Below are 230,686 nucleotides of genomic sequence, written 5' to 3' on the forward strand. Positions count from 1 at the left end.
AGCTTTTCATTCTGACTGCAACGGGCAATATGTCTCTGTGTGGATTAAAAAAAGAGTGTCTGATAGCAGCTTCTGAACTGGTTACCTGCCGTGAGTAAATTAAAATTTTATTGACTTAGGTCACTAAATACTTTAACCAATATAGGCATAGCGCACAGACAGATAAAAATTACAGAGTACACAACATCCATGAAACGCATTAGCACCACCATTACCACCACCATCACCATTACCACAGGTAACGGTGCGGGCTGACGCGTACAGGAAACACAGAAAAAAGCCCGCACCTGACAGTGCGGGCTTTTTTTTCGACCAAAGGTAACGAGGTAACAACCATGCGAGTGTTGAAGTTCGGCGGTACATCAGTGGCAAATGCAGAACGTTTTCTGCGTGTTGCCGATATTCTGGAAAGCAATGCCAGGCAGGGGCAGGTGGCCACCGTCCTCTCTGCCCCCGCCAAAATCACCAACCACCTGGTGGCGATGATTGAAAAAACCATTAGCGGCCAGGATGCTTTACCCAATATCAGCGATGCCGAACGTATTTTTGCCGAACTTTTGACGGGACTCGCCGCCGCCCAGCCGGGGTTCCCGCTGGCGCAATTGAAAACTTTCGTCGATCAGGAATTTGCCCAAATAAAACATGTCCTGCATGGCATTAGTTTGTTGGGGCAGTGCCCGGATAGCATCAACGCTGCGCTGATTTGCCGTGGCGAGAAAATGTCGATCGCCATTATGGCCGGCGTGTTAGAAGCGCGTGGTCACAACGTTACCGTTATCGATCCGGTCGAAAAACTGCTGGCAGTGGGGCATTACCTCGAATCTACCGTCGATATTGCTGAGTCCACCCGCCGTATTGCGGCAAGCCGCATTCCGGCTGATCACATGGTGTTGATGGCAGGTTTCACCGCCGGTAATGAAAAAGGCGAACTGGTGGTGCTTGGACGTAACGGTTCCGACTACTCCGCGGCGGTGCTGGCTGCCTGTTTACGCGCCGATTGTTGCGAGATTTGGACGGACGTTGACGGGGTCTATACCTGCGACCCGCGTCAGGTGCCCGATGCGAGGTTGTTGAAGTCGATGTCCTACCAGGAAGCGATGGAGCTTTCCTACTTCGGCGCTAAAGTTCTTCACCCCCGCACCATTACCCCCATCGCCCAGTTCCAGATCCCTTGCCTGATTAAAAATACCGGAAATCCTCAAGCACCAGGTACGCTCATTGGTGCCAGCCGTGATGAAGACGAATTACCGGTCAAGGGCATTTCCAATCTGAATAACATGGCAATGTTCAGCGTTTCCGGCCCGGGGATGAAAGGGATGGTTGGCATGGCGGCGCGCGTCTTTGCTGCAATGTCACGCGCCCGTATTTCCGTGGTGCTGATTACGCAATCATCTTCCGAATACAGTATCAGTTTCTGCGTTCCACAAAGCGACTGTGTGCGAGCTGAACGGGCAATGCAGGAAGAGTTCTACCTGGAACTGAAAGAAGGCTTACTGGAGCCGCTGGCGGTGACGGAACGGCTGGCCATTATCTCGGTGGTAGGTGATGGTATGCGCACCTTGCGTGGGATCTCGGCGAAATTCTTTGCCGCGCTGGCCCGCGCCAATATCAACATTGTCGCCATTGCTCAGGGATCTTCTGAACGCTCAATCTCTGTCGTGGTAAATAACGATGATGCGACCACTGGCGTGCGCGTTACTCATCAGATGCTGTTCAATACCGATCAGGTTATCGAAGTGTTTGTGATTGGCGTCGGTGGCGTTGGCGGTGCGCTGCTGGAGCAACTGAAGCGTCAGCAAAGCTGGCTGAAGAATAAACATATCGACTTACGTGTCTGCGGCGTTGCCAACTCGAAGGCTCTGCTCACTAGTGTGCATGGCCTTAATCTGGAAAACTGGCAGGAAGAACTTGCACAAGCCAAAGAGCCGTTTAATCTCGGGCGCTTAATTCGCCTCGTGAAAGAATATCATCTGCTGAACCCGGTCATTGTTGACTGCACCTCCAGCCAGGCAGTGGCGGATCAATATGCCGACTTCCTGCGCGAAGGTTTCCACGTTGTCACGCCGAACAAAAAGGCCAACACCTCGTCGATGGATTACTATCATCAGTTGCGTTATGCGGCGGAAAAATCGCGGCGTAAATTCCTCTATGACACCAACGTTGGGGCTGGATTACCGGTTATTGAGAACCTGCAAAATCTGCTCAATGCAGGTGATGAATTGGTGAAGTTCTCCGGCATTCTTTCAGGTTCGCTTTCTTATATCTTCGGCAAGTTAGACGAAGGCATGAGTTTCTCCGAGGCGACCACGCTGGCGCGGGAAATGGGTTATACCGAACCGGACCCGCGAGATGATCTTTCTGGTATGGATGTGGCGCGTAAACTATTGATTCTCGCTCGTGAAACGGGACGTGAACTGGAGCTGGCGGATATTGAAATTGAACCTGTGCTGCCCGCAGAGTTTAACGCCGAGGGTGATGTTGCCGCTTTTATGGCGAATCTGTCACAGCTCGACGATCTCTTTGCCGCGCGCGTGGCGAAGGCCCGTGATGAAGGAAAAGTTTTGCGCTATGTTGGCAATATTGATGAAGATGGTGTCTGCCGCGTGAAGATTGCCGAAGTGGATGGGAATGATCCGCTGTTCAAAGTGAAAAATGGCGAAAACGCCCTGGCCTTTTATAGCCACTATTATCAGCCGCTGCCGTTGGTGCTGCGCGGATATGGTGCGGGCAATGACGTTACCGCTGCCGGTGTCTTTGCCGATCTGCTACGTACCCTCTCATGGAAGTTAGGAGTCTGACATGGTTAAAGTTTATGCCCCGGCTTCCAGTGCCAATATGAGCGTCGGGTTTGATGTGCTCGGGGCGGCGGTGGCACCCGTTGATGGTGCATTGCTCGGAGATGTAGTCACGGTTGAGGCGGCAGAGACATTCAGTCTCAACAACCTCGGACGCTTTGCCGATAAGCTGCCGTCAGAACCACGGGAAAATATCGTTTATCAGTGCTGGGAGCGTTTTTGCCAGGAGCTTGGCAAGCAAATTCCAGTGGCGATGACTCTGGAAAAGAATATGCCGATCGGTTCGGGCTTAGGCTCCAGCGCCTGTTCGGTGGTCGCGGCGCTGATGGCGATGAATGAACACTGCGGCAAGCCGCTTAATGACACTCGTTTGCTGGCTTTGATGGGCGAGCTGGAAGGACGTATCTCCGGCAGCATTCATTACGACAACGTGGCACCGTGTTTTCTTGGTGGTATGCAGTTGATGATCGAAGAAAACGACATCATCAGCCAGCAAGTGCCAGGGTTTGATGAGTGGCTGTGGGTGCTGGCGTATCCGGGAATTAAAGTCTCGACGGCAGAAGCCCGGGCTATTTTACCGGCGCAGTATCGCCGCCAGGATTGCATTGCGCACGGGCGACATCTGGCTGGCTTCATTCACGCCTGCTATTCCCGTCAGCCTGAGCTTGCCGCGAAGCTGATGAAAGATGTTATCGCTGAACCCTACCGTGAACGGTTACTGCCTGGCTTCCGGCAGGCGCGGCAGGCGGTCGCGGAAATCGGCGCGGTAGCGAGCGGTATCTCCGGCTCCGGCCCGACCTTGTTCGCTCTATGTGACAAGCCGGATACCGCCCAGCGCGTTGCCGACTGGTTGGGTAAGAACTACCTGCAAAATCAGGAAGGTTTTGTTCATATTTGCCGGCTGGATACGGCGGGCGCACGAGTACTGGAAAACTAAATGAAACTCTACAATCTGAAAGATCACAACGAGCAGGTCAGCTTTGCGCAAGCCGTAACCCAGGGGTTGGGCAAAAATCAGGGGCTGTTTTTTCCGCACGACCTGCCGGAATTCAGCCTGACTGAAATTGATGAGATGCTGAAGCTGGATTTTGTCACCCGCAATGCGAAGATCCTCTCGGCGTTTATTGGTGATGAAATCCCACAGGAAATCCTGGAAGAGCGCGTGCGCGCGGCGTTTGCCTTCCCGGCTCCGGTCGCCAATGTTGAAAGCGATGTCGGTTGTCTGGAATTGTTCCACGGGCCAACGCTGGCATTTAAAGATTTCGGCGGTCGCTTTATGGCACAAATGCTGACCCATATTGCGGATGATAAGCCAGTGACCATTCTGACCGCGACCTCCGGTGATACCGGAGCTGCAGTGGCTCATGCTTTCTACGGTTTGCCGAATGTGAAAGTGGTTATCCTCTATCCACGAGGCAAAATCAGTCCACTGCAAGAAAAACTGTTCTGTACGTTGGGCGGCAATATCGAAACTGTTGCCATCGACGGCGATTTCGATGCCTGTCAGGCGCTGGTGAAGCAGGCGTTTGATGATGAAGAACTGAAAGTGGCGCTGGGGTTAAACTCGGCTAACTCGATTAACATCAGCCGTTTGCTGGCGCAGATTTGCTACTACTTTGAAGCTGTTGCGCAGCTGCCGCAGGAGGCGCGCAACCAGCTGGTTGTCTCGGTGCCAAGCGGAAACTTCGGCGATTTGACGGCGGGTCTGCTGGCGAAGTCATTCGGTCTGCCGGTGAAACGTTTTATTGCTGCGACCAACGTGAACGATACCGTGCCACGTTTCCTGCACGACGGTCAGTGGTCACCCAAAGCGACTCAGGCGACGTTATCCAACGCGATGGACGTGAGTCAGCCGAACAACTGGCCGCGTGTGGAAGAGTTGTTCCGCCGCAAAATCTGGCAACTGAAAGAGCTGGGTTATGCAGCCGTGGATGATGAAACCACGCAACAGACAATGCGTGAGTTAAAAGAACTGGGCTACACCTCGGAGCCGCACGCTGCCGTAGCGTATCGTGCGCTGCGTGACCAGTTGAATCCAGGCGAATATGGCTTGTTCCTCGGCACCGCGCATCCGGCGAAATTTAAAGAGAGCGTGGAAGCGATTCTCGGTGAAACGTTGGATCTGCCAAAAGAGCTGGCAGAACGTGCTGATTTACCCTTGCTTTCACATAATCTGCCCGCCGATTTTTCTGCGTTGCGTAAATTGATGATGAATCATCAGTAAAATCTATTCATTATCTCAATCAGGCCGGGTTTGCTTTTATGCAGCCCGGCTTTTTTATGAAGAAATTATGGAGAAAAACGACAGGGAAAAAGGAGAAATTATCAATAAATGCGGTAACTTAGAGATTAGGATTGCGGAGAATAACAACCGTCGTTCTCATCGCGTAATCTCCGGATATCGACCCATAACGGGCAATGATAAAAGGAGTAACCTGTGAAAAAGATGCAATCTATCGTACTCGCACTTTCCCTGGTTCTGGTCGCTCCCATGGCAGCACAGGCTGCGGAAATTACGTTAGTCCCGTCAGTAAAATTACAGATAGGCGATCGTGATAATCGTGGCTATTACTGGGATGGAGGTCACTGGCGCGACCACGGCTGGTGGAAACAACATTATGAATGGCGAGGCAATCGCTGGCACCCACACGGACCGCCGCCACCGCCGCGCCACCATAAGAAAGCTCCTCATGATCATCACGGCGGTCATGGTCCAGGCAAACATCACCGCTAAATGACAAATGCCGGGTAACAATCCGGCATTCAGCGCCTGATGCGACGCTGGCGCGTCTTATCAGGCCTACGTTAATTCTGCAATATATTGAATCTGCATGCTTTTGTAGGCCGGATAAGGCGTTCACGCCGCATCCGGCATTGACTACAAACTTAACGCTGCTCGTAGCGTTTAAACACCAGTTCGCCATTGCTGGAGGAATCTTCATCAAAGAAGTAACCTTCGCTATTAAAACCAGTCAGTTGCTCTGGTTTGGTCAGCCGATTTTCAATAATGAAACGACTCATCAGACCGCGTGCTTTCTTAGCGTAGAAGCTGATGATCTTAAATTTGCCGTTCTTCTCATCGAGGAACACCGGCTTGATAATCTCGGCATTCAATTTCTTCGGCTTCACCGATTTAAAATACTCATCTGACGCCAGATTAATCACCACATTATCGCCTTGTGCTGCGAGCGCCTCGTTCAGCTTGTTGGTGATGATATCTCCCCAGAATTGATACAGATCTTTCCCTCGGGCATTCTCAAGACGGATCCCCATTTCCAGACGATAAGGCTGCATTAAATCGAGCGGGCGCAGTACGCCATACAAGCCGGAAAGCATTCGCAAATGCTGTTGGGCAAAATCGAAATCGTCTTCGCTGAAGGTTTCGGCCTGCAAGCCGGTGTAGACATCACCTTTAAACGCCAGAATCGCCTGGCGGGCATTCGCCGGCGTGAAATCTGGCTGCCAGTCATGAAAGCGAGCGGCGTTGATACCCGCCAGTTTGTCGCTGATGCGCATCAGCGTGCTAATCTGCGGAGGCGTCAGTTTCCGCGCTTCATGGATCAACTGCTGGGAATTGTCTAACAGCTCCGGCAGCGTATAGCGCGTGGTGGTCAACGGGCTTTGGTAATCAAGCGTTTTCGCAGGTGAAATAAGAATCAGCATATCCAGTCCTTGCAGGAAATTTATGCCGACTTTAGCAAAAAAAGAGAATGAGTTGATCGATAGTTGTGATTACTCCTGCGAAACATCATCCCACGCGTCCGGAGAAAGCTGGCGACCGATATCCGGATAACGCAACGGATCAAACACCGGGCGCACGCCGAGTTTACGCTGGCGTAGATAATCACTGGCAATGGTATGAACCACAGGCGAGAGCAGTAAAATGGCGGTCAAATTGGTAATAGCCATGCAGGCCATTATGATATCTGCCAGTTGCCACATCAGCGGAAGGCTTAGCAAGGTGCCGCCGATGACCGTTGCGAAGGTGCAGATCCGCAAACACCAGATCGCTTTAGGGTTGTTCAGGCGTAAAAAGAAGAGATTGTTTTCGGCATAAATGTAGTTGGCAACGATGGAGCTGAAGGCAAACAGAATAACCACGAGGGTAACAAATTCAGCACCCTAGGAACCCATTAGCACCCGCATCGCCTTCTGGATAAGCTGAATACCTTCCAGCGGCATGTAGGTTGTGCCGTTACCCGCCAGTAATATCAGCATGGCGCTTGCCGTACAGATGACCAGGGTGTCGATAAAAATGCCAATCATCTGGACAATCCCTTGTGCTGCCGGATGCGGAGGCCAGGATGCAGCTGCCGCTGCCGCGTTTGGCGTCGATCCCATTCCCACCTCATTGGAAAACATACTGCGCTGAAAACCGTTAGTAATCGCCTGGCTTAAGGTATATCCCGCCGCGCCGCCTGCCGCTTCCTGCCAGCCAAAAGCACTCTCAAAAATAGACCAAATGACGTGGGGAAGTTGCCCGATATTTATTACGCAAATCACCAGGCTGGTCAGTACCCAGATTATCGCCATCAACGGGACAAACCCCTGCATGAGCCGGGCGACGCCATGAAGACCACGAGTGATTGCCAGCAGAGCAAAGACAGCGAGAATAATGCCCGTCACCAGCGGAGGAAAATCAAAAGAAAAACTCAGGGCTCGGGCAACGGCGTTCGCCTGAACTCCGCTGAAAATTATGCCGTAGGCGATGAGCAAAAAGACGGCGAACAGAACGCCCATCCAGCGCATCCCCAGCCCGCGCGCCATATACCATGCCGGTCCGCCACGAAACTGCCCATTGACGTCACGTTCTTTATAAAGTTGTGCAAGGGAACATTCGGCAAACGAGGTCGCCATGCCGATAAACGCAGCAACCCACATCCAAAAGACGGCACCTGGTCCACCGGCGGTAATTGCCAGCGCAACGCCGGCCAGGTTGCCGCTACCCACGCGCGCCGCAAGACTGGTACACAATGACTGAAATGAGGTTAAACCGCCTGGCTGTGGATGAATGCTATTTTTAAGACTTTTGCCAAACTGGCGGATGTAGCGAAACTGCACAAATCCGGTGCGAAAAGTGAACCAACAACCTGCGCCGAAGAGCAGGTAAATCATTACCGATCCCCAAAGGACGCTGTTAATAAAGGAGAAAAAATCTGGCATGCATATCCCTCTTATTGCCGGTCGCGATGACTTTCCTGTGTAAACGTTACCAATTGTTTAAGAAGTATATACGCTACGAGGTACTTGATAACTTCTGCGTAGCATACATGAGGTTTTGTATAAAAATGGTGGGCGATATCAACGCAGTGTCAGAAATCCGAAACAGTCTCGCCTGGCGATAACCGTCTTGTCGGCGGTTGCGCTGACGTTGCGTCGTGATATCATCAGGGCAGACCGGTTACATCCCCCTAACAAGCTGTTTAAAGAGAAATACTATCATGACGGACAAATTGACCTCCCTTCGTCAGTACACCACCGTAGTGGCCGACACTGGGGACATCGCGGCAATGAAGCTGTATCAACCGCAGGATGCCACAACCAACCCTTCTCTCATTCTTAACGCAGCGCAGATTCCGGAATACCGTAAGTTGATTGATGATGCTGTCGCCTGGGCGAAACAGCAGAGCAACGATCGCGCGCAGCAGATCGTGGACGCGACCGACAAACTGGCAGTAAATATTGGTCTGGAAATCCTGAAACTGGTTCCGGGCCGTATCTCAACTGAAGTTGATGCGCGTCTTTCCTATGACACTGAAGCGTCAATTGCGAAAGCAAAACGCCTGATCAAACTCTACAACGATGCAGGTATTAGCAACGATCGTATTCTGATCAAACTGGCTTCTACCTGGCAGGGTATCCGTGCTGCAGAACAGCTGGAAAAAGAAGGTATCAACTGTAACCTGACCCTGCTGTTCTCCTTCGCTCAGGCTCGTGCTTGTGCGGAGGCGGGCGTGTTCCTGATCTCGCCGTTTGTTGGCCGTATTCTTGACTGGTACAAAGCGAATACCGATAAGAAAGAGTACGCTCCGGCAGAAGATCCGGGCGTGGTTTCTGTATCTGAAATCTACCAGTACTACAAAGAGCACGGTTATGAAACCGTGGTTATGGGCGCAAGCTTCCGTAACATCGGCGAAATTCTGGAACTGGCAGGCTGTGACCGTCTGACCATCGCACCGGCACTGCTGAAAGAGCTGGCGGAGAGCGAAGGGGCTATCGAACGTAAACTGTCTTACACCGGCGAAGTGAAAGCGCGTCCGGCGCGTATCACTGAGTCCGAGTTCCTGTGGCAGCACAACCAGGATCCAATGGCAGTAGATAAACTGGCGGAAGGTATCCGTAAGTTTGCTATTGACCAGGAAAAACTGGAAAAAATGATCGGCGATCTGCTGTAATCATTCTTAGCGTGACCGGGAAGTCGGTCACGCTACCTCTTCTGAAGCCTGTCTGTCACTCCCTTCGCAGTGTATCATTCTGTTTAACGAGATTGTTTAAACGGAAAAATCTTGATGAATACTTTACGTATTGGCTTAGTTTCCATCTCTGATCGCGCATCCAGCGGCGTTTATCAGGATAAAGGCATTCCAGCGCTGGAAGAATGGCTGACATCGGCGCTAACCACGCCGTTTGAACTGGAAACCCGCTTAATCCCCGATGAGCAGGCGATCATCGAGCAAACGTTGTGTGAGCTGGTGGATGAAATGAGTTGCCATCTGGTGCTCACCACGGGCGGAACTGGCCCGGCGCGTCGTGACGTAACGCCCGATGCGACGCTGGCAGTAGCGGACCGCGAGATGCCTGGCTTTGGTGAACAGATGCGCCAGATCAGCCTGCATTTTGTACCAACTGCGATCCTTTCGCGTCAGGTGGGCGTGATTCGCAAACAGGCGCTGATCCTTAACTTACCCGGTCAGCCGAAGTCTATTAAAGAGACGCTGGAAGGTGTGAAGGACGCTGAGGGTAACGTTGTGGTGCATGGTATTTTTGCCAGCGTACCGTACTGCATTCAGTTGCTGGAAGGGCCATACGTTGAAACGGCACCAGAAGTGGTTGCTGCATTCAGACCGAAGAGTGCAAGACGCGACGTTAGCGAATAAAAAAATCCCCCCGAGCGGGGGGATCTCAAGACAATTAGTGGGATTCACCAATCGGCAGAACGGTGCGACCAAACTGCTCGTTCAGCACTTCACCCATCGCCAGATAGATTGCGCTGGCACCGCAGATCAGACCAATCCAGCCGGCAAAGTGGATGATCGCGGCATTACCGGCAATGTTACCGATCGCCAGCAGGGCAAACAGCACGGTCAGGCTAAAGAAAACGAATTGCAGGACGCGCGCGCCTTTCAGAGTGCCGAAGAACATAAACAGCGTAAATACGCCCCACAGACCCAGGTAGACACCAAGGAACTGTGCATTTGGCGCATCGGTCAGACCCAGTTTCGGCATCAGCAGAATCGCAACCAGCGTCAGCCAGAAAGAACCGTAAGAGGTGAATGCGGTTAAACCGAAAGTGTTGCCTTTTTTGTACTCCAGCAGACCAGCAAAAATTTGCGCGATGCCGCCGTAGAAAATGCCCATGGCAAGAATAATACCGTCCAGAGCGAAATAACCCACGTTGTGCAGGTTAAGCAGAATGGTGGTCATGCCGAAGCCCATCAGGCCCAGCGGTGCCGGATTAGCCAACTTAGTGTTGCCCATAATTCCTCAAAAATCATCATCGAATGAATGGTGAAATAATTTCCCTGAATAACTGTAGTGTTTTCAGGGCGCGGCATAATAATCAGCCAGTGGGGCAGTGTCTACGATCTTTTGAGGGGAAAATGAAAATTTTCCCCGGTTTCCGGTATCAGACCTGAGTGGCGCTAACCATCCGGCGCAGGCAGGCGATTTGCAGTACGGCTGGAATCGTCACGCGATAGGTGCTGCCGCTGACCGCTTTAACCCCATTTAATGCTGCGCCCACAGGGCCTCCCAGCCCCGCGCCGCGCAGCAAACCATGCCCAAGTACGCTCATTGCTGCGTGGGTGCGTAAAATGCGGGTCAGTTGGCTGGAAAGCAAATGCGACACACCTTTTGCCAATAATTTGTCTTTCATCAGCAGCGGCAGCAGCTCTTCCAGCTCATTCACCCTGGCATCGACCGCGTGCAGAAACTCCTGCTTATGTTCCTCGTCCATTTTCTTCCAGGTATTACGCAGAAATTGTTCCAGTAACTGTTGCTCAATTTCAAACGTAGACATCTCTTTGTCGGCTTTCAGCTTCAATCGCTTTGAAACATCGAGCAAAATGGCCCGATACAATTTACCGTGTCCGCGCAGTTTGTTGGCGATACTATCGCCACCAAAATGCTGTAATTCTCCGGCAATCAGCTGCCAGTTGCGGCGATGTTGCTCGGGATGCCCTTCCATCGATTTAAACAGTTCGTTGCGCATCAGTATGCTGGAGAGGCGAGTTTTGCCTTTTTCATTATGGGTGAGCAATCGGGCGAAATTTGCCAACTGTTCCTCACTACAATGCTGAAGAAAATCCAGATCTGAATCATTCAGGTAATTAACATTCATTTTTTGTGGCTTCTATATTCTGGCGTTAGTCGTCGCCGATAATTTTCAGCGTGGCCATATCCGATGAGTTCACCGTATGACCGGAAAAGGTGATTTTTGAGACGCAGCGTTTATTGTCGTTATCGCTGTTAATGTTGATCCAGTCAGTGGTTTGCCCTTCTTTTATTTCTGAAGGAATATTCAGGCTCTGACTGGCGCTACGGGCGGCTTTGAAATAAACCGATGCACCACTTAACTGTAAATCGCCATGGTCGGCAGAGAGTTGTATGCGTTTCACAATGCGACAAACAGGAAGTTTCAGCGCCAGATCGTTGGTTTCGTTACGCGGCATTGCAATGACGCCGAGGAGTTTATGGTCGTTTGCCTGCGCCGTGCAGCACAGCATCAGGCTAATCGCCAGGCTGGCGGAAATCGTAAAAACGGATTTCATAAGGATTCTCTTAGTGGGAAGAGGTAGGGGGATGAATACCCACTAGTTTACTGCTGATAAAGAGAAGATTCAGGCACGTAATCTTTTCTTTTTATTACAATTTTTTGATGAACGCCTTGGCTGCGATTCATTCTTTATATGAATAAAATTGCTGTCAATTTTACGTCTTGTCCTGCCATATCGCGAAATTTCTGCGCAAAAGCACAAAAAATTTTTGCATCTCCCCCTTGATGACGTGGGTTACGACCCCATTTAGTAGTCAACCGCAGTGAGTGAGTCTGCAAAAAAATGAAATTGGGCAGTTGAAACCAGACGTTTCGCCCCTATTACAGACTCACAACCACATGATGACCGAATATATAGTGGAGACGTTTAGATGGGTAAAATAATTGGTATCGACCTGGGTACTACCAACTCTTGTGTAGCGATTATGGATGGCACCATTCCTCGCGTGCTGGAGAACGCCGAAGGCGATCGCACCACGCCTTCTATCATTGCCTATACCCAGGATGGTGAAACTCTGGTTGGTCAGCCGGCTAAACGTCAGGCAGTGACGAACCCGCAAAACACCCTGTTTGCGATTAAACGCCTGATTGGCCGCCGCTTCCAGGACGAAGAAGTACAGCGTGATGTTTCCATCATGCCGTTCAAAATTATTGCTGCTGATAACGGCGACGCATGGGTCGAAGTTAAAGGCCAGAAAATGGCACCGCCGCAGATTTCTGCTGAAGTGCTGAAAAAAATGAAGAAAACCGCTGAAGATTACCTGGGTGAACCGGTAACTGAAGCTGTTATCACCGTACCGGCATACTTTAACGATGCTCAGCGTCAGGCAACCAAAGACGCAGGCCGTATCGCTGGTCTGGAAGTAAAACGTATCATCAACGAACCGACCGCAGCTGCGCTGGCTTACGGTCTGGACAAAGGCACTGGCAACCGTACTATCGCGGTTTATGACCTGGGGGGTGGTACTTTCGATATTTCTATTATCGAAATCGACGAAGTTGACGGCGAAAAAACCTTCGAAGTTCTGGCAACCAACGGTGATACCCACCTGGGTGGTGAAGACTTCGACAGCCGTCTGATCAACTATCTGGTTGAAGAATTCAAGAAAGATCAGGGCATTGACCTGCGCAACGATCCGCTGGCAATGCAGCGCCTGAAAGAAGCGGCAGAAAAAGCGAAAATCGAACTGTCTTCCGCTCAGCAGACCGACGTTAACCTGCCATACATCACTGCAGACGCGACCGGTCCGAAACACATGAACATCAAAGTGACTCGTGCGAAACTGGAAAGCCTGGTTGAAGATCTGGTAAACCGTTCCATTGAGCCGCTGAAAGTTGCACTGCAGGATGCTGGCCTGTCCGTATCTGATATCGACGACGTTATCCTCGTTGGTGGTCAGACTCGTATGCCAATGGTTCAGAAGAAAGTTGCTGAGTTCTTTGGTAAAGAGCCGCGTAAAGACGTTAACCCGGACGAAGCTGTAGCAATCGGTGCTGCTGTTCAGGGTGGTGTTCTGACTGGTGACGTAAAAGACGTACTGCTGCTGGACGTTACCCCGCTGTCTCTGGGTATCGAAACCATGGGCGGTGTGATGACGACGCTGATCGCGAAAAACACCACTATCCCGACCAAGCACAGCCAGGTGTTCTCTACCGCTGAAGACAACCAGTCTGCGGTAACCATCCATGTGCTGCAGGGTGAACGTAAACGTGCGGCTGATAACAAATCTCTGGGTCAGTTCAACCTAGATGGTATCAACCCGGCACCGCGCGGCATGCCGCAGATCGAAGTTACCTTCGATATCGATGCTGACGGTATCCTGCACGTTTCCGCGAAAGATAAAAACAGCGGTAAAGAGCAGAAGATCACCATCAAGGCTTCTTCTGGTCTGAACGAAGATGAAATCCAGAAAATGGTACGCGACGCAGAAGCTAACGCCGAAGCTGACCGTAAGTTTGAAGAGCTGGTACAGACTCGCAACCAGGGCGACCATCTGCTGCACAGCACCCGTAAGCAGGTTGAAGAAGCAGGCGACAAACTGCCGGCTGACGACAAAACTGCTATCGAGTCTGCGCTGACTGCACTGGAAACTGCTCTGAAAGGTGAAGACAAAGCCGCTATCGAAGCGAAAATGCAGGAACTGGCACAGGTTTCCCAGAAACTGATGGAAATCGCCCAGCAGCAACATGCCCAGCAGCAGACTGCCGGTGCTGATGCTTCTGCAAACAACGCGAAAGATGACGATGTTGTCGACGCTGAATTTGAAGAAGTCAAAGACAAAAAATAATCGCCCTATAAACGGGTAATTATACTGACACGGGCGAAGGGGAATTTCCTCTCCGCCCGTGCATTCATCTAGGGGCAATTTAAAAAAGATGGCTAAGCAAGATTATTACGAGATTTTAGGCGTTTCCAAAACAGCGGAAGAGCGTGAAATCAGAAAGGCCTACAAACGCCTGGCCATGAAATACCACCCGGACCGTAACCAGGGTGACAAAGAGGCCGAGGCGAAATTTAAAGAGATCAAGGAAGCTTATGAAGTTCTGACCGACTCGCAAAAACGTGCGGCATACGATCAGTATGGTCATGCTGCGTTTGAGCAAGGAGGCATGGGCGGCGGTGGTTTTGGCGGCGGCGCAGACTTCAGCGATATTTTTGGTGACGTTTTCGGCGATATTTTTGGCGGCGGACGTGGTCGTCAACGTGCGGCGCGCGGTGCTGATTTACGCTATAACATGGAGCTCACCCTCGAAGAAGCTGTACGTGGCGTGACCAAAGAGATCCGCATTCCGACTCTGGAAGAGTGTGACGTTTGCCACGGTAGCGGTGCAAAACCAGGTACACAGCCGCAGACCTGTCCGACCTGTCATGGTTCTGGTCAGGTGCAGATGCGCCAGGGATTCTTCGCTGTACAGCAGACCTGTCCACACTGTCAGGGCCGCGGTACGCTGATCAAAGATCCGTGCAACAAATGTCATGGTCATGGTCGTGTTGAGCGCAGCAAAACGCTGTCCGTTAAAATCCCGGCAGGGGTGGACACTGGAGACCGCATCCGTCTTGCGGGCGAAGGTGAAGCGGGCGAGCATGGCGCACCGGCAGGCGATCTGTACGTTCAGGTTCAGGTTAAACAGCACCCGATTTTCGAGCGTGAAGGCAACAACCTGTATTGCGAAGTCCCGATCAACTTCGCTATGGCGGCGCTGGGTGGCGAAATCGAAGTACCGACCCTTGATGGTCGCGTCAAACTGAAAGTGCCTGGCGAAACCCAGACCGGTAAGCTATTCCGTATGCGCGGTAAAGGCGTCAAGTCTGTCCGCGGTGGCGCACAGGGTGATTTGCTGTGCCGCGTTGTCGTCGAAACACAAATAGGCCTGGACGAAAAGGACAAACAGCTGCTGCACGAGCTGCACGAAAGCTACGGTGGCCCAACCGGCGAGCACAACAGCCCGCGCTCAAAGAGCTTCTTTGATGGTGTGAAGAAGTTTTTTGACGACCTGACCCGCTAACCTCCCCAAAAGCCTGCCCGTGGGCAGGCCTGGGTAAAAATAGGGTGCGTTGAAGATATGCGAGCACCTGTAAAGTGGCGGGGATCACTCCCCGCCGTTGCTCTTACTCGGATTCGTAAGCCGTGAAAACAGCAACCTCCGTCTGGCCAGTTCGGATGTGAACCTCACAGAGGTCTTTTCTCGTTACCAGCGCCGCCACTACGGCGGTGATACAGATGACGATCAGGGCGACAATCATCGCCTTATGCTGCTTCATTGCTCTCTTCTCCTTGACCTTACGGTCAGTAAGAGGCACTCTACATGTGTTCAGCATATAGGAGGCCTCGGGTTGATGGTAAAATATCACTCGGGGCTTTTCTCTATCTGCCGTTCAGCTAATGCCTGAGACAGACAGCCTCAAGCACCCGCCGCTATTATATCGCTCTCTTTAACCCATTTTGTTTTATCGATTCTAATCCTGAAGACGCCTCGCATTTTTGTGGCGTAATTTTTTAATGATTTAATTATTTAACTTTAATTTATCTCTTCATCGCAATTATTGACGACAAGCTGGATTATTTTTGAAATATTGGCCTAACAAGCATCGCCGACTGACAACAAATTAATTATTACTTTTCCTAATTAATCCCTCAGGAATCCTCACCTTAAGCTATGATTATCTGGGCTTAGGGTCACTCGTGAGCGCTTACAGCCGTCAAAAACGCATCTCACCGCTGATGGCGCAAATTCTTCAATGGCTCGTAAAAAAACGAATTATTCCTACACTATAATCTGATTTTAACGATGATTCGTGCGGGGTAAAATAGTAAAAACGATCTATTCACCTGAAAGAGAAATAAAAAGTGAAACATCTGCATCGATTCTTTAGCAGTGATGCCTCGGGAGGCATTATTCTTATCATTGCCGCTATCCTGGCGATGATTATGGCCAACAGCGGCGCAACCAGTGGATGGTATCACGACTTTCTGGAGACGCCGGTTCAGCTCCGGGTTGGTTCACTCGAAATCAACAAAAACATGCTGTTATGGATAAATGATGCGCTGATGGCGGTATTTTTCCTGTTAGTCGGTCTGGAAGTTAAACGTGAACTGATGCAAGGATCGCTAGCCAGCTTACGCCAGGCCGCATTTCCAGTTATCGCCGCTATTGGTGGGATGATTGTGCCGGCATTACTCTATCTGGCTTTTAACTATGCCGATCCGATTACCCGCGAAGGGTGGGCGATCCCGGCGGCTACTGACATTGCTTTTGCACTTGGTGTACTGGCGCTGTTGGGAAGTCGTGTTCCGTTAGTGCTGAAGATCTTTTTGATGGCTCTGGCTATTATCGACGATCTTGGGGCCATCATTATCATCGCATTGTTCTACACTAATGACTTATCGATGGCCTCCCTTGGCGTCGCGGCTGTAGCAATTGCGGTACTCGCGGTATTGAATCTGTGTGGTGTACGCCGCACGGGCGTCTATATTCTTGTTGGCGTGGTGTTGTGGACTGCGGTGTTGAAATCGGGGGTTCACGCAACTCTGGCGGGGGTAATTGTCGGCTTCTTTATTCCTTTGAAAGAGAAGCATGGGCGTTCTCCAGCGAAGCGACTGGAGCATGTGTTGCACCCGTGGGTGGCGTATCTGATTTTGCCGCTGTTTGCATTTGCTAATGCTGGCGTTTCACTGCAAGGCGTCACGCTGGATGGCTTGACCTCCATTCTGCCATTGGGGATCATCGCTGGCTTGCTGATTGGCAAACCGCTGGGGATTAGTCTGTTCTGCTGGTTGGCGCTGCGTTTGAAACTGGCGCATCTGCCTGAGGGAACGACTTATCAGCAAATTATGGTGGTGGGGATCCTGTGCGGTATCGGTTTTACTATGTCTATCTTTATTGCCAGCCTGGCCTTTGGTAGCGTAGATCCAGAACTGATTAACTGGGCGAAACTCGGTATCCTGGTCGGTTCTATCTCTTCGGCGGTAATTGGATACAGCTGGTTACGCGTTCGTTTGCGTCCATCAGTTTGACAGGACGGTTTACCGGGGAGCCATAAACGGCTCCCTTTTCATTGTTATCAGGGAGAGAAATGAGCATGTCTCATATCAATTACAACCACTTGTATTACTTCTGGCATGTCTATAAAGAAGGTTCCGTGGTTGGCGCAGCGGAGGCGCTTTATTTAACTCCACAAACCATTACCGGACAGATTCGAGCGCTGGAAGAGCGCCTGCAAGGCAAATTATTTAAACGCAAGGGACGTGGTCTCGAACCCAGCGAGCTGGGAGAACTGGTCTATCGCTATGCCGATAAAATGTTCACCTTAAGCCAGGAAATGCTGGATATTGTGAACTATCGCAAAGAATCCAATTTATTGTTTGACGTTGGCGTGGCTGATGCACTTTCCAAACGCCTGGTCAGTAGCGTACTTAACGCCGCAGTGGTAGAAGGCGAGCCCATTCATCTTCGCTGCTTCGAATCCACCCACGAAATGCTGCTGGAGCAATTAAGTCAGCATAAACTGGATATGATCATTTCTGACTGTCCGATAGACTCTACGCAGCAGGAAGGCCTGTTCTCCGTGAGAATTGGCGAATGTGGCGTGAGTTTCTGGTGTACAAATCCACCACCAGAAAAACCGTTCCCGGCTTGTCTGGAAGAACGGCGACTTTTGATTCCTGGGCGACGTTCAATGTTAGGGCGCAAATTGCTTAACTGGTTTAACTCCCAGGGATTAAACGTAGAAATCCTCGGCGAGTTTGATGATGCCGCTTTGATGAAAGCTTTTGGTGCGATGCACAATGCAATCTTCGTTGCCCCAACGCTTTATGCATATGACTTTTATGCCGATAAAACTGTCGTAGAAATTGGTCGCGTCGAGAATGTGATGGAAGAGTACCATGCTATTTTTGCTGAGCGGATGATTCAGCACCCGGCGGTACAGCGAATCTGCAATACGGATTATTCTGCGCTTTTTAGTCCAGCGGTGCGTTAATCGGCAGCTCCCCCAAAGTTAAGGTGGGGGAGATAGATTAGTTGTACATTACCACGATTTTGACTCGGCTCATTATTTGCCCGCTTGAGACATTGTTTCCATATGTACGCGGGCGAATAAATAGAGGAATCTGATTACTTCCTTCATGGGGATGCTGAAAAGAGTAGTAATTGCTTTTACCATACTGGATTTCATTCGTACCATCATTGGAGAGTTGAAAGCCTATTTGACCCGCACCGTCCTCACTGTTTTCTAACTCATTTTTTAATATGCTGGTTCCTGACTCCTGTATCGTCACTGGTTCAAAGTAATATTCAACGTCACTGGGTTCAAAAACTAATTCACCTTGCTCGCCCTGGATGCAGTCAAATCTTATATGATGAAACTGATAATTTTCGGTAATGACTCCAACTTACTGATAGTGTTTTATGTTCAGATAATGCCCGATGACCTTGTCATGCAGCTCCACCGATTTTGAGAACGACAGTGACTTCCGTACCAGCCTTGCCAGATGTTGTCTCAGATTCAGATTATGTCGCTCAATGCGCTGAGTGTAACGCTTGCTGATAACGTGCAGCTTTCCCTTCAGGCGTGATTCATACAGCGGCCAGCCATCCGTCATCCATACCACGACCTCAAAGGCCGACAGCAGGCTCAGAAAACGCTCCAGTGTGGCCAGAGTGCGTTCACCGAAGACGTGCGCCACAACCGTCCTCCGTATCCTGTCATACGCGTAAAACAGCCAGCGCTGACGTGATTTAGCACCGACGTAGCCCCAATGTTCGTCCATTTCAGCGCAGACAATCACATCACTGCCCGGTTGTATGCGCGAGGTTACCGACTGCGGCCTGAGTTTTTTAAGTGACGTAAAACCGTGTTGAGGCCAACGCCCATAATGCGTGCACTGGCGCGACATCCGACGCCATTCATGGCCATATCAATGATTTTCTGGTGCGTACCGGGCTGAGAGGCGGTGTAAGTGAACTGTAGTTGCCATGTTTTACGGCAATGAGAGCAGAGATAGCGCTGATGTCCGGCAGTGCTTTTGCCGTTACGCACCACGCCTTCAGTAGCGGAGCAGGAAGGACATCTGATGGAAATGGAAGCCACGCAAGCACCTTAAAATCACCATCATACACTAAATCAGTAAGTTGGCAGCATTACCTACAAGGTCTAATGAGGAGATATTTATGAATGGTTAAAGTATATAGGAATTTAATTCAAAAATAGAGTGGTCTTAAGTTTAATACCTCAATGTGTATCACAATATCCATATTCTTTGTGGGGGAGTCTGGAGATTGAGTAGATATTCTTGTTCAGAATGTATCAGCCGATGGTTCTACGATTCTTAAGCCACGAAGAGTTCAGATAGTACAACGGCATGTCTCTTTTGACTATCTGGCAACCGGCAGTGTGTTCTCTCACGCATCACAAAAGCAGCAGGCATAAAAAAACCCGCTTGCGCGGGCTTTTTCACAAAGCTTCAGCAAATTGGCGATTAAGCCAGTTTGTTGATCTGTGCAGTCAGGTTAGCCTTATGACGTGCAGCTTTGTTTTTGTGGATCAGACCTTTAGCAGCCTGACGGTCCACGATCGGTTGCATTTCGTTAAATGCTTTCTGTGCAGCAGCTTTGTCGCCAGCTTCGATAGCTGCGTCTCCTTTCTTGATGAAAGGACGCATCATAGAGCGACGGCTTGCGATTATCTTACGAGCCTTTTCAGACTGAATGGCGCGCTTCTTAGCTGATTTGATATTAGCCAAGGTCCAACTCCCAAATGTGTTCTATATGGACAATTCAAAGGCCGAGGAATATGCCCTTTTAGCCTTCTTTTGTCAATGGATTTGTGCAAATAAGCGCCGTTAATGTGCCGGCACTCGTTACGTAGTGATGGCGCAGGATTCTACCAGCTTGCGGGGTGTGAATACAGCTTTTCCGCGATAAAAATTGCAGCAGGCGGTCAGTTTCTTCCCGTGATTTGCTCCATGGCAATGAAAAGCCACTTCTTTCTGATTTCGGTACTCAATCGCCGGTTAACCTTGACCGCTGTACAAGGTATACTCGGACGATTTTCACTGTTTTGAGCCAGACATGAAGCTGATACGCGGCATACATAATCTCAGCCAGGCCCCGCAAGAAGGGTGTGTGCTGACTATTGGTAATTTCGACGGCGTGCATCGCGGTCATCGCGCGCTGTTACAGGGCTTGCAGGAAGAAGGGCGCAAGCGCAACTTACCGGTGATGGTGATGCTTTTTGAACCTCAACCACTGGAACTGTTTGCTACCGATAAAGCCCCGGCAAGACTGACCCGGCTGCGGGAAAAACTGCGTTACCTTGCAGAGTGTGGCGTTGATTACGTGCTGTGCGTGCGTTTCGACAGGCGTTTTGCGGCGTTAACCGCGCAAAATTTCATCAGCGATCTTTTGGTGAAGCATTTGCGCGTAAAATTTCTTGCCGTAGGTGATGATTTCCGCTTTGGCGCTGGTCGTGAAGGCGATTTCTTGTTATTACAGAAAGCTGGCATGGAATACGGCTTCGATATCACCAGTACGCAAACTTTTTGCGAAGGTGGTGTGCGTATCAGCAGCACCGCCGTGCGTCAGGCGCTGGCTGATGACAATCTGGCTCTGGCAGAAAGTTTACTGGGGCACCCGTTTGCCATCTCCGGGCGTGTAGTCCACGGTGATGAATTAGGGCGCACTATAGGTTTCCCGACGGCGAATGTACCGCTACGCCGTCAGGTTTCCCCGGTGAAAGGGGTTTATGCGGTAGAAGTGCTGGGCCTCGGTGAAAAGCCGTTACCCGGCGTGGCAAACATCGGAACACGCCCAACGGTTGCCGGTATTCGCCAGCAGCTGGAAGTGCATTTGTTAGATGTTGCAATGGACCTTTACGGTCGCCATATACAAGTAGTGCTGCGTAAAAAAATACGCAATGAGCAGCGATTTGCGTCGCTGGACGAACTGAAAGCGCAGATTGCGCGTGATGAATTAACCGCCCGCGAATTTTTTGGGCTAACAAAACCGGCTTAAGCCTGTTATGTAATCAAACCGAAACACGGAACCGAGAATCTGATGAGTGACTATAAATCAACCCTGAATTTGCCGGAAACAGGGTTCCCGATGCGTGGCGATCTCGCCAAGCGCGAACCGGGAATGCTGGCGCGTTGGACTGATGATGATCTGTACGGCATCATCCGTGCGGCTAAAAAAGGCAAAAAAACCTTCATTCTGCATGATGGCCCTCCTTATGCGAATGGCAGCATTCATATTGGTCACTCGGTTAACAAGATTCTGAAAGACATTATCGTGAAGTCCAAAGGGCTTTCCGGTTATGACTCGCCGTATGTGCCTGGCTGGGACTGCCACGGTCTGCCGATCGAGCTGAAAGTAGAGCAAGAATACGGTAAGCCGGGTGAGAAATTCACCGCCGCCGAGTTCCGCGCCAAGTGCCGCGAATACGCGGCGACCCAGGTTGACGGTCAACGCAAAGACTTTATCCGTCTGGGCGTGCTGGGCGACTGGTCGCACCCGTATCTGACTATGGACTTCAAAACTGAAGCCAACATCATCCGCGCGCTGGGCAAAATCATCGGCAATGGTCACCTGCACAAAGGCGCGAAGCCGGTGCACTGGTGCGTAGACTGCCGTTCTGCACTGGCAGAAGCGGAAGTTGAGTATTACGACAAAACTTCTCCGTCCATTGACGTCGCTTTCCAGGCGGTCGATCAGGATGCGCTGAAAGCGAAATTTGGCGTAAGCAACGTTAACGGCCCAATCTCGCTGGTGATCTGGACCACTACGCCGTGGACTCTGCCTGCGAACCGCGCAATCTCTATTGCACCTGATTTCGACTATGCGCTGGTGCAGATCGACGGTCAGGCCGTGATTCTGGCGAAAGATCTGGTTGAAAGCGTAATGCAGCGTATCGGCGTGACCGATTACACCATTCTCGGCACGGTAAAAGGTGCAGAGCTTGAGCTGCTGCGCTTTACCCATCCGTTTATGGGCTTCGACGTTCCGGCAATCCTCGGCGATCACGTTACCCTGGATGCCGGTACCGGTGCCGTTCACACCGCGCCTGGCCACGGCCCGGACGACTATGTGATCGGTCAGAAATACGGCCTGGAAACCGCTAACCCGGTTGGCCCGGACGGCACTTATCTGCCGGGCACTTATCCGACGCTGGATGGCGTGAACGTCTTCAAAGCGAACGACATCGTCGTTGCGCTGCTGCAGGAAAAAGGCGCGCTGCTGCACGTTGAGAAAATGCAGCACAGCTATCCGTGCTGCTGGCGTCACAAAACGCCGATCATCTTCCGCGCGACACCGCAGTGGTTCGTCAGCATGGATCAGAAAGGTCTGCGTGCGCAGTCACTGAAAGAGATCAAAGGCGTGCAGTGGCTCCCGGACTGGGGCCAGGCGCGTATCGAGTCGATGGTTGCTAACCGTCCTGACTGGTGTATCTCCCGTCAGCGCACCTGGGGCGTACCGATGTCACTGTTCGTGCACAAAGACACGGAAGAGCTGCATCCGCGTACCCTCGAACTGATGGAAGAAGTGGCTAAACGCGTTGAAGTTGACGGCATCCAGGCGTGGTGGGATCTCGATGCGAAAGAGATCCTCGGCGACGAAGCTGACCAGTATGTGAAAGTGCCGGATACTCTCGACGTATGGTTTGACTCCGGATCTACCCACTCTTCTGTTGTTGACGTGCGTCCGGAATTTGCCGGTCACGCAGCGGACATGTATCTGGAAGGTTCTGACCAGCACCGTGGTTGGTTCATGTCTTCCCTAATGATCTCCACCGCGATGAAAGGCAAAGCGCCGTATCGTCAGGTACTGACCCACGGCTTTACCGTGGATGGTCAGGGTCGCAAGATGTCTAAATCCATCGGCAACACCGTTTCGCCGCAGGATGTGATGAACAAACTGGGCGCGGATATTCTGCGTCTGTGGGTGGCATCAACCGACTACACCGGTGAAATGGCCGTTTCTGACGAGATCCTGAAACGTGCTGCCGATAGCTATCGTCGTATCCGTAACACCGCGCGCTTCCTGCTGGCAAACCTGAATGGTTTTGATCCAGCAAAAGATATGGTGAAACCGGAAGAGATGGTGGTACTGGATCGCTGGGCCGTAGGTTGTGCGAAAGCGGCACAGGAAGACATCCTCAAGGCGTACGAAGCATACGATTTCCACGAAGTGGTACAGCGTCTGATGCGCTTCTGCTCCGTTGAGATGGGTTCCTTCTACCTCGACATCATCAAAGACCGTCAGTACACCGCCAAAGCGGATAGCGTGGCGCGTCGTAGCTGCCAGACTGCGCTGTATCACATCGCTGAAGCGCTGGTGCGCTGGATGGCACCAATCCTCTCCTTCACCGCTGATGAAGTGTGGGGCTATCTGCCGGGCGAACGTGAAAAATACGTCTTCACCGGTGAGTGGTACGAAGGCCTGTTTGGTCTGGCAGACAGTGAAGCAATGAACGATGCGTTCTGGGACGAGCTGTTGAAAGTGCGTGGCGAAGTGAACAAAGTCATTGAGCAAGCGCGTGCCGACAAGAAAGTGGGTGGCTCGCTGGAAGCGGCAGTAACCTTGTATGCAGAACCGGAACTGGCGGCGAAACTGACCGCGCTGGGCGATGAATTACGATTTGTCCTGTTGACCTCCGGCGCTACCGTTGCAGACTATAACGACGCACCTGCTGATGCTCAGCAGAGCGAAGTACTCAAAGGGCTGAAAGTCGCGTTGAGTAAAGCCGAAGGTGAGAAGTGCCCACGCTGCTGGCACTACACCCAGGATGTCGGCAAGGTGGCGGAACACGCAGAAATCTGCGGCCGCTGTGTCAGCAACGTCGCCGGTGACGGTGAAAAACGTAAGTTTGCCTGATGAGTCAATCGATCTGTTCAACAGGGCTACGCTGGCTGTGGCTGGTGGTAGTCGTGCTGATTATCGATCTGGGCAGCAAATACCTGATCCTCCAGAACTTTGCTCTGGGGGATACGGTCCCGCTGTTCCCGTCGCTTAATCTGCATTATGCGCGTAACTATGGCGCGGCGTTTAGTTTCCTTGCCGATAGCGGCGGCTGGCAGCGTTGGTTCTTTGCCGGTATTGCGATTGGTATTAGCGTGCTCCTGGCAGTGATGATGTATCGCTCGAAGGCCACGCAGAAGCTAAACAATATCGCTTACGCGCTGATTATTGGCGGCGCGCTGGGCAACCTGTTCGACCGCCTGTGGCACGGCTTCGTTGTCGATATGATCGACTTCTACGTCGGCGACTGGCACTTCGCCACCTTCAACCTTGCCGATACTGCCATTTGTGTCGGTGCGGCACTGATCGTGCTGGAAGGGTTTTTACCTTCCAAAGCGAAAAAACAATAATAAATCCTGCCGGATGCGCGTTTTCAACAATGCTGATAGCGCGGTCTACCCCGGCACAAAAACCACGCGGGTTGGCCAACAGGATCTGCATGTTACGCCTCCAGTGCCGGATCGATTTCCAGCACTTCAATATCAAAATGAACGGTCTGCCCGGCCAGCGGATGGTTGAAATCAACGGTAATGGAGTCGCCGTTAATTTCGCGGATCACACCAGGCATCTCACTGCCATCCATTGCGGTAAAAAGCATGATTGCGCCAATTTCTGGCTCGCCTGCATCCATAAATTCACGGCGGGAGAAGTACTGAATCAGGTCCGGTGACGGCACGCCAAACGCCGCATCTGGCTCCAGCGAGAAGGTGGTTTTGTCGCCCACTTTCAGCCCCAGCAGGTGTTGCTCCAGCCCTTCAGAAAGAGAAGCATCGCCCAGGCGGAACAGCGCCGGTTTACCGTTGTTGCGAGTAGACTCGGCGGTGGTGCCATCGTCGAGTTTTAGCGTGAAGTGCACCAGGACGGCGCTATTGCTCTGTACAGATTCAGACATGCAGGTTTGCTCTTATTTGCATCCGGCAAAAATCCTCAAAAATAAGAGCAAACCTGCATGTCTGAATCTGTACAGAGCAATAGCGCCGTCCTGGTGCACTTCACGCTAAAACTCGACGATGGCACCACCGCCGAGTCTACTCGCAACAACGGTAAACCGGCGCTGTTCCGCCTGGGCGATGCTTCTCTTTCTGAAGGGCTGGAGCAACACCTGCTGGGGCTGAAAGTGGGCGACAAAACCACCTTCTCGCTGGAGCCAGATGCGGCGTTTGGCGTGCCGTCACCGGACCTGATTCAGTACTTCTCCCGCCGTGAATTTATGGATGCAGGCGAGCCAGAAATTGGCGCAATCATGCTTTTTACCGCAATGGATGGCAGTGAGATGCCTGGTGTGATCCGCGAAATTAACGGCGACTCCATTACCGTTGATTTCAACCATCCGCTGGCCGGGCAGACCGTTCATTTTGATATTGAAGTGCTGGAAATCGATCCGGCACTGGAGGCGTAACATGCAGATCCTGTTGGCCAACCCGCGTGGTTTTTGTGCCGGGGTAGACCGCGCTATCAGCATTGTTGAAAACGCGCTGGCCATTTACGGCGCACCGATATATGTCCGTCACGAAGTGGTGCATAACCGCTACGTGGTCGATAGCTTGCGCGAGCGTGGGGCTATCTTTATTGAGCAGATTAGCGAAGTGCCGGACGGCGCGATCCTGATTTTCTCCGCACACGGTGTTTCTCAGGCGGTTCGTAACGAAGCGAAAAGCCGCGATTTGACGGTGTTTGATGCCACCTGTCCGCTGGTGACCAAAGTGCATATGGAAGTTGCCCGCGCCAGTCGCCGTGGCGAAGAATCTATTCTCATCGGCCACGCCGGGCACCCGGAAGTGGAAGGGACGATGGGGCAGTACAGCAACCCCGAAGGGGGAATGTATCTAGTCGAATCGCCAGACGATGTGTGGAAACTGACGGTCAAAAACGAAGAGAAGCTCTCCTTTATGACCCAAACCACGCTGTCGGTGGATGACACGTCTGATGTGATCGACGCGCTGCGTAAACGCTTCCCGAAAATTGTCGGTCCGCGCAAAGATGACATCTGCTACGCCACGACTAACCGTCAGGAAGCGGTACGCGCCCTGGCAGAACAGGCGGAAGTTGTGTTGGTGGTCGGTTCGAAAAACTCCTCCAACTCCAACCGTCTGGCGGAGCTGGCCCAGCGTATGGGCAAACACGCGTTTTTGATTGACGATGCGAAAGATATCCAGGAAGAGTGGGTGAAAGAGGTTAAATGCGTCGGCGTGACTGCGGGCGCATCGGCTCCGGATATTCTGGTGCAGAATGTGGTGGCACGTTTGCAGCAGTTGGGTGGTGGTGAAGCCATTCCGCTGGAAGGCCGTGAAGAAAATATTGTTTTCGAAGTGCCGAAAGAGCTGCGTGTCGATATTCGTGAAGTCGATTAAGTCATTAGCAGCCTAAGTTATGCGAAAATGCCGGTCTTGTTACCGGCATTTTTTATGAAGAAAACATGCGTTTACCTATCTTCCTCGATACTGACCCCGGCATTGACGATGCCGTCGCCATTGCCGCCGCGATTTTTGCCCCCGAACTCGACCTGCAACTGATGACCACCGTCGCGGGTAATGTCTCGGTTGAGAAAACTACCCGCAATGCCCTGCAACTGCTGCATTTCTGGAATGCGGAGATTCCGCTCGCCCAGGGAGCCGCTGTGCCGCTGGTACGCGCACCGCGTGATGCAGCATCTGTGCACGGCGAATCGGGAATGGCTGGCTACGACTTTGTTGAGCACAACCGAAAGCCACTCGGGATACCGGCGTTTCTGGCGATTCGGGATGCCCTGATGCGTGCACCAGAGCCCGTTACCCTGGTGGCCATCGGCCCGTTAACCAATATTGCGCTGTTACTTTTACAATGCCCGGAATGTAAACCGTATATTCGTCGTCTGGTGATCATGGGCGGTTCTGCTGGTCGCGGCAACTGTACACCAAATGCCGAGTTTAATATCGCTGCCGATCCAGAAGCGGCTGCCTGTGTCTTCCGTAGCGGCATCGAAATTGTCATGTGCGGTCTGGATGTCACCAATCAGGCAATATTAACCCCTGACTATCTCGCTACTTTACCGGAGTTGAATCGCACCGGAAAAATGCTCCACGCCCTGTTTAGCCACTACCGTAGCGGCAGTATGCAAAGCGGTCTGCGAATGCACGATCTCTGCGCCATCGCCTGGCTGGTGCGCCCGGACTTATTCACCCTCAAGCCGTGTTTTGTCGCGGTAGAAACTCAAGGCGAATTTACCTCAGGCACGACGGTGGTTGATATCGACGGTTGCCTGGGCAAACCAGCCAATGTACAGGTGGCATTGGATCTGAATGTAAAAGGCTTCCAACAGTGGGTGGCTGAGGTGCTGGCTCTGGTGCCGTAACCTGTCACATGTTATCGGCATGCAGTCATTCATCGACTCATGCCTTTCACTGATATCCCTCCCTGTTTATCATTAATTTCTAATTATCAGCGTTTTTGGCTGGCGGCGTAGCGATGCGCTGGTTACTCTGAAAACGGTCTATGCAAATTAACAAAAGAGAATAGCTATGCATGATGCAAACATCCGCGTTGCCATCGCGGGAGCCGGGGGGCGTATGGGCCGCCAGTTGATTCAGGCGGCACTGGCATTAGAAGGCGTGCAGCTGGGCGCGGCGCTGGAGCGCGAAGGATCTTCTTTACTGGGCAGCGACGCCGGTGAGCTGGCTGGTGCAGGGAAAACAGGCGTTACCGTGCAAAGCAGTCTTGATGCGATAAAAGATGATTTTGATGTGTTTATCGATTTTACCCGTCCGGAAGGTACGCTGAACCATCTCGCTTTTTGTCGGCAGCATGGCAAAGGGATGGTGATCGGCACTACGGGGTTTGACGAAGCCGGTAAACAGGCAATTCGTGACGCCGCCGCCGATATTGCGATTGTCTTTGCCGCCAATTTTAGCGTTGGCGTTAACGTCATGCTTAAGCTGCTGGAGAAAGCAGCCAAAGTGATGGGTGACTACACCGATATCGAAATTATTGAAGCACATCATAGACATAAAGTTGATGCGCCGTCAGGCACCGCACTGGCAATGGGAGAGGCGATCGCCCACGCCCTTGATAAAGATCTGAAAGATTGCGCGGTCTACAGTCGTGAAGGCCATACCGGTGAACGTGTGCCAGGTACCATTGGTTTTGCTACCGTGCGTGCAGGTGACATCGTTGGCGAACATACCGCGATGTTTGCCGATATTGGCGAGCGTCTGGAGATCACCCATAAGGCGTCCAGCCGCATGACATTTGCTAACGGTGCGGTAAGATCGGCTTTGTGGTTGAGTGGTAAGGAAAGTGGTCTTTTTGATATGCGAGATGTGCTTGATCTCAATAATTTGTAACCACAAAATGTTTATTATGATGCAAAAGTAACACATTTAATTTATTAATTATAAAGGGCTTTAATTTTTAGCCCTTTTATTTTTGGTGTTATGCTTTTAAATTTTCTATAACTGCCAAAAATTACATGTTTCGTCTTCTATTTTTGTTGTTTTAATGTAAATTTTGACCATTTGGTCCACTTTTTCCTGCTCGTTTTTATTTCATGCAATCTTCTTGCTGCGCAAGCGTTTTCCAGAACAGGTTAGATGATGTTTTTGTCGCTTAATGCCTGTAAAACATGCATGAGCCACAAAATAATATAAAAAATCCTGCCATTAAGTTGACTTTTAGCGCCCATATCTCCAGAATGCCGCCGTTTGCCAGAAATTCGTCGGTAAGCAGATTTGCATTGATTTACGTCATCACTGTGAATTAATATGCAAATAAAGTGAGTGAGTATTCTCTGGAGGGTGTTTTGATTAAGTCAGCGCTATTGGTTCTGGAAGACGGAACCCAGTTTCACGGTCGGGCCATAGGGGCAACAGGTTCGGCGGTTGGGGAAGTCGTTTTCAATACTTCAATGACCGGTTATCAAGAAATCCTCACTGATCCTTCCTATTCTCGTCAAATCGTTACTCTTACTTATCCCCATATTGGCAATGTCGGCACTAATGACGCCGATGAAGAATCTTCTCAGGTACATGCACAAGGTCTGGTGATTCGCGACCTGCCGCTGATTGCCAGCAACTTCCGTAATACCGAAGACCTCTCTTCTTACCTGAAGCGCCATAACATCGTGGCGATTGCCGATATCGATACCCGTAAGCTGACGCGTTTACTGCGCGAGAAAGGCGCACAGAATGGCTGCATTATCGCAGGCGATAACCCGGATGCGGCGCTGGCGTTAGAAAAAGCCCGCGCGTTCCCAGGTCTGAACGGCATGGATCTGGCAAAAGAAGTGACCACCGCAGAAGCCTATAGCTGGACACAAGGGAGCTGGACGTTGACCGGCGGCCTGCCAGAAGCGAAAAAAGAAGACGAGCTGCCGTTCCACGTCGTGGCTTATGATTTTGGTGCCAAGCGCAACATCCTGCGGATGCTGGTGGATAGAGGCTGTCGCCTGACCATCGTTCCGGCGCAAACTTCTGCGGAAGATGTGCTGAAAATGAATCCAGACGGCATCTTCCTCTCCAACGGTCCTGGCGACCCGGCCCCGTGCGATTACGCCATTACCGCCATCCAGAAGTTCCTCGAAACCGATATTCCGGTATTCGGCATCTGTCTCGGTCATCAGCTGCTGGCGCTGGCGAGCGGTGCGAAGACTGTCAAAATGAAATTTGGTCACCACGGCGGCAACCATCCGGTTAAAGATGTGGAGAAAAACGTGGTGATGATCACCGCCCAGAACCACGGTTTTGCGGTGGATGAAGCAACATTACCTGCAAACCTGCGTGTCACGCATAAATCCCTGTTCGACGGTACGTTACAGGGCATTCATCGCATCGATAAGCCGGCGTTCAGCTTCCAGGGTCACCCTGAAGCCAGCCCTGGTCCACACGACGCCGCGCCGTTGTTCGACCACTTTATCAAGTTAATTGAGCAGTACCGTAAAACCGCTAAGTAATCAGGAGTAAAAGAGCCATGCCAAAACGTACAGATATAAAAAGTATCCTGATTCTGGGTGCGGGCCCGATTGTTATCGGTCAGGCGTGTGAGTTTGACTACTCTGGCGCGCAAGCATGTAAAGCCCTGCGCGAAGAGGGTTACCGCGTCATTCTGGTGAACTCCAACCCGGCGACCATCATGACCGACCCGGAAATGGCCGATGCGACCTACATCGAGCCGATTCACTGGGAAGTGGTACGCAAGATTATTGAAAAAGAGCGCCCGGACGCGGTGCTGCCAACCATGGGCGGTCAGACGGCGCTGAACTGCGCGCTGGAGCTGGAACGTCAGGGCGTGTTGGAAGAGTTCGGTGTCACCATGATTGGTGCCACTGCCGATGCGATTGATAAAGCAGAAGACCGCCGTCGTTTCGACGTAGCGATGAAGAAAATTGGTCTGGAAACCGCGCGTTCCGGTATCGCACACACGATGGAAGAAGCGCTGGCTGTTGCCGCTGACGTGGGCTTCCCGTGCATTATTCGCCCATCCTTTACCATGGGCGGTAGCGGCGGCGGTATCGCTTATAACCGTGAAGAGTTTGAAGAAATTTGCGCCCGCGGTCTGGATCTCTCTCCGACCAAAGAGTTGCTGATTGATGAGTCGCTGATCGGCTGGAAAGAGTACGAGATGGAAGTGGTGCGTGATAAAAACGACAACTGCATCATCGTCTGCTCTATCGAAAACTTTGATGCGATGGGCATCCACACCGGTGACTCCATCACTGTCGCGCCAGCCCAAACGCTGACCGACAAAGAATATCAAATCATGCGTAACGCCTCGATGGCGGTGCTGCGTGAAATCGGCGTTGAAACCGGTGGTTCCAATGTCCAGTTTGCGGTGAACCCGAAAAACGGTCGCCTGATTGTTATCGAAATGAACCCACGCGTGTCCCGTTCTTCGGCGCTGGCGTCGAAAGCGACCGGTTTCCCGATTGCTAAAGTGGCGGCGAAACTGGCGGTGGGTTACACCCTAGACGAACTGATGAACGACATCACTGGCGGACGTACTCCGGCCTCCTTCGAGCCGTCCATCGACTATGTGGTTACTAAAATTCCTCGCTTCAACTTCGAAAAATTCGCCGGTGCTAACGACCGTCTGACCACTCAGATGAAATCGGTTGGCGAAGTGATGGCGATTGGTCGCACGCAGCAGGAATCCCTGCAAAAAGCGCTGCGCGGCCTGGAAGTGGGCGCAACTGGCTTCGACCCGAAAGTGAGCCTGGATGACCCGGAAGCGTTAACCAAAATCCGTCGCGAACTGAAAGACGCAGGCGCAGAGCGTATCTGGTACATCGCCGATGCTTTCCGCGCGGGCCTGTCTGTGGACGGCGTCTTCAACCTGACTAACATTGACCGCTGGTTCCTGGTACAGATTGAAGAACTGGTGCGTCTGGAAGAGAAAGTGGCGGAAGTGGGCATCACTGGCCTGAACGCTGAATTCCTGCGCCAGCTGAAACGCAAAGGCTTTGCCGATGCGCGCTTGGCAAAACTGGCGGGCGTACGCGAAGCGGAAATCCGTAAGCTGCGTGACCAATATGACCTGCACCCGGTCTACAAGCGCGTGGATACCTGTGCGGCAGAGTTTGCCACCGACACCGCTTACATGTACTCCACTTATGAAGAAGAGTGCGAAGCGAATCCGTCTACCGACCGTGAAAAAATCATGGTGCTTGGCGGCGGTCCAAACCGTATCGGTCAGGGTATCGAATTCGACTACTGCTGCGTACACGCCTCGCTGGCGCTGCGTGAAGACGGTTACGAAACCATTATGGTTAACTGTAACCCGGAAACCGTCTCTACCGACTACGACACTTCCGATCGCCTCTACTTCGAGCCGGTAACTCTGGAAGATGTGCTGGAAATCGTGCGTATTGAGAAGCCGAAAGGCGTTATCGTTCAGTACGGCGGTCAGACCCCGCTGAAACTGGCGCGTGCACTGGAAGCCGCTGGCGTACCGGTTATCGGCACCAGCCCGGATGCTATCGACCGTGCGGAAGACCGTGAACGCTTCCAGCATGCGGTTGACCGTCTGAAACTGAAACAACCGGCGAACGCCACCGTTACTGCTATTGAAATGGCAGTTGAGAAGGCAAAAGAGATTGGCTACCCGCTGGTGGTGCGTCCGTCTTACGTTCTCGGCGGTCGGGCGATGGAAATCGTCTATGACGAAGCTGACCTGCGTCGCTACTTCCAGACGGCGGTTAGCGTGTCTAACGATGCGCCAGTGTTGCTGGATCATTTCCTTGATGACGCAGTAGAAGTTGACGTGGATGCCATCTGCGACGGCGAAATGGTGCTGATTGGCGGCATCATGGAGCACATCGAGCAGGCGGGTGTGCACTCCGGTGACTCCGCATGTTCGCTGCCAGCGTACACCTTAAGTCAGGAAATTCAGGATGTGATGCGCCAGCAGGTGCAGAAACTGGCCTTCGAATTGCAGGTGCGCGGTCTGATGAACGTGCAGTTTGCGGTGAAAAACAACGAAGTTTACCTGATTGAAGTAAACCCGCGTGCGGCGCGTACTGTTCCGTTCGTCTCCAAAGCCACCGGCGTACCGCTGGCAAAAGTGGCGGCGCGTGTGATGGCTGGCAAATCGCTGGCTGAGCAGGGCGTAACCAAAGAAGTTATTCCGCCGTACTACTCGGTGAAAGAAGTGGTGCTGCCGTTCAATAAATTCCCAGGCGTTGACCCGCTGTTAGGGCCAGAAATGCGCTCTACCGGGGAAGTCATGGGCGTGGGCCGCACCTTCGCTGAAGCGTTCGCCAAAGCGCAGCTGGGCAGCAACTCCACCATGAAGAAACACGGTCGTGCGCTGCTTTCCGTGCGCGAAGGCGATAAAGAACGCGTGGTGGACCTGGCGGCAAAACTGCTGAAACAGGGCTTCGAGCTGGATGCGACCCACGGCACGGCGATTGTGCTGGGCGAAGCGGGTATCAATCCGCGTCTGGTAAACAAGGTGCATGAAGGCCGTCCGCACATTCAGGACCGTATCAAGAATGGCGAATATACCTACATCATCAACACCACCTCAGGCCGTCGTGCGATTGAAGACTCCCGCGTGATCCGTCGCAGTGCGCTGCAATATAAAGTGCATTATGACACCACCCTGAACGGTGGTTTCGCTACCGCGATGGCGCTGAATGCCGATGCGACTGAAAAAGTAATTTCGGTGCAGGAAATGCACGCACAGATCAAATAATAGCGTGTCGTGGCGGATATTTTTCATCCGCTAATTTGATCGAATAACTAATACGGTTCTCTGATGAGGACCGTTTTTTTTTGCCCATTAAGTAAATCTTTTGGGGAATCGATATTTTTGATGACATAAGCAGGATTTAGCTCACACTTATCGACGGTGAAGTTGCATACTATCGATATATCCACAATTTTAATATGGCCTTGTTTAATTGCTTCAAAACGAGTCATAGCTAGACTTTTAATTTGTGAAACTGGAGTTCGTATGTGTGAAGGATATGTTGAAAAACCACTCTACTTGTTAATCGCCGAATGGATGATGGCTGAAAATCGGTGGGTGATAGCAAGAGAGATCTCTATTCATTTCGATATTGAACACAGCAAGGCGGTTAATACCCTGACTTATATTCTGTCGGAAGTCACAGAAATAAGCTGCGAAGTTAAGATGATCCCTAATAAGCTGGAAGGGCGGGGATGCCAGTGTCAGCGACTGGTTAAAGTGGTCGATATCGATGAGCAAATTTACGCGCGCCTGCGCAATAACAGTCGGGAAAAATTAGTCGGCGTAAGAAAGACACCGCGTATTCCTGCCGTTCCGCTCACGGAACTTAACCGCGAGCAGAAGTGGCAGATGATGTTGTCAAAGAGTATGCGTCGTTAATTTTATCTCGTTGATACCGGGCGTCCTGCTTGCCAGATACGATGTTGTAGCATCTTATCCAGCAACCAGGTCGCATCCGGCAAGATCACCGTTTAGGCGTCACATCCGTCGTCCCCTGCAAACGGGGGCGATTTTCCTCCATTTGCCTCAGTGGCTGCGTTTCATGTAACGATGCATGACAGCGCCCGACAAGATCCTGATACTCTTTGGTATTCAACCGTTTCCAGTGTAACTCGTCGTCACTAACACTGCGTACAGCGCGGGCTGGCGTACCCATCAACAACTGGCGTTTCTCGCCACTAAAGCCTGCTTTGACAAAGCTCATTGCGGCAACAATGCTCTCTTCGCCAATGACCGCGCCATCCATAATTACGCTGTTCATCCCGACCAATGCATCGCGACCAATCACACAACCATGCAGGATCGCTCCATGCCCGATATGGCCGTTTTCCCCAACGATGGTGTCAGTGTCGCAGTAGCCATGCATAATGCAGCCATCCTGAATATTGGCTCCCGCTTGCACGATCAACCGCCCGTAGTCACCACGCAGTGAGGCGAGTGGGCCGATGTAGACACCGGCTCCCACAATCACATCGCCAATCAAGACGGCACTGGGATGGACAAACGCCGTCGGGTGAACCACCGGAATTAACCCCTCAAAGGCGTAATAGCTCACGGTTGTTAACGTCCTTTCCACACCGGATCGCGCTTCTCGGCAAACGCCAGCGGCCCTTCAATGGCATCTTCCGAATGCAGAACCGATGGATAGTGTTTCAACACGCCGCTGCGAATATAGCGATACGCTTCTTCTACCGGCATTTCGCTGGTGGTGCGGTAGATCTCTTTCAGCGCCGCAATCGCCAGCGGGGCGCTGTTAACCAGCTGCTGAGCCAGTTCGCGGGCGTTATCCATCAGTTCCGCCTGGCTAACCACGCGGTTGACTATCCCCCAACGCAGCGCCTCTTCTGCGCCCATTCGTCTGCCGGTCATCACCATTTCATTGACGATGGTAGGCGGCAGGATCTTCGGCAGACGCAGCACACCGCCGCTGTCAGGAACGATGCCCAGTTTGGCTTCCGGCAGGGCGAAGCTGGCGTTATCGGCACAAACAATAAAATCTGCCGCCAGCGCCAGTTCGAAACCGCCGCCAAAGGCGTAGCCGTTCACAGCTGCGATAACTGGTTTGTCGAGATTGAAAATTTCGGTTAATCCCGCAAAACCACCCGGGCCAAAGTCAGCATCCGGTGCTTCGCCTTCTGCTGCCGCTTTTAAATCCCAGCCCGCGGAAAAGAATTTCTCTCCGGCACCGGTAATAATGGCGACACGTAATTGCGGATCGTCACGGAAATTTAGAAATACTTCGCCCATTTCAAAGCTGGTTTTTGCATCAATAGCATTCGCTTTTGGGCGATCAAGGGTAATTTCCAGAATTGATCCATTGCGGGTCAGATGTAATGATTCACTCATTCCTTTTCTCCATTTTTGCTTTTTTAGGGACGACAACATCCCTGCAAAAAATGCATATTGTTTTAGGGCGTGATTATTAGCTGGCAGGGTAGTTCCCTGACGTTTCATTTATTTCAGATTCTTTCTAATTATTTTCCCCGAGCAATTACGTGGCAGATCTTTTCTGATCTCCAGATAAGAGGGCACTTTAAATTTCGCCATATTTTGTTCGCAGAAGCGAAAAAATTCCTCTTCGCTCAATGTTTCACCTTCATTCAGCACCACAAATGCTTTGATGGCTTCATCGCGAATCGAATCTTTAATACCCACAACCACGATGTCCTGAATTTTCGGATGGGTGGCGATGATATTTTCCAGCTCCACGCAGGAGACATTCTCGCCACCGCGTTTGATCATATTGCAGCGGCGATCGACGAAATAAAAAAAGCCTTCTTCGTCGCGGTATCCGGTATCGCCGGTATGTAGCCAGCCGTCGGCTTCCAGCACTTTCGCAGTGGCTTTCGGGTTGAGAAAATACTCTTTGAAGATGGTTTTCCCTGGTACGCCTTTAATACAGATTTCACCGATCTCACCTGCCGGGAGCGGGCGATTGTGATCGTCGCGGATCTCCGCTTCGTAGCAAAACCCCGCCCGACCAATCGACGGCCAGCGTCGTTTATCGCTAGGGCGATCGCCGATAATGCCCACAATGGTTTCCGTCATCCCATAAGACGTCAGCAAGCGAACGCCGAAGCGTTCACAAAATGCGTCTTTTTCCTGCTCCGACAAGTTGAGATAAAACATCACTTCCCGCAGGCGGTGTTGCCGATCGTTCGCTGAAGGCGGCTGCACCATCAACGTACGGATCATCATCGGAATACATTCGGTAATGGTGGCGCGGTACTTCTGCGCCTGTCCCCAGAAGGCGCGGGCGCTGTATTTCTCGACCAGCACAAAGGTGGCCCCGGCAGAAAACGCCGCCATCGCCGCAGTACACTGGCAATCGATATGAAACGCAGGCATTACCGTCATGTAGACGTCATCGTCACGCAGTGCACACTGCCAGGCGGAGTAATATCCAGCGAAGCGCAGGTTGTAATGGGTAATCACCACACCTTTCGGTCGGGAGGTGGTGCCGGAGGTGAAGAGAATTTCCGCCGTATCGTCAGTCGATAGCGGCGGTGCATAGCACAAGGTGGCAGGTTGTTGATTTTTCAGTTGAGTAAATGAACTCACTCCATCATCAGCGGGAAGTGCCACATCTGTCAGGCAAATGTGCCGCAATTGAGTGGCATCTTCCTGCTGAATCTGTTGATACATAGGATAAAATTGCGCACTGGTCACCAGCAGGCACGCCTGGCTATTTTGCAAGATCCACTCGCTTTCCTCGCGTAACAGGCGGGCGTTAATCGGCACCATAATCGCGCCAATTTTTGCCAGCCCGAACCAGCAAAAGATAAATTCCGGGCAGTTGTCGAGATGTAGTGCAACCTTGTTGCCTTTGCGAATCCCCAGCGTATAAAACAGGTTTGCCGTGCGGTTAATCTCCTGATTTAACTCAAGATAACTATACCGGTTAACGACTCCGCCGCTGGATTCACAAATCAGCGCCGTTTTATGACCGTAAACGTCCGCCAGATCGTCCCACATTTGACGTAGATGTTGTCCGCCAATGATATCCATTGCACCTCTATCCATTTTTGTTCGTTTGTTATTGGGCGGGCGCTAGTCAGGCAAGCCGACTGACGCCACGCGTTTAGTCCTCAACTTTGGCCAGACCTTTGCTGACCAACTCCTGAATGTCGTTTTCGCTGTAGCCGATATTTTTCAAAATGGCAGCCGTGTCCATGCCATGTGAGGGCATTCCGCGCCAGATTTGTCCGGGGTTATTTTTGAATTTCGGCATGATGTTCGGCCCTTTGCAGGTGCGACCATCCATCGTTTGCCACTGAGTGATTGATTCACGGGCAACATACTGTGGATTGCTTTCCAGTTCCGGTACGGTCAGTACTTTGGCACAGGCGATATTCAGTTCGGCAAAGCGTTCTTTAACTTCTGCGATGGTATGTGCCGCCAGCCAGGCATCGAGTTTTTCTTCTACCAGTGGGCCGTAAGGGCATTCGATACGGTGGATAAGCTGAGTGCCTTCCGGGATTTCCGGCGTACCGAGTAGATGTGCGAGGCCAATATCTTTAAAGCACTCTTCAATTTGGGTAATGCCCACCAGTTCCATCACGATGTAGCCGTCGGCACATTTATACAGACCGCAACCGGCGTAGTAGGGATCTTTACCTTTGCTCATGCGCGGGCACATTTCGCCGCCGTTGAAGTAATCCATCATGAAGTACTGGCCCATACGCAGCATCACTTCATACATGGCGATGTCGATACTTTCGCCTTTACCGGTTTCACGCACTTTATGCAGTGCTGCCAGCGCCGCCGTGGTGGCGGTCAGGCCAGAAAAGTAATCGGCGGTATACGGGAAGGCAGGCATTGGCTGGTCAACATCACCGTTCTGAATCAGGTAACCACTGAAGGCCTGGGCGATGGTGTTATAGGCCGGAAGATTGGTGTACTCCTCGGTGCCGTACTGACCAAAACCGGACAGGTGAGCGATAACCAGTTTCGGGTTGTGCTGCCACAGTACTTCATCGGTAATGCCACGACGGGCAAAGGCCGGACCTTTACTGGCTTCGATGAAGATATCGGTGGTTTCCATTAATTTCAGAAACGCTTCGCGGCCTTCATCTTTGAAAATATTTAACGACAGCGCGTGCAAATTGCGGCGGGAGAGCTGCGGGTAGTTCGGTTGAACGCGAATGGTGTCGGCCCAGGCGACGTTCTCGATCCAAATAACTTCCGCGCCCCATTCTGCGAACATTTGTCCGGCAAACGGTCCGGCGATTTCGATACCGGAGAAGACAACGCGCAATCCGGCCAGCGGTCCGAATTTCGGCATGGGTAGATGATCCATTATTAGCTCCTGAAAAATTTATGTAGCGCATGACTGCCGGATGCGGCGTAAACGCCTTATCCGGCTTACATTCGTGCTCCCGTAGGCCTGATAAGACGCGTCAGCGTCGCATCAGGCAGCGCACGGACTTAGCGGTATTGCTTCAGCACCGCACGACCCAGCGTCAGGATCTGCATTTCGTCAGATCCTCCGGAAACGCGGTCTACACGCAGGTCACGCCAGAAGCGGCTGATGCGGTGGTTGCCCGCAATCCCGACACCGCCCAGCACCTGCATTGCGCTATCCACCACTTCAAATGCCGCATTGGCGCAGAAGTATTTGCACATCGCTGCATCGCCAGAGGTGATGGTGCCGTTGTCTGCTTTCCACGCTGCTTCATACAGCATGTTTTTCATGGAGTTTAATTTGATCGCCATGTGGGCGAATTTTTCCTGAATCAACTGGAAACGACCAATAGCCTCGCCAAACTGCACGCGCTGGTTGGCGTAGCGCGCCGCATCTTCAAAGGCGCACATCGCCGTACCGTAGTTGGTCAGGGCTACCAGGAAACGTTCATGGTCGAACTCTTCTTTGACGCGGTTAAAGCCGTTACCTTCCCGACCGAACATGTCTTTCTCGTCCAGTTCCACATCGTCAAAGGTGATTTCACAGCAGCTATCCATACGCAGACCGAGCTTCTCAAGTTTGGTCACTTTGATGCCCGGTTTGCTCATATCAACAAACCATTCGGTGTAGACAGGTTTGTCCGGAGAAGCCCCGTCGCGCGCCATCACCACGATGTACGGGGTGTAGGCGCTACTGGTAATAAAACACTTACTACCATTAAGATAAATCTTACCATTTCTACGGGTATAAGTCGTTTTCAGGCTACCCACGTCGGAGCCCGCGCCCGGTTCGGTAATCGCTGAGTTCCACATCTGCTTACCGGTGCCGCGGAAAGCCATAATCTTGTCGATCTGCTCTTGTGTGCCTTCGCGCAGGAAGGTATTGAACCCGCCCGGCAGCTGGTACAGTACATAGGTTGGTGCCCCCAGACGTCCCAGCTCCATCCACACGGCGGCGAGAGTAACAAACCCCGCGTCCAGACCACCGTGCTCTTCAGGGATCAGCAGACTGTCGATACCCATATCCGCCAGTGCTTTGACAAAACGTTCCGGGTAGACGCTGTCACGGTCGCACTCGGCAAAATAGGCCTCCCAGTTTTCGCTGGCCATCAGTTCGCGGATACCGGCGACAAACAGTTCCTGCTCATCATTTAAATTAAAATCCATCTTTCAACCTCTTGATATTTTGGGGGTTAATTAATCTTTCCAGTTCTGTTTCGCGTCTTTAATAAAGGAGAGCGTCACCATAATGTTGACGAAGAACAGCGGGCATCCTCCGGCGATAATGGCGGTTTGAATCGGTTTCAGGCCGCCGAGCGCCAGCAGAACAATACCGATAATGCCAACCAGAATTGACCAACCGATACGCACCAGCAGCGGTGGTTCTTCACCATCGCGTACTTCGCGGCAAGTAGACATCGCCAGGGTATAAGAGCAGGCGTTAACCAGCGTAACGGTGGCAATAAAGCAGAGGATGAAGAAGCCCCACATGGTGGCGGTGCTGAGTGGCAGAGCGGCCCAGGTTTCGATGATGGCGCGCGCCACACCGTACTGTTCGATCAGATTTGGAATGTTGATGATGTTTTTATCCATCAACAGCAGAGTGTTACTACCGAGCACGGTCCACAGGATCCAGGTGGATGCTGTCAGCCCCATCACCATGCCGAAGCACAGTTCACGCACAGTACGACCACGGGAGATGCGGGCGAGGAAGATACTCATCTGGATGGCGTAAATCACCCACCATGCCCAGTAGAACACGGTCCAGCCCTGCGGGAAGCCGCCTTTAGCGATGGGATCGGTATAGAACAACATGCGCGGCAGATACATCAGCAACATCCCCACCGAATCGGTGAAGTAGTTCATGATGAAGCTGGCACCGCTGACGATGAACACCCAACCCAGCATCAGGAAGCTCAGGTAACTACGCACGTCACTGGCGATACGTACCCCTTTTTGCAGACCGCAAGCGACGCAAATGGCGTTGAGGATAATCCAGCAGGTAATGATGATAGCGTCCAGTTGCAGGGTATGCGGAATGCCAAACAACCATTGCATACACTCGGTCACCAGCGGCGTGGCAAGGCCCAGACTGGTACCCATCGCGAAGATCAAGGCGACGAGATAGAAGTTGTCGACGATGGTACCGAACAACCCTTTGGCGTGTTTTTCACCTGCCAGCGGCACCAGTGTCGAGCTGGGGCGAATCACTTCCATTTTGCGGACAAAGAAGAAGTAAGCGAAGGCGACTGAAAGGAAGCTGTAAGTGGCCCACGGCAGAGGTCCCCAGTGGAACAAGCTGTAAGCCAGCCCCAACTCTTTCGCTCCTGTCGAGTTCGGTTCTAAGCCAAACGGCGGGGTGGAGATGTAGTAGTAGATCTCAATCGATCCCCAGAACAGTACGGCAGCAGACGTACAGGAGGCGAACATCATAAAGATCCAACTGGCGGTGCTAAATTCTGGCGGTTCGTTACCTAAACGCTTTTTGGCATACGGGCCAAACACCAGCCAGAACCAACCGAAAAGCATCACCACCATATACCATTCAAATGCCCATCCCCATACATTGGTGACGTAACTGAATACAGCATTAATAACGACATTCGCCGCATCCAGATCTCTGACTGTAAGCCAACAAAGTATGCCGACGATTATTAATGGCGGAAAGAAAACCTTCGGTTCTATTCCCGTTTTTCTCTTTTCATTCTTCATGAGTTAATTCCACTGTGAAAACGAATATTTATTTTGCGTTCCCGTTTGTTTTATTTTTGTTAACATTTAATATAATTATTATTAACCTCGTGGACGCGTTAATGGCTAACTCATAATGGGTATTCAATAAGCTGTATTCTGTGATTGGTATCACATTTTTGTTTCGAGTGAACAGAGGGCGTTTTTCGTTAATTTTGGTTATTAATCAGTTTGTTATATTCTTTTGTGGGTAAAAAAATAGCATCTGACTTTCAATATTGGTGATTAAAGTTTTATTTCCAAATTAAAGGGCGTGATATCTGTAATTAACACCACCGATATGAACGACGTTTCCTTCATGATTTCTGGAGATGCAATGAAGATTATTACTTGCTATAAGTGCGTGCCTGATGAACAGGATATTGCGGTCAATAATGCTGATGGTTCATTAGACTTCAGCAAAGCCGATGCCAAAATAAGCCAATACGATCTCAACGCTATTGAAGCGGCTTGCCAGCTAAAGCAACAGGCAGCAGAGGCGCAGGTGACAGCCTTAAGTGTGGGCGGTAAAGCCCTGACCAACGCCAAAGGGCGTAAAGATGTGCTATCGCGCGGCCCGGATGAACTGATTGTGGTGATTGATGACCAGTTCGAGCAGGCACTGCCGCAACAAACGGCGAGCGCACTGGCTGCAGCCGCCCAGAAAGCAGGCTTTGATCTGATCCTCTGTGGCGATGGTTCTTCCGACCTTTATGCCCAGCAGGTTGGTCTGCTGGTGGGCGAAATCCTCAATATTCCGGCAGTTAACGGCGTCAGCAAAATTATCTCCCTGACGGCAGATACCCTCACCGTTGAGCGCGAACTGGAAGATGAAACCGAAACCTTAAGCATTCCGCTGCCTGCGGTTGTTGCTGTTTCCACTGATATCAACTCCCCACAAATTCCTTCGATGAAAGCCATTCTCGGCGCGGCGAAAAAGCCAGTCCAGGTATGGTCGGCGGCGGATATTGGTTTTAACGCCGTGGACGCCTGGTCTGAACAACAGGTTGCCGCGCCGAAACAGCGCGAGCGTCAGCGCATCGTGATTGAAGGCGACGGCGAAGAACAGATCGCCGCATTTGCTGAAAATCTTCGCAAAGTCATTTAATTACAGGGGATGCTATGAACACGTTTTCTCAAGTCTGGGTATTCAGCGATACCCCCTCTCGTCTGCCGGAACTGATGAACGGTGCGCAGGCTTTAGCTAATCAAATCAATGCCTTTGTCCTCAATGATGCCGACGGCGCACAGGCAATCCAGCTCGGCGCTAATCATGTCTGGAAATTAAACGGCAAACCGGACGATCGGATGATCGAAGATTACGCCGGTGTCATGGCTGACACTATTCGCCAGCACGGCGCTGACGGTCTGGTGCTGTTGCCAAACACCCGTCGCGGCAAATTACTGGCGGCAAAACTGGGTTATCGCCTTAAAGCGGCGGTGTCTAACGATGCCAGCACCGTCAGCGTACAGGACGGTAAAGCAACAGTGAAACACATGGTTTACGGCGGTCTGGCGATTGGCGAAGAACGCATTGCCACGCCGTATGCGGTACTGACCATCAGCAGCGGCACGTTCGATGCGGCTCAGCCAGACGCGTCACGCACTGGCGAAACGCACACCGTGGAGTGGCAGGCTCCGGCTGTGGCGATTACCCGCACGGCAACCCAGGCGCGCCAGAGCAACAGCGTCGATCTCGACAAAGCCCGTCTGGTGGTCAGCGTCGGTCGCGGCATTGGCAGCAAAGAGAACATTGCGCTGGCAGAACAGCTTTGCAAGGCGATAGGTGCGGAGTTGGCCTGTTCTCGTCCGGTGGCAGAAAACGAAAAATGGATGGAGCACGAACGCTATGTCGGTATCTCCAACCTGATGCTGAAACCTGAACTGTACCTGGCGGTGGGGATCTCCGGGTAGATCCAGCACATGGTTGGCGCTAACGCGTCGCAAACCATTTTCGCCATCAATAAAGATAAAAATGCGCCGATCTTCCAGTACGCGGATTACGGCATTGTTGGCGATGCCGTGAAGATCCTTCCGGCACTGACCGCAGCTTTAGCGCGTTGATCCACTCTGGCAGGGCTGCATTACGGCTCTGCCGCTGACAGGGAGCTCTTATGTCCGAAGATATCTTTGACGCCATCATCGTCGGTGCAGGGCTTGCCGGTTCGGTTGCCGCACTGGTGCTCGCCCGCGAAGGGGCGCAAGTGTTAGTTATCGAGCGTGGCAATTCCGCAGGTGCCAAGAACGTTACTGGCGGGCGTCTCTATGCCCACAGTCTGGAACACATTATTCCAGGTTTCGCCGATTCCGCCCCCGTAGAACGCCTGATCACCCATGAAAAACTCGCGTTTATGACGGAAAAGTCAGCGATGACTATGGACTACTGCAACGGTGACGAAACCTCGCCATCCCAGCGTTCTTACTCCGTTTTGCGCAGTAAATTTGATGCCTGGTTGATGGAGCAGGCCGAAGAAGCGGGCGCGCAGTTAATTACCGGGATCCGCGTCGATAACCTCGTACAGCGCGATGGCAAAGTCGTCGGTGTAGAAGCCGATGGTGATGTGATTGAAGCGAAAACGGTGCTCCTTGCTGATGGGGTGAACTCCATCCTTGCCGAAAAGTTGGGGATGGCAAAACGCGTTAAACCGACGGATGTGGCGGTTGGCGTGAAGGAACTGATCGAGTTACCGAAGTCGGTAATCGAAGACCGTTTTCAGTTGCAGGGTAATCAGGGCGCGGCTTGTCTGTTTGCGGGATCACCCACCGATGGCCTGATGGGCGGCGGCTTCCTTTATACCAATGAAAATACCCTGTCGCTGGGGCTGGTTTGTGGTCTGCATCATCTGCATGACGCGAAAAAATCGGTGCCGCAAATGCTGGAAGATTTCAAACAGCATCCGGCCGTTGCACCGCTGATCGCGGGCGGCAAGCTGGTGGAATATTCCGCTCACGTAGTGCCGGAAGCAGGCATCAACATGCTGCCGGAGCTGGTCGGTGACGGCGTATTGATTGCCGGTGATGCCGCCGGAATGTGTATGAACCTCGGTTTTACCATTCGCGGTATGGATCTGGCGATTGCCGCCGGGGAAGCTGCAGCAAAAACCGTGCTTTCAGCGATGAAAAGCGACGATTTCAGTAAGCAAAAACTCGCGGAATATCGTCAGCATCTGGAGAGTGGCCCGCTGCGCGATATGCGCATGTACCAGAAACTACCGGCGTTCCTTGATAACCCACGCATGTTTAGCGGCAACCCGGAACTGGCGGTGGGCGTGGCGCGTGACCTGTTCACCATTGACGGCAGTGCGCCGGAACTGATGCGCAAGAAAATCCTCCGCCACGGCAAGAAAGTGGGCTTCATCAATCTGATCAAGGATGGCATGAAAGGAGTGACCGTTTTATGACTTCTCCCGTCAATGTGGACGTCAAACTGGGCGTCAATAAATTCAATGTCGATGAAGAGCATCCGCACATTGTTGTGAAGGCCGATGCTGATAAACAGGTGCTGGAGCTGCTGGTGAAAGCGTGCCCCGCAGGTCTGTACAAGAAGCAGGATGACGGCAGTGTGCGCTTCGATTACGCCGGATGTCTGGAGTGCGGCACCTGTCGCATTCTGGGGCTGGGGTCGGCGCTGGAACAGTGGGAATACCCGCGCGGCACCTTTGGTGTGGAGTTCCGTTACGGCTGATGTTGGTTTGATACGTAACGCCGTACTGACTCTCATTGCAAAAAAACAGGAATAACCCATGCAACCGTCCAGAAACTTTGACGATCTCAAATTCTCCTCTATTCACCGCCGCATTTTGCTGTGGGGAAGCGGTGGTCCGTTTCTGGATGGTTATGTACTGGTAATGATTGGCGTGGCGCTGGAGCAACTGACTCCGGCGCTGAAACTGGACGCTGACTGGATTGGCTTGCTGGGCGCGGGAACGCTCGCCGGGCTGTTCGTTGGCACATCGCTGTTTGGCTATATCTCCGATAAAGTCGGACGGCGCAAAATGTTCCTCATTGATATCATCGCCATCGGCGTGATATCGGTGGCGACGATGTGTGTTTCATCCCCCGTCGAACTGTTGGTGATGCGGGTACTCATCGGCATTGTCATCGGTGCAGATTATCCCATCGCCACTTCGATGATCACCGAGTTCTCCAGTACCCGTCAGCGGGCGTTTTCCATCAGCTTTATTGCCGCGATGTGGTATGTCGGCGCGACCTGCGCCGATCTGGTCGGCTACTGGCTTTATGATGTGGAAGGTGGTTGGCGCTGGATGCTGGGTAGCGCGGCGATCCCTTGTTTGTTGATTTTGATTGGTCGATTCGAACTGCCAGAATCTCCCCGCTGGTTATTACGCAAAGGGCGAGTAAAAGAGTGCGAAGAGATGATGATAAAACTGTTTGGCGAACCGGTGGCTTTCGATGAAGAGCAGCCGCAGCAAACCCGTTTTCGCGATCTGTTTAATCGCCGCCATTTTCCTTTTGTTCTGTTTGTTGCCGCCATCTGGACCTGCCAGGTGATCCCAATGTTCGCCATTTACACCTTTGGCCCGCAAATCGTTGGTTCGTTGGGATTGGGGGTTGGCAAAAACGCGGCACTAGGGAATGTGGTGATTAGCCTGTTCTTTATGCTCGGCTGTATTCCGCCGATGCTGTGGCTAAACACTGCCGGACGGCGTCCATTGTTGATTGGCAGCTTTGCCATGATGACGCTGGCGTTGGCGGTTTTGGGGCTAATCCCGGATATGGGGATCTGGCTGGTAGTGATGGCCTTTGCGGTGTATGCCTTTTTCTCTGGCGGGCCGGGTAATTTGCAGTGGCTCTATCCTAATGAACTCTTCCCGACGGATATCCGCGCCTCTGCCGTGGGCGTGATTATGTCCTTAAGTCGTATTGGCACCATTGTTTCGACCTGGGCACTGCCGATATTTATCAATAATTACGGTATCAGTAACACGATGCTAATGGGGGCGGGTATCTCGCTGTTTGGCTTGTTGATTTCCGTAGCGTTTGCCCCGGAGACTCGAGGAATGTCACTGGCGCAGACCAGCAATATGACGATCCGCGGGCAGAGAATGGGATTATTTGTTCAGATTTCTCTCTTTTCTGAATCAATATTATTGACTATAAGCCGCGTGAATATATGACTACACTTTGTGGGAAAACAAAGGCGTAAACACGCGGGCTAATAACTATGATCCTCATCATTTATGCGCATCCGTATCCGCATCATTCCCATGCGAATAAACGGATGCTTGAACAGGCAAGGACGCTGGAAGGCGTCGAAATTCGCTCTCTTTATCAACTCTATCCTGACTTCAATATCGATATTGCCGCCGAGCAGGAGGCGCTCTCTCGCGCCGATCTGATCGTCTGGCAGCACCCGATGCAGTGGTACAGCATTCCTCCGCTTCTTAAACTTTGGATCGATAAAGTTTTGTCGCACGGCTGGGCTTACGGTCACGGCGGCACGGCGCTGCATGGCAAACATTTGCTGTGGGCGGTGACGACCGGCGGCGGGGAAAGCCATTTTGAAATTGGTGCGCATCCGGGCTTTGATGTGCTGTCGCAGCCGCTACAGGCGACGGCAATCTACTGCGGGCTGAACTGGCTGCCACCGTTTGCCATGCACTGCACCTTTATTTGTGACGACGAAACCCTCGAAGGGCAGGCGCGCCACTATAAGCAACGTCTGCTGGAATGGCAGGAGGCCCATCATGGATAGTCATACGCTGGTTCAGGCGCTGATCTACCTCGGATCGGCGGCGCTGATTGTACCCATTGCGGTACGTCTTGGTCTGGGATCGGTACTTGGCTACCTGATCGCCGGCTGCATTATTGGCCCGTGGGGGCTGCGACTGGTGACCGATGCCGAATCTATTCTGCACTTTGCCGAGATTGGGGTGGTGCTGATGCTGTTTATTATCGGCCTCGAACTCGATCCACAAAGGCTGTGGAAGCTGCGTGCGGCAGTGTTCGGCGGTGGCGCATTGCAGATGGTGATTTGCGGTGGCCTGCTGGGGCTGTTCTGTATGTTACTTGGGCTGCGCTGGCAGGTCGCGGAATTGATCGGTATGACGCTGGCGCTCTCATCAACGGCGATTGCCATGCAGGCGATGAATGAACGCAATCTGATGGTGACGCAAATGGGCCGCAGTGCCTTTGCAGTGCTGCTGTTCCAGGATATCGCGGCAATCCCGCTGGTGGCGATGATCCCGCTACTGGCGGCGAGCAGTGCCTCGACGACGATGGGCGCATTTGCTCTCTCGGCGTTAAAAGTGGCGGGTGCGCTGGTACTGGTGGTATTGCTGGGGCGCTATGTTACGCGTCCGGCGCTGCGTTTTGTTGCCCGCTCTGGCTTGCGGGAAGTGTTTAGTGCCGTGGCGTTATTCCTTGTGTTTGGCTTTGGTTTGCTGCTGGAAGAGGTCGGCTTGTCGATGGCGATGGGCGCGTTTCTGGCGGGCGTACTGCTGGCAAGCTCGGAATACCGTCATGCGTTGGAAAGCGATATCGAACCGTTTAAAGGTTTGCTGTTGGGGCTGTTTTTCATCGGTGTTGGCATGTCGATAGACTTTGGCACGCTGATTGAAAACCCATTGCGCATTGTCATTTTGCTGCTCGGTTTCCTCATCATCAAAATCGCCATGCTGTGGCTGATTGCCCGACCGTTGCAGGTGCCAAATAAACAGCGTCGCTGGTTTGCGGTGTTGTTAGGGCAGGGCAGTGAGTTTGCCTTTGTGGTATTTGGTGCGGCGCAGATGGCGAATGTGCTGGAGCCGGAGTGGGCGAAATCGCTGACCCTGGCGGTGGCGCTGTCGATGGCAGCAACGCCGATTCTGCTGGTGATCCTCAATCGCCTTGAGCAATCTTCTACGGAGGAGGCGCGTGAAGCCGATGAGATCGATGAAGAACAGCCGCGCGTGATTATCGCCGGATTCGGTCGTTTTGGACAGATTACCGGACGTTTACTGCTCTCCAGCGGGGTGAAAATGGTGGTGCTCGATCACGATCCGGACCATATCGAAACGCTGCGTAAATTTGGTATGAAAGTGTTTTATGGCGATGCCACGCGGATGGATTTACTGGAATCTGCCGGAGCGGCGAAAGCGGAAGTGCTGATTAACGCTATTGACGATCCGCAAACCAACCTGCAACTGACGGAGATGGTGAAAGAACATTTCCCGCATTTGCAGATTATTGCCCGCGCCCGCGATGTCGATCACTACATTCGTTTGCGTCAGGCAGGCGTTGAAAAGCCGGAGCGTGAAACCTTTGAAGGTGCGCTGAAAACCGGGCGTCTGGCGCTGGAAAGTTTAGGTCTGGGGCCGTATGAAGCGCGAGAACGTGCCGATGTGTTCCGCCGCTTTAATATTCAGATGGTGGAAGAGATGGCAATGGTTGAGAATGACACCAAAGCCCGCGCGGCGGTCTATAAACGCACCAGCGCGATGTTAAGTGAGATCATCACCGAGGACCGCGAACATCTGTCATTAATTCAACGACATGGCTGGCAGGGAACAGAAGAAGGTAAACATACCGGCAACATGGCGGATGAACCGGAAACGAAACCCTCATCTTAATAAAGAGTGACGTAAATCACACTTTACAGCTAACTGTTTGTTTTTGTTTCATTGTAATGCGGCGAGTCCAGGGGGAGAGCGTGGACTCGCCAGCAGAATATAAAATTTTCCTCAACATCATCCTCGCACCAGTCGACGACGGTTTACGCTTTACGTATAGTGGCGACAATTTTTTTATCGGGAAATCTCAATGATCAGTCTGATTGCGGCGTTAGCGGTAGATCGCGTTATCGGCATGGAAAACGCCATGCCGTGGAACCTGCCTGCCGATCTCGCCTGGTTTAAACGCAACACCTTAAATAAACCCGTGATTATGGGCCGCCATACTTGGGAATCAATCGGTCGTCCGTTGCCAGGACGCAAAAATATTATCCTCAGCAGTCAACCGGGTACGGACGATCGCGTAACGTGGGTGAAATCGGTGGATGAAGCCATTGCGGCGTGTGGTGACGTACCAGAAATCATGGTGATTGGCGGCGGTCGCGTTTATGAGCAGTTCCTGCCAAAAGCGCAAAAACTGTATCTGACGCATATCGACGCAGAAGTGGAAGGCGACACCCATTTCCCGGATTACGAGCCGGATGACTGGGAATCGGTATTCAGCGAATTCCACGACGCCGATGCGCAGAACTCTCACAGCTATTGCTTTGAGATTCTGGAGCGGCGGTAAGTTTGTATAGAATTTACGGCTAGTGCCGGATGCGACGCCGGTCGCGTCTTATCCGGCCTTCCTGTATCAGGCTGTGTTTAAGACGCCGCCGCTTCGCCCAAATCCTTATGCCGGTTCGACGGCTGGACAAAATACTGTTTATCTTCCCAGCGCAGGCAGGTTAATGACCCACCCCAGCAGCAGCCGGTATCCAGCGCGTAAATACCTTCCGGCGTACCTTTGCCTTCCAGCGATGCCCAGTGACCAAAGGCGATGCTGTATTCTTCAGCGACAGGGCCAGGAATCGCAAACCACGGTTTCAGTGGGGCAGGGGCTTCTTCCGGCGATTCTTTGCTGTACATATCCAGTTGACCGTTCGGGAAGCAAAAACGCATACGGGTAAAGGCGTTGGTGATAAAACGCAGTCTTCCCAGCCCCCGCAATTCCGGTGACCAGTTATTTGGCATATCGCCGTACATAGCGTCAAGAAAGAAGGGATAGGAGTCACTCGACAGCACCGCTTCTACATCGCGCGCGCACTCTTTGGCGGTCTGCAGATCCCACTGCGGCGTGATCCCTGCGTGGGCCATCACCAGCTTTTTCTCTTCGTCGATTTGCAGCAGAGGCTGGCGACGCAGCCAGTTAAGCAGCTCGTCGGCATCCGGCGCTTCCAGCAGCGGTGTCAGGCGATCTTTCGGTTTATTGCGGCTGATCCCGGCAAATACCGCCAGCAGATGCAGATCGTGATTGCCCAGCACCAGACGTACGCTGTCGCCTAAGGATTTCACATAGCGCAGAACATCCAGCGAACCCGGGCCGCGCGCGACCAGATCGCCCGTCAGCCAGAGGGTATCTTTCCCGGGGGTAAATTCTACTTTATGCAGCAATGCGATCAGTTCATCGTAACAACCATGAACGTCGCCAATAAGGTATGTCGCCATATTCTTTTAATGAATGAGTGTGGGAACGGCGAGTCGGAATACGGGAATGTCGATGCTGAAAGGGACGCCATTTTCATCGATCATTTCGTAGTGACCCTGCATGGTGCCCAGCGGGGTTTCAATGATTGCACCGCTGGTGTACTGGTACTCTTCGCCAGGCGCGATAAGTGGCTGGACGCCAACCACTCCTTCGCCCTGGACTTCGGTTTCACGGCCATTGCCATTGGTGATCAGCCAGTAACGCCCCAACAACTGCACTGGCGCTCGCCCCAGATTGCGTATGGTTACGGTATAAGCAAAAACGTAACGTTCATTATCAGGTGAAGATTGTGCCTCAATGTAGACGCTTTGAACCTGAATACACACTCGGGGCGAATTGATCATCGTTAACTCTCCTGCAAAGGCGCGTTCTCCGCCAGATAGTTCGCCATCTGGCAATATTGCGCGACAGAGATATTTTCCGCTCGCATCGCCGGGTCGATCCCCATTCCGGTTAACACCTCGACGCTAAACAGGTTGCCGAGGCTGTTACGAATGGTTTTACGACGCTGGTTAAAGGCTTCGGTGGTGATGCGGCTCAACACGCGAATATCTTTAACCGGGTGAGGCATCGTTGCATGAGGGACCAGGCGCACGACGGCGGAATCCACTTTGGGTGGTGGTGTAAAGGCTGACGGCGGAACTTCCAGTACCGGGATCACGTTGCAATAGTATTGCGCCATGACGCTTAATCGACCATACGCTTTGCTGTTCGGTCCTGCAACCAGACGATTCACCACCTCTTTTTGCAACATAAAGTGCATGTCGGCAATGGCATCAGTATAGCTAAACAGATGGAACATCAACGGCGTGGAGATGTTATAAGGCAGGTTGCCGAAAACACGCAGCGGCTGACCCATTTTCTCGGCCAGTTCGCCAAAGTTAAAGGTCATCGCATCCTGCTGATAAATCGTCAGTTTCGGGCCTAAGAATGGATGCGTTTGCAGACGTGCCGCCAGATCGCGGTCAAGTTCGATGACCGTCAGCTGGTCCAGACGTTCGCCGACCGGCTCGGTCAATGCCGCCAGACCGGGGCCGATTTCGACCATTGCCTGGCCCTTTTGCGGGTTAATGGCAGAAACAATGCTGTCGATCACGAACTGATCGTTGAGAAAGTTTTGCCCGAAGCGTTTACGGGCTAAGTGGCCCTGGTGGACTCGATTATTCATTGGGTGTTAACAATCATTTTGATGGCGAGATTAAGCGCCGTAATAAAACTGCCGACATCGGCTTCGCCACGTCCCGCCAGTTCAAGCGCGGTGCCGTGGTCCACTGATGTGCGAATAAAGGGCAGGCCCAGCGTAATGTTCACACCGCGCCCGAAGCCCTGGTATTTTAGCACGGGAAGACCCTGATCGTGGTACATCGCCAGCACGGCGTCGGCGTTATCGAGATATTTCGGCTGAAACAGGGTATCGGCAGGCAGCGGCCCGTTGAGTTTCATCCCCTGCGCCCGCAGCTCGTCGAGCACCGGAATAATGGTGTCTATCTCTTCCGTACCCATATGACCGCCTTCGCCCGCGTGCGGATTCAGCCCGCAGACCAGAATGCGCGGTTCGGCAATACCAAATTTTGTACGCAAATCGTGATGCAAAATAGCAATCACTTCGTGCAAAAGTGCAGGGGTGATAGCATCTGCGATATCGCGCAGCGGTAAATGCGTCGTTGCCAGCGCCACGCGAAGTTCTTCGGTCGCCAGCATCATCACCACTTTTTTCGCCTGCGAACGCTCTTCGAAAAACTCGGTATGACCGGTAAACGGAATGCTTGCGTCGTTAATGACGCCTTTATGCACGGGGCCTGTGATCAGCGCAGCAAATTCACCGTTCAGACAGCCATCACACGCTCGCGCCAGCGTCTCCACCACGTAATGCCCATTTTCAATCGCTAACTGCCCCGCAGTGACAGATTCACGTAGCGCGACAGGAAGTAGCGTTAATGTGCCCGTAGTTTGCGGTTGTGCAGGGGAGTTGGGGGAATAAGGGCGGAGGGTGAGCGGCAAACCGAGCATCGCTGCCCGGTCGGTAAGGAGAGTGGCATCGGCACAAACAACCAGTTCGACCGGCCACTCACGCTGTGCAAGCTGGACAACTAAGTCCGGGCCAATCCCGGCGGGCTCGCCGGGAGTGATCACAACACGTTGGGTTTTAACCATTAGTTGCTCAGGATTTTAACGTAGGCGCTGGCACGTTGTTCCTGCATCCAGCTTGCTGCTTCTTCCGAGAACTTACGGTTCATCAGCATGCGGTATGCACGATCTTTCTGCGCAGCGTCGGTTTTATCGACATTACGGGTATCCAGCAGTTCGATTAAATGCCAGCCGAATGAAGAGTGAACCGGTGCACTCATTTGACCTTTGTTCAGGCGGGTCAGGGCGTCACGGAAGGCTGGATCGAAAATATCTGGTGTAGCCCAGCCGAGATCACCGCCCTGGTTAGCAGAACCTGGATCCTGCGAGAACTCTTTCGCTGCGGCAGCAAAAGTCGTTTTACCACTCTTGATATCAGCAGCAATTTGCTCCAGTTTCACGCGGGCCTGTTCGTCAGTCATGATCGGCGACGGTTTCAGCAGAATATGGCGAGCATGAACTTCGGTCACCGAGATATTTTTGCTTTCGCCGCGCAGGTCGTTAACTTTCAGAATATGGAAGCCAACGCCGGAACGAATCGGGCCAACAATGTCGCCTTTCTTCGCGGTGCTTAATGCCTGGGCGAAGATCCCCGGCAACTCCTGAATACGGCCCCACCCCATCTGGCCGCCGTTCAGCGCCTGCTGGTCGGCAGAATGAGCAATCGCCAGCTTACCGAAATCAGCGCCGTTACGCGCCTGATCGACAATGGCGCGCGCCTGGCTTTCCGCTTCGTTCACCTGATCAGAGGTCGGGTTTTCCGGCAGCGGGATCAGGATGTGGCTCAGGTTCAGCTCAGTGCTGGCGTCGTTTTGGTTACCCACCTGCTGCGCCAGGGATTCGACTTCCTGTGGCAGGATGGTGATGCGACGACGCACCTCGTTGTTACGCACTTCAGAGATAATCATCTCTTTGCGGATCTGGTTACGATAAGTGTTGTAGTTCAGACCATCGTAAGCCAGACGGCTGCGCATCTGATCCAGCGTCATGTTGTTCTGTTTCGCGATGTTAGCAATCGCCTGATCCAGCTGCTCATCGGAGATTTTCACTCCCATTTTCTGCCCCATCTGCAGGATGATTTGATCCATGATCAAACGTTCCATGATTTGGTGGCGCAGCGTCGCGTCATCAGGAAGCTGCTGCCTTGCCTGCGCAGCGTTCAGTTTTACCGACTGCATTAATCCATCAACGTCGCTTTCCAGCACGACGCCGTTATTGACGACGGCTGCGACTTTATCGACTACCTGGGGGGCAGCGAAACTGGTATTCGCGATCATGGCGATACCGAGAAGCAGCGTTTTCCAGTTCTTCATACTTTTTCCATTTCAATTAACCGCACTGCGGATTACGTGGTAAATCAACAAATCACAAAGTGTTTTGATACGGCAGAATGTTCGAACGCAGCATCTCTTGCGTACCCAGACCGTAGTTGGAGCTCAGGCCGCGAAGTTCGATGTTAAAGCCGATTGCGTTGTCATATACCGCATGTTGTTTATCGTTATCCCAACCGTTCAGCTTCCGCTCGTAACCGACGCGAATTGCATAGCAGCAGGAGCTGTATTGCACACCTAACATAGAGTCGGCTTGCTTGTTCGCATTGGTGTCGTAGTAGTAGGCCCCAACAATGGACCAACGATCGGCAATTGGCCTGCTGGCGACAGCACCTACCTGCGAAATACCATTCTTATATTGCTCAGCAGTGGAATAGTACTTAGGCAGCGTAGCCTGAATATATTCCGGGCTGGCGTAATGGTAATTCAGCTGTACCAGACGGTCTTCATCCCGACGGTATTCAATGCTGGAGTTACTGGTCGCTACGTTATCCAGACGTGTATCGTACTGAATCCCGCCACGCAATCCCCAACGCTCGGAGATACGCCAGTAGGTGTCGCCTGCCCACACCAGTGAGCCCGTTTTGTCGTCATTCTCCCATGTTATGTTGTCATCGCCAGTGCGAGACTCCGTGAAATAGTAGATTTGACCAACGGAAATATTAAAACGTTCAACGGCAGCATCATCATATATGCGAGATGTGACACCGGTCGTCACTTGGTTAGCGGAGGCAATACGGTCAAGACCGCCGTAAGTCCGGTCCCGGAACAGGCCAGAGTAGTCAGATTGCAGCAGAGACGAGTCGTAGTTATAGATGTCGCTCTGATCGCGATACGGCACGTACAAATACTGCGCGCGCGGTTCCAGCGTTTGGGTATAACCCGGAGCCAGCATTTCCATATCGCGTTCAAAGACCATTTTGCCGTCAACTTTGAATTGCGGCATTACGCGGTTAACGGATTCGTCCAGCTTGGTCGTGTTTCTGGAGTTATACCAGTCAAGATTGGTTTGCTGATAATGGGTTGCCAGAAACTTCGCTTCGGTATTGATGCTGCCCCAGTTATTAGAGAGCGGCAAATTGATGGTCGGTTCCAGGTGAACACGGGTTGCTTCAGGCATGTCGTCTCTGGTGTTAACAAAGTGCACTGCCTGGCCGTAAATACGCGTATCAAACGGACCAACATCATTCTGGTAGTAATTAACGTCTAACTGCGGCTCTGCCGAGTAGCTACTGGTGTTCTGTTCGCTGAAAACCTGGAACTGCTTGGTTGAAACGGTGGCATTGAAGTTTTGCACCGCATAGCCAACGCTGAATTTTTGCGTTGCGTAGCCGTCAGTACTGGAACCGTACTTGTTATCGAAATCATTGAAGTAGCTAGGATCGCTGACCTTGGTGTAGTCGACGTTGAAACGCCACACCTGATCCATGACCCCGGAGTGGTTCCAGTAGAATAACCAACGACGTGAACTGTCATCGTTCGGGTGTTCATCTTCATAGACTTTATCTGAAGGCAGATAGTCCAGTTCCATCAAGCCAGCGCCCGCCTGGGAGAGGTAGCGGAATTCGTTCTCCCACATGATGTTGCCACGACGATGCATATAATGCGGCGTGATGGTGGCATCCATATTTGGCGCGATGTTCCAGTAATATGGCAGGTAGAACTCAAAGTAGTTGGTGGTGGTGTACTTGGCGTTCGGGATCAAGAAACCAGAGCGACGTTTGTCACCCACCGGCAACTGCAAATAGGGGCTATAAAAGATCGGTACCGGACCCACCTTAAAGCGGGCGTTCCAGATCTCAGCAACTTGTTCTTCGCGGTCATGAATAATTTCGCTACCTACCACGCTCCAGGTGTCAGAACCCGGCAGACAGGAGGTAAAGCTACCGTTATCCAGAATGGTATAGCGGTTTTCGCCACGTTGTTTCATCAGGTCCGCTTTACCGCGACCCTGGCGACCCACCATCTGGTAATCACCTTCCCAGACGTTGGTATCTTTGGTGTTCAGATTCGCCCAGCCTTTCGGCCCTTTGAGGATCACCTGGTTATCGTCGTAATGGACATTACCGAGCGCATCAACGGTACGTACCGGCTCCGGTTGTCCTGGTGCCTCTTTTTGATGGAGCTGCACTTCGTCGGCCTGCAGACGGCTGTTACCCTGCATGATATCCACGCTGCCAGTAAACACGGCGTCATCCGGGTAGTCCCCTTTCGCGTGGTCAGCATTGATAGTCACGGGTAAGTCATTGGTATCGCCCTGTACCAGAGGACGGTCATAGCTTGGCACGCCCAACATGCACTGTGAGGCGAGGTCGGCTGCCAGTCCCTGTTGACTATAAAGGGCGGTGGCAATCATGGTGGCCAGGAGAGTGGGGATACGTTTTTTCATACGTTGATTTTATTGTTCCATCATCGGTAACGTTGCGCGTGACAAACGGTCAGAGACTAACGTACTCGTCATCTCTACGCTAGTGTTAATCCTGTCCGAATAGCGTCAGTGGTGTTAGGCACGGCATTGAATGACAGGTATGATAATGCAAATTATAGGCGATGTCCCACAATTGACCGCAGCCGGAAAACGGTAAAAGCACCTTTATATTGTGGGAGATAGCCCTGATATCCGTGTGTCGATTTGGGGAATATATGCAGTATTGGGGAAAAATCATTGGCGTGGCCGTGGCCTTACTGATGGGCGGCGGCTTTTGGGGCGTAGTGTTAGGCCTGTTAATTGGCCATATGTTTGATAAAGCCCGTAGCCGTAAAATGGCGTGGTTCGCCAACCAGCGTGAGCGTCAGGCGCTGTTTTTTGCCACCACTTTTGAAGTGATGGGGCATTTAACCAAATCCAAAGGTCGCGTCACGGAGGCTGATATTCATATCGCCAGCCAGTTGATGGACCGAATGAACCTTCATGGCGCTTCCCGTACTGCGGCGCAAAACGCGTTCCGGGTGGGAAAATCAGATAATTACCCGCTGCGCGAAAAGATGCGCCAGTTTCGCAGTGTCTGCTTTGGTCGTTTTGACTTAATTCGTATGTTTCTGGAGATCCAGATTCAGGCGGCGTTTGCTGATGGTTCACTGCACCCGAATGAACGGGCGGTGCTGTATGTCATTGCTGAAGAATTAGGGATCTCCCGCGCCCAGTTTGACCAGTTTTTGCGCATGATGCAGGGCGGTGCACAGTTTGGCGGCGGTTATCAGCAGCAATCTGGCGGTGGTAACTGGCAGCAAGCGCAGCGTGGCCCGACGCTGGAAGATGCCTGTAATGTGCTGGGCGTGAAGCCGACGGATGATGCGACCACCATCAAACGTGCCTACCGTAAGCTGATGAGTGAACACCATCCCGATAAGCTGGTGGCGAAAGGTTTGCCGCCTGAGATGATGGAGATGGCGAAGCAGAAAGCGCAGGAAATTCAGCAGGCATATGAGCTGATAAAGCAGCAGAAAGGGTTTAAATAAGTTTTAAACTGTAGGCCTGATAAGACGCGGCCCGCGTCGCATCAGGCAATCGGCGCACAATTGCCGGATGCGGCGTGAACGCCTTATCCGCCTACCGAACTGCGCCAGCGTGACGATTAAAAATCCGCTGGCGCTTTAAACGTCATACTATTGCCATACGCCGGATGGGTAATCGTCAACATCTCTGCATGTAGCAACAAACGCGGTGCCATCGGCTCTCGCTTCTGGTGATGCATAAAAACGATCGCCGAGAATCGGATGCCCCAGCGCCAGCATATGCACACGCAATTGATGCGAACGCCCGGTAATCGGTTTTAACACCACTCTTGCCGTGTTATCCGCCGCATACTCCACCACTTCATATTCCGTCTGCGCAGGTTTACCCGTTTCGTAACAGACTTTCTGTTTCGGGCGGTTTGGCCAGTCGCAAATCAGCGGCAGATCCACCAGACCTTCTGCGGGGGATGGATGCCCCCAGACGCGGGCCACATACTGCTTTTTCGGCTCGCGCTCGCGGAACTGGCGTTTTAACTCCCGCTCCGCGGCTTTGGTCAGCGCCACTACAATCACGCCGCTGGTAGCCATATCCAGACGATGCACCGATTCTGCCTGCGGATAATCACGCTGAATGCGCGTCATCACGCTGTCTTTGTGCTCTTCCAGACGACCCGGCACTGACAACAAACCGCTCGGCTTGTTGACCACCATAATATGGTCATCCTGATACAGGATAACCAACCAGGGTTCCTGCGGTGGATTGTAGTTTTCCATCCCCATTTTCGGCTCCGTTACTGATGCGTTACAACGATCAAACGCAGGGCATCCAGACGCCAACCTGCCTGATCCAGGCTTTCCATTACCTGCTGACGGTTGCTCTCAATGGCGGTCAGTTCGTCGTCACGAATGTTCGGGTTCACTGCACGCAGAGCTTCCAGACGAGACAGCTCGGCAGACAGTTTTTCGTCGGCTTCGTTACGCGCTGCATCAATCAATGCACGGGCAGATTTCTCGATCTGCGCTTCACCCAGTTGAAGGATAGCGTGAACATCCTGCTGCACGGCGTTAACCAGTTTGCTGCCGGTGTGACGGTTAACCGCGTTAAGCTGGCGGTTAAAGGTTTCAAACTCTACCTGCGCCGCCAGGTTGTTGCCGTTTTTATCCAGCAGCATACGTACCGGCGTCGGTGGCAGGAAGCGGTTGAGCTGCAACTGCTTCGGAGCCTGGGCTTCAACCACATAAATCAGTTCCACCAACAGCGTACCTACCGGCAACGCTTTGTTTTTTAACAGTGAAATCGTGCTGCTACCGGTATCGCCAGAAAGGATCAGATCCAGACCGTTGCGGATCAGCGGATGCTCCCAGGTAATAAACTGTGCATCTTCACGCGCCAGCGCCACTTCACGATCAAAGGTGATGGTGATGCCATCTTCCGACAGGCCAGGGAAGTCCGGCACCAGCATATGATCGGACGGCGTCAGCACGATCATGTTGTCGCCGCGATCGTCCTGATTGATACCGATAATATCGAACAGGTTCATGGCGAAGGCGATCAGGTTGGTATCGTCATCCTGCTCTTCAATGCTTTCTGCCAGTGCCTGGGCTTTTTCGCCACCGTTGGAGTGGATTTCCAGCAGGCGGTCACGACCCTGTTCCAGCTGTGCTTTCAGCGCTTCATGTTGCTCGCGGCAGCTTTTGATCAGATCGTCAAAGCCTTCGGTTTGATCCGGTGAAGCCAGATAGTTAATCAGATCGTTGTATACGCTATCGTAAATAGTGCGTCCGGTCGGGCAGGTGTGCTCAAATGCATCCAGACCTTCGTGATACCAGCGCACCAGCACCGACTGAGCGGTTTTCTCCAGATAAGGCACATGGATCTGAATATCGTGCGCCTGGCCGATACGATCCAGACGACCAATACGCTGCTCCAGTAGATCCGGGTTGAATGGCAGGTCAAACATCACCATGTGACTGGCGAACTGAAAGTTACGTCCTTCAGAACCGATTTCTGAGCACAGCAGTACCTGTGCGCCGGTGTCTTCTTCGGCAAACCAGGCGGCAGCGCGGTCACGTTCGATAATCGACATACCTTCGTGGAACACCGCAGCGCGAATACCTTCACGTTCGCGCAGTACCTGCTCCAGTTGCAGCGCAGTGGCAGCTTTGGCGCAGATCACCAGCACTTTCTGAGAGCGATGGCTGGTCAGGTAGCCCATCAGCCACTCAACGCGCGGATCGAAGTTCCACCAGGTGGCGTTATCACCTTCAAATTCCTGATAAATACGCTCCGGGTAGAGCATATCGCGAGCACGATCTTCCGCACTTTTACGTGCGCCCATAATGCCGGAGACTTTAATAGCCGTCTGATACTGCGTCGGTAGCGGCAGCTTAATGGTGTGCAGCTCGCGTTTCGGGAATCCTTTCACACCGTTACGCGTGTTACGGAACAGCACGCGGCTGGTGCCGTGGCGATCCATCAGCATCGAAACCAGCTCCTGACGGGCGCTCTGGGCATCTTCGCTGTCGCTGTTTGCTGCCTGCAACAGCGGCTCGATATCCTGCTCGCCGATCATCTCGCCGAGCATGTTCAGTTCGTCATTGCTCAGTTTGTTACCTGCCAGCAGCATGGCAACGGCGTCCGCAACCGGACGATAATTTTTCTGCTCTTCAACGAACTGCGCAAAATCGTGGAAACGGTTCGGGTCCAGCAGACGCAGACGGGCGAAGTGGCTTTCCATCCCCAGCTGTTCCGGGGTCGCGGTCAGCAGCAGAACGCCCGGCACGTGCTCTGCCAGTTGTTCAATGGCCTGATATTCACGGCTTGGCGCATCTTCGCTCCACACCAGGTGATGCGCTTCATCGACCACCAGCAGGTCCCATTCGGCTTCACAGAGATGTTCCAAGCGCTGTTTGCTACGACGGGCAAAATCCAGCGAGCAAATCACCAGCTGTTCGGTGTCAAACGGGTTGTAAGCATCGTGCTGAGCTTCGGCATAACGCTCATCATCAAACAGAGCAAAGCGCAGGTTGAAACGGCGCAGCATTTCTACCAGCCACTGATGCTGTAAGGTTTCCGGGACGATAATCAGCACACGTTCAGCAGCGCCAGAGAGCAGTTGCTGATGCAGGATCATCCCGGCTTCAATGGTTTTCCCTAAACCCACTTCGTCAGCCAGCAGGACGCGCGGCGCGTGGCGGCGACCAACATCATGAGCGATGTTGAGCTGATGCGGGATCAGGCTGGTACGCTGACCGCGCAGGCCGCTGTACGGCATACGGAACTGTTCGCTGGAATACTTACGCGCGCGATAACGCAGCGCAAAGCGGTCCATACGGTCAATCTGCCCGGCAAACAGACGGTCCTGCGGTTTGCTGAACACCAGTTTGCTATCAAGGAAAACTTCACGCAGGGCTACGCCGGACTCTTCAGTATCCAGGCGAGTACCGATATAGGTCAGCAAGCCATTTTCTTCTTTTACTTCTTCGACTTGCATCTGCCAGCCGTCATGGCTGGTAATGGTATCACCAGGGTTGAACATCACGCGGGTCACGGGGGAATCACTGCGTGCGTACAGACGGTTTTCACCAGTAGATGGGAAAAGTAAAGTGACAGTTCGCGCATCCACCGCGACAACGGTTCCAAGTCCCAATTCGCTTTCTGTATCGCTGATCCAGCGTTGACCAAGTGTAAAAGGCATATGTGTTCGGCTCTATATCTTTAATTGCAGGCAATAACCACCCGCTACCGTGCTTATGAGGTAGTGGTGTTATTCAGGTCCAGGAATGGAAAGGGCGCTATGGTACTGGATGGCAAAGCATTCGTCACGCATCAAAATGGTATCTGGCGAACTCTTTTTTTTGCTCAAAATAGCCCAAGTTGCCCGGTCATAAGTGTAGCAAAATTATCCTCAATAAAAGGGAGTATTCCCTCCGCCACGGGTTGTAGCTGGCGGGTCAGATAGTGTTCGTAATCCAGTGGTGAACGTTGGTAGTCCAGCGGCTCCGGGCCGTTGGTGGTCCATACGTACTTAATGGTGCCGCGATTCTGATATTGCAAGGGGCGACCGCGCTTTTGATTTTCTTCATCGGCAAGGCGAGCGGCGCGTACATGAGGCGGAACATTACGCTGATATTCGCTCAGCGGACGGCGAAGGCGTTTACGGTAAACCAGCCGCGCATCCAGTTCACCCGCCATCAGTTTGTCGATGGTTTGGCGGACGTACTCCTGATATGGCTCGTTGCGGAAGATACGCAGGTACAGCTCCTGCTGAAACTGCTGGGCCAGCGGCGTCCAGTCGGTGCGCACGGTTTCCAGCCCTTTAAACACCATCCGCTGCTTGTCGCCCTCCTGAATCAGCCCGGCGTAGCGCTTTTTACTGCCGGTATCAGCTCCGCGAATGGTTGGCATAAGAAAACGGCAGAAATGAGTTTCATACTCCAGTTCTAATGCGCTGGTCAGCCGTTGTTTTTGCAGCGTTTCCGCCCACCAGGCGTTAACGTGCTGCACCAGTGCACGACCGATTTTCGCCGCCTCTTCTTCCGAATGTGCACCTTTTAGCCAGACAAAAGTCGAGTCGGTATCTCCGTAGATAATGTCGTAGCCCTGCGCTTCAATCAATGCTTTGGTCTGCCGCATGATCTGATGACCACGCATGGTGATCGACGATGCCAGGCGCGGATCGAAGAAGCGGCAGGCGGTGGTGCCGAGCACGCCATAAAAGGCATTCATAATGATCTTCAGCGCCTGCGAAAGCGGCTTATTACCCTGACGTTTGGCTTTATCGCGCCCGTGCCAGATGTTAGTCACAATCTCCGGCAGGCAATGTTTCTCCCGTGAGAACCAGGCATCGAGAAAACCTTCGGTACTGTGCTCTGGATCAGGTTGCGCCATGCCTTCAACCAGCCCGACGGGATCAATCAGAAAGGTGCGGATGATCGACGGGTACAGGCTTTTATAGTCCAGCACCAGCACTGAATCATAAAGCCCTGGCCGTGAATCCATCACGTAGCCGCCAGGGCTGGCGTGCGGCGGCACTTCGCCGAGATTAGGCGCGACATAACCAGCGCGATGCATTCGCGGAAAATAGAGATGACCAAACGCTGCCACCGAACCGCCGTGCCGATCCACCGGCAGGCCGTTCACCGTTGCTCGTTCGAGTAAAAATGGCATGATTTCAGTTTTGTGGAAGATCTGCGTCACCAGCTCGCAATCTTTCAGGTTATAAGTTGCCAGCGCAGGTTTATCTTCGGCGAAACGGCGGTCAATTTCGTCCATTCGATCCCACGGGTTATCGATAGATTTTCCTTCGCCTAATAGCTCCTGAGCGACAGTTTCCAGCGAGAATGAAGAGAAATTCCAGAACGCGGATTTCAGCGCCTCGATACCGTCGATAATTAGCCGACCTTTAGCCTGGGCAAAAAAGACGCCGTTTTTAAAGCCGTGCTCGCGCCACTCCAGCTCGCTATTATCGCGCCCAAGACGCAGCGGAAGACGGTAACGCTCGGCATGTTTTTGCAGCATTCGCAGATCGAACTGCACCACGTTCCAGCCGATGATCACATCGGGATCGTGGTTTGCAAACCAGGCGTTGAGTTTTTCCAGCAGCAGCGGGCGGCTGGCGACGTATTCCAGTTCGAAATCAAGCGAGGAGGCGTCGCCATTCTCCGGCCCCAGCATATAAACGATGCGCTGCCCGCAGCCTTCCAGGCCGATGCAGTACAGCTCACCGTGGCGGGTGGTTTCAATATCTATAGAAACCCACTTGAGCGGCGGACGATAGTCGGGATGCGGTTTCAGACGGGCATTAACGATAGTGCCATTGTGCATATCACCCTCGACCCACACCGGTGAGGTGATAAACCGCTCCATCAGATAGCGTTCTGGCGGGCGCACATCGGCCTCGTAGACGGTAACGCCACCTTCACGCAGACGCTTTTCGTAATTCATCAATTGGCGATGGGCGCGACAGTAAAGGCCATACACCGGCTGGCGGTGAAAATCCTTTAACGCCAGCGGTGTCAGACGAAAGCCTTGTTCACCCTGCAAAATATGCTGAGCGCGGGGAACCTGATCGGCGTGAATAAACGCCACGGACTCTTGCGGTGCAAGCGTAACCTGCAACGGCCCGTTGTCCGTCGCCAGCCAGAAGGAGACTTCTGTCCCTTGCGGGGTGTCCCGCCAGTGTCGGGTTAAGATAAAACCTGCCTGCGCCACGCTGAAAATCCATCAAAAAACCAGGCTTGAGTATAGCCTGGTTTCGTTTGATTGGCTGTGGTTTTATACAGTCATTACTGCCCGTAATATGCCTTCGCGCCATGCTTACGCAGATAGTGTTTATCCAGCAGCGTTTGCTGCATATCCGGTAACTGCGGCGCTAACTGACGGCAGAATATCCCCATATAAGCGACCTCTTCCAGCACGATGGCGTTATGCACCGCATCTTCGGCATTTTTGCCCCATGCAAACGGGCCGTGGGAATGGACCAGAACGCCGGGCATTTGCGCTGCATCGATACCCTGTTTTTCAAAGGTTTCTACGATGACGTTACCGGTTTCCCACTCATATTCGCCGTTGATTTCTGCGTCGGTCATTTTGCGGGTGCAGGGAATGGTGCCGTAGAAATAGTCGGCGTGGGTGGTGCCGGTTGCTGGAATCGACTGACCCGCCTGCGCCCAGATGGTGGCGTGGCGCGAGTGCGTATGCACAATGCCGCCAATGGAGGGGAATGCCTGATAGAGCAGCCGGTGAGTTGGCGTGTCGGAGGAGGGCTTTTTCGTACCTTCAACCACTTCACCGGTTTCGATGCTAACCACGACCATATCGTCAGCGGTCATGACGCTGTAATCGACGCCGGAAGGTTTGATCACAAAGACGCCGCGCTCGCGATCAACGGCGCTGACGTTGCCCCATGTGAGCGTGACCAGGTTGTGTTTTGGCAGCGCCAGGTTGGCTTCTAATACCTGGCGTTTGAGATCTTTTAACATGTTGACTCCTTCGTGCCGGATGCGCTTCGCTTATCCGGTCTACAAAATCGCAGCGCGTAGGCCTGATAAGACGCGCCAGCGTCGCATCAGGCGTTGAATGCCGGATGCGCTTTGCTTATCCGGCCTACAAAATCGCAGCGTGTAGGCCAGATAAGACGCGTCAGCGTCGCATCAGGCGTTACATACCTGATGTGGCTACTTAGCGACGAAATCCGTAATACACTTCGTTCCAGCGCAGTGCGTCTTTAAACGCTGGCAGGCGGGTGTCGTTATCAATCACCGTGATTTCAATGTCGTGCATCTCGGCGAACTGGCGCATATCGTTGAGGTTCAGCGCATGGCTGAAGACGGTATGGTGCGCGCCACCAGCGAGGATCCACGCTTCGGAAGCAGTTGGCAGATCCGGTTGCGCTTTCCACAGTGCATTCGCCACCGGCAGTTTCGGCAGGGAGTGCGGTGTTTTCACCGTGTCGATACAGTTAACCAGCAGACGGTAACGATCGCCGAGATCAATCAGGCTGGCGACAATCGCTGGACCGGTTTGGGTATTGAAGATCAGTCGGGCAGGATCGTCCTTACCACCAATACCGAGATGCTGAACGTCGAGGATCGGTTTCTCTTCTACGGCAATCGACGGGCAGACTTCCAGCATATGGGAGCCGAGCACCAGGTCATTACCTTTCTCGAAGTGATAGGTGTAGTCCTCCATAAAGGAGGTGCCGCCCTGCAGACCGGTTGACATCACCTTCATGATGCGAAGCAGGGCGGCGGTTTTCCAGTCGCCTTCGCCCGCAAAGCCGTAACCCTGCTGCATCAGACGCTGTACGGGCAGACCTGGAAGCTGTTTCAGACCGTGCAAATCTTCAAAGGTGGTGGTGAACGCGTGGAAGCCACCTTGTTCCAGGAAACGCTTCATCCCCAGCTCAATACGCGCCGCTTCCAGCACGTTCTGTCGTTTTTCGCCGTGGATTTGTGTGGCAGGCGTCATGGTGTAGCAGCTTTCGTACTCATCGACCAGCGCGTTAACATCGCCGTCGCGATGGAGTTCACCACCTGCACCAGATAGCCAACCGCCCAGGTATTGACGGAGAAACCGAACTTGATCTGTGCGGCAACTTTATCGCCATCGGTGACCGCCACTTCACGCATGTTATCGCCAAATCGGCAGACTTTCAGATGACGGGTATCCTGTTTAGAGACCGCCTGACGCATCCAGGAGCCGATACGCTCATGGGCTTGTTTATCCTGCCAGTGACCGGTAACGACGGCATGTTGCTGACGCATACGCGCGCCAATGAAGCCGAACTCGCGACCGCCATGTGCAGTCTGGTTCAGGTTCATAAAGTCCATATCGATACTGTCCCACGGCAGCGCCGCGTTGAACTGGGTGTGGAATTGCAGCAACGGTTTGTTGAGCATGGTCAGGCCGTTGATCCACATTTTGGCCGGGGAGAAGGTGTGCAGCCACACCACCAGACCAGCGCAACGATCGTCGTAATTCGCGTCGCGGCAAATAGCGGTGATTTCATCCGGCGTGGTGCCCAGCGGTTTCAACACCAGTTTGTAGGGCAGTTTCGCTTCCGTATTCAGCGCATTAACAACGTGCTCGGCATGTTGGGTGACCTGACGCAGGGTTTCCGGGCCATACAGATGCTGGCTGCCAATGACAAACCACACTTCATAATTATCAAAAATCGCCATTATCGTGTCCTTATAGAGTCGCAACGGCCTGGGCAGCCTGTGCCGGGGCGGAAGTTGGAAGATAGTGTTGTTCGGCGCTCATCGCCCATTGCTGATAGCGGCGATAAAGCTGTTCAAAGCGTTGTGCCTGTTCGCTGCGCGGTTGCAGGGTTTTCTCTACCGCACTGGCCATTTTTTGCTGGGCTGATGGGATGTCTGCGTGCACTTTCGCGGCGACGGCAGCAAAAATCGCCGCACCGAGCGCACAGCACTGGTCAGAGGCAACAATTTGCAGCGGGCGATTCAGCACGTCGCAGCAGGCCTGCATAATGACCTGGTTTTTCCGCGCGATGCCGCCCAGCGCCATCACGTTATTGACGGCGATCCCCTGATCGGTAAAGCACTCCATGATTGCGCGTGCGCCAAAGGCGGTGGCAGCAATCAAACCGCCGAACAGCAGCGGAGTGTCGGTAGCGAGGTTAAGATCGGTAATCACCCCTTTCAGGCGTTGGTTAGCGTTTGGCGTGCGACGACCGTTAAACCAGTCGAGCACCACCGGCAGGTGATCCAGAGACGGATTTTTGGCCCATGCTTCGGTCAGCGCCGGAAGCAGTTGTTTCTGGCTGGCGTTGATTTGCGCTTTCAGTTCCGGATGCTGGGCGGCAAGCTGTTCCAGCGGCCAGCCGAGTACGCGACCAAACCAGGCGTAGATATCACCAAACGCCGATTGGCCTGCTTCCAGACCGATAAATCCAGGCACCACGCTGCCATCAACCTGACCGCAAATACCTTTAACTGCCCGCTCGCCAACGCTCTGTTTGTCGGCAATCAGAATGTCGCAGGTGGAAGTACCGATAACTTTTACCAGTGCGTTAGGCTGTGCGCCTGCGCCAACTGCGCCCATATGGCAGTCAAACGCGCCGCCGGAAATCACCACGCTTTCAGGCAGGCCGAGACGCTGCGCCCATTCCGGGCATAAGGTGCCCACCGGAATATCGGCAGTCCAGGTGTCAGTGAACAGCGGGGAAGGCAAATGGCGATTGAGGATCGGGTCCAGCTCATCAAAGAAACTGGCTGGCGGCAAGCCGCCCCAGCTTTCGTGCCACAGAGATTTATGCCCGGCGCTGCAACGTCCGCGACGAATATCCTGCGGGCGGGTGGTACCGGAAAGCAGAGCTGGCACCCAGTCGCACAGCTCAATCCACGATGCGGCAGATTGCGCCACGGCGCTGTCCTGGCGAGTCACATGCAGGATTTTTGCCCAGAACCATTCGCTGGAATAAATACCGCCAATATAGCGGGAGTAGTCAACGTTGCCCGGCGCGTGGCACAAACGGGTAATCTCTTCCGCTTCTTCAACCGCAGTGTGGTCTTTCCACAATACGAACATCGCGTTCGGGTTTTCGGCAAACTCCGGGCGCAGCGCCAGCACGTTACCGTCGGCATCAATCGGTGCGGGCGTCGAGCCGGTACTGTCAACGCCAATCCCGACCACAGCTGCGCGCTGTTCGACGCTAAGCTCTGCAAGCACGGTTTTCAGTGCCGCTTCCATTGACTCAATGTAGTCACGCGGATGATGACGGAACTGGTTATTCGGGGCATCACAAAATTGCCCTTTTTGCCAACGGGGATACCACTCTACGCTGGTGGCGATCTCTTCACCGCTGGCGCAGTCCACCGCCAAAGCTCGCACAGAATCACTGCCAAAATCGAGGCCAATTGCAATCGCCATCGTTTCACTCCATCCAAAAAAACGGGTATGGAGAAACAGTAGAGAGTTGCGATAAAAAGCGTCAGGTAGGATCCGCTAATCTTATGGATAAAAATGCTATGGCATAGCAAAGTGTGACGCCGTGCAAATAATCAATGTGGACTTTTCTGCCGTGATTATAGACACTTTTGTTACGCGTTTTTGTCATGGCTTTGGTCCTGCTTTGTTACAGAATGCTTTTAATAAGCGGGGTTACCGGTTGGGTTAGCGAGAAGAGCCAGTAAAAGACGCAGTGACGGCAATGTCTGATGCAATATGGACAATTGGTTTCTTCTCTGAATGGCGGGAGTATGAAAAGTATGGCTGAAGCGCAAAATGATCCCCTGCTGCCGGGATACTCGTTTAATGCCCATCTGGTGGCGGGTTTAACGCCGATTGAGGCCAACGGTTATCTCGATTTTTTTATCGACCGACCGCTGGGAATGAAAGGTTATATTCTCAATCTCACCATTCGCGGTCAGGGGGTGGTGAAAAATCAGGGACGAGAATTTGTCTGCCGACCGGGTGATATTTTGCTGTTCCCGCCAGGAGAGATTCATCACTACGGTTGTCATCCGGAGGCTCGCGAATGGTATCACCAGTGGGTTTACTTTCGTCCGCGCGCCTACTGGCATGAATGGCTTAACTGGCCGTCAATATTTGCCAATACGGGTTTCTTTCGCCCGGATGAAGCGCACCAGCCGTATTTCAGCGACCTGTTTGGGCAAATCATTAACGCCGGGCAAGGGGAAGGGCGCTATTCGGAGCTGCTGGCGATGAATCTGCTTGAGCAATTGTTACTGCGGCGCATGGAAGCGATTAACGAGTCGCTCCATCCACCGATGGATAATCGTGTACGCGAGGCTTGTCAGTACATCAGCGATCACCTGGCAGACAGCAATTTTGATATCGCCAGCGTCGCACAGCATGTTTGCTTGTCGCCGTCGCGTCTGTCACATCTTTTCCGCCAGCAGTTAGGGATTAGCGTCTTAAGCTGGCGCGAGGACCAACGTATCAGCCAGGCGAAGCTGCTTTTGAGCACCACCCGGATGCCTATCGCCACCGTCGGTCGCAATGTTGGTTTTGACGATCAACTCTATTTCTCGCGGGTATTTAAAAAATGCACCGGGGCCAGCCCGAGCGAGTTCCGTGCCGGTTGTGAAGAAAAAGTGAATGATGTAGCCGTCAAGTTGTCATAATTGGTAACGAATCAGACAATTGACGGCTTGACGGAGTAGCATAGGGTTTGCAGAATCCCTGCTTCGTCCATTTGACAGGCACATTATGCAAGCATTGCTGGAACACTTTATTACCCAATCTACCGTGTATTCATTGATGGCGGTGGTGTTGGTGGCCTTTCTGGAGTCGCTGGCGCTGGTCGGTTTGATTCTACCCGGTACGGTGCTGATGGCGGGGCTGGGAGCGCTGATTGGCAGCGGCGAGTTAAGTTTCTGGCACGCTTGGCTGGCAGGGATTGTCGGTTGTCTGCTGGGCGACTGGATCTCCTTCTGGCTGGGCTGGCGTTTTAAAAAGCCGTTGCATCGCTGGTCATTTCTGAAGAAAAACAAAGCATTACTCGATAAAACTGAACATGCGTTGCATCAACACAGCATGTTCACCATTCTGGTCGGTCGCTTTGTTGGCCCGACGCGTCCGCTGGTGCCAATGGTGGCGGGAATGCTGGATCTGCCGGTGGCAAAATTCATTACGCCGAATATTATCGGCTGCCTGCTGTGGCCACCGTTTTACTTCCTGCCTGGGATTCTGGCGGGCGCGGCGATCGATATTCCAGCCGGAATGCAGAGCGGCGAGTTTAAATGGTTGCTGCTGGCGACGGCGGTATTTTTGTGGGTTGGTGGCTGGCTGTGCTGGCGGTTATGGCGCAGCGGTAAAGCAACCGATCGTTTAAGTCATTATTTGTCGCGCGGCCGTTTGTTGTGGCTGACGCCGTTGATTTCTGCCATCGGCGTGGTGGCGCTGGTGGTGTTAATTCGCCACCCGTTGATGCCGGTGTATATCGATATTTTGCGTAAAGTGGTTGGGGTTTAGGGGATTGTCTTGTGCGGGTTGTCTTATGCGACCCTGACCGCGTCTTATCAGGCCTACAAAACGCACTGGCCGTACGTCGGATCAAGTGTCCACGCCGGATCTGACAGTGCATACTAACCCTGAATCCCCCATATTGCCGAAGCACTCCCCTTACCGCTCAACACTTCTTCAGTCTTACCCTGCCAGGCGATGCGCCCGTCGGCGACCACCACCGAGCGTGTGGCGATCCGCGCCGCATCTTCCACACTGTGCGACACCATCAATAGCGTCATTTTTTGCTGCTGGCAGCTCGTGCTCACCAGCGTCAGCATCTCCTGACGTAACGCCGGATCGAGCGCAGAGAACGGTTCATCGAGCAATAAAATCGGCTGTTCGCGCACCAGACAACGCGCTAACGCCACGCGCTGTCGCTGACCGCCGGAAAGCTCGCCCGGTAACCGCGCCATTAAATTATCAATCCCCATCTGACGGGCAATCGCGTGCATTTTCTCCTGCTGTGCCGCGTTCAGTTTCAACCCCGGATTTAGCCCCAGCCCGATGTTCTGCGCGACCGTCAGATGGCTGAACAGGTTGTTCTCCTGAAACAGCATCGACACCGGACGGCGTGACGGCGGCGTCGTGGTGTGATCAACACCATCGATAGTCAGCGAACCGCTGGCTGGCGTCAGAAAACCGGCAATCAAATTCAGCAGGGTACTTTTACCCGCGCCGCTTGGCCCGAGGATTGCCACCTGCTCGCCGCGTTCTACCGTTAAGCTAAAACGCATCGGCAAATGGTGATAAAGCCAGGTGATATCAGTCAGTTTTAACATTTCGCCCCGGTAGTTTTTCAATCACGGTAAACAGCAGAAAACAGAGTAGTAGCAGAATTAACGCGGTGACCGCGCCGTCCTGGCTGCGATAGGAGCCAATTTGCTGGTAGAGATAAAACGGCAGGGTACGGAAATCATCGTTACCGAACAACGCCACTACGCCAAAATCACCAATCGACAGCACGCAGGCAAAAGCCAGCGCCTGCGCCAGTGGACGTTTCAGGGCGCGCAGCTCGACCACTTTTAAGCGCGACCAGCCTTCAATGCCCAGCGACTGACACAACATACTGTAGCGGGCGGTGATATCGCGCATCGGGTTTTCCAGTACTTTCAGCGCATAAGGGATCGCCATTAACGCATTGGTGAAAATCACAATGCCGTCAGCAGATTGTGGCAGGCCGATAGTGTTGTTGAGCAGTAAAAAGAAGCCGGTAGCCAGCACAATCCCCGGCATGGCGAGGATCAACATGCCGCTCATCTCCAGCGCCTGACCCGCCAGCATTTTCTGCCGCGCCCGCAGTTCGCGACTGCTCCATAGCAGCATCATGGTCAGCACTACGCACAATACACCTGCCGCCAGCGCAATACGCAACGAGGTCCACAGCGCCTGCCACAGCACCGGTTGTGCCAGCACTTCCGGCAACTGGCGATTTACCCCATCGACGATCACCGCCAGCAACGGTGGCAGCAACAGCAGCAGCGCCAGCACTATTAACACCGTGTCGCAAATGCGGCTATGCAGACGATCGTCCGGATCGCGCCAGCCTTGCAGCAGCGTGGTGCCGGGCGCAATGGCCTTACTTAGTCGCTGACTCAACAGCACCAGCCCAAGGCAACACACCATCTGGAGCAGCGCCAGCATCGCCGCGCGGGCAGGATCGTAGTCGTAACTCAGCGCCTGATAAATAGCCAGCTCGATAGTGGTTGCCTGCGGACCGCCGCCCAGCGATAGCACGGTGGCGAAGCTGGCGAAACAGAGCATAAAGATAAGCGCGGCAACCGGCGGGATTTGTCGCCGTAGCCACGGCCATTCGACGAAGCGGAAAAAATGCCAGCCGCGCATCCCAAGCTGGGCGGCAAGCTGACGTTGTTCGCCGGGAATGTTTTCCAGTGCCTGGAGTAATAAGCGGCTCGCCATCGGCAGATTAAAAAATACGTGCGCCAGCAAAATGCCTTGCAGGCCGTAGGGCGAAAAGGTCCACTCCAGACCGAGCGATTGGCAGAGCGATGCCAGCCAGCCCTGACGACCATAGACGCTAAGAATGCCGAAAACAGCAACTAGCACCGGGAGGATCAAGGTCATTGCGCACAGACGCAACAGCGCCAGCCGACCCGGAAAGCGCCTGCGATAGAGGGCGCGGGCGAGGAATATCGCGGGTACGACAGAGAGTAGCGCCGAGAGAAACGCCTGCCAGAAGGAGAAGCGCACCACATGCCACAGGTAGCTGTCCTGCCAGACTGCCACCCAGTTACCCTGCGGCGCGTTCCACCACAGGGCGAGAAACGCCGCGAGCGCAACCGCTACCACCAGCGTGGCGGCGCTTACACCTGGAATTAACCAGCCGGGAATTAACGGCTGACGGCGCGTTGCCATTCGCTAATCCATGCCTGACGTTGTGCCGCCACTTCAGCTGGTGTGAACTCCAGCGTGGTGGCCGGTTTGGTCAATTGTTCAAACCCGGCAGGCAGCGTGACATTTGCCACCGGATACATCCAGTTACCGGTTGGGATCGCATTCTGAAAAGCCGGAGAAACCATAAACTGGAGGAATTTTTGCGCCAGCTCCGGCTGCTTGCTGGCAGCGGTGCGGGCGGCGACTTCCACCTGCAGATAGTGACCTTCGCTAAAGTTCGCGGCGGCGTAGTTATCTTTTTTCTCTTCGAGAATGTGATAAGCCGGAGAGGTGGTGTAACTCAGTACCAGATCGCTTTCACCTTTTAAAAACAGGCCGTAGGCTTCGCTCCAGCCTTTGGTGACCGTGACGGTTTTCTTCGCCAGTTTTTGCCAGGCTTGTGGGGCGTCATCGCCATAGACTTTTTGCATCCACAACAGCAGACCCAGCCCCGGCGTGCTGGTACGCGGATCCTGATAAATCACCCGCCAGTTCTGATCGCTCTCAACCAATTCTTTCAGGCTTTGCGGCGGGTTTTTCAGTTTGTTCTTGTCATAGACGAAGGCGAAATAGCCGTAATCAAACGGGACGAAAGTGTCATTATTCCAGCCGCCGGGAACGTTAACGGCATCCGCTGCCACACCGCTTTTGGCAAATAGTCCGGTTTTACTGGCGGCGTCTAACAGATTGTTATCCAGCCCCAGCACCACATCGGCTTTACTATTTTTGCCTTCCATCCGTAGACGGTTGAGAAGCGAAACGCCATCTTCCAGCGCCACCAGTTTCAGTTCGCAGTTACAGTTGGCTTCAAAAGCTTTTTTGATCTTTGGACCAGGCCCCCAGTCGGCGGCGAAGGAATCGTAGGTATAAACAGTCAGAACGGGTTTAGCGAAAACGGGCGCTGTGCACAGCAACAGCAGGGGAAGACATTTTTTTAACACTTTGCACCTCAAAAAAGAGTGGCAAAGGACTTGAGAAGGAGCCTCAAATCCCTTCGCCGGCGTTATCCGGATCAGGTTCGACGGGTATTTTCTCAGCGCACGCGTTTGCGTGGCACCCCGTTGAGAACGGCGTTAGTGTAGTGATTTTGTTATCTACCAGCAATCATGGATCCGGTGGCGCAAACCACGCTGATTTAAAATCGAACCAGCCGAGGGTATTCATACGCAGGCCGCGCATACTGCGTTGTCCCTGAATGATCAGCCAGTGGTGGATAAGCGGCACCATTGCTTTACTGGCGACCAGTTGCTGGCACCAGTTCGCCAGGTTCATTTCGCCATTGCGCCAGCGGGCGGCGTCGGCTTGCCAGTCGATCGGAATACAGTGTTGGAGCAGCGGCACCTCGCACAAGTGCGCGAACAGCGAAAAATCCAGCGGCAGCGTAAAGTTGGCGCTATTAAGCCAGATATCGCTCTCGATCTCTCCTTCATGCCACTGATCGTAGCTGATCTCTTTGATTTCCAGCGTGACCTGGTGACTTGCCAGAATCTGCTGCATGATCCCGGCAATCACCCGATGCTCACTGTGATCCTGATAAAAGGTCAGGGTGAGGCTTTCCAGGCCAGCCGGTTTTTCGCTCTTTATGGTGCGGGCATGGTGCCAACGGGGGAGCAGTCCATAAGCCGGGAACCACAGTTGCTGGTACTGTTCCTCAGCGAAATAGACCAGATTAGTTGGAGAAAGCACATAGCTTACCCAGTCCCTGACTTGCTGATTCGCCCCGCGATGGGTGCGGCTGTCGAACAGTAAATAGTAGCAACCTTCCTCCAGGCGGCTTTCAATCTCTTTTTTCTCGCCCTGTGGACCTTTTAGCATCAGACCACCGGCTGGCTCGTCGGCAATTTCCGGCAGAACCCAGACGTTAACTTCGTCGATTAATGCCCGGTAACCGAAGAAGTCATCGAATGCCTGAATTTTCAGTTGATTGGTGCTGTTGCGAATCACCGCATACGGACCGGTGCCAATAGGATGGCTGGCAAAGTTACTGAGGGTTTCCCATTCGCACGGCAGGATCATCGCCGGAACTTGCCCCAGCAGTAACGGCAACCAGCGGTCCGGCTGCGTGAGATGGATATCCAGCGTCCAGGGCGTCGGCGACACAATGTCCGTAATATGCGAATAGAGCGGCAGCGTATTGATTCGTTTTAAAGAGGCGATCACGTCGTCCATTTCCAGTTCACGACCATGATGAAAATGGACTCCTGGACGCAAAAAGAAACGCCAGTGAAGCGGTGATATTTGCTGCCAGTGGTGGGCGATGTCTGCTTCCAGTTCCCCATTTTCCTCATTTATGCGCGTTAGCGAACTGAAGATTTGCCGGGCAATATGGGTTTCGGAACGGCGCAATGCGCTGCCAGGTAGCAGATTACGCAACGGACGATAGTAGAGCACGCGCAGGATGTGCCGCCCCTGGCGGAAGCTGCGGCCCAGATGAGAAACCAGCATTTGCCGCACAGTCGCTTTGTCGCCAACCAACTGCACTAGTTGGTCGATACGATCCTGCTCCAGCAGGTCTTCCGCCCGCTGTTGCTGAAGCGCCAGCCCGGTATAGAGGAATGTCAGACGCGAGCGTTTACCGCGCCCGACTTCCGCTTCCCACGTCAGCCAGCCGCGATCCTGCATGGTGTTGAGCAGGGTACGCATATGACGACGCGAGCAGCTCAATAACGCTGCCAGTTCGTTGAGCGTTGTGTCCTGCGATTTACCCTCGCAGCATTGCCACAGGCGGATGAACTGTTGTTGCAGACGAGCAGATGGCATAAAAGGGGAACTCCTGCGCAAAAGACAGCAATTTTATTTTCCCTATATTAAGTCAATAATTCCTAACGATGAAGCAAGGAGGTGCCCCATGCGTCAGTTTTATCAGCACTATTTTACCGCGACAGCGAAGTTGTGCTGGTTGCGTTGGTTAAGCGTCCCACAACGATTAACCATGCTTGAAGGACTGATGCAGTGGGATGACCGCAATTCTGAAAGTTGACTTGCCTGCATCATGTGTGACTGAGTATTGGTGTAAAATCACCCGCCAGCAGATTATACCTGCTGGTTTTTTTTATTCTCGCCGCGCTAAAAAGGGAACGTATGATCTGGATAATGACGATGGCTCGCCGTATGAACGGTGTTTACGCGGCATTTATGCTGGTCGCTTTTATGATGGGGGTGGCCGGGGCGCTACAGGCTCCTACATTGAGCTTATTTCTGAGTCGTGAGGTTGGCGCGCAACCTTTCTGGATCGGACTCTTTTATACGGTGAATGCTATTGCTGGGATCGGCGTAAGCCTCTGGTTGGCAAAACGTTCTGACAGTCAGGGCGATCGGCGAAAACTGATTATATTTTGCTGTTTGATGGCTATTGGCAATGCGCTACTGTTTGCATTTAATCGTCATTATCTGACGCTTATCACCTGTGGTGTGCTTCTGGCATCTCTGGCCAATACGGCAATGCCACAGTTATTTGCTCTGGCGCGGGAATACGCGGATAACTCGGCGCGAGAAGTGGTGATGTTTAGCTCGGTGATGCGTGCGCAGCTTTCTCTGGCATGGGTAATCGGTCCACCGCTGGCCTTTATGCTGGCGTTGAATTACGGCTTTACAGTGATGTTTTCGATTGCCGCCGGGATATTCACACTCAGTCTGGTATTGATTGCATTTATGCTTCTGTCTGTGGCGCGGGTAGAACTGCCGTCGGAAAATGCTTTATCAATGCAAGGTGACTGGCAGGATAGTAACGTACGGATGTTATTTGTCGCCTCGACGTTAATGTGGACCTGCAACACTATGTACATTATTGATATGCCATTGTGGATCAGTAGCGATTTAGGATTGCCAGACAAACTGGCGGGTTTCCTGATGGGGACGGCAGCTGGACTGGAAATACCAGCAATGATTCTGGCTGGCTACTATGTCAAACGTTATGGTAAGCGGCGAATGATGGTCATTGCAGTGGTGGCAGGAGTGCTGTTTTACACTGGATTGATTTTCTTTCATAGCCGTATGGCGTTGATGACGCTGCAACTTTTTAACGCTGTATTTATCGGCATTGTTGCGGGTATTGGGATGCTATGGTTTCAGGATTTAATGCCTGGAAGAGCGGGGGCAGCTACCACCTTATTTACCAACACTATCTCTACCGGGGTAATTCTGGCTGGTGTTATTCAGGGAGCAATTGCACAAAGTTGGGGGCACTTTGCTGTCTACTGGGTAATTGCGATTATTTCTGTTGTCGCATTATTTTTAACCGCAAAGGTTAAAGACGTTTGATGACGTGGACGATAGCGGAAAGCCCGGTCATTTGACCGGGCAAGGGGTCTAATTCATAAACGCAGGTTGTTTTGCTTCATAAGACGCAATAGCGTCGTCGTGCTGCAGGGTCAGGCCGATGCTGTCCAGACCATTCATCATGCAGTGGCGGCGGAAGGCATCGATGGTAAAGCGATAGGTTTTCTCTCCCGCTTTCACCTCTTGCGCTTCCAGATCCACGTCGAAATGGATCCCCGGATTGGCTTTCACCAGCGCAAACAGTTCGTCCACTTCTGCATCGCTTAATTTCACCGGCAGCAGCTGGTTGTTAAAGCTATTGCCGTAGAAGATGTCAGCAAAACTCGGCGCAATCACCACTTTAAAACCGTAGTCGGTCAATGCCCAGGGCGCGTGCTCACGCGAGGAGCCACAGCCGAAGTTTTCTCGTGCCAGCAAAATGGAAGCGCCCTGATACTGCGGGAAGTTCAGCACGAAGTCCGGGTTTGGCTGTTGGCCTTTTTCATCGAGAAAACGCCAGTCGTTAAACAGATGCGCGCCAAAACCCGTACGGGTCACTTTCTGCAAAAACTGTTTCGGGATGATTGCATCGGTATCGACATTGGCGGCATCCAGCGGAACCACCAGGCCTGTGTGTTTGATAAATTTCTCTGCCATGGTGTGCTCCTTATTTAATGTTGCGAATGTCGGCGAAATGTCCGGTCACAGCAGCAGCGGCAGCCATTGCCGGGCTGACCAGATGCGTGCGCCCGCCGCGCCCCTGGCGGCCTTCAAAGTTACGGTTGCTGGTGGATGCACAACGTTCGCCCGGATTCAGACGGTCGTTGTTCATCGCCAGACACATTGAGCAGCCAGGCAAGCGCCATTCAAAACCGGCTTCAATAAATATTTTATCCAGACCTTCCGCTTCCGCCTGGGCTTTTACCGGGCCAGAGCCGGGAACCACCAGTGCCTGCACGCCTGGCGCGACTTTTCGCCCTTTGGCGATCTCCGCTGCCGCGCGTAAATCTTCAATGCGAGAGTTGGTACAGGAACCGATAAACACTTTGTCGATAGCCACTTCGGTCAGCGGAATACCCGGTTTCAGCCCCATATAGGCCAGCGCTTTTTCTGCCGACGCACGTTCAACCGGATCGGCAAACGAAGCCGGATCGGGAATATTGTCGTTCACAGAAATCACCTGGCCGGGATTGGTGCCCCAGGTGACCTGCGGTGAAATTTCTTCTGCTTGCAGAGTGACAACGGTATCGAAAGTTGCGCCTTCGTCGGTTTGCAGGGTTTTCCAGTAGGCAACGGCGTCGTCGAAATCTTTGCCTTTCGGCGCATGCAGACGGCCTTTGACATAGTTAAAGGTGGTTTCGTCAGGAGCAACCAGAGCGGCTTTTGCGCCCATTTCGATCGCCATATTGCACAGGGTCATACGACCTTCCATGCTTAAATCACGAATTGCTTCGCCGCAAAACTCCACCACATGCCCGGTGCCGCCTGCGCTGCCAGTTTTACCGATAATTGCCAGCACGATATCTTTTGCGGTAATGCCCGGCGCGGCTTTGCCCTGGACTTCAATTTTCATGGTCTTCGCACGGCCCTGTTTCAGGGTTTGTGTTGCCAGTACGTGTTCAACTTCGGAAGTGCCGATACCAAAGGCCAGTGCGCCAAACGCGCCGTGGGTGGCGGTATGCGAGTCGCCGCAGACAATGGTCATCCCCGGCAAGGTGACGCCCTGTTCCGGCCCCATTACGTGGACGATCCCCTGATACGGGTGATTCAGGTCATACAGCTCGACGCCAAATTCTTTGCAGTTTTTAATCAGCTCCTGCATCTGGATGCGCGCCATTTCACCACAGGCATTAATGTCTTTGGTCTGGGTAGAGACGTTGTGATCCATAGTGGCGAAGGTTTTGCCCGGCTGACGTACCGGGCGACCGTGGGCGCGCAGACCATCGAACGCCTGCGGTGAGGTCACTTCATGCACCAGGTGGCGGTCGATATATAACAGCGGGGTTTCGTTTTCGGCTTCGTACACTACGTGAGCGTCGAATAATTTTTCGTATAACGTTTTAGCCATGATTACACCCCTTCTGCCACATAGCGGGCAATGATATCGCCCATTTCATCGGTACTAACGGCGGCAGCGCCACGGGCTAAATCCCCGGTGCGAATGCCTTCTTCTAATGCACGGTTAATGGCGCGTTCAATGGCGGAAGCCGCATCATCGGCATCCAGGCTGTAACGCAGCAGCAGTGCCAGCGACAGGATTTGTGCAATCGGGTTGGCGATGTTTTTGCCTGCGATATCTGGTGCCGAGCCGCCCGCCGGTTCATACAGTCCAAAACCTTGCTCGTTCAGGCTGGCGGAAGGCAACATGCCCATCGAGCCAGTGATCATTGCGCACTCGTCAGACAGAATGTCGCCAAACAGGTTGGAGCACAGCAGAACGTCAAACTGTGATGGATCTTTAATCAGCTGCATGGTGGCGTTGTCGATGTACATATGCGCCAGTTCGACATCCGGGTATTCCGTGGCGATCTCGTTGACGATTTCACGCCATAAAATAGAGGATTGCAGCACGTTAGCTTTGTCGATTGAGGTGACTTTGTGGCGACGTTTACGAGCAGATTCAAACGCGATGCGGGCAATACGCTCGATCTCAAAACGGTGATACACCTCGGTATCAAACGCTTTTTCATATTGTCCGCTACCTTCGCGGCCTTTTGGCTGACCGAAATAGATGCCGCCGGTCAGTTCGCGCACGCACTGGATGTCGAAGCCGTTAGCGGCAATGTCTGCACGCAGCGGACAGAATGCTTCCAGCCCCTGATACAGTTTTGCCGGGCGCAGGTTGCTGAATAATTTGAAGTGCTTACGCAGCGGCAGCAGCGCGCCGCGTTCTGGTTGCTGGTCTGGTGGTAAATGTTCCCACTTCGGGCCGCCTACCGAGCCAAACAGCACGGCATCGGCTTGCTCACAACCTTCAACCGTCGCAGGCGGCAGTGGTTGCCCGTGGTTATCAATGGCTGCGCCGCCTACATCGTAATGGCTGGTGGTGATGCGCATCGCAAAGCGGTTGCGCACGGCATTCAGCACTTTCAGCGCCTGGGTCATCACTTCCGGACCAATACCGTCTCCCGGCAATACGGCAATATGGTAATTCTTCGACATCACACGGTTTCCTTGTTGTTTTCGTTGTGTTGAGTTTTGCGTTGCAACTCTTTTTCGACTTCTGCGGCACGCCAGATATTGTTCAGTACGTGCACCATGGCTTTGGCGGAGGACTCGACAATATCGGTGGCCAGGCCGACGCCGTGGAAGCGGCGACCGTTGTAGTTGGTGACAATATCCACCTGACCCAGCGCATCTTTACCGTGACCTTTGGCGGTCAGGCTGTATTTCACCAGTTCGACGTTATAGTCAGTGATGCGGTTAATTGCCTGATAGACGGCATCGACCGGACCGTTACCGTTGGCGGCTTCTGCTTTGACTTCTTCGCCACAGGCCAGTTTGACGGCGGCGGTGGCGATATCGTTAGAGCCAGACTGCACGCTGAAGTAATCCAGACGGAAATGCTCCGGCTCTTCTTGCTGCTTACCGATGAAGGCCAGCGCCTCCAGATCGTAATCAAACACCTGACCTTTTTTGTCCGCCAGCTTCAGGAAAGCATCGTACAAATTGTCTAAATTATATTCACTTTCTTTATACCCCATCTCATCCATGCGATGTTTCACCGCCGCACGCCCCGAACGAGAGGTCAGATTCAGCTGGATTTGGTTCAGACCAATAGATTCTGGTGTCATGATTTCGTAGTTTTCGCGGTTTTTCAGCACGCCATCCTGGTGGATACCGGAGGAGTGAGCGAATGCGCCGCTGCCAACAATGGCTTTGTTTGCCGGGATCGGCATATTACAAATCTGGCTAACTAACTGGCTGGTGCGCCATATCTCTTGGTGATTAATGGCGGTGTGGACGTTGAGAATATCCTTACGAACTTTAATCGCCATGATGACTTCTTCCAGCGAACAGTTACCGGCACGCTCGCCGATCCCGTTCATTGCACCTTCCACCTGGCGTGCACCGGCATGTACCGCCGCCAGTGAGTTGCCGACCGCCAGGCCTAAATCGTCGTGGGTATGTACGGAAATAATGGCTTTGTCGATGTTAGGTACGCGTTCATACAGGCCGCTGATGATTCCGGCGAACTCAAACGGCATGGTGTAGCCCACGGTGTCCGGAATGTTGATGGTGGTGGCACCGGCATTAATCGCCGCTTCGACCACTCGCGCCAGATCGGCAATGGGTGTACGCCCGGCATCTTCGCAAGAAAATTCAACATCATCGGTGTAATTACGGGCGCGTTTCACCATATAGATAGCGCGTTCGATCACCTCGTCTAGGGTGCTGCGCAGCTTGGTGGCGATGTGCATTGGGGAGGTAGCAATAAAGGTATGAATACGGAAGGCTTCGGCGACTTTCAGGGATTCGGCCGCCACGTCGATATCTTTTTCCACGCAGCGAGCTAACGCACATACGCGGCTGTTTTTAACCTGGCGGGCGATGGTTTGCACCGATTCAAAATCGCCCGGCGAAGAGACGGGGAAACCGACTTCCATCACGTCAACACCCATACGCTCAAGGGCCAGCGCAATTTGCAGTTTTTCTTTCACACTCAAGCTTGCCTGTAACGCCTGTTCACCGTCGCGCAATGTGGTATCGAAAATAATGACTTGCTGGCTCATGGTTTGGGTCCTTGTCTCTTTTAGAGCGCCTCGCTTCGGGCATAAAAAAACCCGCGCAATGGCGCGGGTTTTTTGTTTGACTGCGTGCTGGCTTAATGCTGGATGCCGCTCACTCGTCTACCGCGCAAAGAAGATGCGTTTAGTAGTAGTAGACCGATAAAGCGAACGATGTGAGTCATTAAATCAGCTCCAGATGAATGCGATATGCTTTTAGAGTTACTGGATACAAAAACGGATGTCAACCCTGACGCAATAAAAACGTCCCGCCAGCGTGAGTTCTGCATCCGTAAAATTAGCTAATTGTGCTACGGTGGTTAAAGTAAGCGATATTAATTTCTGCTTAACTACCGACGCTTTTCATCGGTTGACATATTTCAGCATAAATTTTTGCATCTAATCAACGAGGAAAAAGGGGACAAAATGCACGCGTTGCAAAACCTATCCTGATGATTTGTATTGAATTATATGTTTTGCGATTTTTTTTGATATTGATTTGGTGAATATTATTGAACAATTAATGTTAAGAATTAATGCATTAAATATATAAATTAATTATTAAATAAGCACATTTAATCCATTTTGTAGATGATTGAGTATTCGCGGTAGTTATGATTAGATTGTTTTCGCAACAAAACATTATGGATTATTATGCTGTGGTAAATGACTCATTCCACGGCAATGGATTCTGTTTTTATCAGAACCCGTATCTTTATGTTTTCCGAATTTTACTCATTTTGCTTTTTCTTATTTTATATGCATGATAAATCATATTCTTCAGGATTATTTCTCTGCATTCCAATAAGGGAAAGGGAGTTAAGTGTGACAGTGGAGTTAAGTATGCCAGAGGTACAAACAGATCATTCAGAGACGGCGGAGTTAAGCAAGCCACAGCTACGCATGGTCGATCTCAACTTATTAACCGTTTTCGATGCCGTGATGCAGGAGCAAAACATTACCCGTGCCGCTCATGTTCTGGGTATGTCGCAACCTGCGGTCAGTAACGCTGTTGCACGCCTGAAGGTGATGTTTAATGACGAGCTTTTTGTTCGTTATGGCCGTGGTATTCAACCGACTGCTCGCGCATTTCAACTTTTTGGTTCAGTTCGCCAGGCATTGCAACTAGTACAAAATGAATTGCCTGGTTCAGGTTTTGAACCCGCGAGCAGTGAACGTGTATTTCATCTTTGTGTTTGCAGCCCGTTAGACAGCATTCTGACCTCGCAGATTTATAATCACATTGAGCAGATTGCGCCAAATATACATGTTATGTTCAAGTCTTCATTAAATCAGAACACTGAACATCAGCTGCGTTATCAGGAAACGGAGTTTGTGATTAGTTATGAAGACTTCCATCGTCCTGAATTTACCAGCGTGCCATTATTTAAAGATGAAATGGTGCTGGTAGCCAGCAAAAATCATCCAACAATTAAAGGCCCGTTACTGAAACATGATGTTTATAACGAACAACATGCGGCGGTTTCGCTCGATCGTTTCGCGTCATTTAGTCAACCTTGGTATGACACGGTAGATAAGCAAGCCAGTATCGCGTATCAGGGCATGGCAATGATGAGCGTACTTAGCGTGGTGTCGCAAACGCATTTGGTCGCTATTGCGCCGCGTTGGCTGGCTGAAGAGTTCGCTGAATCCTTAGAATTACAGGTATTACCGCTGCCGTTAAAACAAAACAGCAGAACCTGTTATCTCTCTTGGCATGAAGCTGCCGGGCGCGATAAAGGCCATCAGTGGATGGAAGAACAATTAGTCTCAATTTGCAAACGCTAACTGAATGCAGAATAGGCCAGACATGAATGTCTGGTTTATTCTGCATTTTTTATTGAATGTAGAATTTTATTCTGAATGTGTGGACTCTCTATTTTAGGATTAATTAAAAAAATAGAGAAATTGCTGTAAGTTGTGGGATTCAGCCGATTTATTATCAATTTAATCCTTCGTAATGGAGGATTTTATCGTTTCTTTTCACCTTTCCTCCTGTTTATTCTTATTACCCTGCGTTTATGTCTCTGGCTGCCAATTGCTTAAGCAAGATCGGACGGTTAATGTGTTTTACACATTTTTTCCGTCAAACAGTGAGGCAGGCCATGGAGATGTTGTCTGGAGCCGAGATGGTCGTCCGATCGCTTATCGATCAGGGCGTTAAACAAGTATTCGGTTATCCCGGAGGCGCAGTCCTTGATATTTACGATGCATTGCATACCGTGGGTGGTATTGATCATGTATTAGTTCGTCATGAGCAGGCGGCGGTGCATATGGCCGATGGCCTGGCGCGTGCGACCGGGGAAGTCGGCGTCGTGCTGGTAACGTCGGGTCCAGGGGCGACCAATGCGATTACCGGCATCGCCACCGCTTATATGGATTCCATTCCATTAGTTGTCCTTTCCGGGCAGGTAGCGACCTCGTTGATAGGTTACGATGCCTTTCAGGAGTGCGACATGGTGGGGATTTCGCGACCGGTGGTTAAACACAGTTTTCTGGTTAAGCAAACGGAAGACATTCCGCAGGTGCTGAAAAAGGCTTTCTGGCTGGCGGCAAGTGGTCGCCCAGGACCAGTGGTCGTTGATTTACCGAAAGATATTCTTAATCCGGCGAACAAATTACCCTATGTCTGCCCTGAGTCGGTCAGTATGCGTTCTTACAATCCCACTACTACCGGACATAAAGGGCAAATTAAGCGTGCTCTGCAAACGCTGGTAGCGGCAAAAAAACCGGTTGTCTACGTAGGCGGTGGGGCAATCATGGCGGGCTGCCATCAGCAGTTGAAAGAAACGGTGGAGGCGTTGAATCTGCCCGTTGTTTCCTCATTGATGGGAATGGGGGCGTTTCCGGCAACGCATCGTCAGGCACTGGGCATGCTGGGAATGCACGGTACCTACGAAGCCAATATGACGATGCATAACGCGGATGTGATTTTCGCCGTCGGGGTACGATTTGATGACCGAACGACGAACAATCTGGCAAAGTACTGCCCAAATGCCACTGTTCTGCATATCGATATTGATCCTACTTCCATTTCTAAAACCGTGACTGCGGATATCCCGATTGTGGGGGATGCTCGCCAGGTCCTCGAACAAATGCTTGAACTCCTGTCGCAAGAATCCGCCCATCAACCGCTGGATGAGATCCGCGACTGGTGGCAGCAGATTGAACAGTGGCGCGCTCTTCAGTGCCTGAAATATGACACTCACAGTGAAAAGATTAAACCGCAGGCGGTGATCGAGACTCTTTGGCGGTTGACTAATGGGGACGCTTACGTGACGTCCGATGTCGGGCAGCACCAGATGTTTGCTGCGCTTTATTATCCATTCGACAAACCGCGTCGCTGGATCAATTCCGGCGGTCTCGGCACGATGGGTTTTGGTTTACCTGCGGCACTGGGCGTCAAAATGGCGTTGCCAGAAGAAACCGTGGTTTGCGTCACTGGCGACGGCAGTATTCAGATGAACATCCAGGAACTGTCTACCGCGTTGCAATACGAGTTGCCCGTACTGGTGGTGAATCTCAATAACCGCTATCTGGGGATGGTGAAACAGTGGCAGGACATGATCTATTCCGGCCGTCATTCACAATCTTATATGCAATCACTACCCGATTTCGTCCGTCTGGCGGAAGCCTATGGTCACGTCGGGATCCAGATCTCTCATCCGCATGAGCTGGAAAGCAAACTTAGCGAGGCGCTGGAACAGGTGCGCAATAATCGCCTGGTGTTTGTTGATGTTACCGTCGATGGCAGTGAGCACGTCTACCCGATGCAGATTCGCGGGGGCGGAATGGATGAAATGTGGTTAAGCAAAACGGAGAGAACCTGATTATGCGCCGGATATTATCAGTCTTACTCGAAAATGAATCAGGCGCGTTATCCCGCGTGATTGGCCTTTTTTCCCAGCGAGGCTACAACATTGAAAGCCTGACCGTTGCGCCAACCGACGATCCGACATTATCGCGTATGACCATCCAGACCGTGGGCGATGAAAAAGTACTTGAGCAGATCGAAAAGCAATTACACAAGCTGGTCGATGTCTTGCGCGTGAGTGAGTTGGGGCAGGGCGCGCATGTTGAGCGGGAAATCATGCTGGTGAAAATTCAGGCCAGCGGTTACGGGCGTGACGAAGTGAAACGTAATACGGAAATATTCCGTGGGCAAATTATCGATGTCACCCCCTCGCTTTATACCGTTCAATTAGCAGGCACCAGCGATAAGCTTGATGCATTTTTAGCATCGATTCGCGATGTGGCGAAAATTGTGGAAGTTGCTCGCTCTGGTGTGGTCGGACTTTCGCGCGGCGATAAAATAATGCGTTGAGAATGATCTCAGTGCGCAATTTGCAGCCCAACATGTCACGTTGGGCTTTTTTTGCGAAATCAGTGGGAACCTGGAATAAAAGCAGTTGCCGCAGTTAATTTTCTGCGCTTAGATGTTAATGAATTTAACCCATACCAGTACAATGGCTATGGTTTTTACATTTTACGCAAGGGGCAATTGTGAAACTGGATGAAATCGCTCGGCTGGCGGGAGTGTCGCGGACCACTGCAAGCTATGTTATTAACGGCAAAGCGAAGCAATACCGTGTGAGCGACAAAACCGTTGAAAAAGTCATGGCTGTGGTGCGTGAGCACAATTACCACCCGAACGCCGTGGCAGCTGGGCTTCGTGCTGGACGCACACGTTCTATTGGTCTTGTGATCCCCGATCTGGAGAACACCAGCTATACCCGCATCGCTAACTATCTTGAACGCCAGGCGCGGCAACGGGGTTATCAACTGCTGATTGCCTGCTCAGAAGATCAGCCAGACAACGAAATGCGCTGCATTGAGCACCTTTTACAGCGTCAGGTTGATGCCATTATTGTTTCGACGTCGTTGCCACCTGAGCATCCTTTTTATCAACGCTGGGCTAACGACCCGTTCCCGATTGTCGCGCTGGACCGCGCCCTCGATCGTGAACATTTCACCAGCGTGGTTGGTGCCGATCAGGATGATGCCGAAATGCTGGCGGAAGAGTTACGTAAGTTTCCCGCCGAGACGGTGCTTTATCTTGGCGCGCTGCCGGAGCTTTCTGTCAGCTTCCTGCGTGAACAAGGTTTCCGTACTGCTTGGAAAGATGATCCGCGCGAAGTGCATTTCCTGTATGCCAACAGCTATGAGCGGGAGGCGGCTGCCCAGTTATTCGAAAAATGGCTGGAAACGCATCCGATGCCGCAGGCGCTGTTCACAACGTCGTTTGCGTTGTTGCAAGGAGTGATGGATGTCACGCTGCGTCGCGACGGCAAACTGCCTTCTGACCTGGCAATTGCCACCTTTGGCGATAACGAACTGCTCGACTTCTTACAGTGTCCGGTGCTGGCAGTGGCTCAACGTCACCGCGATGTCGCAGAGCGTGTGCTGGAGATTGTCCTGGCAAGCCTGGACGAACCGCGTAAGCCAAAACCTGGTTTAACGCGCATTAAACGTAATCTCTATCGCCGCGGCGTGCTCAGCCGTAGCTAATCCGCGAACAAAAATACGCGCCAGGTGAATTTCCCTCTGGCGCGTAGAGTACGGGACTGGACATCAAGGTAATGCTGCCAACTTACTGATTTAGTGTATGATGGTGATTTTAAGGTGCTTGCGTGGCTTCCATTTCCATCAGATGTCCTTCCTGCTCCGCTACTGAAGGCGTGGTGCGTAACGGCAAAAGCACTGCCGGACATCAGCGCTATCTCTGCTCTCATTGCCGTAAAACATGGCAACTACAGTTCACTTACACCGCCTCTCAGCCCGGTACGCACCAGAAAATCATTGATATGGCCATGAATGGCGTCGGATGTCGCGCCAGTGCACGCATTATGGGCGTTGGCCTCAACACGGTTTTACGTCACTTAAAAAACTCAGGCCGCAGTCGGTAACCTCGCGCATACAACCGGGCAGTGATGTGATTGTCTGCGCTGAAATGGACGAACATTGGGGCTACGTCGGTGCTAAATCACGTCAGCGCTGGCTGTTTTACGCGTATGACAGGATACGGAGGACGGTTGTGGCGCACGTCTTCGGTGAACGCACTCTGGCCACACTGGAGCGTCTTCTGAGCCTGCTGTCGGCCTTTGAGGTCGTGGTATGGATGACGGATGGCTGGCCGCTGTATGAATCACGCCTGAAGGGAAAGCTGCACGTTATCAGCAAGCGTTACACTCAGCGCATTGAGCGACATAATCTGAATCTGAGACAACATCTGGCAAGGCTGGTACGGAAGTCACTGTCGTTCTCAAAATCGGTGGAGCTGCATGACAAGGTCATCGGGCATTATCTGAACATAAAACACTATCAGTAAGTTGGAGTCATTACCGGACATCAATATCCTTAAAGTAAATAAGACTATTCCTGACTATTATTGATAAATGGTTTTAAACCCGCCCGTTAATTAACTCACCAGCTGAAATTCACAATAATTAAGTGATATCGACAGCGCGTTTTTGCATTATTTTGTTACATGCGGCGATGAATTGCCGATTTAACAAACACTTTTCTTTGCTTTTGCGCAAACCCGCTGGCATCAAGCGCCACACAGACGTAACAAGGACTGTTAACCGGGGAAGATATGTCCTAAAATGCCGCTCGCGTCGCAAACTGACACTTTATATTTGCTGTGGAAAATAGTGAGTCATTTTAAAACAGTGATGACGATGAGGGATTTTTTCTTACAGCTATTCATAACGTTAATTTGCTTCGCACGTTGGACGTAAAATAAACAACGCTGATATTAGCCGTAAACATCGGGTTTTTTACCTCGGTATGCCTTGTGACTGGCTTGACAAGCTTTTCCTCCGCTCCGTAAACTCCTTTCAGTGGGAAATTGTGGGGCAAAGTGGGAATAAGGGGTGAGGCTGGCATGTTCCGGGGAGCAACGTTAGTCAATCTCGACAGCAAAGGGCGCTTATCAGTGCCTACCCGTTATCGGGAACAGCTGCTTGAGAACGCTGCCGGTCAAATGGTTTGCACCATTGACATTCATCACCCGTGCCTGCTGCTTTACCCCCTGCCTGAATGGGAAATTATCGAGCAAAAATTATCGCGTCTGTTGAGCATGAACCCGGTTGAGCGCCGTGTGCAGCGCCTACTGTTAGGTCATGCCAGCGAATGTCAGATGGATGGCGCAGGTCGATTGTTAATCGCGCCAGTACTGCGGCAACATGCCGGGCTGACAAAAGAAGTGATGCTGGTTGGACAGTTCAACAAGTTTGAGCTGTGGGATGAAACAACCTGGCATCAACAGGTCAAGGAAGATATCGACGCAGAGCAGTTGGCTACCGGAGACTTATCGGAGCGACTGCAGGACTTGTCTCTATAAAATGATGGAAAACTATAAACATACTACGGTGCTGCTGGATGAAGCCGTTAATGGCCTCAATATCCGTCCTGATGGCATCTACATTGATGGGACTTTTGGTCGCGGTGGTCACTCACGTCTGATCCTCTCGCAGCTTGGCGAAGAGGGGCGTTTGCTGGCGATCGATCGCGACCCGCAGGCTATCGCCGTTGCGAAGACTATTGATGATCCGCGCTTCTCCATCATCCACGGACCTTTCTCCGCGCTGGGCGAATACGTTGCCGAGCGCGATCTTATTGGCAAGATCGACGGCATTCTCCTCGATCTTGGCGTCTCTTCACCGCAACTTGATGATGCTGAACGCGGCTTTTCCTTTATGCGCGATGGTCCGCTGGACATGCGTATGGACCCAACCCGTGGGCAGTCAGCCGCTGAATGGCTACAAACCGCAGAAGAAGCCGATATCGCCTGGGTATTGAAAACCTATGGTGAAGAGCATTTTGCCAAACGCATTGCCCGCGCCATTGTCGAGCGTAACCGCGAACAGCCGATGACCCGCACCAAAGAACTGGCGGAAGTCGTGGCTGCTGCAACGCCGGTGAAAGATAAGTTTAAACATCCCGCGACCCGTACCTTCCAGGCGGTGCGCATTTGGGTAAACAGTGAACTGGAGGAGATAGAGCAGGCGCTAAAAAGCTCGCTCAACGTGCTGGCCCCGGGTGGGCGGCTTTCGATCATCAGCTTCCACTCGCTGGAAGACCGTATTGTGAAACGTTTTATGCGTGAAAACAGCCGCGGTCCGCAAGTTCCGGCAGGGTTACCGATGACTGAAGAGCAGCTCAAAAAACTGGGTGGCCGTCAGCTGCGAGCACTAGGCAAGTTAATGCCGGGCGAAGAAGAGGTGGCTGAGAACCCTCGTGCCCGTAGTTCAGTTCTGCGTATTGCAGAGAGGACGAACGCATGATCAGCAGAGTGACAGAAGCTCTAAGCAAAGTTAAAGGATCGATGGGAAGCCACGAGCGCCATGCATTGCCTGGTGTTATCGGTGACGATCTTTTGCGATTTGGGAAGCTGCCACTCTGCCTGTTCATTTGCATTATTTTGACGGCGGTGACCGTGGTAACCACGGCGCACCATACCCGTTTACTGACCGCTCAGCGCGAACAACTGGTGCTGGAGCGAGATGCTTTAGACATTGAATGGCGCAACCTGATCCTTGAAGAGAATGCGCTCGGCGACCATAGCCGGGTGGAAAGGATCGCCACGGAAAAGCTGCAAATGCAGCATGTTGATCCGTCACAAGAAAATATCGTAGTGCAAAAATAAGGATAAACGCGACGCATGAAAGCAGCGGCGAAAACGCAGAAACCAAAACGTCAGGAAGAACATGCCAACTTTATCAGTTGGCGTTTTGCGTTGTTATGCGGCTGTATTCTCCTGGCGCTGGCTTTTCTGCTCGGACGAGTAGCGTGGTTACAAGTTATCTCCCCGGATATGCTGGTGAAAGAGGGCGACATGCGTTCTCTTCGCGTTCAGCAAGTTTCCACCTCCCGCGGCATGATTACTGACCGTTCTGGTCGCCCGTTAGCGGTGAGCGTGCCGGTAAAAGCGATTTGGGCTGACCCGAAAGAAGTGCATGACGCTGGCGGTATCAGCGTCGGTGACCGCTGGAAGGCGCTGGCTAACGCGCTCAATATTCCGCTGGATCAGCTTTCTGCCCGCATTAACGCCAACCCGAAAGGGCGCTTTATTTATCTGGCGCGTCAGGTAAACTCTGACATGGCGGACTACATCAAAAAACTGAAACTGCCGGGGATTCATCTGCGTGAAGAGTCTCGCCGTTACTATCCGTCCGGCGAAGTGACTGCTCACCTCATCGGCTTTACTAACGTCGATAGTCAAGGGATTGAGGGCGTTGAGAAGAGTTTCGATAAATGGCTTACCGGGCAGCCGGGTGAGCGCATTGTGCGTAAAGACCGCTATGGTCGCGTAATTGAAGATATTTCTTCTACTGACAGCCAGGCAGCGCACAACCTGGCGCTGAGTATTGATGAACGCCTGCAGGCGCTGGTTTATCGCGAACTGAACAACGCGGTGGCCTTTAACAAGGCTGAATCTGGTAGCGCCGTGCTGGTGGATGTCAACACAGGTGAAGTGCTGGCGATGGCTAACAGCCCGTCATACAACCCTAACAATCTGAGCGGCACGCCGAAAGAGGCGATGCGTAACCGTACCATCACCGACGTGTTTGAACCGGGCTCAACGGTTAAACCGATGGTGGTGATGACCGCGTTGCAACGTGGCGTGGTGCGGGAAAACTCGGTACTCAATACCATTCCTTATCGAATTAACGGCCACGAAATCAAAGACGTGGCACGCTACAGCGAATTAACCCTGACCGGGGTATTACAGAAGTCGAGTAACGTCGGTGTTTCCAAGCTGGCGTTAACGATGCCGTCCTCAGCGTTAGTAGATACTTACTCACGTTTTGGACTGGGAAAAGCGACCAATTTGGGGTTGGTCGGAGAACGCAGTGGCTTATATCCTCAAAAACAACGGTGGTCTGACATAGAGAGGGCCACCTTCTCTTTCGGCTACGGGCTAATGGTAACACCGTTACAGTTAGCGCGAGTCTACGCAACTATCGGCAGCTACGGCATTTATCGCCCACTGTCGATTACCAAAGTTGACCCCCCGGTTCCCGGTGAACGTGTCTTCCCGGAATCCATTGTTCGCACCGTGGTGCATATGATGGAAAGCGTGGCGCTACCAGGCGGCGGCGGCGTGAAGGCGGCGATTAAAGGCTATCGTATCGCCATTAAAACCGGTACCGCGAAAAAGGTCGGGCCGGACGGTCGCTACATCAATAAATATATTGCTTATACCGCAGGCGTTGCGCCTGCGAGTCAGCCGCGCTTCGCGCTGGTTGTTGTTATCAACGATCCGCAGGCGGGTAAATACTACGGCGGCGCCGTTTCCGCGCCGGTCTTTGGTGCCATCATGGGCGGCGTATTGCGTACCATGAACATCGAGCCGGATGCGCTGACAACGGGCGATAAAAATGAATTTGTGATTAATCAAGGCGAGGGGACAGGTGGCAGATCGTAATTTGCGCGACCTTCTTGCTCCGTGGGTGCCAGACGCACCTTCGCGAGCACTGCGAGAGATGACACTCGACAGCCGTGTGGCTGCGGCGGGCGATCTCTTTGTAGCTGTAGTAGGTCATCAGGCGGACGGGCGTCGATATATCCCGCAGGCGATAGCGCAAGGTGTGGCTGCCATTATTGCAGAGGCGAAAGATGAGGCGACCGACGGTGAAATCCGTGAAATGCACGGCGTACCGGTCATCTATCTCAGCCAGCTCAACGAGCGTTTATCTGCACTGGCGGGCCGCTTTTACCATGAACCCTCTGACAATTTACGTCTCGTAGGCGTAACGGGCACCAACGGCAAAACCACGACGACCCAGCTTCTGGCGCAGTGGAGCCAACTGCTTGGCGAAACCAGCGCGGTAATGGGCACCGTTGGTAACGGTCTGCTGGGGAAAGTGATCCCGACAGAAAATACTACCGGTTCGGCAGTTGATGTTCAGCATGAGCTGGCGGGGCTGGTGGATCAGGGCGCGACTTTTTGCGCAATGGAAGTTTCCTCCCACGGGCTGGTACAGCACCGTGTGGCGGCATTGAAATTTCCGGCGTCGGTCTTTACCAACTTAAGCCGCGATCACCTTGATTATCATGGTGATATGGAACACTACGAAGCTGCGAAATGGCTGCTTTATTCTGAACATCATTGCGGTCAGGCGATTATTAACGCCGACGATGAAGTGGGCCGCCGCTGGCTGGCAAAACTGCCGGACGCGGTTGCGGTATCAATGGAAGATCATATCAATCCGAACTGTCACGGACGCTGGTTGAAAGCGACCGAAGTGAACTATCACGACAGCGGCGCGACCATTCGCTTTAGTTCAAGCTGGGGCGATGGCGAAATTGAAAGCCATCTGATGGGCGCTTTTAACGTCAGCAACCTGTTGCTCGCGCTGGCAACACTGCTGGCGCTGGGCTATCCACTGGCTGATCTGCTGAAAACCGCCGCGCGTCTGCAACCGGTTTGCGGACGTATGGAAGTGTTCACTGCGCCAGGCAAACCGACGGTGGTGGTGGATTACGCGCATACGCCGGATGCACTGGAAAAAGCCTTACAGGCGGCGCGCCTGCACTGTGCGGGCAAGCTGTGGTGCGTCTTTGGCTGTGGTGGCGATCGCGATAAAGGTAAGCGTCCACTGATGGGCGCAATTGCCGAAGAGTTTGCTGACGTGGCGGTGGTGACGGACGATAACCCGCGTACCGAAGAACCGCGTGCCATCATCAACGATATTCTGGCGGGAATGTTAGATGCCGGACATGCCAAAGTGATGGAAGGCCGTGCTGAAGCGGTGACTTGCGCCGTTATGCAGGCTAAAGAGAATGATGTGGTACTGGTCGCGGGCAAAGGCCATGAGGATTACCAGATTGTTGGCAATCAGCGTCTGGACTACTCCGATCGCGTCACGGTGGCGCGTCTGCTGGGGGGGATTGCATGATTAGCGTAACCCTTAGCCAACTTACCGATATTCTCAACGGTGAACTGCAAGGTGCAGATATCACCCTTGATGCTGTAACCACTGATACCCGAAAACTGACGCCGGGCTGCCTGTTTGTTGCCCTGAAAGGTGAACGTTTTGATGCCCACGATTTTGCCGACCAGGCGAAAGCTGGCGGCGCAGGCGCACTACTGGTTAGCCGTCCGCTGGACATCGACCTGCCGCAGTTAATCGTCAAGGATACGCGTCTGGCGTTTGGTGAACTGGCTGCATGGGTTCGCCAGCAAGTTCCGGCGCTCGTGGTTGCTCTGACGGGGTCCTCCGGCAAAACCTCCGTTAAAGAGATGACGGCGGCGATTTTAAGCCAGTGCGGCAACACGCTTTATACGGCAGGCAATCTCAACAACGACATCGGTGTACCGATGACGCTGTTGCGCTTAACGCCGGAATACGATTACGCAGTTATTGAACTTGGCGCGAACCATCAGGGCGAGATTGCCTGGACTGTGAGTCTGACTCGCCCGGAAGCGGCGCTGGTCAACAACCTGGCAGCGGCGCATCTGGAAGGTTTTGGCTCGCTTGCGGGTGTCGCGAAAGCGAAAGGTGAAATCTTTAGCGGCCTGCCGGAAAACGGTATCGCCATTATGAACGCCGACAACAACGACTGGCTGAACTGGCAGAGCGTAATTGGCTCACGCAAAGTGTGGCGTTTCTCACCCAATGCCGCCAACAGCGATTTCACCGCCACCAATATCCATGTGACCTCGCACGGTATGGAATTTACCCTACAAACCCCAACCGGTAGCGTCGATGTTCTGCTGCCGTTGCCGGGGCGTCACAATATTGCGAATGCGCTGGCAGCCGCTGCGCTCTCCATGTCCGTGGGCGCAACGCTTGATGCTATCAAAGCGGGGCTGGCAAATCTGAAAGCTGTTCCTGGCCGTCTGTTCCCCATCCAACTGGCAGAAAACCAGTTGCTGCTCGACGACTCCTACAACGCCAATGTCGGTTCAATGACCGCAGCTGTTCAGGTACTGGCTGAAATGCCGGGCTACCGCGTGCTGGTGGTGGGCGATATGGCGGAACTGGGCGCTGAAAGCGAAGCCTGCCATGTACAGGTGGGTGAGGCGGCAAAAGCTGCTGGTATTGACCGCGTGTTAAGCATGGGTAAACAAAGCCATGCTATCAGCACCGCCAGCGGCGTTGGCGAACATTTTGCTGATAAAACTGCGTTAATTACGCGTCTTAAATCACTGATTGCTGAGCAACAGGTAATTACGATTTTAGTTAAGGGTTCACGTAGTGCTGCCATGGAAGAGGTAGTACGCGCTTTACAGGAGAATGGGACATGTTAGTTTGGCTGGCCGAACATTTGGTCAAATATTATTCCGGCTTTAACGTCTTTTCCTATCTGACGTTTCGCGCCATCGTCAGCCTGCTGACCGCGCTGTTCATCTCATTGTGGATGGGCCCGCGCATGATTGCTCATTTGCAAAAACTTTCCTTTGGTCAGGTAGTGCGTAACGACGGTCCTGAATCACACTTCAGCAAGCGCGGTACGCCGACCATGGGCGGGATTATGATCCTGACAGCGATTGTGATCTCCGTGCTGCTGTGGGCTTACCCGTCCAATCCGTACGTCTGGTGCGTGTTGGTGGTGCTGGTAGGTTACGGTGTTATTGGCTTTGTTGATGATTATCGCAAAGTGGTGCGTAAAGACACCAAAGGGTTGATCGCTCGTTGGAAATATTTCTGGATGTCGGTCATTGCGCTGGGTGTTGCTTTCGCTTTGTACCTTGCCGGCAAAGACACGCCCGCAACGCAGCTGGTGGTCCCATTCTTTAAAGATGTGATGCCGCAACTGGGGCTGTTCTACATTCTGCTGGCTTACTTCGTCATTGTGGGTACTGGCAACGCGGTAAACCTGACCGATGGTCTTGACGGTCTGGCAATTATGCCGACCGTATTTGTCGCCGGTGGTTTTGCGCTGGTGGCGTGGGCGACCGGCAACATGAACTTTGCCAGCTATTTACACATACCGTATCTGCGACACGCCGGGGAACTGGTTATTGTCTGTACCGCGATAGTCGGGGCAGGACTGGGCTTCCTGTGGTTTAACACCTATCCGGCGCAGGTCTTTATGGGCGATGTCGGTTCGCTGGCGTTAGGTGGTGCGTTAGGCATTATCGCCGTACTGCTACGTCAGGAATTCCTGCTGGTGATTATGGGGGGCGTGTTCGTGGTAGAAACGCTTTCTGTCATCCTGCAGGTCGGCTCCTTTAAACTGCGCGGACAACGTATTTTCCGCATGGCACCGATTCATCACCACTATGAACTGAAAGGCTGGCCGGAACCGCGCGTCATTGTGCGTTTCTGGATTATTTCGCTGATGCTGGTCCTGATTGGTCTGGCAACGCTGAAGGTACGTTAATCATGGCTGATTACCAGGGTAAAAATGTTGTCATTATCGGCCTGGGCCTCACCGGGCTTTCCTGCGTGGACTTTTTCCTCGCTCGCGGTGTGACGCCGCGCGTTATGGATACGCGTATGACACCGCCTGGCCTGGATAAATTACCCGAAGCCGTAGAACGCCACACGGGCAGTCTGAATGATGAATGGCTGATGGCGGCAGATCTGATTGTCGCCAGTCCCGGTATTGCACTGGCGCATCCATCCTTAAGCGCTGCCGCTGATGCCGGAATCGAAATCGTTGGCGATATCGAGCTGTTTTGTCGCGAAGCACAAGCACCGATTGTGGCGATTACCGGTTCTAACGGCAAAAGCACGGTCACCACGCTAGTGGGTGAAATGGCGAAAGCGGCGGGGGTTAACGTTGGTGTGGGTGGCAATATTGGCCTGCCTGCGTTGATGCTACTGGATGATGAGTGTGAACTGTACGTGCTGGAACTGTCGAGCTTCCAGCTGGAAACCACCTCCAGCTTACAGGCGGTAGCAGCGACCATTCTGAACGTGACTGAAGATCATATGGATCGCTACCCGTTTGGTTTACAACAGTATCGTGCAGCAAAACTGCGCATTTACGAAAACGCGAAAGTTTGCGTGGTTAATGCTGATGATGCCTTAACAATGCCGATTCGCGGTGCGGATGAACGCTGCGTCAGCTTTGGCGTCAACATGGGTGACTATCACCTGAATCATCAGCAGGGCGAAACCTGGCTGCGGGTTAAAGGCGAGAAAGTGCTGAATGTGAAAGAGATGAAACTTTCCGGGCAGCATAACTACACCAATGCGCTGGTGGCGCTGGCGCTGGCAGATGCCGCAGGGTTACCGCGCGCCAGCAGCCTGAAAGCGTTAACCACCTTCACCGGTCTGCCGCATCGCTTTGAAGTGGTGCTGGAGCATAACGGTGTGCGCTGGATTAACGATTCAAAAGCGACCAACGTCGGCAGTACGGAAGCGGCGCTGAATGGCCTGCACGTAGACGGCACGCTGCATTTGTTGCTGGGCGGCGATGGTAAATCGGCGGACTTTAGCCCACTGGTGCGTTACCTGAATGGCGATAACGTACGTCTGTATTGTTTCGGTCGTGACGGCGCGCAGCTGGCGGCGCTACGCCCGGAAGTGGCAGAACAAACCGAAACTATGGAACAGGCTATGCGCTTGCTGGCTCCGCGTGTTCAGCCGGGCGATATGGTTCTGCTCTCCCCGGCCTGTGCCAGCCTTGATCAGTTCAAGAACTTTGAACAACGAGGCAATGAGTTTGCCCGTCTGGCGAAGGAGTTAGGTTGATGCGTTTATCTCTCCCTCGCCTGAAAATGCCGCGCCTGCCAGGATTCAGTATCCTGGTCTGGATCTCCACGGCGCTAAAGGGCTGGGTGATGGGCTCGCGGGAAAAAGATACCGACAGCCTGATCATGTACGATCGCACCTTACTGTGGCTGACCTTCGGCCTCGCGGCGATTGGCTTTATCATGGTGACCTCGGCGTCAATGCCCATAGGGCAACGCTTAACCAACGATCCGTTCTTCTTCGCGAAGCGTGATGGTGTCTATCTGATTTTGGCGTTTATTCTGGCGATCATTACGCTGCGTCTGCCGATGGAGTTCTGGCAACGCTACAGTGCCACGATGCTGCTCGGATCTATCATCCTGCTGATGATCGTGCTGGTAGTGGGTAGCGCTGTTAAAGGGGCATCGCGTTGGATCGATCTCGGTTTGCTGCGTATCCAGCCTGCGGAGCTGACAAAACTGTCGCTGTTTTGCTATATCGCCAACTATCTGGTGCGTAAAGGCGACGAAGTACGTAATAACCTGCGCGGCTTCCTGAAACCGATGGGCGTGATTCTGGTGTTGGCAGTGTTACTGCTGGCACAGCCAGACCTTGGTACGGTGGTGGTGTTGTTTGTGACTACGCTGGCGATGTTGTTCCTGGCGGGAGCGAAATTGTGGCAGTTCATTGCCATTATCGGTATGGGCATTTCAGCGGTTGTGTTGCTGATCCTCGCCGAACCGTACCGTATCCGCCGTGTTACCGCATTCTGGAACCCGTGGGAAGATCCCTTTGGCAGCGGCTATCAGTTAACGCAATCGCTGATGGCGTTTGGTCGCGGCGAACTTTGGGGGCAAGGTTTAGGTAATTCGGTACAAAAACTGGAGTATCTGCCGGAAGCGCACACTGACTTTATTTTCGCCATTATCGGCGAAGAATTAGGTTATGTCGGTGTGGTACTAGCACTTTTAATGGTATTCTTCGTCGCTTTTCGTGCGATGTCGATTGGCCGCAAAGCATTAGAAATTGACCACCGTTTTTCCGGTTTTCTCGCCTGTTCTATTGGCATCTGGTTTAGCTTCCAGGCGCTGGTTAACGTAGGCGCGGCGGCGGGGATGTTACCGACCAAAGGTCTGACATTGCCGCTAATCAGTTACGGTGGTTCGAGCTTACTGATTATGTCGACAGCCATCATGATGCTGTTGCGTATTGATTATGAAACGCGTCTGGAGAAAGCGCAGGCGTTTGTACGAGGTTCACGATGAGTGGTCAAGGAAAGCGATTAATGGTGATGGCAGGCGGAACCGGTGGACATGTATTCCCGGGACTGGCGGTTGCGCACTATCTAATGGCTCAGGGTTGGCAAGTTCGCTGGCTGGGGACTGCCGACCGTATGGAAGCGGACTTAGTGCCAAAACATGGCATCGAAATTGATTTCATTCGTATCTCTGGTTTGCGTGGAAAAGGTATAAAAGCACTGATAGCTGCGCCGCTGCGTATCTTCAACGCCTGGCGTCAGGCGCGGGCGATTATGAAAGCGTACAAACCTGACGTGGTACTCGGTATGGGCGGCTATGTATCAGGTCCAGGTGGTCTGGCCGCGTGGTCGTTAGGCATTCCGGTTGTACTTCATGAACAAAACGGTATTGCGGGCTTAACCAATAAATGGCTGGCGAAGATTGCTACCAAAGTGATGCAGGCGTTTCCAGGCGCTTTCCCTAATGCGGAAGTGGTGGGTAACCCGGTGCGTACCGATGTGCTGGCGCTGCCGTTGCCGCAGCAACGTTTGGCTGGACGTGAAGGTCCGGTTCGTGTGTTGGTAGTGGGTGGTTCCCAGGGCGCACGCATTCTTAACCAGACAATGCCGCAGGTTGCTGCGAAACTGGGTGATTCAGTCACTATCTGGCATCAGAGCGGCAAAGGTTCGCAACAATCCGTTGAACAGGCGTATGCCGAAGCGGGGCAACCGCAGCATAAAGTGACTGAATTTATTGATGATATGGCGGCGGCGTATGCGTGGGCGGATGTCGTCGTTTGCCGCTCCGGTGCTTTAACTGTGAGTGAAATCGCCGCGGCAGGACTACCGGCGTTGTTTGTGCCGTTTCAACATAAAGACCGCCAGCAATACTGGAATGCGCTACCGCTGGAAAAAGCGGGCGCAGCCAAAATTATCGAGCAGCCACAGCTTAGCGTGGATGCTGTCGCCAACACCCTGGCCGGGTGGTCGCGAGAAACCTTATTAACCATGGCAGAACGCGCCCGCGCTGCATCCATTCCGGATGCCACCGAGCGAGTGGCAAATGAAGTGAGCCGGGCTGCCCGGGCGTAATTGTAGCGATGCCTTTTGCATCGTATGAATTTAAGAAGTTAATGGCGTAAAGAATGAATACACAACAATTGGCAAAACTGCGTTCCATCGTGCCCGAAATGCGTCGCGTTCGGCACATACATTTTGTCGGCATTGGTGGTGCCGGTATGGGCGGTATTGCCGAAGTTCTGGCCAATGAAGGTTATCAGATCAGTGGTTCCGATTTAGCGCCAAATCCGGTCACGCAGCAGTTACTGAATCTGGGTGCGACGATTTATTTCAACCATCGCCCGGAAAACGTACGTGATGCCAGCGTGGTCGTTGTTTCCAGCGCCATTTCTGCCGACAACCCGGAAATTGTCGCAGCTCATGAAGCGCGTATTCCGGTGATCCGTCGTGCCGAAATGCTGGCTGAGTTAATGCGTTTTCGTCATGGCATCGCCATTGCAGGAACGCACGGCAAAACGACAACTACCGCGATGGTTTCCAGCATCTACGCAGAAGCGGGGCTCGACCCAACCTTCGTTAACGGCGGGCTGGTAAAAGCGGCGGGGGTTCATGCGCGTTTGGGGCATGGTCGGTACCTGATTGCCGAAGCAGATGAGAGTGATGCATCGTTCCTGCATCTGCAACCGATGGTGGCGATTGTCACCAATATCGAAGCCGACCACATGGATACCTACCAGGGCGACTTTGAGAATTTAAAACAGACCTTTATTAATTTTCTGCACAACCTGCCTTTTTACGGTCGTGCGGTGATGTGTGTTGATGATCCGGTGATCCGCGAATTGTTACCGCGTGTGGGACGTCAGACCACAACTTACGGCTTCAGCGAAGATGCCGACGTGCGTGTAGAAGATTATCAGCAGATTGGCCCGCAGGGGCACTTTACGCTGCTGCGTCAGGACAAAGAGCCGATGTGCGTCACCCTGAATGCGCCAGGCCGTCATAACGCGCTGAACGCCGCAGCTGCGGTTGCGGTTGCTACGGAAGAGGGAATTGACGACGAGGCTATTTTGCGTGCGCTGGAGAGCTTCCAGGGGACTGGTCGCCGTTTTGATTTCCTCGGTGAATTCCCGCTGGAGCCAGTGAATGGTAAAAGCGGTACGGCAATGCTGGTCGATGACTACGGCCACCACCCGACGGAAGTTGACGCCACCATTAAAGCGGCGCGCGCAGGCTGGCCGGATAAAAACCTGGTAATGCTGTTTCAGCCGCACCGTTTTACCCGTACGCGCGACCTGTATGATGATTTCGCCAATGTGCTGACGCAGGTTGATACCCTGTTGATGCTGGAAGTGTATCCGGCTGGCGAAGCGCCAATTCCGGGAGCGGACAGCCGTTCGCTGTGTCGCACAATTCGTGGACGTGGGAAAATTGATCCCATTCTGGTGCCGGACCCTGCGCAGGTAGCCGAGATGCTGGCACCGGTATTAACCGGTAACGACCTGATTCTCGTTCAGGGGGCTGGTAATATCGGAAAAATTGCCCGTTCTTTAGCTGAAATCAAACTGAAGCCGCAAACTCCGGAGGAAGAACAACATGACTGATAAAATCGCGGTCCTGTTGGGCGGGACTTCCGCTGAGCGGGAAGTTTCTCTGAATTCTGGCGCAGCGGTGTTAGCCGGGCTGCGTGAAGGCGGTATTGATGCGTATCCTGTCGACCCGAAAGAAGTCGACGTGACGCAACTGAAGTCGATGGGTTTTCAGAAAGTGTTTATCGCGCTACACGGTCGCGGCGGTGAAGATGGTACGCTGCAGGGCATGCTCGAGCTGATGGGCTTGCCTTATACCGGCAGCGGAGTGATGGCATCTGCGCTTTCAATAGATAAACTACGCAGCAAACTTCTGTGGCAAGGTGCCGGTTTACCGGTCGCGCCGTGGGTAGCGTTAACCCGCGCAGAGTTTGAAAAAGGCCTGAGCGATAAGCAGTTAGCAGAAATTTCTGCTCTGGGTTTGCCGGTTATCGTTAAGCCGAGCCGCGAAGGTTCCAGTGTGGGAATGTCAAAAGTAGTAGCAGAAAATGCTCTACAAGATGCATTAAGATTGGCATTTCAGCACGATGAAGAAGTATTGATTGAAAAATGGCTAAGTGGGCCGGAGTTCACGGTTGCGATACTCGGTGAAGAAATTTTACCGTCAATACGTATTCAACCGTCCGGAACCTTCTATGATTATGAGGCGAAGTATCTCTCTGATGAGACACAGTATTTCTGCCCCGCAGGTCTGGAAGCGTCACAAGAGGCCAATTTGCAGGCATTAGTGCTGAAAGCATGGACGACGTTAGGTTGCAAAGGATGGGGACGTATTGACGTTATGCTGGACAGTGATGGACAGTTTTATCTGCTGGAAGCCAATACCTCACCGGGTATGACCAGCCACAGCCTGGTGCCGATGGCGGCACGTCAGGCAGGTATGAGCTTCTCGCAGTTGGTAGTACGAATTCTGGAACTGGCGGACTAATATGTCGCAGGCTGCTCTGAACACGCGAAACAGCGAAGAAGAGGTTTCTTCTCGCCGCAATAATGGAACGCGTCTGGCGGGGATCCTTTTCCTGCTGACCGTTTTAACGACAGTGTTGGTGAGCGGCTGGGTCGTGTTGAGCTGGATGGAAGATGCGCAACGCCTGCCGCTCTCAAAGCTGGTGTTGACCGGTGAACGCCATTACACGCGTAATGACGATATCCGGCAGTCGATCCTGGCATTGGGTGAGCCGGGTACCTTTATGACCCAGGATGTCAACATCATCCAGACGCAAATAGAACAACGCCTGCCGTGGATTAAGCAGGTGAGCGTCAGAAAGCAGTGGCCTGATGAATTGAAGATTCATCTGGTTGAATATGTGCCGATTGCGCGGTGGAATGATCAACACATGGTAGACGCGGAAGGAAACACCTTCAGCGTGCCGCCAGATCGCACCAGCAAGCAGGTGCTTCCAATGCTGTATGGCCCGGAAGGCAGCGCTAATGAAGTGTTGCAGGGCTATCGCGAAATGGGGCAGATGCTGGCAAAGGACAGATTTACTCTGAAGGAAGCGGCGATGACCGCGCGGCGTTCCTGGCAGTTGACGCTGAATAACGATATTAAGCTCAATCTTGGCCGGGGCGATACGATGAAACGTTTGGTTCGCTTTGTAGAACTTTATCCGGTTTTACAGCAGCAGGCGCAAACCGATGGCAAACGGATTAGCTACGTTGATTTGCGTTATGACTCTGGAGCGGCAGTAGGCTGGGCGCCCTTGCCGCCAGAGGAATCTACTCAGCAACAAAATCAGGCACAGGCAGAACAACAATGATCAAGGCGACGGACAGAAAACTGGTAGTAGGACTGGAAATTGGTACCGCGAAGGTTGCCGCTTTAGTAGGGGAAGTTCTGCCCGACGGTATGGTCAATATCATTGGCGTGGGCAGCTGCCCGTCACGTGGTATGGATAAAGGCGGGGTGAACGACCTCGAATCCGTGGTCAAGTGCGTACAACGCGCCATTGACCAGGCAGAATTGATGGCAGATTGTCAGATCTCTTCGGTATATCTGGCGCTTTCTGGTAAGCACATCAGCTGCCAGAATGAAATTGGTATGGTGCCTATTTCTGAAGAAGAAGTGACGCAAGAAGATGTGGAAAACGTCGTCCATACCGCGAAATCGGTGCGTGTGCGCGATGAGCATCGTGTGCTGCATGTGATCCCGCAAGAGTATGCGATTGACTATCAGGAAGGGATCAAGAATCCGGTAGGACTTTCGGGTGTGCGGATGCAGGCAAAAGTGCACCTGATCACATGTCACAACGATATGGCGAAAAACATCGTCAAAGCGGTTGAACGTTGTGGGCTGAAAGTTGACCAACTGATATTTGCCGGACTGGCATCAAGTTATTCGGTATTGACGGAAGATGAACGTGAACTGGGTGTCTGCGTCGTCGATATCGGTGGTGGTACAATGGATATCGCCGTTTATACCGGTGGGGCATTGCGCCACACAAAGGTAATTCCTTATGCTGGCAATGTCGTGACCAGTGATATCGCTTACGCCTTTGGCACGCCGCCAAGCGACGCCGAAGCGATTAAAGTTCGCCACGGTTGTGCGCTGGGTTCCATCGTTGGAAAAGATGAGAGCGTGGAAGTGCCGAGCGTAGGCGGTCGTCCGCCGCGGAGTCTGCAACGTCAGACCCTGGCAGAGGTGATCGAGCCGCGCTATACCGAGTTGCTCAACCTGGTCAACGAAGAGATATTGCAGTTGCAGGAAAAGCTTCGCCAACAAGGGGTTAAACATCACCTGGCGGCAGGCATTGTATTAACCGGTGGCGCAGCGCAGATCGAAGGTCTTGCAGCCTGTGCTCAGCGCGTGTTTCATACGCAAGTGCGTATCGGCGCGCCGCTGAACATTACCGGTTTAACGGATTATGCTCAGGAGCCGTATTATTCGACGGCGGTGGGATTGCTTCACTATGGGAAAGAGTCACATCTTAACGGTGAAGCTGAAGTAGAAAAACGTGTTACAGCATCAGTTGGCTCGTGGATCAAGCGACTCAATAGTTGGCTGCGAAAAGAGTTTTAATTTTTATGAGGCCGACGATGATTACGGACTCAGGCGACAGGCACAAATCGGAGAGAAACTATGTTTGAACCAATGGAACTTACCAATGACGCGGTGATTAAAGTCATCGGCGTCGGCGGCGGCGGCGGTAATGCTGTTGAACACATGGTGCGCGAGCGTATTGAAGGTGTTGAATTCTTCGCGGTAAATACCGATGCACAAGCGCTGCGTAAAACAGCGGTTGGACAGACGATTCAAATCGGTAGCGGTATCACCAAAGGACTGGGCGCTGGCGCTAATCCAGAAGTTGGCCGCAATGCGGCTGATGAGGATCGCGATGCATTGCGTGCGGCGCTGGAAGGTGCAGACATGGTCTTTATTGCTGCGGGTATGGGTGGTGGTACCGGTACAGGTGCAGCACCAGTCGTCGCTGAAGTGGCAAAAGATTTGGGTATCCTGACCGTTGCTGTCGTCACTAAGCCTTTCAACTTTGAAGGCAAGAAGCGTATGGCATTCGCCGAGCAGGGGATCACTGAACTGTCCAAGCATGTGGACTCTCTGATCACTATCCCGAACGACAAACTGCTGAAAGTTCTGGGCCGCGGTATCTCCCTGCTGGATGCGTTTGGCGCAGCGAACGATGTACTGAAAGGCGCTGTGCAAGGTATCGCCGAACTGATTACTCGTCCGGGTTTGATGAACGTGGACTTTGCAGACGTACGCACCGTAATGTCTGAAATGGGCTACGCAATGATGGGTTCTGGCGTGGCGAGCGGTGAAAACCGTGCGGAAGAAGCTGCTGAAATGGCTATCTCTTCTCCGCTGCTGGAAGATATCGACCTGTCTGGCGCGCGCGGCGTGCTGGTTAACATCACGGCGGGCTTCGACCTGGGTCTGGTTGAGGTCGAAACGGTAGGTAACACCATCCGTGCATTTGCTTCCGGCAACGCGACTGTGGTTATCGGTACTTCTCTTGACCCGGATATGAATGACGAGCTGCGCGTAACCGTTGTTGCGACAGGGATCGGCATGGACAAACGTCCTGAAATCACTCTGGTGACCAATAAGCAGGTTCAGCAGCCAGTGATGGATCGCTACCAGCAGCATGGGATGGCTCCGCTGACCCAGGAGCAGAAGCCGGTCGCTAAAGTAGTGAATGACAATGCGCCGCAAACTGCGAAAGAGCCGGATTATCTGGATATCCCAGCATTCGTACGTAAGCAAGCTGATTAAGAATTGACTGGAATTTGGGTTTCGAGGCTCTTTGTGGTAAACTGGCCCGCCGAATGTATAGTACACTTCGGTTGGATAGGTAATTTGGCGAGATAATACGATGATCAAACAAAGGACACTTAAACGTATCGTTCAGGCGACGGGTGTCGGTTTACATACCGGCAAGAAAGTCACCCTGACGTTACGCCCTGCGCCGGCCAACACCGGGGTCATCTATCGTCGCACCGACTTGAATCCACCGGTAGATTTCCCGGCCGATGCCAAATCTGTGCGTGATACCATGCTCTGTACGTGTCTGGTCAACGAGCATGATGTACGGATTTCAACCGTAGAGCACCTCAATGCTGCTCTCGCGGGCCTGGGCATCGATAACATTGTTATCGAAGTTAACGCGCCGGAAATCCCGATCATGGACGGCAGCGCCGCTCCGTTTGTATACCTGCTGCTTGACGCCGGTATCGACGAGTTGAACTGCGCCAAAAAATTTGTTCGCATCAAAGAGACTGTTCGTGTCGAAGATGGCGATAAGTGGGCTGAATTTAAGCCGTACAATGGTTTTTCGCTGGATTTCACCATCGATTTTAACCATCCGGCTATTGATTCCAGCAACCAGCGCTATGCGATGAACTTCTCCGCTGATGCGTTTATGCGCCAGATCAGCCGTGCGCGTACGTTCGGTTTCATGCGTGATATCGAATATCTGCAGTCCCGTGGTTTGTGCCTGGGCGGCAGCTTCGATTGTGCCATCGTTGTTGACGATTATCGCGTACTGAACGAAGACGGCCTGCGTTTTGAAGACGAATTTGTGCGTCACAAAATGCTCGATGCGATCGGTGACTTGTTCATGTGTGGTCACAATATTATTGGTGCATTTACCGCTTATAAATCCGGTCATGCACTGAATAACAAACTGCTGCAGGCTGTCCTGGCGAAACAGGAAGCCTGGGAATATGTGACCTTCCAGGACGACGCAGAACTGCCGTTGGCCTTCAAAGCGCCTTCAGCTGTACTGGCATAACGACATTTATACTGTCGTATAAAATTCGACTGGCAAATCTGGCACTCTCTCCGGCCAGGTGAACCAGTCGTTTTTTTTTGAATTTTATAAGAGCTATAAAAAACGGTGCGAACGCTGTTTTCTTAAGCACTTTTACGCACAACTTATCTTCATTCGTGCTGTGGACTTCAGGCTTTAATGATAAGATTTGTGCGCTAAATACGTTTGAATTCGATCGGGATGGCAATAACGTGAGTGGAATACTGACGCGCTGGCGACAGTTTGGTAAACGCTACTTCTGGCCGCATCTCTTATTAGGGATGGTCGCGGCGAGTTTAGGTTTGCCTGCGCTCAGCAACGCCGCCGAACCAAACGCGCCCGCAAAAGCGACAACCCGCAACCACGAGCCTTCAGCCAAAGTTAACTTTGGTCAATTGGCCTTGCTGGAAGCGAACACGCGCCGCCCGAATTCGAACTATTCCGTTGATTACTGGCATCAACATGCTATTCGTACGGTAATCCGTCATCTTTCTTTCGCAATGGCACCGCAAACACTGCCCGTTGCTGAAGAATCTTTGCCTCTTCAGGCGCAACATCTTGCATTACTGGATACGCTCAGCGCGCTGCTGACCCAGGAAGGCACGCCGTCTGAAAAGGGTTATCGCATTGATTATGCGCATTTTACCCCACAAGCAAAATTCAGCACGCCCGTCTGGATAAGCCAGGCGCAAGGCATCCGTGCTGGCCCTCAACGCCTCACCTAACAACAATAAACCTTTACTTCATTTTATTAACTCCGTAACGCGGGGCGTTTGAGATTTTATTATGCTAATCAAATTGTTAACTAAAGTTTTCGGTAGTCGTAACGATCGCACCCTGCGCCGGATGCGCAAAGTGGTCAACATCATCAATGCCATGGAACCGGAGATGGAAAAACTCTCCGATGAAGAACTGAAAGGGAAAACCGCAGAGTTTCGTGCGCGTCTGGAAAAAGGCGAAGTGCTGGAAAATCTGATCCCGGAAGCTTTCGCCGTGGTGCGTGAGGCAAGTAAGCGCGTCTTTGGTATGCGTCACTTCGACGTTCAGTTACTCGGCGGTATGGTTCTTAACGAACGCTGCATCGCCGAAATGCGTACCGGTGAAGGTAAAACCCTGACCGCAACGCTGCCTGCTTACCTGAACGCACTAACCGGTAAAGGCGTGCACGTAGTTACCGTCAACGACTACCTGGCGCAACGTGACGCCGAAAACAACCGTCCGCTGTTTGAATTCCTTGGCCTGACTGTTGGTATCAACCTGCCGGGCATGCCAGCACCGGCAAAGCGCGAAGCTTACGCAGCTGACATCACTTACGGTACGAACAACGAATACGGCTTTGACTACCTGCGCGACAACATGGCGTTCAGCCCTGAAGAACGTGTACAGCGTAAACTGCACTATGCGCTGGTGGACGAAGTGGACTCCATCCTGATCGATGAAGCGCGTACACCGCTGATCATTTCCGGCCCGGCAGAAGACAGCTCGGAAATGTATAAACGCGTGAATAAAATTATTCCGCACCTGATCCGTCAGGAAAAAGAAGACTCCGAAACCTTCCAGGGCGAAGGCCACTTCTCGGTGGACGAAAAATCTCGCCAGGTGAACCTGACCGAACGTGGTCTGGTGCTGATTGAAGAACTGCTGGTGAAAGAGGGCATCATGGATGAAGGGGAGTCTCTGTACTCTCCGGCCAACATCATGCTGATGCACCACGTAACGGCGGCGCTGCGCGCTCATGCGCTGTTTACCCGTGACGTCGACTACATCGTTAAAGATGGTGAAGTTATCATCGTTGACGAACACACCGGTCGTACCATGCAGGGCCGACGCTGGTCCGATGGTCTGCACCAGGCTGTGGAAGCGAAAGAAGGTGTGCAGATCCAGAACGAAAACCAAACGCTGGCTTCGATCACCTTCCAGAACTACTTCCGTCTGTATGAAAAACTGGCGGGGATGACCGGTACTGCTGATACCGAAGCTTTCGAATTTAGCTCCATCTACAAACTGGATACCGTCGTTGTTCCGACCAACCGTCCAATGATTCGTAAAGATCTGCCGGACCTGGTCTACATGACTGAAGCGGAAAAAATTCAGGCGATCATTGAAGATATCAAAGAACGTACTGCGAAAGGCCAGCCGGTGCTGGTGGGTACTATCTCCATCGAAAAATCGGAGCTGGTGTCAAACGAACTGACCAAAGCCGGTATTAAGCACAATGTCCTGAACGCCAAATTCCACGCCAACGAAGCGGCGATTGTTGCTCAGGCAGGTTATCCGGCTGCGGTGACTATCGCGACCAACATGGCGGGTCGTGGTACAGATATTGTGCTCGGAGGTAGCTGGCAGGCAGAAGTTGCCGCGCTGGAAAATCCGACCGCAGAGCAAATTGAAAAAATTAAAGCCGACTGGCAGGTACGTCACGATGCGGTACTGGAAGCAGGTGGCCTGCATATCATCGGTACCGAGCGTCACGAATCCCGTCGTATCGATAACCAGTTGCGCGGTCGTTCTGGTCGTCAGGGGGATGCTGGTTCTTCCCGTTTCTACCTGTCGATGGAAGATGCGCTGATGCGTATTTTTGCTTCCGACCGAGTATCCGGCATGATGCGTAAACTGGGTATGAAGCCAGGCGAAGCCATTGAACACCCGTGGGTGACTAAAGCGATTGCCAACGCCCAGCGTAAAGTTGAAAGTCGTAACTTCGACATTCGTAAGCAACTGCTGGAATATGATGACGTGGCTAACGATCAGCGTCGCGCCATTTACTCCCAGCGTAACGAACTGCTGGATGTCAGCGATGTGAGCGAAACCATCAACAGCATTCGTGAAGATGTGTTCAAAGCCACCATTGATGCCTACATTCCGCCACAGTCGCTGGAAGAAATGTGGGATATTCCGGGGCTGCAGGAACGTCTGAAGAACGATTTCGACCTCGATTTACCAATTACCGAGTGGCTGGATAAAGAACCAGAACTGCATGAAGAGACGCTGCGTGAGCGCATTCTGGCGCAGTCCATCGAAGTGTATCAGCGTAAAGAAGAAGTGGTTGGTGCTGAGATGATGCGTCACTTCGAGAAAGGCGTCATGCTGCAAACGCTTGACTCCCTGTGGAAAGAGCACCTGGCAGCGATGGACTATCTGCGTCAGGGTATCCACCTGCGTGGCTATGCACAGAAAGATCCGAAGCAGGAATACAAACGTGAATCGTTCTCCATGTTTGCAGCGATGCTGGAGTCGTTGAAATATGAAGTTATCAGTACGCTGAGCAAAGTTCAGGTACGTATGCCTGAAGAGGTTGAGGAGCTGGAACAACAGCGTCGTATGGAAGCCGAGCGTTTAGCACAAATGCAGCAGCTTAGCCATCAGGATGACGACTCTGCAGCCGCAGCTGCACTGGCGGCGCAAACCGGTGAACGCAAAGTAGGACGTAACGATCCTTGCCCGTGCGGTTCTGGTAAAAAATACAAGCAGTGCCATGGTCGCCTGCAATAAAAGCTAACAGTTGAAGTAAAAGGCGCAGGATTCTGCGCCTTTTTTATAGGTTTAAGACAATGAAAAAGCTGCAAATTGCGGTAGGTATTATTCGCAACGAGAACAATGAAATCTTTATAACACGTCGCGCAGCAGATGCGCACATGGCGAATAAACTGGAGTTTCCCGGCGGTAAAATTGAAATGGGCGAAACGCCGGAACAGGCGGTGGTGCGTGAACTTCAGGAAGAGGTCGGGATTACCCCACAACATTTTTCGCTATTTGAAAAACTGGAATATGAATTCCCGGACAGGCATATAACTCTGTGGTTCTGGCTGGTCGAAAGTTGGGAAGGGGTGCCGTGGGGTAAAGAAGGGCAACCCGGTGAGTGGATGTCGCTGGTCGGTCTTAATGCCGATGATTTTCCGCCAGCCAATGAACCGGTAATTGCGAAGCTTAAGCGTCTGTAGGTCGGATAAGGCGTTCACGCCGCATCCGACATTTGCACAAGATGCCTGATGCGACGCTGTCCGCGTCTTATCAGGCCTACGTGAGGCATCAGACAAATGTCACTGCTTTGGCTCTTCGCTCCAGTCATCGCTTTCGGAAAGATCGCCACTGCTGGGGATTCGTTTTTCTTCAGCAGCCCATTCTCCGAGGTCGATCAGCTGACAACGTTTGGAGCAAAATGGCCGAAACGGGCTGATTTCACCCCACACCACCGTTTTCCCGCAGGTTGGGCAATTCACCGTAATAGTTTCTGACATTTTTACTCCTTAGCAACAGGCCAGTTCGAAATCCAGACGTTCCGGTACCTGTCCGTTTTCAGTGTCCAGCGGCATAAAACGAATGGCAAAACGGCTCTTATGTCCGGAAATTTGCGGATAAAGCTGTGAATCGAGCGACAGATTCAGGCGCAGCAAGTCGGCATCGCCACCGTTATCCTGATAAAAACCATTCAGGCTGGTTTGTTTACGGAAGGGGGCCGACTGGCGAATTAAATCCAGCACCATGGTAAGTGCCTGGGTGAGCGGGTTCAGGCTGGCAATCCAGGTTTCTACCTGGCTGTCGCGCTGCGCCTGGGGTAGATGCAGCCAAATGTGCAATGTAGGTAAATCAAAGCTGCAACAGCCGCCTGGGATGCTCAGTCGCTGACGCACCAGAGCAATCAAACGATCTTCACGCAGAAATTGCCCGATACGCGGCGCGGAAATTAATACGCTCACCGCCGCTTTTAACTGCTGAATTAATGCTTCAATACGGCTCTGGTCCACGCCAGGCACGCCAATCCAGGTCTGGAGTTTACGTTGCTGCCGGTTAAGTTCTTTCAACAGCTCAGTGCGGACTTCGCCGCGCTCGAAAACATCCAGTAATTCACTGACATTACGGAAGAAATGCAGCGCGCCAGCGTGGTCAACGATGGGTAAATTAACGGTGAGTTGCTGAATCAAAAACTCAATGCGCAGCCATGTACGCATTTTTTCATTTAGTGGATGTTCAAAAAGGACCTGGGTCTGCATTACGGTTTTTCCTGTGAGACAAACTGCGACGCAAGCTGCAAATAGTGTGCGTGCAGGCGGGCAACATCCGATGCGATAGCATCCGGTGCGCCGTTATTATCAATGACGTCATCTGCCACGGCAAGGCGGGCTTCGCGCGTTGCCTGAGCAGCAAGGATTTGTTCGACATGTTCGCGAGTTACATCATCGCGCTGCATGGTGCGCTTAAGTTGCGTTTCTGGGCTGACATCCACCACCAGCACTCGATTCGCTTTTTTATACAGTGAGTTTTCTACCAGCAATGGCACAACCCACAGTACATAGGGGGAAGTTGCTTGCTGGATCTGGTGTTGCGTCTCTTGCTGAATCAGCGGATGCAGCAGGTCGTTAAGCCAGTTTTTCTCTTCCGGGTTGGCGAAGATCCGCTCGCGCAAGGCCCGGCGCTGCAATGTTCCATCAGCAGCAATCATGTTTTCGCCAAAGTGATCAGCAATGGCATGTAGCGCAGGTGCACCTGGTTCAACCACCTGACGCGCAATAATATCGGCATCAATGACGTTAATTCCGAGATCAGCAAACGCATTGGCAACGGTACTCTTACCACTGCCAATGCCTCCCGTTAAGGCAACTATATACCCCATAATTTATATTCCCGGGAATTCATCATGATTATCAAAACGTTAAAAATGAGCGCGCGAAAGTGAAATTGATGAAACGTTCGCTCACTATTTACCAGGTAAATTTATGGGATTGTAGCGTAAAAAAAGACAATTTCGCAGTCTTGCGCCGCATTGATTAGTGCGTATGATAGCGTCACTGGAGTTGCGCTCTTACCCTTATAGCCATTAACCCCAGGAATCCGCACATGCGTATTGAAGAAGATCTGAAGTTAGGTTTTAAAGACGTTCTCATCCGCCCTAAACGCTCCACTCTTAAAAGCCGTTCCGATGTTGAACTGGAACGTCAATTCACCTTCAAACATTCAGGTCAGAGCTGGTCCGGCGTGCCGATTATCGCCGCAAATATGGACACCGTAGGCACATTTTCTATGGCCTCTGCGCTGGCTTCTTTTGATATTCTGACTGCTGTGCATAAACACTTTTCTGTCGAAGAGTGGCAAGCGTTTATCAACAATTCTTCCGCTGATGTGCTGAAACATGTGATGGTTTCTACCGGCACGTCTGATGCGGATTTCGAAAAAACTAAACAGATTCTCGACCTGAACCCGGCATTAAACTTCGTTTGTATTGATGTGGCGAATGGTTATTCCGAACACTTCGTGCAGTTCGTTGCGAAAGCGCGTGAAGCGTGGCCGACCAAAACCATTTGTGCTGGCAACGTAGTGACTGGTGAAATGTGTGAGGAGCTTATCCTCTCCGGTGCTGATATCGTTAAAGTTGGCATTGGCCCAGGTTCTGTTTGTACAACTCGCGTCAAAACAGGCGTCGGTTATCCGCAGCTTTCTGCGGTAATCGAATGTGCCGATGCGGCGCACGGTCTGGGCGGAATGATCGTCAGCGACGGTGGCTGTACCACGCCGGGCGATGTGGCGAAAGCCTTTGGCGGCGGTGCCGATTTCGTCATGCTTGGCGGCATGCTGGCGGGCCACGAAGAGAGCGGCGGTCGCATCGTTGAGGAGAACGGCGAGAAATTTATGCTGTTCTACGGCATGAGCTCCGAGTCTGCGATGAAACGTCACGTTGGCGGCGTTGCGGAATACCGCGCAGCAGAAGGTAAAACCGTTAAGCTGCCGCTGCGAGGCCAGGTTGAAAATACCGCGCGTGATATTTTGGGCGGCCTGCGTTCAGCTTGTACATACGTTGGGGCTTCACGCCTGAAAGAGCTGACCAAGCGCACCACGTTTATTCGTGTGCTGGAACAAGAAAACCGCATCTTCAACAACCTGTAATCTCCCAACGCTGGCGTGGAGCAACACGCCAGCGTTATCCCATCCCACTCATCGCATCGCCTAAATGGAAAATTGGCAGATACATTGCCACCACCAGCGTACCGATAATTCCTCCCGTTATGATCAGCAACGCCGGTTCCAGTAAGGCTGCGAGGTTATCCGCCAGCGCCATTGTGTTATCCCGATGATGATGGGCGAGGTTGTCTAACATGAGGTCCAGCGAGCCGGATGCCTCTCCTGTTCTCACTAATTGCAAACAGAGCGGGCTAAACTCACCGGCATTTTTTAGCGCCAGCCAGATGGGATGACCGTTACTGATATCGTGCTGGATTTGTGTCAGAAGTTGCACCCAGTACGGGCAGCGCATTGTTTCTCTGACGCTCTCTACGCCCTGTAAAAAAGTAATGCCTGCACTTTGTGTCAGCGCCAGAATCGTAAAGATCTGCGTGAGTTTTTGTCCCCTCATCAGTGAACCCATAATCGGGATGCGTAACAGCAATTTCTGCCGCGCGATAAGCCAGGTCGGGCGGCGCATCAGCAACTTATTGGCTATCGCCAGCAGAAAGCCGAACAACACCAGCAGCCAGCCCCATTCGCCACTAAAGTCTGCCAGCGTCATGATCCCCTGCGTTAGTGCCGGTAGTGGGGTGTTGAAGGTCTTATAGATAGCGGCAAACTCCGGCAGAACAAAATGCAGCATTGCCACAACCACCATGATTGCCATCGCTAAAATGATGATGGGATAACGCAACGCTGATTTCACTTTGTCGGTCAACTGACGCTGGGATTTTTGCTGACGCGCCAGTTCAAAGCAGCATTCATCCAGCTTACCGGTCAGTTCACCCGTGCGGATCATCGCCTGATAGAGCGGCGGAAATGCCTCTGACCAGGGTAATAAGGCATTGGAAAAAGCAATGCCCTGTTCGAGATCGTGCGCCAGCGATTGCAGCAACGCTTGCCATTGCTTACTGGGATGCTGTTCCGCCAGCAGAGCCAGCCCTTCAGAAAGCGTTAACCCGGCTTTAAGTAGCGTCGCCAGTTGATGAATGACTTCCGCGCTTTTATCTCCTCGCCACTGCGCAGAATTGATGGCGATTCGCTTCAGGCTTAGTGGGGTAACCATCTGTTGCTGTAGTGCCATAAGCAGTAAAGTACGGCTCTCTGCCCATAGCATCCCATCTTGCGCATTGCCGTCGCCGGTTATGCCATGCCAGCGCCAGAGTTGCTTACTTGCCATGCGGCATCCCCAGTACGCGGATTAACTCTTCAAAGGTGGTTAAGCCTTGCTCCACGGCCAGGCAGCCGTTTTCAAAAAGCGTACGCATACCCGCCTGTCGGGCGTGCGTTTCCAGCGATTCAACTTCAGTATTAGCGGAAATAAGCTGGCGTATGGCTGGTGTAATGGGCAGGACTTCAAACAAGGCGGTACGACCATAAAAACCGTGGTAGCAATGTACACAACCGGGTGCCTGCCAGTGGGGCAGCGGCGACGGCCATACAGTGTCTGGAATATGGATGGGCTCCCCTTGCTGTCGGCGACAATGTGGGCAAAGTTTACGTACCAGACGCTGGGCTATTACCAGCGTAAGCGCCGATGATAGCATCCAGCGGGCGACCCCCATTTGCTGTAAACGTACCAGCGTTTCAGTGGTGGAATTGGTGTGTAGCGTGGACAACACCAGGTGACCGTTTTGCCACTGCCTGTAGGGCCAGTTACCAGCACCAGTCCCTGTGGTTGTTGCAAGGCATGAGCAAAGTCCGCCAGTTGTAACGGCTGCATTCCCAGCGTGTTAACATCCAGTGCCTGGCTCACCTGCTGTAACAACCTTAATACCACCTTTTCACCACCCCGACATGGTAAGGTCGCAATACGAAATGAGACGGTGTTTCCTGCCAGTTCGACAGTGAATTGCCCGTCCTGCGGCAGGCGATGTTCCGCAATATCCAGGTTTCCCAGCACTTTTAATCTGGCTGTTAATGCGACTCCGGCATCCGGTGAAACATCCGGTAAAGGATGCAATACGCCGTCGATACGCAAGCGGATGCGGTAGGCATTGTCCGCTGGTTCGATATGAATATCAGACGCGCGTTGTTCCAGCGCAGATTGTAACGTTCGAGTCAGCAACTCTGCTTTGGGCTGATGCTTCTCCTGAACAGCTACGGGTAATGTCTGTTGTGTGCGACTGGCGTGACCTTCCATTTGTTGGCGCGTCCAGCAGGTGATCTCAATACGTTTGGTGGTAGCGAAATGCAATGCGTCCAGCAACTCATGTGAGGGGGCATCGACCACCGCAACATGAACCACTTCTTCGCTGGCATCCAGCAAGACTCCCTGATAACGCAGGCACAGGGCCGTGAGCTGTGGAATATTCATTGCCGCTCCTTAGTTGGCGTCATCAAAGCGGAAGACATCTTCGCAGGCTTGCTGCAATGCGCTGTCACTTTGAATATTGCAGTTGCGCGCCCAGCCGGTGACGCCGTTTGCGTTATCCCAACCTGGCGTCATGACGACGCTTAGCCCATTGAGACTTTCTTGCCCGGTCAGCGACACCACGCCCTTTGCCACACTCATGGCTGAAACATAGCGGGTGGTGGTAGGCGAGGGAATGCCATTGCTGCCACCGTCGCAGGTATCTAATCCACCATGTTCCAGCGCGCACAACTCTACGGCGGTACGGTAAGGCACAAAGGTTTGTAGCATGTCGGTGAGTGCGGCTTTGCGCAGGTAGTTTTGATAAGCGGGAATACCAATGGAGCTTAAAATGGCAATGATGCCAATAACCACCATCAGTTCGATAAGTGTAAAACCGCGTTGCTTGTCCATCTGTTTCGCTCCTTGATTTGGTTGGTGCTACTTTGGCAAACGCCATCAGCACAGGCGAGGGGCAAAAAACGAAACGGGAAAGCAGATTCCGAGGTTTTTTATTTCGTTGCAGCGAAAGACAAGAAATTTGCGAGGCGTTACGAAGAAAGTTGGGGAAGGGGAGATTATCCGCCCGCGATGGAGCGGATAAATCTGTCAGCAATTAGCGAAAACGCATTGAAAGGTCGAGTGCTTGTACGTGTTTAGTTAGCGCACCGACGGAGATAAAGTCCACGCCCGTTTCGGCAAATTCGCGCAGTGTTTTGTCAGTGACGTTGCCAGACACTTCCAGTAGCGCCTTGCCGTTGGTGCGTTTGACGGCTTCGCGCATCTGTTCTGTTTCGAAGTTATCCAGCATGATGATATCGGCTCCGGCTTTCAGGGCCTCATCAAGTTCTTCCAGATTCTCTACTTCGACTTCTACTGGCGCATCCGGATGCAGCCAGGACGCTTTTTCGACCGCCTGGCGCACTGAGCCGGAGGCAATAATATGGTTTTCTTTGATCAGGAAGGCATCAGAAAGCCCCAGACGGTGATTCGCTCCGCCGCCGCAAAGTACCGCGTATTTCAGAGCTGAACGCAGGCCAGGTAAGGTTTTGCGCGTATCCAACAACTGCGTGTTGGTGCCTTCCAGTAATTCGACATAGTGGCGTACCTTACTGGCAACTCCTGAAAGGGTTTGCACAAAATTAAGCGCAGTGCGTTCGCCCGTTAACAGCACGCGGGATGGGCCTTCAAGTTCGAACAAGGGTTGATTGGCGTTGATGACATCGCCGTCATCCACATGCCAGATTATGGTGACATCGTCGCCTGCCAGTTGAATAAACACCTCTTCAACCCAGCGTTTGCCACAAAATACGCCATTCTCGCGGGTGATCACCGTGGCATGAGAGCGAGAATTTTCCGGTAAAAGTTTTGCCGTAATGTCATTGTTGGCATCGACTGTTCCGCCTAAATCTTCCCGCAGCGCCTGGGCCACCGCGCCGGGGATATCGAGATTAATGCGTTCCAGCAGCTCGTCACGTCGGGTGTCAGGGTTGTAGCGGCGAGGCGGCATGTTAAAACTCCAGATAGCTAACGAATCATAAGGTAGAAACATGCTACTCTGAACCGGGTATTAGCACCACATATAAGGAGATCCTGCATGTTGTTAGAACAGGGGTGGCTGGTTGGCGCGCGCCGCGTTCCCTCACCACATTACGATTGCCGCCTGGATGACGAAACACCCACCCTGCTGGTGGTGCACAATATTAGCCTGCCGCCAGGCGAGTTTGGCGGTCCGTGGATCGACGCATTATTCACTGGAACTATTGATCCGCAGGCACATCCTTTCTTTGCTGAGATCGCCCATTTGCGCGTCTCCGCTCACTGTTTGATTCGCCGTGATGGTGAAATAGTCCAGTATGTTCCTTTCGATAAACGTGCCTGGCATGCGGGAGTCTCTCAGTATCAGGGGCGTGAACGCTGCAATGATTTTTCTATTGGGATTGAGCTTGAAGGCACCGATACTCTGGCGTATACCGATGCGCAGTATCAACAGCTTGCGGCGGTTACGCGGGCACTGATAGATCGCTATCCCGATATCGCTAATAACATGACGGGCCATTGTGATATTGCGCCGGATCGGAAAACCGATCCCGGTCCTGCATTTGATTGGGCACGGTTTCGTGCGCTGGTCAGCAAGGAGACAACATGACGCTATTTACAACCTTACTGGTGTTAATTTTCGAGCGCCTGTTTAAGTTGGGCGAGCACTGGCAGCTTGATCATCGTCTTGAAGCGTTCTTTCGGCGGGTGAAACATTTTTCTCTCGGGCGCACGTTAGGCATGACCATTATTGCGATGGGTGTGACTTTTTTACTGTTACGCGCATTGCAGGGAGTATTGTTCAACGTTCCCACGCTGCTGGTGTGGCTGCTGATTGGTTTGCTGTGTATTGGCGCAGGTAAAGTTCGTCTTCATTATCATGCTTATCTGACAGCTGCTTCACGTAATGATAGCCATGCCCGTGCCACGATGGCTGGCGAACTCACCATGATTCACGGCGTCCCGGCAGGCTGCGACGAACGTGAGTATTTGCGTGAGCTGCAAAATGCATTGCTGTGGATTAACTTTCGTTTTTATCTTGCACCGCTGTTCTGGCTGATTGTGGGGGGAACCTGGGGACCCGTTACGCTGATGGGGTATGCGTTCTTGCGTGCATGGCAATACTGGCTGGCGCGATACCAGACGCCGCATCATCGTTTACAGTCCGGCATTGATGCAGTGCTTCATGTACTGGATTGGGTGCCGGTTCGTCTTGCGGGTGTGGTATATGCCTTGATCGGTCATGGTGAGAAAGCGTTACCGGCCTGGTTTGCTTCGCTGGGTGATTTCCATACTTCGCAATATCAGGTATTAACGCGTCTGGCGCAGTTCTCTCTGGCGCGTGAACCGCATGTCGATAAGGTGGAGACGCCGAAGGCAGCGGTTTCAATGGCGAAGAAAACCTCGTTCGTGGTCGTGGTGGTGATTGCGCTACTGACGATTTACGGGGCGTTGGTGTAGAGATTATTGCCCTCACCCTGTACGGGTGAGGGCGTAGAGAGATTAATGCGCTTTTACGGCTTTGGCGGTTTTCTCTTTAAACAGATAGCCGATACCTAACACGATCAGCCATACCGGGATCAGGTATACCGAAATCGCCATTCCTGGGGTCATCAGCATAATCACCAGTACCGCCGCCATAAACAGCAGGCAGATCCAGTTACCCAGCGGATAAAGCAGAGCAGGGAAGCGAGTTACCACGCCTTGTTCCTGCTTGGCGCGACGGAACTTCATATGCGCCAGACTGATCATCGCCCAGTTGATCACCAGTGCGGATACCACCAGTGCCATTAACAGGCCAAATGCGGATTCCGGAGCAAGATAGTTAATCAATACGCACAATGCTGTAACCAGCGCAGACACCAGAATGGTGTTAACCGGTACGCCGCGTTTATCGACAGACGCCAGCGCTTTTGGCGCGTTCCCCTGTTGTGCCAGACCAAACAGCATACGGCTGTTGCAATATACGCAGCTGTTGTACACGGAGAGCGCCGCAGTCAGTACCACGATGTTCAGCGCATTCGCCACAAAGGTATCGCCTAACTCGTGGAAGATCAGCACAAACGGACTGGTATCGGCGGTAACGCGGGTCCACGGCATCAGTGAGAGCAGAACGGCTAACGAACCAATATAGAAAATCAGGATGCGGTAGATAACCTGGTTAGTTGCTTTCGGGATACTTTGCTCCGGGTTATCAGCTTCTGCTGCGGTGATCCCCACCAGTTCCAGACCACCGAACGAGAACATGATAATCGCCATCATCATCACCAGTCCGGTGAAGCCGTGCGGCAGGAAACCACCTTGATCCCACAGGTTGCTAACGCTCGCCTGCGGGCCGCCGTTGCCACTGAACAGCAGCCAGCCGCCGAAGATGATCATCGCTACTACCGCAATAACTTTGATAATGGCAAACCAGAACTCCATCTCGCCAAACACTTTAACGTTGGTCAGGTTGATGGCGTTAATCACCACAAAGAATACGGCGGCAGAAACCCAGGTTGGGATTTCCGGATACCAGAACTGAATGTATTTACCCACGGCAGTCAGCTCTGCCATGGCAACTAAAACGTACAGTACCCAGTAGTTCCAGCCAGAGGCGAAACCGGCAAAACTGCCCCAGTATTTATAAGCAAAGTGGCTAAAGGAGCCTGCGACAGGTTCTTCGACCACCATTTCACCCAGCTGACGCATGATCAGAAAGGCGATAAAACCAGCAATGGCGTAACCCAGGATAATCCCTGGCCCTGCGGACTGTATTACGGAGGCGCTACCTAGGAATAGCCCTGTCCCTATCGCGCCACCCAGCGCGATAAGCTGAATATGGCGGTTTTTAAGGCCGCGCTTTAGCTGCTCGCCGTGCTGTTGACCTTCCATCATGAAACCTCGTGCGGTGATTGTTTTTTTGATCTACGCAGTGATGCGTGTGTAAGTTTGCAATTCCGTTTGTTGTATTGATTTGTTTACATCAAGGAGGTTTGAATTGTTACAAAAAGACTTCCGTCAGATCAAGAATAATGGTATGCGGCAGCGAATGCACCCGCTTTATGCATGGTTGAAGATGAGTTGCTTAAAAAGAAACCGTTTGTAAAGCTCAGCCTCAACCCCTCTCAATATGCAGAGTGAATTTAAATTCGTTTTTATTGACTTAAAAATCAAAAAATTGGTAAGTGAATCGGTTCAATTCGGATTTTTATAGTTTAATAATCGTTAAAAAATCCCTTTCCTACGTAAAGTCTACATTTGTGCATAGTTACAACTTTGAAACGTTATATATGTCAAGTTGTTAAAATGTGCACAGTTTCATGATTTCAATCAAAACCTGTATGGACATAAGGTGAATACTTTGTTACTTTAGCGTCACAGACATGAAATTGGTAAGACCAATTGACTTCGGCAAGTGGCTTAAGACAGGAACTCATGGCCTACAGCAAAATCCGCCAACCAAAACTCTCCGATGTGATTGAGCAGCAACTGGAGTTTTTGATCCTCGAAGGCACTCTCCGCCCGGGCGAAAAACTCCCACCGGAACGCGAACTGGCAAAACAGTTCGACGTCTCCCGTCCCTCCTTGCGTGAGGCGATTCAACGTCTCGAAGCGAAGGGCTTGTTGCTTCGTCGCCAGGGTGGCGGCACTTTTGTCCAGAGCAGCCTATGGCAAAGCTTCAGCGATCCGCTGGTGGAGCTGCTCTCCGACCATCCTGAATCACAGTATGACTTGCTCGAAACACGACACGCCCTGGAAGGTATCGCCGCTTATTACGCCGCGCTGCGTAGTACCGATGAAGACAAGGAACGCATCCGTGAACTCCACCACGCCATAGAGCTGGCGCAGCAGTCTGGCGATCTGGACGCGGAATCAAACGCCGTACTCCAGTATCAGATTGCCGTCACCGAAGCGGCCCACAATGTGGTTCTGCTTCATCTGCTAAGGTGTATGGAGCCGATGTTGGCCCAGAATGTCCGCCAGAACTTCGAATTGCTCTATTCGCGTCGCGAGATGCTGCCGCTGGTGAGTAGTCACCGCACCCGCATATTTGAAGCGATTATGGTCGGTAAGCCGGAAGAAGCGCGCGAAGCATCGCATCGCCATCTGGCCTTTATCGAAGAAATTTTGCTCGACAGAAGCCGTGAAGAGAGCCGCCGTGAGCGTTCTCTGCGTCGTCTGGAGCAACGAAAGAATTAGTGATTTTTCTGGTAAAAATTATCCAGAAGATGTTGTAAATCAAGCGCATATAAAAGCGCGGTAACTAAACGTAGAACCTGTCTTATTGAGCTTTCTGGCGAGAGTTCAATGGGACAGGTTCCAGAAAACTCAACGTTATTAGATAGATAAGGAATAACCCATGTCAGAACGTTTCCCAAATGACGTGGATCCGATCGAAACTCGCGACTGGCTCCAGGCGATCGAATCGGTCATCCGTGAAGAAGGTGTTGAGCGTGCTCAGTATCTGATCGACCAACTGCTTGCTGAAGCCCGCAAAGGCGGTGTAAACGTAGCCGCAGGCACAGGTATCAGCAACTACATCAACACCATCCCCGTTGAAGAACAACCGGAGTATCCGGGTAATCTGGAACTGGAACGCCGTATTCGTTCAGCTATCCGCTGGAACGCCATCATGACGGTGCTGCGTGCGTCGAAAAAAGACCTCGAACTGGGCGGCCACATGGCGTCCTTCCAGTCTTCCGCAACCATTTATGATGTGTGCTTTAACCACTTCTTCCGTGCACGCAACGAGCAGGATGGCGGCGACCTGGTTTACTTCCAGGGCCACATCTCCCCGGGCGTTTACGCCCGTGCTTTCCTGGAAGGTCGTCTGACTCAGGAGCAGCTGGATAACTTCCGTCAGGAAGTTCACGGCAATGGCCTCTCTTCCTATCCGCACCCGAAACTGATGCCGGAATTCTGGCAGTTCCCGACCGTATCTATGGGTCTGGGTCCGATTGGTGCTATTTACCAGGCTAAATTCCTGAAATATCTGGAACACCGTGGCCTGAAAGATACCTCTAAACAGACCGTTTACGCGTTCCTCGGCGACGGTGAAATGGACGAACCGGAATCCAAAGGTGCGATCACCATCGCTACCCGTGAAAAACTGGATAACCTGGTTTTCGTTATCAACTGTAACCTGCAGCGTCTTGACGGCCCGGTCACCGGTAACGGCAAGATCATCAACGAACTGGAAGGCATCTTCGAAGGTGCTGGCTGGAACGTGATCAAAGTGATGTGGGGTAGCCGTTGGGATGAACTGCTGCGTAAAGATACCAGCGGTAAACTGATCCAGCTGATGAACGAAACCGTTGACGGCGACTACCAGACCTTCAAATCGAAAGATGGTGCGTACGTTCGTGAACACTTCTTCGGTAAATATCCTGAAACCGCAGCACTGGTTGCAGACTGGACTGACGAGCAGATCTGGGCACTGAACCGTGGTGGTCACGATCCGAAGAAAATCTACGCTGCATTCAAGAAAGCGCAGGAAACCAAAGGCAAAGCGACAGTAATCCTTGCTCATACCATTAAAGGTTACGGCATGGGCGACGCGGCTGAAGGTAAAAACATCGCGCACCAGGTTAAGAAAATGAACATGGACGGCGTGCGTCACATCCGCGACCGTTTCAATGTGCCGGTGTCTGATGCAGATATCGAAAAACTGCCGTACATCACCTTCCCGGAAGGTTCTGAAGAGCATACCTATCTGCACGCTCAGCGTCAGAAACTGCACGGTTATCTGCCAAGCCGTCAGCCGAACTTCACCGAGAAGCTTGAGCTGCCGAGCCTGCAAGACTTCGGCGCGCTGCTGGAAGAGCAGAGCAAAGAGCTCTCTACCACTATCGCTTTCGTTCGTGCTCTGAACGTGATGCTGAAGAACAAGTCGATCAAAGATCGTCTGGTACCGATCATCGCCGACGAAGCGCGTACTTTCGGTATGGAAGGTCTGTTCCGTCAGATTGGTATTTACAGCCCGAACGGTCAGCAGTACACCCCGCAGGACCGCGAGCAGGTTGCTTACTATAAAGAAGACGAGAAAGGTCAGATTCTGCAGGAAGGGATCAACGAGCTGGGCGCAGGGTGTTCCTGGCTGGCAGCGGCGACCTCTTACAGCACGAACAATCTGCCGATGATCCCATTCTACATCTATTACTCGATGTTCGGCTTCCAGCGTATCGGCGATCTGTGCTGGGCGGCTGGAGACCAGCAAGCGCGTGGCTTCCTGATCGGCGGTACTTCCGGTCGTACCACCCTGAACGGTGAAGGTCTGCAGCACGAAGATGGTCACAGCCACATTCAGTCGCTGACTATCCCGAACTGTATCTCTTACGACCCGGCTTACGCTTACGAAGTTGCTGTCATTATGCATGACGGTCTGGAGCGTATGTACGGTGAAAAACAAGAGAACGTTTACTACTACATCACTACGCTGAACGAAAACTACCACATGCCGGCAATGCCGGAAGGTGCTGAGGAAGGTATCCGTAAAGGTATCTACAAACTCGAAACCATTGAAGGTAGCAAAGGTAAAGTTCAGCTGCTGGGCTCCGGTTCCATCCTGCGTCACGTCCGTGAAGCGGCAGAGATCCTGGCGAAAGATTACGGCGTAGGTTCTGACGTTTATAGCGTGACCTCCTTCACCGAGCTGGCGCGTGATGGTCAGGATTGTGAACGCTGGAACATGCTGCATCCGCTGGAAACTCCGCGCGTTCCGTATATCGCTCAGGTGATGAACGACGCGCCGGCAGTGGCATCTACCGACTATATGAAACTGTTCGCTGAGCAGGTCCGTACTTACGTACCGGCTGACGACTATCGCGTACTGGGTACTGATGGCTTCGGTCGTTCCGACAGCCGTGAGAACCTGCGTCACCACTTCGAAGTTGATGCTTCTTATGTCGTGGTTGCGGCGCTGGGCGAACTGGCTAAACGTGGCGAAATCGATAAGAAAGTGGTTGCTGACGCAATCGCCAAATTCAACATCGATGCAGATAAAGTTAACCCGCGTCTGGCGTAAGAGGTAAAAGAATAATGGCTATCGAAATCAAAGTACCGGACATCGGGGCTGATGAAGTTGAAATCACCGAGATCCTGGTCAAAGTGGGCGACAAAGTTGAAGCCGAACAGTCGCTGATCACCGTAGAAGGCGACAAAGCCTCTATGGAAGTTCCATCTCCGCAGGCGGGTATCGTTAAAGAGATCAAAGTCTCTGTTGGCGATAAAACCCAGACCGGCGCACTGATTATGATTTTCGATTCCGCCGACGGTGCAGCAGACGCTGCACCTGCTCAGGCAGAAGAGAAGAAAGAAGCAGCTCCGGCAGCAGCACCCGCGGCTGCGGCGGCAAAAGACGTTAACGTTCCGGATATCGGCAGCGACGAAGTTGAAGTGACCGAAATCCTGGTGAAAGTTGGCGATAAAGTTGAAGCTGAACAGTCGCTGATCACCGTAGAAGGCGACAAGGCTTCTATGGAAGTTCCGGCTCCGTTTGCAGGTACCGTGAAAGAGATCAAAGTGAACGTGGGTGACAAAGTGTCTACCGGCTCGCTGATTATGGTCTTCGAAGTCGCGGGTGAAGCAGGCGCGGCAGCTCCGGCGGCTAAACAGGAAGCGACTCCGGCAGCGACCCCTGCACCAGCAGCTGGCGTGAAAGAAGTTAACGTTCCGGATATCGGCGGTGACGAAGTTGAAGTGACCGAAGTGATGGTGAAAGTGGGCGACAAAGTTGCCGCTGAACAGTCACTGATTACCGTAGAAGGCGATAAAGCTTCTATGGAAGTTCCGGCTCCGTTTGCAGGCGTCGTGAAGGAACTGAAAGTCAACGTTGGCGATAAAGTGAAAACTGGTTCGCTGATTATGATCTTCGAAGTTGAAGGCGCAGCGCCTGCGGCAGCTCCTGCGAAACAGGAAGCGGCAGCGCCGGCTCCGGCAGCAAAAGCTGAAGCTCCGGCTGCGAAAGCGGAAGGCAAATCTGAATTTGCTGAAAACGACTCTTACGTTCACGCGACCCCGCTGATCCGCCGTCTGGCACGCGAGTTTGGCGTTAACCTGGCGAAAGTGAAGGGCACTGGCCGTAAAGGTCGTATCCTGCGCGAAGACGTTCAGGCTTACGTGAAAGAAGCTATCAAACGTGCAGAAGCAGCTCCGGCGGCGACTGGCGGTGGTATCCCTGGCATGCTGCCGTGGCCGAAGGTGGACTTCAGCAAGTTTGGCGAAATCGAAGAAGTGGAACTGGGCCGTATCCAGAAAATTTCTGGTGCTAACCTGAGCCGTAACTGGGTGATGATCCCGCATGTTACCCACTTCGACAAAACCGATATCACCGAGCTGGAAGCGTTCCGTAAACAGCAGAACGAAGAAGCGGCGAAACGTAAGCTGGATGTGAAGATCACCCCGGTTGTCTTCATCATGAAAGCCGTTGCTGCAGCTCTTGAGCAGATGCCTCGCTTCAATAGTTCGCTGTCGGAAGACGGTCAGCGTCTGACCCTGAAGAAATACATCAACATCGGTGTGGCGGTGGATACCCCGAACGGTCTGGTTGTTCCGGTATTCAAAGACGTCAACAAGAAAGGCATCATCGAGCTGTCTCGCGAGCTGATGACTATTTCTAAGAAAGCGCGTGACGGTAAGCTGACTGCGGGCGAAATGCAGGGCGGTTGCTTCACCATCTCCAGCATCGGCGGCCTGGGTACTACCCACTTCGCGCCGATTGTGAACGCGCCGGAAGTGGCTATCCTCGGCGTTTCCAAGTCCGCGATGGAGCCGGTGTGGAATGGTAAAGAGTTCGTGCCGCGTCTGATGCTGCCGATTTCTCTCTCCTTCGACCACCGCGTGATCGACGGTGCTGATGGTGCCCGTTTCATTACCATCATTAACAACACGCTGTCTGACATTCGCCGTCTGGTGATGTAAGTAAAAGAGCCGGCCCAACGGCCGGCTTTTTTCTGGTAATCTCATGAATGTATTGAGGTTATTAGCGAATAGACAAATCGGTTGCCGTTTGTTGTTTAAAAATTGTTAACAATTTTGTAAAATACCGACGGATAGAACGACCCGGTGGTGGTTAGGGTATTACTTCACATACCCTATGGATTTCTGGGTGCAGCAAGGTAGCAAGCGCCAGAATCCCCAGGAGCTTACATAAGTAAGTGACTGGGGTGAGGGCGTGAAGCTAACGCCGCTGCGGCCTGAAAGACGACGGGTATGACCGCCGGAGATAAATATATAGAGGTCATGATGAGTACTGAAATCAAAACTCAGGTCGTGGTACTTGGGGCAGGCCCCGCAGGTTACTCCGCTGCCTTCCGTTGCGCTGATTTAGGTCTGGAAACCGTAATCGTAGAACGTTACAACACCCTTGGCGGTGTTTGCCTGAACGTCGGCTGTATCCCTTCTAAAGCACTGCTGCACGTAGCAAAAGTTATCGAAGAAGCCAAAGCGCTGGCTGAACACGGTATCGTCTTCGGCGAACCGAAAACCGATATTGACAAGATTCGTACCTGGAAAGAGAAAGTGATCAATCAGCTGACCGGTGGTCTGGCTGGTATGGCGAAAGGCCGCAAAGTCAAAGTGGTCAACGGTCTGGGTAAATTCACCGGGGCTAACACCCTGGAAGTTGAAGGTGAGAACGGCAAAACCGTGATCAACTTCGACAATGCGATCATTGCAGCGGGTTCTCGCCCGATCCAACTGCCGTTTATTCCGCATGAAGATCCGCGTATCTGGGACTCCACTGACGCGCTGGAACTGAAAGAAGTACCAGAACGCCTGCTGGTAATGGGTGGCGGTATCATCGGTCTGGAAATGGGCACCGTTTACCACGCGCTGGGTTCACAGATTGACGTGGTTGAAATGTTCGACCAGGTTATCCCGGCAGCTGACAAAGACATCGTTAAAGTCTTCACCAAGCGTATCAGCAAGAAATTCAACCTGATGCTGGAAACCAAAGTTACCGCCGTTGAAGCGAAAGAAGACGGTATTTATGTGACGATGGAAGGCAAAAAAGCACCAGCTGAACCGCAGCGTTACGACGCCGTGCTGGTAGCGATTGGTCGTGTGCCGAACGGTAAAAACCTCGACGCAGGCAAAGCTGGCGTGGAAGTTGACGACCGTGGTTTCATCCGCGTTGACAAACAGCTGCGTACCAACGTACCGCACATCTTTGCTATCGGCGATATCGTCGGTCAGCCGATGCTGGCACACAAAGGTGTTCACGAAGGTCACGTTGCCGCTGAAGTTATCGCCGGTAAGAAACACTACTTCGATCCGAAAGTTATCCCGTCCATCGCCTATACCGAACCAGAAGTTGCATGGGTAGGTCTGACTGAGAAAGAAGCGAAAGAGAAAGGCATCAGCTATGAAACCGCCACCTTCCCGTGGGCTGCTTCTGGTCGTGCTATCGCTTCTGACTGCGCAGACGGTATGACCAAGCTGATTTTCGACAAAGAATCTCACCGTGTGATCGGTGGTGCGATTGTTGGTACCAACGGCGGCGAGCTGCTGGGTGAAATCGGCCTGGCAATCGAAATGGGTTGTGATGCTGAAGACATCGCACTGACCATCCACGCGCACCCGACTCTGCACGAGTCTGTGGGCCTGGCGGCAGAAGTGTTCGAAGGTAGCATTACCGACCTGCCGAACCCGAAAGCGAAGAAGAAGTAATTTTTCGTTTGCCGGAACATCCGGCAATTAAAAAAGCGGCTAACCACGCCGCTTTTTTTACGTCTGCAATTTACCTTTCCAGTCTTCTTGCTCCACGTTCAGAGAGACGTTCGCGTACTGCTGACCGTTGCTCGTTATTCAGCCTGACAGTATGGTTACTGTCGTTTAGACGTTGTGGGCGGCTCTCCTGAACTTTCTCCCGAAAAACCTGACGTTGTTCAGGTGATGCCGATTGTATACGCTGGCGGGCGTTATCACGTTGCTGTTGGTTCAGTGGGCGCTGCTGTACTTTTTCCTTAAACACCTGGCGCTGTTCGGGAGTTGCAGACTGAATACGCTCACGCGCTGCCTCTCTTCGCTGCTGGTTCTGCGGGTTAGTCTGCATTTTCTCGCGAACCGCCTGGCGCTGCTCAGGCGAGGCGGACTGAATACGCTGGCGCGCCGCCTCCCTTCGCTGCTGGATCTGCGGGTTAGTCTGCATTTTCTCGCGGACTGCCTGGCGCTGCTCAGGAGAGGCCGACTGATAACGCTGACGAGCGGCGTCCTTTTGCTGCTGGGTCAGTGGTTGGCGACGGCTGAAGTCGCGGAAGTCGTCATAGCTCCCATAGTGTTCAGCTTCATTAAACCGCTGTGCCGCTGCCTGACGTTGGGTATCTCGTGTAATGACGGGGGCGGCGTGTGTTCGTTGCTGAAACTGACTTGCTGCCGCCTGACGCTGGCTGTCGCGTGTTGGAGCAGGTAGCTGCGTGGCACTCATTCCGCCGTTGACATCGGTTTGATGAAACCGCTTTGCCATATCCTGATCATGATAGGGCACACCATTACGGTAGTTTGGATTGTGCCGCCATGCCATATTCTTATCAGTAAGATGCTCACCGGTGATACGGTTGAAATTGTTGACGTCGATATTGATGTTGTCGCCGTTGTGTTGCCAGCCATTACTGTCACGATGACCGCCATCGTGGTGATGATAATCATCATCGTCATGATGATGATGGTCATGATCGTCGTCATCTCAGTCGATGCTGCTGAATAGTGCGTACGTGGTAGCAACGCCCATGCTATAGCCGAATCCGCGCACAAAGCTGTCAACAAACGGTTCTCCGGCTGGTGGTGGCAGATAAACCGGCGGATACGCAGTATTGGCCCAGTTCCCGTAAACCACGGTTGGGTTGTAGTTGGGAATATAGACCACATCAGGATTGGCGGGCTCAATGGAAATGACGGTTGTTGCCGGCTCTGTAATGACGGGGTTGGCAGTTAAAACGGTATTGGATGGTATGACGGGTGCCGTGACTGTCTGTTTTACCGGTACAGCTTTCTTCGTTGTGGTAATAACTTTCTGTTCGGTTGATGACTTCAGCGAGCCGGTTTGTTGCGCCAGTTGCCGCAATCGCTGTACCGAGTCCATCACGTCCTGCGGCTGCGCCAGAAAAGCATCGCCCAGGTTTTGCACCCATTGCGGGTTTTCGCCCATCAATGCCATCAATTGTGGAAAGGCCACCAGTGATTTAACGCTGGCGTCCCACGGCTGGTCAGATACCGCCTGAATAGCAGCATCGCCTTGTTTAAGTGGATTATCGTGCGACCATTGCACTGCTTGAGCAACGTTTGTCGGATAGGTTGATGCCATCAGCACCTGCGAAAGTAGGGCGTCGGGATACAGCGCGACGGGTGCGACCCATTGATCTATTTGTGCAGTGCTGAATGCGGATTTGACGACTGCGGGTATTACGGGAGGTGCGGAAACCGTTGCAGGAAGCGTAACAGCGGCAGCGTCAGACACAGCCAGTTGTGTCGATTGCGGTTCTACAGGCGCTTCCACTGTGCGGCTTTTTATATATAGCCCGGCAGAGGCAGCACAAAGCCCGGCACTGCAAATTAGCGCCAGCACATGGGGTTTAAACGGCAAAGTCATTTTCATAATTCGGATCTCAAGGAAATCGCAATGGTCGGCGAACTGCCACCCGCAGGTGCTGTGAATCCGAGTATAAAGAGGCGGTAGTTTAAATTTTGACTAATCTTGGGATTCGTTGAGAAAGGTGATTATCACCATGCGAATTAACGAAGTTTTTACGGAGGGAAACAATCTCTAGACCATCCTTAACGATTCAGCCACTTTTTTATGTTGCTTTTTTGTAAACAGATTAACACGTCGTCAAAATCCTGCTATTCTGCCCGTTGCGGTACTGGGCATTTACCCTACAAACTGCTGTCTCACAGGAGCGTGAAGAGAATCGCCTGCCGCACTATGACAATGAGAGCGAGGAGAACCGTCGTGCTAGAAGAATACCGTAAGCACGTAGCTGAGCGTGCCGCTGAGGGGATTGCGCCCAAACCCCTGGATGCAAACCAAATGGCCGCGCTTGTAGAGCTGCTGAAAAACCCGCCCGCGGGCGAAGAAGAATTCCTGTTAGATCTGTTAACCAACCGTGTTCCCCCAGGCGTCGATGAAGCCGCCTATGTAAAAGCAGGCTTCCTGGCTGCTATCGCTAAAGGCGAAGCTAAATCCCCTCTGCTGACTCCGGAAAAAGCTATCGAACTGCTGGGCACCATGCAGGGTGGTTACAACATTCATCCGCTGATCGACGCGCTGGATGATGCCAAACTGGCACCTATTGCTGCCAAAGCACTTTCTCACACGCTGCTGATGTTCGATAACTTCTATGACGTAGAAGAGAAAGCGAAAGCAGGCAACGAATATGCGAAGCAGGTAATGCAGTCCTGGGCGGATGCCGAATGGTTCCTGAATCGCCCGGCGCTGGCTGAAAAACTGACCGTTACCGTCTTTAAAGTCACTGGCGAAACCAACACCGATGACCTTTCTCCGGCACCGGATGCGTGGTCACGCCCGGATATCCCACTGCACGCGCTGGCGATGCTGAAAAACGCCCGTGAAGGTATTGAGCCAGACCAGCCAGGTGTTGTTGGCCCGATCAAACAGATTGAAGCTCTGCAACAGAAAGGTTTCCCGCTGGCGTACGTCGGTGACGTTGTGGGTACGGGTTCATCGCGTAAATCCGCCACGAACTCCGTTCTGTGGTTTATGGGCGATGATATTCCACATGTGCCGAACAAACGCGGCGGTGGTTTGTGCCTCGGCGGTAAAATTGCACCCATCTTCTTTAACACGATGGAAGACGCGGGTGCACTGCCAATCGAAGTCAACGTCTCTAACCTGAACATGGGCGACGTGATTGACGTTTACCCGTACAAAGGTGAAGTGCGTAACCACGAAACAGGCGAACTGCTGGCGACCTTCGAACTGAAAACCGACGTGCTGATTGATGAAGTGCGTGCTGGCGGCCGTATTCCGCTGATTATCGGGCGTGGCCTGACCACCAAAGCGCGTGAAGCACTTGGTCTGCCGCACAGTGATGTGTTCCGTCAGGCGAAAGATGTCGCTGAGAGCGATCGCGGCTTCTCGCTGGCGCAGAAAATGGTAGGCCGTGCCTGTGGCGTGAAAGGCATTCGTCCGGGCGCGTACTGCGAACCGAAAATGACTTCTGTAGGCTCTCAGGACACCACCGGCCCGATGACCCGTGATGAACTGAAAGACCTGGCGTGCCTGGGCTTCTCGGCTGACCTGGTGATGCAGTCTTTCTGCCACACCGCGGCGTATCCGAAGCCAGTTGACGTGAACACGCACCACACGCTGCCGGACTTCATTATGAACCGTGGCGGTGTGTCGCTGCGTCCGGGTGACGGCGTCATTCACTCCTGGCTGAACCGTATGCTGCTGCCGGATACCGTCGGTACCGGTGGTGACTCCCATACCCGTTTCCCGATCGGTATCTCTTTCCCGGCGGGTTCTGGTCTGGTGGCGTTTGCTGCCGCAACTGGCGTAATGCCGCTGGATATGCCGGAATCCGTTCTGGTGCGCTTCAAAGGCAAAATGCAGCCGGGCATCACCCTGCGCGATCTGGTACACGCCATTCCGCTGTATGCGATCAAACAAGGTCTGCTGACCGTTGAGAAGAAAGGCAAGAAAAACATCTTCTCTGGTCGCATTCTGGAAATTGAAGGTCTGCCGGATCTGAAAGTTGAGCAGGCCTTTGAGCTAACCGATGCGTCCGCCGAGCGTTCTGCCGCTGGTTGTACTATCAAGCTGAACAAAGAACCGATCATCGAATACCTGAGCTCCAACATCGTCCTGCTGAAGTGGATGATCGCGGAAGGTTACGGCGATCGTCGTACCCTGGAACGCCGTATTCAGGGCATGGAAAAATGGCTGGCGAATCCTGAGCTGCTGGAAGCCGATGCAGATGCGGAATACGCGGCAGTGATCGACATCGATCTGGCGGAGATTAAAGAGCCAATCATGTGTGCTCCGAACGATCCGGATGACGCACGTCCGCTGTCTGCGGTACAGGGCGAGAAGATCGACGAAGTATTTATCGGTTCTTGCATGACTAACATCGGTCACTTCCGTGCCGCTGGTAAACTGCTGGATGCGCACAAAGGTCAGTTGCCGACCCGCCTGTGGGTGGCACCGCCAACCCGTATGGACGCCGCGCAACTGACGGAAGAAGGCTACTACAGCGTCTTCGGTAAGAGCGGGGCTCGTATCGAGATCCCGGGCTGTTCCCTGTGTATGGGTAACCAGGCGCGTGTAGCAGACGGTGCGACGGTGGTTTCCACCTCTACCCGTAACTTCCCGAACCGTTTGGGTACTGGCGCGAATGTCTTCCTGGCTTCTGCAGAACTGGCGGCTGTTGCGGCGCTGATTGGCAAACTGCCGACGCCGGAAGAGTACCAGACCTACGTTGCGCAAGTAGATAAAACTGCCGTTGATACTTATCGTTATCTGAACTTCAACCAGCTTTCTCAGTACACCGAAAAAGCCGATGGGGTGATTTTCCAGACTGCGGTGTAATAAGTAAGCGCACGCGCTGCGCATAAACGACACAATGCCCGGTGAATGAGATTCCCGGGCATTTTTTATTTCTAAACTATCGCCGTTCCGCTGTTTTTCTCCGGTAAGGCTGCGATAATTACATCAATGGCGCGATGCGATTTCGGCGCATTGCCGGGAGCAGAGGAACACACTATGGATTACGAATTTCTGCGCGATATTACCGGAGTGGTAAAGGTGCGTATGTCCATGGGGCATGAAGTGGTCGGGCACTGGTTTAATGAAGAGGTGAAAGAAAACCTGGCCTTGCTTGATGAAGTGGAACAAGCAGCGCACGCACTGAAAGGTAGCGAACGGTCCTGGCAACGGGCAGGGCATGAATACACCCTGTGGATGGACGCTGAAGAGGTGATGGTTCGCGCCAATCAACTGGAATTCGCTGGCGATGAAATGGAAGAGGGGATGAACTACTACGACGAAGAAAGCCTGTCGCTATGCGGCGTTGAGGATTTTCTGCAGGTCGTGGCGGCTTACCGCAATTTCGTGCAGCAGAAGTAAATAAATCTGGCGGAGCCTGGGAGCTCCGCCAGAGCCGTTAAACAGCTGGCATATTGCGCCCGTAATAAATCTCGCGCATTTCTTTCCACAGCGCAGCGGTAATTTCCTGGCGCTCGCTGTCGGTTAAATCTTCCGGTTTGGTGTGGAACATGTAGTGCTTAAGGTCGAACTCTTTAAGCAACATCTTGGTATGGAAGATATTTTCCTGATAGACGTTTACATCCACCATGTCATACAGCGCCTTCATATCGTCAGACATAAAGTTCTGAATCGAATTAATCTCATGGTCGATAAAGTGCTTCATACCGTTAATGTCGCGAGTAAAACCGCGCACGCGATAATCAATGGTTACGATATCGGACTCAAGCTGGTGGATCAGGTAATTCAGCGCCTTCAGCGGAGAAATCACGCCGCAGGTAGAGACTTCAATATCGGCGCGGAAGGTACATAAACCGCCTTCAGGATGACTTTCCGGGTAGGTATGTACGCAAATATGACTTTTATCGAGATGAGCAACCACCGTTTCTGGCAGTGGGCCGGGGTGTTCTGTTTTGTCGATGAGTTTCGGGTCAACCGGTTCTTCACTCACCAGAATAGTGACGCTGGCACCCTGTGGTTCGTAATCCTGGCGGGCGATGTTAAGAATATTGGCCCCGATAATGGAACAGGTTTCTGACAGGATTTCGGTCAGACGGTTGGCATTATAGAGTTCATCGATATAAGCAATATAACCGTCGCGCTCTTCGGCAGTTTTGGCGTAGCAGATATCGTAAATACAAAAACTCAGACTTTTGGTCAGATTATTAAAGCCATGCAGTTTCAGTTTTTTCAATTTCTTATCTTCTCCTTAGGACGGCTGTGAAGCCAGTGCGTCTTGCAGATACTGAGGTAAGGCAAAAGCTGCCGTATGGATTGCCGGATTGTAATAACGGCATTTCAGGCCAGAAGCGAGAAAACGCGCCTGAATAATTTCGGTTGAGAGATGGCGTAAGGCGTCGTTATCTGTCGCCCATGCAAAAGTCATGATACCGCCGTAATAGGTCGGGATCGCCGCCTGATAAAAGCCAACGTCGCTGAAGTAATGGCTGAGTTTGCGATGGCTGTCGATGGCTTCTTCCTGCTGTAAAAAGCAGACGCCGTTTTGTGCGACGAAGATACCGCCAGGATTCAGGCAACGTTTGCAGCCTTCATAAAATGCTGAGGTGAACAGGCTTTCGCCGGGACCGATAGGATCGGTGCAGTCGGAGATAATGACATCAAAGGTCTGGCTGGTTTGATTAACGAAATTGACGCCATCGTCGATCACTAGTTGAAAGCGCGGATCGTCGTAGCTACCGGCGTTATGGTTGGGCAGATACTGACGGCAGAACGACACGACACCCGCATCGATTTCCACCATCGTGATTGACTCAACGTTTTTATGTCGGGTTACTTCACGCAGCATGGCACCGTCGCCGCCGCCGATAATCAGCACATGTTTCGCGTGACCGTGGGCCAGTAGCGGAACATGGGTCATCATCTCATGATAGATAAACTCGTCGCGCTCGGTGGTTTGTACTACGCCATCCAGCGCCATTACGCGACCAAATGCAGCGTTCTCAAAAATGATCAGATCCTGGTGATCGGTCTTTTCATGATACAGAACGTTATCTACCGCAAAGTACTGCCCAAACTGGTCGTGTAGCGTTTCATGCCACTGTTTTTTTTCGGCCATGGGTTGATACCTCCTTTGTTAACACCCGTAAAAAAAGGGCGCAACATAATAGCTAACATTGACCGCGGATGCACGGTCAATATTTCTACAAAAAGGTATCAGGGATTATTTGACGTAGGCAAGCAGGCTTAAGGAATCGCGGGCCAGGGCTTTGCATTTTTTAGCGACGGGAATGCCAATGCCGCTGAGATCGCGGTAGCTGTCTTCACCGAGAGCTTTCATGTCGAAGGTGTCGTAATTACTGAGATCCCACTGGTTTTGCTGGGCGAAAAAGACCAGTGCGCGACGAATTTGCCCGTTAGATAAGTTCTGGTAACCACAATCGTTCTTCAGAAAGACAAAAACTGCCGTTAAATCGGCCATATCTTCGGCTTCAGACTCGCTGAGCGCGTAACTGTTTGCGCAAACGGCGATCAGGCTGCCGAATAACACTGTTCTGAAAAACGTCTTCATTGCTTCTACCAGGGGCTTAAAGAAGATAAACGTTAGCACACTGCGAGCGAGGCGACGACCATTATTGTCGATTAAATTGTGTCTGCGGCTTGACCTTCCCGTAAGGGGAAGGACTATGCTCAACGTTTGATTTTGTTTCGCCTGCTTAAGAATAAGGAAATAACTATGCAACGTCGTGATTTCTTGAAATATTCCGTCGCACTGGGTGTGGCTTCAGCCTTGCCACTGTGGAGCCGTGCAGTCTTTGCGGCGGAACGCCCAACGTTACCGATCCCTGATTTGCTCACGACCGATGCCCGTAATCGCATTCAGTTAACTATTGGCGCAGGTCAGTCCACCTTTGGCGAGAAAACTGCAACTACCTGGGGCTATAACGGCAATCTGCTGGGGCCGGCGGTGAAATTACAGCGCGGCAAAGCGGTAACGGTTGATATCTACAACCAACTGGCGGAAGAGACGACGTTGCACTGGCACGGGCTGGAAGTACCGGGTGACGTCGACGGCGGCCCACAGGGAATTATTCCGCCAGGTGGCAAGCGCTCGGTGACGTTGAACGTTGATCAACCTGCCGCTACCTGCTGGTTCCATCCACATCAACATGGCAAGACCGGGCGACAGGTGGCGATGGGGCTGGCTGGTCTGGTGGTGATTGAAGATGACGAGATCCTGAAATTAATGCTGCCAAAACAGTGGGGTATCGATGATGTTCCGGTGATCGTTCAGGATAAGAAATTTAGCGCCGACGGGCAGATTGATTATCAACTGGATGTGATGACCGCCGCCGTGGGCTGGTTTGGCGATACGCTGCTGACCAACGGTGCAATCTACCCACAACACGCTGCCCCGCGTGGTTGGCTGCGCCTGCGTTTGCTCAATGGCTGTAATGCCCGCTCGCTCAATTTCGCCACCAGCGACAATCGACCGCTGTATGTGATTGCCAGCGACGGTGGTCTGCTACCTGAACCGGTGAAGGTGAGCGAGCTGACGGTGCTGATGGGCGAGCGTTTTGAAGTGCTGGAGGAGGTTAACGACAACAAACCCTTTGACCTGGTGACGCTGCCGGTCAGCCAGATGGGGATGGCGATTGCACCGTTTGACAAGCCGCATCCGGTAATGCGGATTCAGCCGATTGCTATTAGTGCCTCCGGTGCTTTGCCTGACACATTAAGTAGCCTGCCTGCGTTACCTTCGCTGGAAGGGCTGACGGTACGCAAGCTGCAACTTTCTATGGACCCGATGCTCGATATGATGGGGATGCAGATGCTAATGGAGAAATATGGCGATCAGGCGATGGCCGGAATGGATCACAGCCAGATGATGGGCCATATGGGGCACGGCAATATGAATCATATGAACCACGGCGGGAAGTTCGATTTCCACCATGCCAATAAAATCAACGGTCAGGCGTTTGATATGAATAAGCCGATGTTTGCGGCGGCGAAAGGGCAGTACGAACGTTGGGTTATCTCTGGCGTGGGCGACATGATGCTGCATCCGTTCCATATTCACGGCACGCAGTTCCGTATCTTGTCAGAAAATGGCAAACCGCCAGCGGCTCATCGCGCGGGCTGGAAAGATACCGTTAAGGTAGAAGGCAATGTCAGTGAAGTGCTGGTGAAGTTTAATCACAACGCACCGAAAGAACATGCTTATATGGCGCACTGCCATCTGCTGGAGCATGAAGATACGGGGATGATGTTAGGGTTTACGGTATAAAAAGACCGTATTCGGAAATATGCCCGGATCTCTCCGGGCATTATGGTTATTTCACATCATCCGGCAGGGCATAAGCCACAATATAGTCGCCCATCTTCGTACCAAATGAACCGTGACCGCCTGCGGAGATCACCACGTACTGCTTGCCATTCACTTCATAGGTCATCGGTGTTGCCTGACCACCCGCCGGTAAACGACCCTGCCACAGTTTTTCACCGTTGCTCATGTTGTAAGCGCGCAGGTAGTTATCTGCCGTAGCGGCGATAAACAGCACGTTACCCGCCGTGGAGATTGGCCCGCCCAGCATCGGCATACCCATATTGAACGGCACCGGAACCGGCATCGGGAACGGCATACTGTCCTGCGGCGTACCAATACGTTTCTTCCACACCACTTCATTAGTTTTCAGATCCAGCGCCGAGATATAACCCCATGCTGGCTGTTTACATGGCAGACCAAATGGTGAGAGGAACGGGTTGAGCGTGACACCATACGGTACACCGTACTGTGGCTGAATGCCGGATTCCGTACCCGTGCCTTTGGCATCTTTCGGCTGCTCCATCGGGTTGCCAGGACCACGCGGGAGCAGTTTCGAAACAAACGGCAGTGCCATTGGGTTGGCAATTGCCACTTCACGATTTGGATCAACGGAAATCCCGCCCCATTCGAACATCCCCAGGTTACCCGGGAAGACCAGCGTACCCTGTTCAGATGGCGGCGTGAAAATGCCTTCATAGCGCATCTGGTGGAACATTACGCGGCACACCAGTTGGTCAAACATGGTGGCTCCCCACATATCCGCACCGCTCAAATCTTTCGTCGGACGGAAGCTCAGTTCCGAGAATGGTTGAGTAGGGGTAACGTAATCGCCTTTGGCAGCACCTTGGGGAACCGGTTTTTCCGGGGCCGGAACCACCAGTTCGCCATTACGACGATCGAGCACAAAAATGTTACCGGTTTTCGCCGGAGCGTAAATAATCGGCACTTTCTGACCATTAACGGTGATGTCCGCCAGCGTCGGCTGTGCCGGAAGATCCATGTCCCACAGGTCGTGGTGAACGGTCTGGTAGCTCCACGCCAGTTTCCCGGTAGTGGCATTCAGCGCCAGAATCGAGCTGGCATAACGTTCCTGTTCCGGTGTGCGGTTACCGCCCCAGATATCCGGCGTGGTCACGCCCATCGGCAGATAGACCAGATCCAGCTTCGCGTCATAGGCCGCTGGTGCCCACGAGTTTGGTGAGTTAAAGGTAAAGGTGTGTTCGTCTGACGGGATTGCGTTCGGATCTTTCGCGCCCGGATCAAAAGCCCACAGCAGCTCCCCGGTGTTGACATCAAAACCACGGATCACGCCAGACGTTTCGCGGGTTGAGAAGTTATCGGTGACTGAACCGGCCATCACGATGGTTTTATCGGTGATAATTGGCGGAGAAGTCGGCTCATACAGACCCGGTTTGGTGTCTGGCATATTGCTTTGCAGATTGAGCACGCCTTTATTGGCGAAGGTTTCGCACAGTTTGCCGTTTTCAGCGTTAATCGCAATCAGGCGACCATCATTCACTGGAAGAATGATACGACGCGGGCAATCCGCCATCACTTCCGGCGAAGCCGTTTCTGCTTTGGCTTCATGATAAGAGACGCCACGGCAGGTTACGTGCTGGAAAGACTCGTTGGTTTTCAGCTCAGGATCGTAATGCCATTTCTCTTTGCCGCTGGCGGCATCAAGCGCAAACAGGCGCTGGTGAGCGGTACACAGGTAAAGGGTATCGCCCACTTTAATCGGCGTCACTTCATTGGTGATTTCACCCGGATCGTTCGGCTGCTTCACATCGCCAGTACGGAACACCCAGGCTTCTTTCAGCTTGTGGACGTTATCGGCGTGAATTTGCTTCAGTGGTGAAAAGCGTTGACCTTCCTGATTGCGGCCATACGCAGGCCAGTCCTGATCGGCAACGGGGGAGATAGCTTCGGCAGGTGTGGCATCGGCGCTTAAGGTGCCGTTGATCTCCTGCGGATCGTTAAATCCGGCCCAGGTCAGGATACCACCGCTAATCAGCAGTGCGACCACCAGTGCGGCAACTGCGCCGCTGGCAGGAATGACCAGGCGACGCCAGACAAACGGCAGGATCAGCCAGATGCCGAAGAAGACCAGAATATCGCTGCGCGGAGTCAGCGCCCAGAAGTCGAAACCAACTTCCCAGACGCCCCAAATCATGGTGCCGAGCAGCAGGGCTGCGTATAGCCAAAGCGCGGCGCGTTTACTGCGCCACAGCATCCAGGCGACGCCGAGCATCACAAGGCCAGCGATAGGGTAGTACCAGGAGCCGCCAATCGCGACCAGCCAGCCTCCGCCAATGAGTAGATACAGCCAGCGCTGCAAAAAGGGCTGTTAGCGTGACGAGTAATCGTCGCGAGGCTGTATTGTTAATTGCCATAAAGAGACACCATTTCAATTCATTAATATTTTAGTAGCAATTAATTATAGGTTTTAACATGTGTGACCGTCATCACAATTCGAGCTTTATTAACAGATTCCGCGAATGAATAGTTTTACTGGTATACTGCGCGTCTTGCGCTTTGTTGCGGTGCCAAAACCTGCCCGTGCGAAGTGATTTGTTTTTAAATCATATGGTTAGAGATATGAAACATACTGTAGAAGTAATGATCCCCGAAGCGGAGATTAAAGCGCGTATCGCCGAACTGGGTCGTCAGATTACTGAGCGTTACAAAGACAGCGGCAGCGATATGGTGCTGGTGGGTCTGCTGCGTGGCTCATTTATGTTTATGGCGGACCTGTGCCGTGAAGTTCAGGTATCTCATGAAGTCGACTTTATGACCGCCTCCAGCTACGGTAGCGGCATGTCCACCACCCGTGATGTGAAAATCCTCAAAGATCTGGATGAAGATATCCGTGGCAAGGACGTGCTGATTGTTGAAGATATCATCGACTCGGGGAATACACTGTCGAAAGTGCGTGAGATCTTAAGCCTGCGCGAACCGAAGTCGTTGGCGATTTGTACGCTGCTGGATAAACCGTCCCGTCGTGAAGTGAACGTCCCGGTTGAATTTATCGGTTTCTCGATCCCGGATGAGTTTGTGGTGGGTTACGGCATTGATTACGCACAGCGTTACCGTCATCTGCCGTATATTGGCAAAGTGATTCTGCTGGACGAGTAAGTGTGAAGTTGCCGGATGTGTTGCATCCGGCATGGCATTTTTATTTGTGGTTGGCGTGTTTCAGCTTGAGGTTGGAAATCCCGTGACGGTAACGTTGCTCAAGGGTTTCGCGGTTGGTGGCGGTAACATCCAGATCACGCAGCAAGCCGTCGTGAATGCCGTAGGCCCAGCCGTGAATGGTAACTTTCTGCCCGCGTTTCCACGCTGATTGCATAATGGTGGAGTGGCCCAGGTTATACACCTGTTCCATGACGTTCAGTTCACACAAGGTATCCAGACGGCGCTCTTGCGGCATTTCGCCGAGCAATGAGCTATGTTTGAACCAGATATCGCGGATATGCAGCAGCCAGTTGTTGATAAGCCCCAGTTCCGGGTTTTCAACGGCGGCTTGTACGCCGCCGCAACCGTAGTGGCCACAGATAATAATGTGTTCAACTTCGAGTACATCCACTGCATACTGAACCACGGAAAGGCAGTTCAGGTCGGTGTGAATGACTAGGTTAGCAACATTACGGTGAACAAAGAGTTCGCCCGGCTCAAGACCGGTTAAACGTTCTGCAGGAACGCGACTGTCGGAACATCCAATCCATAGAAAGCGCGGTTTTTGCGCTTGTGCCAGTTTCTCAAAAAACCCGGGATCCTCTTCCACCAGCATTTTTGACCATAGTGCATTGTTGCTGATGAGTGTATCTATGTCTTTCATGGAGGTTAACGACCTGTAACCAAATAATTACGTTTGGCTAATATAGGGCAACTCCGGGACGATTTAAACCACAGATAAAGTGTAAGAACGTAAGGTAAGTAAAAATTTATGACCATTGCACTGGAACTTCAACAGCTTAAAAAAAACTATCCAGGCGGCGTTCAGGCGCTTCGTGGAATAGATTTGCAGGTCGAAGCGGGTGATTTTTATGCGCTTCTCGGGCCGAACGGGGCCGGGAAATCGACCACTATCGGTATTATCAGCTCTCTGGTAAATAAAACCTCCGGGCGGGTCAGCGTATTTGGTTACGATCTCGAGAAAGATGTCGTGAACGCTAAACGTCAGTTGGGACTGGTGCCGCAGGAATTTAACTTCAACCCGTTTGAAACCGTGCAGCAAATTGTGGTGAATCAGGCAGGGTACTACGGTGTGGAGCGCAAAGAGGCGTACATCCGCAGCGAAAAATATCTTAAGCAGCTCGATTTATGGGGAAAACGCAACGAACGTGCGCGTATGTTATCTGGCGGGATGAAGCGCCGTTTAATGATTGCCCGTGCGTTAATGCATGAACCTAAACTACTGATTCTCGACGAACCGACCGCAGGCGTGGATATTGAACTTCGCCGCTCAATGTGGGGCTTTTTGAAGGATTTAAACGACAAAGGCACCACCATCATTCTTACCACACACTACCTGGAAGAAGCAGAAATGCTGTGCCGCAATATCGGCATTATTCAACATGGTGAGCTGGTGGAAAATACCTCGATGAAGGCGCTGCTGGCGAAGCTGAAATCGGAAACCTTTATTCTCGATCTCGCACCGAAAAGTCCGTTACCGAAGCTCGATGGCTATCAGTATCGACTGGTCGATACCGCGACGCTGGAAGTTGAAGTGCTACGTGAGCAGGGGATCAACAGCGTATTTACGCAGTTAAGTGAGCAGGGCATTCAGGTATTAAGTATGCGTAACAAAGCTAACCGTCTGGAAGAGCTGTTTGTTTCACTGGTTAATGAAAAACAAGGAGATCGCGCATGATGCATCTTTACTGGGTGGCGCTAAAAAGCATCTGGGCGAAAGAGATCCATCGCTTTATGCGTATCTGGGTGCAGACGCTGGTGCCGCCAGTCATCACCATGACCCTTTACTTTATTATCTTCGGTAACCTGATAGGTTCGCGTATTGGCGATATGCATGGCTTCAGCTATATGCAGTTCATCGTACCGGGGCTGATCATGATGTCGGTGATCACCAACGCCTACGCTAACGTCGCGTCATCATTTTTTGGTGCCAAGTTCCAGCGTAATATTGAAGAGCTGCTGGTAGCGCCGGTTCCGACTCACGTCATTATTGCCGGATATGTCGGCGGTGGCGTGGCGCGTGGTCTGTTTGTTGGCATTCTTGTGACGGCAATTTCACTGTTTTTTGTGCCGTTTCAGGTGCATTCGTGGGTATTCGTTGCCTTAACCCTGGTGCTCACGGCGGTGCTATTCTCCCTTGCGGGTTTGCTGAACGGCGTGTTTGCCAAAACGTTCGATGACATCAGCCTGGTGCCAACCTTTGTGTTAACGCCACTCACGTATTTGGGCGGGGTCTTTTACTCACTGACTTTGTTGCCGCCGTTCTGGCAAGGGCTGTCGCACCTGAACCCAATCGTTTATATGATCAGTGGTTTCCGCTACGGCTTCCTCGGTATAAATGATGTGCCGCTGGTCACTACCTTTGGCGTACTGGTGGTCTTTATTGTGGCGTTTTATTTGATCTGTTGGTCGCTGATCCAACGTGGACGTGGTTTGCGTAGCTAAGGCTATTTCCTCTCCTCTGGATTCGGGGGAGAGGAGTTTTGACGGCTATCACCCTTTATCAACAATGGTCAGGGTAGGCTGATTTTCGGCTAAGGAGGAAGGCGATGTTAGGTTGGGTAATTACCTGTCACGATGACCGGGCGCAAGAGATACTGGATGCGCTGGAGAAAAAACATGGGGCACTTCTTCAGTGCCGGGCCGTGAATTTCTGGCGCGGATTAAGCTCTAATATGCTCAGCCGCATGATGTGCGATGCTCTGCATGAAGCGGACTCTGGTGAGGGTGTCATCTTCTTAACCGATATAGCCGGAGCGCCACCGTATCGCGTGGCTTCATTATTAAGCCACAAACACTCCCGTTGCGAAGTGATTTCTGGTGTCACGTTACCGTTAATTGAACAGATGATGGCTTGCCGTGAAACCATGACCAGTTCAGAGTTTCGTGAGTGTATTGTCGAACTGGGTGGGCCGGAGGTGAGTAGTCTTTGGCACCAACAACAAAAAAATCCGCCTTTCGTCCTCAAACATAATTTGTATGAGTATTAACCCGCGATTCTGATGGCGCTTTTGCTACAATAAAAGCGTTGTTTCACCCTCGGTTATTTTTTCATGTATAAACAAGCTGTTATTCTCCTGCTGATGCTGTTTACCGCAAGTGTCAGTGCCGCGTTACCTGCCCGTTATATGCAAACCATCGAAAATGCTGCGGTCTGGGCGCAAATTAGTGACAAGATGGTGACCGTGGGGAATATTCGGGCCGGACAAATCATTGCCGTGGAGCCCACTGCCGCAAGTTATTACGCATTTAATTTTGGCTTTGGTAAAGGGTTTATCGATAAAGGGCATCTCGAGCCAGTTCAGGGACGACAAAAAGTTGAAGACGGTTTGGGTGACCTCAACAAGCCGCTGAGTAATCAGAACTTAATTACCTGGAAAGATACGCCGGTCTACAACGCGCCGAGTGTGGGCAGTGCGCCATTTGGGGTACTGGCGGACAATTTGCGCTACCCGATTTTGCATAAACTGAAAGACAGGTTAAATCAAACCTGGTATCAGATCCGTATTGGCGATCGACTGGCCTATATCAGCGCGCTGGATGCCCAACCCGATAATGGCCTGCCGGTGCTAACTTATCACCATATTCTGCGCGACGAAGAAAACACCCGTTTTCGCCATACTTCGACGACCACCTCGGTACGCGCTTTCAATAACCAAATGGCCTGGCTGCGCGACAGGGGATACGCGACACTGAGCATGGCTCAGCTGGAAGGTTACGTGAAGAATACGATCAATCTCCCTGCGCGAGCGGTGGTGATTACCTTTGATGATGGCCTCAAGTCGGTGAGCCGCTATGCGTATCCTGTGTTGAAACAATATGGCATGAAGGCGACGGTGTTTATTGTTACCTCACGCATCAAACGTCACCCGCAGAAGTGGAACCCAAAATCGCTGCAATTTATGAGCGTTTCTGAGCTTAACGAAATTCGCGATGTTTTTGATTTCCAGTCACATACCCATTTTTTGCATCGGGTAGATGGTTATCGCCGACCCATATTACTGAGCCGTAGTGAGCACAATATTCTGTTTGATTTTGCACGTTCACGCCGCGCTCTGGCGCAATTTAATCCACATGTCTGGTATCTTTCGTATCCGTTTGGCGGCTTTAATGACAAAGCCGTGAAGGCAGCAAACGATGCCGGATTTCACCTGGCGGTGACAACCATGAAAGGCAAAGTAAAACCGGGGGATAATCCGTTGTTACTAAAACGACTTTATATCTTAAGAACGGATTCGCTGGAGAAGATGTCGCGGCTGGTGAGTAACCAGCCGCAGGGATAACAATCAAGCAACCTGTACCGGAATCGCTTTCGCGGTACGTTTCATTTCATTGTCGCCTTCAAAATAGGCGACATTGGGTCGCCAGGTGCGAGCTTCTTCATCTGGCATGGTAACGAAGCTGGCGATGATGACAATATCGCCGACGCTGGCGCAGTGGGCCGCCGCACCGTTAACAGAAATAATTCTCGAACCGCGTTCTGCCGCGATGGCATAAGTGGAGAAACGCTTGCCGTTGGTGACATTCCAGATATCGATGGCTTCGTTTTCGAGAATACCGGCTGCGTCAAGAAAATCCTGGTCAATGGCGCAAGAACCTTCATAGTGCAGGTCCGCATGAGTCACTTTCACGCGGTGGAGTTTGCCCTGCAGCATCGTGCGAATCATAACTTCTACCTTTCTACCCTGTCGTTAACGAAGCAGGCGGTGCCTGCTTTGAGGAAATTCTCACGCAGTATTGCCCGATTTTTGATGAGTGTCTACTCATCTGATGGCATTTGCGTCAGCAGTTTGCGTACCGCGCCGAAGCGTGCCATGTAACGCCTGTAACGAATTGATATTTTTATGAACGCTGCTCGGTAAACAATAAAGAGGTGGCTGACGATAGCACGCCTTGACTGGATACTGCCTTCACGCAAGGCCACACGGAAGACAGGGAAGATGGATGCACCGAGTACCACACCGCATGACGCGGTATTTAAACAATTTTTAATGCATGCGGAGACGGCTCGCGACTTTCTGGAGATACATTTGCCAGTGGAATTACGCGAACTTTGTGATCTCAACACGCTTCATTTAGAGTCGGGGAGTTTCATTGAAGAGTGCCTGAAAGGTCACAGCACGGACGTGCTCTATTCCATGCAAATGCAGGGCAATCCCGGTTATCTGCATGTTGTGATTGAACACCAAAGCAAGCCGGATAAGAAAATGGCCTTTCGCATGATGCGTTATTCTATTGCTGCCATGCACCGGCATCTGGAGGCTGGCCACGATAAGCTGCCGCTGGTGGTGCCGATACTGTTTTATCAGGGCGAGGCCACACCTTATCCGCTCTCAATGTGCTGGTTTGATATGTTTTACTCGCCGGAGCTGGCGCGACGCGTCTATAACAGTCCTTTCCCGCTGGTGGATATCACCATCACACCGGATGACGAAATCATGCAACATCGGCGGATTGCGATTCTCGAACTACTGCAAAAACATATTCGCCAGCGCGACTTAATGTTATTGCTGGAGCAACTGGTCACGCTGATTGACGAAGGGTACACTAGCGGAAGTCAGTTAGTTGCCATGCAAAACTATATGCTGCAACGCGGTCATACTGAACAAGCGGATTTGTTTTATGGTGTGCTGAGAGACAGGGAAACGGGAGGGAAGTCTATGATGACGCTGGCGCAGTGGTTTGAAGAGAAAGGGATTGAGAAGGGGATTCAGCAGGGAAGACAGGAGGAAAGGCAAGAATTCGCCCTGCGTCTTCTAAGTAAAGGAATGTCTCGGGAAGACGTTGCAGAGATGGCAAATTTACCTCTTGCTGAGATTGATAAGGTAATTAACCTTATTTAAGTTACCTGTGTTATGACAGATGACGTGGGGTAAATTAATAACTGGCGCCATCAGCCGTAGCGCCAGTTAAGTATTACGCCAGCTCGACCATTTTGTTGTCGATCAGGCGAGCATCGCCAAGCCAGGCGGCTACCAGAATTACTGCCCGTTTGCTGGTTTCAGAAACTTCCAGCAATGTGTCGGCATCGCGAATCTGAATATCATCGGCGCGGAAGCCTTTTTCATTCAGTTCTTGCCCCGCAATGGTAATAATTTCATCGAGATCCCGTTCCCCAGCCTGCAATTTGTCAGCAATCGAACTTAAAACTTTGTACAGACCAGGCGCAATTTTGCGTTGTTCCGCCGTCAGATAACCGTTACGGGAACTTAGCGCCAGACCGTCTTTGGCGCGCATAATTGGCACACCGACAATCTCAATATCGAAGCCCATATCGGCAACCATTTTGCGGATCAACGCCAGTTGCTGAAAATCTTTTTCACCGAAGCAGGCGATGTCCGGCTGGACCAGGTTGAACAGCTTGCTGACAATAGTCGAAACGCCGCGAAAATGTCCCGGACGGCTGGCACCTTCCAGCATGGTCGAAAGGCCAGGAACGTCAACGTAAGTGTGGGTTTCAGTACCGTTCGGGTAGATCTCTTTTACCGAAGGGGCGAAAACTAAATCCACTTTACGTTTGTTTAGCTTCTCGCAGTCCTCCTGCAAGGTCCGTGGATAACGTGCCAGATCTTCCGGGCGGTCGAACTGCATCGGGTTAACGAAAATACTGACGACGACCACATCGGCGCGGGCTTTGGCTTCGTCGACCAGCTTCATATGGCCATTGTGCAGATTACCCATAGTAGGCACCAGCGCCACGCGCTTGCCTTCCATACGCAGGCGGCGAATTTGCTGACGCAGCAGCGGCAGGGTTTCGATAATTAACACAACGTGACTCCTTAATGGAAACTGTGTTCTTCGCCCGGATAAACGCCGGACTCCACTTCAGCCATATACTGCCGCACAGCCGCGCGGATGTCGCCCGTTTCGGCGAGGAAATTTTTAGCGAATTTAGGAATGTGACCGCCGGTAATACCAAAGGCGTCGTGCATCACGAGGATTTGCCCGTCAGTGACGTTGCCTGCACCAATACCAATAACCGGGATCGCCAGTGCTTCGGTAATACGTTTTGCCAGCTCAACCGGCACGCATTCCAGCACCAGCAGCTGTGCCCCCGCGGCTTCTAAGGCTAATGCATCGCTGAGTAGTCGATCGCTCGCTTCATTGCCGCGCCCCTGTACTTTGTAGCCACCGAAAATATTCACTGACTGTGGGGTTAAACCTAAGTGACCACATACAGGAACGGCACGTTCGGTCAGCATTTTTACGGTTTCGACCAGCCACTCACCGCCCTCAATTTTGACCATATTGGCACCGGCACGCATAACCGTTGCGGCGTTTTCAAAGGCTTGTTCCGGCGTGGCATACGCCATAAACGGCAGGTCAGCCAATAGCAGGCAGTTTGGTGCGCCGCGACGTACGGCGGCAGTGTGGTAGGCGATATCAGCAACGGTTACTGGCAGAGTGGAATCGTGGCCCTGAACGGTCATGCCCAGCGAGTCGCCTACCAGCATGACGTTAAGCCCTTCATCAGCAAATAGTTTCGCGAAGCTGTAGTCGTAAGCGGTGATGGTCGCGAAACGCTTTTTATCCTGCTTATATTTCTGAAGTGAAGCAATGGTGGTCGGTTTCATAACGTATCCTGATAAATGATGTCGTGTTGCCTGGCATTTTATCAGTCACATTGGTGGGGGCAATGATTTATCAATTACCGCACCGCCAGATGATGGCGGTGCGGTGGACTTATTAAGGGTAGGTTACCTGGAAAGTACTGGTGGCTTTAAACTCACCAGCTTCTATTGGTATAGTTCCATCCTGTTGTAGCGTGGCCTGGAAATGGAGAGGGTATGTTATACCTGTATCTTGATCCGGGTAAACTCCTCCTGTTGTATCGTCTTTGCCTCTCGGGTCGTAATCTTTATAAACAGAATTTGAATCATTAGGTTTCAATGTCATTAGAGGATTTTTACTAGTTGCTAAACCTTCTATGAGTACACCGACTCCTTTTGCTGCATCATTACCTGTGAGAGTATTACCAAGGAGTTGCCCGTTTTCAGTACCAACCTTTGTTGGGTAATGCTGCCAACTTACTGATTTAGTGTATGATGGTGATTTTAAGGTGCTTGCGTGGCTTCCATTTCCATCAGATGTCCTTCCTGCTCCGCTACTGAAGGCGTGGTGCGTAACGGCAAAAGCACTGCCGGACATCAGCGCTATCTCTGCTCTCATTGCCGTAAAACATGGCAACTACAGTTCACTTACACCGCCTCTCAGCCCGGTACGCACCAGAAAATCATTGATATGGCCATGAATGGCGTCGGATGTCGCGCCAGTGCACGCATTATGGGCGTTGGCCTCAACACGGTTTTACGTCACTTAAAAAACTCAGGCCGCAGTCGGTAACCTCGCGCATACAACCGGGCAGTGATGTGATTGTCTGCGCTGAAATGGACGAACATTGGGGCTACGTCGGTGCTAAATCACGTCAGCGCTGGCTGTTTTACGCGTATGACAGGATACGGAGGACGGTTGTGGCGCACGTCTTCGGTGAACGCACTCTGGCCACACTGGAGCGTCTTCTGAGCCTGCTGTCGGCCTTTGAGGTCGTGGTATGGATGACGGATGGCTGGCCGCTGTATGAATCACGCCTGAAGGGAAAGCTGCACGTTATCAGCAAGCGTTACACTCAGCGCATTGAGCGACATAATCTGAATCTGAGACAACATCTGGCAAGGCTGGTACGGAAGTCACTGTCGTTCTCAAAATCGGTGGAGCTGCATGACAAGGTCATCGGGCATTATCTGAACATAAAACACTATCAGTAAGTTGGAGTCATTACCGGCGATGGGATTGATATTTATCTGCGGGAATTTATATTATGTTTCTGCAAAAATGTTTAAACTAAAATTTTTATTAAGGAAAGAGAGGATGTATGATTTTCAGAAAATATTTATATTCGTAATATAAATAAATTACCATTTGCTTAATTTGTCAAATGCTCTTGTATGTAAGACTTCACGCAACGTCTCCCCATCAGGAAACGCCAGCTCCGGTGCAATCTCAAACAGCGGCCACAGCATAAATCCACGATTCTTCATATCGTAGTGCGGAACGGTCAGGCGTTCGGTATTTATCACTTCATTACCAAACAGCATGATATCGAGATCCAGCGTGCGTGGTCCCCAGCGTTCAGCTTTACGAACACGACCCTGTTGCAGTTCTATGCGCTGTGTATGGTTGAGTAACTCTTCCGGGGCGGGCGAAGTTTCAAGCGCCACGGCGGCGTTGAGGTAATCGGGTTGATCTTGCGGCCCCAGCGGTGGGGTGCGGTAAAACGAAGAAACGGCAAGAATGCGGCTTTCAGGGATATCGCCTAATGCTTTCAGGGCAGCATTGACCTGCTCCAGCGGAGAGGCCAGATTGCTGCCTATGGCAATATACGCCACTGTCATGTGGTACCCTCACGACGCGGTGCGCGTTTGCGTGGACGACGAGTACGACGACGCGGTGACGGTTCTTCATCCAGCTCGTTAAGCATCCCTTTTTGATCTGGTGGTGCGGAAACCTGGAACTCACCCCACCATTTCACCAGACGCTGCAGTTCAGCATTACGTTCAACTTCAGCTCGCAAGGCCAACAGGTCATAAGCCGCACGGAACTTAGGATGCTCCAGCAGTTTCCATGCGCGTTTACCCTGACGACGGGACATACGCAACTGCAACTGCCAGATATCGCGGGTTAACGTCGTCAGACGTTTCGGGATTGCCAGTGAACGGCAGGCTTCGTCCAGCACGTCGTTCATCGCCAGCGCGAAAGCGTCGTGATAGGTCAGGCCGCTTTCCTGGGCGATCTTCTGTGCCGTCTCCAGCAGTGGGTACCAGAACATGGCGGCAAACAAGAACGCCGGGTTCACGCGCATATCGTTATGGATACGCGTATCGGTATTCTTCAGCACCTGTTCAATGATCCGCTCCATCGGGCTGTCGCCATTTTCCGTGAAGTAGCGGGTAATGGTCGGGAACAGCGGCTGGAACAGATGATATTCACACAACAGCTTATAGGTTTCGTAACCGTAGCCCGCTTGTAGCAGTTTAAGCGATTCTTCAAACAGGCGTGCCGGTGGGATATCGTTCAGCAGGGTAGCGAGGCGAGGGATCGGTTCTGCGGTTTCCGGGCTGATGCGCATACCCAATTTGGCGGCAAAACGTACCGCGCGCAGCATACGTACCGGATCTTCACGGTAGCGCGTTTCCGGGTTACCAATCAGACGGATAACGCCGTCCTTCAGATCCTTCATACCACCAACGTAATCACGGACGGTAAAATCCGCTACGCTGTAATACAGGCTGTTGATAGTGAAATCGCGGCGCTGGGCGTCTTCTTCGATGGAGCCGAAAATGTTGTCGCGCAGCAACATGCCGTTTTGCCCGCGTTGGGAGGTCGTGCGGTCGCTGACGTTACCTTCGTGGTGTCCACGGAAGGTCGCAACTTCGATAATCTCCGGGCCAAACATTACATGAGCCAGACGGAAACGGCGACCCACCAGGCGGCAGTTACGGAACAGTTTGCGCACCTGCTCAGGCGTGGCGTTAGTGGTTACGTCAAAATCTTTCGGCTTTTTGCCAAGTAACAGGTCGCGCACGCCGCCGCCAACCAGCCAGGCTTCGTATCCCGCTTTGTTGAGCCTGTACATTACCTTCAGGGCATTTTCACTGATATCTTTGCGGGAAATAGCATGCTGCTCACGCGGGATCACCGTCACCTGTGGACGGGCGACTGCCTGTTCAGCCTCGCTTTCCTCGCGGCTTAGCACCTTGCGGCAAAAATTAGCGACTCGGGTAAAAATAGTACACCTCGGTAGTGTCAAACATCATTCAGGACAAAAAAATAGCGGCTAATCATAGCTCAGCATGACGCATTTGAGAATGTTGAATTTACAATTGCCGACTCGGGCACGGCGGTCAGCATCCAGTTTTTGACGGCTGACTGAAGGATTTGCTCGACGCTGAAATCCTGCCAGTGTGCTTCTGCCTGCTGCCCCAGAAATTGAAGTGCCGCGATTAGTACCGGGCGTGGATCGCCTTTCGGCAACGCAGGCGCATGATTCTGCTTGGAAAGTTTAGCGCCTTGTGGATTAAGCGCCAGCGGCAGATGAATGTAATCTGGCACTTTCCAGCCAAAAAGCTGGTACAGCGGGATTTGCCTTACTGTTGGTTCAATCAGATCAGCCCCACGCACTATTTCTGTAACGCCCTGGAAATGATCATCAACCACAACAGCCAGGTTGTAGGCGAACAACCCATCACGGCGATGAATGATAAAATCTTCCCGTGCCAGTTTTTCGTCGGCGTGAATAATGCCTCGCAGCAGGTCAGTAAATTGCGTGACCGGATGCTGCTGGCGGATACGCACTGCGGCGTTGTCTGGTCCATGATGCAACACCCGGCAATGACCGTCGTAAATACCGCCAATGCTTTGAATACGCGCACGCGTACAGGTGCAGTAATAACTTAGTCCTTGTTCATGTAACCAGGCGAGTGCTTCACGATAGGCGTCGTGACGTTGCGATTGCCAGAGAACATCGCCGTCCCAGTGCAGACCGTAATGTTCCAGCTGGCGCAGGATAGTTTCTGCGGCACCGGGAACTTCACGAGGCGGGTCGATATCTTCTATGCGTACCAGCCAGCGACCTTGCCGGGCGCGAGCCTGCAAATAGCTGCCGAGCGCGGCGATCAGAGAGCCAAAATGAAGCTCGCCGGAAGGAGAGGGGGCGAAGCGGCCAATATACTGTGTGTCTGTCATCTCTTTGAACAAAAAATAAGGCGGGAGCATTTCCCGCCTGTGGTAAACGTGATGGAACGGCTGTAATTAGCCAGCCATCTGTTTTTCGCGAATTTCAGCCAGCGTTTTGCAGTCGATGCACAGATCGGCTGTCGGGCGCGCTTCCAGACGGCGAATACCAATTTCAACACCGCAGGATTCGCAGTAGCCGAAATCTTCGTCTTCCACTTTTTTCAGCGTCTTCTCGATCTTTTTGATCAGCTTACGCTCGCGATCGCGGTTACGCAGTTCGAGGCTGAACTCTTCTTCCTGGGCTGCACGGTCTACCGGGTCCGGGAAGTTGGCTGCTTCATCCTGCATATGTGTAACGGTGCGATCGACTTCATCCCTGAGTTGATTACGCCATGCTTCCAGAATACGACGGAAGTGCGCCAGCTGGGCTTCATTCATATACTCTTCGCCCGGCTTCTCCTGATATGGTTCCACCCCAGCGATGGCGAGAATACTCAGGGACGATGTTTTACGGTTTTGCCCTTCTTGCATGTTGCTTCTCCTTAACACGCACTATCGATCCCCATGTTCGGGGGAAAAATGAGGCCGCTATAAATAGCAGATGCTTTTCCGGATAGCAATTATCTAAACGTAACACTTGACAACTGTGTGAGGAAAAGCGTATTTGCGCACGCGACCAGAATGTAAATTAACCAGTTACTTACTTTACTACAATGTAACCGGCAGTGATTTTTTAAGAGCCATGCCTTCAGCAGAAATTTCCGCTTTGTAAGCCAGAATTTCTACCCCCCTCTGTTGAGCTTCTGACAATAGTTGCGCGTATTTCTCATCGATGTGGCGCGCGGGTGAAAACCGTGTAATGGCTGAATGCAGCACGGCGAAAAAAATAACCGCACGCTGGCCTTCAGCCGCTACGCTCATCAACTCCCGAAGGTGTTTCTGACCTCGTTCAGTGACCGCATCGGGAAAATATCCCTGTTCGTTCTCCGCTAACGTAACCGATTTCACTTCAATATAGCAGTCTGGACGCGAATCCGCCTGCAACATAAAGTCAATACGGCTGCGTTCGGAGCCGTATTTTACTTCGCTTTTCAGCGAGCTATAGCCTGACAGTTCTGAAATTGATTCATTAAGGATAGCCTCTTTCGTCAACCTGTTAGCCCAAAGCGTATTGACGCAAATAAATGCGCCGCTCTGGCTTTGAGTTAATTCCCAGGTGTGTGGGTATTTCCGTTTGGTGTTGTCTGAAGTCGAATACCAGACGGTATCGCCAGGCGTTGCACAACCGGTCATCGCACCCGTATTCGGGCAGTGTAGCGTTAATTCGCGACCATCGGGTGTGATCACATCGGCTAAAAAACGTTTGTAACGCTGAATTAGCGTCGCGCGCTGTAGAGGGGGAGAAAATTCCATTGCGACAATCCTTGTTATTGCGTTAGCGCCCAGCGTTTTAGCGGCGTGTAGCGTGTGCGTCCACGGGCAAACGAGGAGGCGTAAAGGGTGAACTCCGTCACCGCATAAGACCAGTTAAAACCCGGCGGCGGGAATGTCACCGCCTCGCTGGCGTCGCGCAATAAGGTAATATGTGGATGAAACGGACGATTGCTTTGAAAACAACCGCTGCGGGCAGCCTGTGAACGGAGCATATTCGCCAGCTGGATTAAGCCGCGTGGAGGCTGACGCATCCCTAACCACACCACACGCGAACGCAGCCATTGTCCGGCGTCATCAAGCGTGAGTGTGAAACCAGGTTGACGAATCCGTCCGGCTAAAAGAGAAAGCGCCTTCTCTTTCTCTGCGCTCACTTCGCCTAAAAATGCCAGAGTCAGGTGCAAATTATCGGCGGCGACCGGACGTCCCGCCTCAGGTGGGAAGTGTGTGGCGCGCCAATGGATAATCTGTTCGCGGATTTCTGCAGGTAAGTCGATAGCAAAGAACAGACGTTGCGGTTCAGACATGTGAGGCACTCGGTTATGAATTACCGCGATGCTACAATGTGGCGCGAAGAATGTTAACCCTCTGGAGCGTTTTGTGTCGTCGTTGCCCGTTGCTGCCGTCTTACCTGAATTACTTACCGCTCTCGATTGTGCGCCGCAGGTATTATTAAGTGCGCCGACCGGGGCCGGGAAATCAACCTGGCTGCCGCTGCAACTGCTGGCGCATCCCGGCATTAACGGGAAAATTATCCTGCTGGAGCCGCGTCGTCTGGCGGCGCGTAACGTCGCGCAACGGCTGGCGGAGCTGCTTAACGAAAAGCCAGGCGATACCGTTGGCTACCGGATGCGTGCGCAAAACTGCGTCGGGCTGAATACCCGCCTGGAAGTGGTTACCGAAGGCGTGCTGACGCGGATGATCCAGCGTGACCCGGAACTGAGCGGTGTTGGATTGGTGATCCTTGATGAGTTTCATGAGCGCAGTTTGCAGGCGGATTTGGCGTTGGCGCTGTTACTCGATGTGCAACAAGGTCTGCGTGATGACCTTAAACTGCTGATTATGTCGGCTACGCTGGACAATGACCGCTTGCAGCAAATGCTGCCGGAAGCGCCCGTCGTCATCTCAGAAGGGCGCTCGTTTCCGGTTGAACGCCGTTATTTACCGCTGCCCGCGCATCAGCGTTTTGACGAAGCCGTTGCGGTAGCCACCGCCGAAATGGTGCGTCAGGAAAGTGGATCATTACTGTTATTTTTACCTGGCGTCGGAGAAATTCAGCGCGTGCAGGAACAACTGGCTTCGCGCATCGGCAGTGATGTGGTGCTCTGCCCGCTGTATGGCGTGTTGTCACTGAACGATCAGCGAAAAGCGATCCTCCCGGCACCGCAAGGGATGCGCAAAGTGGTGCTGGCGACCAATATTGCTGAAACCAGTTTAACCATCGAAGGTATTCGTCTGGTGGTGGATTGTGCCCAGGAGCGTGTGGCGCGCTTTGATCCGCGCACGGGGCTTACGCGGTTGATTACTCAACGCGTTAGTCAGGCATCCATGACGCAGCGTGCCGGGCGCGCCGGGCGTCTGGAGCCGGGTATCAGCCTGCATTTAATCGCCAAAGAACAAGCAGAACGCGCCGCGGCGCAAAGTGAGCCGGAGATCTTACAAAGCGATCTTTCCGGTTTGCTGATGGAATTACTGCAATGGGGATGCAGCGATCCGGCGCAGATGAGCTGGCTGGATCAACCGCCAACGGTGAATCTACTGGCCGCGAAACGCCTGTTACAAATGCTGGGGGCGCTGGAGGGTGAACGGCTTAGTGCGCAAGGGCAAAAAATGGCAGCGCTGGGTAACGATCCGCGTTTAGCGGCAATGCTGGTTAACGCAAAGAGCGATGACGAAGCTGCTACCGCGGCAAAAATTGCCGCCATTCTCGAAGAGCCGCCACGGATGGGCAATAGTGACCTGGGCGTGGCGTTTTCGCGCAATCAACCAGCCTGGCAGCAACGTAGTCAGCAACTGTTAAAACGCTTAAACGTACGCGGCGGTGAGGCAGACAGTTCGCTTATCGCGCCGCTACTTGCCGGGGCGTTTGCCGATCGCATTGCTCATCGCCGTGGGCAAGATGGACGCTATCAACTGGCAAACAGCATGGGAGCGATGCTCGATGCCGACGACGCGCTAAGCCGCCACGAATGGTTGATCGCACCGTTATTATTGCAGGGCAGCGCCTCGCCGGATGCGCGGATTTTACTGGCGCTACCGGTCGATATTGATGAATTAGTACAACGCTGTCCGCAGCTGGTGCAGCAATCTGACACCGTGGAATGGGATGACGCGCAAGGTACGCTGAAAGCCTGGCGTCGGCTACAAATCGGTCAGTTGACGGTGAAAGTGCAGCCGCTGGCGAAACCGTCAGAAGACGAGTTGCATCAGGCGATGCTTAATGGCATCCGTGATAAAGGTTTAAGCGTGCTCAACTGGACGGCGGAAGCGGAACAGCTACGCTTGCGTTTGTTATGCGCCGCAAAGTGGTTGCCGGAATATGACTGGCCAGCGGTTGATGATGAAAGTTTGTTGGCGACGCTGGAAACGTGGCTGCTGCCACATATGACCGGCGTACATTCACTACGCGGCCTGAAATCACTCGACATTTATCAGGCACTACGCGGATTACTTGATTGGGGAATGCAGCAACGTCTGGATAGTGAATTGCCTGCGCATTACACTGTGCCGACGGGAAGCCGGATCGCCATTCGTTATCATGAAGATAACCCGCCCGCGCTGGCGGTGAGAATGCAGGAGATGTTTGGTGAGGCCACTAATCCGACGATCGCCCAGGGGCGCGTGCCGCTGGTGCTGAAGTTGCTTTCCCCTGCCCAAAGGCCGCTGCAAATCACGCGTGATTTGGGGGCCTTCTGGAAAGGGGCGTATCGTGAGGTGCAAAAGGAGATGAAAGGGCGTTATCCCAAACACGTCTGGCCGGACGACCCGGCAAACACGGCACCGACGCGACGGACGAAAAAGTATTCGTAAGGTTGGTTTTCTCCCTCTCCCTGTGGGAGAGGGCCGGGGTGAGGGCATCAGCGCGCACGTTCACCCTCACCCTAACCCTCTCCCTCAAGGGAGAGGGGACCGATCGAGCGCAAATTTTGAGAGATATCTTCTTCTGTCTTGTAACAGAAGAACAGAAAATCGGGCTTTTGCGCCTGAATATTGCGGAGAAAAAGCATGGCCGGGAATGACCGCGAGCCAATTGGACGCAAAGGGAAACCGACGCGTCCGGTCAAACAAAAGGTAAGCCGTCGTCGTTACGAAGATGACGATGATTACGACGATTATGATGACTATGAGGATGAAGAACCGATGCCGCGCAAAGGTAAGGGCAAAGGCAAAGGGCGTAAGCCTCGTGGCAAACGCGGCTGGCTATGGCTACTGCTAAAACTGGCTATCGTTTTTGCCGTGCTGATCGCCATTTACGGCGTTTATCTCGATCAAAAAATTCGTAGCCGTATTGATGGCAAGGTCTGGCAACTGCCCGCGGCAGTTTATGGCCGAATGGTCAACCTTGAACCAGATATGACCATCAGCAAGAACGAAATGGTGAAGCTGCTGGAGGCAACACAGTATCGTCAGGTGTCGAAAATGACCCGTCCTGGCGAATTTACCGTGCAGGCCAACAGCATTGAGATGATCCGCCGTCCGTTTGATTTCCCGGACAGTAAAGAAGGGCAGGTGCGTGCGCGTCTGACCTTTGATGGTGATCATCTGGCGACCATCGTCAATATGGAGAACAACCGTCAGTTCGGTTTCTTCCGTCTTGATCCGCGTCTGATCACCATGATCTCCTCGCCAAACGGTGAGCAGCGTTTGTTTGTGCCGCGCAGTGGTTTCCCTGATTTGCTGGTGGATACTTTGCTGGCGACAGAAGACCGTCATTTTTACGAGCATGATGGAATCAGTCTCTACTCCATTGGGCGTGCGGTGCTGGCAAACCTGACCGCAGGTCGCACGGTGCAGGGTGCGAGTACGCTGACGCAACAGCTGGTGAAAAACCTGTTCCTCTCCAGCGAGCGTTCTTACTGGCGTAAAGCGAACGAAGCTTACATGGCGCTGATCATGGACGCGCGTTACAGCAAAGACCGTATTCTTGAGCTGTATATGAACGAGGTGTATCTCGGTCAGAGCGGCGACAACGAAATCCGCGGCTTCCCGCTGGCAAGCTTGTATTACTTTGGTCGCCCGGTAGAAGAGCTAAGCCTCGACCAGCAGGCGCTGTTAGTCGGTATGGTGAAAGGGGCGTCCATCTACAACCCGTGGCGTAACCCGAAACTGGCGCTGGAGCGACGTAATCTGGTGCTGCGTCTGCTGCAACAGCAACAGATTATTGATCAAGAACTCTATGACATGTTGAGTGCCCGTCCGCTGGGGGTTCAGCCGCGTGGTGGGGTGATCTCTCCTCAGCCAGCCTTTATGCAGCTGGTGCGTCAGGAGTTGCAGGCAAAACTGGGCGATAAGGTAAAAGATCTCTCCGGCGTGAAGATCTTCACTACCTTTGACTCGGTGGCCCAGGACGCGGCAGAAAAAGCCGCCGTGGAAGGCATTCCGGCACTGAAGAAACAGCGTAAGTTGAGCGATCTTGAAACTGCGATTGTGGTCGTCGACCGCTTTAGTGGTGAAGTTCGTGCGATGGTCGGAGGTTCTGAGCCGCAGTTTGCGGGCTACAACCGTGCGATGCAGGCGCGTCGTTCGATTGGTTCCCTTGCAAAACCAGCGACTTATCTGACGGCTTTAAGCCAGCCGAAAATCTATCGCCTGAACACGTGGATTGCCGATGCGCCAATCGCGCTGCGTCAGCCGAATGGCCAGGTCTGGTCACCGCAGAACGATGACCGTCGTTATAGCGAAAGCGGCAGAGTGATGCTGGTGGATGCGTTGACACGTTCGATGAACGTGCCGACGGTAAATCTGGGGATGGCGCTGGGGCTGCCTGCGGTTACGGAGACCTGGATCAAACTGGGCGTACCGAAAGATCAGTTGCATCCGGTTCCGGCAATGCTGCTGGGGGCGTTGAACTTAACGCCAATCGAAGTGGCGCAGGCATTCCAGACCATCGCCAGCGGTGGTAACCGTGCACCGCTTTCTGCACTGCGTTCGGTAATCGCGGAAGATGGTAAGGTGCTGTATCAGAGCTTCCCGCAGGCAGAACGCGCTGTTCCGGCGCAGGCGGCGTATCTGACACTATGGACCATGCAGCAGGTGGTACAACGTGGTACGGGTCGTCAGCTTGGGGCGAAATACCCGAACCTGCATCTGGCAGGGAAAACAGGGACTACCAACAATAACGTAGATACCTGGTTTGCAGGCATTGACGGCAGCACGGTGACCATCACCTGGGTAGGCCGTGATAACAACCAGCCGACCAAACTGTATGGAGCCAGCGGGGCAATGTCGATTTATCAGCGTTATCTGGCTAACCAGACGCCAACGCCGCTGAATCTTGTTCCGCCAGAAGATATTGCAGATATGGGCGTGGACTACGACGGCAACTTTGTTTGCAGCGGTGGCATGCGTGTCTTGCCGGTCTGGACCAGCGATCCGCAATCGCTGTGCCAGCAGAGCGAGATGCAGCAGCAGCCGTCAGGCAATCCGTTTGATCAGTCTTCTCAGCCGCAGCAACAGCCGCAACAGCAACCTGCTCAGCAAGAGCAGAAAGACAGCGACGGTGTAGCCGGTTGGATCAAGGATATGTTTGGTAGTAATTAACATCTAAGCGTGAAATACCGGATGGCGAGTTGCCATCCGGTAAAATAACATCCCATCTAAGATATTAACCCTTTCTTTTCATCTGGTTGTTTATTAACCCTTCAGGAACGCTCAGATTGCGTACCGCTTGCGAACCCGCCAGCGTTTCGAATATTATCTTATCTTTATAATAATCATTCTCGTTTACGTTATTATTCACTTTACATCAGAGATATACCAATGGCGCGTTCCAAAACTGCTCAGCCAAAACACTCACTGCGTAAAATCGCAGTTGTAGTAGCCACAGCGGTTAGCGGCATGTCTGTTTATGCACAGGCAGCGGTTGAACCGAAAGAAGACACTATCACCGTTACCGCTGCACCTGCGCCGCAAGAAAGCGCATGGGGGCCTGCTGCAACTATTGCGGCGCGGCAGTCAGCTACCGGCACTAAAACCGATACGCCGATTCAAAAAGTGCCACAGTCTATTTCTGTTGTGACCGCCGAAGAGATGGCGCTGCATCAGCCGAAGTCGGTAAAAGAAGCGCTTAGCTACACGCCGGGTGTCTCTGTTGGTACGCGTGGCGCATCCAACACCTATGACCACCTGATCATTCGCGGTTTTGCGGCAGAAGGCCAAAGCCAAAATAACTATCTGAATGGCCTGAAGTTGCAGGGCAACTTCTATAACGATGCGGTCATTGACCCGTATATGCTGGAACGCGCTGAAATTATGCGTGGCCCGGTTTCCGTGCTTTACGGTAAAAGCAGTCCTGGCGGTCTGTTGAATATGGTCAGCAAGCGTCCGACCACCGAACCGCTGAAAGAAGTTCAGTTTAAAGCCGGTACTGACAGCCTGTTCCAGACTGGTTTTGACTTTAGCGATGCGTTGGATGATGACGGTGTTTACTCTTATCGCCTGACCGGTCTTGCGCGTTCTGCCAATGCCCAGCAGAAAGGGTCAGAAGAGCAGCGTTATGCTATTGCACCGGCGTTCACCTGGCGTCCGGATGATAAAACCAATTTCACCTTCCTTTCTTACTTCCAGAACGAGCCGGAAACCGGTTATTACGGCTGGTTGCCGAAAGAGGGAACCGTTGAGCCGCTGCCGAACGGTAAGCGTCTGCCGACAGACTTTAATGAAGGGGCGAAGAACAACACCTATTCTCGTAATGAGAAGATGGTCGGCTACAGCTTCGATCACGAATTTAACGACACCTTTACTGTGCGTCAGAACCTGCGCTTTGCTGAAAACAAAACCTCGCAAAACAGCGTTTATGGTTACGGCGTCTGCTCCGATCCGGCGAATGCTTACAGCAAACAGTGTGCGGCATTAGCGCCAGCGGATAAAGGCCATTATCTGGCACGTAAATACGTCGTTGATGATGAGAAGCTGCAAAACTTCTCCGTTGATACCCAGTTGCAGAGCAAGTTTGCCACTGGCGATATCGACCACACCCTGCTGACCGGTGTCGACTTTATGCGTATGCGTAATGACATCAACGCCTGGTTTGGTTACGACGACTCTGTGCCACTGTTCAATCTGTACAATCCGGTGAATCCCGATTTCGACTTCAATGCCAAAGATCCGGCAAACTCCGGCCCTTACCGCATTCTGAATAAACAGAAACAAACGGGCGTTTATGTTCAGGATCAGGCGCAGTGGGATAAAGTGCTGGTCACCCTAGGCGGTCGTTATGACTGGGCAGATCAAGAATCTCTTAACCGCGTTGCTGGGACGACCGATAAACGTGATGACAAACAGTTTACCTGGCGTGGTGGTGTTAACTACCTGTTTGATAATGGTGTAACACCTTACTTCAGCTATAGCGAATCGTTTGAACCTTCTTCGCAAGTTGGGAAGGATGGTAATATTTTCGCACCGTCTAAAGGTAAGCAGTATGAAGTCGGCGTGAAATATGTACCGGAAGATCGTCCGATTGTAGTTACTGGTGCCGTGTATAATCTCACTAAAACCAACAACCTGATGGCGGACCCTGAGGGTTCCTTCTTCTCGGTTGAAGGTGGCGAGATCCGCGCACGTGGCGTAGAAATCGAAGCGAAAGCGGCGCTGTCGGCGAGTGTTAACGTAGTCGGTTCTTATACTTACACCGATGCGGAATACACCACCGATACTACCTATAAAGGCAATACGCCTGCACAGGTGCCAAAACACATGGCTTCGCTGTGGGCTGACTATACCTTCTTTGACGGTCCGCTTTCAGGTCTGACGCTGGGCACCGGTGGTCGTTATACTGGCTCCAGCTATGGTGATCCGGCTAACTCCTTTAAAGTGGGAAGTTATACGGTCGTGGATGCGTTAGTGCGTTATGATCTGGCGCGAGTCGGCATGGCGGGCTCCAACGTGGCGCTGCATGTTAACAACCTGTTCGATCGTGAATACGTCGCCAGCTGCTTTAACACTTATGGCTGCTTCTGGGGCGCAGAACGTCAGGTCGTTGCAACCGCAACCTTTCGTTTCTAATTTCTCTTTTGGGGCACGGATTTCCGTGCCCATTTCACAAGTTGGCTGTTATGCAGGAATACACGAATCATTCCGATACCACTTTTGCACTGCGTAATATCTCCTTTCGTGTGCCCGGGCGCACGCTTTTGCATCCGCTGTCGTTAACCTTTCCTGCCGGGAAAGTGACCGGTCTGATTGGTCACAACGGTTCTGGTAAATCCACTCTGCTCAAAATGCTTGGTCGTCATCAGCCTCCGTCAGAAGGGGAGATTCTTCTTGATGCCCAGCCGCTGGAAAGCTGGAGCAGCAAAGCGTTTGCCCGCAAAGTGGCTTATTTGCCGCAGCAGCTTCCTCCGGCAGAAGGGATGACCGTGCGTGAACTGGTGGCGATTGGTCGTTACCCGTGGCATGGCGCGCTGGGGCGCTTTGGTGCGGCAGATCGCGAAAAGGTCGAGGAAGCTATCTCGCTGGTTGGCTTAAAACCGCTGGCGCATCGGCTGGTCGATAGTCTCTCTGGCGGCGAACGTCAGCGGGCGTGGATCGCCATGCTGGTGGCGCAGGATAGCCGTTGTCTGTTGCTCGACGAACCGACTTCAGCGCTGGATATCGCCCACCAGGTTGATGTGCTGGCGCTGGTGCACCGTTTAAGTCAGGAACGTGGCCTGACGGTCATTGCCGTGTTGCACGATATCAATATGGCGGCACGCTACTGTGATTATCTGGTCGCCCTGCGCAGTGGTGAAATGATTGCTCAGGGAACGCCTGCGGAAATTATGCGCGGCGAAACCCTCGAAATGATTTATGGCATCCCGATGGGTATTTTGCCGCATCCGGCGGGTGCTGCACCTGTGAGTTTTGTTTATTGATGAGCGGCTTACCTCTTATTTCGCGCCGTCGACTGTTAACGGCGATGGCGCTTTCTCCGTTGTTATGGCAGATGAATACCGCCCACGCGGCGGCTATTGACCCCAATCGTATTGTGGCGCTGGAGTGGTTGCCGGTGGAATTACTGCTGGCGCTCGGCATCGTGCCTTACGGCGTGGCGGATACCATCAACTATCGCCTGTGGGTCAGCGAACCACCATTGCCGGACTCAGTGATTGACGTCGGTTTGCGTACAGAACCTAACCTTGAACTGCTGACCGAAATGAAACCGTCGTTTATGGTCTGGTCGGCAGGATATGGCCCTTCATCAGAAATGCTGGCACGTATTGCGCCGGGTCGCGGATTTAACTTCAGTGACGGCAAACATCCGTTGGCGATGGCGCGTAAATCGCTGACGGAAATGGCAGATTTACTTAACCTGCAAAGCGCAGCGGAAACGCATTTAGCGCAATACGAAGACTTTATCCGCAGCATGAAACCCCGCTTTGTGAAGCGTGGTGCACGCCCGTTACTGCTGACGACGCTTATCGATCCGCGCCATATGCTGGTCTTCGGTCCAAACAGCTTGTTCCAGGAAATTCTCGATGAGTACGGCATCCCAAATGCCTGGCAAGGGGAAACCAACTTCTGGGGCAGTACCGCCGTCAGTATCGATCGTCTGGCAGCGTATAAAGACGTTGATGTGCTCTGTTTTGATCACGACAACAGCAAAGACATGGATGCGCTAATGGCAACCCCGCTGTGGCAGGCCATGCCGTTTGTCCGTACAGGGCGCTTTCAGCGCGTACCCGCAGTCTGGTTTTATGGTGCAACGCTTTCGGCAATGCACTTTGTGCGTGTTCTGGATAACGCCATCGGAGGTAAAGCGTGAGTAAACGAATTGCGCTTTTCCCGGCGTTATTGCTGGCGCTGTTAGTGATTGTCGCTACGGCGCTCACCTGGATGAACTTCTCACAGGCGCTGCCGCGCAGTCAGTGGGCGCAGGCCGCCTGGTCGCCGGATATTGACGTCATCGAGCAGATGATTTTTCACTACAGCTTGTTGCCGCGTCTGGCGATTTCGCTGCTGGTGGGCGCGGGCCTGGGGCTGGTGGGCGTGCTGTTTCAGCAAGTACTGCGTAACCCGCTGGCGGAACCGACGACGTTGGGCGTTGCAACAGGCGCGCAACTGGGGATTACCGTCACCACGCTCTGGGCGATCCCTAGCGCGATGGCGAGCCAGTTTGCTGCGCTGGCAGGGGCTTGCGTTGTTGGCTTAATTGTCTTTGGCGTCGCGTGGGGGAAACGGCTGTCGCCGGTAACGCTGATTTTCGCGGGGTTGGTAGTGAGCCTTTATTGCGGCGCAATCAATCAGTTACTGGTTATCTTCCATCATGACCAGTTGCAAAGCATGTTTCTGTGGAGCACTGGAACGCTGACGCAAACCGACTGGGGCGGTGTTGAGCGTTTATGGCCGCAGTTGCTGGGCGGTGTGATGCTGACGTTGCTGCTACTTCGTCCGTTAACCCTGATGGGGCTTGATGATGGCGTGGCGCGCAATCTCGGGCTGGCCTTGTCGCTTGCGCGTCTGGCGGCGCTGTCGCTGGCGATTGTCATCAGTGCGCTGCTGGTGAACGCTGTGGGGATTATCGGCTTTATCGGGTTGTTCGCGCCGCTGCTGGCAAAAATGCTGGGGGCGCGGCGTCTGCTGCCACGACTGATGCTGGCGTCGTTGATTGGTGCGCTGATCCTCTGGCTTTCCGATCAAATCATCCTCTGGCTGACTCGCGTGTGGATGGAAGTGTCCACCGGTTCGGTCACTGCGTTGATCGGTGCGCCGCTGCTACTGTGGCTGCTGCCGCGTTTACGCAGCATTAGCGCGCCGGATATGAAGGTTAACGATCGTGTCGCGACTGAACGCCAACATGTGCTGGCGTTTGCCCTCGCGGGCGGCGTGCTGTTGTTGATGGCTGTGGTGGTGGCGCTGTCGTTTGGTCGTGATGCGCACGGCTGGACGTGGGCGAGCGGGGCGTTGCTCGAGGATTTAATGCCCTGGCGCTGGCCGCGAATTATGGCGGCGCTGTTTGCGGGCGTCATGCTGGCGGTAGCGGGCTGTATTATTCAGCGACTGACCGGCAACCCGATGGCAAGCCCGGAAGTGCTGGGGATTAGCTCCGGCGCGGCGTTTGGTGTGGTGTTAATGCTGTTTCTGGTACCGGGTAATGCCTTTGGCTGGTTGTTACCCGCAGGCAGTCTCGGGGCGGCGGTGACGCTGTTGATCATTATGATCGCCGCCGGACGCGGTGGATTTTCCCCACACCGCATGTTACTGGCGGGGATGGCGTTAAGTACCGCGTTCACCATGCTTTTGATGATGTTGCAGGCAAGTGGTGACCCGCGAATGGCGCAAGTGCTGACCTGGATTTCCGGTTCGACCTACAACGCGACCGATGCTCAGGTCTGGCGCACCGGAATTGTGATGGTGATTTTGCTGGCGATTACTCCGCTGTGCCGCCGCTGGCTGACCATTTTACCGCTGGGTGGTGATACCGCGCGGGCGGTAGGGATGGCGCTGACGCCGACGCGAATTGCGCTGCTGCTGTTAGCGGCTTGCCTGACGGCGACCGCGACGATGACTATTGGACCGTTGAGTTTTGTTGGTTTAATGGCACCGCATATTGCGCGGATGATGGGCTTTCGACGGACGATGCCACACATCGTAATTTCGGCGCTGGTGGGTGGTTTACTGCTGGTGTTCGCTGACTGGTGTGGGCGGATGGTGCTGTTTCCATTCCAGATCCCGGCGGGGCTGCTGTCGACCTTTATCGGTGCGCCATATTTTATCTATTTGCTGAGAAAGCAGAGCCGTTAATAGAATGCCTCGCCCGGTGGGCGAGGCAAAATTATCACAACTTCGCGAACACCCGACGTGCAGCATCGATGGTGTTATTGATATCTTCCATGCTGTGCGCCACAGACATAAAGCCTGCTTCAAACGCTGACGGTGCCAGGTAAACACCTTCATCCAGCATCATATGGAAGAAACGCTTAAAACGCTCGACGTCACAGGCCATCACATCCTGATAGCACGTCACGGACTCGGCGTCGGTAAAGAAGATACCGAACATACCACCGACGTGGTTAACGACCAGCGGAATTCCCGCTTCTTCTGCCGCTTCCAGCAGACCTTCTGCCAGACGTGTTGTCAGCTCATCCAGCGTTTCGTGAATGCCCGGCTGCGCGACTTCATTCAGACAGGCGAAACCCGCTGCCATCGCAATCGGGTTACCGGAAAGCGTACCCGCCTGATAGACCGGACCTGTCGGGGCCAGCGCATCCATTACATCACGACGACCACCGAATGCGCCTACCGGCATTCCACCGCCGATGATTTTTCCGAGGCAGGTTAAATCTGGCACTACGGCGAAATAATCCTGTGCGCCAGCTAGCGCTACGCGGAAACCGGTCATCACTTCATCGATGATCAGCAACGCGCCAAATTCGTCGCACAGCGCACGCAGACCTGGCAGGAACTCTGGCAGCGGCGGAACACAGTTCATATTGCCTGCCACCGGCTCGACGATAATACAGGCAATCTCTTGCGGGTATTGCTCAAACGCGGCGCGTACAGAGGCCAGATCGTTATAAGTACAGGTTAAGGTATGTTTGGCGAAATCTGCCGGAACGCCCGGCGAGTTTGGCTGGCCTAACGTGAGTGCGCCAGAACCGGCTTTCACCAGCAGGCAGTCAGCGTGACCGTGGTAACAACCTTCAAATTTAATGATTTTGTCGCGACCGGTAAAACCACGGGCCAGGCGGATGGCGCTCATCGTCGCCTCGGTGCCGGAGTTCACCATGCGCACCATATCCATGGTCGGGACCAGTTCGGTCACCAGTTGCGCCATTTTCACTTCCATTTCGGTCGGTGCACCAAAGCTTAAACCACGCTCGGCGGCTTCAATCACGGCATTGCGGATCGCCGGATGGTTATGGCCCAGCACCATCGGCCCCCAGGAACCGACATAATCGATATAGGCTTTGCCATCAACATCGTACAGATAAGCGCCGTCCGCTTTTTCGATAAACAGTGGAGTGCCGCCCACGCCAGTAAAGGCGCGAACAGGGGAGTTCACACCGCCAGGGATCAGCTCGCGCGCTGCGCTGTAAAGATTTTCAGACTTACTCATGGAGGGTTCCTGATTCGTAGAAAAAGTGAATGGCTGCTATTCCATGTTATTCATAACAAGTTAAATACTCGTCAAACATCAGGCTGCTTGTACTGGTGCAATCCTGATTTCTTAGAGTATAAAAGTTTTGTGCATTTGAAACATTACGCTTTGCAAAGGATTTTCATGGAACGTGCGAGTAAAATGCCGTCATCTTATTTGTATGACCAATAAGTGATCATTGGATGAAAACTGATACTCCCTCTTTAGAAACACCGCAGGCCGCGCGCCTGCGACGCAGACAACTGATTCGCCAACTTCTTGAGCGCGATAAAACCCCGTTAGCCATTTTGTTTATGGCGGCAGTCGTCGGCACGCTTGTCGGGCTGGCTGCGGTTGCTTTTGACAAAGGTGTCGCCTGGTTGCAGAACCAACGTATGGGGGCGCTGGTACATACTGCTGATAATTATCCGCTACTGTTAACCGTCGCTTTTCTCTGTTCGGCGGTGCTGGCGATGTTCGGCTACTTTTTGGTGCGCAAATACGCGCCCGAAGCAGGGGGATCGGGGATCCCGGAAATTGAAGGGGCGCTGGAAGATCAACGTCCTGTTCGCTGGTGGCGTGTATTGCCGGTGAAATTCTTTGGCGGGCTGGGGACACTCGGCGGAGGCATGGGGCTAGGGCGCGAAGGACCAACCGTGCAGATCGGCGGCAATATCAGTCGCATGGTGCTTGATATTTTCCGCCTGAAAGGTGATGAAGCTCGCCATACGCTGCTGGCAACCGGTGCTGCTGCGGGGCTGGCTGCGGCCTTTAACGCGCCGCTGGCGGGTATTTTGTTTATTATCGAAGAGATGCGTCCGCAGTTTCGCTATACGTTAATTTCGATTAAAGCGGTATTTATTGGCGTCATTATGTCGACCATTATGTACCGGATTTTTAATCATGAAGTTGCGTTGATTGACGTCGGTAAACTTTCTGATGCGCCGCTTAATACGCTGTGGCTTTATCTGATCCTCGGTATTATTTTTGGCATTTTCGGCCCTATTTTTAATAAATGGGTGCTGGGGATGCAGGATTTGCTGCACCGTGTGCACGGCGGCAATATTACCAAATGGGTACTGATGGGGGGTGCGATTGGCGGTCTGTGTGGATTGCTGGGGTTTGTGGCACCAGCAACGTCGGGCGGCGGTTTTAACCTGATTCCTATCGCTACCGCGGGGAATTTCAGCATGGGAATGCTGGTGTTTATCTTCGTCGCTCGGGTCATTACCACCTTACTCTGCTTCTCTTCCGGCGCGCCGGGCGGTATTTTTGCCCCGATGCTGGCGCTGGGTACTGTGCTGGGAACCGCTTTCGGAATGGTTGCCGTTGAGCTGTTTCCGCAATATCACCTGGAGGCGGGGACGTTTGCTATTGCCGGAATGGGGGCATTACTGGCGGCATCTATTCGCGCGCCGTTAACGGGGATCATTCTGGTTCTGGAGATGACCGATAACTACCAGCTCATTTTGCCAATGATTATTACCGGTCTTGGCGCAACACTATTAGCGCAATTTACCGGCGGGAAACCTCTATACTCGGCGATTCTTGCGCGCACGCTGGCAAAACAGGAAGCTGAGCAACTGGCGCGAAGCAAGGCCGCATCAGCCAGCGAGAATACTTGAACGAAATACCAGGGTATTAGATAATGGCGATTATTATTGGGTTAGAATTTGCCCGATTGCCGATGTCGTTTGGAGCAAAATATGAGTGATGACGTAGCACTGCCGCTGGAGTTTACCGACGCAGCAGCCAACAAAGTTAAAAGCCTGATCGCTGACGAAGATAACCCGAATCTGAAATTACGCGTGTATATCACCGGTGGCGGTTGCAGCGGCTTCCAGTATGGTTTCACCTTTGATGATCAGGTGAACGAAGGCGATATGACCATCGAAAAACAGGGCGTTGGCCTGGTGGTTGATCCGATGAGCCTGCAATATCTGGTCGGCGGTTCCGTTGACTACACCGAAGGACTGGAAGGTTCTCGTTTCATCGTGACCAACCCGAACGCGAAAAGCACCTGCGGTTGCGGTTCTTCCTTTAGCATCTAATCTGTTGTTCATGTGCCGGATAAACTATCCGGCACATCTTCTCTCTTCAACGCCCATTCTCATCCAGCGCAAACGTCGGTAGCTTAAGATGCCAACGAATAGCCGCCAGCCGAATCAATAGCGTCACGACCATGCCCATCATACTGGCTGTTTCCAGTGGTACGGAAAATGTGTAATAAGCCGTAGCGTGGACAATACCGCCGATAATACAGGCAGTTGCGTAGATTTCTGTACGTAAAATCATGGGGATTTCGCGGACCAGTACATCACGAATGATCCCGCCGCCAACGCCAGTAATGACGCCCATACAAACCGCGATTAACGGACCGGCTTCCGCATTAAAGGCTTTATTCACGCTAATGCCGACAAACACCGCCAGACCAACGGCGTCCAGCACCGGCAACATCCATTTTGGTAAGCGTCTTGGCTGGCGCACCAGCACGATGGTCAGCATGCTGGTGACCATGGCAACGACCAGATCGGTGGGATCTTTCACCCAAAATACCGGGCCGTGATCCAGCGCCATGTCGCGAATTGTTCCGTCGCCTACTGCGGTAACCACGCCCAGTACCAGAACACCAAAAGGGTCCATACGCAATTTTCCGGCTAACAAAACGCCGTAGATGGCAAATACCGCTGTGCCGACTATATCCAGCCAATAGACGAGCATTGTTCAATCCCCACTGAGCACCTGAAAAGGTCAGGCACTAATCTACCTGTGAAAGCGCATTACAGAGCTGTTGTGCTGCGAGGATAATACGTGGGCTTGCACGTTCAAACCAGTCACTCGTGAGAGGAATAACGGGAATTTTGAGCTGTTCACCCCAGTATTGTTTGATTTTAGGAATTTGGTCCGGTCCGCCTGTAATGACAATAGCCTGTGGCGAGCGTGCTAACACCTGTTCGCGGCTAACTTGCGGCCAGGGAACCCGGCTGTCTTTAAAGATGTTTTCTCCGCCACAAACTTCGAGTACCTGGTTCTGAATCGACTCTTTTCCACTGGTAAATGGCGGATTAATGCCGAATTGCAGAAAAACACGTTTTTTAGGTTTATCAGCATATTGCGCTTTCAATTGCACGTACTGATCCAGCAGGGATTGCGCGGCTTGTTCGGCCTTGTCTGGTTGCGGACTCCAGGGGGCCAGTTGACGTAACGCATTGGCAATTTGTTCAATGCTTGTCGCATCGACCCACATCACTTTTATTCCCAGCGAAGCCAGCTGGTCAACCTGCCGCTCGGCATTACCTCCACGCCAGGCAATCACCAGATCGGGTTTCAGCGCGACAATGCGTTCCAGATTCATCCCCTGCCAGGTGGAAACCTGCTCAATCTTTTGCGCTTGTGGAGGATAGTCGGAATAGCTGCTGACCCCAACCGGCGTGATCCCGGCGGCAAAGGCAAGTTCAGTGTTGGCGGGAGAAAGCGTGATGACGCGCGGCGCGGCGTTGAGCCACAGTGGCGCGAGAAAAGACAGGGCGACCAGCGCCCTGAACAGTGATTTAGCCATGTGCCAGTTTCTGCACCAGTGACTCAACCATCAGGCTGGACTGTTTAGCGGCAACAGCCAGGAACTCATCGAAGCTAAGATGAGACTGTTGATCGGCCACGTCGGAGATGGCGCGTACGACAACAAACGGGACGTTGAAATTGTGGCAGACATGGGCGATTGCCGTCGCTTCCATCTCTACAGCAATGGCCTGTGGGAAGTTGTGGCGGATTTTCGCCAGACCAACAGAACCGTTGATGAAAGCGTCGCCGCTAACAATCAGGCCACGTACAGCGTTAAGATTCAGTTCGGCAATGCAGGCCTCAGCGGCAGCGATCAGTTTATCGTCAGCTTTAAAGCCTGCCGGACAGCCTGGTAACTGACCGTATTCATAACCAAATGCCGTGACATCCGCGTCGTGATAACGCGCTTCGTCCGAGACAACGATATCGCCCACTTTCAGCGTTGGTGCCAGGCCACCGGCAGAACCGGTGTTAATAATCACATCTGGCTTGCAGTGTTCCAACAGCAGAGTGGCACCCAGCGCCGCAGCGACTTTACCGATGCCCGATTTCAGAAGCGCAACCTCGGTTCCATTCAGTTGGCCGGTATAGATTTCGCAACCGCCGAGACTGATAGTTTGACGGTTTTCGATTTTGTCACGCAGCAGCGTAACTTCTTCTTCCATTGCACCAATGATGCCGATTTTCATAGATTTACTCGCGATAAGCCCGATTTGAAGGCATAGTTTACCATGCGCTTACGGGGAAGCGTATTTCTCACGCGGGAGAGGACATGGCACAGATTGATTTCCGAAAAAAAATAAACTGGCATCGTCGTTACCGTTCACCGCAGGGCGTTAAAACCGAACATGAGATCCTGCGGATCTTCGAGAGCGATCGCGGGCGTATCATCAACTCTCCGGCAATTCGTCGTCTGCAACAAAAGACCCAGGTTTTTCCACTGGAGCGCAATGCCGCCGTGCGCACGCGTCTTACCCACTCGATGGAAGTCCAGCAGGTGGGACGCTACATCGCCAAAGAAATTTTAAGCCGTCTGAAAGAGCTTAAATTGCTGGAAGCATACGGCCTGGATGAACTGACCGGCCCCTTTGAAAGCATTGTTGAGATGTCATGCCTGATGCACGATATCGGCAATCCGCCGTTTGGTCATTTTGGCGAAGCAGCGATAAATGACTGGTTTCGCCAACGTTTGCACCCGGAAGATGCCGAAAGCCAGCCTCTGACTGACGATCGCTGCAGCGTGGCGGCACTACGTTTACGGGACGGGGAAGAACCGCTTAACGAGCTGCGGCGCAAGATTCGTCAGGACTTATGTCATTTTGAGGGGAATGCACAAGGCATTCGTCTGGTGCATACATTGATGCGGATGAATCTCACTTGGGCACAGGTTGGCGGTATTTTAAAATATACCCGTCCGGCGTGGTGGCGTGGCGAAACGCCTGAGACACATCACTATTTAATGAAAAAGCCGGGTTATTATCTTTCTGAAGAAGCCTATATTGCCCGCTTGCGTAAAGAACTTAATTTGGCGCTTTACAGTCGTTTTCCATTAACGTGGATTATGGAAGCTGCCGACGACATCTCCTATTGTGTGGCAGACCTTGAAGATGCGGTAGAGAAAAGAATATTTACCGTTGAGCAGCTTTATCATCATTTGCACGAAGCGTGGGGCCAGCATGAGAAAGGTTCGCTCTTTTCGCTGGTGGTTGAAAATGCCTGGGAAAAATCACGCTCAAATAGTTTAAGCCGCAGTACGGAAGATCAGTTTTTTATGTATTTACGGGTAAACACCCTAAATAAACTGGTACCCTACGCGGCACAACGATTTATTGATAATCTGCCTGCGATTTTCGCCGGAACGTTTAATCATGCATTATTGGAAGATGCCAGCGAATGCAGCGATCTTCTTAAGCTATATAAAAATGTCGCTGTAAAACATGTGTTTAGCCATCCGGATGTCGAGCAGCTTGAATTGCAGGGCTATCGGGTCATTAGCGGATTATTAGAGATTTATCGTCCTTTATTAAGCCTGTCGTTATCAGACTTTACTGAACTGGTAGAAAAAGAACGGGTGAAACGTTTCCCTATTGAGTCGCGCTTATTCCACAAACTCTCGACGCGCCATCGGCTGGCCTATGTCGAGGCTGGGTCCAGGTAAATTACCGTCAGATTCTCCTGAGTTTCCGCTATGGGAATATTATTACCGTTGCCGCCTGCTGCAGGATTATATCAGCGGTATGACCGACCTCTATGCGTGGGATGAATACCGACGTCTGATGGCCGTAGAACAATAACCAGGCTTTTGTAAAGACGAACAATAAATTTTTACCTTTTGCAGAAACTTTAGTTCGGAACTTCGGGCTATAAAACGAATCTGAAGAACACAGCAATTTTGCGTTATCTGTTAATCGAGACTGAAATACATGAAAAAAAACACATTAGCACTGAGTGCACTGGCTCTGAGTTTAGGTTTGGCGTTATCTCCGCTCTCTGCAACGGCGGCTGAGACTTCTTCAGCAACGACAGCCCAGCAGATGCCAAGCCTTGCACCGATGCTCGAAAAGGTGATGCCTTCAGTGGTCAGCATTAACGTAGAAGGTAGCACAACCGTTAATACGCCGCGTATGCCGCGTAATTTCCAGCAGTTCTTCGGTGATGATTCTCCGTTCTGCCAGGAAGGTTCTCCGTTCCAGAGCTCTCCGTTCTGCCAGGGGGGCCAGGGCGGTAATGGCGGCGGCCAGCAACAGAAATTCATGGCGCTGGGTTCCGGCGTCATCATTGATGCCGATAAAGGCTATGTCGTCACCAACAACCACGTTGTTGATAACGCGACGGTGATTAAAGTCCAGCTGAGCGATGGTCGTAAGTTCGACGCGAAGATGGTTGGCAAAGATCCGCGCTCTGATATCGCGCTGATCCAAATCCAGAACCCGAAAAAACTGACCGCAATTAAGATGGCGGATTCTGATGCACTGCGCGTGGGTGATTACACCGTAGCGATTGGTAACCCGTTTGGTCTGGGCGAGACGGTAACTTCCGGGATTGTCTCTGCGCTGGGGCGTAGCGGCCTGAATGCTGAAAACTACGAAAACTTCATCCAGACCGATGCAGCGATCAACCGTGGTAACTCCGGTGGTGCGCTGGTTAACCTGAACGGCGAACTGATCGGTATCAACACCGCGATCCTCGCACCGGACGGCGGCAACATCGGTATCGGTTTTGCTATCCCGAGTAACATGGTGAAAAACCTGACCTCGCAGATGGTGGAATACGGCCAGGTGAAACGCGGTGAGCTGGGTATTATGGGGACTGAGCTGAATTCCGAACTGGCGAAAGCGATGAAAGTTGACGCCCAGCGCGGTGCTTTCGTAAGCCAGGTTCTGCCTAATTCCTCCGCTGCAAAAGCGGGCATTAAAGCGGGTGATGTGATCACCTCACTGAACGGTAAGCCGATCAGCAGCTTTGCCGCACTGCGTGCTCAGGTGGGTACTATGCCGGTGGGCAGCAAACTGACCCTGGGCTTACTGCGCGACGGTAAGCAGGTTAACGTGAACCTGGAACTGCAGCAGAGCAGCCAGAATCAGGTTGATTCCAGCTCCATCTTCAACGGCATTGAAGGCGCTGAGATGAGCAACAAAGGCAAAGATCAGGGCGTGGTAGTGAACAACGTGAAGACGGGCACTCCGGCTGCGCAGATCGGCCTGAAGAAAGGTGATGTGATTATTGGTGCGAACCAGCAGGCAGTGAAAAACATCGCTGAACTGCGTAAAGTTCTCGACAGCAAACCGTCTGTGCTGGCACTGAACATTCAGCGCGGCGACAGCACCATCTACCTGTTAATGCAGTAATCTCCCTCAACCCCTTCCTGAATACGGGAAGGGGTTCTCCTTACAATCTGTGAACTTCGCCACAACTCCATACATCTTCATCATCCTTTGGGCATTTGCACAATGCCGTACGTTACGTACTTCCTTATGCTAAGCCGTGCATAACGGAGGACTTATGGCTGGCTGGCATCTTGATACCAAAATGGCGCAGGATATCGTGGCACGTACCATGCGCATCATCGATACCAATATCAACGTAATGGATGCCCGCGGGCGAATTATCGGCAGCGGCGATCGTGAGCGTATTGGTGAATTGCACGAAGGTGCATTGCTGGTACTTTCACAGGGACGAGTCGTCGATATCGATGACGCGGTAGCACGTCATCTGCACGGTGTGCGGCAGGGGATTAATCTACCGTTACGGCTGGAAGGTGAAATTGTCGGCGTAATTGGCCTGACAGGTGAACCAGAGAATCTGCGTAAATATGGCGAACTGGTCTGCATGACGGCTGAAATGATGCTGGAACAGTCGCGGTTGATGCACTTGTTGGCGCAGGATAGCCGTTTGCGGGAAGAACTGGTGATGAACCTGATTCAGGCAGAGGAGAATACTCCCGCACTTCTGAATGGGCGCAACGGCTGGGGATCGATCTCAATCAACCGCGAGTGGTGGCTATTGTTGAGGTCGACAGCGGTCAGCTTGGCGTGGACAGCGCAATGGCGGAGTTACAACAACTGCAAAACGCGCTGACTACGCCCGAGCGTAATAATCTGGTGGCGATTGTCTCGCTAACCGAAATGGTGGTGTTGAAACCGGCGTTGAACTCTTTTGGGCGCTGGGATGCAGAAGATCATCGTAAGCGAGTTGAACAACTGATTACCCGCATGAAAGAGTACGGCCAGCTGCGTTTTCGCGTTTCACTGGGCAACTATTTTACCGGTCCTGGCAGTATTGCCCGATCCTATCGTACGGCGAAAACGACGATGGTGGTGGGTAAACAGCGGATGCCAGAAAGTCGCTGCTATTTTTATCAGGATCTGATGTTACCTGTGTTACTCGACAGTTTGCGTGGCGACTGGCAGGCCAACGAACTGGCGCGACCGCTGGCGCGGCTGAAAGCGATGGACAATAACGGCTTGCTGCGACGAACGCTGGCGGCGTGGTTTCGCCACAATGTGCAACCGCTGGCAACGTCAAAGGCGTTGTTTATTCATCGTAATACCCTGGAGTATCGGCTTAATCGTATATCGGAACTGACCGGGCTTGATTTGGGCAATTTTGATGACAGGTTGCTGCTGTATGTGGCGTTACAACTGGATGAAGAGCGGTAGATTATGCGTTAAGGTTGAGGCGGCGCTGGCTCATTCCCCTCAGCCCGAAGGGGAGAGGGGAATGCCCGAGTTAACCGTCAATTCGGGATTATTTACGCGTTAGTTTTTCCAGATCGGCTTCAATCTCGCTGATCTTATTGGTTACGACTGACTCCAGGTGACGTAAGTCGTCGAGGATCTTACGCTTAAGATCAACTTCGCTGCGGTCACGCTGACAGATTTGATCAAGCTCATCAATGATATACCGTAGATTCGGGCTGATTTCCTGGACTTCTTTATAACCCTGACCCACACCATCAGCGACGACCGTTTTACGCTGACGCGGATATTTAAACTTAACGCTCTTGGCGAAAAACTCGCCTTTGTCTTTCTGGAAATAGATTTTCAGAATATCGTTGTTGGCTTCCTGCCGGAGGCTGTAACGATCAATTTCTTCAGGATTGGTAATACCCAGACTTTTCAGATTGTCGTACATAGCGTTACCTCAAAATGAGTCAGTAAATTGTGCTTATTTTAGCATTTGGCTTGGCCCGCCCGGCTCGACTGTGATCGCAGAAAGCCTTTTTCTTCCAGACTTCTATCATGGCGTAAAAATCAAAAAATTACCTGCTTTATTGTGGCGATATTCCATGGGATGGATTAGCACATTTATCTTCGTTTTGCGAATTACATGACAGTCCGAAACAAGATGAAAAAGTATTTAAAAAAGGGGGAGGAAGAATGAGTAGGACGAATTATTCTGAGCCAGAAAGCATACGGGCAGCATCATGCTGCCCGTATATGTACTCTTAATCGATGGTACGCAGCAGTTCGTTAATGCCGACTTTGCCGCGAGTTTTCGCGTCAACTTTCTTAACGATAACCGCACAGTAGAGGCTGTATTTGCCATCTTTTGACGGCAGATTACCTGAAACAACCACAGACCCCGCCGGAACGCGACCGTAGTGGATTTCGCCGGTTTCACGGTCGTAAATACGGGTGCTCTGACCAATGTATACGCCCATAGAGATGACGGAACCTTCTTCGACAATCACCCCTTCAACCACTTCAGAGCGTGCGCCAATGAAGCAGTTATCTTCAATAATGGTCGGGTTAGCCTGCAGCGGCTCCAGCACGCCGCCGATGCCCACGCCACCGGAAAGGTGGACGTTTTTACCAATCTGCGCACAAGAACCGACGGTCGCCCAGGTATCAACCATGGTGCCTTCATCAACATATGCGCCGATGTTAACGTAAGACGGCATCAGCACGGTGTTACGGGCAATAAACGCACCCTGACGTACCGCCGCTGGTGGCACAACGCGGAAGCCTTCTTTCTGGAAACGTGCTTCGTCGTAGTCGGCGAATTTCATCGGCACTTTGTCGAAGTAGCGGCTTTCTGCCCCTTCGATCACCTGATTATCATTAATACGGAAAGAGAGCAGCACCGCTTTTTTCAACCACTGATGCGTCACCCACTGACCGTCAATTTTTTCCGCTACACGCAGTGCGCCGGAATCCAGCAGGGCGATCACCTGATTTACCGCTTCGCGGGTAACGGTGTCTGCATTGGCTGGCGTGATCTCGGCACGGCGTTCAAAAGCGGTTTCAATAATGTTCTGTAACTGCTGCATTGTTAAACTCTTTTCATATCAGTAAACACATCACCCTTTATCGTTTGGATTGAGGGCCTCTGTCAACCGCTGATGCACTTCCTGCTGCAACTCGTTATTAAGCGCACGCCGGTCAGCGGTGGCAATTATGAATAAATCTTCTACTCGCTCGCCAATGGTTGTAATTCGGGCACCATGAAGCGAAATTCCCAGATCGGCAAAAATTTTCCCGACTCGCGCCAGCAGTCCAGGTTGGTCGAGGGCGATCAGTTCGAGGAACGATTTGCGGTCGGTATGGGTCGGCAAAAACGTTACTTCGGTTTCAACAGTAAAATGGCGTAATTTGGCGGGTTGGCGACGGGGCTGCGGTGGCTGCCAGCTACTTTGCGTCAGCACCTGCTCCAGACCAAACCGAATAACCTCATGGCGATCTGCGGACAGCGGGCTGCCATCGGGTTCCAGCACGATAAAGGTATCCATCGCCATACCGTCGCGAGTGGTGAAAATTTGTGCGTCGTGAACACTTAAATTGCGGCGGTCTAATTCGGCACAGACGGCGGCAAACAGATAGGGGCGGTCCGGGCTCCAGATAAAAATCTCGGTGCCTCCACGCGTAGCCTGCGGGCTAAGCAATACCAGCGGTTTGCTTAAATCATGCTGTAATAAATGGCGGGCATGCCAGGCCAGTTGATTTGGGCTATGGCGGACAAAATAGTTAGCACGACAGCGTGACCAAATTTGGTGCAGCGCCTCTTCGTCGATGTTATCCATGCGCAGTAGTGCCAGTGCCTGGAGTTGGTGATGGCGAACCCGTTCGCGCATATCCGGCGTGTTTTGCATTCCGCGTCGTAGCTGCTTTTCGGTGGCAAAATAGAGTTCGCGCAACAGACTTTGCTTCCAGCTATTCCACAGTGTTTCGTTGGTGGCGCAAATGTCAGCCACTGTCAGGCATACCAGATAGCGCAGACGATTTTCCGTTTGAACTTCTTCGGCAAACTGCTTGATGACTTCAGGGTCCTGAATATCGCGGCGTTGTGCTGTCACCGACATCAGCAAGTGCTGGCGAACCAGCCAGGCAACCAGCTGTGTTTCGCGTGAGTTCAGCCCGTGGAGTTCTGCAAAATGCACTACATCCTGAGCACCGAGAATGGAGTGGTCGCCGCCGCGTCCTTTGGCGATATCGTGAAACAGCGCGGCGATGAAAATCAGCTCAGTTGACGGCAGGCGCGGCCAGACGTCCACACACAACGGATGGCGCTGGCGCGTTTCTTCACTGGCAAAACTCTCCAGTTTCAGCATCACGCGGATAGTATGTTCATCCACCGTGTAGGCGTGGAACAGATCAAACTGCATCTGCCCGACGATATGCGACCATTGCGGCATATACGCGCCGAGCACGCTATGGCGATGCATTGGCAATAGTCCGCGCCGCACCGCTCCGGGGTGACGCAGAATGCTCAAAAACAGTTTTCGTGCTTGCGGAATATTACACAGCGGTTGTTGCAGATGGCGACGGGCATGGCGTAACTGGCGCAGCGTGGTGGAGTAAATGCCGGTGATCGCACTGTTGCGCACCATGGTGTAGAACATACGCAAGATGGCTTCCGGCTGGCGCATAAATAGTGTTTCATCACGCAGGTCGATTAGCGTACCGCGTAGCTGAAACTCATCGTCGAGTGGACGTGGTTTTTCGTCGGCGGGAAGGGCGAGGATGGCTTCATCGAACAGTTGCAGCAGCATCTGGTTGAGTTCACTGACGCGGCGTGTAACGCGGAAGTAATCCTTCATCATCCGCTCGACCGGTTCGTTGCCTTCACCACTGTAATTCAGACGCTGAGCGACGCTAAGTTGGCGATCGAATAACAGACGATTATCGTAACGGCTGACGACCAGATGCAGGGCAAAGCGAATACGCCACAGTATATGCAGACATTCGTTTAATTCCGCCCGCTCCGCTGAGGTTAAGAAGCCAAACCCGACCATTTCATCCAGCGATGTTGCGCCAAAATGACGGCGGGCCACCCATTGCAGAGTGTGAATATCGCGCAAGCCGCCAGGGCTACTTTTGATGTCTGGTTCAAGGTTGTAGCTGGTGCCATGGTAACGCTGATGGCGCTGGTTCTGTTCTTCAACTTTCGCTGCGTAGAACTTGTCGGAAGGCCAGAATCCTTCGCTAAAAATATGTTTTTGCAGTTCGAGGAAGAGCGCAACATCGCCAATTAATAAGCGGGATTCGATTAAATTGGTGGCGACGGTTAAATCCGATAACCCTTCCAACATGCACTCTTCAAGCGTGCGCACACTATGACCGACTTCCAGCTTTACATCCCAGAGCAGCGTTAACAGCTCGCCCACTTTTTGCGCCTGATCGTCCGGGAGCTTTTTACGGCTTAAAATCAGTAAATCGATGTCAGAAAGTGGATGCAGCTCGCCACGACCGTAGCCACCGACGGCAACCAATGCCAGGTCGGCAATCTGGCTGAATCCCGCTTCAATCCATAATCGTTGCAGGAGCTGGTCTATGAACTCGGTACGTGCCTCAATCAACTGTTCTGCAGAGATCCCATTGTCAAAGGCATCACCCAGCCAACGCTGGAAAGTATCGATATGGGCTTTTATCCCACAGACGGTTAATTCATCACGGGGCCAGGCGCATGGATTTTGCGGTTGACCGGGCAGGGTGGAGAGAGCGGTGTTTGCGTACTGTTCTGGAAGGGTATTCATTGTGCGCCACCCATAAGATTAAATTATCGCATTAAAAAAGCCGGCATTCGCCGGCTTCATCTTATTCGTCGTGCGAGATTATCGCCGGGATGGTGTCATCCTTGCGTAGCGTCAAAATTTCGCAGCCGTTATCAGTCACCACAATAGTATGCTCATATTGTGCAGACAAGCTGCGATCTTTGGTTTTTACCGTCCAGCCATCTTTCATGGTGCGGATCTCTTTTTTACCCGCGTTGACCATTGGCTCAATGGTGAACGTCATCCCCGGTTTCAGCACGACGTTGGTTTCACGGGAGTCATAGTGCAGCACCTGCGGTTCTTCATGGAAGCCGCGACCAATACCGTGTCCGCAATATTCACGAACGACGGAGAAGCCTTCTGCTTCGACAAATTTCTGAATCGCCGCACCGATTTCGCGCAGATTAATGCCTGGTTTTACCATGCGTAGCGCCAGGTACAGGCTTTCTTGCGTGATGCGGCACAGGCGTTCGCCCATGATGGTCGGCTTACCGACGATAAACATTTTCGAGGTATCGCCGTGGAAACCATCTTTGATTACGGTGACATCAATGTTAACGATATCGCCATCTTTCAGCAGCTTAGCATCGTCCGGGATACCGTGGCACACCACTTCATTAATAGAGATGCAAACGGATTTCGGATAGCCGTGATAGCCGAGGCAGGCAGAAACCGCGTGTTGTTCATTAACAATGTAATCATTACAGATGCGATCCAGCTCGCCGGTGCTGACGCCCGGTTTAACATACGGTTCGATCATCTCCAGCACTTCGGCAGCCAGTCGGCCAGCGACGCGCATTTTTTCGATATCTTCTGGGGTCTTGATTGAGATAGCCATTAATTCTGTCCATCAGCGTCGGTGATACCGACAATATATATGTAAGTGCCGTCAATGGTATCACACCCGGGCAAATTGAGAATCATTCTGAATTTCGCCAAACGTGCCACTGAAGGTTTTCTATAATAGAAAATTCGACGTCTGATGCTGTACACAGCGCCAACAATTATTGGTGTCCACGACGTATTTGTGGTATAAAGCGCGCCGGACTTCCGATCCATTTCGTATACACAGACTGGACGGAAGCGACAATCTCACTTTGTGTAACAACACACACGTATCGGCACATATTCCGGGGTGCCCTTTGGGGTCGGTAATATGGGATACGTGGAGGCATAACCCCAACTTTTATATAGAGGTTTTAATCATGGCAACTGTTTCCATGCGCGACATGCTCAAGGCTGGTGTTCACTTCGGTCACCAGACCCGTTACTGGAACCCGAAAATGAAGCCGTTCATCTTCGGTGCGCGTAACAAAGTTCACATCATCAACCTTGAGAAAACTGTACCGATGTTCAACGAAGCTCTGGCTGAACTGAACAAGATTGTTTCTCGCAAAGGTAAAATCCTTTTCGTTGGTACTAAACGCGCTGCAAGCGAAGCGGTGAAAGACGCTGCTCTGAGCTGCGACCAGTTCTTCGTGAACCATCGCTGGCTGGGCGGTATGCTGACTAACTGGAAAACCGTTCGTCAGTCCATCAAACGTCTGAAAGACCTGGAAACTCAGTCTCAGGACGGTACTTTCGACAAGCTGACCAAGAAAGAAGCGCTGATGCGCACTCGTGAGCTGGAGAAACTGGAAAACAGCCTGGGCGGTATCAAAGACATGGGCGGTCTGCCGGACGCTCTGTTTGTAATCGATGCTGACCACGAACACATTGCTATCAAAGAAGCAAACAACTTGGGTATTCCGGTATTTGCTATCGTTGATACCAACTCTGATCCGGACGGTGTTGACTTCGTTATCCCGGGTAACGACGACGCAATCCGTGCTGTGACCCTGTACCTGGGCGCTGTTGCTGCAACCGTACGTGAAGGCCGTTCTCAGGATCTGGCTTCCCAGGCGGAAGAAAGCTTCGTAGAAGCTGAGTAATAAGGCTTGATAACTCCCCCAAAATAGTTCGAGTTGCAGAAAGGCGGCAAGCTCGAGAATTCCCGGGAGCTTACATCAGTAAGTGACCGGGATGAGCGAGCGAAGACAACGCATCTGCGGCGCGAAATATGAAGGGGGAGAGCCCTTATAGACCAGGTAGTACACGTTTGGTTAGGGGGCCTGCATATGGCCCCCTTTTTCACTTTTATATCTGTGCGGTTTAATGCCGGGCAGATCACATCTCCGAGGATTTTAGAATGGCTGAAATTACCGCATCCCTGGTAAAAGAGCTGCGTGAGCGTACTGGCGCAGGCATGATGGATTGCAAAAAAGCACTGACTGAAGCTAACGGCGACATCGAGCTGGCAATCGAAAACATGCGTAAGTCCGGTGCTATTAAAGCAGCGAAAAAAGCAGGCAACGTTGCTGCTGACGGCGTGATCAAAACCAAAATCGACGGCAACTACGGCATCATTCTGGAAGTTAACTGCCAGACTGACTTCGTTGCAAAAGACGCTGGTTTCCAGGCGTTCGCAGACAAAGTTCTGGACGCAGCTGTTGCTGGCAAAATCACTGACGTTGAAGTTCTGAAAGCACAGTTCGAAGAAGAACGTGTTGCGCTGGTAGCGAAAATTGGTGAAAACATCAACATTCGCCGCGTTGCTGCGCTGGAAGGCGACGTTCTGGGTTCTTATCAGCACGGTGCGCGTATCGGCGTTCTGGTTGCTGCTAAAGGCGCTGACGAAGAGCTGGTTAAACACATCGCTATGCACGTTGCTGCAAGCAAGCCAGAATTCATCAAACCAGAAGACGTATCCGCTGAAGTGGTAGAAAAAGAATACCAGGTACAGCTGGATATCGCGATGCAGTCTGGTAAGCCGAAAGAAATCGCAGAGAAAATGGTTGAAGGCCGCATGAAGAAATTCACCGGCGAAGTTTCTCTGACCGGTCAGCCGTTCGTTATGGAACCAAGCAAAACTGTTGGTCAGCTGCTGAAAGAGCATAACGCTGAAGTGACTGGCTTCATCCGTTTCGAAGTGGGTGAAGGCATCGAGAAAGTTGAGACTGACTTTGCAGCAGAAGTTGCTGCGATGTCCAAGCAGTCTTAATTATCAAAAAGGAGCCGCCTAAGGGCGGCTTCTTTTTGTGCCCATCTTGTAAATTCAGCTAACCCTTGTGGGGCTGCGCTGAAAAGCGACGTACAATGTCGCTAGTATTAATTCATTTCAATCGTTGACAGTCTCAGGAAAGAAACATGGCTACCAATGCAAAACCCGTCTATAAACGCATTCTGCTTAAGTTGAGTGGCGAAGCTCTGCAGGGCACTGAAGGCTTCGGTATTGATGCAAGCATACTGGATCGTATGGCTCAGGAAATCAAAGAACTGGTTGAACTGGGTATTCAGGTTGGTGTGGTGATTGGTGGGGGTAACCTGTTCCGTGGCGCTGGTCTGGCGAAAGCGGGTATGAACCGCGTTGTGGGCGACCACATGGGGATGCTGGCGACCGTAATGAACGGCTTGGCAATGCGTGATGCACTGCACCGCGCCTATGTGAACGCTCGTCTGATGTCCGCTATTCCATTGAATGGCGTGTGCGACAGCTACAGCTGGGCAGAAGCTATCAGCCTGTTGCGCAACAACCGTGTGGTGATCCTCTCCGCCGGTACAGGTAACCCGTTCTTTACCACCGACTCAGCAGCTTGCCTGCGTGGTATCGAAATTGAAGCCGATGTGGTGCTGAAAGCAACCAAAGTTGACGGCGTGTTTACCGCTGATCCGGCGAAAGATCCAACCGCAACCATGTACGAGCAACTGACTTACAGCGAAGTGCTGGAAAAAGAGCTGAAAGTCATGGACCTGGCGGCCTTCACGCTGGCTCGTGACCATAAATTACCGATTCGTGTTTTCAATATGAACAAACCGGGTGCGCTGCGCCGTGTGGTAATGGGTGAAAAAGAAGGGACTTTAATCACGGAATAATTCCCGTGATGGATAAATAAGGGTAAGATTCCGCGTAAGTATCGCGGGGGCGTAAGTCTGGTTATAAGGCGTTATTGTTGCAGGCAGTTTGGTCACGGCCAGCGCGCAGCAACCGGAGCGTACAAAAGTACGTGAGGATGGCGAGCACTGCTCGGGGCCAAAATGGCAAATAAAATAGCCTAATAATCCAGACGATTACCCGTAATATGTTTAATCAGGGCTATACTTAGCACACTTCCACTGTGTGTGACTGTCTGGTCTGACTGAGACAAGTTTTCAAGGATTCGTAACGTGATTAGCGATATCAGAAAAGATGCTGAAGTACGCATGGACAAATGCGTAGAAGCGTTCAAAACCCAAATCAGCAAAATACGCACGGGTCGTGCTTCTCCCAGCCTGCTGGATGGCATTGTCGTGGAATATTACGGCACGCCGACGCCGCTGCGTCAGCTGGCAAGCGTAACGGTAGAAGATTCCCGTACTCTGAAAATCAACGTGTTTGATCGTTCAATGTCTCCGGCCGTTGAAAAAGCGATTATGGCCTCCGATCTCGGCCTGAACCCGAACTCTGCGGGTAGCGACATCCGTGTTCCGCTGCCGCCGCTGACGGAAGAACGTCGTAAAGATCTGACCAAAATCGTTCGTGGTGAAGCAGAACAAGCGCGTGTTGCAGTACGTAATGTGCGTCGTGACGCGAACGACAAAGTGAAAGCACTGTTGAAAGATAAAGAGATCAGCGAAGACGACGATCGCCGTTCTCAGGACGATGTACAGAAACTGACTGATGCTGCAATCAAGAAAATTGAAGCGGCGCTGGCAGACAAAGAAGCAGAACTGATGCAGTTCTGATTTCTTGAACGACAAAAACGCCGCTCAGTAGATCCTTGCGGATCGGCTGGCGGCGTTTTGCTTTTTATTCTGTCTCAACTCTGGATGTTTCATGAAGCAACTCACCATTCTGGGCTCGACCGGCTCGATTGGTTGCAGCACGCTGGACGTGGTGCGCCATAATCCCGAACACTTCCGCGTAGTTGCGCTGGTGGCAGGCAAAAATGTCACTCGCATGGTAGAACAGTGCCTGGAATTCTCTCCCCGCTATGCCGTAATGGACGATGAAGCGAGTGCGAAACTTCTTAAAACGATGCTACAGCAACAGGGGAGCCGCACCGAAGTCTTAAGTGGGCAACAAGCCGCTTGCGATATGGCAGCGCTTGAGGAGGTTGATCAGGTGATGGCAGCCATTGTTGGTGCTGCTGGGCTGTTACCTACGCTTGCTGCGATCCGCGCGGGTAAAACCATTTTGCTGGCCAATAAAGAATCACTGGTTACCTGCGGACGTCTGTTTATGGACGCCGTAAAGCAGAGCAAAGCGCAATTGTTACCGGTCGATAGCGAACATAACGCTATTTTTCAGAGTTTACCGCAACCTATCCAGCATAATCTGGGATACGCTGACCTTGAGCAAAATGGCGTGGTGTCCATTTTACTTACCGGGTCTGGTGGCCCTTTCCGTGAGACGCCATTGCGCGATTTGGCAACAATGACGCCCGATCAAGCTTGCCGTCATCCGAACTGGTCGATGGGACGTAAAATTTCTGTCGATTCGGCTACCATGATGAACAAAGGTCTGGAATACATTGAAGCGCGTTGGCTGTTTAACGCCAGCGCCAGCCAGATGGAAGTGCTGATTCACCCGCAGTCAGTGATTCACTCAATGGTGCGCTATCAGGACGGCAGTGTTCTGGCGCAGCTGGGGGAACCGGATATGCGTACGCCAATTGCCCACACCATGGCATGGCCGAATCGCGTGAACTCTGGCGTGAAGCCGCTCGATTTTTGCAAACTAAGTGCGTTGACATTTGCCGCACCGGATTATGAGCGTTATCCATGCCTGAAACTGGCGATGGAGGCGTTCGAACAAGGCCAGGCAGCGACGACAGCATTGAATGCCGCAAACGAAATCACCGTTGCTGCTTTTCTTGCGCAACAAATCCGCTTTACGGATATCGCTGCGTTGAATTTATCCGTACTGGAAAAAATGGATATGCGCGAACCACAATGTGTGGACGATGTGTTATCTGTTGATGCGAACGCGAGTGAAGTCGCCAGAAAAGAGGTGATGCGTCTCGCAAGCTGAGGATAATCCGGCTACAGAGAGTCGCGCTATTTGTTAGCGTAGGGCTTCAGTGATATAGTCTGCGCCATCTGATCGTAAGTAGTTGGCTTTATAAGGTCAGGTATGCCGTGGTTTTACACGGCTTTTTTTTGTATAGGCTTCAGTATTCCTGAGTACCGTAAACCCTGTCAGGGAATAAAAAACGCGTGATGTTGTCTGCTACTCAACCACTTAGCGAAAAATTGCCAGCGCATGGCTGCCGTCATGTTGCGATCATTATGGACGGCAATGGTCGCTGGGCAAAAAAGCAAGGGAAGATTCGTGCCTTTGGGCATAAAGCCGGGGCAAAATCCGTCCGCCGGGCTGTCTCTTTTGCGGCCAACAACGGTATTGAGGCGTTAACGCTGTATGCCTTTAGTAGTGAAAACTGGAACCGACCAGCGCAGGAAGTCAGTGCGTTAATGGAACTGTTTGTGTGGGCGCTCGATAGCGAAGTAAAAAGTCTGCACCGACATAACGTGCGTCTGCGTATTATTGGCGATACCAGTCGTTTTAACTCGCGTTTGCAAGAACGTATTCGTAAATCTGAAGCGCTAACAGCCGGAAATACCGGTCTGACGCTGAATATTGCGGCGAACTACGGTGGACGTTGGGATATAGTCCAGGGAGTCAGGCAACTGGCTGAAAAGGTGCAGCAAGGAAACCTGCAACCAGATCAGATAGATGAAGAGATGTTAAACCAGCATGTCTGTATGCATGAACTGGCCCCTGTAGATTTAGTAATTAGGACTGGGGGAGAGCATCGCATTAGTAACTTTTTGCTTTGGCAAATTGCCTATGCCGAACTTTACTTTACAGATGTTCTCTGGCCCGATTTCGATGAACAAGACTTTGAAGGGGCGTTAAATGCCTTTGCTAATCGAGAGCGTCGTTTCGGCGGCACCGAGCCCGGTGATGAAACAGCCTGATGGGGGTCGCTTTTGCTGAAGTATCGCCTGATATCTGCTTTTGTGTTAATACCCGTCGTCATCGCGGCGTTGTTTCTGTTGCCGCCGGTGGGGTTCGCCATTGTAACGCTGGTGGTCTGCATGCTGGCAGCGTGGGAATGGGGACAGCTTAGCGGTTTTACCACTCGTTCGCAGCGAGTATGGTTGGCGGTGTTATGCGGGTTATTGTTGGCGCTGATGCTTTTTCTGTTGCCGGAATATCACCGAAATATTCATCAACCGCTGGTTGAAATCTCACTTTGGGCTTCGTTGGGTTGGTGGATTGTCGCGCTATTGCTGGTGCTGTTTTACCCAGGTTCCGCAGCAATCTGGCGTAACTCTAAAACATTGCGCCTTATTTTTGGCGTGCTAACCATTGTTCCCTTCTTCTGGGGCATGCTGGCGTTACGGGCCTGGCACTATGACGAGAATCATTACAGTGGCGCAATATGGCTGCTCTATGTCATGATCCTGGTATGGGGCGCTGACTCCGGCGCATATATGTTTGGCAAATTGTTTGGTAAACATAAGCTGGCACCGAAGGTTTCTCCGGGTAAAACCTGGCAAGGCTTTATAGGTGGACTCGCTACTGCAGCGGTAATCTCATGGGGTTATGGCATGTGGGCGAATCTCGACGTCGCTCCCGTCACCTTACTCATTTGCTCTATTGTCGCAGCGTTAGCCTCAGTGCTCGGCGATCTGACCGAGAGTATGTTTAAGCGTGAAGCAGGAATTAAGGACAGCGGTCATTTAATTCCAGGACACGGTGGTATTTTAGATCGTATTGATAGCCTGACGGCTGCGGTACCGGTCTTTGCTTGCTTGTTGTTACTGGTATTCAGGACGCTTTAACGGAAGGTAATATGCTGAGTTTTCTCTGGGATTTGGCTTCGTTCATCGTTGCACTGGGTGTACTTATCACCGTGCATGAATTTGGTCATTTCTGGGTTGCCCGGCGTTGTGGTGTTCGCGTTGAGCGTTTCTCAATAGGGTTTGGTAAGGCGCTCTGGCGGCGAACTGATAAGCTCGGCACCGAATATGTTATCGCCCTGATCCCGTTGGGCGGTTATGTCAAAATGCTGGATGAGCGCGCAGAACCGGTCGTTCCGGAACTCCGCCACCATGCCTTCAATAATAAATCTGTCGGCCAACGAGCGGCGATTATTGCCGCAGGTCCGGTTGCAAACTTCATTTTTGCTATCTTTGCCTACTGGCTGGTTTTTATTATTGGTGTGCCTGGCGTACGTCCGGTGGTTGGCGAAATAGCAGCCAATTCGATAGCTGCGGAAGCACAAATTGCACCAGGTACGGAACTAAAAGCCGTAGATGGTATCGAAACGCCTGATTGGGATGCCGTGCGTTTGCAGTTGGTCGATAAAATTGGCGATGAAAGCACCACCATTACAGTAGCGCCATTTGACAGCGACCAACGGCGGGATGTAAAGCTCGATTTACGTCACTGGGCGTTTGAGCCTGATAAAGAAGATCCGGTATCTTCGCTGGGGATTCGTCCTCGTGGGCCGCAAATTGAACCTGTACTGGAAAATGTGCAGCCAAACTCGGCGGCAAGCAAGGCAGGTTTGCAAGCAGGCGACAGGATCGTTAAAGTCGATGGTCAGCCCTTAACGCAGTGGGTGACCTTTGTGATGCTTGTCCGGGATAACCCGGGTAAATCCTTAGCGTTAGAAATCGAAAGGCAGGGGAGTCCCTTGTCTTTGACATTAATCCCGGAGAGTAAACCGGGTAATGGTAAAGCGATTGGTTTTGTCGGTATTGAGCCGAAAGTCATTCCTTTGCCAGATGAGTATAAAGTTGTACGCCAGTATGGGCCGTTCAACGCCATCGTCGAAGCCACGGACAAAACGTGGCAGCTGATGAAGCTGACGGTCAGTATGCTGGGAAAATTGATCACCGGTGATGTGAAACTGAACAACCTCAGTGGGCCGATCTCTATCGCCAAGGGGGCTGGGATGACAGCGGAACTCGGGGTAGTTTATTACCTGCCGTTTCTTGCGCTTATTAGCGTGAACTTAGGGATAATTAACCTGTTTCCGTTGCCCGTACTTGACGGGGGGCATCTGCTGTTCCTTGCGATCGAAAAGATCAAGGGCGGACCGGTATCCGAGCGGGTTCAAGACTTTTGTTATCGCATTGGCTCGATTCTGCTGGTGCTGTTAATGGGGCTTGCACTTTTCAATGATTTCTCTCGGTTATGAGAGTTAGTTAGGAAGAACGCATAATAACGATGGCGATGAAAAAGTTGCTCATAGCGTCGCTGCTGTTTAGCAGCGCCACCGTATACGGTGCTGAAGGGTTCGTAGTGAAAGATATTCATTTCGAAGGCCTTCAGCGTGTCGCCGTTGGTGCGGCCCTCCTCAGTATGCCGGTGCGTACAGGCGACACGGTTAATGATGAAGATATCAGTAATACCATTCGCGCTCTGTTTGCTACCGGCAACTTTGAGGATGTTCGCGTCCTTCGTGATGGTGATACCCTTCTGGTTCAGGTAAAAGAACGTCCGACCATTGCCAGCATTACTTTCTCCGGTAACAAATCGGTGAAAGATGACATGCTGAAGCAAAACCTCGAGGCTTCTGGTGTGCGTGTGGGCGAATCCCTCGATCGCACCACCATTGCCGATATCGAGAAAGGTCTGGAAGACTTCTACTACAGCGTCGGTAAATATAGCGCCAGCGTTAAAGCTGTCGTGACCCCGCTGCCGCGCAACCGTGTTGACCTAAAACTGGTGTTCCAGGAAGGTGTGTCAGCTGAAATCCAGCAAATTAACATTGTTGGTAACCATGCTTTCACCACCGACGAACTGATCTCTCATTTCCAACTGCGTGACGAAGTGCCGTGGTGGAATGTGGTAGGCGATCGTAAATACCAGAAACAGAAACTGGCGGGCGATCTTGAAACCCTGCGCAGCTACTATCTGGACCGCGGTTATGCCCGTTTCAACATCGACTCTACCCAGGTCAGTCTGACGCCAGATAAAAAAGGTATTTACGTCACGGTGAACATCACCGAAGGCGATCAGTACAAGCTTTCTGGCGTTGAAGTGAGCGGCAACCTTGCCGGGCACTCCGCTGAAATTGAGCAACTGACTAAGATCGAGCCGGGCGAGCTGTATAACGGCACTAAAGTGACCAAAATGGAAGATGACATTAAAAAGCTTCTCGGTCGCTATGGTTATGCCTATCCGCGCGTACAGTCGATGCCTGAAATTAACGATGCCGACAAAACCGTTAAATTACGCGTGAACGTTGATGCGGGTAACCGTTTCTACGTGCGTAAGATCCGTTTTGAAGGTAACGATACCTCGAAAGATGCCGTCCTGCGTCGCGAAATGCGTCAGATGGAAGGTGCATGGTTGGGGAGCGATCTGGTCGATCAGGGTAAGGAGCGTCTGAATCGTCTGGGCTTCTTTGAAACTGTCGATACCGATACCCAACGTGTTCCGGGTAGCCCGGACCAGGTTGATGTAGTCTACAAGGTGAAAGAACGTAACACTGGTAGCTTCAACTTCGGGATTGGTTACGGTACTGAAAGTGGCGTGAGCTTCCAGGCTGGCGTGCAACAGGATAACTGGTTAGGTACAGGTTATGCTGTTGGTATCAACGGGACCAAAAACGATTACCAGACCTATGCTGAACTGTCGGTAACCAACCCGTACTTCACCGTAGATGGCGTAAGCCTCGGTGGTCGTCTCTTCTATAATGACTTCCAGGCAGATGACGCCGACCTGTCCGACTATACCAACAAGAGTTATGGTACAGACGTGACGTTGGGCTTCCCGATTAACGAATATAACTCGCTGCGTGCAGGTCTGGGTTATGTACATAACTCCCTGTCCAACATGCAGCCTCAGGTTGCGATGTGGCGTTATCTGTACTCTATGGGTGAACATCCGAGCACCTCTGATCAGGATAACAGCTTCAAAACGGACGACTTCACGTTCAACTATGGTTGGACCTATAACAAGCTTGACCGTGGTTACTTCCCGACAGATGGTTCACGTGTCAACCTGACCGGTAAAGTGACCATTCCTGGATCGGATAACGAATACTACAAAGTGACGTTAGACACGGCGACTTATGTGCCGATCGATGACGATCACAAATGGGTTGTTCTGGGTCGTACCCGCTGGGGTTATGGTGATGGTTTAGGCGGCAAAGAGATGCCGTTCTACGAGAACTTCTATGCCGGTGGTTCCAGCACCGTGCGTGGCTTCCAGTCCAATACCATTGGTCCGAAAGCAGTTTACTTCCCGCATCAGGCCAGTAATTATGATCCGGACTATGATTACGAATGTGCGACTCAGGACGGCGCGAAAGACCTGTGTAAATCGGATGATGCTGTAGGCGGTAACGCCATGGCGGTTGCCAGCCTCGAGTTCATCACCCCGACGCCGTTTATTAGCGATAAGTATGCTAACTCGGTTCGTACTTCATTCTTCTGGGATATGGGTACCGTTTGGGATACAAACTGGGATTCCAGCCAATATTCTGGATATCCGGACTATAGTGATCCAAGCAATATCCGTATGTCTGCGGGTATCGCATTACAATGGATGTCCCCATTGGGGCCGTTGGTGTTCTCCTACGCCCAGCCGTTCAAAAAGTACGATGGAGACAAGGCAGAACAGTTCCAGTTTAACATCGGTAAAACCTGGTAAGTGTTCTCCACAAAGGAATGTAGTGGTAGTGTAGCGATGACTTTAGGCGATCAATATAAGATCGCCGGGCCACGCAAAGAACTGCACCCTCCGGTGCAAATGGGATGGTAAGGAGTTTATTGTGAAAAAGTGGTTATTAGCTGCAGGTCTTGGTTTAGCACTGGCAACTTCTGCTCAGGCGGCTGACAAAATTGCAATCGTCAATATGGGCAGCCTGTTCCAGCAGGTAGCGCAGAAAACCGGTGTTTCTAACACGCTGGAAAATGAGTTCAAAGGCCGTGCCAGCGAACTGCAGCGTATGGAAACCGATCTGCAGGCTAAAATGAAAAAACTGCAGTCCATGAAAGCGGGCAGCGATCGCACCAAACTGGAAAAAGACGTGATGGCTCAGCGCCAGACTTTTGCTCAGAAAGCGCAGGCTTTTGAGCAGGATCGCGCACGTCGTTCCAACGAAGAACGCGGCAAACTGGTTACTCGTATCCAGACTGCTGTGAAATCCGTTGCCAACAGCCAGGATATCGATCTGGTTGTTGATGCAAACGCCGTTGCTTACAACAGCAGCGATGTAAAAGACATCACTGCCGACGTACTGAAACAGGTTAAATAAGTAATGCCTTCAATTCGACTGGCTGATTTAGCGCAGCAGTTGGATGCAGAACTACACGGTGATGGCGATATCGTCATCACCGGCGTTGCGTCCATGCAATCTGCACAAACAGGTCACATTACGTTCATGGTTAACCCAAAATACCGTGAGCATTTAGGCTTGTGCCAGGCGTCCGCGGTTGTCATGACCCAGGACGATCTTCCTTTCGCGAAAAGTGCCGCGCTGGTAGTGAAGAATCCCTACCTGACTTACGCGCGCATGGCGCAAATTTTAGATACCACGCCGCAGCCCGCGCAGAACATTGCACCCAGTGCGGTGATCGACGCGACGGCGAAGCTGGGTAACAACGTATCGATTGGCGCTAACGCGGTGATTGAGTCCGGCGTTGAACTGGGCGATAACGTGATTATCGGTGCCGGTTGCTTCGTAGGTAAAAACAGCAAAATCGGTGCAGGTTCGCGTCTCTGGGCGAACGTAACCATTTACCATGAGATCCAGATCGGTCAGAATTGCCTGATCCAGTCCGGAACAGTGGTAGGCGCAGACGGCTTTGGTTATGCCAACGATCGTGGTAACTGGGTGAAGATCCCACAGATTGGTCGCGTAATTATTGGCGATCGCGTGGAGATCGGTGCCTGCACAACCATCGATCGCGGCGCGCTGGATGACACTGTTATTGGCAATGGCGTGATCATTGATAACCAGTGCCAGATTGCACATAACGTCGTGATTGGCGACAATACGGCGGTTGCCGGTGGCGTCATTATGGCGGGCAGCCTGAAAATTGGTCGTTACTGCATGATCGGCGGAGCCAGCGTAATCAACGGGCATATGGAAATATGCGACAAAGTGACGGTTACGGGCATGGGTATGGTGATGCGTCCCATCACTGAACCAGGCGTCTATTCCTCAGGCATTCCGCTGCAACCCAACAAAGTCTGGCGCAAAACCGCTGCACTGGTGATGAACATTGATGACATGAGCAAGCGTCTGAAATCGCTTGAGCGCAAGGTTAATCAACAAGACTAACGTTCCATCTTTTGTTCGCCAAACTTTACGGCCTGTCTCATTCTTACGATTGCGGCAGGCCGTGTTATTATTGTCGTTTCTTATATTTTGACAGGAAGAGTATCTTGACTACTAACACTCATACTCTGCAGATTGAAGAGATTTTAGAACTTCTGCCGCACCGTTTCCCGTTCTTACTGGTGGATCGCGTGCTGGATTTTGAAGAAGGTCGTTTTCTGCGCGCAGTAAAAAATGTCTCTGTCAATGAGCCATTCTTCCAGGGCCATTTCCCTGGAAAACCGATTTTCCCGGGTGTGCTGATTCTGGAAGCAATGGCACAGGCAACAGGTATTCTGGCGTTTAAAAGCGTAGGAAAACTGGAACCGGGTGAGCTGTACTACTTCGCTGGTATTGACGAAGCGCGCTTCAAGCGCCCGGTCGTGCCTGGCGATCAAATGATCATGGAAGTCACTTTCGAAAAAACGCGCCGCGGCCTGACCCGTTTTAAAGGGGTTGCTCTGGTCGATGGTAAAGTAGTTTGCGAAGCAACGATGATGTGTGCTCGTAGCCGGGAGGCCTGATACGTGATTGATAAATCCGCCTTTGTGCATCCAACCGCCATTGTGGAAGAGGGCGCGTCAATTGGCGCGAACGCACACATTGGTCCTTTTTGTATCGTTGGACCCCATGTCGAAATTGGTGAGGGTACCGTACTGAAATCTCACGTTGTCGTGAATGGTCATACTAAAATTGGCCGCGATAATGAGATTTATCAGTTTGCCTCCATCGGCGAAGTTAACCAGGATTTGAAATATGCTGGCGAACCGACCCGTGTGGAAATCGGCGATCGTAACCGCATTCGCGAAAGCGTCACCATTCATCGTGGCACAGTCCAGGGCGGTGGATTGACGAAGGTGGGCAGCGACAACTTACTGATGATCAACGCGCACATTGCGCACGATTGTACGGTAGGTAACCGCTGTATTCTCGCCAACAACGCAACGCTGGCGGGTCACGTATCGGTTGACGACTTCGCGATCATCGGCGGCATGACCGCAGTCCATCAGTTCTGCATCATTGGTGCGCATGTGATGGTTGGCGGCTGCTCCGGTGTGGCGCAGGACGTCCCTCCTTATGTTATTGCGCAGGGTAACCACGCAACGCCGTTCGGTGTCAATATCGAAGGGCTGAAGCGCCGCGGATTCAGCCGTGAGGCGATTACCGCTATCCGCAATGCGTATAAGCTAATTTATCGTAGCGGTAAAACGCTCGATGAAGTGAAACCGGAAATTGCTGAACTGGCGGAAACATATCCGGAAGTGAAAGCCTTTACCGATTTCTTTGCACGCTCAACGCGCGGTCTGATTCGTTAATGACTGACCAGCGTCCATTAACGATTGCCCTGGTCGCCGGAGAAACCTCCGGCGATATCCTGGGGGCCGGTTTAATCCGCGCTCTGAAAGAACGTGTGCCCAACGCCCGCTTTGTTGGTGTTGCCGGGCCACGAATGCAGGCTGAAGGCTGCGAAGCCTGGTACGAAATGGAAGAACTGGCGGTGATGGGCATTGTTGAAGTGCTCGGTCGTCTGCGTCGCTTACTGCATATTCGTGCCGATCTGACAAAGCGTTTTGGCGAACTGAAGCCAGATGTTTTTGTTGGTATTGATGCGCCCGACTTCAATATTACTCTTGAAGGTAACCTCAAAAAGCAGGGTATCAAAACCATTCATTACGTCAGTCCATCCGTCTGGGCGTGGCGACAGAAACGCGTTTTCAAAATAGGCAGAGCCACCGATCTGGTGCTCGCATTTCTGCCTTTCGAAAAAGCGTTTTATGACAAATACAATGTACCGTGCCGCTTTATCGGTCATACCATGGCTGATGCCATGCCGTTAGATCCAGATAAAAATGGTGCCCGTGATGTGCTGGGGATCCCTTACGATGCCCACTGTCTGGCATTGTTGCCGGGCAGCCGTGGTGCAGAAGTCGAAATGCTTAGTGCCGATTTCTTGAAAACTGCCCAGCTTTTGCGCCAGACATATCCGGATCTCGAAATCGTGGTGCCGCTGGTGAATGCCAAACGCCGCGAGCAGTTTGAACGCATCAAAGCTGAAGTCGCGCCAGACCTGTCGGTTCATTTGCTGGATGGAATGGGCCGTGAGGCGATGGTCGCCAGCGATGCGGCACTACTGGCGTCGGGGACGGCAGCCCTGGAGTGTATGCTGGCGAAATGCCCGATGGTGGTGGGATATCGCATGAAGCCTTTTACCTTCTGGTTGGCGAAGCGGCTGGTGAAAACTGATTATGTCTCGCTGCCAAATCTGCTGGCGGGCAGAGAGTTAGTCAAAGAGTTATTGCAGGAAGAGTGTGAGCCGCAAAAACTGGCTGCGGCGCTGTTACCGCTGTTGGCGAACGGGAAAACCAGCCACGCGATGCACGATACCTTCCGTGAACTGCATCAGCAGATCCGCTGCAATGCCGATGAGCAGGCGGCACAAGCCGTTCTGGAGTTAGCACAATGATCGAATTTGTTTATCCGCACACGCAGCTGGTTGCGGGTGTGGATGAAGTCGGACGCGGGCCGTTAGTTGGCGCGGTCGTCACCGCTGCGGTGATCCTTGACCCGGCGCGCCCGATTGCCGGGCTGAATGATTCCAAAAAGCTGAGCGAAAAACGCCGTCTGGCGCTCTATGAAGAGATCAAAGAGAAAGCGTTGAGCTGGAGTCTGGGCCGCGCGGAACCCCACGAAATCGACGAGCTGAACATTCTTCATGCGACCATGCTGGCGATGCAGCGTGCCGTCGCTGGGCTGCATATTGCGCCGGAATATGTGTTGATTGATGGTAACCGCTGCCCGAAATTACCGATGCCTGCGATGGCTGTGGTGAAAGGGGATAGCCGCGTACCAGAAATCAGTGCCGCGTCTATCCTGGCGAAAGTGACGCGTGACGCCGAAATGGCGGCGCTGGATATTGTTTTCCCGCAATATGGTTTTGCCCAACATAAAGGGTATCCAACCGCTTTTCATCTGGAAAAACTGGCTGAATATGGCGCGACTGAACATCATCGTCGCAGCTTTGGGCCTGTCAAACGCGCACTGGGACTTGCGTCCTGATTCTTGTGTCGAGATTAAGTAAACCGGAATCTGAAGATGTCTGAACCACGTTTCGTACACCTGCGGGTGCACAGCGACTACTCGATGATCGATGGCTTGGCCAAAACCGCACCGCTGGTAAAAAAGGCGGCGGCGTTGGGTATGCCAGCACTGGCGATCACCGATTTCACCAACCTTTGCGGTCTGGTGAAGTTCTACGGAGCGGGACATGGCGCAGGGATTAAGCCTATCGTCGGGGCAGATTTTAATGTCCAGTGCGACCTGCTGGGTGATGAGTTAACCCACCTGACGGTACTGGCGGCGAACAATACCGGCTATCAGAATCTGGCGTTGCTGATCTCAAAAGCGTATCAGCGCGGGTACGGTGCCGCCGGGCCGATCATCGATCGCGACTGGCTTATCGAATTAAACGAAGGGTTGATCCTTCTTTCCGGCGGGCGCATGGGCGACGTCGGACGCAGTCTTTTGCGTGGTAACAGCGCGCTGGTAGATGAGTGTGTCGCGTTTTATGAAGAACACTTCCCGGATCGCTATTTTCTCGAGCTGATCCGCACCGGCAGGCCGGATGAAGAAAGCTATCTGCACGCGGCGGTGGAACTGGCGGAAGCGCGCGGTTTGCCCGTCGTGGCGACTAACGATGTGCGCTTTATCGACAGCAGCGACTTTGACGCACACGAAATCCGCGTCGCGATCCACGACGGCTTTACCCTCGACGATCCTAAACGCCCGCGTAACTATTCGCCGCAGCAATATATGCGTAGCGAAGAGGAGATGTGTGAGCTGTTTGCCGACATCCCAGAAGCCCTTGCCAACACCGTTGAGATCGCCAAACGCTGTAACGTAACTGTGCGTCTTGGTGAATACTTCCTGCCGCAGTTCCCGACCGGGGACATGAGCACCGAAGATTATCTGGTCAAGCGTGCAAAAGAAGGCCTGGAAGAGCGTCTGGCATTTTTATTCCCTGACGAGGAAGAACGTCTTAAACGCCGCCCGGAATATGACGAACGTCTGGAGACTGAACTTCAGGTTATCAACCAGATGGGCTTCCCGGGCTACTTCCTCATCGTTATGGAATTTATCCAGTGGTCGAAAGATAACGGCGTACCGGTAGGGCCAGGCCGTGGCTCCGGTGCGGGTTCACTGGTGGCCTACGCGCTGAAAATCACCGACCTCGATCCGCTGGAATTTGACCTGCTGTTCGAACGTTTCCTTAACCCGGAACGTGTCTCCATGCCTGACTTCGACGTTGACTTCTGTATGGAGAAACGCGATCAGGTTATCGAACACGTGGCGGACATGTACGGTCGTGATGCGGTATCGCAGATTATCACCTTCGGTACGATGGCGGCGAAAGCGGTGATCCGCGACGTAGGCCGCGTGCTGGGGCATCCGTACGGCTTTGTCGACCGTATCTCGAAACTGATCCCGCCCGATCCGGGGATGACGCTGGCGAAAGCGTTTGAAGCCGAGCCGCAGCTGCCGGAAATCTACGAAGCGGATGAAGAAGTTAAGGCGCTGATCGACATGGCGCGCAAACTGGAAGGGGTCACCCGTAACGCCGGTAAGCACGCCGGTGGGGTGGTTATCGCGCCGACCAAAATTACCGATTTTGCGCCGCTTTATTGCGATGAAGAGGGCAAACATCCGGTCACCCAGTTTGATAAAAGCGACGTTGAATACGCCGGACTGGTGAAGTTCGACTTCCTTGGTTTGCGTACGCTCACCATCATCAACTGGGCGCTGGAGATGATCAACAAGCGGCGGGCGAAGAATGGCGAGCCACCGCTGGATATCGCCGCGATCCCGCTGGATGACAAGAAAAGCTTCGACATGCTGCAACGCTCGGAAACCACGGCGGTATTCCAGCTTGAATCGCGCGGCATGAAGGACCTGATCAAGCGTCTGCAACCTGACTGCTTCGAAGATATGATCGCACTGGTGGCACTGTTCCGCCCTGGTCCGTTGCAGTCAGGGATGGTGGATAACTTTATCGACCGTAAACATGGTCGTGAAGAGATCTCCTATCCGGACGTGCAGTGGCAGCATGAAAGCCTGAAATCGGTACTGGAGCCAACCTACGGCATTATCTTGTATCAGGAACAGGTCATGCAGATTGCCCAGGTGCTTTCTGGTTATACCCTCGGTGGCGCGGATATGCTGCGCCGTGCGATGGGTAAGAAAAAGCCGGAAGAGATGGCTAAGCAGCGTTCTGTATTTGCTGAAGGTGCAGAAAAGAACGGAATCAACGCCGAACTGGCGATGAAAATCTTCGACCTGGTGGAGAAATTCGCGGGTTACGGATTTAACAAATCGCACTCTGCGGCCTATGCTTTGGTGTCATATCAAACGTTATGGCTGAAAGCGCACTATCCGGCGGAGTTTATGGCGGCGGTAATGACCGCCGATATGGACAACACCGAGAAGGTGGTGGGCCTGGTGGATGAGTGCTGGCGGATGGGGCTGAAAATCCTGCCACCAGATATAAACTCCGGTCTTTACCATTTCCACGTCAACGACGACGGCGAAATCGTGTATGGTATTGGCGCCATCAAAGGGGTAGGTGAAGGTCCGATTGAGGCCATCATCGAAGCCCGTAATAAAGGCGGCTACTTCCGCGAACTGTTTGATCTCTGCGCCCGTACCGACACCAAAAAGTTAAACCGGCGGGTGCTGGAAAAACTGATCATGTCCGGGGCGTTTGACCGTCTTGGGCCACACCGCGCGGCGCTGATGAACTCGCTGGGTGATGCGTTAAAAGCGGCAGATCAACACGCGAAAGCGGAAGCTATCGGTCAGGCCGATATGTTCGGCGTGCTGGCCGAAGAGCCGGAACAAATTGAACAATCCTACGCCAGCTGCCAACCGTGGCCGGAGCAGGTGGTATTAGATGGGGAACGTGAAACGTTAGGCCTGTACCTGACCGGACACCCTATCAACCAGTATTTAAAAGAGATTGAGCGTTATGTCGGAGGCGTAAGGCTGAAAGACATGCACCCGACAGAACGTGGTAAAGTCATCACGGCTGCGGGGCTCGTTGTTGCCGCGCGGGTTATGGTCACCAAGCGCGGCAATCGTATCGGTATCTGCACGCTGGATGACCGTTCCGGGCGGCTGGAAGTGATGTTGTTTACTGACGCCCTGGATAAATACCAGCAATTGCTGGAAAAAGACCGCATACTTATCGTCAGCGGACAGGTCAGCTTTGATGACTTCAGCGGTGGGCTTAAAATGACCGCTCGCGAAGTGATGGATATTGACGAAGCCCGGGAAAAATATGCTCGCGGGCTTGCTATCTCGCTGACGGACAGGCAAATTGATGACCAGCTTTTAAACCGACTCCGTCAGTCTCTGGAACCCCACCGCTCTGGGACAATTCCAGTACATCTCTACTATCAGAGGGCGGATGCACGCGCGCGGTTGCGTTTTGGCGCGACGTGGCGTGTCTCTCCGAGCGATCGTTTATTAAACGATCTCCGTGGCCTCATTGGTTCGGAGCAGGTGGAACTGGAGTTTGACTAATACAGGAATACTATGAGTCTGAATTTCCTTGATTTTGAACAGCCGATTGCAGAGCTGGAAGCGAAAATCGATTCTCTGACTGCGGTTAGCCGTCAGGATGAGAAACTGGATATTAACATCGATGAAGAAGTGCATCGTCTGCGTGAAAAAAGCGTAGAACTGACGCGTAAAATCTTCGCCGATCTCGGTGCATGGCAGATTGCGCAACTGGCACGCCATCCGCAGCGTCCTTATACCCTGGATTACGTTCGCCTGGCATTTGATGAATTTGACGAACTGGCTGGCGACCGTGCGTATGCAGACGATAAAGCTATCGTCGGTGGTATCGCCCGTCTCGATGGTCGTCCGGTGATGATCATTGGTCATCAAAAAGGTCGTGAAACCAAAGAAAAAATTCGCCGTAACTTTGGTATGCCAGCGCCAGAAGGTTACCGCAAAGCACTGCGTCTGATGCAAATGGCTGAACGCTTTAAGATGCCTATCATCACCTTTATCGACACCCCGGGGGCTTATCCTGGCGTGGGCGCAGAAGAGCGTGGTCAGTCTGAAGCCATTGCACGCAACCTGCGTGAAATGTCTCGCCTTGGCGTACCGGTAGTTTGTACGGTTATCGGTGAAGGTGGTTCTGGCGGTGCGCTGGCGATTGGCGTGGGCGATAAAGTGAATATGCTGCAATACAGCACCTATTCCGTTATCTCGCCGGAAGGTTGTGCGTCCATTCTGTGGAAGAGCGCCGACAAAGCGCCGCTGGCGGCTGAAGCGATGGGTATCATCGCTCCGCGTCTGAAAGAGCTGAAACTGATCGACTCCATCATCCCGGAACCGCTGGGCGGCGCTCACCGTAACCCGGAAGCGATGGCGGCATCGTTGAAAGCGCAACTGCTGGCGGATCTGGCCGATCTCGATGTGTTAAGCACTGAAGATTTAAAAAATCGTCGTTATCAGCGCCTGATGAGCTACGGTTACGCGTAATTCGCAAAAGTTCTGAAAAAGGGTCACTTCGGTGGCCCTTTTTTATCGCCACGGTTTGAGCAGGCTATGATTAAGGAAGGATTTTCCAGGAGGAACACATGAACATCATTGCCATTATGGGACCGCATGGCGTCTTTTATAAAGATGAGCCCATCAAAGAACTGGAGTCGGCGCTGGTGGCGCAAGGCTTTCAGATTATCTGGCCACAAAACAGCGTTGATTTGCTGAAATTTATCGAACATAACCCTCGAATTTGCGGCGTGATTTTTGACTGGGATGAGTACAGTCTCGATTTATGCAGCGATATCAATCAACTTAATGAATATCTCCCGCTTTATGCCTTCATCAACACCCACTCGACGATGGATGTCAGCGTGCAGGATATGCGGATGGCGCTCTGGTTTTTTGAATATGCGCTGGGGCAGGCGGAAGATATCGCCATTCGTATGCGTCAGTACACCAACGAATATCTTGATAACATTACGCCGCCGTTCACGAAAGCCTTGTTTACCTACGTCAAAGAGCGGAAGTACACCTTTTGTACGCCGGGGCATATGGGCGGCACCGCATATCAAAAAAGCCCGGTTGGCTGTCTGTTTTATGATTTTTTCGGCGGGAATACCCTTAAGGCTGATGTCTCTATTTCGGTCACCGAGCTTGGTTCGTTGCTTGACCACACCGGGCCACACCTGGAAGCGGAAGAGTACATCGCGCGGACTTTTGGCGCGGAACAGAGTTATATCGTTACCAACGGAATATCGACGTCGAACAAAATTGTGGGTATGTACGCCGCGCCATCCGGCAGTACGCTGTTGATCGACCGCAACTGCCATAAATCACTGGCGCATCTGTTGATGATGAACGATGTAGTGCCAGTCTGGCTGAAACCGACGCGTAATGCGTTGGGGATTCTGGGGGGGATCCCGCGCCGTGAATTTACTCGCGACAGCATCGAAGAGAAAGTCGCTGCCACTACGCAAGCACAATGGCCGGTTCATGCGGTGATCACCAACTCCACCTATGATGGTTTGCTCTACAACACCGACTGGATCAAACAGACGCTGGATGTCCCGTCGATCCACTTCGATTCCGCCTGGGTGCCGTATACTCATTTTCATCCAATCTACCAGGGTAAAAGTGGTATGAGCGGCGAGCGTGTTGCGGGAAAAGTTTTCTTCGAAACGCAATCGACCCACAAAATGCTGGCGGCGTTATCGCAGGCTTCACTGATCCACATTAAAGGCGAGTATGACGAAGAGGCGTTTAACGAAGCCTTTATGATGCATACCACCACCTCGCCCAGTTATCCCATTGTTGCTTCGGTTAAGACGGCGGCGGCGATGCTGCGTGGTAATCCGGGCAAACGGCTGATTAACCGTTCGGTGGAGCGGGCGCTGCATTTTCGCAAAGAGGTCCAGCGGCTGCGGGAAGAGTCTGACGGTTGGTTTTTCGATATCTGGCAACCGCCGCAGGTGGATGAAGCCGAATGCAGGCCCGTTGCGCCTGGCGAACAATGGCACGGCTTTAACGATGCGGATGCCGATCATATGTTTCTCGATCCGGTTAAAGTCACTATTTTGACACCGGGGATGGACGAACAGGGCAATATGAGTGAGGAGGGGATCCCGGCGGCGCTGGTAGCAAAATTCCTCGACGAACGTGGGATCGTAGTAGAGAAAACCGGCCCTTATAACCTGCTGTTTCTCTTTAGTATTGGCATCGATAAAACCAAAGCAATGGGATTATTGCGTGGGTTGACGGAATTTAAGCGCTCTTACGATCTCAACCTGCGGATCAAAAATATGCTGCCCGATCTCTATGCTGAAGATCCCGATTTCTACCGCAATATGCGTATTCAGGATCTGGCGCAAGGGATCCATAAGCTGATTCGTAAACACGATCTTTCCGGTTTGATGTTGCGGGCATTCGATACTTTGCCGGAAATGATCATGACGCCACATCAGGCATGGCAGAGACAGATTAAAGGTGAAGTAGAAACCATTGCGCTGGAACAACTGGTCGGTAGAGTATCGGCAAATATGATCCTGCCTTATCCACCGGGCGTACCGCTGTTGATGCCAGGAGAAATGCTGACCAAAGAGAGCCGCACGGTACTCGATTTTCTACTGATGCTTTGTTCCGTAGGGCAACATTACCCCGGTTTTGAAACGGATATTCACGGCGCGAAACAGGACGAAGACGGCGTTTACCGCGTACGAGTCCTAAAAATGGCGGGATAACTTGCCAGAGCGGCTTCCGGGCGAGTAACGTGCTGTTAACAAATAAAGGAGACGTTATGCTGGGTTTAAAACAGGTTCACCATATTGCGATTATTGCGACGGATTATGCGGTGAGCAAAGCTTTCTACTGCGATATTCTTGGTTTCACGCTGCAAAGCGAAGTCTATCGCGAAGCGCGCGACTCGTGGAAAGGGGATTTGGCGCTTAATGGGCAATATGTGATTGAGCTTTTCTCTTTTCCGTTCCCGCCGGAGCGCCCCAGCCGACCGGAAGCTTGCGGCCTGCGTCATCTGGCTTTTAGCGTTGATGACATCGATGCGGCAGTGGCGCACCTTGAAAGCCATAACGTGAAGTGTGAAGCCATCCGTGTCGATCCATACACGCAAAAACGCTTCACCTTCTTTAACGATCCGGACGGGCTGCCGTTGGAACTGTATGAGCAGTAAGGCTTGTCATCGCCGCATTTGCCCGGTAACGTGCCGGGCATTGCTACTGTAAAATCGCACCATCATGACACTCACGCTCAATAGACAACTTCTCACCTCACGCCAGATTCTGGTGGCCTTTAGCGGCGGGCTTGACTCCACCGTTCTGCTGCATCAGTTGGTGCAGTGGCGGACGGAAAATCCGGGCGTCACTCTGCGCGCTATTCATGTGCATCACGGTTTAAGTGCCAATGCCGATGCCTGGGTTACGCATTGCGAAAACGTCTGCCAACAGTGGCAGGTGCCGCTGGTGGTCGAACGCGTACAACTTGCGCAAGAGGGGCTGGGGATTGAGGCCCAGGCGCGGCAGGCACGTTATCAGGCATTTGCCCGTACCCTATTGCCCGGCGAAGTGCTGGTCACCGCGCAACATCTCGACGATCAATGTGAAACCTTTCTGCTGGCGCTAAAACGCGGTAGCGGCCCTGCCGGGCTTTCGGCTATGGCGGAAGTTTCGGAGTTTGCTGGAACACGGCTTATCCGCCCGTTGCTTGCCCGCACGCGGGGGGAACTGGAGCAGTGGGCATTGGCGCATGGTTTACGCTGGATTGAAGACGAAAGTAATCAGGACGACTCATACGATCGTAACTTTCTGCGCCTGCGCGTAGTGCCGTTATTGCAGCAGCGTTGGCCGCATTTTGCGGAAGCAACGGCCCGCAGCGCCACACTTTGTGCTGAACAAGAGAGTCTGTTGGATGAACTGCTGGCGGATGATTTAGCACACTGCCAAACGTCGCAGGGGACGCTGCAGATTGCGCCAATGCTGGCGATGAGTGATGCCCGTCGCGCGGCGATTATTCGCCGCTGGCTGGCAGGGCAGAATGCACCGATGCCTTCCCGCGACGCGCTGGTGCGCATCTGGCAGGAAGTGGCGCTGGCGCGGGAAGATGCTTCCCCCTGTTTACGTTTGGGCGCCTTTGAAATCCGCCGCTATCAGTCGCAACTGTGGTGGATTAAATCCATCACCGGGCAAAGCGAAACCATTGTGCTGTGGCAGACGTGGCTACAACCGCTGGAATTACCGGCGGGGCTGGGAACCGTACAGCTTACTGCGGGAGGCGATATTCGCCCTCCGCGTGCAGACGAAGCGGTCAGCGTGCGTTTCAAAGCGCCAGGATTGCTGCATATTGTCGGGCGCAACGGCGGACGTAAGCTGAAGAAAATCTGGCAAGAGTTAGGCGTGCCGCCGTGGCTACGTGACACCACGCCACTGCTGTTTTATGGAGAAACGCTGATTGCGGCGGCAGGGGTATTTGTGACGCAAGAAGGTGTGGCTGAAGGTGAGAATGGCGTAAGTTTTGTCTGGCAGAAAACGCTTAGTTAAGTGAAAGCCGGATAAGACGCATCAAACGTCGCATCCGGCGAAAGTCAATCAGGATTCGCTTACCACCACCGTACCGATTTCAGGGTGGCTAAAGCTGGTAATTTTATCCAGACGCAGCTCGCGGGTTTCGCCAGCGGCCTCGACGACCAGATACTCCACATTTTTGCGGGAGACTAAATCACTGGCTTTTGCCTGCAATTTTTCGCCATCTTTCAGCTCAAGTGTCAGCATTAAATGATGCTGGCAGGCGAGCTCAAGATTATCGTAATCATCACAATTAATTGGTTGATACGTATCATTCATTGACATAATCGCTCACCAGTAAGTTTGCCGCAGCGTATGCTGCTTTTTCCCTGACAGCCTCAGAAAGGGCGTCGTCGGCAGCCATTTCATTCAGCACTTTCAAAACGCAGCCCAGCGCGTCCGGAACGTATCCTAAGTCTCCGCTGGCGATTTCCGCGTACCGCTTGCGTATTAACTCACAATATTTTTCCACATGCCCTCCTGTCAGCACTCTGACTTAACCGTGGATGCAAGTCTAAGCCTACGAAGATAAACTCTGTTTCGCAAGGTGACTATACCACACTCATTTCTGCAATATCAGCGCCGCAACTGCACGTATTCCGTTACAATGGCCTCCTGATTCGAAAGGAGTTTTCTTATGGCGCTTAAAGCGACAATTTATAAAGCGACGGTTAATGTGGCCGATCTCGACCGCAACCAGTTTCTCGATGCCTCTCTGACGCTGGCGCGCCACCCTTCAGAAACCCAGGAGCGTATGATGCTGCGCTTGCTGGCGTGGCTGAAATATGCTGATGAACGTCTGCAATTTACCCGTGGTTTGTGTGCCGATGATGAGCCGGAAGCGTGGCTGCGTAACGATCACCTGGGCATTGATTTGTGGATTGAGCTGGGGCTGCCGGATGAGCGACGAATTAAGAAAGCCTGCACCCAGGCCGCAGAAGTGGCGCTGTTTACCTATAATAGTCGGGCGGCGCAAATCTGGTGGCAGCAAAATCAGAGCAAATGTGTGCAGTTTGCCAATCTTTCCGTCTGGTATCTGGACGATGAACAACTGGCGAAAGTAAGCGCCTTTGCCGATCGTACCATGACGCTGCAGGCAACGATTCAGGATGGTGTTATCTGGTTATCGGATGATAAGAATAATCTGGAAGTTAACTTAACCGCCTGGCAACAACCTTCATGATTGTGATTTCCCGACATGTTGCTATTCCCGATGGTGAGCTTGAGATCACCGCCATTCGTGCGCAGGGCGCTGGCGGGCAGCATGTTAATAAGACCTCAACGGCTATTCATCTGCGTTTTGACATTCGGGCGTCCAGCCTGCCAGAGTATTACAAAGAGCGTCTGCTCGCCGCCAGCCATCATTTGATCAGCAGTGATGGCGTGATTGTCATTAAGGCACAGGAATACCGCAGTCAGGAACTGAACCGCGAAGCCGCTCTGGCCCGGCTGGTGGCAGTGATTAAAGATTTAACAAAAGAACAAAAAGCCCGACGACCCACGCGGCCCACCCGTGCATCGAAAGAGCGCAGGCTGGCATCGAAAGCACAAAAATCAAGCGTGAAGGCGATGCGCGGCAAAGTACGCAGCGGTCGGGAATAAAAAGAAGGAATGGATGGTGAAAAAAGCGATAGTGACAGCGATGGCTGTAATCAGCCTCTTTACTCTGATGGGATGTAATAATCGGGCCGAAGTCGATACGCTTTCTCCGGCGCAGGCTGCCGAACTGAAACCGATGCCGCAAAGTTGGCGCGGCGTGCTACCGTGTGCCGATTGCGAAGGAATCGAAATCTCTCTGTTCCTCGAAAAAGACGGAACATGGGTGATGAATGAGCGTTATCTCGGTGCTCGTGAAGAACCTTCCTCCTTCGCTTCCTACGGTACATGGGCGCGAACCGCTGACAAGCTGGTATTAACCGACAGCAAAGGTGAAAAGTCATATTATCGGGCGAAAGGCGATGCGCTGGAGATGCTCGATCGTGAAGGCAATCCAATTGAATCGCAGTTCAACTATACGCTGGAACCGGCACAATCCAGTTTACCTATGACGCCGATGACCCTGCGAGGCATGTATTTTTATATGGCTGATGCGGCGACCTTCACTGATTGCGCGACCGGAAAACGTTTCATGGTAGCGAATAACGCAGAGCTGGAGCGTAGCTACCTGGCTGCGCGCGGTCACAGTGAAAAACCGGTGTTACTGTCAGTAGAAGGTCACTTTACGCTTGAGGCTAATCCGGATACTGGTGCGCCAACCAAAGTATTAGCGCCCGATACGGCGGGTAAATTTTACCCGAATAAGGATTGCAGTAGTTTGGGGCAGTAAACCTGCTTAAGGCAGAAACAAACGCAAAATTGCCTGATGCGCTGCGCTTATCAGGCCTACAGCATATAATGCAACATTTTGAATTAGCACGATTTTGTAGGCCGGATAAGGCGTTTACGCCGCATCCGGCATTTTGTGCACGAGGCTGGCTTTATCACTGAGTCAGCCCAACAAAGCGACCCGCCTTGATATAAATCCCAGGCTTCAGGTGCCCAACATACTGTAACTGCGTTTCTGGCTTAAACGCAGAGACATCACCAATACGCATATGCATCAGATCGGCAGGGCTAATCCAGCCCGATTGCGCCAGTGTAAGTGGATGCCCGGATTTGGCAAATGCATCAGTGACAAATTCCGAACAAAACCACGACTTTTTGTCTCCTTCGCACACACTGCTTAACTGCGCTTTCGCCAGGTCGCTGACGCACTGTTGGCGAAAATCCTCGGAGAACGGATTCAGTGAGCACATCTGGCGAGTCACCATAAAGGGAATAAATTCGACAATGCCGCGATAGTTATAACCGCTATCTTTGATTTTATTGGCAAACGCGGTGATATCTGTGGCTTGTTGCGGGGTAAGATCCGGGACTCGTAAGACGAAAAGCTTATCACTATGCTTCATCGCTTTTTTAAGGGAAACAATCTGGACGCCAGCGCCTGTCGCTTCTGCAACGTTATTATCACCCAGAAAGATTGCAACGTGACTCACAGAGGAAGTGCTGAAGACGCGGATTCCAAATGAGGTTACCCCAAGGCTTGAGGAGAACAGCAAATCGCCGGGTTTGAGATCAGGTGCCGTTATTTCTTTTATTGATTGTTCGGTGAAAGAGCTTTGATGCTGGAATTTGACAGCCCATGTTTTTGCCTCGGCATCTACTGCTGTGGCTGATGGGTCTGGCTGGCTGATATCAACGGTACAAGCCGAAAGTAAAAGAAAGCTGGGGAGAAGCAGGCGGCAGTACGCCTTTGGTTTATCCATTTTATACAATCCATGTAAAAAAGGGCCCTGAAATTCAGGACCCTTTCTGGCATCAGCCTTTAATCTGTTTCACCAGATATTCGACGATGTCACCAGTCTTAATTAACTGTTTCTCGCCGTTGCGACGATATTTATATTCGATATCGTCGTTGTCGAGGTTACGGTCGCCCAGCACAATAGTGTGCGGAATACCGATCAGTTCCATATCAGCAAACATCACGCCCGGACGCTCTTTGCGGTCATCCAGCAGCACTTCGATACCTTGTGCACGCAGTTCGCTGTACAGTTTCTCAGCAAGCTCTTGTACGCGGAAGGATTTGTGCATGTTCATCGGCAGAATCGCCACCTGGAACGGCGCGATAGCGTCAGGCCATACGATGCCGCGTTCGTCGTAGTTCTGCTCAATCGCCGCAGCTACCACACGCGTTACCCCGATACCGTAGCAACCCATCGTCAGGATTTGGTTACGGCCATCTTCACCCTGTACGGAGGCTTTCAGTGCTTCGGAGTACTTGGTACCCAGCTGGAAGATGTGACCAACTTCGATACCACGTTTGATCAGCAGCGTACCCTGGCCATCCGGGCTTGGATCGCCAGCCACCACGTTACGGATATCTGCAACTTCCGGGGTAGCGACATCGCGATCCCAGTTGATACCGAAGTAGTGTTTACCATCGATGTTAGCACCAGCAGCGAAATCACTCATCGCCGCAACGGTACGGTCAATCACCACCGGAATCGGCATGTTTACCGGACCCAGTGAACCCGGACCGGCTTTAACCACAGCACGAATTTCTTCTTCGGTCGCGAAAGTCAGCGGGCTTGCAACCTGCGGCAGTTTTTCTGCTTTAACTTCGTTCAGCTCGTGATCACCGCGCACCAGCAGCGCAACCAGCGGGAAGCTACTGCCTTCAACCGCTTTAACCAGCAGAGTCTTAACCGTTTTCTCAATCGGCAGATTGAACTGTTCAACCAGTTCCGCGATGGTTTTCGCGTTCGGCGTATCAACCAGCGTCATTTCCTGGGTAGCAGCAGCGCGCGGTTCTTTCGGCGCGATAGCTTCTGCCAGTTCAATGTTCGCTGCATAGTCAGAGGTGTCGGAGAAGACCACATCGTCTTCACCGCTCTGCGCCAGCACCTGGAATTCGTGAGAGGCGCTGCCGCCGATAGAACCGGTGTCGGCCTGTACGGCGCGGAAATCCAGCCCCATGCGGCTGAAGATTTTGCTGTAGGCCGCATACATTGCATCGTAGGTTTCCTGCAGGGATTCCTGAGAAGTATGGAAAGAGTAAGCATCTTTCATCAGGAATTCGCGGGAACGCATGACGCCGAAACGCGGACGCACTTCGTCGCGGAACTTGGTCTGGATCTGATAGAAGTTCAGCGGCAGCTGTTTGTAAGAGCTAAGCTCGTTACGAATCAGGTCAGTGATAACTTCTTCATGAGTTGGGCCGAGTACGAACGGACGCTCGCCACGGTCAACAAAACGCAGCAGTTCCGGACCGTACTGTTCCCAACGACCACTCTCTTGCCACAAATCGGCTGGCTGAACCACCGGCATCGACACCTCGATCGCACCGGCGTTGTTCATCTCTTCACGCACGATGTTTTCGACTTTTTTCAGAACGCGCACGCCGGTCGGCAGCCAGGTATATAACCCGGAGGCCAGCTTGCGGATCATCCCGGCGCGCAGCATCAGCTGATGGCTGATCACCTCGGCGTCGGCAGGTGTCTCCTTGAGAGTGGAGAGCAGGTATTGGCTAGTACGCATGTTGTTACGGTTCCAGTTGGAAGGTAGAACAGGCTCAAGGCGAGCCTGGGACAAAAAAAGTGATTTAGTTTACCAGTGCAAAAGAAATGTCAAAAGAGAAGGGCGTGAATTTAACGCGGTTCCAGCGCAAAGACTTCAAAACCTGCGTCGGTGACGCGCCAGCGAACGTTAAAATCATGTAGCCAGACGGCATAGGTTTTGCCCGTTTCCTCACCTTTACGATAGGCCGGGCGCGGGTCCTGCGCCAGTACTTCGCGGATAAACAGCGTTAACTGCGGATAACGCTTCTCCAGCGTCAAAAGCTGCTTTTCGACCTCTGCGGTAAAACTCACCGCCATCTCTGCAGCTGGCGCACTTTGCGCATAGCTGGCACTGGCATCGGGAAGCGATTCGGCAAAGGGGAGATACGGTTTGATATCCACTACCGGCGTACCATCGACCAGATCCAGACTGCCGAGCTTCAGAATCACGCTGCCTTTATGGCAAACAACCTCTTTCAGCTCTACCAGCGACATGCCAATTGGGTTAGGGCGGAAAGTAGAGCGTGTTGCGAAAACCCCCATTCTGGCGTTACCGCCGAGGCGCGGTGGACGCACAGTCGGACGCCAGCCGCCTTCCATCGTTTGATGAAAGACGAAAAGGATCCATAAATGGCTGAATGCTTCCAGGCCGCGAACGGCGTCGGCCTGGTTGTAGGAAGCTATGAGATGCAGTTCGCCGTTGGCGCTTTTTACCAGACCTGGCTGGCGCGGAACGGCGAATTTTTCTTTATAGGGCGAGCGAATAACGCCTATTTGCTCGAACTGGAAACTGCTCATTTCGCCGTAATGTTAAGCGCAGAGCCGATACATACAGCCTGACGATAGCAGCCCGGCGTACCGCTGGTGACTTCGCAGCTATGCAGTAATACAGCATTGGCTTTCATTTTAGAGGCATTGATTTGCATCTGCTTACGTGCGGTTGGAATGCTCGGCGGAGAGTCCTGATTAGAGGCCTGGCAAGAGTCGCCACTGACTTCACCGAGATCGCGGAACGGTTTGCCGACTAATTCTTCTGCATTGGTATAAATTCGGACCGGCGTGGCGCGCGGCGCTTTCGGTTTTGCAGGCTCCGCTTTCGGCTGGGGTGCAGTGCTTTGAACGGGTTCGACAGGGGATCTGCTTAACATGGAACAGCCGCTTAGCATGAGTGCTACTAAACAGATCGGTAAAGCACGCATAGTATTTCCTCAATGTATGATCAAAACGTCAATATTGAATCAGGAGCTTGTAAAAATGACAAGACGGGCAAGCGCCCGTCCTGAATGATATTACAAATTGTGGAAACAGCCTAAAAATTACCAGCCTTTAACAGCGCCGCCGTTAAACACTTTGTTTGCTGCTTCGTAAACTTCATCAGACTGATAAGCCTGGACGAATTTCTTCACGTTCTCGGCGTCTTTGTTATCTTCACGCGTTACGATCAGGTTTACGTATGGGGAGTCTTTATCTTCGACAAAGATACCGTCTTTCGCCGGAGTCAGGCCAATCTGGCTGGCATAGGTGGTATTGATAACTGCCAGAGCGATTTGCGCGTCGTCCAGAGAACGCGGCAGTTGCGGTGCTTCCAGTTCAACAATTTTCAGATTTTTTGGGTTCTCAACAACATCAAGAACGGTCGGCAGCAGGCCAACGCCATCTTTCAGTTTGATCAAGCCCACTTTTTGCAGCAGCAGCAGTGAACGACCAAGATTAGTTGGATCGTTTGGCACGGCAACCTGCGAACCATCCTGCAGTTCATCCAGTGATTTGATTTTCTTGGAGTAACCAGCAATCGGATAAACAAAAGTGTTGCCTACTGCGACCAGTTTGTAGCCACGATCTTTCAGTTGCTGATCAAGGTACGGTTTATGCTGGAAGGCGTTGGCGTCGATATCGCCTTTGCTCAATGCTTCGTTTGGCAGAACATAGTCGTTGAAGGTTACCAGCTCAACGTCCAGGCCATATTTGTCTTTCGCAACTTTCTGCGCGACTTCTGCTACCTGCTGTTCGGCACCAACAATCACGCCGACTTTAATGTGGTTTGGATCTTTTTCATCCTGACCGCAGCCTACCAGTGCCAGTGATCCAATCAGGGCTCCCACTGCCGCAAAGGTTTTGAATTTGAACGCCATACCTTATTCCTTCTTCAATTATTTATGTTGTGTTGAACGTTACTTGCGAGTGACAGCCCGGACGATGCGGTCGCCTGCAAACTGAATTAAATAAACCAGAATGACCAGCAATACCAGTACCGTATTCATCACCGTCGCGTTGTAGCCGATGTAGCCATACTGATAGCCAATCTGACCTAAACCACCGGCACCGACTGCACCACCCATCGCGGAATAACCGACCAGGGTAATCAGGGTGATAGTTGCCGCATTCACCAGACCCGGCAACGCTTCCGGTAACAGCACTTTACAGACGATCTGCATTGGCGTGGCACCCATTGCGCGGGAAGCTTCAATTAACCCGGTTGGGATCTCCAGCAGAGCGTTCTCGACCATACGGGCAATAAACGGTGCTGCACCAACGGTTAACGGAACAATTGCTGCCTGCAAACCAATCGATGTACCGACAATAACGCGGGTAAACGGAATCATCCATACCAGCAAGATAATGAACGGGATGGAACGGAAAATGTTCACAATCGCAGAAACGGTACGATACAGCTTCGCGTTAGCAATAATTTGCCCCGGACGCGTGACATAAAGCAGAACGCCAACCGGCAGACCAATCACAAACCCAAAAAATCCGGATACGAAGGTCATTGCCAGCGTTTCCCATACGCCACGAACCAGCAGCCACATCATCGGCTCAGACATAACCCAGTACCTCTACTTTTACATGGTGTTCCTGCAGCCAGGCAATGGCGGCTTGCGTATCTTGTTGTGTGCCGTGCATTTCAGTCAGCATGATGCCGAATTTAACGCCACCGGCGTAGTCCATCTGCGCGCTAATAATGTTGTTGTTGACGTTGAAACGACGCGCGGTTTCAGAAAGCAGTGGGGCATCGACCGATTGACCGGTAAACTCCAGACGCAGCATCGGCACGCAGTCAGTAAATGGCTCCGTTTGCAGACGTTCCTGGTAATCTTCCGGGATATCCAGATGCAGGGTCGACTGAATAAACTTCTGCGCCAGCGGCGTTTTCGGATGCGAGAACACTTCACTTACCGTGTCCTGCTCGATCAGTTCTCCATTGCTGATGACCGCCACGCAATCACAAATGCGCTTCACAACGTCCATTTCGTGGGTGATCAACAGAATCGTCAAACCCAGACGGCGGTTAATGTCTTTCAGCAGTTCGAGAATAGAACGTGTCGTTGCCGGGTCCAGCGCGCTGGTGGCTTCATCACACAGCAATACTTTGGGATTGCTGGCTAATGCACGGGCAATCGCCACACGTTGTTTCTGCCCACCGGAAAGATTCGACGGGTAGCTATCATGCTTATCGCCAAGACCAACCAATGACAGCAATTCCGTCACGCGACGTTTGATCTCGTCTTTCGGTGTGTTGTCCAGCTCCAGCGGCAGAGCCACGTTGCCAAAAACAGTACGCGAAGAGAGCAGGTTAAAATGCTGGAAAATCATACCAATCTGGCGGCGAGCTTTGGTCAACTCGGATTCTGACAGCGTGGTCAATTCCTGGCCATCGACCAGCACGCTACCCTCGGTTGGGCGCTCCAGCAAGTTTACACAACGTATAAGCGTACTCTTACCCGCGCCTGAGGCACCGATAACGCCATAAATTTGTCCAGCTGGCACATGCCGGCTGACGTTGTTCAACGCTTGGATGGTGCGGGTGCCCTGGTGGAACACTTTGGTGATATTCGAAAGTTTTATCATTGATTATTTATTATCGTCATTAAGTTAGTCGTAGCATCTCGAATGCCTGAAACGGGCAACGCCGTCAATGAAATGGATGTTAAGGCATCCAGACGTCTAAATCAATCAGGTTTATGCGAAGAGCACTTTCTTGCAGGTCGAAACATGCGATACTAGCGTCCCATGCCTTATTAAGGAGCTATAAAAGGTGGCGAAGAGCGTACCCGCAATTTTTCTTGACCGTGATGGCACCATTAATGTCGATCACGGCTATGTCCATGAGATCGACAACTTTGAATTTATCGACGGTGTTATTGACGCCATGCGCGAGCTAAAAAAAATGGGCTTTGCGCTGGTGGTAGTAACCAACCAGTCTGGCATTGCTCGCGGTAAATTTACCGAAGCACAGTTTGAAACGCTGACCGAGTGGATGGACTGGTCGCTGGCGGACCGAGATGTCGATCTGGATGGTATCTATTATTGCCCGCATCATCCGCAGGGGAGTGTTGAAGAGTTTCGCCAGGTCTGCGATTGCCGCAAACCACATCCGGGGATGCTTTTGTCAGCACGCGATTATTTGCATATTGATATGGCCGCTTCTTATATGGTGGGCGATAAATTAGAAGATATGCAGGCAGCGGTTGCGGCGAACGTGGGAACAAAAGTGCTGGTGCGTACGGGTAAACCTATTACACCTGAAGCAGAAAACGCGGCAGATTGGGTGTTAAATAGCCTGGCAGACCTGCCGCAAGCGATAAAAAAGCAGCAAAAACCGGCGCAATGATTAAAAGATGAACGGTTGAAATAAAAATGCATTTTTCCGCTTGTCTTCCTGAGCCGACTCCCTATAATGCGCCTCCATCGACACGGCGGATGTGAATCACTTCACACAAACAGCCGGTTCGGTTGAAGAGAAAAAATCCTGAAATTCAGGGTTGACTCTGAAATAGGAAAGTGTGATATACGCCACCTCGCGACAGTGAGCTGAAAGCTGCGTCGCAACTGCTCTTTAACAATTTATCAGACAATCTGTGTGGGCACTCGAAGATACGGATTCTTAACGTCGCAAGACGATAAATGAATACCAAGTCTCAAGAGTGAACACGTAATTCATTACGAAGTTTAATTCTTTGAGCATCAAACTTTTAAATTGAAGAGTTTGATCATGGCTCAGATTGAACGCTGGCGGCAGGCCTAACACATGCAAGTCGAACGGTAACAGGAAGCGCTTGCTGCTTCGCTGACGAGTGGCGGACGGGTGAGTAATGTCTGGGAAACTGCCTGATGGAGGGGGATAACTACTGGAAACGGTAGCTAATACCGCATAACGTCGCAAGACCAAAGAGGGGGACCTTCGGGCCTCTTGCCATCGGATGTGCCCAGATGGGATTAGCTTGTTGGTGGGGTAACGGCTCACCAAGGCGACGATCCCTAGCTGGTCTGAGAGGATGACCAGCCACACTGGAACTGAGACACGGTCCAGACTCCTACGGGAGGCAGCAGTGGGGAATATTGCACAATGGGCGCAAGCCTGATGCAGCCATGCCGCGTGTATGAAGAAGGCCTTCGGGTTGTAAAGTACTTTCAGCGGGGAGGAAGGGAGTAAAGTTAATACCTTTGCTCATTGACGTTACCCGCAGAAGAAGCACCGGCTAACTCCGTGCCAGCAGCCGCGGTAATACGGAGGGTGCAAGCGTTAATCGGAATTACTGGGCGTAAAGCGCACGCAGGCGGTTTGTTAAGTCAGATGTGAAATCCCCGGGCTCAACCTGGGAACTGCATCTGATACTGGCAAGCTTGAGTCTCGTAGAGGGGGGTAGAATTCCAGGTGTAGCGGTGAAATGCGTAGAGATCTGGAGGAATACCGGTGGCGAAGGCGTCCCCCTGGACGAAGACTGACGCTCAGGTGCGAAAGCGTGGGGAGCAAACAGGATTAGATACCCTGGTAGTCCACGCCGTAAACGATGTCGACTTGGAGGTTGTGCCCTTGAGGCGTGGCTTCCGGAGCTAACGCGTTAAGTCGACCGCCTGGGGAGTACGGCCGCAAGGTTAAAACTCAAATGAATTGACGGGGGCCCGCACAAGCGGTGGAGCATGTGGTTTAATTCGATGCAACGCGAAGAACCTTACCTGGTCTTGACATCCACGGAAGTTTTCAGAGATGAGAATGTGCCTTCGGGAACCGTGAGACAGGTGCTGCATGGCTGTCGTCAGCTCGTGTTGTGAAATGTTGGGTTAAGTCCCGCAACGAGCGCAACCCTTATCCTTTGTTGCCAGCGGTCCGGCCGGGAACTCAAAGGAGACTGCCAGTGATAAACTGGAGGAAGGTGGGGATGACGTCAAGTCATCATGGCCCTTACGACCAGGGCTACACACGTGCTACAATGGCGCATACAAAGAGAAGCGACCTCGCGAGAGCAAGCGGACCTCATAAAGTGCGTCGTAGTCCGGATTGGAGTCTGCAACTCGACTCCATGAAGTCGGAATCGCTAGTAATCGTGGATCAGAATGCCACGGTGAATACGTTCCCGGGCCTTGTACACACCGCCCGTCACACCATGGGAGTGGGTTGCAAAAGAAGTAGGTAGCTTAACCTTCGGGAGGGCGCTTACCACTTTGTGATTCATGACTGGGGTGAAGTCGTAACAAGGTAACCGTAGGGGAACCTGCGGTTGGATCACCTCCTTACCTTAAAGAAGCGTTCTTTGTAGTGCTCACACAGATTGTCTGATGAAAATGAGCAGTAAAACCTCTACAGGCTTGTAGCTCAGGTGGTTAGAGCGCACCCCTGATAAGGGTGAGGTCGGTGGTTCAAGTCCACTCAGGCCTACCAAATTTGCACGGCAAATTTGAAGAGGTTTTAACTACATGTTATGGGGCTATAGCTCAGCTGGGAGAGCGCCTGCTTTGCACGCAGGAGGTCTGCGGTTCGATCCCGCATAGCTCCACCATCTCTGTAGTGATTAAATAAAAAATACTTCAGAGTGTACCTGCAAAGGTTCACTGCGAAGTTTTGCTCTTTAAAAATCTGGATCAAGCTGAAAATTGAAACACTGAACAACGAAAGTTGTTCGTGAGTCTCTCAAATTTTCGCAACACGATGATGAGTCGGAAGAAACATCTTCGGGTTGTGAGGTTAAGCGACTAAGCGTACACGGTGGATGCCCTGGCAGTCAGAGGCTAGAAAGTGAAAAGCAAGGCGTCTTGCGAAGCAGACTGATACGTCCCCTTCGTCTAGAGGCCCAGGACACCGCCCTTTCACGGCGGTAACAGGGGTTCGAATCCCCTAGGGGACGCCACTTGCTGGTTTGTGAGTGAAAGTCACCTGCCTTGATATCTCAAAACTCATCTTCGGGTGATGTTTGAGATATTTGCTCTTTAAAAATCTGGATCAAGCTGAAAATTGAAACACTGAACAACGAAAGTTGTTCGTGAGTCTCTCAAATTTTCGCAACACGATGATGAGTCGAAAGAAACATCTTCGGGTTGTGAGGTTAAGCGACTAAGCGTACACGGTGGATGCCCTGGCAGTCAGAGGCGATGAAGGACGTGCTAATCTGCGATAAGCGTCGGTAAGGTGATATGAACCGTTATAACCGGCGATTTCCGAATGGGGAAACCCAGTGTGATTCGTCACACTATCATTAACTGAATCCATAGGTTAATGAGGCGAACCGGGGGAACTGAAACATCTAAGTACCCCGAGGAAAAGAAATCAACCGAGATTCCCCCAGTAGCGGCGAGCGAACGGGGAGCAGCCCAGAGCCTGAATCAGTGTGTGTGTTAGTGGAAGCGTCTGGAAAGGCGTGCGATACAGGGTGACAGCCCCGTACACAAAAATGCACATACTGTGAGCTCGATGAGTAGGGCGGGACACGTGGTATCCTGTCTGAATATGGGGGGACCATCCTCCAAGGCTAAATACTCCTGACTGACCGATAGTGAACCAGTACCGTGAGGGAAAGGCGAAAAGAACCCCGGCGAGGGGAGTGAAAAAGAACCTGAAACCGTGTACGTACAAGCAGTGGGAGCACGCTTAGGCGTGTGACTGCGTACCTTTTGTATAATGGGTCAGCGACTTATATTCTGTAGCAAGGTTAACCGAATAGGGGAGCCGAAGGGAAACCGAGTCTTAACTGGGCGTTAAGTTGCAGGGTATAGACCCGAAACCCGGTGATCTAGCCATGGGCAGGTTGAAGGTTGGGTAACACTAACTGGAGGACCGAACCGACTAATGTTGAAAAATTAGCGGATGACTTGTGGCTGGGGGTGAAAGGCCAATCAAACCGGGAGATAGCTGGTTCTCCCCGAAAGCTATTTAGGTAGCGCCTCGTGAATTCATCTCCGGGGGTAGAGCACTGTTTCGGCAAGGGGGTCATCCCGACTTACCAACCCGATGCAAACTGCGAATACCGGAGAATGTTATCACGGGAGACACACGGCGGGTGCTAACGTCCGTCGTGAAGAGGGAAACAACCCAGACCGCCAGCTAAGGTCCCAAAGTCATGGTTAAGTGGGAAACGATGTGGGAAGGCCCAGACAGCCAGGATGTTGGCTTAGAAGCAGCCATCATTTAAAGAAAGCGTAATAGCTCACTGGTCGAGTCGGCCTGCGCGGAAGATGTAACGGGGCTAAACCATGCACCGAAGCTGCGGCAGCGACGCTTATGCGTTGTTGGGTAGGGGAGCGTTCTGTAAGCCTGTGAAGGTGTGCTGTGAGGTATGCTGGAGGTATCAGAAGTGCGAATGCTGACATAAGTAACGATAAAGCGGGTGAAAAGCCCGCTCGCCGGAAGACCAAGGGTTCCTGTCCAACGTTAATCGGGGCAGGGTGAGTCGACCCCTAAGGCGAGGCCGAAAGGCGTAGTCGATGGGAAACAGGTTAATATTCCTGTACTTGGTGTTACTGCGAAGGGGGGACGGAGAAGGCTATGTTGGCCGGGCGACGGTTGTCCCGGTTTAAGCGTGTAGGCTGGTTTTCCAGGCAAATCCGGAAAATCAAGGCCGAGGCGTGATGACGAGGCACTACGGTGCTGAAGCAACAAATGCCCTGCTTCCAGGAAAAGCCTCTAAGCATCAGGTAACATCAAATCGTACCCCAAACCGACACAGGTGGTCAGGTAGAGAATACCAAGGCGCTTGAGAGAACTCGGGTGAAGGAACTAGGCAAAATGGTGCCGTAACTTCGGGAGAAGGCACGCTGATACGTAGGTGAAGCGACTTGCTCGTGGAGCTGAAATCAGTCGAAGATACCAGCTGGCTGCAACTGTTTATTAAAAACACAGCACTGTGCAAACACGAAAGTGGACGTATACGGTGTGACGCCTGCCCGGTGCCGGAAGGTTAATTGATGGGGTTAGCGCAAGCGAAGCTCTTGATCGAAGCCCCGGTAAACGGCGGCCGTAACTATAACGGTCCTAAGGTAGCGAAATTCCTTGTCGGGTAAGTTCCGACCTGCACGAATGGCGTAATGATGGCCAGGCTGTCTCCACCCGAGACTCAGTGAAATTGAACTCGCTGTGAAGATGCAGTGTACCCGCGGCAAGACGGAAAGACCCCGTGAACCTTTACTATAGCTTGACACTGAACATTGAGCCTTGATGTGTAGGATAGGTGGGAGGCTTTGAAGTGTGGACGCCAGTCTGCATGGAGCCGACCTTGAAATACCACCCTTTAATGTTTGATGTTCTAACGTGGACCCGTGATCCGGGTTGCGGACAGTGTCTGGTGGGTAGTTTGACTGGGGCGGTCTCCTCCTAAAGAGTAACGGAGGAGCACGAAGGTTGGCTAATCCTGGTCGGACATCAGGAGGTTAGTGCAATGGCATAAGCCAGCTTGACTGCGAGCGTGACGGCGCGAGCAGGTGCGAAAGCAGGTCATAGTGATCCGGTGGTTCTGAATGGAAGGGCCATCGCTCAACGGATAAAAGGTACTCCGGGGATAACAGGCTGATACCGCCCAAGAGTTCATATCGACGGCGGTGTTTGGCACCTCGATGTCGGCTCATCACATCCTGGGGCTGAAGTAGGTCCCAAGGGTATGGCTGTTCGCCATTTAAAGTGGTACGCGAGCTGGGTTTAGAACGTCGTGAGACAGTTCGGTCCCTATCTGCCGTGGGCGCTGGAGAACTGAGGGGGGCTGCTCCTAGTACGAGAGGACCGGAGTGGACGCATCACTGGTGTTCGGGTTGTCATGCCAATGGCACTGCCCGGTAGCTAAATGCGGAAGAGATAAGTGCTGAAAGCATCTAAGCACGAAACTTGCCCCGAGATGAGTTCTCCCTGACCCTTTAAGGGTCCTGAAGGAACGTTGAAGACGACGACGTTGATAGGCCGGGTGTGTAAGCGCAGCGATGCGTTGAGCTAACCGGTACTAATGAACCGTGAGGCTTAACCTTACAACGCCGAAGATGTTTTGGCGGATTGAGAGAAGATTTTCAGCCTGATACAGATTAAATCAGAACGCAGAAGCGGTCTGATAAAACAGAATTAGCCTGGCGGCCGTAGCGCGGTGGTCCCACCTGACCCCATGCCGAACTCAGAAGTGAAACGCCGTAGCGCCGATGGTAGTGTGGGGTCTCCCCATGCGAGAGTAGGGAACTGCCAGGCATCAAATTAAGCAGTAAGCCGGTCATAAAACCGGTGGTTGTAAAAGAATTCGGTGGAGCGGTAGTTCAGTCGGTTAGAATACCTGCCTGTCACGCAGGGGGTCGCGGGTTCGAGTCCCGTCCGTTCCGCCACTTATTAAGAAGCCTCGAGTTAACGCTCGATGTTTTTTTGCGTCTGGATATCTATTATTGCTAGAATCGCAAAAATCCTCTGCGTTTTACGCTCTTTTCCCGCAACAGTCTGAAGCCCATAATCACCTCAGTTAACGAAAATAGCATTAAAAGAGGCATATTATGGCTATCCCTGCATTTGGTTTAGGTACTTTCCGTCTGAAAGACGACGTTGTTATTTCATCTGTGAAAACGGCGCTTGAACTTGGTTATCGCGCAATTGATACCGCACAAATCTATGATAACGAAGCCGCAGTAGGTCAGGCGATTGCAGAAAGTGGCGTGCCACGTCATGAACTCTACATCACCACTAAAATCTGGATTGAAAATCTCAGCAAAGACAAATTGATCCCGAGTCTGAAAGAGAGCCTGCAAAAATTGCGTACCGATTATGTTGATCTGACGCTAATCCACTGGCCGTCACCAAACGATGAAGTCTCTGTTGAAGAGTTTATGCAGGCGCTGCTGGAAGCCAAAAAACAAGGGCTGACGCGTGAGATCGGTATTTCCAACTTCACGATCCCATTGATGGAAAAAGCGATTGCTGCTGTTGGCGCTGAAAACATCGCTACCAACCAGATTGAACTCTCTCCTTATCTGCAAAACCGTAAAGTGGTTGCCTGGGCTAAACAGCACGGTATTCATATCACTTCCTATATGACGCTGGCTTATGGTAAGGCACTGAAAGATGAGGTTATTGCTCGTATTGCAGCTAAACACAATGCGATTCCGGCACAAGTGATTCTGGCGTGGGCTATGGGGGAAGGTTACTCAGTAATTCCTTCTTCTACTAAACGTAAAAACCTGGAAAGTAATCTTAAGGCACAAAATTTACAGCTTGATGCCGAAGATAAAAAAGCGATCGCCGCACTGGATTGCAACGACCGCCTGGTTAGCCCGGAAGGTCTGGCTCCTGAATGGGATTAAGCCTCTCTGACAGCTCCTCCGGGAGTAATGCCAGTCAGTTAAGCAACTGACTGGCTCTTTTTCGGGGCTGTGGGGTATTTCCAGGGCCTCTCCTTTACCACTCTCGGGAAGGCCCTTCCCCTTCTCGTCGGTAATTTCACAAGTTGTCCCATACTTGCAAGATCGCGCATCAGCTCCGGTATACGTCCCGGTGAAGCGCCCTGCAATGTCATCAGCATTCTCATCACCATTCCGCATGATTCTGAGAAACTCAGTTGATTCGGCCAGTAACCTTTCAGATGTTCCGCCATTTTAATCATCTGATATCTCACCAGATTATAAGCCAGTAAGACACCCCACAGCTCTTGCTCCACAAGCTCCGGCTTTTTACTTCTCAGCGTCAGCCTGCTCAGTTGCATCGTCTGTTTTATCTCCCTGTATCCCAGTTCGATTTCCCAGCGATGACTGTACAGATCCGCCATTTCTCCTCCGGGGAAGCGCATGGCGTCCGTCATCGACGTCAGCAGATGGCAGACTTTTCCTTTGCGCGTCACGGTCAGCAGGCGGGCTGTCACTTCATTTCCCAGTCCCGGCCACTTTTTTCGTGCCTGCGGGCTGGTTTTCAGCTTCACCAGATGATCGCCTTTACCCAGTTTTCTGAGCTCTTCATATTGCGCTCCCTTTCTGAGAGGTATCATCCAGTGGCGGTGTTCTCCCGCCAGGCTCCAGCCATTTAACAGTCCCAGTGAGTAATAACCTTTATCCATTAACGTCAGAGTGTTATCGCCGGTTTGTTCTATAAGTTGCTCAGCAAGCTCATTTTCGCTGTTCTTCATCGTGCCGAAGGCTGCAGCCGTCAGCAGATGGCTGGTCAGTTCCATCTGGCAGACCATTTTGACCTGCGGGTAGAGCGCCGGGTTCCCGGCATGTGTCTGGCGGGGGAAGGCTGCATCGTTCTCTGGTGTATCCGGTGTGCGCCAGAACACACCATCGATGGCCAGCAGGGTCAGGCCGCACCAGTGCGGATGCGGCGTGGCGTTATGCCAGAGCTGCGCTGTTTTCGTGAACACGCGGCGGACAGCCTCACTTCCCAGGCGCTGGCGGGCCTGAATAACGGCACTGGGGGCAACGAAGGGGCGATTGCCCGGCAGCATGATGTCCAGGCGATTCACAATCTGGTGAAGAGGTTCTTTACGCTCAAGCACCATGCCAACAATACACCAGACCATCATTTCGAGGGGAAGACGGCGCTTGCGTAGCGTTACAGTACCTGATTCGGCAAGGCAACGAGAGATGAGTTCGGGGGCGAGGTAATCCCCCAGAGAAGTCAGTGGGTTACGCAGAGAATCGTAACGGGATACCAGATCAAGAGCCTGTCCAATGTGCATAAAAGAATCCGGAAACAAGTGAGCGTTTCCGGATTCTTACACAGCCACTGGATCGGTCAACTGATCCTTAACTGATCGGCATTACTCCTCCGGGAGCTGTTTTTACATGCTCGCTAAGGAAATCGATAAAAGCCCGGATGCGCGTACTTACCGCACGGTCGCTGTAATAGACGGCACTGAATGGCATTTCCACTGGCAACACTTTATCTGCCATTAACTCCACCAATTCTCCGCGAGCGATTTCTTTGTCGATCATGTAGTCGGACAAACACGCAATCCCGTTGCCACTCAGGCAAAGCTGTTTCAGTGTTTCCCCACTATTGGATGACAAACCGTACTTCACCTCATGTAATTGTCCATCACTACAGGCTATCGGCCAGGTATTGAGGGAAGCGGGTTCAGTGAATCCCAGGCAAACATGTTGCTTTAAATCGTCGATCGTTTCTGGCTTCCCGTAGCGGGAAATATAATCGGGGGAGGCGATAATTTTTCGATAACTGTTAAATAACGGCCTGGCACGTAAGCTGGAGTCCGTTAACGTACCAGCGCGTATCGCGACATCCACTTTTCTTTCGATCAAATTAATAATCGTTTCGGAGGAGACTAGCGATAAAGTGACTTCCGGATAGCGTTCACGGAAAGGCTTAATTAACGGCATCAGAAAGTGCAGCACCACTGGAGTTGCGGCATCGATCCGTAACAGTCCACGCGGTGTATTACGCGTCTCCATAATTTCTGATTCTGCCGCTGCCATCTCCTGCAAAATTGACTGTACGCGACGAAAATAACGCTCGCCTTCTTCCGTCAGGCTAAGTTGCCGCGTGGTCCGATTAAGCAGGCTAACGCCAAGTTTCATTTCCAGCTTTTTCACCGCCCGGCTTACCGCTGAGTTTGCTTGCCCTAATTGTTCCGCTGCCCGGCTAAAGCTGCCGCTTTCGACGACCGAAACAAAAATGGCGAGTTCTTCCGACGTGGCTTTCATTTTTGCTCCTGTTGCAAAATAGATGAGATATTTTGAATTTATTTGTCATTAAACCATCAGGATGCGTGATATGTCATCCGATTTAATGTTCTCAATAATGAGCAAATTTCTGACAGGTGTAAGCACTTGCTTACATAACAATATACAATTGCTCGTTGAAAGAGTGAGCTAAAATCCCTATAACAGTAGAACCCTCCCGAGTGCGGAAGGGTTGACGTAATAGAGGTTTCAAAGTCAAAAGTGCGAAAAAACACCTATGCCATGCGCTATGTTGCCGGACAACCTGCGGAAAGGATCTTACCGCCGGGGTCTTTTGCGAGCATCGGCCAGGCATTACCACCTGGAGAACCGTTAAGTACCGAAGAGCGTATTCGGATCCTGGTGTGGAACATATACAAACAGCAACGCGCTGAATGGTTGTCGGTATTAAAGAACTACGGCAAAGATGCACATCTGGTGTTATTGCAGGAAGCGCAGACAACGCCAGAGTTAGTACAGTTTGCGACCGCTAACTATCTTGCCGCCGATCAGGTGCCCGCTTTCGTGCTGCCACAACATCCTTCCGGTGTAATGACCCTTTCGGCGGCGCATCCAGTGTATTGCTGCCCGTTACGTGAACGAGAACCCATTTTGCGTCTGGCGAAGTCGGCACTGGTGACGGTCTATCCATTACCTGACACCCGCCTGTTGATGGTGGTTAATATACACGCCGTCAACTTCAGTCTGGGCGTGGATGTCTATAGTAAGCAGTTACTTCCTATTGGTGATCAGATAGCTCACCACAGCGGCCCGGTCATTATGGCGGGAGATTTCAATGCCTGGAGCCGTAGAAGGATGAACGCGTTATATCGCTTTGCGCGGGAAATGTCGCTGCGCCAGGTGCGTTTTACCGATGATCAGCGCCGTCGGGCGTTTGGCCGCCCGCTCGATTTTGTTTTCTACCGTGGTCTGAACGTCAGCGAAGCTTCTGTATTGGTTACGCGCGCTTCCGATCACAATCCGCTACTCGTTGAATTCAGTCCCGGCAAGCCTGATAAATAAGGTATGTCAGGTCTGCCACAGGGCAGACCAACGTTTGGCGCTGTCCTTTTATACTCAAACAACAAAAGGACAGCGCAATGACAACACAATCCCACCATGACCACGTAGAAAAGCAGTTTAGCTCTCAAGCCTGCGAATATCTGACCAGTACCGTACATGCATCCGGACGAGATTTACAGCGCCTGGCGGTGCGTCTGGCTGATTATCCTGGTGCAAGTGCACTTGATATGGGCTGCGGAGCAGGGCATGCCAGCTTTGTTGCTGCGCAAAACGTGAGCGCGGTGGTGGCGTATGACTTATCTGCCCAAATGCTGGATGTCGTGGCACAAGCTGCCGAAGCCCGGCAACTGAAAAATATCACCACCCGCCAGGGATATGCCGAAAGTCTGCCATTTGCCGATAACGCATTTGATATTGTTATCAGCCGTTATTCTGCCCATCACTGGCATGATGTTGGTGCAGCACTGCGTGAAGTGAACCGGATATTGAAACCTGGCGGTAGGATGATTGTGATGGACGTAATGTCTCCGGGTCATCCAGTGCGCGACATCTGGTTACAGACGGTAGAAGCATTACGCGATACCTCTCACGTACGAAACTACGCCAGCGGTGAGTGGTTGAGGTTAATCAATGAAGCCAATCTGATAGTTGATAATTTAATTACAGATAAGTTACCGCTGGAATTTTGTTCATGGGTCGCGAGAATGCGTACGCCAGAAGCGTTAGTAGACGCTATTCGCATTTACCAACAGAGCGCATCGACAGAGGTGAGAACGTATTTTGCCTTGCAGAATGACGGCTCTTTCACCAGTGATATCATCATGGTAGAAGCACATAAAGCGGCATAAATAAAAAAGGCACCGGGGGAATCGGTACCTTTTTATTATCTGGTTTGTCAGGAATCTGGCATGTTGTTGTTTTTCACAAACAACGTCAGCTTGTCGCCTGGTTGCAGATTCGCAGTGTCGCTGTTCCAGCGCATCACATCTTTGATGTTCACGCCGTGGCGTTTAGCAATGCTTGAAAGCGAATCGCCTTTGCGCACACGATACGTAATGCTATCGCTGTTGTTTGCCAGTCGCTGTGCACCAATCGTCAAACTTTGGCCTGGCTTCAGCTTAGATCCGCGCAGTTTGTTCCACTGCTGCAAATCTTTGGTGCTTACGCCGAGACGTGAAGCGATGCTTGAAAGCGTGTCGCCAGAGCGTACGGTGTAAACACGGCTGTTAAGCGGCGTATTGTTGGCAACCAGCGTCGACTGTACAGCAGCAATTTCGCCTGAAGCGAGAGATTCACGCAGTTGATCTGCATGCTTCTTTGGCACCATCACGTACTGCGGCCCACTTGCGCCCAGCGTGGAGCCTTTCACGCCAGCGTTGAATGTCTTCAGCTTGCTGACGGAAATCCCCGCCATATCTGCAACCTTCGCCATTTCAACCGGGCTACTCAGGTGCACACGCGCCAGAGCACGGCTTTCATCGGTCGTTGGCAGACGTACGCCATAACGCTTGCTGTTTTTGAGAATATCACTCAATGCCAGCATTTTAGGCACGTACTGCTTCGTTTCCTGCGGCAACGGTAACGACCAGAAGTCCGTGGATTTCCCACGCGCTTTGTTCGTTTTAATTGCCTTCATGACCCGACCTTCGCCGCTGTTATAAGCCGCTACGGTCAGAAGCCAGTCGTCGTCAAACATTTTGTTCAGACGCTGCATCATATTCAGCGCGGCAGTTGTTGAAGCAACAACATCGCGACGCGCGTCATAATTGCGGGTCTGTTTCAAACCATAATTGCGCCCCGTGCTCGGAATGATCTGCCAGATGCCTGCGGCATTGGCGCCAGACGTTGCGTGAGGATCAAAAGCGCTCTCCACTATGGGTAGTAGTACCAGTTCCATAGGCATGTTACGTTTTTTAACTTGCCCTGCTATCCAGTACATATACGGCTCTGCCCGTAAAGTTACATCGTGGAGATAGCTCTTATTGCGTAAATATTTCTGTTTCTGTTCGCGAATCCGGTCATTTTCCGGAATTCCCATCTTTAGCTCGTCGCCAATGAAAGCCCACAAGTCACCATCTGGCGCGATAGACGTCCCATCGTCCATCCATCGTGCCTGACTTGTAAACTTTGCTGCTTCCCCTTGACCAGCTGCAGAAAGGCTCTGTGCGTGCTGTTGAACGTTGCCGGTACTCTGGCAACCCACGAGCAGGACAGAGGCGAGTAATATCGCTTTTGCCTTCATGTGTGTGTCAATAGTTGCTTAAAAGACGACCGATCATAACGGCGAACGGAGCCGATGACAAGAAAGTTTTATCAGAACCTATCTTTCTTTGACCTTAACCATGCAAAACGCTCTTCAGGTTGTTGCAATAATGTTTCTTCATTAATTCCATTAATTAAATCAATATCTTCCGTTCTTAAAAAAACATTAATTTGCCGCTCATTTTTCAGAATTACGGGTAGTGTTATTTGATTTTTTGCCCGTAACTCCTTAACTTTACGATAATAATCATTTATGGACAAATCGTGCGGAAAAATACTCAAAGCAAACTTCATATTTGATAACGTATATTCATGAGCACAACATACCAATGTATCGTCAGGTAACGCACTTAGCTTTTTAAGTGATTGATACATTTGTAAAGCTGTCCCTTCAAACAACCGACCACACCCACCAGAAAACAGCGTGTCGCCGCAAAATAGATAAGGTTTACTGAAGTAACAGATATGTCCTAAAGTGTGACCCGGTGTGGTAATTACACTAAATTCATGCCCTAAAACGAAGGCAGTTTCGCCATCTTTGACTACCTGTGTTGTTCCCTTATCTTGTGTCTCTTGTGGACCATACACTACAATTTGCGGAAACTTTTCCACCAGTTCTTTTACGCCGCCAACGTGATCGTGGTGATGGTGGGTTAGAAATATGGCCTCCGGTTGCCAGTTATTGGCGGTAATGGCGTTTAATACTGGCTCTGCGTCTCCGGGATCGACAATCAGGCAGCGACCTGCCTCATCATTCAAAACCCAGATGTAATTGTCATCAAAGGCGGGAATACTGTTAAGATTCATAGATTACCTCTCAGTGTAAAACGGAAGGTTGTGATGAAACCGGCAAGAGTCCCTCAAACTGTCGTGGCTCCTGATTGCTGGGGCGATTTGCCCTGGGGAGAGCTTTATCGCAAGGCGCTGGAGCGCCAGCTCAACCCGTGGTTCACTAAAATGTATGGTTTTCATCTGCTTAAGATTGGCAATTTAAGCGCAGAAATCAATTGCGAAGCGTGCGCGGTTTCTCATCAAGTGAATGTTTCTGCGCAAGGAATGCCCGTCCAGGTGCAGGCGGATCCACTTCATCTTCCTTTTGCCGATAAATCCGTTGATATTTGTCTACTGGCACATACCTTGCCGTGGTGCACCGATCCGCATCGTTTATTACGTGAAGCCGATCGGGTACTGATTGATGATGGCTGGCTGGTGATTAGTGGCTTCAACCCCATCAGTTTAATGGGATTACGCAAACTTGTGCCGGTATTGCGCAAAACCTCGCCCTATAATAGCCGGATGTTTACTCTGATGCGGCAACTGGACTGGCTCTCTTTGTTGAATTTTGAAGTGCTGCACGCCAGCCGTTTCCACGTTCTCCCGTGGAACAAACACGGAGGAAAACTATTGAATGCGCATATTCCTGCGCTTGGTTGCTTACAACTTATTGTTGCCCGGAAACGGACTATTCCTTTAACGCTAAATCCGATGAAACAGAGTAAAAACAAGCCACGAATTCGCCAGGCGGTTGGAGCCACCCGGCAATGTCGTAAACCACAGGCTTAAACTTCGACTTGGTAGCCCGTATCTTCCAGTGTGGGATTCATCGCCGCGGCACGAGCCAGTTCATCACAGCGTTCGTTTTCCGGGTGTCCGGCATGGCCTTTAACCCATTCCCATTTGATTTGATGCTGCCCCAATGCAGCATCAAGACGTTGCCAGAGATCGACATTTTTTACTGGTTTTTTGTCTGCTGTTTTCCAGCCACGTTTTTTCCAGTTATGGATCCACTGGGTGATACCCTGGCGGACATACTGGCTGTCGGTACTCAAAATGACTTCGCAATGTTCTTTTAACGCCTCCAGCGCGACAATAGCGGCCATCAACTCCATACGGTTGTTGGTGGTGCGGGTGTAGCCTGCGCTAAAGGTTTTCTCGCGTCCGCGATAGCGTAAAATAGCGCCGTAACCCCCAGGTCCAGGATTACCCAGACACGAACCATCGGTGAAAATTTCTACCTGTTTAAGCATCTCTGGTAGACTTCCTGTAATTGAATCGAACTGTAAAACGACAAGTCTGACATAAATGACCGCTATGAGCACTGCAATTACACGCCAGATCGTTCTCGATACCGAAACCACCGGTATGAACCAGATTGGTGCACACTATGAAGGCCACAAGATCATTGAGATTGGTGCTGTTGAAGTAGTGAACCGTCGCCTGACGGGCAATAACTTCCATGTTTATCTCAAACCCGATCGGCTGGTGGATCCGGAAGCCTTTGGCGTACATGGTATTGCTGATGAATTTTTGCTCGATAAGCCCACGTTTGCCGAAGTAGCCGATGAGTTTATGGACTATATCCGCGGCGCGGAGTTGGTGATCCATAACGCAGCGTTCGATATAGGCTTTATGGACTACGAGTTTTCGTTGCTTAAGCGCGATATTCCGAAGACCAATACCTTCTGTAAGGTCACCGATAGCCTTGCGGTGGCGAGGAAAATGTTTCCCGGTAAACGCAACAGCCTCGATGCGCTATGTGCCCGCTACGAAATAGATAACAGTAAACGAACGCTGCACGGGGCATTACTCGATGCCCAGATCCTTGCGGAAGTTTATCTGGCGATGACCGGTGGTCAAACGTCGATGGCTTTTGCGATGGAAGGAGAGACACAGCAGCAACAAGGTGAAGCAACAATTCAGCGCATTGTACGTCAGGCAAGTAAGTTACGCGTTGTTTTTGCGACAGATGAAGAGCTGGCAGCACATGAAGCCCGTCTCGATCTGGTGCAGAAAAAAGGCGGAAGCTGCCTCTGGCGGGCATAAATACATGTAAAAGGCGCTAAAAATAGCGACTTGGGCGATTTTTGCAGCAAACGATTCAAAAGATGAGAAAAATCGTTGACGAAGGTCGAGGCAATCCGTAATATTCGCCTCGTTCCCAGCGGAACACAACGCGGAGCGGTAGTTCAGTCGGTTAGAATACCTGCCTGTCACGCAGGGGGTCGCGGGTTCGAGTCCCGTCCGTTCCGCCAATATTCAGAAAGCCCGAATCAGTAATGATTCGGGCTTTCGTCGTTTTGGTGAAGTGAGAATTTTTCACTCCGAAGTAAAACGGATATGATTTAAAAAATGGCCAGACATTATAAATTCTGGCCACTTCTGTTACTCCAGCGCATCCCATTTCTCCAGCAGTTCTACTGGAATTTCATTTATTACCTCCGAGACGCGTTTTCCGACCAGGCGTTCTGCCTGGCGCAGCAAAGGAATGGTCGGGCTGCTCGGTTCGCTGTGCTCAAACCAGCGACGGATGACACGCAGGCGTTCCAGCGCGTCGTTTCGGTCGCGGATCTGCCGGGGTTCTGCGCCGGTCATCGGTGATATTTCCTCCGCGATATGCACCGGTAGCGCAATCTGCTCTGCCTGCATCTGTTCAGTATGAACGATGGTGGCGTTTTCCGGCTGCTCAGCCTGTGGTTGTGGCAGGATCTCCGGCGTGGTGCTCTGCACTGCTCCCGGTAACAGGGCCAGCAGTTGCGTCAGACGGGAGAAGTCCGGTGCCTGGTCATTCAGCGTTTCACGCGCATGGCGTTGCAGCCGCTCAGTGGTCTCTGCTGCCTGGCGAAAGGCATCCAGCGGCAGTGTGCCGCGCGCTTCCAGGTCTGCCAGTTGCTGGCGTACCGATTCTGGTGCCAGCGCATCCGCCGGGCGTAATGCAGATAGCGAACGCTCCACATCCCGCACCTGAAGGCGCATGGCAGCATTATTTGACAGTGTAATGCCACGAATATCCGCCATTACACCTTCGTGGT

At 52.3% G+C, this 230,686-nt stretch carries 195 protein-coding genes, 5 tRNA genes, 3 rRNA genes, 7 pseudogenes and 9 other annotated features (1 of these 219 cut by a window edge); of the genes and pseudogenes, 126 read left to right on the forward strand and 84 right to left on the reverse strand.

Features of this window, described 5'->3' with window-relative positions:
- Positions 1 to 189 precede the first annotated feature (189 nt).
- The 5 genes from thrL (at position 190) to SF0005 (ending at position 5,529) form a co-directional block, all read left to right on the forward strand.
- Positions 190 to 255 carry a thr operon leader peptide gene (gene thrL / locus SF0001; RefSeq protein NP_705961.1) on the forward strand — a complete coding sequence of 22 codons (66 nt, stop codon included), beginning with the start codon at positions 190 to 192 and terminating at the stop codon, positions 253 to 255.
- Positions 256 to 335: 80 nt separating this feature from the next.
- Complete coding sequence (gene thrA, locus SF0002; RefSeq protein NP_705962.2) at positions 336 to 2,798, forward strand: bifunctional aspartokinase I/homoserine dehydrogenase I; 2,463 nt, start codon at positions 336 to 338, stop codon at positions 2,796 to 2,798.
- A gap of 1 nt (position 2,799) precedes the next feature.
- Positions 2,800 to 3,732 (forward strand): homoserine kinase, encoded by a 933-nt coding sequence (thrB, locus tag SF0003; RefSeq protein NP_705963.1) that lies wholly within the window; start codon positions 2,800 to 2,802, stop codon positions 3,730 to 3,732.
- A complete protein-coding gene (thrC, locus tag SF0004) occupies positions 3,733 to 5,019 on the forward strand; it encodes a threonine synthase (RefSeq protein NP_705964.1) in 1,287 nt (428 codons plus the stop codon). It begins immediately after the preceding gene.
- Positions 5,020 to 5,241: 222 nt separating this feature from the next.
- Entirely contained in the window at positions 5,242 to 5,529 is a 288-nt protein-coding gene (locus SF0005; RefSeq protein ID NP_705965.2) for a hypothetical protein, read from the forward strand.
- Positions 5,530 to 5,681: 152 nt separating this feature from the next.
- Here the strand turns inward: SF0005 and yaaA are convergent, their stop codons facing one another.
- Together yaaA and yaaJ are read right to left on the reverse strand one after the other, a co-directional pair.
- Positions 5,682 to 6,458 (reverse strand): hypothetical protein, encoded by a 777-nt coding sequence (gene yaaA / locus SF0006; RefSeq protein ID NP_705966.1) that lies wholly within the window; start codon positions 6,456 to 6,458, stop codon positions 5,682 to 5,684.
- A 69-nt stretch (positions 6,459 to 6,527) separates the two neighbouring features.
- Positions 6,528 to 7,958 (reverse strand) — a sequence feature (Similar to Escherichia coli K12 inner membrane transport protein gi: 1786188 (477 aa). BLAST with identity of 98% in 476 aa. This CDS contains an in-frame stop codon. The sequence has been checked and is believed to be correct.).
- Positions 6,528 to 7,958 (reverse strand): annotated as a pseudogene (gene yaaJ / locus SF0007). (Overlaps the previous feature by 1,431 nt.)
- Positions 7,959 to 8,073: 115 nt before the next feature.
- On the opposite strand from yaaJ, the gene SF0008 reads away from it, so the two are divergent.
- The 3 genes from SF0008 (at position 8,074) to mogA (ending at position 9,892) form a co-directional block, all read left to right on the forward strand.
- A complete protein-coding gene (locus SF0008; protein NP_705967.1) occupies positions 8,074 to 8,358 on the forward strand; it encodes a hypothetical protein in 285 nt (94 codons plus the stop codon).
- Positions 8,237 to 9,190: a transaldolase B gene (talB, locus tag SF0009; protein ID NP_705968.2), complete on the forward strand. Its 954-nt coding sequence runs from the start codon at positions 8,237 to 8,239 to the stop codon at positions 9,188 to 9,190. Before SF0008 ends, talB begins: the two co-directional genes overlap by 122 nt.
- Positions 9,191 to 9,304: 114 nt before the next feature.
- Entirely contained in the window at positions 9,305 to 9,892 is a 588-nt protein-coding gene (gene mogA, locus SF0010; protein ID NP_705969.2) for a molybdenum cofactor biosynthesis protein MogA, read from the forward strand.
- Between the two features lie 34 nt (positions 9,893 to 9,926).
- Here mogA and yaaH read toward each other — a convergent pair whose 3' ends face one another.
- The 3 genes from yaaH to yaaI all read right to left on the reverse strand — a co-directional run bounded on the left by yaaH (position 9,927) and on the right by yaaI (position 11,785).
- Positions 9,927 to 10,493: a hypothetical protein gene (yaaH, locus tag SF0011; protein NP_705970.1), complete on the reverse strand. Its 567-nt coding sequence runs from the start codon at positions 10,491 to 10,493 to the stop codon at positions 9,927 to 9,929.
- A gap of 148 nt (positions 10,494 to 10,641) precedes the next feature.
- Positions 10,642 to 11,355 carry a hypothetical protein gene (locus SF0012; RefSeq protein ID NP_705971.1) on the reverse strand — a complete coding sequence of 238 codons (714 nt, stop codon included), beginning with the start codon at positions 11,353 to 11,355 and terminating at the stop codon, positions 10,642 to 10,644.
- A 25-nt stretch (positions 11,356 to 11,380) separates the two neighbouring features.
- A complete protein-coding gene (gene yaaI, locus SF0013) occupies positions 11,381 to 11,785 on the reverse strand; it encodes a hypothetical protein (protein ID NP_705972.1) in 405 nt (134 codons plus the stop codon).
- Positions 11,786 to 12,161: 376 nt separating this feature from the next.
- On the opposite strand from yaaI, the gene dnaK reads away from it, so the two are divergent.
- A complete protein-coding gene (dnaK, locus tag SF0014; protein NP_705973.1) occupies positions 12,162 to 14,078 on the forward strand; it encodes a molecular chaperone DnaK in 1,917 nt (638 codons plus the stop codon).
- Positions 14,079 to 14,166: 88 nt separating this feature from the next.
- Positions 14,167 to 15,297, forward strand: a complete 1,131-nt coding sequence (gene dnaJ, locus SF0015; protein NP_705974.2) for a molecular chaperone DnaJ — start codon at positions 14,167 to 14,169, stop codon at positions 15,295 to 15,297.
- A gap of 103 nt (positions 15,298 to 15,400) precedes the next feature.
- Here dnaJ and SF0015a read toward each other — a convergent pair whose 3' ends face one another.
- Complete coding sequence (locus SF0015a) at positions 15,401 to 15,553, reverse strand: hypothetical protein (protein YP_008439227.1); 153 nt, start codon at positions 15,551 to 15,553, stop codon at positions 15,401 to 15,403.
- Positions 15,554 to 16,139: 586 nt separating this feature from the next.
- Between SF0015a and nhaA the strand changes: the two genes are divergently transcribed.
- The gene (nhaA, locus tag SF0016) at positions 16,140 to 17,306 is read left to right on the forward strand and encodes a pH-dependent sodium/proton antiporter (protein NP_705975.1); all 1,167 of its coding nucleotides are present in this window, start codon (positions 16,140 to 16,142) and stop codon (positions 17,304 to 17,306) included.
- Positions 17,307 to 17,371: 65 nt separating this feature from the next.
- Positions 17,372 to 18,271, forward strand: a complete 900-nt coding sequence (gene nhaR / locus SF0017; protein NP_705976.2) for a transcriptional activator NhaR — start codon at positions 17,372 to 17,374, stop codon at positions 18,269 to 18,271.
- A 397-nt stretch (positions 18,272 to 18,668) separates the two neighbouring features.
- Positions 18,669 to 19,436: a mobile genetic element, on the reverse strand.
- On the opposite strand, the gene insB (SF0018) is transcribed toward nhaR, so the two are convergent.
- The 3 genes from insB (SF0018) to rpsT all read right to left on the reverse strand — a co-directional run bounded on the left by insB (SF0018) (position 18,684) and on the right by rpsT (position 20,033).
- Positions 18,684 to 19,079: an insertion element IS1 protein InsB gene (gene insB / locus SF0018; RefSeq protein NP_705977.1), complete on the reverse strand. Its 396-nt coding sequence runs from the start codon at positions 19,077 to 19,079 to the stop codon at positions 18,684 to 18,686. It overlaps the preceding feature by 396 nt.
- The gene (gene insA / locus SF0019) at positions 19,106 to 19,381 is read right to left on the reverse strand and encodes an insertion element IS1 protein InsA (protein NP_705978.1); all 276 of its coding nucleotides are present in this window, start codon (positions 19,379 to 19,381) and stop codon (positions 19,106 to 19,108) included. (Lies within the feature at positions 18,669 to 19,436.)
- Before the next feature lie 333 nt (positions 19,437 to 19,769).
- Positions 19,770 to 20,033 carry a 30S ribosomal protein S20 gene (gene rpsT / locus SF0020; RefSeq protein NP_705979.5) on the reverse strand — a complete coding sequence of 88 codons (264 nt, stop codon included), beginning with the start codon at positions 20,031 to 20,033 and terminating at the stop codon, positions 19,770 to 19,772.
- Between the two features lie 102 nt (positions 20,034 to 20,135).
- On the opposite strand from rpsT, the gene SF0020a reads away from it, so the two are divergent.
- Genes SF0020a through lspA form a run of 4 tightly spaced genes read left to right on the forward strand, consistent with a single transcriptional unit; the run spans position 20,136 to position 24,656 of the window.
- A complete protein-coding gene (locus SF0020a) occupies positions 20,136 to 20,354 on the forward strand; it encodes a hypothetical protein (protein ID YP_008439228.1) in 219 nt (72 codons plus the stop codon).
- A 7-nt stretch (positions 20,355 to 20,361) separates the two neighbouring features.
- Positions 20,362 to 21,303, forward strand: coding sequence for a bifunctional riboflavin kinase/FMN adenylyltransferase (gene ribF, locus SF0021; protein ID NP_705980.1), 942 nt, complete (start codon positions 20,362 to 20,364; stop codon positions 21,301 to 21,303).
- A gap of 42 nt (positions 21,304 to 21,345) precedes the next feature.
- Positions 21,346 to 24,162, forward strand: a complete 2,817-nt coding sequence (gene ileS / locus SF0022) for an isoleucyl-tRNA synthetase (protein ID NP_705981.1) — start codon at positions 21,346 to 21,348, stop codon at positions 24,160 to 24,162.
- Entirely contained in the window at positions 24,162 to 24,656 is a 495-nt protein-coding gene (gene lspA, locus SF0023; RefSeq protein NP_705982.1) for a lipoprotein signal peptidase, read from the forward strand. The genes ileS and lspA overlap by 1 nt, the downstream gene beginning before the upstream one ends.
- A 92-nt stretch (positions 24,657 to 24,748) precedes the next feature.
- Here the strand turns inward: lspA and slpA (SF0024) are convergent, their stop codons facing one another.
- On the reverse strand, positions 24,749 to 25,198 hold the full coding sequence (slpA, locus tag SF0024) for an FKBP-type peptidylprolyl isomerase (RefSeq protein NP_705983.1): 450 nt from the start codon (positions 25,196 to 25,198) through the stop codon (positions 24,749 to 24,751).
- 57 nt (positions 25,199 to 25,255) lie between these two features.
- Here slpA (SF0024) and slpA (SF0025) point away from each other — a divergent pair, with 57 nt between their 5' ends.
- From slpA (SF0025) to caiF, 7 genes are all read left to right on the forward strand, one after another.
- Positions 25,256 to 25,705 carry an FKBP-type peptidylprolyl isomerase gene (slpA, locus tag SF0025; RefSeq protein NP_705984.1) on the forward strand — a complete coding sequence of 150 codons (450 nt, stop codon included), beginning with the start codon at positions 25,256 to 25,258 and terminating at the stop codon, positions 25,703 to 25,705.
- Position 25,706: 1 nt separating this feature from the next.
- Complete coding sequence (gene ispH, locus SF0026; protein ID NP_705985.2) at positions 25,707 to 26,657, forward strand: 4-hydroxy-3-methylbut-2-enyl diphosphate reductase; 951 nt, start codon at positions 25,707 to 25,709, stop codon at positions 26,655 to 26,657.
- A 65-nt stretch (positions 26,658 to 26,722) separates the two neighbouring features.
- The gene (gene yaaF / locus SF0027; RefSeq protein NP_705986.1) at positions 26,723 to 27,637 is read left to right on the forward strand and encodes a ribonucleoside hydrolase RihC; all 915 of its coding nucleotides are present in this window, start codon (positions 26,723 to 26,725) and stop codon (positions 27,635 to 27,637) included.
- A gap of 166 nt (positions 27,638 to 27,803) precedes the next feature.
- Positions 27,804 to 28,625: a 4-hydroxy-tetrahydrodipicolinate reductase gene (dapB, locus tag SF0028; RefSeq protein NP_705987.1), complete on the forward strand. Its 822-nt coding sequence runs from the start codon at positions 27,804 to 27,806 to the stop codon at positions 28,623 to 28,625.
- Between the two features lie 455 nt (positions 28,626 to 29,080).
- Positions 29,081 to 30,229, forward strand: a complete 1,149-nt coding sequence (carA, locus tag SF0029) for a carbamoyl phosphate synthase small subunit (protein ID NP_705988.2) — start codon at positions 29,081 to 29,083, stop codon at positions 30,227 to 30,229.
- Positions 30,230 to 30,246: 17 nt separating this feature from the next.
- Positions 30,247 to 33,468: a carbamoyl phosphate synthase large subunit gene (gene carB / locus SF0030; RefSeq protein ID NP_705989.1), complete on the forward strand. Its 3,222-nt coding sequence runs from the start codon at positions 30,247 to 30,249 to the stop codon at positions 33,466 to 33,468.
- A gap of 261 nt (positions 33,469 to 33,729) precedes the next feature.
- Positions 33,730 to 34,125, forward strand: coding sequence for a transcriptional regulator (gene caiF, locus SF0031; protein NP_705990.4), 396 nt, complete (start codon positions 33,730 to 33,732; stop codon positions 34,123 to 34,125).
- A gap of 85 nt (positions 34,126 to 34,210) precedes the next feature.
- On the opposite strand, the gene caiE is transcribed toward caiF, so the two are convergent.
- From caiE to caiT, 6 genes are all read right to left on the reverse strand, one after another.
- A complete protein-coding gene (gene caiE, locus SF0032) occupies positions 34,211 to 34,822 on the reverse strand; it encodes a carnitine operon protein CaiE (RefSeq protein NP_705991.1) in 612 nt (203 codons plus the stop codon).
- Positions 34,807 to 35,700: a carnitinyl-CoA dehydratase gene (gene caiD / locus SF0033; protein ID NP_705992.1), complete on the reverse strand. Its 894-nt coding sequence runs from the start codon at positions 35,698 to 35,700 to the stop codon at positions 34,807 to 34,809. The genes caiE and caiD overlap by 16 nt, the downstream gene beginning before the upstream one ends.
- A complete protein-coding gene (gene caiC / locus SF0034) occupies positions 35,701 to 37,269 on the reverse strand; it encodes a crotonobetaine/carnitine-CoA ligase (RefSeq protein NP_705993.1) in 1,569 nt (522 codons plus the stop codon). It abuts the gene before it with no gap.
- 58 nt (positions 37,270 to 37,327) lie between these two features.
- Positions 37,328 to 38,545: a crotonobetainyl-CoA:carnitine CoA-transferase gene (caiB, locus tag SF0035; protein NP_705994.1), complete on the reverse strand. Its 1,218-nt coding sequence runs from the start codon at positions 38,543 to 38,545 to the stop codon at positions 37,328 to 37,330.
- Positions 38,546 to 38,673: 128 nt separating this feature from the next.
- On the reverse strand, positions 38,674 to 39,816 hold the full coding sequence (gene caiA / locus SF0036) for a crotonobetainyl-CoA dehydrogenase (RefSeq protein NP_705995.1): 1,143 nt from the start codon (positions 39,814 to 39,816) through the stop codon (positions 38,674 to 38,676).
- 30 nt (positions 39,817 to 39,846) lie between these two features.
- Positions 39,847 to 41,361 carry an L-carnitine/gamma-butyrobetaine antiporter gene (gene caiT, locus SF0037; protein ID NP_705996.1) on the reverse strand — a complete coding sequence of 505 codons (1,515 nt, stop codon included), beginning with the start codon at positions 41,359 to 41,361 and terminating at the stop codon, positions 39,847 to 39,849.
- Between the two features lie 319 nt (positions 41,362 to 41,680).
- Between caiT and fixA the strand changes: the two genes are divergently transcribed.
- The 8 genes from fixA to folA all read left to right on the forward strand — a co-directional run bounded on the left by fixA (position 41,681) and on the right by folA (position 49,620).
- Positions 41,681 to 42,487 carry a flavoprotein subunit gene (gene fixA, locus SF0038; RefSeq protein ID NP_705997.4) on the forward strand — a complete coding sequence of 269 codons (807 nt, stop codon included), beginning with the start codon at positions 41,681 to 41,683 and terminating at the stop codon, positions 42,485 to 42,487.
- Between the two features lie 14 nt (positions 42,488 to 42,501).
- Complete coding sequence (locus tag SF0039) at positions 42,502 to 43,293, forward strand: flavoprotein (protein NP_705998.1); 792 nt, start codon at positions 42,502 to 42,504, stop codon at positions 43,291 to 43,293.
- 200 nt (positions 43,294 to 43,493) lie between these two features.
- A complete protein-coding gene (gene fixC / locus SF0040) occupies positions 43,494 to 44,780 on the forward strand; it encodes an oxidoreductase FixC (protein ID NP_705999.1) in 1,287 nt (428 codons plus the stop codon).
- Entirely contained in the window at positions 44,777 to 45,064 is a 288-nt protein-coding gene (gene fixX / locus SF0041; RefSeq protein ID NP_706000.1) for a ferredoxin-like protein FixX, read from the forward strand. The genes fixC and fixX overlap by 4 nt, the downstream gene beginning before the upstream one ends.
- Positions 45,065 to 45,122: 58 nt before the next feature.
- Positions 45,123 to 46,517: a transporter gene (gene yaaU / locus SF0042; RefSeq protein ID NP_706001.1), complete on the forward strand. Its 1,395-nt coding sequence runs from the start codon at positions 45,123 to 45,125 to the stop codon at positions 46,515 to 46,517.
- Positions 46,518 to 46,564: 47 nt separating this feature from the next.
- A complete protein-coding gene (gene yabF, locus SF0043; protein ID NP_706002.1) occupies positions 46,565 to 47,095 on the forward strand; it encodes a glutathione-regulated potassium-efflux system ancillary protein KefF in 531 nt (176 codons plus the stop codon).
- On the forward strand, positions 47,088 to 48,950 hold the full coding sequence (gene kefC / locus SF0044; RefSeq protein NP_706003.1) for a glutathione-regulated potassium-efflux system protein KefC: 1,863 nt from the start codon (positions 47,088 to 47,090) through the stop codon (positions 48,948 to 48,950). Before yabF ends, kefC begins: the two co-directional genes overlap by 8 nt.
- A gap of 190 nt (positions 48,951 to 49,140) precedes the next feature.
- Positions 49,141 to 49,620 carry a dihydrofolate reductase gene (gene folA, locus SF0045; RefSeq protein ID NP_706004.2) on the forward strand — a complete coding sequence of 160 codons (480 nt, stop codon included), beginning with the start codon at positions 49,141 to 49,143 and terminating at the stop codon, positions 49,618 to 49,620.
- Positions 49,621 to 49,697: 77 nt separating this feature from the next.
- Here the strand turns inward: folA and apaH are convergent, their stop codons facing one another.
- The 6 genes from apaH to imp are packed head-to-tail and all read right to left on the reverse strand — an operon-like array spanning position 49,698 to position 56,427.
- Positions 49,698 to 50,540 (reverse strand): diadenosine tetraphosphatase, encoded by an 843-nt coding sequence (apaH, locus tag SF0046; RefSeq protein NP_706005.1) that lies wholly within the window; start codon positions 50,538 to 50,540, stop codon positions 49,698 to 49,700.
- A 6-nt stretch (positions 50,541 to 50,546) separates the two neighbouring features.
- On the reverse strand, positions 50,547 to 50,924 hold the full coding sequence (gene apaG / locus SF0047; RefSeq protein NP_706006.1) for a CO2+/MG2+ efflux protein ApaG: 378 nt from the start codon (positions 50,922 to 50,924) through the stop codon (positions 50,547 to 50,549).
- A gap of 2 nt (positions 50,925 to 50,926) precedes the next feature.
- Positions 50,927 to 51,748 (reverse strand): 16S ribosomal RNA methyltransferase KsgA/Dim1 family protein, encoded by an 822-nt coding sequence (gene ksgA / locus SF0048; RefSeq protein NP_706007.1) that lies wholly within the window; start codon positions 51,746 to 51,748, stop codon positions 50,927 to 50,929.
- Entirely contained in the window at positions 51,745 to 52,734 is a 990-nt protein-coding gene (pdxA, locus tag SF0049; protein NP_706008.1) for a 4-hydroxythreonine-4-phosphate dehydrogenase, read from the reverse strand. Before pdxA ends, ksgA begins: the two co-directional genes overlap by 4 nt.
- Positions 52,734 to 54,020, reverse strand: coding sequence for a peptidyl-prolyl cis-trans isomerase SurA (gene surA / locus SF0050; RefSeq protein NP_706009.1), 1,287 nt, complete (start codon positions 54,018 to 54,020; stop codon positions 52,734 to 52,736). Before surA ends, pdxA begins: the two co-directional genes overlap by 1 nt.
- 52 nt (positions 54,021 to 54,072) lie before the next feature.
- Complete coding sequence (gene imp / locus SF0051) at positions 54,073 to 56,427, reverse strand: LPS assembly outer membrane complex protein LptD (RefSeq protein NP_706010.1); 2,355 nt, start codon at positions 56,425 to 56,427, stop codon at positions 54,073 to 54,075.
- Positions 56,428 to 56,681: 254 nt separating this feature from the next.
- Here imp and djlA point away from each other — a divergent pair, with 254 nt between their 5' ends.
- Entirely contained in the window at positions 56,682 to 57,497 is an 816-nt protein-coding gene (djlA, locus tag SF0052; RefSeq protein NP_706011.2) for a Dna-J like membrane chaperone protein, read from the forward strand.
- A gap of 147 nt (positions 57,498 to 57,644) precedes the next feature.
- Here the strand turns inward: djlA and yabO are convergent, their stop codons facing one another.
- The 6 genes and pseudogenes from yabO to araB all read right to left on the reverse strand — a co-directional run bounded on the left by yabO (position 57,645) and on the right by araB (position 67,890).
- Positions 57,645 to 58,331, reverse strand: coding sequence for a hypothetical protein (yabO, locus tag SF0053; RefSeq protein NP_706012.1), 687 nt, complete (start codon positions 58,329 to 58,331; stop codon positions 57,645 to 57,647).
- Positions 58,286 to 61,192, reverse strand: a complete 2,907-nt coding sequence (gene hepA, locus SF0054; protein ID NP_706013.1) for an ATP-dependent helicase HepA — start codon at positions 61,190 to 61,192, stop codon at positions 58,286 to 58,288. The genes yabO and hepA overlap by 46 nt, the downstream gene beginning before the upstream one ends.
- A 164-nt stretch (positions 61,193 to 61,356) precedes the next feature.
- The gene (polB, locus tag SF0055; RefSeq protein NP_706014.1) at positions 61,357 to 63,708 is read right to left on the reverse strand and encodes a DNA polymerase II; all 2,352 of its coding nucleotides are present in this window, start codon (positions 63,706 to 63,708) and stop codon (positions 61,357 to 61,359) included.
- A gap of 74 nt (positions 63,709 to 63,782) precedes the next feature.
- The gene (araD, locus tag SF0056; protein ID NP_706015.1) at positions 63,783 to 64,478 is read right to left on the reverse strand and encodes an L-ribulose-5-phosphate 4-epimerase; all 696 of its coding nucleotides are present in this window, start codon (positions 64,476 to 64,478) and stop codon (positions 63,783 to 63,785) included.
- Between the two features lie 199 nt (positions 64,479 to 64,677).
- Positions 64,678 to 66,175 (reverse strand) — a sequence feature (Similar to Escherichia coli K12 L-arabinose isomerase gi: 1786248 (501 aa). BLAST with identity of 98% in 499 aa. This CDS contains an in-frame stop codon. The sequence has been checked and is believed to be correct.).
- Positions 64,678 to 66,175 (reverse strand): annotated as a pseudogene (gene araA, locus SF0057). (Overlaps the previous feature by 1,498 nt.)
- Before the next feature lie 14 nt (positions 66,176 to 66,189).
- Entirely contained in the window at positions 66,190 to 67,890 is a 1,701-nt protein-coding gene (araB, locus tag SF0058) for a ribulokinase (protein NP_706016.1), read from the reverse strand.
- 338 nt (positions 67,891 to 68,228) lie between these two features.
- Between araB and araC the strand changes: the two genes are divergently transcribed.
- Together araC and yabI are read left to right on the forward strand one after the other, a co-directional pair.
- Entirely contained in the window at positions 68,229 to 69,107 is an 879-nt protein-coding gene (gene araC / locus SF0059) for a DNA-binding transcriptional regulator AraC (protein NP_706017.2), read from the forward strand.
- Between the two features lie 85 nt (positions 69,108 to 69,192).
- A complete protein-coding gene (yabI, locus tag SF0060) occupies positions 69,193 to 69,957 on the forward strand; it encodes a hypothetical protein (RefSeq protein NP_706018.1) in 765 nt (254 codons plus the stop codon).
- 113 nt (positions 69,958 to 70,070) lie between these two features.
- Here yabI and thiQ read toward each other — a convergent pair whose 3' ends face one another.
- The 4 genes from thiQ to yabN form a co-directional block, all read right to left on the reverse strand.
- Positions 70,071 to 70,769 carry a thiamine ABC transporter ATP-binding subunit gene (thiQ, locus tag SF0061; protein NP_706019.2) on the reverse strand — a complete coding sequence of 233 codons (699 nt, stop codon included), beginning with the start codon at positions 70,767 to 70,769 and terminating at the stop codon, positions 70,071 to 70,073.
- Positions 70,753 to 72,363, reverse strand: a complete 1,611-nt coding sequence (gene thiP / locus SF0062) for a thiamine ABC transporter permease (protein ID NP_706020.1) — start codon at positions 72,361 to 72,363, stop codon at positions 70,753 to 70,755. The genes thiQ and thiP overlap by 17 nt, the downstream gene beginning before the upstream one ends.
- On the reverse strand, positions 72,339 to 73,322 hold the full coding sequence (gene tbpA / locus SF0063; RefSeq protein ID NP_706021.2) for a thiamine ABC transporter substrate-binding subunit: 984 nt from the start codon (positions 73,320 to 73,322) through the stop codon (positions 72,339 to 72,341). Before tbpA ends, thiP begins: the two co-directional genes overlap by 25 nt.
- A gap of 163 nt (positions 73,323 to 73,485) precedes the next feature.
- Complete coding sequence (yabN, locus tag SF0064) at positions 73,486 to 75,141, reverse strand: transcriptional regulator SgrR (RefSeq protein ID NP_706022.2); 1,656 nt, start codon at positions 75,139 to 75,141, stop codon at positions 73,486 to 73,488.
- A 321-nt stretch (positions 75,142 to 75,462) separates the two neighbouring features.
- Here yabN and yabM point away from each other — a divergent pair, with 321 nt between their 5' ends.
- Positions 75,463 to 76,641: a transporter gene (gene yabM / locus SF0065; RefSeq protein ID NP_706023.1), complete on the forward strand. Its 1,179-nt coding sequence runs from the start codon at positions 75,463 to 75,465 to the stop codon at positions 76,639 to 76,641.
- Positions 76,642 to 76,689: 48 nt separating this feature from the next.
- Here the strand turns inward: yabM and leuD are convergent, their stop codons facing one another.
- From leuD to leuL, 5 genes are all read right to left on the reverse strand, one after another.
- Positions 76,690 to 77,295 (reverse strand): 3-isopropylmalate dehydratase small subunit, encoded by a 606-nt coding sequence (leuD, locus tag SF0066; RefSeq protein NP_706024.1) that lies wholly within the window; start codon positions 77,293 to 77,295, stop codon positions 76,690 to 76,692.
- A gap of 10 nt (positions 77,296 to 77,305) precedes the next feature.
- Positions 77,306 to 78,706: an isopropylmalate isomerase large subunit gene (gene leuC, locus SF0067; RefSeq protein ID NP_706025.1), complete on the reverse strand. Its 1,401-nt coding sequence runs from the start codon at positions 78,704 to 78,706 to the stop codon at positions 77,306 to 77,308.
- A 2-nt stretch (positions 78,707 to 78,708) separates the two neighbouring features.
- Positions 78,709 to 79,803, reverse strand: coding sequence for a 3-isopropylmalate dehydrogenase (leuB, locus tag SF0068; RefSeq protein ID NP_706026.3), 1,095 nt, complete (start codon positions 79,801 to 79,803; stop codon positions 78,709 to 78,711).
- Positions 79,800 to 81,371: a 2-isopropylmalate synthase gene (gene leuA, locus SF0069; RefSeq protein NP_706027.1), complete on the reverse strand. Its 1,572-nt coding sequence runs from the start codon at positions 81,369 to 81,371 to the stop codon at positions 79,800 to 79,802. Before leuA ends, leuB begins: the two co-directional genes overlap by 4 nt.
- Positions 81,372 to 81,463: 92 nt before the next feature.
- Entirely contained in the window at positions 81,464 to 81,550 is an 87-nt protein-coding gene (leuL, locus tag SF0070; protein NP_706028.1) for a leu operon leader peptide, read from the reverse strand.
- 481 nt (positions 81,551 to 82,031) lie between these two features.
- Between leuL and leuO the strand changes: the two genes are divergently transcribed.
- The 26 genes from leuO to mutT all read left to right on the forward strand — a co-directional run bounded on the left by leuO (position 82,032) and on the right by mutT (position 110,051).
- Complete coding sequence (gene leuO, locus SF0071) at positions 82,032 to 83,153, forward strand: transcriptional activator for leuABCD operon (RefSeq protein NP_706029.3); 1,122 nt, start codon at positions 82,032 to 82,034, stop codon at positions 83,151 to 83,153.
- 233 nt (positions 83,154 to 83,386) lie between these two features.
- The gene (gene ilvI / locus SF0072; RefSeq protein NP_706030.4) at positions 83,387 to 85,195 is read left to right on the forward strand and encodes an acetolactate synthase III large subunit; all 1,809 of its coding nucleotides are present in this window, start codon (positions 83,387 to 83,389) and stop codon (positions 85,193 to 85,195) included.
- Between the two features lie 2 nt (positions 85,196 to 85,197).
- Entirely contained in the window at positions 85,198 to 85,689 is a 492-nt protein-coding gene (gene ilvH / locus SF0073) for an acetolactate synthase small subunit (RefSeq protein ID NP_706031.2), read from the forward strand.
- 11 nt (positions 85,690 to 85,700) lie between these two features.
- Positions 85,701 to 85,787 carry a fruR leader peptide gene (gene fruL, locus SF0074; RefSeq protein ID NP_706032.1) on the forward strand — a complete coding sequence of 29 codons (87 nt, stop codon included), beginning with the start codon at positions 85,701 to 85,703 and terminating at the stop codon, positions 85,785 to 85,787.
- Positions 85,788 to 85,868: 81 nt separating this feature from the next.
- A complete protein-coding gene (gene fruR / locus SF0075; RefSeq protein NP_706033.1) occupies positions 85,869 to 86,873 on the forward strand; it encodes a DNA-binding transcriptional regulator FruR in 1,005 nt (334 codons plus the stop codon).
- A 67-nt stretch (positions 86,874 to 86,940) separates the two neighbouring features.
- Positions 86,941 to 87,708 (forward strand) — a mobile genetic element.
- Complete coding sequence (gene insA / locus SF0076) at positions 86,996 to 87,271, forward strand: insertion element IS1 protein InsA (protein NP_706034.1); 276 nt, start codon at positions 86,996 to 86,998, stop codon at positions 87,269 to 87,271. It overlaps the preceding feature by 276 nt.
- Entirely contained in the window at positions 87,298 to 87,693 is a 396-nt protein-coding gene (insB, locus tag SF0077) for an insertion element IS1 protein InsB (RefSeq protein ID NP_706035.1), read from the forward strand. Its footprint lies within the feature at positions 86,941 to 87,708.
- A 543-nt stretch (positions 87,709 to 88,251) precedes the next feature.
- Positions 88,252 to 88,710 (forward strand): cell division protein MraZ, encoded by a 459-nt coding sequence (yabB, locus tag SF0078; RefSeq protein NP_706036.2) that lies wholly within the window; start codon positions 88,252 to 88,254, stop codon positions 88,708 to 88,710.
- Position 88,711: 1 nt separating this feature from the next.
- Positions 88,712 to 89,653: a 16S rRNA m(4)C1402 methyltransferase gene (gene mraW, locus SF0079; protein ID NP_706037.1), complete on the forward strand. Its 942-nt coding sequence runs from the start codon at positions 88,712 to 88,714 to the stop codon at positions 89,651 to 89,653.
- Complete coding sequence (gene ftsL / locus SF0080) at positions 89,650 to 90,015, forward strand: cell division protein FtsL (RefSeq protein ID NP_706038.1); 366 nt, start codon at positions 89,650 to 89,652, stop codon at positions 90,013 to 90,015. Before mraW ends, ftsL begins: the two co-directional genes overlap by 4 nt.
- A 15-nt stretch (positions 90,016 to 90,030) precedes the next feature.
- Positions 90,031 to 91,797 (forward strand): peptidoglycan synthase FtsI, encoded by a 1,767-nt coding sequence (gene ftsI, locus SF0081; RefSeq protein ID NP_706039.1) that lies wholly within the window; start codon positions 90,031 to 90,033, stop codon positions 91,795 to 91,797.
- On the forward strand, positions 91,784 to 93,271 hold the full coding sequence (murE, locus tag SF0082) for a UDP-N-acetylmuramoylalanyl-D-glutamate--2,6-diaminopimelate ligase (protein ID NP_706040.1): 1,488 nt from the start codon (positions 91,784 to 91,786) through the stop codon (positions 93,269 to 93,271). The genes ftsI and murE overlap by 14 nt, the downstream gene beginning before the upstream one ends.
- Positions 93,268 to 94,626, forward strand: coding sequence for a UDP-N-acetylmuramoyl-tripeptide--D-alanyl-D-alanine ligase (gene murF / locus SF0083; RefSeq protein ID NP_706041.1), 1,359 nt, complete (start codon positions 93,268 to 93,270; stop codon positions 94,624 to 94,626). The genes murE and murF overlap by 4 nt, the downstream gene beginning before the upstream one ends.
- The gene (gene mraY / locus SF0084; protein ID NP_706042.1) at positions 94,620 to 95,702 is read left to right on the forward strand and encodes a phospho-N-acetylmuramoyl-pentapeptide-transferase; all 1,083 of its coding nucleotides are present in this window, start codon (positions 94,620 to 94,622) and stop codon (positions 95,700 to 95,702) included. The genes murF and mraY overlap by 7 nt, the downstream gene beginning before the upstream one ends.
- A gap of 2 nt (positions 95,703 to 95,704) precedes the next feature.
- The gene (murD, locus tag SF0085) at positions 95,705 to 97,021 is read left to right on the forward strand and encodes a UDP-N-acetylmuramoyl-L-alanyl-D-glutamate synthetase (RefSeq protein NP_706043.1); all 1,317 of its coding nucleotides are present in this window, start codon (positions 95,705 to 95,707) and stop codon (positions 97,019 to 97,021) included.
- A complete protein-coding gene (gene ftsW, locus SF0086; protein ID NP_706044.2) occupies positions 97,021 to 98,265 on the forward strand; it encodes a cell division protein FtsW in 1,245 nt (414 codons plus the stop codon). The genes murD and ftsW overlap by 1 nt, the downstream gene beginning before the upstream one ends.
- A complete protein-coding gene (murG, locus tag SF0087) occupies positions 98,262 to 99,329 on the forward strand; it encodes an undecaprenyldiphospho-muramoylpentapeptide beta-N- acetylglucosaminyltransferase (RefSeq protein NP_706045.1) in 1,068 nt (355 codons plus the stop codon). Before ftsW ends, murG begins: the two co-directional genes overlap by 4 nt.
- 53 nt (positions 99,330 to 99,382) lie before the next feature.
- On the forward strand, positions 99,383 to 100,858 hold the full coding sequence (murC, locus tag SF0088) for a UDP-N-acetylmuramate--L-alanine ligase (RefSeq protein NP_706046.1): 1,476 nt from the start codon (positions 99,383 to 99,385) through the stop codon (positions 100,856 to 100,858).
- Entirely contained in the window at positions 100,851 to 101,771 is a 921-nt protein-coding gene (ddl, locus tag SF0089; protein NP_706047.1) for a D-alanine--D-alanine ligase, read from the forward strand. The genes murC and ddl overlap by 8 nt, the downstream gene beginning before the upstream one ends.
- A gap of 1 nt (position 101,772) precedes the next feature.
- A complete protein-coding gene (ftsQ, locus tag SF0090; protein ID NP_706048.1) occupies positions 101,773 to 102,603 on the forward strand; it encodes a cell division protein FtsQ in 831 nt (276 codons plus the stop codon).
- Positions 102,600 to 103,862: a cell division protein FtsA gene (ftsA, locus tag SF0091; RefSeq protein ID NP_706049.1), complete on the forward strand. Its 1,263-nt coding sequence runs from the start codon at positions 102,600 to 102,602 to the stop codon at positions 103,860 to 103,862. The genes ftsQ and ftsA overlap by 4 nt, the downstream gene beginning before the upstream one ends.
- 60 nt (positions 103,863 to 103,922) lie before the next feature.
- Entirely contained in the window at positions 103,923 to 105,074 is a 1,152-nt protein-coding gene (gene ftsZ / locus SF0092; protein ID NP_706050.2) for a cell division protein FtsZ, read from the forward strand.
- 100 nt (positions 105,075 to 105,174) lie between these two features.
- A complete protein-coding gene (lpxC, locus tag SF0093) occupies positions 105,175 to 106,092 on the forward strand; it encodes a UDP-3-O-[3-hydroxymyristoyl] N-acetylglucosamine deacetylase (protein ID NP_706051.1) in 918 nt (305 codons plus the stop codon).
- A gap of 155 nt (positions 106,093 to 106,247) precedes the next feature.
- Entirely contained in the window at positions 106,248 to 106,835 is a 588-nt protein-coding gene (gene yacA, locus SF0094) for a hypothetical protein (protein ID NP_706052.4), read from the forward strand.
- A 61-nt stretch (positions 106,836 to 106,896) separates the two neighbouring features.
- Complete coding sequence (secA, locus tag SF0095; RefSeq protein NP_706053.1) at positions 106,897 to 109,602, forward strand: preprotein translocase subunit SecA; 2,706 nt, start codon at positions 106,897 to 106,899, stop codon at positions 109,600 to 109,602.
- A gap of 59 nt (positions 109,603 to 109,661) precedes the next feature.
- Positions 109,662 to 110,051: a nucleoside triphosphate pyrophosphohydrolase gene (gene mutT / locus SF0096; protein ID NP_706054.1), complete on the forward strand. Its 390-nt coding sequence runs from the start codon at positions 109,662 to 109,664 to the stop codon at positions 110,049 to 110,051.
- A gap of 14 nt (positions 110,052 to 110,065) precedes the next feature.
- Here the strand turns inward: mutT and SF0097 are convergent, their stop codons facing one another.
- Genes SF0097 through coaE form a run of 4 tightly spaced genes read right to left on the reverse strand, consistent with a single transcriptional unit; the run spans position 110,066 to position 111,721 of the window.
- The gene (locus SF0097; RefSeq protein ID NP_706055.1) at positions 110,066 to 110,200 is read right to left on the reverse strand and encodes a hypothetical protein; all 135 of its coding nucleotides are present in this window, start codon (positions 110,198 to 110,200) and stop codon (positions 110,066 to 110,068) included.
- The gene (gene yacG, locus SF0098; RefSeq protein NP_706056.1) at positions 110,151 to 110,348 is read right to left on the reverse strand and encodes a DNA gyrase inhibitor; all 198 of its coding nucleotides are present in this window, start codon (positions 110,346 to 110,348) and stop codon (positions 110,151 to 110,153) included. Before yacG ends, SF0097 begins: the two co-directional genes overlap by 50 nt.
- 9 nt (positions 110,349 to 110,357) lie before the next feature.
- Positions 110,358 to 111,101 carry a hypothetical protein gene (gene yacF, locus SF0099; RefSeq protein NP_706057.1) on the reverse strand — a complete coding sequence of 248 codons (744 nt, stop codon included), beginning with the start codon at positions 111,099 to 111,101 and terminating at the stop codon, positions 110,358 to 110,360.
- Positions 111,101 to 111,721, reverse strand: coding sequence for a dephospho-CoA kinase (gene coaE / locus SF0100; protein ID NP_706058.1), 621 nt, complete (start codon positions 111,719 to 111,721; stop codon positions 111,101 to 111,103). Before coaE ends, yacF begins: the two co-directional genes overlap by 1 nt.
- A 224-nt stretch (positions 111,722 to 111,945) precedes the next feature.
- Between coaE and guaC the strand changes: the two genes are divergently transcribed.
- Positions 111,946 to 112,989, forward strand: a complete 1,044-nt coding sequence (gene guaC / locus SF0101; protein NP_706059.1) for a guanosine 5'-monophosphate oxidoreductase — start codon at positions 111,946 to 111,948, stop codon at positions 112,987 to 112,989.
- 34 nt (positions 112,990 to 113,023) lie between these two features.
- On the opposite strand, the gene hofC is transcribed toward guaC, so the two are convergent.
- From hofC to nadC, 4 genes and pseudogenes are all read right to left on the reverse strand, one after another.
- Positions 113,024 to 114,226, reverse strand: a complete 1,203-nt coding sequence (hofC, locus tag SF0103) for a type IV pilin biogenesis protein (protein NP_706061.1) — start codon at positions 114,224 to 114,226, stop codon at positions 113,024 to 113,026.
- Positions 114,216 to 115,363 (reverse strand) — a sequence feature ('Similar to Escherichia coli K12 integral membrane protein involved in biogenesis of fimbriae, protein transport, DNA uptake gi: 1786296 (462 aa). BLAST with identity of 97% in 382 aa. This CDS contains deletion. The sequence has been checked and is believed to be correct.'). It overlaps the preceding gene by 11 nt.
- Positions 114,216 to 115,363 (reverse strand): annotated as a pseudogene (gene hofB / locus SF0104). Its footprint overlaps the feature before it by 1,148 nt. The gene hofC and the pseudogene hofB overlap by 11 nt, the downstream one beginning before the upstream one ends.
- Positions 115,364 to 115,372: 9 nt before the next feature.
- On the reverse strand, positions 115,373 to 115,813 hold the full coding sequence (gene ppdD, locus SF0105) for a major pilin subunit (RefSeq protein ID NP_706062.1): 441 nt from the start codon (positions 115,811 to 115,813) through the stop codon (positions 115,373 to 115,375).
- Positions 115,814 to 116,015: 202 nt separating this feature from the next.
- Positions 116,016 to 116,909 carry a quinolinate phosphoribosyltransferase gene (gene nadC, locus SF0106; RefSeq protein NP_706063.2) on the reverse strand — a complete coding sequence of 298 codons (894 nt, stop codon included), beginning with the start codon at positions 116,907 to 116,909 and terminating at the stop codon, positions 116,016 to 116,018.
- Positions 116,910 to 116,996: 87 nt separating this feature from the next.
- Here nadC and ampD point away from each other — a divergent pair, with 87 nt between their 5' ends.
- Positions 116,997 to 117,548, forward strand: a complete 552-nt coding sequence (gene ampD / locus SF0107; protein ID NP_706064.1) for an N-acetyl-anhydromuranmyl-L-alanine amidase — start codon at positions 116,997 to 116,999, stop codon at positions 117,546 to 117,548.
- On the forward strand, positions 117,545 to 118,399 hold the full coding sequence (ampE, locus tag SF0108) for a regulatory protein AmpE (RefSeq protein ID NP_706065.2): 855 nt from the start codon (positions 117,545 to 117,547) through the stop codon (positions 118,397 to 118,399). The genes ampD and ampE overlap by 4 nt, the downstream gene beginning before the upstream one ends.
- Before the next feature lie 42 nt (positions 118,400 to 118,441).
- Here ampE and aroP read toward each other — a convergent pair whose 3' ends face one another.
- A complete protein-coding gene (aroP, locus tag SF0109; protein ID NP_706066.1) occupies positions 118,442 to 119,815 on the reverse strand; it encodes an aromatic amino acid transporter in 1,374 nt (457 codons plus the stop codon).
- Between the two features lie 540 nt (positions 119,816 to 120,355).
- On the opposite strand from aroP, the gene pdhR reads away from it, so the two are divergent.
- The 4 genes from pdhR to lpdA all read left to right on the forward strand — a co-directional run bounded on the left by pdhR (position 120,356) and on the right by lpdA (position 127,588).
- Positions 120,356 to 121,120, forward strand: a complete 765-nt coding sequence (gene pdhR / locus SF0110; protein ID NP_706067.2) for a transcriptional regulator PdhR — start codon at positions 120,356 to 120,358, stop codon at positions 121,118 to 121,120.
- A gap of 160 nt (positions 121,121 to 121,280) precedes the next feature.
- A complete protein-coding gene (gene aceE, locus SF0111) occupies positions 121,281 to 123,944 on the forward strand; it encodes a pyruvate dehydrogenase subunit E1 (protein NP_706068.1) in 2,664 nt (887 codons plus the stop codon).
- A 14-nt stretch (positions 123,945 to 123,958) separates the two neighbouring features.
- Positions 123,959 to 125,839: a pyruvate dehydrogenase dihydrolipoyltransacetylase gene (gene aceF, locus SF0112; RefSeq protein NP_706069.1), complete on the forward strand. Its 1,881-nt coding sequence runs from the start codon at positions 123,959 to 123,961 to the stop codon at positions 125,837 to 125,839.
- 324 nt (positions 125,840 to 126,163) lie between these two features.
- Positions 126,164 to 127,588, forward strand: a complete 1,425-nt coding sequence (gene lpdA / locus SF0113) for a dihydrolipoamide dehydrogenase (RefSeq protein NP_706070.2) — start codon at positions 126,164 to 126,166, stop codon at positions 127,586 to 127,588.
- Positions 127,589 to 127,658: 70 nt separating this feature from the next.
- Positions 127,659 to 129,512 (reverse strand) — a sequence feature (Similar to Escherichia coli K12 membrane protein gi: 1786308 (618 aa). BLAST with identity of 97% in 617 aa. This CDS contains an in-frame stop codon. The sequence has been checked and is believed to be correct.).
- On the opposite strand, the pseudogene yacH reads toward lpdA, so the two are convergent.
- A pseudogene (yacH, locus tag SF0114) lies at positions 127,659 to 129,512 on the reverse strand. Its footprint overlaps the feature before it by 1,854 nt.
- 354 nt (positions 129,513 to 129,866) lie before the next feature.
- Between yacH and acnB the strand changes: the two are divergent.
- Entirely contained in the window at positions 129,867 to 132,464 is a 2,598-nt protein-coding gene (acnB, locus tag SF0115; RefSeq protein NP_706071.2) for an aconitate hydratase B, read from the forward strand.
- Positions 132,465 to 132,590: 126 nt separating this feature from the next.
- Positions 132,591 to 133,001 (forward strand): hypothetical protein, encoded by a 411-nt coding sequence (gene yacL, locus SF0116; protein NP_706072.3) that lies wholly within the window; start codon positions 132,591 to 132,593, stop codon positions 132,999 to 133,001.
- Positions 133,002 to 133,038: 37 nt separating this feature from the next.
- Here the strand turns inward: yacL and speD are convergent, their stop codons facing one another.
- The 3 genes from speD to yacC all read right to left on the reverse strand — a co-directional run bounded on the left by speD (position 133,039) and on the right by yacC (position 135,339).
- The gene (speD, locus tag SF0117) at positions 133,039 to 133,833 is read right to left on the reverse strand and encodes an S-adenosylmethionine decarboxylase (RefSeq protein ID NP_706073.1); all 795 of its coding nucleotides are present in this window, start codon (positions 133,831 to 133,833) and stop codon (positions 133,039 to 133,041) included.
- A gap of 15 nt (positions 133,834 to 133,848) precedes the next feature.
- The gene (gene speE / locus SF0118; protein NP_706074.1) at positions 133,849 to 134,715 is read right to left on the reverse strand and encodes a spermidine synthase; all 867 of its coding nucleotides are present in this window, start codon (positions 134,713 to 134,715) and stop codon (positions 133,849 to 133,851) included.
- Between the two features lie 105 nt (positions 134,716 to 134,820).
- Complete coding sequence (gene yacC, locus SF0120) at positions 134,821 to 135,339, reverse strand: hypothetical protein (RefSeq protein NP_706075.1); 519 nt, start codon at positions 135,337 to 135,339, stop codon at positions 134,821 to 134,823.
- Between yacC and yacK the strand changes: the two genes are divergently transcribed.
- Positions 135,334 to 136,884: a multicopper oxidase gene (gene yacK, locus SF0119; protein ID NP_706076.2), complete on the forward strand. Its 1,551-nt coding sequence runs from the start codon at positions 135,334 to 135,336 to the stop codon at positions 136,882 to 136,884. The genes yacC and yacK overlap by 6 nt on opposite strands.
- A gap of 46 nt (positions 136,885 to 136,930) precedes the next feature.
- On the opposite strand, the pseudogene gcd reads toward yacK, so the two are convergent.
- Positions 136,931 to 139,261: pseudogene (gene gcd, locus SF0121) on the reverse strand.
- 248 nt (positions 139,262 to 139,509) lie between these two features.
- Here gcd and hpt point away from each other — a divergent pair.
- On the forward strand, positions 139,510 to 140,058 hold the full coding sequence (hpt, locus tag SF0122; protein ID NP_706078.4) for a hypoxanthine phosphoribosyltransferase: 549 nt from the start codon (positions 139,510 to 139,512) through the stop codon (positions 140,056 to 140,058).
- A 40-nt stretch (positions 140,059 to 140,098) separates the two neighbouring features.
- On the opposite strand, the gene yadF is transcribed toward hpt, so the two are convergent.
- A complete protein-coding gene (gene yadF / locus SF0123; protein NP_706079.1) occupies positions 140,099 to 140,761 on the reverse strand; it encodes a carbonic anhydrase in 663 nt (220 codons plus the stop codon).
- Positions 140,762 to 140,869: 108 nt separating this feature from the next.
- Here yadF and yadG point away from each other — a divergent pair, with 108 nt between their 5' ends.
- The 4 genes from yadG (at position 140,870) to yadE (ending at position 144,401) form a co-directional block, all read left to right on the forward strand.
- Positions 140,870 to 141,796, forward strand: coding sequence for an ABC transporter ATP-binding protein (gene yadG / locus SF0124; protein NP_706080.1), 927 nt, complete (start codon positions 140,870 to 140,872; stop codon positions 141,794 to 141,796).
- A complete protein-coding gene (gene yadH, locus SF0125; RefSeq protein ID NP_706081.1) occupies positions 141,793 to 142,563 on the forward strand; it encodes an ABC transporter permease in 771 nt (256 codons plus the stop codon). Before yadG ends, yadH begins: the two co-directional genes overlap by 4 nt.
- A gap of 104 nt (positions 142,564 to 142,667) precedes the next feature.
- Positions 142,668 to 143,108 (forward strand): PTS system transporter subunit IIB, encoded by a 441-nt coding sequence (gene yadI / locus SF0126; RefSeq protein NP_706082.1) that lies wholly within the window; start codon positions 142,668 to 142,670, stop codon positions 143,106 to 143,108.
- Between the two features lie 63 nt (positions 143,109 to 143,171).
- Positions 143,172 to 144,401: a hypothetical protein gene (yadE, locus tag SF0127; protein ID NP_706083.2), complete on the forward strand. Its 1,230-nt coding sequence runs from the start codon at positions 143,172 to 143,174 to the stop codon at positions 144,399 to 144,401.
- A 3-nt stretch (positions 144,402 to 144,404) separates the two neighbouring features.
- Here yadE and panD read toward each other — a convergent pair whose 3' ends face one another.
- Complete coding sequence (panD, locus tag SF0128; protein ID NP_706084.2) at positions 144,405 to 144,785, reverse strand: aspartate alpha-decarboxylase; 381 nt, start codon at positions 144,783 to 144,785, stop codon at positions 144,405 to 144,407.
- A 273-nt stretch (positions 144,786 to 145,058) separates the two neighbouring features.
- On the opposite strand from panD, the gene yadD reads away from it, so the two are divergent.
- Positions 145,059 to 145,961, forward strand: coding sequence for a hypothetical protein (yadD, locus tag SF0129; RefSeq protein NP_706085.1), 903 nt, complete (start codon positions 145,059 to 145,061; stop codon positions 145,959 to 145,961).
- Between the two features lie 73 nt (positions 145,962 to 146,034).
- Here yadD and panC read toward each other — a convergent pair whose 3' ends face one another.
- Together panC and panB are read right to left on the reverse strand one after the other, a co-directional pair.
- Positions 146,035 to 146,886, reverse strand: a complete 852-nt coding sequence (gene panC / locus SF0130; RefSeq protein ID NP_706086.1) for a pantoate--beta-alanine ligase — start codon at positions 146,884 to 146,886, stop codon at positions 146,035 to 146,037.
- 11 nt (positions 146,887 to 146,897) lie between these two features.
- Positions 146,898 to 147,692, reverse strand: coding sequence for a 3-methyl-2-oxobutanoate hydroxymethyltransferase (gene panB, locus SF0131; RefSeq protein ID NP_706087.1), 795 nt, complete (start codon positions 147,690 to 147,692; stop codon positions 146,898 to 146,900).
- A gap of 438 nt (positions 147,693 to 148,130) precedes the next feature.
- Positions 148,131 to 148,898: a mobile genetic element, on the forward strand.
- Here panB and insB (SF0133) point away from each other — a divergent pair.
- Positions 148,380 to 148,883: an insertion element IS1 protein InsB gene (gene insB / locus SF0133; protein NP_706089.1), complete on the forward strand. Its 504-nt coding sequence runs from the start codon at positions 148,380 to 148,382 to the stop codon at positions 148,881 to 148,883. It overlaps the preceding feature by 504 nt.
- A 132-nt stretch (positions 148,899 to 149,030) precedes the next feature.
- Here the strand turns inward: insB (SF0133) and folK are convergent.
- The 6 genes from folK to yadP form a co-directional block, all read right to left on the reverse strand.
- Positions 149,031 to 149,510 carry a 2-amino-4-hydroxy-6-hydroxymethyldihydropteridine pyrophosphokinase gene (gene folK / locus SF0134; RefSeq protein ID NP_706090.1) on the reverse strand — a complete coding sequence of 160 codons (480 nt, stop codon included), beginning with the start codon at positions 149,508 to 149,510 and terminating at the stop codon, positions 149,031 to 149,033.
- Complete coding sequence (gene pcnB, locus SF0135) at positions 149,507 to 150,871, reverse strand: poly(A) polymerase (protein ID NP_706091.4); 1,365 nt, start codon at positions 150,869 to 150,871, stop codon at positions 149,507 to 149,509. Before pcnB ends, folK begins: the two co-directional genes overlap by 4 nt.
- A gap of 92 nt (positions 150,872 to 150,963) precedes the next feature.
- Positions 150,964 to 151,890 carry a tRNA synthetase gene (yadB, locus tag SF0136; RefSeq protein ID NP_706092.3) on the reverse strand — a complete coding sequence of 309 codons (927 nt, stop codon included), beginning with the start codon at positions 151,888 to 151,890 and terminating at the stop codon, positions 150,964 to 150,966.
- Between the two features lie 36 nt (positions 151,891 to 151,926).
- Positions 151,927 to 152,382 carry an RNA polymerase-binding transcription factor gene (dksA, locus tag SF0137; protein ID NP_706093.2) on the reverse strand — a complete coding sequence of 152 codons (456 nt, stop codon included), beginning with the start codon at positions 152,380 to 152,382 and terminating at the stop codon, positions 151,927 to 151,929.
- Positions 152,383 to 152,559: 177 nt separating this feature from the next.
- Positions 152,560 to 153,264 (reverse strand): DNA-binding transcriptional regulator, encoded by a 705-nt coding sequence (gene sfsA, locus SF0138; RefSeq protein NP_706094.1) that lies wholly within the window; start codon positions 153,262 to 153,264, stop codon positions 152,560 to 152,562.
- Between the two features lie 14 nt (positions 153,265 to 153,278).
- Positions 153,279 to 153,818, reverse strand: a complete 540-nt coding sequence (gene yadP, locus SF0139) for a 2'-5' RNA ligase (RefSeq protein ID NP_706095.1) — start codon at positions 153,816 to 153,818, stop codon at positions 153,279 to 153,281.
- A gap of 19 nt (positions 153,819 to 153,837) precedes the next feature.
- Between yadP and hrpB the strand changes: the two genes are divergently transcribed.
- The 6 genes from hrpB (at position 153,838) to fhuB (ending at position 165,222) form a co-directional block, all read left to right on the forward strand.
- The gene (hrpB, locus tag SF0140) at positions 153,838 to 156,312 is read left to right on the forward strand and encodes an ATP-dependent RNA helicase HrpB (protein NP_706096.1); all 2,475 of its coding nucleotides are present in this window, start codon (positions 153,838 to 153,840) and stop codon (positions 156,310 to 156,312) included.
- A 195-nt stretch (positions 156,313 to 156,507) separates the two neighbouring features.
- Complete coding sequence (mrcB, locus tag SF0141; RefSeq protein ID NP_706097.2) at positions 156,508 to 159,042, forward strand: bifunctional glycosyl transferase/transpeptidase; 2,535 nt, start codon at positions 156,508 to 156,510, stop codon at positions 159,040 to 159,042.
- Between the two features lie 219 nt (positions 159,043 to 159,261).
- Positions 159,262 to 161,505 carry a ferrichrome outer membrane transporter gene (gene fhuA, locus SF0142; protein NP_706098.1) on the forward strand — a complete coding sequence of 748 codons (2,244 nt, stop codon included), beginning with the start codon at positions 159,262 to 159,264 and terminating at the stop codon, positions 161,503 to 161,505.
- Positions 161,506 to 161,555: 50 nt separating this feature from the next.
- Entirely contained in the window at positions 161,556 to 162,353 is a 798-nt protein-coding gene (gene fhuC / locus SF0143) for an iron-hydroxamate ABC transporter ATP-binding protein (protein ID NP_706099.2), read from the forward strand.
- On the forward strand, positions 162,353 to 163,243 hold the full coding sequence (fhuD, locus tag SF0144; protein NP_706100.2) for an iron-hydroxamate ABC transporter substrate-binding protein: 891 nt from the start codon (positions 162,353 to 162,355) through the stop codon (positions 163,241 to 163,243). The genes fhuC and fhuD overlap by 1 nt, the downstream gene beginning before the upstream one ends.
- On the forward strand, positions 163,240 to 165,222 hold the full coding sequence (fhuB, locus tag SF0145) for an iron-hydroxamate ABC transporter permease (protein NP_706101.1): 1,983 nt from the start codon (positions 163,240 to 163,242) through the stop codon (positions 165,220 to 165,222). The genes fhuD and fhuB overlap by 4 nt, the downstream gene beginning before the upstream one ends.
- A 34-nt stretch (positions 165,223 to 165,256) precedes the next feature.
- Here the strand turns inward: fhuB and hemL are convergent, their stop codons facing one another.
- On the reverse strand, positions 165,257 to 166,537 hold the full coding sequence (gene hemL / locus SF0146) for a glutamate-1-semialdehyde aminotransferase (RefSeq protein NP_706102.1): 1,281 nt from the start codon (positions 166,535 to 166,537) through the stop codon (positions 165,257 to 165,259).
- A 224-nt stretch (positions 166,538 to 166,761) separates the two neighbouring features.
- Here hemL and yadQ point away from each other — a divergent pair, with 224 nt between their 5' ends.
- Together yadQ and yadR are read left to right on the forward strand one after the other, a co-directional pair.
- A complete protein-coding gene (gene yadQ, locus SF0147) occupies positions 166,762 to 168,183 on the forward strand; it encodes a chloride channel protein (RefSeq protein ID NP_706103.1) in 1,422 nt (473 codons plus the stop codon).
- Between the two features lie 81 nt (positions 168,184 to 168,264).
- Positions 168,265 to 168,609, forward strand: a complete 345-nt coding sequence (gene yadR, locus SF0148; protein NP_706104.2) for an iron-sulfur cluster insertion protein ErpA — start codon at positions 168,265 to 168,267, stop codon at positions 168,607 to 168,609.
- Between the two features lie 46 nt (positions 168,610 to 168,655).
- On the opposite strand, the gene yadS is transcribed toward yadR, so the two are convergent.
- From yadS to pfs, 3 genes are read right to left on the reverse strand one after another with little or no spacing between them, the layout of a single operon-like run.
- Positions 168,656 to 169,279, reverse strand: coding sequence for a hypothetical protein (yadS, locus tag SF0149; RefSeq protein NP_706105.1), 624 nt, complete (start codon positions 169,277 to 169,279; stop codon positions 168,656 to 168,658).
- Positions 169,280 to 169,316: 37 nt separating this feature from the next.
- Positions 169,317 to 170,117 (reverse strand): vitamin B12-transporter protein BtuF, encoded by an 801-nt coding sequence (gene yadT, locus SF0150; protein NP_706106.1) that lies wholly within the window; start codon positions 170,115 to 170,117, stop codon positions 169,317 to 169,319.
- Entirely contained in the window at positions 170,110 to 170,808 is a 699-nt protein-coding gene (pfs, locus tag SF0151; RefSeq protein NP_706107.1) for a 5'-methylthioadenosine/S-adenosylhomocysteine nucleosidase, read from the reverse strand. Before pfs ends, yadT begins: the two co-directional genes overlap by 8 nt.
- 83 nt (positions 170,809 to 170,891) lie before the next feature.
- Here pfs and SF0152 point away from each other — a divergent pair.
- The 3 genes and pseudogenes from SF0152 to yaeG all read left to right on the forward strand — a co-directional run bounded on the left by SF0152 (position 170,892) and on the right by yaeG (position 175,278).
- A pseudogene (locus SF0152) lies at positions 170,892 to 172,277 on the forward strand.
- 265 nt (positions 172,278 to 172,542) lie between these two features.
- Positions 172,543 to 173,967 (forward strand): serine endoprotease, encoded by a 1,425-nt coding sequence (htrA, locus tag SF0153; RefSeq protein NP_706109.1) that lies wholly within the window; start codon positions 172,543 to 172,545, stop codon positions 173,965 to 173,967.
- A gap of 136 nt (positions 173,968 to 174,103) precedes the next feature.
- Positions 174,104 to 175,278 (forward strand) — a sequence feature ('Similar to Escherichia coli O157:H7 regulator protein of D-galactarate, D-glucarate and D-glycerate metabolism ref: NP_308193.1 (385 aa). BLAST with identity of 99% in 392 aa. This CDS contains an in-frame stop codon. The sequence has been checked and is believed to be correct.').
- Positions 174,104 to 175,278 (forward strand): annotated as a pseudogene (gene yaeG / locus SF0154). (Overlaps the previous feature by 1,175 nt.)
- An 88-nt stretch (positions 175,279 to 175,366) precedes the next feature.
- Here the strand turns inward: yaeG and yaeH are convergent.
- The 4 genes from yaeH to map form a co-directional block, all read right to left on the reverse strand.
- Positions 175,367 to 175,753, reverse strand: a complete 387-nt coding sequence (gene yaeH / locus SF0155) for a hypothetical protein (RefSeq protein ID NP_706110.1) — start codon at positions 175,751 to 175,753, stop codon at positions 175,367 to 175,369.
- Positions 175,754 to 176,066: 313 nt separating this feature from the next.
- On the reverse strand, positions 176,067 to 176,891 hold the full coding sequence (dapD, locus tag SF0156; RefSeq protein NP_706111.1) for a 2,3,4,5-tetrahydropyridine-2,6-dicarboxylate N-succinyltransferase: 825 nt from the start codon (positions 176,889 to 176,891) through the stop codon (positions 176,067 to 176,069).
- A 30-nt stretch (positions 176,892 to 176,921) separates the two neighbouring features.
- Complete coding sequence (gene glnD / locus SF0157; protein ID NP_706112.1) at positions 176,922 to 179,594, reverse strand: PII uridylyl-transferase; 2,673 nt, start codon at positions 179,592 to 179,594, stop codon at positions 176,922 to 176,924.
- A 61-nt stretch (positions 179,595 to 179,655) separates the two neighbouring features.
- Entirely contained in the window at positions 179,656 to 180,450 is a 795-nt protein-coding gene (gene map, locus SF0158) for a methionine aminopeptidase (protein NP_706113.1), read from the reverse strand.
- A 367-nt stretch (positions 180,451 to 180,817) separates the two neighbouring features.
- Here map and rpsB point away from each other — a divergent pair, with 367 nt between their 5' ends.
- The 20 genes from rpsB (at position 180,818) to tilS (ending at position 204,573) form a co-directional block, all read left to right on the forward strand.
- The gene (gene rpsB, locus SF0159) at positions 180,818 to 181,543 is read left to right on the forward strand and encodes a 30S ribosomal protein S2 (protein ID NP_706114.2); all 726 of its coding nucleotides are present in this window, start codon (positions 180,818 to 180,820) and stop codon (positions 181,541 to 181,543) included.
- Positions 181,544 to 181,800: 257 nt separating this feature from the next.
- Entirely contained in the window at positions 181,801 to 182,652 is an 852-nt protein-coding gene (tsf, locus tag SF0160; protein ID NP_706115.1) for an elongation factor Ts, read from the forward strand.
- 146 nt (positions 182,653 to 182,798) lie between these two features.
- Positions 182,799 to 183,524, forward strand: coding sequence for a uridylate kinase (gene pyrH, locus SF0161; protein ID NP_706116.1), 726 nt, complete (start codon positions 182,799 to 182,801; stop codon positions 183,522 to 183,524).
- Between the two features lie 291 nt (positions 183,525 to 183,815).
- On the forward strand, positions 183,816 to 184,373 hold the full coding sequence (frr, locus tag SF0162) for a ribosome recycling factor (RefSeq protein ID NP_706117.1): 558 nt from the start codon (positions 183,816 to 183,818) through the stop codon (positions 184,371 to 184,373).
- Between the two features lie 91 nt (positions 184,374 to 184,464).
- Positions 184,465 to 185,661 (forward strand): 1-deoxy-D-xylulose 5-phosphate reductoisomerase, encoded by a 1,197-nt coding sequence (gene yaeM, locus SF0163; protein ID NP_706118.1) that lies wholly within the window; start codon positions 184,465 to 184,467, stop codon positions 185,659 to 185,661.
- Positions 185,662 to 185,846: 185 nt separating this feature from the next.
- On the forward strand, positions 185,847 to 186,608 hold the full coding sequence (gene yaeS / locus SF0164) for an undecaprenyl pyrophosphate synthase (protein NP_706119.1): 762 nt from the start codon (positions 185,847 to 185,849) through the stop codon (positions 186,606 to 186,608).
- Between the two features lie 120 nt (positions 186,609 to 186,728).
- Entirely contained in the window at positions 186,729 to 187,478 is a 750-nt protein-coding gene (gene cdsA / locus SF0165; protein ID NP_706120.4) for a CDP-diglyceride synthetase, read from the forward strand.
- A gap of 11 nt (positions 187,479 to 187,489) precedes the next feature.
- Positions 187,490 to 188,842: a zinc metallopeptidase RseP gene (gene yaeL / locus SF0166; RefSeq protein NP_706121.2), complete on the forward strand. Its 1,353-nt coding sequence runs from the start codon at positions 187,490 to 187,492 to the stop codon at positions 188,840 to 188,842.
- Between the two features lie 29 nt (positions 188,843 to 188,871).
- Entirely contained in the window at positions 188,872 to 191,304 is a 2,433-nt protein-coding gene (yaeT, locus tag SF0167; protein NP_706122.1) for an outer membrane protein assembly factor YaeT, read from the forward strand.
- A gap of 121 nt (positions 191,305 to 191,425) precedes the next feature.
- Positions 191,426 to 191,911 carry a periplasmic chaperone gene (gene hlpA, locus SF0168; protein NP_706123.1) on the forward strand — a complete coding sequence of 162 codons (486 nt, stop codon included), beginning with the start codon at positions 191,426 to 191,428 and terminating at the stop codon, positions 191,909 to 191,911.
- 3 nt (positions 191,912 to 191,914) lie between these two features.
- Positions 191,915 to 192,940 carry a UDP-3-O-[3-hydroxymyristoyl] glucosamine N-acyltransferase gene (lpxD, locus tag SF0169; RefSeq protein NP_706124.1) on the forward strand — a complete coding sequence of 342 codons (1,026 nt, stop codon included), beginning with the start codon at positions 191,915 to 191,917 and terminating at the stop codon, positions 192,938 to 192,940.
- A 104-nt stretch (positions 192,941 to 193,044) separates the two neighbouring features.
- The gene (fabZ, locus tag SF0170; protein ID NP_706125.2) at positions 193,045 to 193,500 is read left to right on the forward strand and encodes a (3R)-hydroxymyristoyl-ACP dehydratase; all 456 of its coding nucleotides are present in this window, start codon (positions 193,045 to 193,047) and stop codon (positions 193,498 to 193,500) included.
- A 3-nt stretch (positions 193,501 to 193,503) separates the two neighbouring features.
- Positions 193,504 to 194,292, forward strand: coding sequence for an acyl-[acyl-carrier-protein]--UDP-N-acetylglucosamine O-acyltransferase (gene lpxA, locus SF0171; protein NP_706126.1), 789 nt, complete (start codon positions 193,504 to 193,506; stop codon positions 194,290 to 194,292).
- Positions 194,292 to 195,440: a lipid-A-disaccharide synthase gene (gene lpxB / locus SF0172; RefSeq protein NP_706127.2), complete on the forward strand. Its 1,149-nt coding sequence runs from the start codon at positions 194,292 to 194,294 to the stop codon at positions 195,438 to 195,440. Before lpxA ends, lpxB begins: the two co-directional genes overlap by 1 nt.
- The gene (rnhB, locus tag SF0173) at positions 195,437 to 196,033 is read left to right on the forward strand and encodes a ribonuclease HII (RefSeq protein NP_706128.1); all 597 of its coding nucleotides are present in this window, start codon (positions 195,437 to 195,439) and stop codon (positions 196,031 to 196,033) included. Before lpxB ends, rnhB begins: the two co-directional genes overlap by 4 nt.
- A gap of 36 nt (positions 196,034 to 196,069) precedes the next feature.
- Positions 196,070 to 199,552 carry a DNA polymerase III subunit alpha gene (gene dnaE, locus SF0174; RefSeq protein NP_706129.1) on the forward strand — a complete coding sequence of 1,161 codons (3,483 nt, stop codon included), beginning with the start codon at positions 196,070 to 196,072 and terminating at the stop codon, positions 199,550 to 199,552.
- Between the two features lie 12 nt (positions 199,553 to 199,564).
- A complete protein-coding gene (accA, locus tag SF0175) occupies positions 199,565 to 200,524 on the forward strand; it encodes an acetyl-CoA carboxylase carboxyltransferase subunit alpha (protein ID NP_706130.1) in 960 nt (319 codons plus the stop codon).
- A gap of 98 nt (positions 200,525 to 200,622) precedes the next feature.
- Complete coding sequence (ldcC, locus tag SF0176; protein NP_706131.1) at positions 200,623 to 202,764, forward strand: lysine decarboxylase LdcC; 2,142 nt, start codon at positions 200,623 to 200,625, stop codon at positions 202,762 to 202,764.
- 29 nt (positions 202,765 to 202,793) lie between these two features.
- Positions 202,794 to 203,210, forward strand: coding sequence for a hypothetical protein (gene yaeR / locus SF0177; RefSeq protein ID NP_706132.3), 417 nt, complete (start codon positions 202,794 to 202,796; stop codon positions 203,208 to 203,210).
- 64 nt (positions 203,211 to 203,274) lie between these two features.
- Positions 203,275 to 204,573 (forward strand): tRNA(Ile)-lysidine synthetase, encoded by a 1,299-nt coding sequence (gene tilS / locus SF0178; RefSeq protein NP_706133.1) that lies wholly within the window; start codon positions 203,275 to 203,277, stop codon positions 204,571 to 204,573.
- Positions 204,574 to 204,621: 48 nt separating this feature from the next.
- On the opposite strand, the gene yaeO is transcribed toward tilS, so the two are convergent.
- Positions 204,622 to 204,882, reverse strand: coding sequence for a Rho-binding antiterminator (yaeO, locus tag SF0179; RefSeq protein NP_706134.1), 261 nt, complete (start codon positions 204,880 to 204,882; stop codon positions 204,622 to 204,624).
- Positions 204,869 to 205,087, reverse strand: coding sequence for a hypothetical protein (gene yaeP / locus SF0180; protein NP_706135.1), 219 nt, complete (start codon positions 205,085 to 205,087; stop codon positions 204,869 to 204,871). The genes yaeO and yaeP overlap by 14 nt, the downstream gene beginning before the upstream one ends.
- Positions 205,088 to 205,234: 147 nt before the next feature.
- On the opposite strand from yaeP, the gene yaeQ reads away from it, so the two are divergent.
- Genes yaeQ through cutF form a run of 3 tightly spaced genes read left to right on the forward strand, consistent with a single transcriptional unit; the run spans position 205,235 to position 206,923 of the window.
- Entirely contained in the window at positions 205,235 to 205,780 is a 546-nt protein-coding gene (gene yaeQ / locus SF0181) for a hypothetical protein (RefSeq protein NP_706136.1), read from the forward strand.
- Positions 205,777 to 206,199 (forward strand): hypothetical protein, encoded by a 423-nt coding sequence (yaeJ, locus tag SF0182; RefSeq protein ID NP_706137.1) that lies wholly within the window; start codon positions 205,777 to 205,779, stop codon positions 206,197 to 206,199. Before yaeQ ends, yaeJ begins: the two co-directional genes overlap by 4 nt.
- Positions 206,200 to 206,212: 13 nt before the next feature.
- Complete coding sequence (cutF, locus tag SF0183) at positions 206,213 to 206,923, forward strand: copper homeostasis and adhesion lipoprotein (protein ID NP_706138.1); 711 nt, start codon at positions 206,213 to 206,215, stop codon at positions 206,921 to 206,923.
- 154 nt (positions 206,924 to 207,077) lie between these two features.
- Here cutF and yaeF read toward each other — a convergent pair whose 3' ends face one another.
- The 7 genes from yaeF to metN all read right to left on the reverse strand — a co-directional run bounded on the left by yaeF (position 207,078) and on the right by metN (position 213,542).
- Positions 207,078 to 207,902, reverse strand: coding sequence for a hypothetical protein (gene yaeF, locus SF0184; protein NP_706139.2), 825 nt, complete (start codon positions 207,900 to 207,902; stop codon positions 207,078 to 207,080).
- Between the two features lie 52 nt (positions 207,903 to 207,954).
- Positions 207,955 to 209,673, reverse strand: a complete 1,719-nt coding sequence (proS, locus tag SF0185; protein ID NP_706140.2) for a prolyl-tRNA synthetase — start codon at positions 209,671 to 209,673, stop codon at positions 207,955 to 207,957.
- Between the two features lie 110 nt (positions 209,674 to 209,783).
- The gene (gene yaeB / locus SF0186) at positions 209,784 to 210,491 is read right to left on the reverse strand and encodes a hypothetical protein (protein ID NP_706141.1); all 708 of its coding nucleotides are present in this window, start codon (positions 210,489 to 210,491) and stop codon (positions 209,784 to 209,786) included.
- Positions 210,488 to 210,892 (reverse strand): outer membrane lipoprotein, encoded by a 405-nt coding sequence (gene rcsF, locus SF0187; protein ID NP_706142.1) that lies wholly within the window; start codon positions 210,890 to 210,892, stop codon positions 210,488 to 210,490. The genes yaeB and rcsF overlap by 4 nt, the downstream gene beginning before the upstream one ends.
- 117 nt (positions 210,893 to 211,009) lie before the next feature.
- A complete protein-coding gene (metQ, locus tag SF0188; protein NP_706143.1) occupies positions 211,010 to 211,825 on the reverse strand; it encodes a DL-methionine transporter substrate-binding protein in 816 nt (271 codons plus the stop codon).
- Positions 211,826 to 211,864: 39 nt separating this feature from the next.
- On the reverse strand, positions 211,865 to 212,518 hold the full coding sequence (yaeE, locus tag SF0189) for a DL-methionine transporter permease (RefSeq protein NP_706144.1): 654 nt from the start codon (positions 212,516 to 212,518) through the stop codon (positions 211,865 to 211,867).
- Positions 212,511 to 213,542, reverse strand: a complete 1,032-nt coding sequence (gene metN, locus SF0190; protein NP_706145.1) for a DL-methionine transporter ATP-binding protein — start codon at positions 213,540 to 213,542, stop codon at positions 212,511 to 212,513. The genes yaeE and metN overlap by 8 nt, the downstream gene beginning before the upstream one ends.
- 187 nt (positions 213,543 to 213,729) lie before the next feature.
- Here metN and yaeD point away from each other — a divergent pair, with 187 nt between their 5' ends.
- The 9 genes from yaeD to dkgB all read left to right on the forward strand — a co-directional run bounded on the left by yaeD (position 213,730) and on the right by dkgB (position 221,225).
- Positions 213,730 to 214,305: a D,D-heptose 1,7-bisphosphate phosphatase gene (yaeD, locus tag SF0191; RefSeq protein NP_706146.1), complete on the forward strand. Its 576-nt coding sequence runs from the start codon at positions 213,730 to 213,732 to the stop codon at positions 214,303 to 214,305.
- Positions 214,306 to 214,668: 363 nt separating this feature from the next.
- A 16S ribosomal RNA gene (gene rrsH, locus SF4435) occupies positions 214,669 to 216,209 on the forward strand.
- 68 nt (positions 216,210 to 216,277) lie between these two features.
- A tRNA-Ile gene (locus SF4436) sits at positions 216,278 to 216,354 on the forward strand.
- Between the two features lie 42 nt (positions 216,355 to 216,396).
- Positions 216,397 to 216,472: transfer RNA gene (locus SF4437), tRNA-Ala, on the forward strand.
- 272 nt (positions 216,473 to 216,744) lie between these two features.
- Positions 216,745 to 216,820, forward strand: a tRNA-Glu gene (locus tag SF4438).
- A 193-nt stretch (positions 216,821 to 217,013) separates the two neighbouring features.
- Positions 217,014 to 219,917: ribosomal RNA gene (gene rrlH, locus SF4439) — 23S ribosomal RNA — on the forward strand.
- A gap of 94 nt (positions 219,918 to 220,011) precedes the next feature.
- Positions 220,012 to 220,130, forward strand: a 5S ribosomal RNA gene (gene rrfH, locus SF4440).
- The 16S, 23S and 5S rRNA genes sit together here with 4 tRNA genes alongside, the layout of an rRNA operon.
- A 52-nt stretch (positions 220,131 to 220,182) precedes the next feature.
- A tRNA-Asp gene (locus SF4441) sits at positions 220,183 to 220,259 on the forward strand.
- A 162-nt stretch (positions 220,260 to 220,421) separates the two neighbouring features.
- Positions 220,422 to 221,225, forward strand: coding sequence for a 2,5-diketo-D-gluconate reductase B (gene dkgB, locus SF0192; RefSeq protein ID NP_706147.1), 804 nt, complete (start codon positions 220,422 to 220,424; stop codon positions 221,223 to 221,225).
- Between the two features lie 24 nt (positions 221,226 to 221,249).
- Positions 221,250 to 222,677 (reverse strand) — a mobile genetic element.
- On the opposite strand, the gene SF0193 is transcribed toward dkgB, so the two are convergent.
- Entirely contained in the window at positions 221,264 to 222,610 is a 1,347-nt protein-coding gene (locus SF0193; RefSeq protein ID NP_706148.1) for an insertion sequence IS4 transposase InsG, read from the reverse strand. (Overlaps the previous feature by 1,347 nt.)
- Positions 222,660 to 223,574: a LysR family transcriptional regulator gene (gene yafC / locus SF0194; protein NP_706149.1), complete on the reverse strand. Its 915-nt coding sequence runs from the start codon at positions 223,572 to 223,574 to the stop codon at positions 222,660 to 222,662.
- Positions 223,575 to 223,814: 240 nt before the next feature.
- Here yafC and yafD point away from each other — a divergent pair, with 240 nt between their 5' ends.
- Positions 223,815 to 224,615, forward strand: a complete 801-nt coding sequence (gene yafD, locus SF0195) for a hypothetical protein (RefSeq protein ID NP_706150.1) — start codon at positions 223,815 to 223,817, stop codon at positions 224,613 to 224,615.
- A 227-nt stretch (positions 224,616 to 224,842) separates the two neighbouring features.
- Complete coding sequence (gene yafE / locus SF0196) at positions 224,843 to 225,463, forward strand: biotin synthase (RefSeq protein ID NP_706151.2); 621 nt, start codon at positions 224,843 to 224,845, stop codon at positions 225,461 to 225,463.
- Between the two features lie 47 nt (positions 225,464 to 225,510).
- Here yafE and mltD read toward each other — a convergent pair whose 3' ends face one another.
- Entirely contained in the window at positions 225,511 to 226,857 is a 1,347-nt protein-coding gene (gene mltD, locus SF0197; RefSeq protein ID NP_706152.2) for a membrane-bound lytic murein transglycosylase D, read from the reverse strand.
- 71 nt (positions 226,858 to 226,928) lie between these two features.
- On the reverse strand, positions 226,929 to 227,684 hold the full coding sequence (gloB, locus tag SF0198; protein ID NP_706153.1) for a hydroxyacylglutathione hydrolase: 756 nt from the start codon (positions 227,682 to 227,684) through the stop codon (positions 226,929 to 226,931).
- Between the two features lie 30 nt (positions 227,685 to 227,714).
- On the opposite strand from gloB, the gene yafS reads away from it, so the two are divergent.
- Complete coding sequence (gene yafS, locus SF0199; protein ID NP_706154.1) at positions 227,715 to 228,440, forward strand: hypothetical protein; 726 nt, start codon at positions 227,715 to 227,717, stop codon at positions 228,438 to 228,440.
- On the opposite strand, the gene rnhA is transcribed toward yafS, so the two are convergent.
- A complete protein-coding gene (gene rnhA / locus SF0201) occupies positions 228,437 to 229,015 on the reverse strand; it encodes an RNase HI (RefSeq protein ID NP_706155.3) in 579 nt (192 codons plus the stop codon). The two genes, yafS and rnhA, sit on opposite strands and share 4 nt — an antisense overlap.
- Between rnhA and dnaQ the strand changes: the two genes are divergently transcribed.
- Positions 228,969 to 229,700 (forward strand): DNA polymerase III subunit epsilon, encoded by a 732-nt coding sequence (gene dnaQ / locus SF0200; RefSeq protein ID NP_706156.2) that lies wholly within the window; start codon positions 228,969 to 228,971, stop codon positions 229,698 to 229,700. The genes rnhA and dnaQ overlap by 47 nt on opposite strands.
- A 132-nt stretch (positions 229,701 to 229,832) precedes the next feature.
- Positions 229,833 to 229,909, forward strand: a tRNA-Asp gene (locus SF4442).
- Positions 229,910 to 230,039: 130 nt separating this feature from the next.
- On the opposite strand, the gene safA is transcribed toward SF4442, so the two are convergent.
- Positions 230,040 to 230,686, reverse strand: partial view of a hypothetical protein gene (gene safA, locus SF0202; protein ID NP_706157.1) — the 3' portion only. It continues 400 nt past the right edge of the window; 647 of the gene's 1,047 nt are visible here — the last part of the coding sequence; its start codon lies off the right edge, out of view; it ends in the stop codon at positions 230,040 to 230,042.

It is taken from the genome of Shigella flexneri 2a str. 301 (assembly GCF_000006925.2).
Classification (GTDB): domain Bacteria; phylum Pseudomonadota; class Gammaproteobacteria; order Enterobacterales; family Enterobacteriaceae; genus ECMA0423.

Coding starts and splice junctions, on each gene's coding strand:
- imp (NP_706010.1), bottom strand. CDS start 56,427: ATGAAAAAACGTATCCCCACTCTCCTGGCCACCATGATTGCCACCGCC.
- lpxB (NP_706127.2), top strand. CDS start 194,292: ATGACTGACCAGCGTCCATTAACGATTGCCCTGGTCGCCGGAGAAACC.
- lpdA (NP_706070.2), top strand. CDS start 126,164: ATGAGTACTGAAATCAAAACTCAGGTCGTGGTACTTGGGGCAGGCCCC.
- leuC (NP_706025.1), bottom strand. CDS start 78,706: ATGGCTAAAACGTTATACGAAAAATTATTCGACGCTCACGTAGTGTAC.
- murC (NP_706046.1), top strand. CDS start 99,383: ATGAATACACAACAATTGGCAAAACTGCGTTCCATCGTGCCCGAAATG.
- yadQ (NP_706103.1), top strand. CDS start 166,762: ATGAAAACTGATACTCCCTCTTTAGAAACACCGCAGGCCGCGCGCCTG.
- yadT (NP_706106.1), bottom strand. CDS start 170,117: ATGGCTAAATCACTGTTCAGGGCGCTGGTCGCCCTGTCTTTTCTCGCG.
- leuO (NP_706029.3), top strand. CDS start 82,032: ATGACTCATTCCACGGCAATGGATTCTGTTTTTATCAGAACCCGTATC.
- yaeT (NP_706122.1), top strand. CDS start 188,872: ATGGCGATGAAAAAGTTGCTCATAGCGTCGCTGCTGTTTAGCAGCGCC.
- secA (NP_706053.1), top strand. CDS start 106,897: ATGCTAATCAAATTGTTAACTAAAGTTTTCGGTAGTCGTAACGATCGC.
- thrC (NP_705964.1), top strand. CDS start 3,733: ATGAAACTCTACAATCTGAAAGATCACAACGAGCAGGTCAGCTTTGCG.
- murF (NP_706041.1), top strand. CDS start 93,268: ATGATTAGCGTAACCCTTAGCCAACTTACCGATATTCTCAACGGTGAA.
- aroP (NP_706066.1), bottom strand. CDS start 119,815: ATGATGGAAGGTCAACAGCACGGCGAGCAGCTAAAGCGCGGCCTTAAA.
- araC (NP_706017.2), top strand. CDS start 68,229: ATGGCTGAAGCGCAAAATGATCCCCTGCTGCCGGGATACTCGTTTAAT.
- glnD (NP_706112.1), bottom strand. CDS start 179,594: ATGAATACCCTTCCAGAACAGTACGCAAACACCGCTCTCTCCACCCTG.
- yaeJ (NP_706137.1), top strand. CDS start 205,777: ATGATTGTGATTTCCCGACATGTTGCTATTCCCGATGGTGAGCTTGAG.
- ftsA (NP_706049.1), top strand. CDS start 102,600: ATGATCAAGGCGACGGACAGAAAACTGGTAGTAGGACTGGAAATTGGT.
- yaeL (NP_706121.2), top strand. CDS start 187,490: ATGCTGAGTTTTCTCTGGGATTTGGCTTCGTTCATCGTTGCACTGGGT.
- dkgB (NP_706147.1), top strand. CDS start 220,422: ATGGCTATCCCTGCATTTGGTTTAGGTACTTTCCGTCTGAAAGACGAC.
- lpxC (NP_706051.1), top strand. CDS start 105,175: ATGATCAAACAAAGGACACTTAAACGTATCGTTCAGGCGACGGGTGTC.
- sfsA (NP_706094.1), bottom strand. CDS start 153,264: ATGGAATTTTCTCCCCCTCTACAGCGCGCGACGCTAATTCAGCGTTAC.
- fhuD (NP_706100.2), top strand. CDS start 162,353: ATGAGCGGCTTACCTCTTATTTCGCGCCGTCGACTGTTAACGGCGATG.
- tilS (NP_706133.1), top strand. CDS start 203,275: ATGACACTCACGCTCAATAGACAACTTCTCACCTCACGCCAGATTCTG.
- yadI (NP_706082.1), top strand. CDS start 142,668: ATGTTAGGTTGGGTAATTACCTGTCACGATGACCGGGCGCAAGAGATA.
- ispH (NP_705985.2), top strand. CDS start 25,707: ATGCAGATCCTGTTGGCCAACCCGCGTGGTTTTTGTGCCGGGGTAGAC.
- ftsW (NP_706044.2), top strand. CDS start 97,021: ATGCGTTTATCTCTCCCTCGCCTGAAAATGCCGCGCCTGCCAGGATTC.
- folA (NP_706004.2), top strand. CDS start 49,141: ATGATCAGTCTGATTGCGGCGTTAGCGGTAGATCGCGTTATCGGCATG.
- dnaK (NP_705973.1), top strand. CDS start 12,162: ATGGGTAAAATAATTGGTATCGACCTGGGTACTACCAACTCTTGTGTA.
- accA (NP_706130.1), top strand. CDS start 199,565: ATGAGTCTGAATTTCCTTGATTTTGAACAGCCGATTGCAGAGCTGGAA.
- yadG (NP_706080.1), top strand. CDS start 140,870: ATGACCATTGCACTGGAACTTCAACAGCTTAAAAAAAACTATCCAGGC.
- yafE (NP_706151.2), top strand. CDS start 224,843: ATGGGCTGCGGAGCAGGGCATGCCAGCTTTGTTGCTGCGCAAAACGTG.
- yacL (NP_706072.3), top strand. CDS start 132,591: ATGGCGCGATGCGATTTCGGCGCATTGCCGGGAGCAGAGGAACACACT.
- speE (NP_706074.1), bottom strand. CDS start 134,715: ATGGCCGAAAAAAAACAGTGGCATGAAACGCTACACGACCAGTTTGGG.
- carB (NP_705989.1), top strand. CDS start 30,247: ATGCCAAAACGTACAGATATAAAAAGTATCCTGATTCTGGGTGCGGGC.
- guaC (NP_706059.1), top strand. CDS start 111,946: ATGCGTATTGAAGAAGATCTGAAGTTAGGTTTTAAAGACGTTCTCATC.
- SF0012 (NP_705971.1), bottom strand. CDS start 11,355: ATGAATGTTAATTACCTGAATGATTCAGATCTGGATTTTCTTCAGCAT.
- pfs (NP_706107.1), bottom strand. CDS start 170,808: ATGAAAATCGGCATCATTGGTGCAATGGAAGAAGAAGTTACGCTGCTG.
- fixX (NP_706000.1), top strand. CDS start 44,777: ATGACTTCTCCCGTCAATGTGGACGTCAAACTGGGCGTCAATAAATTC.
- yabI (NP_706018.1), top strand. CDS start 69,193: ATGCAAGCATTGCTGGAACACTTTATTACCCAATCTACCGTGTATTCA.
- panB (NP_706087.1), bottom strand. CDS start 147,692: ATGAAACCGACCACCATTGCTTCACTTCAGAAATATAAGCAGGATAAA.
- mltD (NP_706152.2), bottom strand. CDS start 226,857: ATGAAGGCAAAAGCGATATTACTCGCCTCTGTCCTGCTCGTGGGTTGC.
- gloB (NP_706153.1), bottom strand. CDS start 227,684: ATGAATCTTAACAGTATTCCCGCCTTTGATGACAATTACATCTGGGTT.
- dapD (NP_706111.1), bottom strand. CDS start 176,891: ATGCAGCAGTTACAGAACATTATTGAAACCGCTTTTGAACGCCGTGCC.
- yadB (NP_706092.3), bottom strand. CDS start 151,890: ATGCTCCCGCCTTATTTTTTGTTCAAAGAGATGACAGACACACAGTAT.
- yabN (NP_706022.2), bottom strand. CDS start 75,141: ATGCCATCTGCTCGTCTGCAACAACAGTTCATCCGCCTGTGGCAATGC.
- fixA (NP_705997.4), top strand. CDS start 41,681: ATGAACGACGTTTCCTTCATGATTTCTGGAGATGCAATGAAGATTATT.
- dapB (NP_705987.1), top strand. CDS start 27,804: ATGCATGATGCAAACATCCGCGTTGCCATCGCGGGAGCCGGGGGGCGT.
- yaeB (NP_706141.1), bottom strand. CDS start 210,491: ATGAGCAGTTTCCAGTTCGAGCAAATAGGCGTTATTCGCTCGCCCTAT.
- caiT (NP_705996.1), bottom strand. CDS start 41,361: ATGAAGAATGAAAAGAGAAAAACGGGAATAGAACCGAAGGTTTTCTTT.
- yaaH (NP_705970.1), bottom strand. CDS start 10,493: ATGGGCAACACTAAGTTGGCTAATCCGGCACCGCTGGGCCTGATGGGC.
- leuA (NP_706027.1), bottom strand. CDS start 81,371: ATGAGCCAGCAAGTCATTATTTTCGATACCACATTGCGCGACGGTGAA.
- hepA (NP_706013.1), bottom strand. CDS start 61,192: ATGCCTTTTACACTTGGTCAACGCTGGATCAGCGATACAGAAAGCGAA.
- rnhB (NP_706128.1), top strand. CDS start 195,437: ATGATCGAATTTGTTTATCCGCACACGCAGCTGGTTGCGGGTGTGGAT.
- slpA (NP_705983.1), bottom strand. CDS start 25,198: ATGTCTGAATCTGTACAGAGCAATAGCGCCGTCCTGGTGCACTTCACG.
- thrA (NP_705962.2), top strand. CDS start 336: ATGCGAGTGTTGAAGTTCGGCGGTACATCAGTGGCAAATGCAGAACGT.
- nhaR (NP_705976.2), top strand. CDS start 17,372: ATGTCTCATATCAATTACAACCACTTGTATTACTTCTGGCATGTCTAT.
- ftsQ (NP_706048.1), top strand. CDS start 101,773: ATGTCGCAGGCTGCTCTGAACACGCGAAACAGCGAAGAAGAGGTTTCT.
- fhuA (NP_706098.1), top strand. CDS start 159,262: ATGGCGCGTTCCAAAACTGCTCAGCCAAAACACTCACTGCGTAAAATC.
- hrpB (NP_706096.1), top strand. CDS start 153,838: ATGCTACAATGTGGCGCGAAGAATGTTAACCCTCTGGAGCGTTTTGTG.
- caiD (NP_705992.1), bottom strand. CDS start 35,700: ATGAAACGTCAGGGAACTACCCTGCCAGCTAATAATCACGCCCTAAAA.
- yafC (NP_706149.1), bottom strand. CDS start 223,574: ATGAAAGCCACGTCGGAAGAACTCGCCATTTTTGTTTCGGTCGTCGAA.
- yabB (NP_706036.2), top strand. CDS start 88,252: ATGTTCCGGGGAGCAACGTTAGTCAATCTCGACAGCAAAGGGCGCTTA.
- yadH (NP_706081.1), top strand. CDS start 141,793: ATGATGCATCTTTACTGGGTGGCGCTAAAAAGCATCTGGGCGAAAGAG.
- ileS (NP_705981.1), top strand. CDS start 21,346: ATGAGTGACTATAAATCAACCCTGAATTTGCCGGAAACAGGGTTCCCG.
- pdhR (NP_706067.2), top strand. CDS start 120,356: ATGGCCTACAGCAAAATCCGCCAACCAAAACTCTCCGATGTGATTGAG.
- cutF (NP_706138.1), top strand. CDS start 206,213: ATGGTGAAAAAAGCGATAGTGACAGCGATGGCTGTAATCAGCCTCTTT.
- yadF (NP_706079.1), bottom strand. CDS start 140,761: ATGAAAGACATAGATACACTCATCAGCAACAATGCACTATGGTCAAAA.
- fixC (NP_705999.1), top strand. CDS start 43,494: ATGTCCGAAGATATCTTTGACGCCATCATCGTCGGTGCAGGGCTTGCC.
- yadD (NP_706085.1), top strand. CDS start 145,059: ATGGATGCACCGAGTACCACACCGCATGACGCGGTATTTAAACAATTT.
- yaeO (NP_706134.1), bottom strand. CDS start 204,882: ATGTCAATGAATGATACGTATCAACCAATTAATTGTGATGATTACGAT.
- dnaJ (NP_705974.2), top strand. CDS start 14,167: ATGGCTAAGCAAGATTATTACGAGATTTTAGGCGTTTCCAAAACAGCG.
- hemL (NP_706102.1), bottom strand. CDS start 166,537: ATGAGTAAGTCTGAAAATCTTTACAGCGCAGCGCGCGAGCTGATCCCT.
- SF0039 (NP_705998.1), top strand. CDS start 42,502: ATGAACACGTTTTCTCAAGTCTGGGTATTCAGCGATACCCCCTCTCGT.
- yadS (NP_706105.1), bottom strand. CDS start 169,279: ATGCTCGTCTATTGGCTGGATATAGTCGGCACAGCGGTATTTGCCATC.
- araD (NP_706015.1), bottom strand. CDS start 64,478: ATGTTAAAAGATCTCAAACGCCAGGTATTAGAAGCCAACCTGGCGCTG.
- coaE (NP_706058.1), bottom strand. CDS start 111,721: ATGGGGTATATAGTTGCCTTAACGGGAGGCATTGGCAGTGGTAAGAGT.
- yaaF (NP_705986.1), top strand. CDS start 26,723: ATGCGTTTACCTATCTTCCTCGATACTGACCCCGGCATTGACGATGCC.
- proS (NP_706140.2), bottom strand. CDS start 209,673: ATGCGTACTAGCCAATACCTGCTCTCCACTCTCAAGGAGACACCTGCC.
- yaeH (NP_706110.1), bottom strand. CDS start 175,753: ATGTACGACAATCTGAAAAGTCTGGGTATTACCAATCCTGAAGAAATT.
- murG (NP_706045.1), top strand. CDS start 98,262: ATGAGTGGTCAAGGAAAGCGATTAATGGTGATGGCAGGCGGAACCGGT.
- mogA (NP_705969.2), top strand. CDS start 9,305: ATGAATACTTTACGTATTGGCTTAGTTTCCATCTCTGATCGCGCATCC.
- yaaI (NP_705972.1), bottom strand. CDS start 11,785: ATGAAATCCGTTTTTACGATTTCCGCCAGCCTGGCGATTAGCCTGATG.
- ampD (NP_706064.1), top strand. CDS start 116,997: ATGTTGTTAGAACAGGGGTGGCTGGTTGGCGCGCGCCGCGTTCCCTCA.
- caiC (NP_705993.1), bottom strand. CDS start 37,269: ATGGATAGAGGTGCAATGGATATCATTGGCGGACAACATCTACGTCAA.
- ftsZ (NP_706050.2), top strand. CDS start 103,923: ATGTTTGAACCAATGGAACTTACCAATGACGCGGTGATTAAAGTCATC.
- panD (NP_706084.2), bottom strand. CDS start 144,785: ATGATTCGCACGATGCTGCAGGGCAAACTCCACCGCGTGAAAGTGACT.
- SF0015a (YP_008439227.1), bottom strand. CDS start 15,553: ATGAAGCAGCATAAGGCGATGATTGTCGCCCTGATCGTCATCTGTATC.
- ddl (NP_706047.1), top strand. CDS start 100,851: ATGACTGATAAAATCGCGGTCCTGTTGGGCGGGACTTCCGCTGAGCGG.
- ribF (NP_705980.1), top strand. CDS start 20,362: ATGAAGCTGATACGCGGCATACATAATCTCAGCCAGGCCCCGCAAGAA.
- ilvI (NP_706030.4), top strand. CDS start 83,387: ATGTCTCTGGCTGCCAATTGCTTAAGCAAGATCGGACGGTTAATGTGT.
- map (NP_706113.1), bottom strand. CDS start 180,450: ATGGCTATCTCAATCAAGACCCCAGAAGATATCGAAAAAATGCGCGTC.
- mutT (NP_706054.1), top strand. CDS start 109,662: ATGAAAAAGCTGCAAATTGCGGTAGGTATTATTCGCAACGAGAACAAT.
- SF0020a (YP_008439228.1), top strand. CDS start 20,136: ATGTGCCGGCACTCGTTACGTAGTGATGGCGCAGGATTCTACCAGCTT.
- murD (NP_706043.1), top strand. CDS start 95,705: ATGGCTGATTACCAGGGTAAAAATGTTGTCATTATCGGCCTGGGCCTC.
- yaeM (NP_706118.1), top strand. CDS start 184,465: ATGAAGCAACTCACCATTCTGGGCTCGACCGGCTCGATTGGTTGCAGC.
- pyrH (NP_706116.1), top strand. CDS start 182,799: ATGGCTACCAATGCAAAACCCGTCTATAAACGCATTCTGCTTAAGTTG.
- yabF (NP_706002.1), top strand. CDS start 46,565: ATGATCCTCATCATTTATGCGCATCCGTATCCGCATCATTCCCATGCG.
- caiA (NP_705995.1), bottom strand. CDS start 39,816: ATGGATTTTAATTTAAATGATGAGCAGGAACTGTTTGTCGCCGGTATC.
- yacF (NP_706057.1), bottom strand. CDS start 111,101: ATGCAGACCCAGGTCCTTTTTGAACATCCACTAAATGAAAAAATGCGT.
- yaaU (NP_706001.1), top strand. CDS start 45,123: ATGCAACCGTCCAGAAACTTTGACGATCTCAAATTCTCCTCTATTCAC.
- djlA (NP_706011.2), top strand. CDS start 56,682: ATGCAGTATTGGGGAAAAATCATTGGCGTGGCCGTGGCCTTACTGATG.
- caiF (NP_705990.4), top strand. CDS start 33,730: ATGTGTGAAGGATATGTTGAAAAACCACTCTACTTGTTAATCGCCGAA.
- ampE (NP_706065.2), top strand. CDS start 117,545: ATGACGCTATTTACAACCTTACTGGTGTTAATTTTCGAGCGCCTGTTT.
- aceF (NP_706069.1), top strand. CDS start 123,959: ATGGCTATCGAAATCAAAGTACCGGACATCGGGGCTGATGAAGTTGAA.
- nadC (NP_706063.2), bottom strand. CDS start 116,909: ATGCCGCCTCGCCGCTACAACCCTGACACCCGACGTGACGAGCTGCTG.
- fhuC (NP_706099.2), top strand. CDS start 161,556: ATGCAGGAATACACGAATCATTCCGATACCACTTTTGCACTGCGTAAT.
- ilvH (NP_706031.2), top strand. CDS start 85,198: ATGCGCCGGATATTATCAGTCTTACTCGAAAATGAATCAGGCGCGTTA.
- yaaA (NP_705966.1), bottom strand. CDS start 6,458: ATGCTGATTCTTATTTCACCTGCGAAAACGCTTGATTACCAAAGCCCG.
- cdsA (NP_706120.4), top strand. CDS start 186,729: ATGCTGGCAGCGTGGGAATGGGGACAGCTTAGCGGTTTTACCACTCGT.
- yacG (NP_706056.1), bottom strand. CDS start 110,348: ATGTCAGAAACTATTACGGTGAATTGCCCAACCTGCGGGAAAACGGTG.
- yacK (NP_706076.2), top strand. CDS start 135,334: ATGCAACGTCGTGATTTCTTGAAATATTCCGTCGCACTGGGTGTGGCT.
- rpsB (NP_706114.2), top strand. CDS start 180,818: ATGGCAACTGTTTCCATGCGCGACATGCTCAAGGCTGGTGTTCACTTC.
- dnaE (NP_706129.1), top strand. CDS start 196,070: ATGTCTGAACCACGTTTCGTACACCTGCGGGTGCACAGCGACTACTCG.
- mrcB (NP_706097.2), top strand. CDS start 156,508: ATGGCCGGGAATGACCGCGAGCCAATTGGACGCAAAGGGAAACCGACG.
- insB (NP_706089.1), top strand. CDS start 148,380: ATGTCGCGCCAGTGCACGCATTATGGGCGTTGGCCTCAACACGGTTTT.
- apaG (NP_706006.1), bottom strand. CDS start 50,924: ATGATCAATTCGCCCCGAGTGTGTATTCAGGTTCAAAGCGTCTACATT.
- kefC (NP_706003.1), top strand. CDS start 47,088: ATGGATAGTCATACGCTGGTTCAGGCGCTGATCTACCTCGGATCGGCG.
- yaeE (NP_706144.1), bottom strand. CDS start 212,518: ATGTCTGAGCCGATGATGTGGCTGCTGGTTCGTGGCGTATGGGAAACG.
- pdxA (NP_706008.1), bottom strand. CDS start 52,734: ATGGTTAAAACCCAACGTGTTGTGATCACTCCCGGCGAGCCCGCCGGG.
- thiP (NP_706020.1), bottom strand. CDS start 72,363: ATGGCAACGCGCCGTCAGCCGTTAATTCCCGGCTGGTTAATTCCAGGT.
- ftsI (NP_706039.1), top strand. CDS start 90,031: ATGAAAGCAGCGGCGAAAACGCAGAAACCAAAACGTCAGGAAGAACAT.
- metN (NP_706145.1), bottom strand. CDS start 213,542: ATGATAAAACTTTCGAATATCACCAAAGTGTTCCACCAGGGCACCCGC.
- ppdD (NP_706062.1), bottom strand. CDS start 115,813: ATGGACAAGCAACGCGGTTTTACACTTATCGAACTGATGGTGGTTATT.
- slpA (NP_705984.1), top strand. CDS start 25,256: ATGTCTGAATCTGTACAGAGCAATAGCGCCGTCCTGGTGCACTTCACG.
- apaH (NP_706005.1), bottom strand. CDS start 50,540: ATGGCGACATACCTTATTGGCGACGTTCATGGTTGTTACGATGAACTG.
- talB (NP_705968.2), top strand. CDS start 8,237: ATGACGGACAAATTGACCTCCCTTCGTCAGTACACCACCGTAGTGGCC.
- yabM (NP_706023.1), top strand. CDS start 75,463: ATGATCTGGATAATGACGATGGCTCGCCGTATGAACGGTGTTTACGCG.
- thiQ (NP_706019.2), bottom strand. CDS start 70,769: ATGTTAAAACTGACTGATATCACCTGGCTTTATCACCATTTGCCGATG.
- mraW (NP_706037.1), top strand. CDS start 88,712: ATGATGGAAAACTATAAACATACTACGGTGCTGCTGGATGAAGCCGTT.
- caiB (NP_705994.1), bottom strand. CDS start 38,545: ATGGATCATCTACCCATGCCGAAATTCGGACCGCTGGCCGGATTGCGC.
- SF0005 (NP_705965.2), top strand. CDS start 5,242: ATGCAATCTATCGTACTCGCACTTTCCCTGGTTCTGGTCGCTCCCATG.
- yaeF (NP_706139.2), bottom strand. CDS start 207,902: ATGGATAAACCAAAGGCGTACTGCCGCCTGCTTCTCCCCAGCTTTCTT.
- hpt (NP_706078.4), top strand. CDS start 139,510: ATGGTTAGAGATATGAAACATACTGTAGAAGTAATGATCCCCGAAGCG.
- folK (NP_706090.1), bottom strand. CDS start 149,510: ATGACAGTGGCGTATATTGCCATAGGCAGCAATCTGGCCTCTCCGCTG.
- rcsF (NP_706142.1), bottom strand. CDS start 210,892: ATGCGTGCTTTACCGATCTGTTTAGTAGCACTCATGCTAAGCGGCTGT.
- lspA (NP_705982.1), top strand. CDS start 24,162: ATGAGTCAATCGATCTGTTCAACAGGGCTACGCTGGCTGTGGCTGGTG.
- leuL (NP_706028.1), bottom strand. CDS start 81,550: ATGACTCACATCGTTCGCTTTATCGGTCTACTACTACTAAACGCATCT.
- leuD (NP_706024.1), bottom strand. CDS start 77,295: ATGGCAGAGAAATTTATCAAACACACAGGCCTGGTGGTTCCGCTGGAT.
- lpxD (NP_706124.1), top strand. CDS start 191,915: ATGCCTTCAATTCGACTGGCTGATTTAGCGCAGCAGTTGGATGCAGAA.
- dksA (NP_706093.2), bottom strand. CDS start 152,382: ATGCAAGAAGGGCAAAACCGTAAAACATCGTCCCTGAGTATTCTCGCC.
- ksgA (NP_706007.1), bottom strand. CDS start 51,748: ATGAATAATCGAGTCCACCAGGGCCACTTAGCCCGTAAACGCTTCGGG.
- metQ (NP_706143.1), bottom strand. CDS start 211,825: ATGGCGTTCAAATTCAAAACCTTTGCGGCAGTGGGAGCCCTGATTGGA.
- araB (NP_706016.1), bottom strand. CDS start 67,890: ATGGCGATTGCAATTGGCCTCGATTTTGGCAGTGATTCTGTGCGAGCT.
- tsf (NP_706115.1), top strand. CDS start 181,801: ATGGCTGAAATTACCGCATCCCTGGTAAAAGAGCTGCGTGAGCGTACT.
- hofC (NP_706061.1), bottom strand. CDS start 114,226: ATGGCAAGTAAGCAACTCTGGCGCTGGCATGGCATAACCGGCGACGGC.
- aceE (NP_706068.1), top strand. CDS start 121,281: ATGTCAGAACGTTTCCCAAATGACGTGGATCCGATCGAAACTCGCGAC.
- mraY (NP_706042.1), top strand. CDS start 94,620: ATGTTAGTTTGGCTGGCCGAACATTTGGTCAAATATTATTCCGGCTTT.
- yadR (NP_706104.2), top strand. CDS start 168,265: ATGAGTGATGACGTAGCACTGCCGCTGGAGTTTACCGACGCAGCAGCC.
- surA (NP_706009.1), bottom strand. CDS start 54,020: ATGAAGAACTGGAAAACGCTGCTTCTCGGTATCGCCATGATCGCGAAT.
- yadE (NP_706083.2), top strand. CDS start 143,172: ATGTATAAACAAGCTGTTATTCTCCTGCTGATGCTGTTTACCGCAAGT.
- thrB (NP_705963.1), top strand. CDS start 2,800: ATGGTTAAAGTTTATGCCCCGGCTTCCAGTGCCAATATGAGCGTCGGG.
- htrA (NP_706109.1), top strand. CDS start 172,543: ATGAAAAAAAACACATTAGCACTGAGTGCACTGGCTCTGAGTTTAGGT.
- yaeQ (NP_706136.1), top strand. CDS start 205,235: ATGGCGCTTAAAGCGACAATTTATAAAGCGACGGTTAATGTGGCCGAT.
- dnaQ (NP_706156.2), top strand. CDS start 228,969: ATGAGCACTGCAATTACACGCCAGATCGTTCTCGATACCGAAACCACC.
- ftsL (NP_706038.1), top strand. CDS start 89,650: ATGATCAGCAGAGTGACAGAAGCTCTAAGCAAAGTTAAAGGATCGATG.
- ldcC (NP_706131.1), top strand. CDS start 200,623: ATGAACATCATTGCCATTATGGGACCGCATGGCGTCTTTTATAAAGAT.